Source organism: Paraburkholderia dipogonis, from assembly GCF_042680985.1.
GTDB lineage: Bacteria > Pseudomonadota > Gammaproteobacteria > Burkholderiales > Burkholderiaceae > Paraburkholderia > Paraburkholderia phytofirmans.
Map to the genome: position 1 here is coordinate 57672 of NZ_JBHUFR010000022.1, position 229312 is coordinate 286983.

Below are 229312 nucleotides of genomic sequence, written 5' to 3' on the forward strand. Positions count from 1 at the left end.
GGAGGTGTGACGATGGCACGCAAGAGGGATCGTGAGTTCCTCCACACGCCTGTATATGAGGAACTAGTTGCAGGTTCTCTGTCGGAACCGGATCTGTATTCGCTGCAGCCAAGGGACGTAGGCGGGGCTTTGTGTGAAACAATCGAAAGTTACTTTCTTCGACTGGCCCGCGAACACTGCGTTAGTCCTCGTACGTTGCACAAACTTCTGATTCCTCCTGGCTCGCCGATGCATCAGGCTTCCCCTCGAGAAGGCTTACTGGCGTCGCTTTCGGGGGCGCAAAAGTCATGGTATTTTTTTATGCTCGCTGAACGATTACGCGTGTGCACAAAACGGGAGGATGTCATGGCGTGCACGGTTCAATCGCTCACACGTGTTGTCCAGTTCTCCTCTAGGCGGGGCCGGCGACATTGTCCGTTGTGCGAGCGGGACAGAGCATTCGGTGAAAGCTGGATTCCTTTTCTCTTTGAAGTCGGGTGCGTAACGAGCTGTCCGGTGCATAGGGTAAGGCTGGTCGCGTCCAAGTGCGGTGCCGAAAATGGTTTCTCGCTTCCCGAGAGACAACGGAGTCGCATGCCAGGCGTCTGCTGGACCTGTGGAAGCTTGAACTTTCGCTGTGTGAACGCGCCAGTTGAGCCTAGTTGGCTTTCCGAAGACTGGACTGCAAAGCAGGTGGCGGAGGCAGTCGCTCTAGTTACAGGGGGTGACGCGCCGAAGCCCAAATGTATAGAGAAAGGCTTGAGTCTGCTTTGGCAACGTGCAGAAATCGATGCATCTCCAGATTTTCGAAATTGGTATACGGGCGTGGTCAAGAGGCGTGTTCGACGTGTCGGGAGGGAGGGACATGCAACTTTGCACGACGTTCTGTACGCCTGTATGGTCCTTCGCCTGAGCCTGCGGAACTTGCTCCTCGGCAAACTTGTGTTTGAGCCGGCGCCCATAATGTTGCCTGACGACCGGTTGACCCGATCGGGTTGGGTACAAATAGCGCTTCCCTCAACATTTCGACGCAAGCATCAAAAAATGGTCGCGCTTGACGCGGAGTGAGTGTGCTATCGGTTTGCATCGAGAACCAGATCTGACAGGTTTAACGCGGCGCGGTTAGTGTGCCCCACAGTAAAGGGGCAGCGTCTTGCAGCAAGCTGCCTGATAGCAAGAGAAGAAGCATCCGCGACGCGTTCCGGCACGTCGGCGTTCGATCCGGAAAATTTCTTTCGATGTACCCGAAGTGACCCCGTGGCTGCCAGTGACCGGCGCTTGCTGTCACCGGTGTATGCGTCAAGCACACTAGGCATATGGATTGGTAAGCAACGGTTTTTAGCTTGCGCGGTGAGGTTCGCGCGCTACGCATTTCGCCTGCGAGCCAAGCCCGTTCACGACGGGTTTTTTGGGCTGGTATGCCTCCACATCCATCGTCGCCGCGCGGCCCGCACCTGCAACCAATCTCCCCAGTACGCGCCCGCGTGAAATTACATTTTTCTTTCTTCGAGACGTGGCCGCCTTCATAGGCCGACCCTTGTGTCGGAATAAAAGCAAAAATTGGCAATACTTTTAGTCAACGAAAAGTTGGCATTTGTGCCATTTTTTGAAATATTTTTCAAATCGATGTGATGAGGTGATGACCAGAGTATTGCGCGGCTTGCGCGGCACCGACAAACGAATTAAATTGAGCAATTCCATAAGCTTGGTTGATAAATCATGCACCCCGAATTCGATGTCGATCTGCTGCGCACTTTCATCGCGGTAGTGGAAACGGGCAGCTTCACGAAGGCGTCGACGACCGTCCATCGCTCGCAGGCGGCGGTCAGCATGCAGATCAAGCGGCTCGAAACCATGCTCGGCACGACGCTGTTCGCCCGCAATACACGCAATCTGTCGCTCACACGGCCGGGCAATACGCTGCTCGAATACGCGCGGCGTGTGCTGGCGTTGCACGAGGAGGCGTGGTCGGCGATCGTTCGGCCGGAGGTGACGGGAAGAGTGGTGCTCGGCGCGCCGGACGACTACGTGTCGTCGCTGCTGTCGCCCGTTTTGCGGCGCTTTTCGAATCTGTATCCACATGTGGAAATCGAAATCGTCTGCGCGCAGAGCACGTCGCTCGCGCCCATGCTCGCCGACAACAAGATCGATCTCGCCTTCGTCACGCGCGACCGCAAGCTGCGCGGCGAATTCGTGCGCAGTGAGCCGATGGTGTGGGTGGGGGCGTCGGTGGATACGCCGGTGCTGGCGGCGTCGCCGCTGCCGGTGGGGCTCTATGAGCCGGGCTGCGTGGCGCGCCAGCATACGCTGGCCGCGCTCGACGGCGCGCGGATTCGCTATCGCGCCGCATTCAGCAGCGCGAGCCTGATGGGACTGGTGGCGACCGTGGATGCGGGGTTGTCGGTGATTGCGCTCACGCGTTGCAGCGTGCCGCCGCGGCTCGCGATTCTCGGTGAAGCACAGGGTTTGCCGAAAATCGCGCCGCTCGAAATCGTAGTGGCGCGCAGCGCCAAATCGGATCGTCCGACCTGCGATTATCTGGCCGCGCAGATGATGCAGGATCTGTCGCAGCGGCCTCAGGCGCGTGGGGCTTCGGCTTAGCGGTGGGCAGAGCGACTGGTGCGCGTCGAGTTGCGGAAGGCGGCGTTCAAGTTCGCCTTCGCAGCTTTAATGTTCAAACGCTTCGTTCAAGCACGCGCATATGCCGTCACTTCGCCATCCACCGCGAGCCGCACCTGCTCGCCCGGCCGCGGGCAAAGATAGCCCGGCACGCGCGCGCGCACCATCGTCCGCGCGTCGGAACGCAATTGCAGCGCGACGCCCGCGTCCTGCCCCTGAAAGATCACTTCCGTGACGACAGCGTCGTACGCTGCCGCGCCGTCAGGCATCGTTTCGTCGGCACGCAACAGACGGATCTGCTCGGGCCGCACCATCACGTCCACAGCGCCCTGGCCGACCGGCCCGGACAACGACAACTCGCCGAGTTCACAGCTCACGCGGTCCCGCGTGGCCATGCCCGGCAACAACACCGCCTCGCCGACGAACGATGCCAGCTCGCGCGTCACCGGCCGGCGATAGAGCGTCTCCGGCGTCGCCGTCTGGATCAGCCGGCCGTTCCACAACACCGCCACTTCATGTCCGAGCGACAACGCCTCGGATTGATCGTGCGTGACCAGCACGGCCGTCGCGCCGGTCGCGGCCAACGCGCTGGCCACGGCTTGCCGGGTTTCGAGCCGCAAGGCGGCGTCGAGCGACGAGAAGGGTTCGTCGAGCATCACCAGCGTCGGCGACGGCGCGAGCGCGCGCGCCAGCGCGACGCGCTGCTGCTGACCGCCCGACAACTGCTGCGGCGCGCGTTCGCCGAAGTTCGCCGGCAAGCCGACCAGCTCCAGCAATTCGGCCACGCGATGCCGCGCGCGTCGCTGCGCGCGCGGCAAGCCGAACACGATGTTGTCCGCCACCGACAGATGCGGAAACAGCGCGCCTTCCTGCGGCACATAGCCGATGCGGCGCTGTTCGGAGGGCACATGCAGATCGTCGCCGGCTACGCGGCGACCGTCGATTTCCACACTGCCGCCGTCGGCGCGTTCGAAACCGCATAGCAAGCGCAGCAAGGTGGTCTTGCCGCTGCCTGACGGACCGAGCAGCGCCAGCAGTGTGCCGCGCTCGACGGAGAGATCGATGCCGTGCAGCACAGGCGTGCCGTCGAATGATTTTTGCAGCCCGCGGATACGAAGTTCGCTCATGAAAATCCGATGATAAAAGCGCGGCGCGTCAGCTGCGTTCGCCGAGCAGCGCCGATTTGCCGAGCAATGCGAACAGGAGGCCGGAGGCGAACAGCGAGATGCCGGTGAGCAACGCCGCGTAGGGCGCCGCCGCGGCGAACGCCATTGTCGACGTGTCGGCCCAGACCTGGGTGGCGAGCGTTTGCGTGTCGAGCGGGGACAGCAGCAGCGTCGCGTTCAGTTCGGTGACGACCGAGATGAACACCATCGCCGCGGCCGCGCCGAGCCCAGGTCCGGCGAGCGGCAACACGACGCGGAACAGCGTCTGCGACCAGTTCAGGCCGAGTGCGCGCGCGGTCTCTTCGAGGCGCGGCTGCGCCTGCATGAAGGCGGCGCGCACACTGACCAGCGCCAGCGGCATGAACAGCATGGAGTAGGCGATCACCAGCAGCGTCGCGCTCTGATAGAGCGGTTGCAGCGCGTGCACCGCGAGCGACACGATCGCCAGCGCGATCACCAGACCCGGCACGCCCTGCGCGAGAAACACCGTGCGTTCGAACAAGGTCGCGAAACGGGTCGGATAGCGCACCAGCAGGAATGCGAGCGGCACCACGAGCAAGGTGGTGAGCAACGCCGCGGCAAGCCCGAAACCGAGCGACGAAATCGTTGCATTGAACAGCAGTTCGGGCGACACATCAGCCGGTGTGACGGCTGCCGCGCCCGGCTGCGTGAGCCAGTAGCCGATCATGCCGAGCGGCACGCCGAGCGTGGTGACTGACAGCAACGCAAAGCCGCCGACGACGATCCAGCGCCATACGCCGAGCTCGTAGCGCAAGACCGCGCGACGTGTGCCGCGATCGACGCGTTCATAACGCGACGCGCCGCGCACGCGAAATTCGAATGCCAGCACGATCAGGCAGATCACGATCAGCAGGCACGCGAGCAGCGAAGCGCCGCCGCCATCGAAACTCGTGCGGAACTCCGCGTAGATCTGCGTGGTGAAGGTACGAAAACGCAGCAGCGTAAATGCGCCAAACTCGGACAGCACACCGAGCGCGACCAGCAGCATACCGCCGAGCAACGCGGGGCGCAGTTGCGGCAGCACCACGCGTATGAACGTGGTCCAACGGTTGCAACCCAGTGCGCGCGCGCTTTCTTCGAGCGCCGGATCCATGCCGCGCAACGCGGCGGCGACCGGCAGATAGACGAGCGGAAAATACGCGCAGGTCAGCACCAGCAATGCGCCGTTGAAGTCCTGCAAGTCCTGGCTTAGCGAGACCCACGCATAGCTCGAGATAAACGCCGGCATGGCGAGCGGCGCGGCGCTCAACACGGCCCATGCGCGGCGCCCCGGCAAATGCGTGCGTTCGACGAACCACGCGGCAGCCGTGCCGATCACGGCGGACACCAGCGTGGTCGAGACGGTAATCATCAGCGTGTTGATCAACAGTTCGCCGACCAGCGGCCGGAAGATCAGATCGGCCGCCTCAGCCGCGCCGAAGCTTGCGGCGCGCCAGAACGTAAACGCAATCGGCAGCAACACCAGCAAAGCGCTGAGTGCTGCTGCCGCGAACAGCCCGCGAGGCGCACGCGAACGGGCGCGCGCCGGGACCGTGGAGACAGCCGGTGGCCCGGCTGACAATGCTTCGCTCATTACAGCAGGCCTGCCTGGCGCAGCAGCTTGCCGGCCTGGCTATCGTCGCCGAGTTGCTGGATCGTCAGCGGCGGCGGGCTCAGTTCGGCGAACGGCTTGAGGATCGGATCCGGTGCGACGCCGGCGTGCAGCGGATACTCGAACATCACGTGGCTCTTCGCCATCAATTCCTGCGCGCGCTCGCTCACCAGATACGCGAGAAACTTTTGCGCGCCGTCCGTGTTGTGCGCGGACTTCAACACCGCCGCGCCCGACACGTTCACGGCCGCGCCGGCGTCGCCGTTACCGAAGTGATAGATCGCGCTGCGGGTCTTGCCGTCGCCGAGTTCGGCATGCAGACGCGCCCAGTAGTAGTTGTTGATCAGACCGGTCGCGACACCGCCGCGGTTCACGGCGGCGACCACGCCTTCGTCGTCGTCGAAAATCTGCGCGTTGGCTTTCAGGCCCTTGAGCCATTGCACCGTTTGCGCTTCGCCCTTCAGCGCGAGCACGGCGGAGACGAGCGGCAGAAAGTCGCCGTCGCTCGGGGCGATGCCGATCTTGCCTTTCCATTCCGGCTTGGCAAGATCGAACAGCGATTGCGGCAGTTGCGATGCCTGGACCTTGGTGGTGTTGTAGGCGAGCACGTTTTCACGCGCGGTCACCGCGACCCATGCGCCGGTCGGCGAGTTAAAGCGCGTCGGCACGGTGGCGAGCGTCGAGGGATCCACCTTGTTCAGCAGGCCTTTCTCTTCGAGCAGCATCAACTCCGGCGAGTTTTCCGTGAAGTAGACGTCGGCGGGCGTGGCGGCGCCTTCGGCGACGATCTGCGCGGCCATCGCCGGGCCTTCGCCGTTGCGGATCTTCACCGAGATGCCCGATTGCTTTTCGAAGTCCTTGGCGAGGAGATTGACCACCTGTTCGTGCTGCGCGTTATACAGCGTGATCGACGCGGCCTCGGCCGCTGACGGCACCGTCGCGAAAGCAGCCAGCGTGAGGGCGACCGCGCTGCCAAGAATCCGTAGACGCGTGCCAAACGAGTTGTAAGCCATGATCCAGAAGTCCGTTGTGATGTTGTAGTTGATCTGTGTTGTTGTCGACCGCGCTTGCTTTACGTCTCGAACAATCCCGCGCCGATATACGAACCCGGCTTCGCGCCCGGCGGCACGGCGAAAATCGCGCTGCCGACGTGCGTCGTGAACTGGTTCATCATGTCGAACTTCGCGAGCCTGTCGTTGATCGGAATGAAGCCGGTACGCGGGTCGCTCTGATGCGCGATGAAGATGAGCCCCGCGTCGTACTCGGTTTCCTGGCGCCAAGGCGGCCAGCGCTCGATGTAGAAGTTCGTGCCGTCGTTATATGAGTACGAACGCCGCAGAATCTGCGCACCGTTATTGCTCGCCTGATTCGACAAACGCACGTGCGAGTTCTCCGGAATCACCGGATTGCCGTCCTTGTCCTCTTCCTTCAGGTCGACGGCGTCGAATTCGTTCTTCTTGCCGATCGGCGCGCCGCTGTATTTGTGGCGCCCGAACACCTGTTCCTGGAAGTCCAGTTCGGTGTTGTCCCAGTGCTCCAGCGTGATGCGGATGCGCCGCACGACGGTGTAGGTGCCGCCTTCCATCCACGGCGCGTCGGCGCTGGCGCCGGCCCACACGAACTGGTTCATCAACGGCGCTTTGGCGGTGGACGGATTGTTGGTGCCGTCCTTGAAACCCATCAGATTGCGCGGCGTCTGACCGCGCGGACCCGACAGGAAACCGGCCTGGCCCCAGCGCATCGCCGCCGTGCCGTACGACATGCGCGACAACTGGCGCACGGCGTGAAACGCTACTTGCGCGTCGTTCGCGCAGGCCTGGATGTACAGGTCGCCGCCGGTCTTTTCCTTGATCAACTGGTCGCCGTTAAAGCGCGGCAGATCGACGAGCGCAGCGGGGCGGCGCGCGGCAAGGCCGTAGCGATCCTTGCCTTCGTGCATAAAGAGACCGGGGCCGAAGCCGAACGTGATCGTCAGCCCGTTGGGGCCGAGACCGAGTACGTCGCCGGAATCGGGCGCGGCTTTATTCTGGTCCGCGTCGCCGGCGGGCAGCGGCGCGGCCGTGCCGCCTTGCGTGAGACGCGCGGCCGCCTCGGTCCAGGCGCGCAGCAGGGCGATCACGTCGTCGCGCTTCTCGGTGGTGAGATCGAGCGCGGCGACGTAGGTGTGACTTTGCTGCGGCGTGACGATACCGCCCTGATGCACGCCGTAGAACGGCTCGGCAGCCAGTTGCGGATCGGCGGCGGCGTGCAGCTGCGTCTTGCCGAGCGCGTTCTGCGACGTCGCCAGACCCGCGCCGAGGCTCGCGCCGGCGGCGACCGCGGCGCCGCCCGCCTTGAGAAACCCGCGCCGTGAAGGCCGCGGGGGTCGATCGTTTGCCATGGTTACTTCACCTTCATTCGGCTTGGAAACATTCAATTTATTTCGCGAGCACCAGCGTGTTCACGTCGTCCTGCACGTAGTAGAAACCGTCGCCTTCAGGCGTCATCGCGAGGCCGAACAGATCGCCGTTGCCCGGCGGCGATTGCGCCTTGTCGGTGTCGATCCAGCGGGCGTAGATCTGCTTGCCGCTGGCCGGATCGATTTCGACGATCTGGCCGTTCAGCGCGTTGGTGACGAGCAGGTGGCCGTTGGGGGCGGTCACCATCGCGAGCGGCCGGTGCAGCAGGCCGTCGGCGGTCAGCTGACGGCCGACGCCCGCGCTCGTGTCGCGCGTCATCGGTTCGTCGATTTCGGTGATGCGGTTGCCGATCGCGTCGGACACGTACAGCAGTTTCTGATCGGCCGAGAGCGCGAGGCCGGTCGGGCCGACGAGGAACACGCCCTTGTCGGCCTGCGCGCCGAAGCCGCTGCCCACCACGGTTTCCTTCTTCACGACCGGCGGCTTGCCGGGCGGCACGTCGAGGTCCAGACGCAGCACGGTGGCCTGCTTGAACACCGGTGGATTGCCGTCCGCGCCGCCCACGCCGAAGCCGGCCATGCTGACGAACAGCGTCGCGCTGCTGCCGTTGTCGACGACCGCCATGTTGCCCCACGGATCGTTGATGTTCGGGCTACTGATGGTCGAGGCGACCTTGCCTTGCGGATTAATCACGATCAGGCAGCCGGCGCCCTTGGTGCCGGTGGTGCCGTCATTGCTCGGCGTGCTGCCGACGATCACATAACCGGACTTGAGCATGGTCATCGCGGTCGACAGGCCGATGCCGCCCGGGCATTCCTTCAGATCGCGCGGCACCGTCGCGAACACCGTCATCTCTTTGGTGTCCGGGTGATAGTTGATGATCGTGCTGCCGGTGCCCTGCAGATTGGTCGAGTTATTGAAGTTGCCGACCAGCACGTCGCCTTGCTTGACGGTGCCCGCCGTGACCGGCGCGACCACGACTGCGTACGGATTCTGGTCGCCGTTGCCCGGCACGGTGTTGATCAGCGTGGTGTGGTGCTTGACGGTTTCGAGGAAACCTTGCGGCTCGGCGTGTGCGCTGCCGGCGCTCACCAATGCAGCGGCGCCGAGAGCGGCGGCAAACAGAGGCCACGCGAGGGCCCGCGCGGCGCGCGGCGAAAACTTGCGCGAGGGATTGTTCACGATTGAGCCTCCGTGCCTGCGCACAAAACGGTGATTGCGGTCATGATCGAAAGCATGGGATTCGATATTGTCGGTAGCGTGTGAATTGGGCGCGGTCATCAGAAGTTGATGTTGGTCCGCACGCCGATGACGAACGTGTTGCGCAGCGGCTGCGTCGGATCGTTCGGGTTCTGGCCGGCGCCGGCGTTGAACGTGTATTGCGCGTCGGCTTGCACTTGCCACCAGCCGTTGACCTGATACTGGTAGGTCGCCTCGAGCGCGGTTTCGCTGGTGCGCACGCCGTACGGGCCGTTGCTGAAGGCTCGGGTGTCGGCGTCGAGGCCGTTCACGTGGTTGCCGACCTTGATGTAGGTGAGCGCGAGGCCGACGCTGTCGTCGTCGCGGCCTTTGAACGGCGCTTTCATCACGACGCCGACGTTCGCCGCGAGGCTCACCAGGTTGCGGTCGCCGGGCGCGCCCATCACGCGCGCGAACACGCCGATGCTGCGCGGCTCGTCCGGGTCCGGACGCCAGATCATCTGGTCGGCCACCGCGTAAATGCTGTAGTCGCCGCGATGATTCTGGGCCACGCCGCTCGTGGCCGGATTCGCGAGCGACAGGCCGGTGTTGTCGTAGCGCTGATCCGTGAAGCTGCCGTTGTTGTACCAGACGCCAAGCTTGTAGGTGCCGGGCAAACCGCCGCCGCCCGCGCCGACCATCTCGCCGTCGGCCGGCTGGTTGATCGCGTACTGCAACTCGCCGATGAACAGCGTGCCGTTGTGCAGATTGAAGTTGGTGCCGCTCTTGTTGTCCGGGTTGTTGCCGAGCGGGTCGCCGTCGTACACGCCGGCGAGAGCCGTCAACGAAGGCGTGATCTGGCCGCGCACGCGCACGCCGAGGTCGGACAGCGGATACGCCGGACCGCCTGACGGCATGTCGTACGAGGGCAGCGCGGGCCAGCCGAACATCGTGTTGACGAACAGCGCCGAGTATTGGCTCGTGATGAATTCCTGGTCGATACTTTGCTGACCGATCTTCACGTCGATGCGTTTGTTCAGGAACGACTGCTGGTACCACAGTTCCCACAGACGGGTCGTGTCGTCCGCTTCGATGCCGCTCGCCGTATTCAGCGTGCCGAGCTTGTTGGCGCTGAGATTCGCGCCATGGATCTGCAACGCGCTGACGTTGAACAGGCCGCCTGGCAGGCCAAACGCTTTTTGCGTGTCCAGTTGCACGGTGGCGGTCGTCAGGCCGTCGTAGTCGGCGCCTTTCGCGAGACCGCCGCGCAGGTTGGCGAGCACTTCGCTGGTCTCGGTGAGCGTAAAGGTCACGCCGTATTTGCCGAGCCAGGGGCGCAGGCCGCCGATGTCGCCGAGCATCTGCTCGCGATTCCAGAAACCGGTCCACTGATTCGTCTGGGTCGCCTGAATCTTCAGGTCGGCCTCGGGCGCTTCGGGCGCGGCGTCGGGATTGGCTTCGGCCATGGCGACGCCGGCTGTCAGCGACGCCCAGGCGAACGCCGTGCAGAGCGCGGCACGCCGCACCGAGGGCAAACGCGAACGGCGTGTGAGAGCGGCGCGCGGCGCGGAATCGCGAAACGGACGCGCTTGTGCGCCAGGTCCGTTGAAATGGGCGAACTTCATCGAAATCCTTGTTGGTGTTGTATCGACTGATTGAAACCATCGCGGCGCGTCGCCGCCTGCCCGCGATTTGCCATATCGGTTCGCGACGCCGACACGGCAGATGGCGAGATCGTACGCATGCGAATTTGGTGAGTCAACACAAATGAGAACGATTCGCATCAATATTACTGACATATAACCTTGCGCTTTACGGACTGCTACCAAACGGCATTTGCACGTAATTTGCGGCGAATGTGAATGTAATGAAAACGAATGCTGGTGGTCATATCGACGCAGAGGAGTTAGCCCGAAACGCGAATTCAAAGGAGGGGATCGCGGTGGGCTGGCGGCGTCGGCCGGAACCTACGAAATCCGGTCAAGGCCGCCGCTGCGAGTCGACCGCAAAAAGCGGCTATGATCGATTTCCAGAACCGCACGGTCGCGCGCATCCGACACGCGACAAGCGCCCAAACCCATACTGGAACCCTGCCGATGTCTCACACAGTGAATCTGGATAACTACTTCGCCCGCATTGGCTACCAAGGGCCGCGCGCGGCGACGCTGGAAGTGCTTCAGGCGCTTCATCGGTTGCACCCGCGCGCGATTCCGTTCGAGAACCTGAGCCCGCTCACGCGGCGTCCGGTGAAACTGGACCTAGAATCGGTCGAACGCAAACTCGTCACCGAACACCGCGGCGGCTACTGTTTCGAACAGAACGCGCTGTTCGCCGACGTGCTGACGCAGTTGGGCTTCACGGTCACGCCGTTGCTCGGACGCGTGCTGTGGGGCCGGGGACCGGACGCGCCGCCGCCGCCGCGTACGCATATGGTGTTGCGCCTCGACATCGACAACGAAGCCTGGATCGCGGACGTCGGTTTCGGCAGCGTGACGCTGACCGCGCCGCTGCGCCTGACCGCGGGTCTCGCGCAACGCACGGAACTCGGCACGTTCCGTCTCGCCGACGCCTCGCGCGAGGCGCTCAACCTCGAAGTGCAGGCTCGCGACGAAAGCTGGGCGCGGGTCTACCGCTTCGATCTGCAGCCGGTCGAGTGGATCGATTACGAAACCTCGAACTGGTACACGGCGACCTCGCCGGAAGCGATTTTTGCGAGCACGTTGATCGTGTGCCGCGTGCTGCCCGAGGCGCGGCTTGCGCTGTTCAACGATCAGCTGAGCGAGCGCGCGGCCGACGGCCGGCTCATCAGCGAGCGGCAAATCAAAAGCGCCGGCGAACTCGCGGCGTGTCTGCGCGATCAGTTCGGCATCGACACCGGCGACCTCGACATCGCGGAGATATTCGACCGCGTGCGCACGCCGGCTCAAACCGCGTAGCAAGCAAAGGCCATGGTCGCGCGCCTCATCTTCCAAACGGTGGTCTGGCTGGCGGGGATGGGCGCGCTGCTGTTCGGCGCGGCGGGCACCTTCGCATGGCCGGCCGCGTGGTGGTATGTGATCGGGCTGGGCGTGCTGAGCCTGTGGATCGGTTTGTGGCTGGCGCGTCACGATCCCGGCCTGCTCGCCGAGCGGCTGTCGCCGTTGTTGCAGGCGCAGCAAAACCGCTGGGACCGCATTTTCATGGTGAGCGTGTCAGTTGCGTGGTGCGGCTGGCTGGTCCTGATGGCGTTCGACGCGATGCGCTTTCACTGGAGCGCGCCATTGCCGGTGGCATTGGTCAGCCTCGGCTCGCTCTGCGTGTTCCTCTCCCTCTTGATGTGCCGCTTCGTGTTCCAGGCCAATAGCTATGCCGCGCCGGTCGTGAAGATCCAGACGAGCCGCGGGCATAAGGTGATCGATACCGGCCTTTACGCGCATGTCCGTCATCCCATGTATGCCGCGGCGCTGCTGCTGTTCGTCGGCACGCCCTTGCTGCTCGGATCGTGGTGGGGACTCGCCTTCGTGCCGGTCATGGCGATCGGTATCGGCTGGCGCGCGGTGCGCGAAGAGCGTGTATTGGCCGCGCAACTCGACGGCTACGCGGACTACATGGCGCGCGTGCGTTATCGCTTCGTGCCGTTCATCTGGTAGGCGCATCGCCTCGGCGTGCGCGCCGCGCCAATCTGCTCAGCTTGCATCAACCTGTCTAGACAAAATAGCTCGCGCTCGTCTGAGTTGCGACGTGCGCCGCGCCTCTTTCACCCATTAAGAACTCCCCGCAAAGCCATGCTGCGCTGAATCATCTAGGGGCTTACCCGATGATTCAACCAATTTCTCACAAATTCTCTTGCGACCGCTTTTTGACTCATGCAGACTTGTCTATACAAATTAAGCAGCGATTAAACATCCGGTTCGATGGTGTCCTCAATCAAAGGAGTTTCGACGTGAAAGTGAAGCGCACGACGGCAGCAAAAACATTGATCGGCGCCGTGCTCGGCGCCGCGGCGATTTTCGCGGCACCGGTGCAGGCCAAAGACTGGAAGACGGTGACGATCGCGCTCGAAGGCGGCTACGCGCCGTGGAACCTGACCTTGCCGGGCGGCAAACTGGGCGGCTTCGAACCCGAACTGGTCGCCAACCTGTGCGAGCGCATCAAGCTGCAATGCAATCTCGTGGCGCAAGACTGGGACGGCATGATTCCCGGTTTGCAAGCGGGCAAGTTCGACGTCCTGATGGACGCGATCTCGATCACGCCGGAGCGTGAAAAGATCATCGCCTTCTCGAAGCCGTATGCCGCCACGCCCGCCACGTTCGCCGTCGCCGACGCCAAGGTGCTGCCCAAGGCCGCGCCGGGCGCGAGCGTCGTCAAGCTGTCCGGCGACCCGAAAGCCGACCAGCCGACCGTCGATGCCTTGCGCAAACAGCTAAAGGGCAAGACCATCGGCATCCAGTCGGGCACGGTCTACACCAAGTTCATCAACGACGGCTTCAAGGACGTGGCCACGATCCGCGTCTACAAGACCTCGCCCGAACGCGATCTGGATCTGGCCAACGGCCGCATCGACGCTTCATTCGACGACGTGACGTACTACGCCGCCAACATCGACAAGAAAGAAACCGCCTCGATCGTGATGGCCGGTCCGAAGATCGGCGGGCCGATCTGGGGTCCGGGCGAAGGCCTCGCGTTCCGCAAGCAGGACGCCGACCTGAAAGCGAAGTTCGACACCGCGATCAGCGCCGCGCTCGCCGACGGCACCGTCAAGAAGCTCTCCGACAAGTGGTTCAAGACCGACGTCACGCCTTGATTCGCCAACACGTCGAGAGGCAACGGCAGGCGCGCGCGGCGAAAGAGCCGCGCGCGCCGGCTGGTTCGATCCGCCGCAATGGATGAAGATGAGAGGTAGGGAATGGCTCTGATACAGATGCTCGGCTTCGGGCCGGAAGGCTGGGGCGGCGTATTGCTGCTCGCGGCGTTGATGACGGTGGCGCTCACGCTCGCGGCACTCGCGGTCGGCGCCGTGTTCGGCGCGCTGGTGGCGGCCGCCAAGCTGTCGCGTTTTCGTACGCTGCGCGTGATCGGCGATATCTACACCACCGTGTTTCGCGGCGTGCCTGAACTGCTCGTCATCTATCTGTTCTATTTCGGCGGCTCGACGCTCGTTACGAGCGTCGGCCAGTTGTTCGGCGCGGAAGGCTTTGTCGGCGTGCCGCCGTTCGTGGTCGGCGCGCTGGCCGTGGGCATGATTTCAGGCGCCTACCAGGCCGAGGTGTACCGCTCGGCGGTGCTGGCGGTGTCGCGCGGCGAACTCGAAGCCGCGCGCTCGATCGGCATGCCGACGCTGACCATGGCGCGCCGCATCCTGATTCCGCAAGTGCTGCGTTTCGCGTTGCCGGGCATCGGCAACGTCTGGCAATTGAGCCTGAAGGACTCGGCGCTGATCTCCGTGACGGGGCTCGCCGAACTGCTGCGCACGAGCCAGGTGGCGGCGGGTTCCACGCATCAATACTTCACGTTCTTCGTCGTGGGCGGCGCGCTCTATCTGATCATGACCAGCATCTCGAACCGGGTCTTCAACCGTGCCGAAGCGCACGTGGGCCGGTCCTTCAAGCGCAACTTCGCGCGTAACTGACGAGGGCGGCCATCATGCATTTCGACTTCGACTTTCTGTTCGACACGATCAAGCAACTGCTCGCGGCCGTGCCGACCACGCTCGGCCTGTTCTTCTGCTCGCTGATTCTCGGCGGCCTGCTTTCGCTCGTGATCGTCACGATGCGCGTGTCGCCGCACTGGCTGCCGAATCGCTTCGCGCGCGCTTATATCCTCGTGTTCCGCGGCTCGCCGCTGCTGATCCAGATGTTCCTCGTGTACTACGGCATGGGCCAGTTCGGCGTGATCCGCGAGAGCTTCCTGTGGCCGGTGCTGCGCGAGCCATACATGTGCGCGGTGTTGTCGCTCGCGCTATGCACGGCCGGCTATACCGCCGAAATCATTCGTGGCGGCTTGATGGCGGTGCCGGTCGGTCAGATCGAAGCCGGTTATTCGATCGGCCTATCGGGTTTCGCGCTGCTGCGCCGCGTGATCGGACCGATCGCCTTGCGCCAGTGTCTGCCGGCGTATTCGACTGAAGCGGTGCTGCTCGTCAAATCGACGGCGCTCGCGAGTCTCGTCACCGTGTGGGAAGTGACCGGCGTCGCGCAGCAGATCATTCAGCAAACCTATCGCACGACGGAAGTCTTCATCTGCGCCGCGCTGATCTATCTGTTCCTGAATTTCGTCATCGTGCGCTTGCTCGGCATGCTCGAAACGCGTCTGTCGCGCCATCTGCGCGCGGCGCGCCCGGCCGCGGCGAACCGCCCGGTTTCCGCCACCACCGAAGCACGCCGCGCCGCGCCCTGAACGGCCGCCCATCCTGGATGAATCTGGAGAATCCCATGAACGCTACGGCACCCGTTGCACTGTCGGTCAAGAACATTCACAAATCGTTCGGCGATCACCACGTGCTCAAAGGCATTTCGCTCGACGCCCATCAAGGCGACGTGATCTCGATTCTCGGCGCGAGCGGTTCGGGCAAGAGCACGTTCCTGCGCTGCCTGAACCTGCTCGAAACGCCCGACGACGGCTCGGTCTCGCTCGCCGGCGAAGAGTTGAAAATGAAGCGCCGCGGCGACGGCAAACTGCAACCGAGCGACCGCCGCCAGGTGGACCGGGTACGCTCGCAACTCGGCATGGTGTTCCAGAACTTCAACCTCTGGTCGCACATGACCGTGCTGGAAAATCTGATCGAAGGGCCGATGCGCGTGCAAAAGCGCAGCCGCGCCGAATCGGTTGAAGAGGCGGAAGCGCTGCTGGCGAAAGTCGGTCTCGCGGAAAAGCGCGGCCACTATCCGGCGCATCTTTCAGGCGGTCAGCAGCAACGCGTGGCGATTGCGCGCGCGTTGGCCATGCATCCGAAAGTCATGCTGTTCGACGAGCCGACCTCGGCGCTCGATCCCGAACTGGTGGGCGAAGTGCTGCGCGTGATGCGCTCGCTGGCCGAAGAGGGCCGCACCATGCTGGTGGTCACGCACGAAATGGGTTTCGCGCGCCATGTCTCGAATCGCGTGATGTTCCTGCATCAGGGGCAAGTGGAAGCCGACGGCACGCCCGACGAAGTGTTCGTCGAATGCAAGTCGGATCGCTTCCGGCAATTCGTTTCGAGCCATCAGGACCGCACCACCAACTAATCAGCATCACCAGGTAATTCACCAGGCAGAGCGTTCATATGGCCGTGATCCGTTCCAATCGTCCTCTCGACTGGGCTCAGGTGGCAGCGGTTGCCGCCGGTGAGCCGCTCGAGCTTTCCGCCGACGCCCGCGCGCGCATCGCCGCGGCGCGCGTGCTGGTCGAACAGATCGTCGAGCGCGGGATTCGCGCGTATGGCGTGAATACCGGCGTCGGCGCGTTGTGCGACGTCGTCGTTTCGCCGGGCGAGCAGCGCACGTTGTCGCGCAACATTCTGATGAGTCACGCGGTCGGCGTCGGCGCGCCGCTCGGCGCCGCCGAAACGCGCGCGGTCATGGCCGCGGCCGTCAACAACTTCGCGCACGGACACTCGGGGATTCGCCTCGAAGTCGCGGACCAACTGGTGGCGCTGCTCAACGCGGATTGCCTGCCGGAAGTGCCGGCGTTCGGCTCGGTCGGTTATTTGAGCCATATGGCGCATATCGCGCTCGTCTGTATCGGCGAAGGTTACGCGCGCTTGCGCGGCGAGCGGCTCACAGGACGCGCCGCGCTGCAACGCCTCGGGCTCGAACCGCTCGTGCTCGAAGCCAAGGAAGGGCTGAGTCTCGTCAACGGCACGCCGTGCGTCACCGGCCTCGCGGCGTTGGCTCTCGCGCGTGCCGAACGCCTGCTCGACTGGACCGACATGGTCGCCTCGATGAGCTTCGAGAATCTGCGTGGCCAGCTTGCTGCTTTCGATGAAGATTCGCTGGCCTTGCGTATCTCGCCGGGCCTGAACCTGGTCGGCGGGCGCATGCGCGCCGCGCTGGCCGACAGCGGCATTCTCGCGGCGGTGGTCGGTCAACGCACGCAAGATCCGCTGAGCATGCGGACCATTCCGCACGTGCACGGCGCCGCGCGCGACGTGCTCACCGCGACCGCCGACGTGGTCAATCGCGAACTCGCATCGATTACGGACAACCCGATCGTCGCCGGCACGCCGGAAGAGCCGCGCGTGTATTCGCAGGCGCACGCGGTGGGCGCCTCGATCGCGCTGGCAATGGACAGCCTCGCTACCGCGATCGCGCAAGTCGCCGCAATGGCCGAGCGGCGCCTCGACCGTCTCGTCAATCCGCTGGTGAGCGGCCTGCCGGCGTTTCTCGCCGAGCCGGGCGGCACCTGTTCCGGCTTCATGATCGCGCAGTACACGGCGGCCTCGCTGGTCGCGCAGAACCGGCGGCTCGCGCTGCCCGCGAGTCTCGACGGCGGCATTACCTCGGCCTTGCAGGAAGATCACCTGTGCCACGCCACGCCCGCTGCGCTGAAGGCGCTGGAAATCATCGACAACGCCGGACGCATCGTCGCGATCGAATTGCTGGCGGCGGCGCAAGCCTACGACCTGCAAAGTATTGACGCGCCACGCGCACCGCACACCGGTGCGCTGTGGCAGCGCGTGCGGCGCGTCGTGCCGACCTACCGCGACGACCGTCCGCTCGCGGACGACATGAGCGCCGCCTTTCGCATGATCGCCGACGAGGCGCCGCCGCCCTTGCCGAACCCTGGTAAGATTGGCCCTCGGCCGCTCACGTCCGCCGACGGCGCGGCCCCGGCGGCACCTGCCACGCTCGCGAATCTGGCGGCCGCGGGCCACGTGCGCGCAGCCGCGAACATCGCTGTCAACGACGGGCAGGCTGCCGCGCACATCGCATGACGCAGACGCCGCCGGTGAGCGGGCTATCCGCCGGCAAGCCGGTCAAGGTGTACCAACCAGGTACAACCGGCGTATCACCCACGAGGTCGGAGTGAACACAACTACAAGCACGCGCACCGCGGAGACGCAGGACCGCCCTGATCGCAGCCAGGAGACACCGGCGAAAGCCATGCCTGCCTATGAGCAGATCAAACGCTACGTGATCAGGCGCATCAGCGAAGGCGACTGGAAGCCCGGCGGGCTGATCCCGTCCGAAACGGAACTGGTCAAGGAATTCGGCGTCGCGCGCATGACCGTGTCGCGCGCGTTGCGCGAATTGACCACCGAGCGCGTGCTCACGCGCGTGCAAGGTTCCGGCACGTTCGTCGCGCCGCAGCGTTATGAATCGACGGTGCTGGAAATCCGCAACATCGCCGACGAAATCGCCGCGCGCGGCCATCGCCATTCGGCACGCGTGCTGACGCTCGAACCGAGCGACGACCCGCAGGCGCTAGAGGCGCTCGGTCTCGCCAGCGGGCCGGCTTTTCATTCGTGCATCGTGCACAGCGAGGAGGGCGAGCCGATCCAGTACGAGGACCGCTACGTCAACCCAAAGGTGTTCCCCGATTATCTGAACCAGGATTTCACGATCGAAACGCCGAATCACTACATGGTGCGGCTCGCGCCGATTCAGCGCGCCGAGTTTCGCATCTATGCGCAGAAGCCCGACGCCTATGTGCGCCGCCATCTGCTGATGGATATCGGTGAGCCGTGTCTGCAACTCTGGCGCCGCACGTGGGTGGGCGACGACGTGGCAACCTCGGTGCAGTTGTGGCATCCGGCGTCGCGTTTTCATCTCGCGGGGAACGTGTAGCGCGGTTTAACAGCCGCGCGTTTTCAACCCTGGCGTTGCGACAACTCCGGCGAGAAGCGGCAGCCGAGCCGATAACGCGACCCAGGGTGCACGAACCGCGCGAACGTGACCGCCACGCCGCTCGTCCACGTGCGGCGCATCAGCGTGAGGCACGGTTCCTCCGCGCGAATTTCAAGCAGTTCCGCTTCGGCGCGCGTAGGCAGGCCGGCGTCGACCACGTGCTCGACGTCGTGTGCCGGCACGATCTCGAACAGGTATTCCGACGGCCGCGTCGCCGAGAAATCCTGCAGCAGAAAATCCGGCGCGATGACCGGATTCACATAGCGATCCTCCAACTGCACCGGCAAGCCGTTCTCGCGATGCACGCAAATCACATGAAATACCGAAGCGCCCGGCGCGAGCCCTAACGCGTTCGACACCATCACGGACGCCGTTTCGCGTTGCGACAGAACCGTATCGCAGCGGTATTCGTGGCCCCGCGAGCGGATCTCGTCGCCGATATGGGCGATCATCAGCAGCGTGGATTGCGGCTTGCTTTGCGCGACGAAAGTGCCGACGCCCGAGACGCGGGTCACGAGTCCTTCTTCGGCCAGTTCACGCAGCGCGCGATTGACCGTCATGCGTGATACGCCGAGTGTCGCGACCAGATCGAGTTCCGACGGCAGACGGTCGCCCGCGCGGCGTTCACCCGATTCGATGATCTGCCGGATATGGCTCTTGACCTGTTCGTAGCGCGCGGCCGGCGCGTCGGCCGCGGCGCGCGCGGCTTTCAGCGCCGATGCGGAAAGCGGCTTGTCGTGAGCGCGGCTGCGAACGGTGGAGGACATCGGCGGCCCTTGCGTCAGTGTCCGCGTGAGGCAGGAAGAAGCCGGCGGCGCGTGCTCATAGCGGCTGTGCGTCGTCGGGACCGCGCGTCCAGAACGCGTTGCGGTCGAAGTAGTTTTGCAGGAATTGCCGCAAGCGCGGTTGTCCGGCATCGTGAAAGACATCGCGCGGTTTGCCTTGCACGGCGATCCTGCCTTGATCGATGAACATGACTTTGTCCGCGACCTGCGCGGCGAAGCCCATTTCGTGCGTGACCACCGCCATCGTCATGCCGTCGCGCGCGAGCTGCTTCATCACTTGCAGCACTTCGCCGACCAGTTCAGGATCGAGCGCCGAGGTGGGCTCGTCGAACAGCATGATGTGCGGTTCCATGGCGAGCGCTCGCGCAATCGCCACGCGCTGCTGCTGGCCGCCCGAGAGCTTGGCCGGATAGGCGTCGCCCTTGTGCGCGAGGCCGACCGTTTCGAGCATCGCGTTGGCGCGGCGGCGCGCTTCGTCGCGTGACAGATGCCGCACGCGCAGCAGCGATTCCATCACGTTGCCGAGCGCCGTCATATGCGGCCACAGATTGAACTGCTGAAACACCATGCCGACGTTGCGCCGCACGCGGTTGATTTCGCTTTGCGACGCGCGCACGCGTTTGCCGTTGCGCTCGCTGTAGCCGAGCAGTTCGCCTTCGATGCGCACGTCGCCCTGATCGTAGGTTTCGAGCGCGGCGAGGCAGCGCAGCAGCGTGCTCTTGCCCGAGCCCGATGGGCCGATGATGCACACCACTTCCGAGCGTGCGATCTCGAGATCGACACCGCGCAGCACCTCGACTTCGCCGAAGCGTTTGCGCAGGTCGCGCACTTCGATCAGCGGCGCGCCGGACGAAGGTCCGACCGTAGCGGAGGACGCGGAGGAGGGCATGTCGGCGATAGCGTTCATAAGAGAGTCCTCTTTCCGTTCATGCCATGAAGCGCGCGATGCGGGTTTCGGCCCACATGCCCGCGCGTGAAGTCAGCTCGACCAGCGCGAGATAGCACACGCACAGCACCAGCAGCGTTTCGACGAAAGCGAAAGTAGCCGAGCCGATGCCGGTCAGCACGAACGTGAGTTCGGGCACGGTGACAATCGACAACACGGCGGTTTCCTTGCTCAACACGATGATCAGATTGGTCAGCGCGGGCACGATCAGCACGAGCATTTGCGGCACCTGAATGCGCAACACTGCTTGCCAGCGCGTGAGGCCAAGACACGACGCCGCTTCGAGATGCCCCGGCGGCACGGACTGAAAACCGGAGCGGAAGGCTTCGGCGAAATACGCGCTGCCATAAAGGCCCAGGCCGAGCACGCCGGCGGTCATCGGTTCGAGCGTGAGGCCGAAAGACGGGCCGCCGTAGTACAGCAAAAAGAGTTGCACGAGAAACGGCGTGCCGCGAAACAGTTCGATATAGAGGCGCAACACGCCGCGCACCCAGCGTCCGCAAAAGAGTTGCAGCACGGCAATCAGAAAACCGATCAGGATGCCGATCGCCACACCCGCGGCCCACGTGCCGAGCGTCGTGACGAGGCCCGCGGCGATCGGCTGCAGGTTGTGGGTGATGACGGTGGGATCGAGCTTTTGCATGGCGTGGTGTCGATGTCGAACTCAGGCGTGCTGCAAGCGGTATTCGGCGGCGTGCGCGACGAGCGCGAGCGCGCCGCAGATCACGAAGTAGATCAGCCCCGCCGCAACGTACGCTTCGAGCGGCCGATAGGTGCTGGCCGCGATGTTCTGCGCGGTGCGCGTCAACTCGGCCACGCCCACCACCGAGATCAGCGACGAAGCCTTGATGAGCAGCACCATTTCATTGACGAGCGAGGGCAGCGTCGAACGGAAGGCTTGCGGCACGAGAATGCGGCGCAGCATGTCGAACGGCGAAAGCCCGAGCATGCGCGCGGCTTCGAGATGGCCCGGTGGAACGCTGAGAAAACCGCCGCGCAGGATCTCGGCGATATACGAGGCGGAACACAGCGACACGGCACTAAGCGCCGCCACGATCGGCGACACGTTGATGCCCGCGAACGGCAACAGGTAGTACACGAGCAGCAACTGCACCAGCATCGGCACGCCGCGAAAGAAGAACACATAGGCGCCGCCGAACATGCGCGCCGCGCGGTTCGGCGAGAGCCGCGCCGCGCATACGCCGATCGCGACGAAGAAGCCGATCAGGAGACCCGCCAGCGAAATGCCGATGGTGGCGAGCGCCGCATGCAGCAGCAGCGGCAAGCCCTGGAGGAACACGGTCGTGCTGAACATAAGCGTCGCACTCGCTGGAACGGGGGGGCGATGCGGTTTTTGCAAAGACCGCATCGCGTGCATCAGGACATGTGCAACATCAGCCGGTCAATAGTTCGGCGTGGGCATGGTGGTCGGCGCATCCATTGCGACGCCGAACCATTTCTTCTGCAATGCGGCGAGGCGTCCGTCGTTATGCATTTTCACGAGCGCGGCGTTGAAGGCATCGGCGAGCGGCTTGCTGTCGGCGTCTTTGCGCAGGCAGTAGGCGAAGTACACCTTCGCGCCGAACGGCGGCTGCACCACGGCGAAGGTTTCCGGGCGCTGCTTGGCCACGTACGCGATGTTGGTCATGGAGTTCGCGACCGCCGCGATGCGACCGGCGGCGAGGTCGGCGTAGGCCTGATTGTTGTCGACGTATTCGCGGATTTCAGGCGGCTTCGGCAGCGTGGCGACATAAGCCTTCAACTGGTCGAGTTGCGCCGAGCCCTTGCCCGCGCCGACCGTCTTGCCGACGATATCCGACGATTGCTTGACCGACGTATCGTTCGCGCGTTTGAGCAGGGCGTCGGTGGCGTCCGCGACGGGCAGCGTGTACGTGTAGCGTTCCATGCGCGCCTTGGTGACGGTCAGCGGGCCGCCCACCATGTCGAACTTGCCGGCTTCGAGACCCGGCAGCACGCTCGGCCACGGCAAGTCGATAAAGCGCACCTTCACGCCCATCTCCTTGCCGACTTCGGCGAACAGGTCCTTGTTGAAGCCGGCCTGCTGACCGTTTTCGAGGAAGTCGAAGGGCGCGAACTGCATCTCGGTGCCGACCACCAGTTCGCCGGCTTTCTTCACTTTGGCGAGCTGATCTTCCGCGTGGGCGGTGACGCTTGCCGCGCACAACGCCAGCATGACCAAACGACACTTCCAGCCTGCAAGGATGCTCATGAGATTCTCCGGTTGGCAAAGCGGTGCCGCGCAAACGTGGTGCATGAAACGAGTCCGGTGCGAACTCGGCGCGAGTCATGCGAGGCAGTATATACCGCAGTTTTCGCGCGAAATAAATAAACACGCGAGTAGAGAAAAGCCCTTATGCGAAGCACTGGAAAGCAGCTTGCGGGTGAGCTTTTGGCGGTATATACAACTGCAATGCGCGGCGCGGGAATGCATCTTCCCGCAGACGATTAAACCGCCATTTTCATCAGCCGATTAAGCCGCACCTTCAGGAGCAGCGCGATGCCCGTGACCCGCATTCCGATCATCGATCTCGCCGGCGTTCGCGCGGCCGACCCGCAGGCGTTGCAGCGCGTGGCGCAGGAAATCCACGAAGCGTGCACGACGATCGGCTTCTTCTACATCGTCAATCACGGCGTACCGCAAGATTCGATCGATGCCGCCGCGCAAGCCGCGCGACGCTTCTTCGCGTTTCCGGTGGAGACCAAGCGGCGCGCGGCGGTGAATCAGCGGCATCGCGGTTTCAACGCGCTCGGCGACGCGACCATGTATCAGGCCAAGCGTCCCGACTACAAGGAGTTCTTCAGCATCGGCCTCGAATTGCCGGAAGACGACCCCGACGTGCTGGCCGGCCAGGCATTGCGCGGCCCGAACAACTGGCCGGACTTCATGCCGGAGTTGCGTCCCGCGCTGTATGGCTACTACGAGGCGGTCGCTGAGTGCGGCGCCGATCTGCTGCGCGCGGTGGCGGTGAGCCTCGGCGTCGACGAACACTTTTTCGCGCCGCGCTACACGAAGCGGATGCAGCGCACGCAGATGGTCTACTATCCGCCGCAGCCGCCCCAATCGGACGCCGATCAGTTCGGCGTCGCGCCGCATACCGATTACGGCTGCATCACGCTGTTGTGGCAGGATCAGGTCGGCGGCCTGCAAGTGCGCGAAATCGCCAACGATACGTGGGTGGAGGCGCCGCCGGTGGAGGGCAGCTTCGTGGTCAACGTTGGCGATCTGCTCGCGCGCTGGACCAACGACCGCTTTCGCTCCACCTTGCATCGCGTGATCAATGCGTCCGGGCGCGAGCGCTATTCGATCGCGACGTTTTATGATCCGACTTACGGCGCGCTGGTCGATCCGCGCGATCTCGGCACCAGCGAAGCCGATCTCAAGTATCAAACGGTCGCCGCGGGCGACTATATTCTCGGGCGTATCAACGACTCGATGGGCTATCGGAAGAAACACGCCGCTGACGGCGCGCAAGGAACCACTGCATGACAGACAACAGCACGGCGAACCAGGCCGCGCCGCTTTCGGCGACACTCGACGCATTACGCGCCGCGCTCGGTGAAGACAGCGTACGCGTGGGCGAGCAGATCGGCGAGCGTGCGATGACCGACTGGACGCGTCACGAACCGACGCGACCCGCCGCCTTGCTGCTGCCGCGCACCACGCAAGAGGTCTCGCGCGCGCTCGCTATCTGCCACGCGGCGTATCAGCCCGTGGTGCCGCAAGGCGGCATGACCGGTCTCGCGGGCGGCGCGATTGCGCGCGCCACGGATATTGCGTTGTCGCTCGAACGGCTAGTTGGTATCGAGGAAGTCGATAGCGCGTCCGCCACGCTGACCGTTCTCGCCGGCACCACGTTGCAAACCGCCCAGGAAGCCGCCGCCGAAGCCGGCTTCGAACTCGCGCTCGATCTCGGCGCGCGCGGTTCCTGCCAGATCGGCGGCAATCTCGCGACTAATGCGGGTGGCAACCGGGTGATCCAGTCGGGCACCGCGCGCGATCAGGTGCTCGGTCTCGAAGTCGTCCTCGCCAATGGCGACGTGCTGACGTCGCTCGGCAAGATGGTCAAGAACAATACCGGCTATGACCTGAAGCATTGGTTCATCGGCTCCGAGGGCACGCTCGGCGTGATCACGCGCGCGGTGCTGCGATTGCATCCGCAGCGCGCCGCGCGCCATACGGCGCTGGTCGCGCTCGACGGCTACGACGCCGCCGTGAGCCTGCTGCGCCGTTTGACGACGCGCTTCGGCAACGATATCGGCGCGTTCGAAATCATGTGGCCGGATTTCTACGACTTCGGCGTGAAGCTGACCGGCACGCGTTCGCCGTTCGCCGACGCGCATCCGCTCTATGCGCTGATCGAACACGCGAGTTTCGACGCAGCCGACAACGGCGAGCGTTTCTCCGCCGCGCTAACCGAAGCACTCGACGCGGACGCGATCCGTGACGCGGTGATCGCGCAGTCGGTGGCCGACGTGCGCGCGCTATGGGCGATTCGCGAATGCACAGCGGAGTTTCCGGTGCGGCTCGACGCGATCAACTTCGACGTGAGCCTGCCGATCGGCGAGATCGGCGTCTTCGTGGATCATTGCCGTGCAGCGCTCGATCAGCGCTGGCCGGGCAACGCGTCGTATTTCTTCGGGCATATCGGCGATTCGAACCTGCATGTCACCGTGGACGGCCATTCGATTCCCGGCGTGGATCATCACGCGGTGTACGCGTTCGTCTATGACATGCTCGGACCGCTGCACGGTTCGGTGTCGGCGGAACACGGCATTGGTTTGCTCAAGCGCGAGTTCCTGCCGATCTCGCGCTCACCGGCGGAGTTGGCGGCGATGGCCGCGATCAAACATGCGCTCGACCCGCACGGCATTCTGAATCCGGGCAAGCTGTTCTGAGCGCGCTACGCCGCCGCGCGCTGCGTCAATGCGCGTCCAGATACTTCACGATTACCGGATAGACATCCACCGCTGCATTCTTCCCGAAGATGCAGTCGATGTGTCCATAGCCGGGAATGATGGTCCGCTCGTAGGGCTGCTCCGGGAAATGCTTGACGAGCATTTCGTAGGTGAGTTGCGTGCTGACCGGCAGATAGGTTTCGTTTTTATCGCCGTGGATGAACCCGATCGGCCGGCGCATGCCCTCCAGTCCTTTCATGCCGTCGGTGCCGGTGAGATAGACATCCTTGCCTTCGGCATCGACCACCTTGTGTGCTCTCACCATCGCGGCCAGATGCTTGAACACGCCGACGTCGTGCACACCGAGAATTTCCTGCAGGTTCGAGTGGAGCGTCTGGTTCAATTGCTCGTGCTCGTAGAGCAGGCCATACAGGAAGGTCGCGCGATGGCAGATCGGATTGCCGCAACCTTCCTTATGATTGAGCGGGTAGAACTTGAGCGCTTCGTCGAGCAGGTTCTGCGGCCACGACTTGTGTTCCGTATACGCGGTCACGTCGAGCAGGCCGAGATGTTCCATGAAGTCGGGAATATGCAGGCCGGCCTTGATCTTCTCCAGCGTGCCCGGCACCGGATGCGCCGACACCTGCGAAATGAACACCGAGCGCACCCCTTCGAGTCCATACAGCAGCGACATGGTCAGCGCCACGCCGCCCATGCAGTGCCCGAGCGCCTGAATCTCCGGCACGCCGGTCAATTCGCGGATCTTGGCGACCGCCGACGGAATGTCCTCGCGCGCCACCTTGTCGACATTGGTCGGCACGAACACGCTCGGCATTTCGATGCTGACGCGCAGATCCACGAGCCACACATCGTAGCCGGCGGCGAACAGATACTCGACCATGTTGGTCGCGATCAGGTCGGTGGAGTAGATGCGGCTCGATACGCCCGAGCCGTGAATCAGCAGCACCGGACGCGCCGCTTTGCGCGCGGGGTCGTGATAGCGCGTGAGCCTGAGCTTCGTGCCGTCGGGCGTATCGAAAAAGACGATTTGCGGTGCCGGCGCGCGCAACGCGCGCTTCAGACGCGGCTCCGCTTTCGGGTCGAAATACTGCAAGGGTGCGGCTACGCCGCCGTATTCGGTGAACAGCACGCCCGCGAAAAACTTGCCGAACTTCAGGGTCCATTCGAGACGCGTCTTCAGATCGGGCGCGTGGGTGACTTCGAGCGTGCGTTGCTGCTTGAGGAAATTTTCCGGCGTGATGATCAGCGTCGCCTTGCCGAGCAGCGGCGCATCGGCTTGCGCCGACTCGCGGACCTCCGCATAGAGCGTGTTGGTCTGCTCCCATAGATTGATCGGCGACGTGCGCGTGATGATCTTCTTGCCGCTCAGGAAATACGTCTTGCCTTCGGTGGCGTTGAGCGTCATACGGTAATTCATGTTGCGCTCGTCCACGTCCGACTCGTTGACCACGAACAGATTGAAGGTGCCGTCGGAGATCGTCATCGGCTGCGCGGAGAGCGCGGGGCAGGTCAGCGTGCCGGCCGTTTGCGCCAGATGCTGCGGATTGCTGATCATGTCCGCGAGATCTTCCGATTCGACGGTCAGCGTGAACTCCATCGGGCTCGTGGCCGCTTCGCCTGCAACGTTCGGCGTGTAGGTGCCGACCATCGTTTCGGTGAAGTGCAGACCGATCTTCTGCGGCGAGGAGGGCGTCAACGACGAGGACGCGGCCTGCGGCGTCGGCGGAGGCGGCAAGCTCGGCGTAACGGCGGCGCCTTCCGCCGGCGCGGCGTTCAGCGGGTGCGTGGCGAGCAGCAATTCGCAATTGCGTTCGGCCAGCGCGGAAATCGTCAGGAGCGGATTGACGCCGAGCGACATCGGCATGACGGCGCCGTCCATCACATACAGTCCGTCGTGCACCGCGTTGCCCGTGGCGCCGCTGAACACGCGGCCCATGTGATCGACCACGCCGTGTTCCGCATCTTCGCCCATGCCGCAGCCGCCGAGCGGATGCACGGTGACGGTGCGGTTGCCGATAATATCGGTGGAAATCGGATTGCGCATGTATTTGCCGCCGAGCGGCACGGTCGCCCGCTTGAGCACGTCTTCGACCGCCTGGAAGATCGGCTGCTTGCCGGCGTTCTCCCACACGATGCGCGGCTGGCCTTTGTCGTCCACGTCGATCTCACCGTTCTCGTCGTCGTGCGCCATGACGAGGTAGCTTTGCGTGTGATGGAGCGCGCCGTGATAAGGGCCGCGCAGAAAGCTCGTGGCCACGCGGGCGTCGTAAGCGAGCTGTTCCGCGACGGAGCGCGGCGCGACATCCACTCCTTCGAGCGGCGCGGCGGCGCCGAGCAGGCCGACCAGCGCCGCACCGACCGGACCGGCGAGCGAGCCTTCTTCGATCACGTAGCCGTCTCTCACGTTCGGCGTCTTGCGATGATCGATGAGGCCGGTGATAGTCGGTCCGACCGGTGCAATCTCGCCTTTTTCATGCGCGCCCCAGCCGACGCCGTTGATCACCGGCTCGGTGTTGTAGGCGAAGGCGAGCACGTCGCCATTGCCGGTGAAGTGTTTGCCGAGCATGTTGGAGACGCTCAAGCCCTGCTTGCGCGAGCGCAGCAGCAATGCGGTCGAACCGATCGTGCCCGCCGATACGATGACGATATCGGCGCTCACGAACAGATCGGGCGCGCCGAAGCTTTCGCGGCCGAGGCTCACCAGCTGGTAACCGACGATCCATTTCCCCGTGGCCGCGTCGCGCAGGACCGAATGGACGGCGGTGCCCGTGAAAATCTGCGCGCCGTGCGCGACGGCGTCGGGCAGATAGTTCATGTGCGTCGAATTCTTGGCGTCGTAATTGCAGCCGGAATTGCAGTCGCCGCAGCCGACACAAGCCTTCTGCTCGACGCCCGCGGCATTCGTGCGGTCATCGAAGGTGACGGTGATCTCCGGACGCGAGAACTGGTCTTCCATGCCGAGCGCCTGCGCCGATCTCTCAAGTGCCTGCAATTTCGGCAAGGCCGGATAGCTCTGCGGCACCGGCGACGGTTCCAGCATCGCTCGCGCGGACGCGTACCCTTTGTCGCGTCCAGCCTTGTCGGCACGCAAGGCGGCCGGCCAGCGCGGGTCGTCCCACAGGCGCGGGTCGGCTTCGAGCGCGACGTTCGCGTTGATCAGCGAGGTGCCGCCGAGACCGCAGCCGACCACCGCGTTCACGTCGTCGTTCACATGCACTTCGAGCAACGCCAGCGGTGAGCCGATATGCGCCAGCGCCGTGTTGTATTGCACTTCTTCAGCGCCCTGAAACGGCGTGCGGGGAAACTCACCGGCCATGAACTCGCGCCCGCGTTCGAGCAGACACACGCGGCGGCCGGCGCGCGCCATACGGCTCGCGGCGATCCCGCCGCCATAACCGGAACCCACCACAACCACATCGTAATGCGCTTGGATCGCAGTCACGACGCTCGATAAGCGGTTCATCACGACCACCTCGTCTGGAATGGAATGCGGGGAAAGACAACCAGGACTTCGGAAGCAAGACGGCGTGCGGCGACAGCTTTTTTATCCTAGGCGGTGCGCGCTCACAAAAAAAGGCGCATCGTATGTGGCGCGCGGGCCGGCTGTGCCGCGTACGGGACGTCGTGAGAGGGTGCCGGGGCGCCGCGGGCGCACGGCCGCGTGCTATTACGCGGCCGCTTCATTCATTTCGCTGTCGCTCGATTCGGCGGCGAGCAGGTTCAGCGCGAGCAGAATCGCCGGGCGATTGTCGATCTCGATCTCGATGCCGAGCACGTCCGTGAGCCAGCGGCCGATCTTGGTATTCGAAAAATCCTCGGCGCCAGCCGTCTTCTTCATGGTGACGCCGAGCTTGACGGCGCGATAGTGATACGAGGGCACACGATGCTGCGCAGCGACCGCCGACAAACCGCCTTTGCCTTCCGAGCACCAGCCGAGGCTGCCGGCCAGCACGATCCGCTCCGGTTCATCGAGGCTTTCGATAAAGGCGCGCGCCGAGACCCGCACGCGCTGTTCGTCGAGACCGTATTGCAGCAGCACGCTTTCCACCGGATCTTCCAGCGCCTGCGCGTGCAGATCGATTTCCTGCGCCATGCCGTCGTTTTCCATCGATACGTTGCGTTGATGGCCGGCGCTGCGCAGGCAGTCGATCAGGTAGCGGCGGAAATACGCGCACAATGCGTAGCCGTTGGATGGTGCGCTCTCGGCGCAGGCATGGGTTTCCGTGTGGCCCGGCGCGAGACGCAGCACCTTGGCGTAGATGAACTGGGCGACCAGTTCTTCCTTGTCCTCGCCGAGCGCCTGCAGCTCGAGCGGGTGATAGGTCCGCAAAGCCCGCTTGACCAGTTCGACCATCGACACCATTTCGTCGCCGGACAACCGGGTACGCCGGCGCCACAAATCCGGCAGGATTGCATCGTCGAGATTGCGGACGAACGCGTGGCTCGGAACTGCGCCCATGAAAACCTCCATAAGGGGAAAGGCAAGGAGCGCGGTGAGCCTGAACTGCCGGCGGGGTGTGGATGTTGAAGCTTTGAGGCCGCGCTGGAATATGAAGCCAGTATGGTTTCCAGCGGCGGCTTCGCCTATATGGATTAAGTGGTAGCTGATGGGTAAACTGCCGGGTAAACCATCCGGCAAAGTGCATCGTATTCGTCTGAAGTAAAACGGGCTTGCACTGGAAATTTGCATCGCACTGCGGCTACGCAATCGCATCGCAGTTGCATCGCAGACGCAGAGCCACGCCGTATCCAAAGTATCCGATGCGGTTCGCGCCGCTGGCGTCGCCGCGCTTGCGATCCACATAACCGAATTTGCCGAGTCCGAGGAGACCGCGTGATGCGGGCTGACCCGATCCAGCGTGCTATCGACGAAGACCTGGTGCGCGTGTTGTATGCGCAAGATCCGATCGCTTTCTTTTCGCACTGGTTTTCGATCGCGGTGCTGGTATCGATTTACTGGCCGAACATACCGTCGCCGCCGCTCTTTATCGCGTGCTTCGGTTTTTATGCCGCGGCCAATTGCGCCAGCCTGGCGCTGTGGCTCGTCAACCGCCGTTACCCGCAACTCGTCTCGCCGCGCGGCTGGATCATTCTTCACGCGGTGCGCGGCATGCTGCTCTACAGCGGGCCGGGCATCGCCGTGTGGTTCGCGTTTCAGAGCCCGCAGTCGGACCTGCCGCTGCTGCACACGGTCATGCTCGTCACGCTGGCCGCCGGCGTGTTCATGTCGAATGGCTTCGACCTGCTGAATTTCTCGACCTCGATTCCGTTTCTGCTGTTTCCTTCGATCGTCATGCATTTCGGCACGCATACATTCGACCGCACGCTGCTCGCCATCGTCCTCGCGTTTTTCTTCTGCGCGATCAACGTCTACGCGCTGAGTTATCGCAAGCTGTTCCAGCAAGTCGTGCAGGCGCGTGTCGATCAGCAGTATCTGGCGGAGTCGCTGGCCGCGCAAAAACGGGTGGCTGAAGAAGCGAGCCTCGCCAAGACGCGTTTTTTCGCGGCCGCCAGCCACGACTTGCGCCAGCCGCTGCATGCGATCGGCCTGCTCGCCGCCTCGCTGAACGACACGGCGGCAACACCCGTGCAGCACGCGAAAACCGCCGAGCACATTGTCTACAACGTCGAGGCGCTGAACCAGTTGTTCAATCAGGTGCTCGATCTCGCGCGGCTCGAAAGCGGCGTAACCCAGGTGATCCGGCTGCATTTCCGGTTGTCCGAACTGTTCGAGCGGGTCGGCAGCCAGTACCGTCCGCAGGCGGCCGCCAAAGGCCTGGCGCTGCGCATCGCACCGACCGCGATGGTGGTGCACGACGACCCCGTGCTGCTCGAACGTGTGCTGAGCAATCTGCTGTCGAACGCGGTGCGTTATACCGAGGACGGCGCGATCTGGTTGGGCTTGCGCCGCGCCGGGCGGCAGACGGGCGGCTTTATCGAAGTGCGCGACTCGGGCATCGGGATTCCCGCGCAGGAGCACGCGCGCATTTTCGAGGAGTTTTATCAGGTCGCCAATCCGCAACGCGACGCGCGCCAGGGGCACGGTCTCGGCTTGCCGACGGTCAAGCGGCTGGTCGAGATGCTCGGCGGCGAGTTGCAACTGCGTTCGGCGCCGGGCCGCGGTTCGGTGTTCCGTTTTCCGGTGCAGGCGGGCGACCCTGGCGGCGTCGTGGCGAGTCTGAACGAAGCGGTGGCCGGCGGTCCGTCGGCGCAAGGGCGGCACGTGCTGTGTATCGACGACGATCCGTCGATTCTTGAAGGCCTCGTCAGTCTGCTGGGCCGTTGGGGTTGCAGTGTGCTCGGCGCGCGCGATGAGGCCAACGCGCTCGCGGCGCTCGAAGGCGGCTTCGTGCCGGACGCCGTGCTGTGCGACTACCAGTTGGCGAACCACCGAACCGGCGCGCAGGCGCTCACGGCCGTGCGCAACGTGCTCGCGCGCGCGGGGCACGACAACGTGGTGACGCTGCTGATCACGGGCGACATGGCGTCGGCCGAACTGGCGGCGCTTGCCTTGCAGGGGATTCCGGTGCTTCATAAACCGGTTACGCCGGCGCGCTTGCGGCGCACGCTGGAAATGCTGTGGCAGCAGGCCGAGCTGGACAAGGGGCGGGCCGCTGCGGCGCTGGTATTACGCGTGGGTCAAACGGGAAACGTTGTGGGAAATGAAGCGAGCGGGCGGGCGGTGAGTGGTGTGGTGGCCGCTGCTGGGAGCGCGGCGCAAGGGGGCGCGAGAATGGGATCGAAGAACCAGCCGCAAGGCACGCTGAACCAAAGCGCTCAGTCGCAAAGTGAAGCGCAGAAGTAGAGGTGCATGGGGAAAGGGGTGGCGAACGGGAGAGGGAGAGGCGCGCAGAAGAAAGGCAGGCGCACAGTGGAAGGAGAGGCGTGCAGAAGGAGAGGCGGTACAGCACAAGGAGATGCGCAAAGCAGAAGGACAGGCGCATGGCAAAAAGGACAGGCGAACCGCAAAGCCAAGGCGCGCCTAGTCGACATAGCGGCGCGCACGCCTCCGCTCGCCGATCTCGCGCTACAAGGTTTTCCCAGCTTCCAGCCAGCCATTGATAACGGCGATCGCCGTCGACCGGTTATGCACACCGAGCGCCCGGAAGATCACCGACAGATGCACCTTCACCGTGCCTTCCGCGACGCCCAGGTCGCGCGCGATCATCTTGTTGGTCCAGCCGCGATGCACGAGCCGCATGATGTCCTGCTGACGCGGCGACAGATTCTCCAGCAGATGCTGCTGGTGCGGCTGAAGCGCCTGGATCTGCGTGAGGGGTTCGGTGAGCGCAGCGCCGCCGCCCTGGCTGGGCGCGTGCGCACCGGCCGGAGCTGCATGCTGCGGCGCCGGTTCGGCGAGCGCTTCGGCACGCGTGGGCGCGGCTCGCGCGTCGCGCGAGCCCAGCAGGCTGAGCGCCTCCATCGGCACATAAGCGCCGCCCGAGAGCACCAGTTCGATAGCCTTGAGCATGACGCTGGCGGGCTGGCGCTTCGGCACGAAACCGAGCGCGCCGGCGGCCAGCACCGCGCGCATTTCGTCGGGCGATTCTTCGGCGGAGAGAACCACGAGCGGCAGCGCGGGATTCGCCTTCAACAGCACTTCCAGCGATGAAGCGCCGCTCATACCCGGCATATGCAGATCGACAATGGCGAGATCGTGATCGGCGTCGGGACGCGCGAGCAGGGCAAGCGTCTCCCAGTTGTCGGCTTCGTCGAACTGGGCGTCGGGATCGAGGCCGCGCAGCATGCCTTTGACGCCTTGCCGGATCAGTTCATGGTCGTCGGCTACAAGAAACTTCATGATGTCTCCGCGAGTCGGGCCTGCCCGATGTGGGCTACCGCCGTTATAGGGTCTCGTTTTACTTCTAGCCTCGTGAATCGCATCATTGCCGCCCACCCCGCGATCATATGCCTGATCGGTGGCGCGGCGCATCTTCCGGCGGGTTCCTCGAGGGGACTTGCGCCGGTACGCCGCCAATTGCCAGTTTATTTGTTAAATCGCCGTCCGTTCCGATGCGCCGCATGATGTCCAAAGCAGGTCTCTCGCACATAGGTTTTCGGCTTGCTTGGTAGACGAGCCGATTCGCCCTTTTTTGAAGGCGTCCATGCAGGATTCCGAAGGTTATGCGCGCCGGATCGAAGCACGCTGAAGCAGCCTCTATTTGACTGCAAATAACGTCGCATTCATCAGAATCTTGAATGCGAATCCGACCGACATCGCCGAGCCCACGCCGAAGCACCATAGCGCGATGAACCAGAGCCAGCCCGGCAGTTTGCGCGCCGGCGCCACGGTCGCCGGCGATACGCCGTGGGTGGCGCCGTGATTCGTGCCGTGACTCGCGCCGGAGTTCGTCAGCTTAGTGATAGTGATGTTGGTCGCCATGACGCACCTTGCCGCGAAATACCCAATAACCCATTGTCGTGTAGGCGATGATGATGGGCAGAATCACCGCTGCGCCGGCCAGCGTGAACATCTGGCTCGAACGCGGCGCGGCCGCTTCCCACAGCGTCATGCTCGACGGAATCGCATACGGCCACAAGCTCACCAGCAGCCCCGCGTAGCCGAGCAGCACCAGCAGCAGCGCGAGCGCGAACGGCGTGTTGTGATGCCGCTCACGCACCGCGCGATGCATGAGAAATGCCGCGACCGCCACGAGGAACGGCACCGGCAGCAAACGATAGAACAGGCCGTCGTGGAACCAGCGTTGCGCGATATTGGGATCCTGCAGCGGCGTCCACAGGCTGACCATCGCGACGAAGCCGAGCAGCACGACCGTCAACGGCCACACCACGCGATGCAGGCGGCGCTGCAGGTCGCCTTCGGTCTTCGCCACTAGCCAGCAGCAGCCGAGCAGCGCATACGTGACCACGAGTCCGAGGCCCGTGAGCAGGCTGAACGGCGTGAGCCAGCCGAAGGCGTCGCCGGCATACGCGCCGTCCACTACCGGAATGCCTTGCAGGAACGCGCCCAGCGCAATGCCCTGAAAGAAGGTCGCGCCCGCCGAGCCGCCGATGAACGCGAGGTCCCAGAGATGCTTCGTGCGATTGGCCTTGGCGCGAATCTCGAACGACACGCCGCGAAAGATCAGGCAGACGAGCATGAAGATCAGCGGCAGATACAGCGCGGACAGCACGGTCGAGTAGACCGCCGGAAACACGGCGAACAATCCGGCGCCGCCGAGCACCAGCCAGGTTTCATTGCCGTCCCACACCGGCGCGACGGTGTTCATCATCAGGTCGCGTTCCTTCTCATCGGGGAAGAACGGGAAGACGATGCCGATGCCCAGATCGAAGCCGTCCAGCACCACATACATGAAAAGGCCCAGCGCGATGATCGCGGCCCACACTACGGTTACGTCCATGTTTTTTCTCTATCGCAAGTAGCTGTGAAGCAGGATGGTTCAGGCGGCGTCGATCATGTGATCGGCGGCGGAAAGCGGGCGGCGCGCGGTCTGGTTCGGCGAGCGCGGCGGCGCTTCGTGCGGCGTGTGTCCGGGCAGCGCGGGACCCGCGCGCATCAGCTTGAGCATGTAGTAGACGCCGGTGCCGAACACGAGGAAGTACACCACCACGAAGGTCATCAGCGAAATGCCGACCTGCTGCGTGGTGAGCGGCGACACGGCTTGCGAGGTGCGCATCACGCCGTACACGACCCACGGTTGACGGCCGGCTTCGGTGGTGACCCAGCCGGCCAGCAGCGTGATGAAACCCGTCGGTCCCATCGCCACGGCGACGCGCTGGAACCACTTCGATTCGAACAGGCGTCCACGACGGCGCAGCACCCACGCGGCCATCGACATCAGGATCATCAGCACGCCGAGGCCGGCCATGATGCGAAAGCTCCAGAACACCACGGTCGAGTTCGGCCGGTCCTGCGGCGGGAATTCTTTAAGGCCGCGAATTTCACCGTCCCAGCTATGCGTGAGGATCAGGCTGCCGAGATGCGGAATCGACACGGCGTAGCGCGTGGTTTCCGCCTGCATGTCGGGAATGCCGAACAGGTTCAGCGCGGTGCCGCCTTTTTCGGTTTCCCAGAGGCCTTCGATCGCCGCGATCTTGGCGGGCTGATATTCGCGCGTGTTCAAACCATGCTGATCGCCGACGAATGCCTGGACCGGCGTGAGGATCAGCAAAAGCCAGAGCGCCATCGAGAACATTTTCTTGACTGCGGGATCGCGCCGTCCGCGCAACAGATGCCACGCGCCCACCGCCGACACTACCAGCGCCGCGACGATGAATGCCGCGAGCGCCATATGCGCGAGCCGGTACGGAAACGACGGATTGAAAACGATCTTGAACCAGTCGAGCGGCACGACGCGGCCGTTGACGACTTCGAAGCCTTGTGGCGTTTGCATCCAGCTATTGGAGGCGAGAATCCAGAAGGTCGAAATCAGCGTGCCGATCGCCACCATCAGCGTGGCGCCGAAGTGGGCGCGCGGACTAACGCGCTGCCAGCCGAACAGCATGATGCCGAGGAAGCCCGCTTCGAGGAAGAACGCGGTCATCACTTCGTACATCAACAGCGGGCCGGTGACGGGGCCGGCGAAACTGGAGAAGCCCGACCAGTTGGTGCCGAACTGATAGCTCATCACCACGCCGGAAACCACGCCCATGCCGAAGGCCACGGCGAAGATCTTCGACCAGAACAGACAAAGGTCTTTGTAGTACGCCTTGCGGGTTTTCAGCCAGCGCCATTCGAGCACGGCGATGAAACTGGCGAGGCCGATACTGAGCGCCGGAAACACGATGTGAAAAGAAACGGTGAACGCAAACTGGATGCGGGCGAGATCGAAGGCCGATAGAGCGGAGTTCATGAGCGTGACGTGCTTGAAGTGCGTGGGGTCCGGGAGGGCGGACTACGCGCGTCGACCGTTGTCGGTGCGCACTGCACTGGGCAGATGGCGCAAGCGTAGGGGATGGCCGATTTTTTTGCTGCGCCGCGACGTGCGTCAAAAAACCACCTTGTTTTGTGGCGATTTCCCTTTTTGGGATGGCAAATCATTGATGAATATCAAGTTTTTCTGATCGCTCTCGTTAAGCACGATGCGGGCTCTTTCGCGCTTTGACTGCGTGACTGCGGCAATCGACCGCGCTGCAGCATTGTCGCGGGGACGGGTTCGAGTACGCGTCTGACGCGAGCCTGCAGTTTTCCCGCGGCGGTCGCGACCTTGCGTTGCGACTCGATCGGCAACGCAAGGTTCGGCAATTGGGATGGGCTCGTCATCAACCGACAATCGCTCCGTCCGAACCGACTTTCCATGCGCGCGGCGGCTAGCCAATAAGCCCGTTTGCTCATACCATGCAGGCAGCCAGACGGCAGCGTTTTTCAAAAGAGCGCATGCTCCTTACGCGTGCACGCCGTGTGGCCAGTCCAGTATTTTTTCCCGTTATTCGCTTCGAATAGTCATAGCCGACGTACCGGCCGAACGGCCAGGCGCGTCGCGAATCCGTCATCGACGTGTGGTGCAGCGCATGCCGCGCCTCAATGGGCTTCATGTTGCGTGCCGCGCGAATGGTTCGAGAAGCTACCCTTCATCCACCTGCCGGCAACGGCAGACTTCAACTACAAGGAGTCAGCAGATGAGCACGATCAAGACGAAAGACGGTACGAGCATTTTCTACAAGGACTGGGGCAAGGGCCGTCCGGTCGTTTTTTCGCACGGCTGGCCATTGAGCGCGGATGCCTGGGACGCGCAGATGCTGTTTCTCGGCAGCAAGGGCTTTCGCGTGATCGCGCATGACCGGCGCGGCCATGGCCGCTCGGAGCAGACGTGGGACGGCAATGACATGGACACCTACGCCGACGACCTCGCGGCGCTGATCGAACACCTCGATCTGCAGGACGCCACGCTCGTCGGCCATTCGACGGGCGGCGGCGAAGTCGCGCATTACATCGGCCGCCATGGCACGCAACGCGTCGCGAAGGCCGTGCTGATCGGCGCGGTGCCGCCGTTGATGCTGAAGACCGGGAGCAATCCGAACGGCACGCCGATCGACGTGTTCGACGGTATCCGCAAGGGTGTCGAAGACGATCGCTCACAGTTCTTCAAGGATCTCGCGCTACCGTTCTACGGTTACAACCGGCCGGGCGCGAAAGTGTCGCAAGGCGTGATCGATTCGTTCTGGGTCCAGGGCATGGCTGGGTCGATCAAGGGGCTGTACGACTGCATCGAGCAGTTCTCCGAAGTCGACTACACCGAAGACCTGAAGAAGATCGACGTGCCGACCCTGGTGCTGCACGGCGACGACGACCAGATCGTGCCGATCGACGCAGCCGGCCGTCTGACTGCGAAGATCGTGAAGAACGCCACGCTGAAGGTGTATCCGGGTGGTCAGCACGGCATGTGCACCGTCGAGGCCGCCAAGGTGAACGGCGACTTGCTGGAGTTCATCGGGTCGTAATGCGTTGCTTCGCTGATCTGGTTTGTTGCCGCGAGCGCGGCGGGGCGCGAACAAGCACGCGCGCCCGACCGCATCGAAACTGAGCCGTGGGCCATACTCGAGCCCGCGGTTCGAGCCGCTTCAGGCGGTCGGCCAGCCTATCCGCGCCGCTCGCCGCAATGACGAGCGCACCACCAGCCGGTGGAACGGCGCGATCACGAGAATATAGAAACGGCCGAGTCGATTGTGGCAATGCACCACGGTCGACAGGATCAGATAGCGCGAACGGTCGTCACGCGTGTCACGGGTCTGCTGCAGCAGTGAAACCCGGAAGTCGAGATGACGGTCGTTCTCGCCGAGGATGATCTCGTGCGCGCTGCGCGTGTAGATCCTGAAGAAGTCGAGGCGGTCCCTTGCGGCGGCAGGATCCTTGATGCTGCGTAACTGCCTGGCAGTCTTCAGGCCGACACGCGCGACGATCGCATCGCGCACGCTCATCAGCTTCGCGATCCAGCCCGCCTGATGCGCGAACACGAAGCGCGCGAGCAATTCCGGATCGTCGACGGCGTTCTCGGGCAGGCGGACGGCGTACGCGTCGGCCAGGTCCGGCGCGTCGTACAAACGCGCGACGCCTGATTCAGCCGGCAGGGCGACGGATTGCACGGAACAGTGGGCAGTGAGCATGGTGAGGTGCTGCGCTAAGTGATGTATCGACGAGGAGCGCTGCGCCGGATCGCGGCGGCAGAGCGGCTTAAGCGTGAGCGCATCAAGTCTACGCGCTTGTGGGCGTCTCGCGCGAGGCCGACGGCCGTGGTTCAGCACATCGCAGATTTCACGCAAACTACGTATTTATAGTTATACGATGTCACATAAATAGTGCGAGCATACTCGCTTGTTTCGTAAGGAAAATTTCGGTATCAGTCCGTTCGAATAAGGGTAAGTGCCTAATTGAAATCCGGTCTCGCATCGCAGATAGTACGTTATCGTACAACTATCGCTGAATTGGCAGACGCTGCCGTCATGACAGAAGCGAGCGTTGTACCCAGTTCGATCGCGCGCGGCGCAGGAAAGGAACCTTATGAAGAAGATTGCTCTGAGTGGAGCCGGTGGCCAGCTAGGCTCCGTGGTACGCGCCGCTTTGATCGCGCGCGGCACGCCGTTGCGTTCAGCGGCGGGCTCGAAGGCCCTCGTGCCGCTCGTGGACGGCGAGGACGTGATGCACGGCGACCTGCGCGATCCGGCAGTCGTGGATCGTCTGCTGGAAGGCGTCGACGTGCTGATCCATTTCGCGGGCACGAGCGTGGAGCGTCCGCTGCCCGAGATCATCGAAAACAATCTGCGCGGACTCGTCGAAGTGTACGAAGGCGCGCGCCGGCAAGGCGTGAAGCGCATCGTGTTCGCGAGCTCCAATCACGCGATCGGCATGTATCCGGTCACCGAGCATCTGAGCCTCGATTGCGAACTGCGCCCGGACGGCTTTTACGGTCTGAGCAAGGTGTGGGGCGAAGCGCTCGCCAGAATGTATTGGGACAAGCACGGCATCGAGAGCATTTGCGTGCGTATCGGCAGTTGTCTCGAACGGCCGACCGAGCCGCGGCATCTCAGCACCTGGTTTGGTCATCGCGATCTGCTGCATTTTCTCGACCGTTGCGTCGAAGCAGAGAACGTAGGTTTCCTGACCATCTGGGGCGTCTCGGCCAACACGCGCAGCTGGTGGGACAACAGCGGCGCCGAACGTCTGGGCTATCAGCCGACGCAGAACGCCGAGGTCTACGCCGAAGAAATTCTCGCGCGGCCGAATCCGCTCGACGCGCTGGGCCAGCGCTTCCAGGGCGGCAGCTTCGTGGGTATCGATTATTCGCGCGATGACGCCGCTGCGGACGGCTCGGCCGCTTCCGCCACGCGGCCTGTTTGAGACGTTCAGGATTACGAGGAGACGCAGCAATGAAGATCAAGGGCATCCGCTGGTGGATGGTCAGTCTGGTCGCGGCCGGGCTCATTATCAATTACCTCGCGCGCAACACGCTGTCAGTCGCGGCGCCGACGTTGATGAAAGACCTCCACATCACCACGGAGCAGTATGCGCACGTGGTCGTGGCGTGGCAGCTTTGCTATGCATTCATGCAGCCGGTGGCGGGTTTCCTGCTCGACACGGTTGGTACCAAGATCGGCTTTGCGGCGTTCGCGCTCGCCTGGTCGCTGGCGTGCGCCGCGGCGGCGTGGTCGACGGGCTGGCGCAGCCTTGCGTTCTTCCGCGGCCTGCTCGGCATTGCGGAAGCGGCCGGCATTCCGGCCGGCGTCAAGGCGACGAGCGAGTGGTTTCCCGCCAAGGAGCGCTCGGTCGCGATCGGCTGGTTCAACATCGGCTCGTCGATCGGCGCGTTGCTGGCGCCGCCGCTGGTGGTGTGGGCGTTGCTGCACGGCGAATGGCAGTTGGCTTTCGTGATAGTCGGTGTGGCCGGGATCGTGTGGAGCGTGCTGTGGATGGCGCTCTACAAGCATCCGCGCAATCAGAAGCTGCTGGGCGACGCCGAACGCGACTACATTCTGAGCGGTCAGGAAGCGAAGCACAGCGACGCGGGCGCCGCCAAGCGCAACTGGATCGCCATGCTGGGCAGCCGCGATTTCTGGGCGATCGGCATTCCGCGCATTCTGTCCGAGCCGGCATGGCAGACCTTCAACGCGTGGATTCCGCTGTACATGATGACCGAGCGTCACATGAACCTGAAGGAAGTCGCGTTGTATGCCTGGATGCCGTTTCTCGCGGCCGACATCGGCTGCGTGCTGGGCGGCTATCTCAGCCCGCTGTTTCACAAGTACGCCAAGGTGTCGCTGTTCACGTCGCGGAAAATGGTGTTCGTGGTCGGCGCGCTGTTCATGATCGGACCGGCCTGCGTGGGCCTCGTGGCGAGTCCGTATGTGGCGGTGGCGCTGCTGTGCGTCGGCGGTTTTGCGCACCAGACCTTGTCGGGTGCGCTGTACGCGATCACGTCCGATATGTTCGGCAAGAATGAGGTCGCGACGGCGACTGGCATGGGCGGCATGGCGGGTTATCTGGGCGCGGCTGCGTTCACCGCGCTGTTCGGCGTGCTGGTTACGCAGATCGGGTATAGCCCGCTGTTCGTGGTGCTGGCGGTGTTCGATATCATCGCGGCCGGCGTGGTGTGTTTGCTGGCGAAGAGCGCGGACAAGACGCCAGAGCCGCGCTGGACGCCGGCGAGTGCGGTGGTCAAGTGAGTCTGGCCTGGTTGCGATGAATTCCGGACGTTGATCGGGCGGCCGGGAAAATGGAAATGGCGGCGCTTTCGGGCGTCGCCATTTTTTTGCTTTATTCGCTGCGTGTTCTGAATCTTCGCGGCTGGACGAAGCTCGCGCCTCGCACAGCCGTTCCACTGCTTGCCCCTTACCGCTTATCAACCACCGTCGTGTTATAGGTCGTCGCGCCGATCACCACATTGCTCAACGTAATACCGTTCACGTTGTACGCGTAGATCGGTCCGGGCGTGGTCGCGCTCGCGGGTCCGGCCGAAACCGCCGTGCCCAGATTGCAGTTCGAGATCGTCACGCCGCTGATCGGCGGAATAGTCGGCGTCGGGGCCGCACCGTTGTAATCGAACGCGACGGGTCCTTGCGCGACGATCGCCTGAAAGCACGAGCCGGTCACGCCGTTGAGCGTTACGTTGCTTGCCGTCACGTTCGAGATGTTCACGTTCTGCACGACTGCCGGACGGATACGAATGGCGTCGTTCGCCGGCTGATAGTCGCAGTCGAACGTGATCAGGCCGCCCTGTGCGGCCGACGGATTGGCCGCGCTCGCCGTCACGACGCCGAGCGGCACCGTGGCGTTGATCGGGCTGCCGCTCAGTAACGCGCTGCCGTAGCCCGCGCCTTTCAGGCTGACACCGTTCGGCAGCGTGACCTTATCGACATAAAAGTTCTTCACGAAACCGCCGCGATTCATATTCGTCTTGATGCGAATCGCGATGTTCAGCGGATTGGTCGCCCAGTTCTGATTCAGCATCTGCAGGTTGCGGGCGTAGATGTTCTGCACACCGCCGCCCATTTCGCTGCCGAGCGTGATGCCGCCGTGGCCGCTGTTCATGATGCAGTTCTGGATCACGTGATTCTGCGCGGGGCCGTATTGCGTATCCAGATCCTTGCCTGACTTGATTGCGATGCAGTCGTCGCCGGTGTTGAACGTGACGCTGTCGCACAGCACGTTGTTGCACGCGTCCGGATCGAAGCCGTCGTTATTCGGGCCGATACTGTTGGTCGTGACGCCGCGAATCACGACGTTCTTGCAATCGGTCGGATGATGCTGCCAGAACGGCGTGTTGTTGGTGGTGTAGTTCTCCATCAACACATTCGTGCAGCCGATAAACTCGACCATGCACGGACGCAGGTAGTGCCCAATGCCGAATATGCGCTGCGCGATCGGCACGCCGGCTTCGGAGAGCGCGGGCAGATAGTTCTGGTCCTCCTGCCAGGGTGTCGTGGGACTGGTCAGTTGCGCATACAGCCCATCGGAAATGCCCGGCGCGGCGGTTTTCAGATCGACGTTCTTCGGATTCAGATACGCCTGCGACGGCGTCGACGAATTCACGCAGCCATACGCGCCATTCGATCCCTTGAAGGTCCACCAGCACGTGGCCGTGTTGCCGCTGCCGGCGAACGGCGTCATGGCTTGCCCGTTGAGCACCGAGGTCGCGTCTTCGCCGGTCAGCGCGATGTTGGTCTGGTTGCGCGCGTACACCGGCGAGCCGTAGTTCAGGCAATCGTTCGCCTGCCAGCGGCTGTAGAACAGATTGCCGTTGGCGCCGCACGCGACCGGGCCGTCCTTCGCGTAGTCGGCCGGGTTCGGGCTGAAGTAGATCGTGCAGTTCGCGCTGAGGTGGAAGTTCACGTTGCTTAGCAGCACGATCGGTCCGGCGCAGTACCACGTGCCCGCCGGCACGACCACGCGTCCGCCGCCCGCGGCGTTGCAGGCCTGGACAGCGGCGAGAAACGCGGGGCGCGAGTCGAACGAGGCGGCGGCGTTGGTCTGGTTCGAACCGGGACTCGCGACCGATGCCGAGCCCGTGTACGGATTGGTCGCGGCGACGACGGCGCACGGTACAGCGCCGTACTGCGTGACCACGAAATCGCGGGTGGCAAACATCGACTGAGTGATGCCTTGCAAAGACGCGATGATCTGCGTCGCGGCGCCCGAGGTGCCCCAGATCGGATCCTGCACGACCGGCGGCGTGGTTGTCCCGCCATTGACGGAACCGCCGCAAGCGGACAGGCCGCCGAGCAGCGTCGCGCCCGCCGACGTTCCCGCCAGCACGATAAACGCGCGGCGGGCGGGCGAATTGGGTTCAGCCTGGCTGGGTGTTTTAGATGTTGTCCGTTTGCCGCTGGTTTTATCTATGTTTGCCACGGATGTCTCCTTGCCCTTTGCGGGCGTTGTCAGTAATCGCTGCTACTTTTTGAATGCAGATGCAAGTCGTCGAAATCGTTTTGTTTACGTAAGGTATCCTTAATATTTGTAAAAAATCTCCACCTATGGCGACGATGAAACTCTTGTCAGTTCGCGACGAAGTGGGCGAATGCACAAGTGCGCCGCTGCTTGCCTAACTTTCAGGGCAAGCGGAGCGGCGCATCAAAAAGCGGCGTGCGGCTTAAGCGGTTTTCTGGCCAATCTCGTGATCGGCGAGGAATTCGAGCGCGCGCACCATCGCCGAGTGGTCCCATGCCTTGCCGCCGTGCGCAACGCACGCGTTGAACAGCGCCTGGCAGGTGGCGGTGTTCGGCAGGGACACGCCGAGCGATTGCGCGGTCGAGAGCGCGAGGTTCAGATCTTTCTGGTGCAGTTCGATACGGAAGCCCGGATCGAAAGTGCGTTTGGTCATGCGTTCGCCGTGCACTTCGAGAATGCGCGACGACGCGAAGCCGCCCATCAGCGCCTCGCGCACGCGCGCCGGATCGACGCCGGCCTTGGATGCGAGCAGCAGCGCCTCGCCCACAGCCTCGATGGTCGCGGCGACGATCACCTGGTTGGCCACCTTGCACACCTGGCCGGCGCCGACGCCGCCGATCAGCGTGACGTTCTTGCCCATCATGTCGAAGAGCGGCTTGACGGCATCAAAGGTCGCGGTTTCGCCGCCCACCATGATGGTCAGCGAGCCGGCCTTGGCGCCGACTTCGCCGCCGGAAACCGGCGCATCCAGATAGTCCGCGCCGCTCTCGCGCACGCGGGCCGCGAACTCGCGCGTGGCCATCGGCGAAATCGAGCTCATGTCGACTACGGTTTGTCCCGCGCGCAACACGCTCGCAAGACCCTGCTCGCCGAACAGCACGCGCTCGACGTCGGGCGTATCCGGCACCATGATGAAAATCACGTCGGCCTGCGCGCCCACCGCGGCCGGGCTGTCGCACGCGACGGCGCCCGCCTGGACGAGATCGCCGGGCACGCCGCTGCGCGTGAACGCCGCCAGCGCGACGCCGTTCTTGAGAAGGTTCGCGGCCATGGGCTTGCCCATGATGCCGAGTCCGATAAAGCCTGCTTTTTGCATGGAATGCTCCGAAGATGTCATGGCGGCCGGCTTACTGCTGGCCCGCCTGTTTCTGCATGAAGTGTTTCTGAACCGTCTGCGCGGCGCCTTTTAGCAGCCCCATATCCGCGCACACCGCGACGATGCGGCAGCCCATGGAAATATAGCGCTCGGCGTCGGCCTGCACCGGGGCGAGGATGCCGCTCGGTTTGCCCGCGGCCTGCGCGCGTTCGAACACGTGCGCGATCGCCGCCTGCACGTCGGGATGATTCGCGTTGCCGAGCTGGCCGTAAGCGGCCGCGAGGTCGGACGGGCCGACGAACACGGCGTCCACGCCGTCCACGGCGAGAATTTCGTCGATTGCGTCGACGGCCTTGCGGCTTTCTATCTGCACGATCACGCAGACATTGTCGTTGGCGACGCTAAAGTAGTCGGGCACGGTCGCATAGTGGTTGCCGCGATGGCTCACCGACACGCCGCGAATGCCCTGCGGCGGGTAGCGCGTGGCGGCGACGGCGCGGGCCGCGTCGTCGGCGCTTTCCACGAACGGCACGAGGAAGTTCGAGAAGCCGCTGTCGAGGAGACGCTTGATGAACACGCTGTCGTTGGCGGGCGGCCGCACGACCGGTGCGCTGGCGCTGTCCTTGAGCGCCATCAGTTGAGGAATCAGCGTGAGCACGTCGTTCGGCGCGTGCTCGGCGTCCAGCAGCATCCAGTCGAAACCGACGATGCCGAGCAGCTCGGTCACGATCGGGCTGGCGAGCGACGCCCAGCAGCCGATCAGGGTTTCACCGCCGCAGACTGCCCGGCGGAAACTATTGGGTAAGGGCTGGTAAGGTGTGATGGCTGGCATGGGCTGGTTTCCTCGCACGGCAATGGATCGGGCAAGCTCCGACGACGGCTCGACATGGGTTATAGGTCGTCGTATGTCTTGATTGCAGAGTAGCACTGGCCTCGCTGATTGTAATGGTCACGTTAACCCGAATTCCTCGCCAGGCAGGCGTTTCAGGTTGCGCGCAAGTCTCGAAATGTTGTAGGATGACTTATATCTTAAGCCTTCACTCAAGGAAAGCAAATGACAATTACCGGCGAAATGCTGATCGGCCGCAAAGCGGTGCGCGGCGAGGAAAAACCATTGCATGCGTTCAATCCTGCCACGGGATCCGATATCGCGGAGCCGGTTTTCGGCAGCGGCTCGGTTGAGCTCGTTGGGCAGGCGTGTGAATTGGCGCAGCAGGCATTCGATCCGTACCGTCAACTGCCGCTCTCAGTGCGCGCCGAGTTCCTCGAGCGTATCGCCGACGGCATCACCGCGTTGGGCGATGCGCTGATCGAGCGCGCGCACCAGGAATCAGGTCTGCCGAAGGCGCGTCTCGAAGGCGAGCGCGGCCGCACCACCGGCCAGCTCAAGCTGTTCTCGCAAGTCGTGCGCGCCGGTCAGTGGCTTGCCGCCACGCTCGACTCGCCGCTGCCGGAGCGCAAGCCGCTGCCGCGCTCCGACCTGCGCATGCGGAAGATCCCGCTCGGCCCGGTCGCGGTGTTCGGCGCCAGCAATTTCCCGCTCGCGTTTTCGGTGGCGGGCGGCGATACGGCGGCGGCGCTCGCGGCCGGCTGCCCGGTGGTGGTGAAGGCGCACCGCGCTCACCTCGGCACGTCGGAGATGGTCGGCCGCGTGATCCAGCGGGTCGCGCAGGAGATGGACTTGCCCGAAGGCGTGTTCTCGATGATCGTCGGCGCGGGCAATTCCGTCGGCGAGGCGCTGGTCGCGCATCCGGCGATCAAGGCCGTCGGCTTCACCGGATCGCGCGCGGGCGGCACGTCGCTGATGCGCGTCGCGGCGGCGCGCGCCGAGCCGATTCCGGTGTATGCGGAAATGAGCAGCATCAACCCCGTGTTCCTGCTGTCGAACGCGCTGGCGGCGCGCGGTGACAGCATCGCGCGTGGCTTCGTCGATTCGCTGGTGCTCGGCGCAGGTCAGTTCTGTACCAACCCGGGCCTCGCGATTGCCGTCGACAGCGACGCGCTCAAGACGTTTGTCGCCGCTGCGTCCGAAGCACTGAGCGGCAAGCCCGCGCAGACCATGCTGACGTCCGGCATCTGCGCGGCCTATGAAGAAGGCGAGGGTAAGCTGGCCGCGATCAAGGGCGTCGAAGCCGTGGCTCGCGGTGTCGATACGACCGGCCCGACTCAGGCGCGCGCGGCGTTGTTTGTGACCGATGCGCAGACGTTTCTCGCCACGCCGGCGCTGGAAGACGAAGTGTTCGGCCCGGCCTCGACCATCGTGCGTTGCAAGGACGAGCAGGAACTGCTGGCGGTCGCCGAGTACTTTGACGGCCAGTTGACCGCCACGGTGCAGATGGACAGCGCGGATCTGGCGTCGGCGAAGAAGCTGGTGCCGATTCTCGAACGCAAGGCCGGGCGGATTCTGGTCAACGGCTTTCCGACGGGCGTCGAGGTGTCGCACGCGATGGTGCACGGCGGCCCGTTCCCGGCTACGTCCGATAGCCGCGCGACTTCGGTTGGCACGACGTCGATCGAGCGCTTCCTGCGTCCGGTGTGCTATCAGGATTTCCCGGCCGATCTGTTGCCGGAAGCACTGGCTGACAGCAACCCGCTGGATCTGTGGCGCCGTCGCGATGGCGAGATCACACGCAGCTAAATGGCGGGTGATTAAGTGAAGTAAAAAATATGGCCGGGATATCCCGGCCATATTTTTTTATTGCGTCCGCCCTGGCGAACCCGATTCAACGGCAAGGCGAATCAGCTATTCGCCTCAGCCGCTTCGTTCGCCCGCCGCAGACGTTCGCGGCTATTGGACAGATGCATACGCATTGCCGCGCGCGCGCCTTCCGCATCATGGCGGGTGATCGCTTCGAGAATGCTTTCGTGTTCGAGATTGACGAGCGACAGATACGCGTCCGGTTCCGCGCGCGCAATGCCCGCCGAATCGAGCCGGTTGCGCGGAATCAGCGCGCTGCCCATTTGCGTGAGGATGTCGACGAAATAGCGGTTGCCGGTGGCGCGCGCCACCGAGATATGAAACTGAAGATCGGCATCGACGCTGTCCAGCCCGTTATGACGCGTGGCTTCGATCGCGTCGAGCGCGGCGCGCATGCGCGCGAGGTCGTCCGGCTTGGCGCGCTGGGCGGCAAGACCCGCGCATTCCGTTTCGAGGCTGATGCGCAGTTCCAGGATCGACAACACGTCGCGCAAGGTGGTGGCGGGCACCATGTCGATGCCTAGCTTTTCGCGCTGCGGCTCCAGCACGAAGCTGCCGATGCCGTGCCGTGTTTCGATGATCTTGCCCGCCTGCAAACGCGAAATCGCCTCACGAATGACGGTGCGGCTCACGCTCAGCGTGACCATGAGTTGCGATTCGGTCGGCAGTTTGTCGCCGGGCTTCAAGGCGTTGGACGCGATTTGCTCGGTCACGTAGCTGACGACGAACTCGGCAAGATTACGCGCGCGTCGTGGCGGTGCCGCGGATGCCAGTGGTGTAGCCATCGAAAACGCCCCTTGAATCAGATAGTTGCAGACACTTCATGCGTTTCATTATACCGTCGTCTGACGACTGATTATAACCACGCCATATCATTTTGCGGACCGGCGTCCGCTGCGACGCCGAAGTCCTTTTCCTGCCTGCATTTCGCGCTGCGGTGGCGCATATTTCGCCGTCCGCAGAGAAGTACGATAACCGCTGCGCGATCAGTTCGGGCGCAGTTCGACGCGCTTGATATCTTTCACGATCACGAGATAGCTGAACACCGTGAGCAGGGCGTTGATGCCCACGAACACCAGCGCGCCGTTGAACGAGCCGGTCTTCGCCACGAGATAGCCGATCACGATCGGCGTCACGATGCCGGCCACGTTGCCGAACATATTGAAAATCGCGCCGGACAGGCCGAGCGCCTCCCGCGGTGACGTATCGGCGACCACGGCCCAGCCGAGCGCGCCGATGCCTTTGCCGAAGAACGCAAGCGACATGAGCGCGACGACGACCCAGTCGGTCGACACATAATTACAGCCGATAATGCACACCGACAGCAGCATGCCACCGACAATCGGCACCTTGCGCGCGATTGTGAGCGAATGGCCGCGACGGATCAGCCCATCGGACAGAATGCCGCCGAGCACGCCGCCCGAGAATCCGCAGATCGCCGGCAGCGAAGCCACCAGACCCGCTTGCAGAATCGTCATGCCGCGCGCCTGCACGAGGTAGATCGGAAACCACGTCAGGAAGAAGTAGGTCAGCACGTTGATGCAGTACTGCGCGAGATAGACGCCGAGCAGCATGCGGTTGCTCAGCAGTTGGCGAACCAGAGACCAGCCGCCCGTGTTCTCGATCTTGCCCATGGAGCGAGCTTTCTTCTGCCCGTTGACCACGCCGCCGCCTTGCTCGATGTACTCGAGTTCTGAACGCGACACACGCGGATGATCGGCGGGGTTTTTCATCACCTTCAGCCAGGTGAGCGCGAGCAGAAGTCCCATCACGCCCATCACGACATAGACCATGTGCCAGCCGAACGCGTGGGTGAGCCACGCCATCAACGGCGTGAACACGACCGCAGCGAAGTACTGCGCCGAATTGAAAATGGCCGACGCCGTGCCGCGTTCGTTGGTCGGGAACCAGCTTGCCACCACCTTGGCGTTGGCCGGAAACGCCGGCGATTCGGCCGCACCCATCGCGAAGCGCAGCACGAACAGCGCGGTGACGGCCGCCGCCGCGCTGCCCAGCAAACCGATCGAGCTTTGCAGCAGCGTAAAGAGCGACCAGAAGAAAATACTCGCCGCATAGACGCGCCGCGCGCCGAAGCGGTCCAGCAGCCAGCCGGCCGGCAGTTGCGACAGCACGTAGGCCCAACTGAACGCGGAGAAGATGTAGCCCATGCGGATCGCGTCGAAGCCGAACTCGGCGCGCATGGCCGAACCGGTCACCGACAACGTGGCGCGGTCCGCGTAGTTGAAGGTGGTGATCAGAAAGATCAGCAGCAAAATTCCGTAGCGGACGCGGGTGCGCTTTGCGGCGTGGGCGGCACTCGCCGTGCGGCTCATTTCCATGGTCATCTCCTGAATTTCTTATGCGTGGGAGCGGACTCCCGTGCGTCGTGGCGCAATGAGCGGCCACAGGCCTTTCGATACATGCTGGTGCGGCGCTACAAAAAACGCCCGGCGACGTTGCCGTCCCGGGCGCTCTTTGCGGTGCCGTCTACGCGGCCGTCGTTCGCACGGCCGCCGGGTGTCGATTGCTGCCGCTTACGCCGGCCGGATTACTGCGGGCCGAGCGTCTTGATGAGCGCGTCCAGCTTGCCCATTTCTTCTTCCGTCAGATCCGTCAGCGGTGCGCGGACCGGACCGGCGCTGTGGCCGACCAGCTTCGCGCCCGCCTTGACGATGCTGACCGCGTAGCCTGCGCGGCGGTTGCGGATCGCCAGATACGGCAGGAAGAATTCGTCGATCAGCTTGCCGACGGTCGCGTGGTCGTCCGCGGCGATGGCGCGGTAGAAGTCCATCGCGGTCTTCGGAATGAAGTTGAACACCGCCGACGAATACACGGGAACGCCCAGTGCCTTGTACGCCGCTGCATAAACTTCAGCGGTCGGCAGGCCGCCGAGATACGAGAAGCGGTCGCCGAGACGGCGGCGGATCGACACCATGTTCTCGATCTCGCCCACGCCGTCCTTGAAGCCGATCAGATTCGGGCAGCGCTCGGCCAGGCCTTCGAGCATATCGGCGTTAAGCTTGGAGTTGGCGCGGTTGTAGATGATCACGCCCATGTTCGGCACGGACTTGCAGACTTCTTCGGCGTGCGCGGCGATGCCTTCCTGGCAGGCTTCCGTCAGGTAATGCGGCATCAACAGAATGCCGTTCGCGCCATGACGCTCGGCTTCCTGTGCGTAGGCGATCGCGACGCGCGTCGGGCCGCCCGCGCCGGCGAGAATCGGCACCTTGCCTTTGCAGACTTCGGTAGCCGTTTTCACGACGTTCGAATAGTCGTTGTGCGTGAGCGAGAAGAATTCGCCCGTGCCGCCGGCGACGAACAGCGCCGACGCGCCGTAAGGAGCAAGCCACTCGAGGCGCTCAGCATACGTATCGGCGCGGAAATCGCCTTGTTCGTCGAAGTCGGTAACGGGGAAGGACAGGAGGCCTTCGGAAACGATCTGCTTCAGTTCCTGCGGTGTCGTCATGATATGTATCCAGGGCGTCGAATGGTATGTGGAAGCTCAATTAAATGGAAATTGAGATTTCTTATACGTCATCGTACAACAACAAATCGGCTAACTCAACGGTGTTTTCGCGGCATAATGCTTGTCCTAGGGTAAATACGGAACGTCTGTGCAATATTTCATGTTGTAGGATGACGTATGAATAGCTGGCGTAGCAGGCGTACACCGCCATAAGGATCGATGCAATGGAACAGTCTCCGCTCTACATTCGCGTTCACCCCAACGACAATGTCGCGATCGTCGTCAACGACGGCGGTCTGGGTGAGGGCGCGGTATTTCCCGATGGTCTGGCGCTGCGCGAGCGCGTGCCGCAAGGGCACAAGGTCGCGCTGGCCGACCTGGCCGAGGGCGACGAGGTCATCCGCTATAACGTGGTGATCGGCTATGCGCTGAAGGCGCTGCCGAAGGGTAGCTGGATCAACGAACACGTGATTCGCATGCCGAGCCCGCCCGGACTCGAGGACCTGCCGATCGCCACGATCAAGGCGCCGGAAATGCCGCCGCTCGAGGGCTATACGTTCGAGGGCTACCGCAACGCGGACGGCTCGGTCGGTTCGCGCAACATTCTCGCCATCACGACGACGGTGCAATGTGTAGCCGACGTGGTTCAACACGCGGTGACGCGCATCAAGACCGAACTGCTGCCGAACTACCCGAATGTCGACGACGTGGTGAGCCTCGGCCACACCTATGGCTGCGGCGTCGCGATCGACGCGCCCGACGCGATGGTGCCGATCCGTACCGTGCGCAACATCAGCCTGAATCCGAATTTCGGCGGCGAGGTAATGATGGTCAGCCTCGGTTGCGAAAAACTGCAGCCCGAGCGTCTGATGCCGCCCGGCACGATTCCGATCGCCGCGGCCGCGAATGTCGCCGAAGTCGCGGACATCGGCGATATCGAGGCGGATCTGAACGGCGACGTGGTCGTGCTGCAGGACGAATCGCACGTCGGCTTCCAGTCGATGATCGAGTCGATCATGAAAATGGCCGATGGCCATTTGAAGCGTTTGAACAATCGCCGCCGCGAGACGTGTCCCGCGTCCGATCTCGTGATCGGCGTGCAATGCGGCGGCAGCGATGCATTCTCCGGTCTCACCGCGAATCCCGCCGTGGGCTACGCGACCGATTTGCTGGTGCGTGCCGGCGCCACGGTCATGTTCTCCGAAGTCACCGAAGTGCGCGACGGCGTCGATCAATTGACGGCGCGCGCGGCCAACCCGGAAGTCGCCGCGGCGATCATCCGCGAGATGCAGTGGTACGACGATTATCTGAAGCGCGGCGGCGCGGATCGCAGCGCCAACACCACGCCGGGCAACAAGAAGGGCGGCTTGTCGAACATCGTCGAAAAAGCGATGGGTTCGATCATCAAGTCGGGTAATTCGGCGATTTCCGGCGTGTTGTCGCCGGGCGAGAAGGTCAAACAGAAAGGCCTGATTTACGCGGCCACGCCGGCTAGCGACTTTATCTGCGGTACGCTGCAGGTCGCGGCGGGTATCAACCTGCACGTGTTCACCACCGGCCGCGGCACGCCGTACAGCCTTGCCGAAGTGCCCGTCATCAAGGTCGCGACGCGCTCGGATCTGGCGCGCCGGTGGCATGATCTGATGGACATCAACGCCGGCACCATCGCGACCGGCGCTTCGACGATCGAAGAGGTGGGCTGGGAACTCTTCCGTCTGATGCTCGACGTCGCCAGCGGCCGCAAAGAGACTTGCGCTGAGAAGCTCAAGCTCCACAATGCGTTGACGCTGTTCAATCCCGCGCCGGTGACCTGATCGATCCGGCGGGCTTGCTCGATCCGATCACACTCACATCAACATAGAAACATGACTGACTCGAACCTTGACCGCAGCGCGGCACAGAAACCCTTCCGCCGCCTGCTGCTCACCGGCGCGGCGGGCAACCTCGGCAAGCAGCTGCGCGGCGCGCTCGCCGCGTGGGCCGATATCGTGCGCATCACGGATATCGCGCCGCTCGGCGAGGTCGCGGCGCATGAAGAAGCCTCGATCGTCGACATCGCGGACGAAGCCGCAGTTCACGCGCTGCTCGAAGGCGTGGACGCCGTGGTTCACCTCGGCGGCATTTCCGTCGAGGCGCCGTTCGAAGACTTGCTCGAAGCGAATATCCGCGGCCTGTACAACCTCTATTCGGCGGCGCAGAAGCAGGGCGTGAAGCGCATCGTCTATGCGAGCTCGAATCACGCGGTGGGTTTTCATCCGGTGACGGAGGTGGTCGATATCGACGCGCCGCTGCGTCCCGACAGCCTGTACGGCGTGACGAAGTGCTTCGGCGAATCGTTGTCGCGTTACTACTTCGATCGCTTCGGTCTGGAGACGGTGTGTCTGCGGATCGGTTCGTCGTTCGAGCAGCCGAAGAACCCGCGCATGCTCGTGACCTATCTGAGCTTTCGTGACCTCATCGAACTGGTGCGCTGCTCGCTGTTCACCAACCGCGTGGGTCACGCGATCGTCTACGGCGTGTCGGATAACCGTACCAAATGGGTGGATAACACCAAGGCCGCGTTCCTCGGTTTTCGTCCGCAGGACAGCTCGGTCGAATTCGAGCATCTCTTTTCGGTCACGGCACCCACTGCCGACCTCGACGATCCGACGCAGCGTTTCCAGGGCGGCCCGTTCGTACTCGCCGGTCCGATGGAGCCGAAGCGGTGAGCGCCGCGGCGAACCCGCGCGTGGAGCGGGTCGAGGCAGCGGGGCAGGCGCCGGCTGCGGTCGGCGAGAGTCCGGTTTGGCGCGCTGCGGAGCAAGCTCTTTACTGGGTGGATATTCCCGCGCAGAAGATCGTGCGCGTGCGGATCGTTTCAGGCGAGCGCTCTGCATGGCTGCTGCCTGAGAAAGTGGCATGCATCGCGTTCGATCAGCGCGGCACGGTGCTGGCCGGCTGCGAGACCGGCCTCTTCGCGCTCACGTTGACTGAGTCCTCGGCCAACGGCGAAGCCGTGCAAGTGACAGGGCGCAAGCTCGCTGCACCGGACTTCGCTTGCGACGACATGCGTTTCAACGACGGCCGTTGCGACCGGCAAGGACGTTTCTGGGTCGGCACGATGGTGCAGGACATGGCGGCGGCCAAACCGGCCGGCGCGCTCTATCGTTTCGACGAGCACGGCGTGCTGTCCGCGCCGGTCGTAGAAGGACTCATCACGCAAAACGGCCTCGCGTGGTCGCCGGATGGCGCGACCATGTATCTGTCGGACTCTCATCCGTTGCGCAGGCAGATCTGGGCATTCGATTACGACGTCGAAACCGGCGAGCCGCGCAACCGTCGCGTGTTTGCCGATCTGAATCACCATGCGGGCCGCCCCGACGGCGCCGCGGTGGACGCCGACGGCTGCTACTGGATCTGCGCCAACGACGCAGGCTTGTTGCTGCGCTTCACGCCCGAGGGCAAGCTAGACCGGCAGATTGCCGTGCCGGCCATCAAGCCGGCCATGTGTGCCTTCGGTGGGCGCGAGCTGGATACGCTGTTCGTCACGTCGATCCGTCCTGGCGCGAACGCGAGCGAGCACGACGGCCATCTGTTCGCCGTGCGTCCTGGCGTAACCGGGTTGCCCGAGCCGGAGTTTGCTGGCGAACTGTAAGCGGAGCTTGTACGAGAAGGGCGCCGGACATGTCACGCATGTCCGGCGCCCTTTTTTGTCTGTCCGATATTCATAAGTCGTCGTACAACGATGTGGTGTAAAGACTACGGTGGTGTCACATTTCTTTTACGAAAAACCGGCTATCCAGCGCTTATGGGTTTCGCCTCGTCAGCACTGTGCTAGCTGGCGTGGGGGCTTGCCGGATGATCCATCGGTCATGTGTGCCGGATGCCTGCGTGGTGCGGGTAAATACCGTCTGTACAACTCAAACTGCGTTTTATAGACTTCATATGTCGTCGTACAACGTATAAGCCCAAACGAATTCCTTTCTTGGTAGTTCGAATTTTTCGGTTTGGACGAGACGCAGGCCGATGCAGTTGAAGCAAAAGTAAAAGAGTCGAGTTGGCTGACAGGAGTGCTGAGCATCTGCGCCGGGGACGTTGCACAGACCAGCATGGCAAAGCGCCCGTGACGGAACACGGGGGCGGGCGTCGAGCCGGGAGACGCAGCAAACCATGTCGCATCCGCGGGTAGCCCCGCAAGCGGACCTTCCGCAATCGATTGGACGGTCAATTTTTCAAGGAATTTCACGATGAATAAGAAGTTTGCCTCTTCCCGTGTTTCGCTGATCGTCGCAGCTTCGGTGCTGGCCTTCAGCACCGTGTCGGCACAAGCGCGTGTGTTCCGCGTGTCCGACGTGCATGGCGACACCTATCCGACCAACATGGCCGTGAAATACATGGGAGAAGAGATCAACAAGGCAACCGGCGGCAAAGATTCCGTGAAGGTCTTCGGCAATAGCGCGCTGGGTTCCGAAAACGACACGATCGATCAGGTGCGCATCGGCGCGCTCGACATGGCGCGCGCCAACGGCGCTGCGTTCAACGAGATCGTGCCGGAATCGATGATCCCGTCGCTGCCGTTCCTGTTCCGCGACATCGACCATTTCCGCAAAGTGATGTACGGCCCGGAAGGCCAGAAGATTCTCGACGCCTTCAAGGCGAAGGGCATGATCGCGCTGACGTTCTACGAGAGCGGCGCGCGTTCCATCTACACCAAGAAGCCGATTCACACGCCGGCTGATATGAAGGGCCTCAAGGTCCGCGTGCAACCGTCCGATCTGATGGTCGACGAAATCCGCGCAATGGGCGGCACGCCCACGCCCATGCCGTTTGCCGAAGTCTATACGGGCCTGAAGACGGGTCTGGTGGATGCCGCTGAAAACAACTTGCCGTCGTACGAAGAAACCAAGCACTTCGAAGTCGCGCCGGTCTACTCCGAAACCCAGCACTCGATGACGCCGGAAGTGCTCGTGTTCTCGAAGAAAGTGTGGGACACGCTGACGCCGCAAGAGCAGGACATCATCAAGAAGGCTGCGGCGGACTCGGTGCCTTACTACCAGAAGCTGTGGACCGCGCGCGAAGCCGATGCGAGCAAGACGGTCACGAAGGGCGGCGCGACCATCGTCGCGTCGACGCAGATCGATCGTGCCGCGTTCGTCAAGGCGATGCAGCCGGTGTGGGCGAAGTACGAAAAGACCCCGCAAATGAAGCAACTCGTCGACGAGATTCAGGCCGTCAAATAAGGCTCGCCTGAACGGAAGCCATGCAGCGGTGTGAAGGTGCGAAGGGCCTGCGAGAAGATTCGCAGGCCTTGCCGCTGTGCGCGTTCCGAACTGAAAAGTCGAACAGATTGCTGAATATTAAAGACAGGTCGGTCGAATGCAAGGATGGGTCCAATGAGATTCATGAAGCGCCCAAATGATTTTCTGTTCCGCGCGCTGGTTGTCGTGGCGTCGTTGAGTCTCGCCGCGCTGAGCGTGCTGGTGATCTACAGCGTCGTGATGCGCTACGTCTTCAGCGATGCACCGGATTTCGTCGAGCCCATCGCGCTTTTGCTGGTGATCGTGATCGCCATGTTCGGCGCCGCGCTCAAGGTCCGCGAAGGCGGCCATATCGGTCTCGACTCGCTCGTGAAGAAATTGCCGCCGAAAGGGCAGCTCGTCGCCACGTCGTTTCAGCACCTTTGCCTGATCGTGTTTGCCGTGATGGTTTTCTTCGGCTGTCTGCAGATGGTGGAGGCCACCGCCGAAGACCGCATTCCGATTATCGGTTTGCCTGAATCGTTGCGTTACTGCATCCCGGTTATTGCCAGCGTCTGCATTGCCATGTTCTCGGTCGAGAACCTGCTCGCGCTTTTCGCACAGAAACAAAAATAGAGCAATCATGGAACTTGCCATTCTCTCCGTTAGTTTTCTTGTTTTTCTCCTTCTCGGCGTTCCTGTTTCCTTCGGGCTCGGCCTCTCGTGCGTCCTGACTTACCTTTACGAAGGCTTGCCGGCGGCCACCGCCATGCAGTCGATGATTTCGGGCATCAACGGCTTCTCGTTTCTCGCGGTGCCGTTCTTCATTTTGTCCGGTGAGCTGATGCTGCACGGTGGCATCGCGGACCGCATCCTGCGTTTCGCACAAGCCACGGTCGGGCATTTCCGCGGCGGCCTAGGCATGGCCAACGTGGTGGCGTGCACGCTGTTCGGCGGCGTCTCCGGTTCGCCCTCGGCAGATACGTCGGCCATGGGCGGCGTAGTGATTCCGCTGATGAAGCGTGAAGGCTACAGCGCGGCCTACGCGGTCAACGTGACGACGCACTCGTCGCTGGCGGGCGCGCTGATGCCGACGTCGACCAACATGATCATCTATGCATTCGCGGCCCAAGGCATCACCGGCACGTTGAATGGACATCCGATGAGCGGCGTGTCGATCGGCGATCTGTTGTTTTCCGGTCTTCTCCCGGTGCTGTGGGTGATGGGTTTCGTGCTGATCGCCGCCTACTGGCAAGCGGTTAAATACGGCTATCCGCGTCGTGCCGACGGTTCGACGGAACTGCAGAAATTCCCCGGCTGGTACGCCGTGGCCCGCACGTTCCTCGGCGCGTTGCCCGGCCTGATGGTGATCGCGATCATTCTGGTTTGCGTGGCGAAGGGCATTGCTACAGCGACGGAAGCCGCCGCTATCGCCGTGTTTTATTCGCTGGTGCTGACCATCGTCGTGTATCGCTCGATGACGATGAAGAAGCTGTTCCACGCGCTCTCCAAGGCCGCCAAAACCACTGGCGTGGTGTTGCTGCTGATCGGCGTGTCGAACATGCTGCGTTACCAGATGGCCTATCTGGAGATTCCGGATGCGATCGAACACATGCTCGACGGCGCGACCAGCTTGCCGTGGCTGATGCTGCTGTACATCAACCTGATCCAGATTTTCCTCGGCACGTTCGTCGACATGGCGGCGCACATCCTGATCACCACGCCGCTGTTCCTGCCGATGGCGATGCACGCCGGCGTCGGTCCCGTGCAGTTCGGCATCATGATTCTGCTGAATTGCGCATTGGGTCTCGTGCATCCGCCAATCGGTTCGGTGCAGTTTATTGGTTGCGCGATTGGCAATGTGTCGATTGGTGAAACTACCAAGGTGGCGTGGCCGTATTACCTGGCTATCTTCAGCGCGATCAACATCGTCACATACGTACCGATGTTCTCGACATGGTTGCCTAGCCTGATCAATGGTCACCCGGTATTTTGAAGTCCTTCATTAACGCCGGGACGTTCGAACAATATCCACACTCAGCGGCACTCGAAGGGTGCCGCGATCAAAGAAAAATCTTTTAAAGAGGAGCAGAAATGAAAAAGGCATTGGCAACTTCAGCGCTTGGCCTGGTCGCCCTCGGCGCACACGCTCAGAGCAGCGTGACGCTGTACGGGATCGTCGATACAGGTATCGGCTATCAGAGCAGCCAGACGTCGCTCGGTTCGACCAGCGGCGGCCGTTCGGTCGTGAAGATGATCAACGGCATCTGGGCCGGCAGCCGTTTCGGCCTGAAGGGCGCCGAGGATTTGGGCGGCGGCACCAAGGCGATCTTCCAGTTGGAAGAGGGCTTTAACAGCGCCACCGGCGCGCAGGCTGTCAGCGGTCTCGGCTTCAACCGCCAGGCTTATGTCGGCGTGACGAACAGCAGCTACGGTACGTTCACGGCAGGCCGTCAATACACGGCGTACTACACGATGCTCTCGCCGTACAGCCCGACCACGTGGCTGACGGGCGCATACGGCGCGCACCCGGGCGATATCGATTCTCTGGATACGGTCTACCGCGTCAACAACTCGCTGGTGTACACGACGCCGAGTTTCTACGGCCTGACGGCTAGCGGCTCGTACGCGCTGGGCGGCGTGGCGGGCAGCTTCAACGCCGGCTCGACGTGGAGCGCGGGCTTGCAATACCTGAACGGTCCGTTCGGCATTGCGGCGGGCTTCCAGCGCATCAACAACTCGACGTCTGGCGGCGGCGCATGGGGCGCGGACTCCACGACGTCGAACAACGGCGCTCAGCCTGGCGTGTCGGGCATCAACAACGGCTATCAGCGCGCGCAGGCTCAACAACGCTTTGCGGTGACGGGCGGCTATGCGTTCAGCCCGTCATGGGACGTGTCGTTCTCGTACTCGAACGTGCAATACATTCCGGGTATCAACTCGCCGTTCCGCACCACCGCGATCTTCAACACGGGCGGCGCCGTGCTGCACTTCAAGCCTTTGACGTCGCTGGACCTGGCCGCGGGCTATAGCTACACGCGCGCGACGGAAGCGAACGGCATTTCGAGCTCGGCTCGCTATCAGCAGTTCAACCTCTCGCAGTACTACAGCCTCTCCAAGCGCACCGGCCTGTACGCGCTCGAGGCGTATCAACGTGCAAGCGGTCAGACCCTGGGTACGAACGGCGTGAGCATCATCAACGCGACGGCTGATATCGGCGACGGCCAGAACGGCCAGCCGTCCTCGTCACGCAGCCAGTTTGCTGCCGGCGTGGGCATCATCCACAAGTTCTGATGACGTAACTTCGTGGCGGTGTGTTGCTGCGCCGCCACGGCGATGCGTTTAATTACGCTTCGCTGAGCTTTACAAGCTGCGCGCGCAACGCGCGCAGCCTCTTTGGCGCCCGTTCCTGAGGCATGGCGCGTGTCGCGTCGATTCGCGCGTTCAGCCATATAAACGTCACTGCCGGCAGATCGGCGATCTTCGCGTCCGCAGCCGTTTCCGGCATTGCGTATTCAGTTCGGCCGCGATCGCGTACAAAAGGTCAGTTCGAGCAGCCGCCGCAGGCAGGCCGCTCGTTTCACGCGCTCAGGCGTCGGACCACAAACGCCCGGCCGTCGCCCAGTTCTCGCGTTTCACGTCGGTCAGAATAATATCCACCGAATTCGGTTCAACGCCGAGCGATTCGCACGTTGCCTTGGTGATGGCTTCGACGAACTCGCGTTTCTGTTCCACCGAGCGGCCTTCGAAAAGTTCGATACGAAACGTGGGCATGGCATGACTCCGTTAAAGATGTGAGTGGGATTGAAAAAAGCGCGGCGCGAATTTAATCGCGATAGCCACGATCGAGGCGGTCGAGTTTGCGCAGCAAGGCAGGCCATTCGAGCGCGCCTTCAATGGCGCCGCCATCGTACAGTTGTTCCGCCGTGCGTGCGGCGACCGCATCGCTCGGCACCACGAGTTGCGCGCCGCAGGCTTGCGCCTGCAACTGGATCTCGCAGGCCTTGAGCAGCGTTGCCATCAGCACATAGGCTTCGGCGACCGTGCGGCCGGTGGTCAGCGTGCCGTGATTGCGCAACAGCATGGCGGGCTTGTCGGCGAGATGCGCGACGAGGCGCTCGCCTTCCGCCGGCGAAAACGCGAGGCCTTCGTAATCGTGGTAAGCGAGTTGGCCGTAAAAGCGCAGCGCATGTTGCGAGACGGGCAGCAAGCCGGACGGTTGCGCGGAGACCGCCACGCCCGCCGTATTGTGCAGATGCATCACGCAGAAGGCATCGGCGCGCGCCGCGTGGACTGCCGCGTGCAGCGCGAAGCCGGTGGCATTCACCGCATGTTCGCTTGCACCGACGACATTGCCCGCGATATCGATCTTCACGAGATTCGAGGCGCACACTTCGTCGAAAGCGAGGCCGAATGGATTGATCAGGAAATGGCCGGGTTCGCCCGGCACGCTCGCCGAGATGTGCGTGTAGATCAGATCGTCCCAGCCGTTGAGCGCCGCAAGCCGGTAGGCCGCGGCCAGGTCGACGCGGGTCTGGCGCTCGGCGTCGGACAATGACCCTGTGTCGGCGACGCGGCCGGCAGGGGTGTGAGTGAACGACATGTCTGTCTCCTGAATCCTGAATTGTTCGATCGCTGAAACGCGTCCGTGCGCGCGTGTGTGTCGCGGCTGCGTTGCGAACCTGGCGGCTTGACTAGCTCTCGCGTCTGGCTGGAACCGGCGTCGTCGCGCGGCGTGTGGTGTTCATAGGTTGCGCCGGTTCAACGGCGGCCACGCCAGGCGCCACGCGCTGCATAAGCCACTGCACGCTCCACGTCGCGAGGACGAATGGCGCGGTCATGACCGGCCAGCCGAAGTATGCCGCCGCCGCTTGCAGCACGCTCGACAAGGCCACCCCGCCGAGCATCGTAACGAACCCGCAGTCCGCTAACGCGAGCGCGGTCAGCACGCCGTTGAATCCTAACAGGCCGGCGTCGAACGACGCTATCGTCGCACCCAGCAGCAGATGCGCGGCGCTGGCGAACCCCGCGCCGATCAATGCCCGCAGCGCGTGCCTGCGCGAGGCCGCTGCAATCCCGATCAACACCAGCAATCCAGGCAACGCCTCCGACGCGAACCCGGTTTGCGCGAAACCGGCGAGCAAACCGCTGCCCACTTGCGTCGCGCTCAGCGCGTGCGCCGCCGTCACGTTTGCTGATTGCACGTTGACGGTCACCAGGGGCAGCCAAAGCCACGTGACGATCAGGCACGGGCTCGAGAAAAAACTGAGTCCGCGTGCACGCAGCCAGCGCGACCACGGCTCTAGCAGCCACGCCGTGCAGGTAGCGGCGAGAATCGCCACCGCGCCCGCTGTCGCGTTGTCGGCGATGAAGTTGAAAGCGGCCAGCCCCGCCAGCGCGCCGTTGAAACCGTGCAGCCCGGCGCGCGTGTCGTCCTCACGATAGCCGGCCAATACCGCGCTCACGTTGGCCGCGACCGCGCCCATCAGCGCCGCGCACGCGAGGCGCAGGTCGTAGAGCAGCCAGGCGGCGAGCAGGCACGCGCCGGTGAAGGCATTCGCTTGCAGCACGATCTGGCCGAGGCTGCGCAACAGCGTGCGCAAGGCGGCAGATCGAGCTTCATTCACGGCGGCGTGCATGATGGAATACGGTGTGATTTCAATGATGCGCAATTGCGCTGCGCGAACGTCAGGCGCGCGCAGGGTCGGAGGACTGCGAACCGCGAGCATAGGCCAGCTGAGTCGCGCTGGGCGTCGCGTGCGCTAATAGTGGCTATTTGCGACGCCGCTCCGCGATGCCATGCGTCGCCGGAACCAAAGCTTTCGCGCTACGATATGAACCCGGCGGAGCCAGGCAGAACCCGGTTGCGCCGTTCAAAGAGGAGACAGGCAGATGCGTGAATTGCGGTGGGCATCGGAAGAGGGCGACGGCATCGAACATCTGGCGTTCGCCGCGCACGAGGACGGCTTCGCGGTGGAAAGCGTCGTGGTCGGCCAGCGTTACGGAAAGTCGTATGGGCTGCACTACAAGGTGCGCTGCGACGCGCACTGGCGTACGCGCTATGCGTGGCTGAAGATTGTCGGCGGCGGCGAGCTGGAGCTGCATGGCGATGGCGCCGGCCATTGGCACGACGGACACGGCCTCGCGCTGAGCGCGATCGAAGGCTGCATCGACATCGATATCGCCGCTACGCCGTTCACCAACACGCTGCCTATCCGTCGCTTGCAACTGGCCGAAGGCGAGCGTCGACCCATTTCGGTGGCATACATATCGACGCCCGATCTGCAGGTCACGCGTGTCGAACAGGCGTACTCATGCATCGAGTTGCATCGCGAGTATCGCTACGAGGGCATCTTCCGCAACTTCACGGCTAACATGAAAGTGGACGACGACGGTCTCGTGATCGACTATCCGACGCTTTTCACTCGCCTGCCGCGCGAGCGTTGAGCGTAGACGGCGGCGCCCAACCGCCGTGGTCCGCGCGATGCCGTTCCACGAAGCGTTCGATGGCCGCCGCGATCCGTTCGGGTTCGCGCAGCACGACCCAATGGCCGGCATCGATCTCGTTGCGTTCATACGCACCGAGCCAGCCCTCCAGCCCAAGCGAGAGCGCCGGGCCCACGTAGCGGTCACGCAGCGGCACGATGAATTGCACCGGTGCGTGCGCATGCCGCGCGCGCGGGTGCAGCAGCTTGTCGATGAAATTGGCGCGATAGAGATTCAGGCCGTTGAGCGCGTTGCGCAGCTGCGCGGGATCGGGCGCGGGCCGCACGCGTTCCGTCACACGCAGCCAGAACGGCCAAAGGCGTGCGGCGCCCGCCCGCCACACGAGTTCCGGCAGCCAGGGCAGATGAAAGAAAAAGATGTACCAGGACTTGAGCGTTTGCCGGACGCCGCTGCCGAAAGGGCGTTTCGTTGTCGGCTGTGCGGTTCGAGCGGCGCCGTCGTGCTCGCTCACGCTCTCACCCTCGTTTTTACGGCGCAGGCCGAAAGACGCGTGATCGAGACACGGCCCCGAAATCGACGTGTACGAAACAATGCGGACTTTGAACGCCGGGTCGGTCACCGCTTCCCAGCTTTGAATCGAGCCCCAGTCGTGGCCGACCAGGTGAAACGGCCGCGCGCCACAGGTCGCGCCGGCGATTGCCGCAAGGTCGGCGGCGAGGCGTTCGAGCCGGTACGCGTGACGGGTGTCTGGTGCTTCGGAAGCACCGGCGCCGCGTACGTCGTAGGCGATCACACGGTAGCGCGTGTCCAGGAGGGCGCGCACCGGTTCCCACACGGCCGCCGAGTCGGGATAACCGTGCACCAGCACGATTGGCGGCGCGTCGCGCGGTCCGCTCACATAGACCGCGAGCCGTACGTCGCCGGCCTCGACCGACAGCGTGTCGCGTATCACGCGGCCGCCTGCATGCCGCGCCGCGCGGCCTTGCGGGCACTCGGCGTAAGCGCGTTGGTGGCATCGACGGCGGCGACGAGACCCTCGATGCGCGCCAGTTGCACACGGTTGTCGTGATCCCACGGATGGAAGCCGGGCCGGAAAAAACTCAGCCATTCACTGGCGATGCGCGGAAACACGCCATGACGCGGCCCGTACAGATACTTCACGACACGCCACATGCCGCGTAGATGACCGCCGCGTTTGCGATCGGCGATCAGCAACCGCACGTGGTAGTCGAACACGATCAGCCAGAACGTCAGCGTGGTGGCGAGCATGGTGCCGGTGCGCAGCAGATAGCGGCCCAGCCCGGGTTTGAGCACAGCGTTCCATACGTCGTAGGAAACGGACTTGTGCTCGGTTTCCTCCAATGCATGCCAGGTCCACATCTGCGTATAGCCTTCCACCGAGCCGCCGATGCGCGACGCGTCTTCCAGCAGCAGGCCCGCGAGCATCGCCGTGTAGTGTTCCAGGCAGACGGTCACGGCGAGCTGGTACGAATGCGGCAGGATCTTGCGGCCGAAGTTGAGAATCGCCCACAGCCGCTTGTCGAGCTTGTGCGCGGGCAGGCCGGCTTCCTGCAGCAGATCGTTGTATTCGACGTGCTCGCGCGTATGCATGGCTTCCTGGCCGATGAAGCCGAGCACCTGCTTCTTCAGCACCGGGTCGTCGATCTGGTCGCGGTAGTTGCGCACGCTGTCCATGAAAAAACGCTCGCCAGCCGGAAACAGCAGCGAAAGCGCGTTGAAGAAGTGTGTCACATGCGAGCCCTGCGCGTGCCAATCGCAGGCACGCTCCTGCGGCAAATTGAAACGTAGGTCGCGGCGAATCGGCATCATGGCCTTTCTCCTTGTGATTCTCGATGAGTTGCTGATCGTGATCGAACGACGTGCGTGGCGCCCGGCAAAGAAGTCCGGCGCATCAGGCGCGCTTGCCGTCCATCTGCGCGGCGCGCCGCGCGCGTTTTTCGGCGACGCGTTTCATGCGGCGCGTTTGCATCACCACGAGCGCCTGATAGGCGGCCGGCAGTGTGCGCGCCAGCCAGTCGGCGGCCCGCGCGTCGCGTCCGATCAATACGCGCCGCTTGTTCCTGCGCACGCCGTCGAGAATGACGCGGGCGGCTTCGTCGGCGGTGGTGATGAAAAACTTCTCGAAATCGTCCTTGCCTTGCTGTTCCGTTTCCAGCATGAAACCGACCATGTTCGTCGCGATGCGGCTCGATTGCGCGATGCTCGTGCGGATGCCGCCCGGATGCACGCAGGTCGCCGAGACGCCGCATTTCATCAGGTCGAGTTCCTGGCGCAGCGCTTCGGTAAAGCCGCGCACAGCGAATTTGGTCGCGTTGTAGCCGCTCATGCCGGGCTGCGAAAACAATCCGAACACGCTCGACGTGTTGACGATATGGCCGTCGCCGGAGGCCTTGATGTGCGGCAGAAACGCTTTCGTGCCGTGTACCACGCCCCAGAAGTTGATGCCGACGATCCACTCCAGATCCGCGTAATCCATCCCTTCGATGGTGCTCGATAGCGCGACGCCCGCGTTGTTGAACACGAGATTGACGCCCTGGTGCTGCTCGGCGGTTTCGGCGGCCCAGTCGAATATCGCGGCGCGCTCGGCAACATCGAGCACGCGTGTGGTGATGCGCAACGGCGAGCCGACGATGTGCGGCGCCGCGGCTTGCGCAAACTGCGCGGTTTCGGCGAGGCTCGCGGCATTGCGGTCGGCGAGCGCGAGGTGGCAGCCTTCGCGCGCCAGCTGAATCGCGAGCGAGCGGCCCATGCCCGAGCCTGCGCCGGTGATCGCGGCAACTTTGTCGGTAAAGTTTTTCATTGGTTTATCTCCGGTTCTCCCTGAACGGTGCCTTGTCGTTGCCGTTGTCGTTGCGTTTCGTCAGGTTGCTTCCACAGGCGCAGAAGCGGCGCCTCCATGAGCGTGCGTGCCTTGCGCTGAACCCGTCGGCACGCTCGCCGCACGCGGCGCGGGCGAATACGCGAGGTAATCGTCCATGCTGAAGCTGCTGGTGGCCTGGCGGAATTTGTAGGCAAATCCTGGCCACAGCGTCGTGTTCTTGCCGGTTGCCGGATCGAGATACCAGCTCTTGCAGCCGCCCGTGGACCAGATCGCGCGGCCGAGCTTCTGCTGGATCTGCTCGTTGTACGCGCGCTCCACTTGCGGACGCACTTCGATGGCGTCCGCGCGTTCTGCGTGCATCGTCTTCAGCGCGCGCAGGATGTACTCGACCTGAGACTCGATCATGAACACCATCGAGTTATGGCCGAGACCCGTGTTCGGTCCGACCACCATGAAGAAGTTCGGATAACCAGGCAATGCCGTACCTAGGTAAGCATGCGCGCCGTCGCGCCACGTATCGACGATATCCACACCGCCGCGTCCGCGCACCACGCCGCGCGGAAACGGATCGGCCACCTGGAAGCCGGTGCCGAAGATCAGGCAGTCGGCGCGATGACGCGCGCCGTCAGTGGTGACCACCGCGTCTTCCTCGATGCGAGCGATGCCGGTGGTCGTCACCGAAACGTTCTGGCGCGACAGGGCGGGGAAGTAGTCGTTCGAGATCAGTACGCGCTTGCAGCCCATTGTGTAATTGGGCGTGAGCGCGGCGCGCAACTGCGGATCGCGCACCTGGCGGCGCAGATGCCGCTCCGCGGCTTTCTGCGCGGTCTTCATCAGCGAAGGATGAATCGCAAATCCCAAGGCGCGCGATTCGAGCATGCAGTAGAGCGCCGAGCGCATGATTTTCTGCGTGAACGGCAGGTGTTTGAACAGCCATTGCTCCAGCGGTCTGACGGCACGATCGGCCTTCGGCATGATCCACGGCGGCGTGCGCTGGAACAGGTCGAGATGCGCGACTCGCGGCGCGATCTGCGGAACGAACTGGATCGCGCTCGCCCCCGTGCCGATCACGGCGACGCGTTTGCCTTCGAGCGAGTAGTTGTGATCCCACTGCTGCGAGTGGAACGTCTTGCCCTTGAATTTATCGAGGCCGGGAATGTTCGGCACAGCCGCGCGCGACAGGCCGCCCATACCTGAGATCAGCACGCGTGCCGACCATTGCCGGCCGTTCGCGAAGGTCAGTTGCCAGCGGTGGCGCGCTTCGTCGTAGATCGCGCTCGCCAGTTCATGGCCGAAACGCAGATGCCGCTCGACGCCGAAGCGCTGCGTGCAGTCTTCGAGGTAAGCGCGGATTTCCGGCTGGCGCGCGAACATGCGGGTCCAGCGCGGATTCGGGGCGAAGGAGAACGAGTAGACGTGGGATTGGACGTCGCACGCGCAACCGGGGTAATGGTTGTCGCGCCACGTGCCGCCGACGGAGTCGGCCTTCTCTGCGACGATGAAGTCCGTGATGCCGGACTGGCGCAGGCGGATCGCCATGCCGAGGCCCGCGAATCCGGACCCGATGATGGCGATATCGGTCTCGACAGGCGCTAACGCGTCGGGCGCCGCGGCGTCGTGGGGCATCATGCGTGCGTTCATCCGATCCGTCTCCTTTTACCGTCTTAACTGTTACATTGGTTGATGTAACAATAGAGGCTGGTAATAGATGACGCAAGCGGGCGGTTAGACGCCCGCCTCTAGGCTCGGAGGGTCGCCGCCAGCTACTTCGCGGCGAGAGCCGACGCGACTTCGCGGTTTTGCCAGACGCTGTCTTTAACAGTGATTTTCGCCGGGATCAGATTGGCGCCATAGAACGCATCGGCGACTATTTGCTGCGAGCGCACGATCTCGTCCGTGACGGCGGTGGTGCCATACGGATAGCGGCGCACCCATGTTTCGACCAGCTTCTCATCGAGACCGACCTTCGGCGCGATCAGCGCGGCGGTTTCCACCGGATGCGCGTTGACCCACAGCCCGGCGGTGCGCAACTGTCCGAGAATCGCGCCGATCACGTCGGGATGCTGCTGCGCGAAGTCGCGCGTCGCTTCGTAGAAGTTGTACGGGGCGTTGAGTTCGGCGTAGTCGGCCAGCGTGCGCGCCTTCAGCGCCTGCTGCGCGGACGCGTAGTACGGATCCCAGATCACCCATGCATCGACGCTGCCGCTTTCGAAGGCGGCGCGCGCGTCGGCGGGCGGCAGATACACCGGACGAATATCCTCGTAGCGCAGGCCCGCTTTCTTGAGCGCTTCGAGTATCAGATAGTTCGAACTCGAGCCTTTTTGCAGCGCGACGCGTTTGCCTTTCAGATCGGCCACGCTATGCAGCGGCGAGTCGCTTTTGACGAGGATCGCTTCGGCGTGGCTTCCCGAAGGCTCGGCGCCGACGTACACGAAGCGCACGCCGCTCGCTTGAGCGAACACCGGAGGTGGCGCGCCTGTGTAGCCAAAGTCGATGCTGTTCGCGTTCAACGCTTCGAGCAGTTGCGGTCCGGCAGGGAATTCGAACCACTTGATGCTGTAGCCGAGCGGTTTGAGTTTTTCGTCAAGCGAGCCTTGCGCTTTGAGTATCGCAAGCAGGCCTGATTTCTGATAGCCGAGGCGCAGTACCTTGGCCGGCTCGCCGCCGTTGCCGCCGGTCTGCGCGGTGGCGCTCAAGGTGGTGAATGCCGCAAGCAAGGCGGCGGCGAGTTGAAGCGAATAACGGGCGTGATGGACCATCCTGCGAATCTCCATTGCGTTCGATTGGTGTGGCCGCCGCGGGTTGTCTGCGGGCGTCGTTCGGGTCCGCCAAAAGCACGGCGCGGACTCGCGGAGGCGGCAGAAAACGCGTTGCGGCGACGTTCGGGGATCGTCGCATGGACGTCACGCCGTTCAAACGAAGCAATGCAGATTTGAATATGACGCGCGGCGGAACATCGTGCGGTTCCGGGATGTCCAGCTAGCGCGCGCTAGCGGGCGTGCGTAAAAGCAGGAGTGGGGGCGAAGGCATGGACGCGGGCGTAGATCGACGCGAAGGTGAGAGCGAGACTACGCGCGCAGACTACTTCTTCGTTTTGCCTTTCTTTGTCGCGGCCGCGGCGCCTTCGGCAGGATGCTTCAATTTCTTTTCCATGATAGCTGCGACGCGGTCGCCGAGGTAATCGCCCGAAGCTTCTTCGAGCGCCCGGTTCATTTCGCTTTCCACCAGCACCATCGCGAGCGGCCGCACGCGCCAGATGGCGTCGACGAGAGCCGGCACGTCGGCGGGCGGCGGCAGCGCGTCGGCGTCGTAGCGGTCCAGTTGGCGGACCACGAGATCGACCAGCGCTTTGGCGACCGCGTTGAAATGCGGCCGCGCGATGCCGACGGCGTCGAGCAGGTCGGCAAGCGGAATGCCTTCCTTCGCCATGGTCGCGCCGGCGGCCAGCGCCGTCGGGCTGCCCGACACGAATGAGAGACCGTCGCGCTCCAGCAGACCGAGGTCGACCGCCTTGCCGAGCGCGCTCGGCGAAGCCTTGTCGCCGAACACGTGCAGCAGTTCGATCAGCGAGTATTTTTTCGGCCGTTCGCGCGACCAGCGGCCGCCGATCGCCGTTTCCAGGCCGAGGATGGAGCGCAGATCGTGGCCTTCGTCGACGGCCATGATCAGATCCTGGATGTTCGCGAGCGTATAGCCGCGTGCGAGCAGATGGTTGATTAGCTTGAGACGCGAAGCATGCGTGTCGTCGTACACGCCGACACGGCCGCGTTTTTCCGGGGGCGCGAGCAGGCCGCGGTCCTGATACGCGCGTACGTTGCGCACGGTGGTGTCGGTGACGCGCGCGAGTTCGTCGACGGTGTATTCGTTGCGCGGCGTGGCGCCGGCGGTGTCGTGCGAGTCGGCGGACAAGGGCGGGACAGGGGGCGGCGTGTTGGGCATGGAAGGGATTTTAACGCGGCGATGCGCGCGGCTGCCAACGCCGCCGCGTGATGCGGGCGATTGCTGCGCGAGCACGGACTGGAGTGTGGGACGGTAAGTCGTTCAGGGCGTTGAAGCAGAGTGCAATGCCGCAGTGCTTCAGCGCCTAGGTGCCTAGGTACCTAGGTGCCTCAGTGCCTCAGTGCCGGAGCGTGCGCTCAAGCGACTGGCCGGTCGCCTGCACCGCGAAGTCGTGCAGCCAGCGCTTGGACGGATAGAAGCCCGCAGCGCTTCAATCGCGTCCTGCCGACAAGTCGTCCGGCACGCTCGAATCACCCTTGCCGAGCGTGCGCTGCATCAGCGTCGTGTCGAGCCAGCGGCCGTGTTTGAAGCCCACCGCCTTCAAGGTGCCCGTCAATTCGAAACCCAGCTGCGTATGCAGCGACAGCGAACCGCCGCTGCCGCCGTCCGCGATCACGGCGACCATCTGACGCCACGGACCGGTTTCGCAGCGCTCGATCAGCGCCTGGAGCAGCACGCGTCCCAGACCTCGGCCGCGATAGGCGTCGTTCACGTAGATCGAATCTTCGATGGTGTTGCGATACGCGGCGCGCGGCCGGTAAGGCGTCGCATAGCAATAGCCGGCGACTTCGCCGTCGATCTCCGCCACCATGTAAGGCAACCCGTGGCTGCGCACCGACGCGAGCCGCGTGCGCAAGTCATCGACGGAGGGCGGGGTTTCCTCGAACGAGGCGACGCCGGTCAGCACGTGGTGGGCGTAGATCGCCTGAATGGCCGGAAGATCGGCTTCGGTGGCGTCGCGGATCAGCGGGACGGCGGTGTTCGTCGATCCGGAAGCGGCGGGCGCGGCGTGCGTGATGCTCATACGTGTTCCTGTCGTGGCGATAAATCGGCGGATACGTTTTACTATGCCCGCCGCGCGCGCGAATTTGAAGCGAGTCAAAAATCGCCACGACGTATGGCGGGTTTTCAGCGTTGGCCCATACGCGCGAACAGGCGTGCTTCAGCAATCACTAGCGCGAGCGAAGACGACGCGCACCACGCTCACCCGCCAGGCATCGCTCAACTATGCGAGTAAGTATCCGGCTGCGTCACATGCCCACGATGATGCCGGTGATACCTGGCCTTATGTTTCGGCCTGGCCTCGGACATCGACGCATGCTGTTCGGCGGATTGCTGCGAGTCCGGCCCCTGTTGAGCCTGCGCGCGAGGCGCGGGCGTGGGCTGTGCGTGACCCGACGGCAGCGAGCTTTGGCCCTCGCCGAAGCGGAAGGTTTGCGCGGTCTGGGCGTATGCGCCGGCAGAGACCGTCAGAGCGGCAACCGTTAGGCAAATTGAAAACTTCATGGACCCTCCTTCTGAACGAGCCGGTGAGGATACCCGTTTTCCCGACAGTCGATCGGTCACATCAGGCCCAGCGGCCCGCTCGCGCTGGTGTCGATCGGCGGCAGCGCGTGGCCTTGTAGATCGGTTTGCCGCTGAGCTTGCGCGTTGGCGTATATGACCTCGATATCCGCGCCATCTGAGGCTGGCGTGATTTCGATGAGTCGATAACCGGTCACAGATGCGAAGCACCCGGCGCGCATCAAAGGTCATCGAACTGATCAAATTCGCTTTGCAGTTCCCGGTTGCGCGCGACGCGTTCGTCGATACGCGGTCCGAGTCTTTCGACGATCGCCGAGATGAGCAGATTGAAGAGACAGGTGAGCGGCGCGAGCGAATCCCAGAACTGGCCGACGTCGGTTTTCACCTGCAGCAGATCGCCGTCGAATTCGCGCGCCCACGGACAGTAAATGTCGGTGATGAGCGCGAACGGCAGGCCGCGGCGCGTGGCGGCTTCGCAATAGCGGCGCGCGACCTTCGAGTAAGCGCGCGTGTCGGTCACGATCAGATAAGGCGATTCGGAGCCCGAGTTCAGCGAATCGACGTACGAGCCCGACATGCCGTCGGAATAGAACACGCGCGGACGAATGTATTCGAGGTAGCTGTAGAACGCGTTGCTGATGCCGCGCGTGGACTGAATGCCGAGAATGTAGACGGCATCCGCGTTCGAGATGCGTTCGGCCACGCGCGCGAATACCGGCGATTGCGCGAGCTGGTAGACGTGCTGGATCGCGCCGATTTCGAGTTCGAGCGAATGGGCGAGGGCGGGGTTGGGCTCGGCAGGCGAATCGGCGTCCGGCGAGGCTTCATCGTGCTGGCCGGCGGCGCGGCGGAATGCATCGAGCCGGTCCGTGATCAGCCACGGACGTTCCTGAGCGCCGCGCAGTTCGCGCTTCAGGTCGTCGAGATTCTGATAGCCGATGCTGCGCAGGAAGCGGCCGACCGAGATGCCGCTCGTGCCGGCTTGCTGCGCGATCTGGTCGGCGGTTTCGAGGCCGAGCCGGTCGAGGTTGGCCAGCATGTAGCTGGCGACGCGTTTGGAAGTGGGCGTGAGTTCGGCAAAGCGGGCTTCGACGGTTTGAGCGAAAGCGGTCGGCATCGTAATCGCGGCGCTGGGTGGTTATCGATCATGGGAATGATGACATATTCAACCGGCCGCCCGCGCCGCGCGGCCTCGAAAATCGCTGCGGCGCATGCGGGTGATACGCCAGGCGCTCGCCTGCGAGTGCGCGTGCGTGCTCAGCGCAATGACGGCGATGCCATGCTGACGATACGCAGGCGACAAGCCTGCATGACGCCCGCTGCACACGCATCAGACAGCCGGCCGTGCCGGCGCCGCGCGCGAGAAGTGCCGCGCGCCCGCCACGCAGCCCACCACGACGACGGTAACCAGAATCATCGCGGGCGGCACCTCCTCGTGCAGCAGCAGTCCCGCGAGCAGCAGGCCGAAGAACGGCTGCAGCAACTGCAACTGCCCGACGCCCGCAATGCCGCCGAGCGCGAGGCCGCGATACCAGAACACGAAACCGATCAGCATGCTGAAGAGCGACACATAGGCGAGACCCCAGAGCGACGCCTGGCTGACGCCGTCGAACGACACGGGCCGTGTCCATACCGCGAGCGGCAGCATGAGCGGCAGCGACAGCACGAGCGCCCACGAGATCACCTGCCAGCCGCCGAGGTGGCGCGACAGACGTGCGCCTTCGGCATAGCCGAGCCCGCATGCGACGATGGCGGCCAACATCAGCGCGTCGCCGATCGGCGATGCTTCGAGGCCATGACGAAGGGCAAACGCCACCACCGCGCCGCTGCCGAGCGCCGAGAACAGCCAGAAAGCCGGTTGTGGACGCTCGCCGCCGCGAAGCACGCCGAAGATCGCCGTGGCGAGCGGCAGCAGGCCGACGAACACCACCGCATGCGCCGCGCTCACGTGGCGCAACGCCAGCGCCGTCAGTAGCGGAAAGCCGATTACCACGCCGAGTGCGACGATCACCAGCGGCATCAGATCACGGCGGGACGGTCGCGCCTGGCGGAATACGAGCAGGAGCAGCAGCCCGAGCGTGCCGGCGATCGACGCGCGGGCGACCGTCAGGAACAGCGGGTCGAGGCCTTGCACGGCGACGCGCGTGGCCGGCAACGAGCCGCTGAAGATCAACACCCCTATGAAGCCGCTCAGCCAGCCGTTTGTCGTTTTGTCCATCGGGAAAGTCCGGGCGCGGGAAGAGATTGACAGCATCCGCTATCCGGCCATGGACGTTAAGGTACGGATCGGTGCAAATCTCCCAAACTGTACCGAGGAATGGGGCGGTACAGCGTTCAGCCCGGCGCAACGCGGAACGCGGGCGTCGGGCGTCGGGCATCTCGCAATCAACGCAAGCAGTCTTGCTGGGCGTGACGAAGTCGGCAATGCGACGAACTTACTTGCACAGCAGAAGCAAGCGCTCCTGATCCGTACACGTTGGGCGCGGTTTCGGCGTGCCTTGCTGTGCCGCCGTCGCGCTCATCGCGGCGCTCTTGTTCGTGAGACACGCGCGCAGATGCTTCTCGACCGGCGAGTAGTATTTCCACCCGCGCACGAGCGGCGGCAACTCCAGCTTCACCTGCTTCCATTTCGGATGCCCGTGCTCCTGGAGATTGTCGAAGTTGGCGCAAAGCGAGTCGGCAAAATGATTCAGATTGCCGACGGTATCGCGCAGGCCATAGTCGTAGGTGACGAGAAAGGCTTTGACGGTCAGCGCGGGCACATCTTCCTTGAGCCAGGTCGGATAACTGGCCGCGCGGATCGTGGTGGGGAAATAGGTTTGTTTGGCGCGGATGGTTTCGGGAGCGGCCGGATCGGCCCTCAGAAGACGGATCTGCTGCAACAGGTCGGGATTCATGTCGTTGAACAGTTTGGCAGGCTGTCCGACTACGATGATCGCGACATCCACTTTCTTCACGATCAACGCGGCCAACGCATCTTCGTTGCTCAGATGCTGGATGTTCTGCTCGGGAATCGGCTGGCCGAACATCAGGTGATAGAGCGTCGTGGCCGATTGCGCGGTACCGCTGCCGATCAGGCCGACGCTAATGCTTTTGTCCTTGATATCGGCGAGGGTTTTCAGCGGTGAGTCCGCGCGCACCACGACGTTAATTTCCTCGTCGTAAAGCGGCATGATGAGCCGTAGCGGCCGGATCGCCGTGCCGGCGTCGGCGTTGCCGGCGTTAGCCATGTCGATGTAAGCCTGATACACGTCGGATTGCACGAGCGCCAGTTTTACCCCCGGCTCGAAGCGCATGCGTTGCACGTTTTCAGCCGAGCCCTTCGACGCCATGACTTCCAGGTCGATGCCCGCTGGTGGCGCAACCCATTTCGACAGATCCTGGCCGATCTGGATATACGTGCCCCGTTCCGGACCGGTGACGATCTTGTAATGCGCCGGCTCCGCGCAGGCCAGCGAAGATACGACCATCAACGCCAGCCCCAGCCATCCCGTGAGAAGTCTCTTCAGCATGGTCTCTCTACCTATCGGTCAGGTTCGTATGACTTCGCGCGCCGATGTGCGTGAAGCACCAGTGAGCCGGATTGCCATGTCATGTTCTATGTGTCGCGCCTGCCGCGTCCGTCTGTTACCTCTCAAACCAAACGCGCTGATACATGTGCTTCTCTGTCCGATTCGTTATGCGATTCGGTATCCAAACTATTTGTCACTGGCTCGGTGAACCGCCGGCAGATGGCTTCGCGGCATTCGTCGCCGGACGTTTCCAGCCGGAGTCCTTGATGGCGCGTTCGCGCGCTTCGACGCTATTGCCGTCGGGCGCCACAGTGGTGGCACGCGGCGCGGCCACCACGGTTTCGCCGTTCGGCGGCATGCCCTTGGGGAGTGGAGTCTGCAGTTGAGTCGCCTGCTGTGACGACGGCGCGGCAGGCGCTTGCGCCGACGGTTTGCCTTGTGGCGGCGCCCCCGCCGCGCCACGCGGGTTGAGCGGCGCCCAGCCAGTTTCGCGAATCACGCGCTCGAGTATGGACTTCGCCGTGTCGCTGCCGGTGTCGATCGCGAGCGCTTCGTTGGCGTACTGGCGTGCGCAGGACCACGACTGCTGCGCGGCGCAGGTTTGCGCGGCTTGCAACGCGGCGTCGCGGCGGGCGGTCAGCGGCATCAATTCTGTTGCGAGGTCAGCTGCGTCGGAATTGCCCGGTTGCATGGTTTGCGCGACGCCGAGAGCCGCTTGCGCCGTAGAGATGTCGTTGGCGCGGGAGGCGAGACGCGCCGCCTGCACGGCTTGCGCGGCATCGCGGAACTTCGGCGCGGGCTTGGCGGGCACAGCGGCCACCGGCGGCGCGACTGGTATCGCCGGGATCACCTGGGCCGGCTTCGCCGGATTGACGGATGTGGCGGGTTTGCCCACGGCGCCGGCCTGGTTGGCCGACTGGGTCGGCGAATACAGCCCGATCGTGCCGGTCGTCGTTCTGGCATCCTGAGTAGTTTCACTTTCGGCGGACTGCTCGCTATTGCCGCTCGACAAATCGCGATCGCTGAATAGCGCATATCCGACATACGCCAGGCCGATTACGACAACCGCCCCAATGGCATAAAGCATTTTACGAAGCGAGATTGCGCCGCGACCTGCCGCATTGGGCAGTGCGGGCAGCGGCTGAATTGGCCTGTCCTGTGCAACGAGCGCGGACGCAGGCATCGCTGCCTCGGCATGAGAAGGTTCGGCCATAAACGCGGCACGCGTCGTGGGGTCGGTTTCATCGGCTGTCGCCGGGTCGAGGCTATTCTTCTGCGCTACTTTATTCATGGCGCTCGCGCGGCTGCCGGGAATGACGGTGCGTTTGTGCGGACCCGCGTCGAGTGGATGCACCGCGCCGCAATAGGGGCAATAGTCGACTTGCCGGTATAGTGCGCCGCCACACCGCTTGCAAGGCGTCGGAAAACTGTGGCCGAGTAGTGTCTGGGTGGACATGCTGTGGACCCACCTTTGGAAAACGATGCCATTACGGCATGTTCCGGATCATGTTGAAGCGGGAGCGATGTCCGCGGAAATCACGATCCACATGCGCCGGAGAGTCTTGGGCGGCGAGCCCACGCTTGCGCTGCCGCTGGTTGCAATATGTGGGGTTTCAATCAGAACGTCAATCGCCTTTGCTACCTATCTTATGTGCGCTAGCGAACACTTGCAGGTAGGACAAAATAGCCGCTATGTCGGCAGAACGAACGGGCGCAGAGGTTTTTTCACACGAATAGAGGGAAGGCGGAAATAGAACGAGGTCGGCGCGCATGGCGTCCGACCTCGTTGTTAACTTGCATCAAGCGCCTGCATTAAGCGCCTGAAGAAAGCGGGAAAAGCGTCAATGTTTGCGCAGCGGATGATCCTTCAGCAGCCACGCGAGCGCGAAGGCCAGCACCACCACGCAAGCGGCCGAAAGATACACTGTGTGCAACGCGCCTGCGAATGCTTGCAGATAATCGTCACGCAACGCTTGCGGTAATGCGTGGATCGCGGCAGGGCCGAGCGCGTGCGGCAACTCGGTGTCGGGCGGAATAAGTTTTTCGAGGCGCGCGGCGAGGCCGTTGGAAAACACGGCGCCGAAGCTGGCCACGCCGATCGATCCGCCGATCGAGCGGAACAGTGTCGCGCCCGAAGTGGCCACGCCCATATGCTTGAACTCGACGGTGTTCTGCACCGCGAGAATCAGCACCTGCATCACCATCCCGAGGCCGCAGCCGAGAATGCCCATGTCGATATACATCACATGAATCGGCGTGCTGATCTGCAGGCGTGCGAGCAGCAGCATCGCCACCGCTACGAGAAACGTGCCCGCGATCGGGAACATGCGGTACTTGCCGATCTTGCTGATGATCCGGCCGGTCACCATCGACATCAGGAACAGACCGCCCATCATCGGCAGCATCTGCATGCCGGCTTCCGATGGCGTCGAGCCTTTGACCACCTGCAAATACAACGGCAGGAACGTCACCGAGCCGAACAGCGACACGCCGATGATGAAGCCGATCAAACTGCTCAGCAAAAACGTGCGCTGTCTGAAGAGTTCGAGCGGCATGATCGGTTCGACCGCGCTGCGTTCTTCGTGGATAAAACCCCAGATCGCCACGAGCCCCATGCCCAGCGTGAACCAGAGTTGCGGCGACGACCACGGCAGGATCGTGCCGCCCTGGCTCGTGAACAGGATGATGCAGGTGAGGGCGCCGGCGAGGAACGCGGCGCCCATGTAGTCGATGGTGTGCTTCACCTGGCGAACGTGCGGCTTGAAGACCGCGCCGATCACGACAAGCGAGATGATGCCGAGCGGCAGATTGATGTAGAAGATCCAGCGCCACGAGAGATGCTCGACGAGAAAGCCGCCGAGCAGCGGGCCGATCACGGTTGCCAGACCGAACACGCCGCCGAACACGCCCTGATAGCGGCCGCGTTCAGCGGGCGGAATCACATCGGCGATGGCGGCCATCGTCACCACCAGCAAGCCGCCGCCGCCGAGGCCTTGCAGCGCGCGCAGCACGATGAGCTGCGTCATGTCCTGCGCGACGCCGCACAACGCCGAGCCGACCAGGAACACGATGATCGCCGTCTGCAGAACGATCTTGCGGCCGAACAGATCGCCGAATTTGCCGTACAGCGGCACGACGATGGTCGAGCTGAGCAGGTAGGCCGTCACCACCCATGAGAGATTATTGAGGCCGCCCAGTTCGCCGACGATAGTGGGCAGCGCGGTCGAAACGATGGTCTGATCGAGCGCGGCGAGCAGCATGACCAGCAGCAGCGCCGGAAACAGCAGGCGGATCGGCGGGTGATCGGCTGCGTGGGCGGGCGCGGTTGCCTGCGCGTGCGGCTGCGTCAGTTCGGCGGGGCGTGTCGTGGTCGATTGGTCCATGGCGTCACGGGTTGAAATTAATTAATTCGGAGATTAATATATGCGACATCGCATCATCAGTCAAATTGAGCGCAATGGCAAGGATTCCATCCGACGATCGAAAGGTGAAAAGCACGCTGCCTGATACGGCTGCCGTGAAAGTCCGCAAGGCGCGTTCCACGCTTGGGCGGGGTGCCGAAGCCCGCGAAGGCGTAGCGACGATAAAACCGGAGGCCGCGCCCACGCGGCGTCCGGGCAGACCTTCCGGCGCCGCGCGCGGACCGGAGCAGCGCAACCGCCTGCTCGACGCCGCGCTCGTGCTGTTCGCGCGGCAGGGCATCGTCGACACCACGCTTGGGGAGATTGCCCGCGAGGCCGGTTTTACGCCGGCGATGATGCATTACTACTTCAAGACGCGCGATCAACTGCTCGACGTGTTGATCGACGAACGTTTCGCGCCGTTGCGCGCGGGGCTAGGCGTGCCTTTCCAGGAAAATCCCGACGACCCGGTGGCGGCCATCACGCAACTCGCGCAGCGGCTGGTGCAGGTGGCCGCCGAGCATCCGTGGTTTCCGTCGCTGTGGGTGCGCGAAGTGATCAGCGACGGCGGCCTGTTGCGCCAGCGCATGCACGAGCGCTTCGGCAATGCGCATCAGAAGGCGTCGCTGTCGGCCATTGCCCGGTGGCAGAAGGAAGGGCGGCTGAACGCGGAGCTGGAGCCCGCGCTCGTCTTCGTCACGTTACTTGGGCTGACGATTTTGCCGCTGGCCACGTCGAAGCTGTGGTGCAACGATCCGCTTCGCCGCAATATCGGCGGCGCGGAAATCGCGCGGCATGCGGTGGCTTTGCTGGTGCAGGGCATTGGTCCGAAGAAGGCCGGTTGACGGCCGGCGACGCTCTCTGAACCGTACCTGCGCCTCGCGGGCGTGAACGACCACCAAACCATAGTCCATCGCTGCGGTACACCGTCTCACGCTTTCCGCTTTTCTTTCCACGCCTCATAAGCGGCTTTGGTCGCTTCGTTCGGCGGATAAGTCCCTGGCAAGGCGGCGCCGTCGCGAATCCGCTCGGTCAGAAACACTTCGAGTTGCTCCTGTTCGGCAGCGGCTTGCGCAACCTCCGCCGCCATCTTGAGCGGAATCACCACCACACCGTCCGCGTCGCCGACGATCACGTCGCCTGGAAACACCGCGACACCGCCACAGCCGATCGGCACATTGATATCCACCGCGTGATGGCGAATCAGATTGGGCGGCGCGCTCGCCCCCGCGCAGAACACGGGAATGCCAAGTGCGGCGATCGTCGTGCTGTCGCGCACCGGGCCGTCGGACACCATGCCCGCCACGCCGCGAACCTGCAAGCGTTGCGTCAGGATCGAACCGAACGACGCGCTGCCGCGCTCGCCGCGGCAATCCTGCACGAGCACATGGCCGGCCGGAATCGTTTCGACACACTTGCGCTGCGCGTACTCGGGATCGGCAAACAGTTCGAGCACGTCGATGTCTTCACGCGATGGAATGTTGCGCAGCGTGAACGCCGGCCCAACCAGATTCGCGCCGCTGTGCGCGGCGAGCGGCGCGACGCCTTGCATGAATGTATTGCGCAAGCCGCGCTTGAATAGTTGGGTAGTCAGCGTAGCGGTGCTGACTCGGCGGAGTGCTTCGAGCGTGGCGGAGTCGAGATCGGACATGGTGTCGGACGGCCTCAAGGTTGGTAGCGCAAACGGGTCATGGCAACCGCATGCCGCGCGGTGCCGCAGCGACGCAAATGTCGATGCGTCTCGCGCACACGATACTAGCGCCGCACGCAACGAGCACAGCCAATCTACGCGCGCGGCGCATTCGTATGATGCCGAAACAAACGAGGCACGCAACGTGCTACTGCTGGTGTGGATGTGAATGCAGGCAGCATCAATCAGGCTGCCTGCATCGCACACGAACGGGAATGGGAAAAGAGACGTCAGGCGGGAAGGTCGTGCGAACGGGGTTTTGCGCGAGCAGCCTCGGCGAATCGGGTCGGCATCGGAGAGCCGTGACTGTGGCGCCGATGGCCGGTTTTTCATCGGCGTGCAATTTTGGCGCGTTACTGTGCGCGCGCGTCGGCGCCCGGGCCATGCTTTACAATCTTGGGCCTGGTTGCAACTCCGCGCATGAAATCGAGTCGGAACCATGAACAGCAATAGTGCAGCCGCGCAAATCGGCGGCAAGCAGCAAGGTGAAACGTTGGCCAAGTCGGACGGCCTAACCGGTTTTTTAGAGCAACAACGCAAAATGAACGGAGCATTGAGACTCGATCAGGCCACGATCGTGCTCGTAGAAGACGACCCGGACAGCCGGGAATCGTTGACCTTATTACTCGAAGCAGAAGGTGCGCATGTCGTCGCGGTGGCGGATGCGGAAGAGGGCGTGGAGGCGGCGCTGCGATTGTTGCCCGACGCCGTGGTGTGCGACCTGGAACTGCCTGCCATGGACGGTTTCTACCTGATCCAGCGCTTGCGCGATCACGAGATTCGCGGCGACCACCCGCCCTCGGTTGCGGTGGCGCTCACCGGCCACACTGACGACGCTTATCGCCTGCGCAGCATCGGCGAAGGCTTCCAGCATTTCATGACCAAGCCGGCTTTGCCCGAAGATCTCGTGACACTCCTGCACGACGCGATCGACGCTCGCGCAGCGGGCTGACTTAGCGGTCTAACTTAGCGGGCTGATCTAGCGCTTCGATTTAACCGACAAATTCGCGGCGCCGCGTGACAGCCGCGCCGCGAGACGCCGGATCTTCAGATGCCGTGCTTGATGGCAGAGCAGGCATGAGTGCGTTTCGCGATCGTCGCCGAACGTCGAAGTCACTTGACGGCGACGGGTGCGCCCGGCTCATTGCTCGACGCCGCGGCTTCCAGCGCCTGACAGGCCGCACACAATCCCTTCAATTCGATTTCATCGCTCGCGAGACGGTAGCCCGAATCTTCGATTTGCGCGACCAGCGCCTGGCGCAGTTTCGGCTGATGCAATTCGGTGACGTTGCCGCATTGCTGGCACACCACCAGGATGCCGTGCTGGCATTGCGTCAGATCGTGGCAGACGGTGAAGGCGTTGATCGATTCGATCCGATGCACGAGCCCCGCCGAGAGCAGAAAGTCCAACGCCCGGTACACCGTGGGCGGCGCCGAGCCGGGATGGATCTGGCGCATCTCGTCGAGCAGCGAATACGCTTTGGTGGCGCGCCCGGAATTCAGCAGCAATTCGAGCACTTTGCGGCGGATCGGCGTGAGTTTTTCGCCGCGTTCGCGGCAATATTCTTCCGCGAGTGTGAGTGCGGCTTCCTGCGAAACGCCGTGCGTGTGCCCCGGCTCATGTGAGTGAGCGGAGGCGGCGGAGGTGGCTTTGTCGGCGGTCGCGGCGGGCTTGGCGGTCTTCATGCGTCGATTATAAAGGCCATCGCGTCTCGCTGTGCCGGCGCGCCATTCGTCAGGCGCCGCTTTGGGCCATGCATCGCATGATCGGACCGTCGGGCGCGTGGCGGGAGCACGGACCACGCGCGGCCTGACGGCTCAGGTCAGCGGGAAATCCACGTACTTCTTGAACCCCGTGCGCGTCGCAATACGCGAATACCAGCGTTCCAGATTCGGCAGCGGCGGGCGCGTCACGCCGTCGAGCCCGAACCACCGTTTGGCGTACGCGCCGATCACGATGTCGGCGAGCGTAAACTTCTCGCCTTCGAGGAAGAAGCGCCCTTGCAGATGCGTGTCCAGCATGCGCCACAGCGTGGTGACGGCGTCGAAGTCGGTAGCGAGTTTGGCAGCGTCGCGCCCGGCGGCGGGCGTGCGCACCAGCGCCCAGAACACCGGACGCTCGGCGGGCTGCAGCGTGGACAACGACCAGTCCAGCCAGCGGTCGATGCTGGCGCGCGCTTTCGGCTCCGCCGGATACAGCAGGCTGGCTTCGCCGTACTGCATCACCAGATAGCGCAGGATCGAATTCGATTCCCACAGCACGAAGTCGTCGTCGACCAGCGTCGGGATCTTGCCGGTCGGGTTCATGGCGAGATAGCCGGCCTCGTTGTTACGGCCGAATTGCAGTCCCGCGTCGATACGGTCGTATGGCAGCACCAGCTCATCGCAGCACCACAACACTTTCTGGACGTTGACCGAATTGGCGCGTCCCCAGATCGTAATCATCCGGTAAATCCTTATTTTTACGTTGGCAAGCCGCACCCTTCGCGCGGCGTTCAGCCAGTAACGATACACGATGAGCGCGATCTTGCGCGCCGCGGCGCCGCAACCGGCCGCCTGAAACATGGCGGCGGGCACGTCCGAAAACGACGCCCCCCCCAGGCATTCGGCGATGCGCGCGCGTTGCGTACAATGAGCCCACCCGAATCCGACGAGGCACGCATGGCCCGCATTGTTCCCGACGACTGGAAGAGCCTCGCCGCGACCGGCGCGGCGGCCCGCGAACGCGAAACGCTGGCGTTGCTGGAAGAGACGCTGCCCGATGGCTACACCGTTTATCACGGCGTGCACTGGACGCGCCTGAACCAGAACTTCTCGGTGTTCGGCGAAGCCGACTTCGTGATCGTCAGCCCGGCCGGACGTGTGATGATCGTCGAACAGAAAACCGGCTTTCTGCGCGAAACGCCGAAAGGGCTCGTCAAGGTCTATCTGCAAACCGAGCGCAACGTGGCGATCGCGCTCGCGCACACCATCGAAAGTCTGCATCGGCGCTTTACCGCCGCGTTCGGCGCGGGCACGTATTTCGTCGAGGAATTGCTGTATTGCCCGGACCACATCGTCAAGGACGCGGCGATCGCTGGCGTGAACCCCGCGCGGATCGTCGATGCAACGCGTAAAGACCGGCTGGCGGCGATCATCCGCGAAGCCTTGCCGGCCGACGAACCACGTCTAGCCTGCGCGCCGAAAATCCATCACTTTCTCGCCGACGAACTGGCGCTCACGCCCGACGCCAGCGCGCTGGTCGGCCAGGCGGGCACGCTCGTCACGCGTCTCGCGGGCGGTCTCGCGACCTGGGCGCGGCGGCTCGAATTCGCGCCGTTCCGGCTGCGCGTGATTGGCACGGCCGGCTCGGGCAAGACGCAACTCGCGGTGCAAGTGATGAAGGACGCGGTGGCGCGCGGCCAGACGCCGCTATACGTGTGCTTCAACCGGCCACTGGCGGATCACATCGCGCGAGTCGCGCCGCCCGAAGCGAAGGTGGCGAACTATCACCAGCTCTGCGACTGGATCGCGCGCGACGCGGGCCGCGCACCGGATTTTCAGGCGGGCGATGTCTTCGATCAGCTCGAAACCACGTTCGCCGACACACCGATCGATCCGCGCTGGCAATTCGACGTGCTGATCGTCGACGAAGGGCAGGATTTCCAGCAGCCGTGGGTGGCGGCGCTCGAGCGTCTGTTGCGCCCGAACGCCGCGTGGTGGTGGCTCGAAGATCCGCTGCAGAATCTGTATATGCGTGAGCCCGTCGCGCTACCGGGCTGGACCACGCTGAAGGAAACCACCAACTATCGCAGTCCGCGCGACATTCTCGATTATGTGCGCGACGTGGTCGGCGCTTCGGTTCCGGTCGCCGCCGCGCTCGCGTCGGGCAGCCCGTTCGACGGCTCCGACATCTCGCTCTCGATCTACGACGAAGCGAACGCCGCCGAAGGCAGCATCGAGGCCACCAAGCGCGCGATCACGCAGGCGCTCTCGCTCGGCTTTCGCAAGCAGGACATCGTGGTGCTGTCGTTTCGCGGACGCGAAGGTTCGGCGATGAGCGCGCTGGATCACCTCGGGCCGCATCGGCTGCGCAGTTTCACCGGCAAGTACGATCTGTTCGGCAACCCGGAGTACCGCGAGGGCGACGTGCTGTTCGAGTCGATCTACCGCTTCAAAGGGCAGGCGGCGCCGTGCGTGATTTTTACGGAGATCGACTTCGCGACTTTCGACGAACGCATCGCGCGCAAGCTGTTCGTCGGCGCCACGCGCGCGACCATGAAGCTGATCGTCGTCGCGTCGCAGCGCGCCGCGCGGCATCTGCATTTGCGCGACGGCAAGGAGAGCCGCGAAGTAAAGGAAGCGAAAGAAGTCTAGCGCCCTGACGCGCGGGTCACGTCCACGCGCGCGCGCCGACCAGCATGCCGGTTTGCGTGTGCGCGTCCCACCAGATCACCCGCAAGAGCGGCGCTTGCTGTGCGATCAGCAGCGCCTGCACCGGATCGCTCTCGATGAAATGCGTGACGCCGCCGCGCAATGCGGCCGCGGCTTTGTGCGCGGCGCTGCCGGCGGGACTTTCATCGTGCGTGTCGGGCGTGCGCATCACCAGTTGCAGATGGCCGAAACCGTGCCGCGCGAGCCACACTTCGGTGCGCGCGCGATCCAGCTCCGGCCGGCCGGTGATGATCGTGCGAACCTGTTGCAAGTCGATGTCCGGCAGTTCCTCGAACGGCAGCAGCGCATCGCGTTCGGCAAGCGCGGCGGCGAGATCTTCGTCGTAACGCGCGAGCGGCACGTCGGGCAGCAGAATGCCGTCGAGGTCGATCGCGTAGGTGGCGTATTCGTGATCGCCGGCCATCGCGGGCGCGGCGCCTGATTCGACGCGCGCCCAGTCGTCGCGATAACGCTCGGTGTACGCCTGGCGCTCCCAGGGAAACAACGCGAAGTAGCCGCGCGCGTCGATTGCATAGTCGGGTTGCGTGCGGCTCAACTCGTCGACGGCGCCGGTCAGCGTCCTGACCACGAGGCCCTGCTGCTGAAGAAACGCAATGCAATCGGTCAGCGTAAAACCACGCCCGGCGATGTCCTCGCACAGCAGCACGGTCGAGTCCGCGGGCGGGATGGGCAGCGTCGAATCCCATGCCACGGTGCGCGTCAGGCGGTCGTAGCGCAGAAAGGCGACCGGCGTGCCGACGGCGTGCGAGACCATCAGCGCGAGCGGCGCGCCGCCGCGCAGAATGCCGATCGCCATCGCGAAGCGCTCGGCCAGCAAGGCAGGCTGCAGCGATTCGATCCAGTGGTCGAGTTGTTCGTACGTCAGGGGCAAAACCGGCTTGTTCATGACTCGTAGGGCGTCGCGTGGCGCGTGTGGGGCGGGCGTCTCTGACGCGGGAGCGGCAAGCGGCGCGCGGCCACGAGCCCCCGTTTTTGAGACAAAGAATTTTGGCGATATTATGCATGCGGTTCAAAGATCGCGCGTCGGGGTGACGCGCGGCAACCCGATGCGCGACGCGAGACCGCGGCCGGCGCGGGGGACAAGAAACACGGGCCAAGGGGTGGCGGGCCGGCACGGACCAGGCCGCCCGCAAGAAGAATAGATAACGGAATAAAAAAGCACATGACCAAGTCGACCGCCAGGGTGAATGACCGACAACGCGCCGTTACGGGCGCGCGCTGGGCCGCGGGCCTCGTGCTCGCGCTAGCCGCCTGGAACGCGCAGGCTCAGCCGGCGCCGGAGCCTTTATCGCTCGACGTGCAAGGCAAGATCGGCAAGACTACCGACGCCGCGCACAAGACTTACCACTTCACCGAGGCTCAACTGCTCGCGCTGCCGGCCCATTCGATTACGACCTCGACCACGTGGACCCCGCGTTCCACCTTCACAGGACCGTTGCTGGCGGATATTCTGAAGACAGTCGGCGCCAATGGCAGCCAGGTCGAGATCCATACGCTCGACGACTATACCTACACCATTCCGGTGTCGGACTGCGATCGCTACGGCGTGGTGGTTGCGTACGGCATGAACGGCCGGCGTCTGAAGATCAGCGACTTCGGGCCGCTGTTTCTTATCTATCCGCGCGATGCGTTCCCGGATGAACTCGCGGGCGCTTCGGGCGATTCGAAATTCGTATGGCAGATCAAGGCACTCATCGTCAAATAATGCGCCACCCGTGGCGCCGTGCGTTCTACGTGCTGATCTGGCTGACCGCGCTCGCTGCGCCGGTCGGCGCGATCGGCTATCTCTTGTACGCGAATCTGCTGAACCCGCGCGCCACCGAGCAGTTGACCGGCTCGTACGACGGCTTCTACTGGGACGCCGCGCAACTGCAAATCGCCTATGCGCGCTTCGAAAATCAACTGCTGCTGTATCAGTCGGGCGTCGACGACGACTACCAGCGGCTGATGCTGCGCTATCAGTTGCTGCAATCCAAGTTGCACGTGATGGCCGGTTCCACTCGCCGGTTGACTACGCAGCTTTCTCTCCTGCAACGGCAACTGGACGAAATCCATTCGCTCGATCAATTACTGGACGGCATCGAACCTGAAGTCGACGCGCTGCCGAAAGACCGCAGCCAGGCCAACCGGATCGTCGTGCAACTGCGCCAGCACTGGAACGAGGTCAACGATCTCGCGCTGAGCCGCCGGTTTGCCGACGTCGCCGATCGCGAGGCGATGAACCGCGACTTCATCAACAAACGCCGCATGCTGTTCGCCGGTGGCCTGGTGCTGCTGTTGCTGTCGGCGGCGGCGACGCTGTTGCTCGTGTTGAACGGCCGGCGCCGCACGCGCCTGATGCATCAGCAGCACGCGGCGCTCGAAGCCGAGCACCAGGCGAGCCGCGCCGCGCGCGAGGCGAGTCACGCCAAGGACGCGTTTCTCGGCATGATCAGCCACGAGCTGCGCACGCCGTTGCATGCGATCGTGTCGTCGATCGAATTGCTGGGCTTCAACTACCACTCCGAAGCGGACCGCAAGGTGATCCAGCGGCTCGAAACCGCGGGCCGGCATCTGGAAGCGCAGATGAAGGATCTGACGGACTACGCGCGCCTCGGTGCCGGCAAGCTCGAATTGCGTTACGAGCATTTCGAGCCGCGCGAACTGCTGGCGTCGATCGTCGATGAGCACGCGATGGCGGCCGCCGCGCGCGGTTTGCAACTGGAGAGCGACGCGGGCGGCATGAGCGGGCTCGTCGATTCCGATCCGCACCGCATTCGCCAGATCGTCAACAACCTCGTCACCAACGCGATCCGCTACACCGAAACCGGCACCGTGCGCGTGCAGTTGCGGCAGCGGCCGGCGCTGCTGGTCTTCGTCGTCAGCGATACGGGGCCGGGCGTGCCGCACGCGCAGATTCCGCTGATCTTCCAGGAGTTCACCCAGCTGGACGCGTCGCGCACGCGGCGCTTCGAAGGCGCGGGCATGGGCCTGACCATCGTGCAAGGACTGGTCAAGCTGTTCGGCGGCACCGTCGAGGTGGCGAGCAAGGTCGGCGAGGGCACCAGCTTCACCGTGACGATTCCGGTCACGCCGGTCGCCGCCGCGCAGCCGCAGGGCGTGGCGGCGCGAGCCGAGCCAGACGGCGCGCGTCCGTGCGTGCTGATCGTCGACGACAACCGCCTGATTCGCGAGTCGCTCAGCGAAATGGTCGCGCATATGAATTTCGACGCGCACGCGGTCGCCAATGCCGACGAGGCGCTCGCCTGGCTCGACACGCGCCGCTGCGACGTAGTGTTGCTCGATCTGCATATGCCCGAGCGCGACGGCTATGCGTTTCTCGCGGACTTCGCCGCGCGGGGCGGGCCGTCCGCTGGTGTGCCGGTGATCGTGGTCAGCGCGTATGCGCCGGAGCCGGAAGCGGCCGGAAAGGCGGAAGAGGGAGAAAGCGGCTCGCAGCCGTTCTTCGACGCGTTATTAAAGCCGGTACATTACGAGGAGCTCCGCAGCGCGTTGCAGCGGGCGTTGGCTTCGCGGCATACGGTGTGATGCGCAGCGTGGGCGGCCGGGCGAAGGTGGGCATCAACCTGAGCACACGCCTTCAGCCGTTTGCCGGCGCGGGTGGATCCGCTTAAGGCCGGTTCAGCCGCTTCGACAGATCGGCGACCAGGATCGCCATGCGCGCGGGCTTTTCATAGCACGCGACGTCGTAATTGCGGATCACCTGGCTGATCTCCGATTCGCTGGCCTTGCCGGTCAGCAATTCACCGGTCAGCACGAAGATCGGCGCGTCCGGATTTTCCGAGGCGCGCACCGCGCGAATCGCAGCCGCCGAGGTCTGCGCGCCGAACAGCCAGTCGATCACGACGCCGTCGAACACCTGGGTTTGCAGTTGGTCGGCAAAGGCCGCGAGTCCGTAGATCGCGACCGCCGCGAAGCCGCTGCGCTCCAGATAGTCGCGCAGGTTGTCGGCGCTCGCCTGATCGTCGTCGACGACCGCAATGGTCGGCTTGTCGGTTTCGGCGCGGCGCGGATAGATCTCGATCTTGTGGACCTCGTACGCGCTTTGATACAGCGTGCCGTCGTGGCGCGCCACGCGCCATTGACCGAGCCTGGAATACGCGACGAATTCCGGGCGGCTGCCCGCTTCGAGCGCGGCGCCGACCCAGGCCGTGCAAGCCAGTTCGATCGCGCCGATGCTGAACACGGCTTCCTGGGCGATCGCGCCGACCATGCCCGGATCGAGCGATTGCGCGCCGAATAGCTGCGCGGCCGGTTCGCCGAACACCTCGGCGACCTTCTTGATTTGCGAGAGCGTCCACGGGCTGTTGCCGCGCAATTTGCGGTGTCCCTGTGAAAAACTCAGATCGAGGATGCGGCACAGTTCCGTGGTCTGCTGGCGTTTGCCGATTCCGTGCCGGCTCATCAACTCGCGCACGCGCTCGGCGACTGCGATGGAGTCGGGTGAGTGTGTTTCGTTGGCCATACTGCGTGAGAATCCGCCGTCTTAAAGGGTACTGGGGAGTGCGATACGGACAGGCGCGGCGCGGCCATGCACATGCAATGCGCAGCGGACGCGGCGTCGCAGGGGACAGCAAATGTACCGTAAAAAGTATCGCAGTCTGTCGTTTTGTACGACCGCCGTCGGGCCCGTCAATGCAAGAGTCGAAACGGACCGGTTTGGCGATCTTTTTATGCATTAAGCATCAATGTATTTTACCGATGAAACCTCGCCGTATCTGAAGAGAAATATGTCACGCGATGCCACTCGCCCTAAACAGTCTAGCCAGCAGACATCGTGCCGAGCTTCGCCGCCGAGTTTTTCAGGCCTTTGAAAATCCGTTCGGCGACCTTGGCCGGAAAACGTTCGGGCAATTCCGCGGAGACCCGCTCGATCACGCCGGGCGTCTGTTCGATCAACCGCTGGATCAGCGGTTCCGCGTTAGCGCCATACGAGCACTTCAGCGCCATGGTGTTGAAGTGGCGCCGCTGCACGTCGCGAAACGCGTCGTGCTTGCTGCGCGACCACATACCCATGGCGAGCCGCGCCTTGAACCATGACCACTGGTTCGGGCCGCTGCCTTCCACCGGCCAGATCGACATCACGTCGTAAAGCGGCGTGAGCCGGTAGTGGCCACCCGCGAGCAGGCGGATGCTGAAGTTCTTGGCGTGGCCGTCCGGCGCCGCCAGCATCCAGAACAGAATCTGGCTCGCCAGAAGCGTCTCGATGTCCTGCCGCGCCTCGACCGATTGCTGCAGAATCCGCGCGAGGTCGAGCACGCCAGGGCCGCCTTCGTTTTCGTATTTGCGATGCGACGGCACGCCGTACACCTGGCAGAAATCTTCCTGCGGCAGACGCAGCAGCCATTGCCCGCTCGAATGCATTTGCCGGTCGAAGCGCTCGACGCTCAATACGCGCTGTTTGCCGAACGTCATGATCTCCGTGTTGGCGACCGGCAGGCCGTAGGCGCGCAGAATCCGCAAACAGAGCCACTCGTTTTCGACCGAGGTGCTGAGGTCGGCGAGCTTGTTGCCCACAAGGCCGAGCGGCAGCTTGAAAATGTGCGTGGTGGGCGTGGCGCCATGCGGCCGCTGCCACTTGCCGTCGTGCCACAGGAGCGCGGTTTTTTCCTGCGCGCCGGCGAGCGAGATGCGGAAATCGTCCGTCTGGTCTGGTGCGCCGAGCGCGGGGTTGCCGACCGTGCGCGCCAGCATGATCTCGATTTCGCTGTCAGTGAGCGGCGTGCCGTCGATTTGCTCGACGCCTTGCGGCACGTCGTCTTCGGCGAGCAGCTGGACGGCGCCCACGCAGTCGCGGCCGATGGCTTGCAGCAGATCGAACGCATCGAGCGTCTCGGTCTGGTAGCGTTGGGCGATGCGCTTTCGGATCGCCTCGCTGTCGGGCAGCAGGTTGTCGAAATAGTTGAGAACGCGCGGGCCTTTTTGTGCCAGATTGCCCGGCGTGAACGGCAACGACAGCGACAGCGGCCGTCCCGCCGGCGAGGCGACCCACGCAGGATCGTAGGCGAACTCCGTGGGCCCGCGAGCGGGCAGGCGCCAGACGCCGACCCTCTCGCCATTGGCCCATACCGATAACGCGCGTGAGTGAGTTTGGCGACCCATGCTCACCACTCGATCAACGGTGTGGGGCCGGGCAACGTCTGGCTCTTGTCGAGCAGTTGCAATTGCAGACCGTAGACGCCGCACAAGGCCAGCAATTGTGCGAGGGTGAGGGCGGCGGCGTCGGTTTCGAATGCCGAAATACGGCTCTGGCTGACGCCGATGCGCGCGGCCGCCTCGGCCTGGGTGAGGCCGGCTTGCCGCCGGCTGGCGGCAAGCACCTGGGCTATCTGGTCCGGCGTGGCGATGAGGTGAAGCATGGCAGATTATCCGCGACACGAATAAACGCATTTTATGCGTCACACGAATATTTGTCAAATATTCGTGTGACGCATATTTTGCGACTATCTGTTTGGCGAATAAAATGCAGATATCTGTGTGGCGAATAAACGGTGCAAACGGGCGCGAACGGGCATGAAAGGGCGTGAGCACCGCTGCGCAAGCGCTTACCCGCGCCTCTATCGCCGGCCGTCGGCCACACGGGCATTGCGGACAATCGGGCCGCCTGCGAAGATTACGCCCACACTTAAAACCCGCCTGTTCGATGACCACGACTTACCCGCTGCACGCGAACCTCACTTCCGCCGACCAGGCTTTCCCGAAACATGCCGATGTCGTGATTGCCGGCGCCGGCATCATGGGCTGCGCGGCCGCCTACTATCTGGCGCGCCGCGGCCTCTCAGTGGTCGTGCTCGACAAATCGCGGATCGCCGGGCAGCAGTCGTCGCGGGCATGGGGATTCGTGCGCCAGCAGGGCCGTGAGTCCGCCGAGGTGCCGCTGATGATGGCCGGCATCCCGCTGTGGAAAAAACTCGAGAGCGAGTTGAATTTCGATCTCGAATGGCGTCAGGGCGGCTGTCTCTACGTCGCGGCCGGCGAGGAGGACTGGGCCTCCTTCCAGCAATGGATGGACGTCGCGCGTCAACACGGCCTCGACACGCGCACGCTCGATCGCAAGCAGATCGACACGGTCGTGACCGGCATGCACGCGCCCGCGCTCGGCGGCCTCTACACGCCGAGCGACGGCCAGGCGGAGCCGCGCCGCGCCGCGGCCGCCTTCGCGGCGCGGGCGAGGGAAGCCGGCGCACTGTTCTTCGAAGGCTGCGGCGTGACCGGCGTCGAACGCGCGGGCGGCGCGATTGCCGGCGTGGTCACCGAGCGCGGCACGCTGCGCACCTCGCGCTTCATCTGCGCGGCCGGCGCGAGCAGCTGGCGTCTGCTCAAAACGCTCGGGCTCGAACTGCCGCAGCAGGCGGTGCGCGGCACCTGCATGCGCACCAATCCGCTGCCGCGCATCACCGCATCGACGTTCTGGGGCCACGGCCTCGGCGTGCGGCAGCGCGCGAACGGCGCGATCAATCTCGCCGACGACATGCAGGTCGACGTCGACATGACGCTCGGCCATTTCCGCGCGCTCAAGTGGTTCTTGCCGGAGTTGTGGGCGCAGCGCGAGAAGTTCAGCTTCCATCTGAACGGCGCGAGCCTGCGTGATCTGCGCGAGCGTTTGCCGGGCGGCGTGCCGAAACACGAGCGCGTGCTGCATCCGCGTGACCCGCATCCGCAGCCGAACGTGGGCCACGCGCCGCGTGCGTTGAAAAAACTGCGCGCCTTGTTCCCGGCGTTGAAAGATGCGCAGGTGGTCGAATCGTGGGCCGGCCTGATCGACGTGCTGCCCGACGGCATTCCGGTGATCGACGCGCCGCCGCAGGTCAGCGGCTTGACCATCGCCACCGGTTTTTGCGGCCACGGTTTCGCGATGGGGCCGATCGTCGGCAAACTGCTCGCGGAATTGAACGACGGCGGCGAGGCGTCGCTCGATCTGTCGGCGTTCCGTTTGCAGCGTTTCTTCGACGGCACGATGCAGCGGCCTCGCAGCATGCTGTAAAACCGCGCCGTTCGACCAACCCCAACCAACCCCAAACACCGCCAATGAACGAACCGTTTCTGCGCCACGCCGGCGTGCCGTACTACACGCAATGGGGCAGTCCCGAGTGGGTCGGCCGGATTGTCGAGCAGCATGGCGACCCGTGCGACGATCCCGGCTGGCAGCGCAGCGGCTTCTCCGACCCCGAGCGTTACCGCTTCTGGGCCAAGCGCCTGTGCGGCCTGACATGCCTCGAGTCGGCGCTCGACTATTGGCGCATCGACCACGCGCCGCGCGCCGCGCTGCTCGACCAGGCGTTGCGGCAAGGCGTGTACCGCGTGCGCGAGGATGGCGGCGTCGACGGCTTGATCTACCGGCCGTTTGGCGATTGGGTGGCCGGCGCGTTCGGCGTTCGGGTCGACGTGCTGCCGCGGGCGCCGCTCGAGGACATCGCCGCGCGCCTGAACGCCGAGACGCTGGCAATCGTGTCCGTGAGCCCCGAGATCCGTTATCCCGACCGGCCCAATCAGCGCCAGGGCGGTCATCTGATCCTGCTGCACGGACGCGGCCGCGATGGCGTGTGGTTTCACAATCCCTCGGGCATCGCGCCGCATCAGGCGGACGTGTATCTGCCGTTCGACACCATGACGCGTTTCTATGCGGGACGCGGCATGACGCTCAGCCGGATCGCGCGTTAACCGACGTATGGCGTTTTTGAAGTTCGGCCGGTGAGCGCATTGATCGGGCCCGGTTTCTGCTGTATGGCCAGTACCGACTTTTGCGATCCCGGAACCGCCATGAAACGAACCTATGCCCTGTTTGCCGCCAGCCTGATTGCACTGGGCTCCGCTGCCACCGCGAACGCTGCCAGCCGAGACGAGCAGACCAAGGCCTGCCGCGGCGACGCCATGCATTTTTGCGCCGCCGACATTCCCAACGAAGACAAGATCACCGCCTGCATGAAGCAGCACGTTGATGAACTGAGCCCGGCGTGCCGCGCGATGTTCAAGGGCGGGAAGAAGGGCGGCGAGAAAAATACGTCGCAGTGACAGTGACGGCGGCGCGGCTGATTTTGGCTTTGGCGAGGCGCCAAGTAAGGCTAAGGCTTTGCGCGTCACCGGCTTTGCGATTATCCCGGCTTCAGTGTGCGAGCTTGCACGCGGCTGATAAGACTGTGCCGCCGCGAACCTCGACCGAGCGCTGAGCCGCCCCTGAACCGCCAATTACTCGCGGCTTATCGTCACGCGTTCCCGATCCGGCCCCGCGGCGCGCCCGGCGTCGTAGAATCGCTTGTCATCGACTGCCGGAGCCGCCGCGTGCCTGATTCACCCAAGCCGGAGCCACGTCTGCCGCGCTTCCGTTTGCCGCGCCGCGCCCGCACGCCCTGGCAGGCGCCGCGCGCCCGCACGCTGTTCACGCGGCCGGCGGCGTCGCCGCAGCGCATGCTGCTGCATCGCGTCTATCTGGTGCTCGGCCTGTGCGTGCTCGCCTTCGCCGTGCTCTATCTCGATCGGGACGGGCTGCGCGATGCCAACCGCAAAGTCCTCGGCATCGTCGATCTGATGTACTTCACCATGGTGACGGTAGCCACCGTCGGTTACGGCGACATCGTGCCGGTGACCGCCCGCGCGCGCCTCATCGACGCCTTCTTCATCGTGCCGATCCGCATCGTCATCTGGTTCGTGTTTCTCGGCACCGCGTATCAGTTCGTCATTCAACGCGTCATCGAGGAATTCCGCATGAAACGCCTGCAAAAGCAGTTGCGCGATCACGTCGTGATTTGTGGCTATGGATTGAGCGGTTCGGTCGCGGTGCGCGAGTTGCTGGAAAGCGGTTTCGCCGCGGAATCGATTGTCGTGATCGATCCGCAGCAGGCGGCGCTCGAAGCGGCCACGGCGCTGGGCGTCGCAGGCCTGCTCGGCGATCCGTCGCGCGAGGATCTGCTGCAGCAGGCGCAGGTGCAGATCGCCCGCGCGGTCATCATCGCCGTCAGCGACGACGCCACCGCCATCCTGCTCACGCTGACCGTGCGCAGCGTCGCGCCGCAGACCAAGATCGTCGTGCGGATCCAGGAGCAGACCTATCAACGCCAGTTGCGCCAGGCCGGGGCGAACGTGATCGTCTCGTCGACCAAGATCGGCGGCTTGCTGCTTGCCGACGCGGTCGACAGCGAATACATCGTGCCCTTCGTGAACGATCTGCTGTCGGCTCGCGGCCGCGTCAACCTGGTCGAACGCCGGGCGAGCGCGCAGGAAGTCGGCCGCTGGAGCAATGCGCTGCCGGGCGCGGTGGTGGTGGGTCTCGTGCGCGCGGGGCGCGTGCTGTCGTTTTACGAAGACGAGCCGTGTCCGATCGAGGCGGGCGATCTGCTGATGCTGATCCAGTCGTCGCGCCAGCCGAATGAAACGCCTGCTGTCTGCTAGCCCATTCGAACTCAAACTTCTGCCAAAGACTGGAACGACCTGCCCATGACCTATCCGACCACGCAGACTTTCGACGCCGCCGCGACCACGCGGCTGATTCCCTACGCCGCGCTCGTCGATGCGCTCAAGCGCGCGACGATCGACTACGCGCAGCGGCGTATCGCGAGTCCCGAGCGGCTCGTCGTGCCGCTCAACGAAGACGGCATCATGCTGTCGATGCCGGCCACCGCGCCCGATCTCGCGATCCACAAGCTGGTCAATGTATGCCCGGCCAATCGTGCACGCGGCCTGCCGACCATCCACGGCAAAGTGATGGCGTTCGACGCCGACACCGGCGAGACGCTCTTCATCCTCGACGGCCCGACCGTGACGGGACGCCGCACGGCGGCGATCTCGATGCTGGGCGTCGACACCTTCGCCGCCGCAACGCCGCGCGAATTCCTGCTGATCGGCACCGGCATGCAGGCGCTCAACCATCTGGAGGCGATCGCCGAGCTGTTTCCCGGCGCGCGCGTATGGGTGAAGGGCAGCGCGCCCGCGCGCGCCGAAGCGTTTTGCGCCGCGCATCAGGGCAAGGCGCATGATCTGCGGCCGCTGACGCAGGCCGGCGCCACGATCCCCGATTCGGTCGATGTCGTGATCGCGCTGACCACGAGCAGACAGCCCGTCTACGACGAAGCGGCGCGCGCGGAGCGCCTCGTGATCGGCGTCGGCGCATTCACGCCCGCCATGGTCGAGATAGGCGCGCGCACCCTCGGCGAAAGTGCGCTTTTCGTCGACGACGAAGCCGGCGCGCGCCATGAAGCGGGCGACTTCATTCAGGCTGGCGTCGACTGGGCTCAGGTCGGCGGCATCGCTTCTGTACTGGACAATGCAGCGCTATTGCCGCAAAAAAAACCGATCGTATTTAAAACCGTCGGCTGCGCGGCATGGGATCTGGCGGCGTGCCGCGTGGCGCGCGAGTCGTTGTCAGGAGGTTGAAGGCTTGGCGGAAAAGCGCATGTGAAAGGGCCGGTTGCGCGACCTGCGGAGCCTGCTTTACAACAGCATAGGCCGTTGCCCGCCAACGCCGAAAAAGGTCCTGAAAACAGGCCTCTAGCACCTCAGGTTGGCATATTGCGCGAACCTGCGGCGCATGTTGCCGTGCAAACAATCTCAAAACGTTGCACCATAGGCGTTTGCCAGAAAAAGTGCCGGTCCGCCGGCACCGCGCTGCTGCTTTTTTTCTGCCCGCTTTTTTCTGCCCCTCACCGACGCCTTATCCCTCACGACGCTGCGACCGCGCTATGACGACCCCACACGCTTCTGCCACTCCCGACCTGCCGCTCGACATGATCATCTTCGGCGGTACCGGCGACCTGTCGTTTCGCAAGCTGCTGCCCGCGCTCTATATGGCGCATCTGCACTGCAATCTGCCGCCGAACACCCGCATTCTCACGATTGGCCGCAAGCCCTGGTCGCGTGAGGAGTACATCAACGAATTCATGGAGCTGAAGGCAAAGCCCTTCATTGAAAAGAAGGCGTTCGATGCCGGCGCCTGGGACAAATTTCTCGCGCTGTTCGAGTACGTGCGCATGGACGTCGACTCGGTCGAAGATTATCAGCGCCTGAAAGAAGTGTCGCGCGAGGGCGTGCGCCGCGTGTTCTATCTCGCGACGTCGCCGGATCTGTTCACGAACATCTGCGACAACCTCTCCGCCGCGGGTTTGATCGACGCCAACTCGCGCGTCGTGCTCGAAAAGCCGCTGGGTCACGATCTGGCCTCCGCGCAGGAAATCAACACGGCGGTCGGCAAGCATTTCAGCGAAGCGCAGATCTACCGCATCGACCACTACCTCGGCAAGGAAACCGTGCAGAACCTGATGGTGCTGCGCTTCGGCAATCCGATTTTCGGCCCGCTGTGGCAGGCGCCGTATATCAAGAGCGTGCAGATCACGGTGGCGGAAACGGTCGGCGTGGGCACCCGCGCGGGCTTCTACGATAAGACCGGCGCGCTGCGCGACATGGTGCAGAACCACTTGCTGCAGCTGCTGTGTATCGTCGCAATGGAGCCGCCGGTATCGCTCGACCCGGATGCGGTCCGCGACGAAAAGCTCAAGGTGCTGCGTTCGCTGCGGCCCATGACGCCCGAAGACATCGCGCGCGACACCGTGCGCGGCCAGTACACCGCGGGCGCCGTGGATGGCGAGGCGGTGAAGGGTTATCAGGAAGAAGACAATGTGCCGGCTGGCAGCCGCGCCGAAACCTTCGTCGCATTGCGCGCGCATATCAACAACTGGCGCTGGGCGCACGTGCCGTTTTTCCTGCGCACCGGCAAGCGGATGCAGAAGAAGGTGTCGGAGATCGTGATCGAATTCGCCGAATTGCCGTTCTCGATCTTTCCGAAGGGCGGGCGCAATTACGGCAATCGGCTGGTGATCCAGCTGCAGCCGGAAGAATCGATCCAGTTGCAGGTGCTCGCGAAAGAGCCGGGCAGCGGCATGCATATGCTGCCGGTGAATCTGAATCTGGATTTGCAGCAGGCCTTCACCGAGCGTCGCGCGGAAGCGTATGAGCGCTTGCTGATCGACGTGATTCGCGGACGCCTCACGCACTTCATGCGGCGCGACGAACTCGAAGCGGCATGGGCGTGGGCTGAACCGATTCTGGAAGGATGGGCCAAATCGGGCGAAAAGCCGCGCGGTTATACGGCGGGCACGTTTGGACCGGCTGCGTCCACGGCGCTCATGGCGCGCGAAAATGCGGTGTGGGCGGAAGAGTCGCAATAAGCGTTGCTTCACCAGTGCCAAACGGAAATGGCCCGCACGTGCGGGCCATTTCCACTTATCGGTTCGCGCAGGCTCAGGGCAACGAAATCGTCAACGTAGCCGATTGCGGCCCGAGCTTGACCACCTGCGAGTACGGCGCGAGCGAGCGCAAAGTCTGATCGCGCAGATAAGTATTCAGGCCGAGATAAGCCAGCAATCCCACTAGCGCGAACACCGCGCCGATCGACCATAACGGCACCTCGCGTTTCAGACGGTGCGCGACCTGATCGGGCAACGGCCAATGCGGCGCGAACGGCGCGCGCTTGCCTTTCATATGCGCGATTTCATCGCCGATGCGCGCGGTCAGATACGCGAGCTTCTCCGGTCCTTCGAGCAGATACTTGCCCTGGAAGCCGAGCAGCAGGCACATGTGAAACACCTCGAGCGATTGCAAACGCGCTGCGCCTTGTGCGCGGCATTCCTCGAGATACTGAAAAAACTTCTCGCCAGCCAGTTGCTCGCCGAACAGCACCAGTTGCAGCGGCCGGCGCTCCCATTCCGTGCGGATCCTGAAGGTGGACGACAGCACGGATTCGTCGATGGCCGCGCAGAACGCAAACTTCGACGCATAGACATCGTCCGCCGACGCATTGAGCTTCTTCGCGCCGCGTTCGAAGTCGCCGAGGAACTGCTGGATGCGCTGGCTGAACTCCTGCGCGTCGCCGGGTTCGCGGCCGTTCTTCAACAGGAACAGCATGAAGAAACCGTCGTACAGCAAATCGAGCAGCGAACGAACCTGATAGGTCGGCTCGGTGATCGGTGCGGGCGTGGCGGTGGGCGTGCTGCTGCCGCCAAAGAGGGATGGCGCGTAGCTCATGATGTGACGGCGATCAGTTCGAGTTGAAGATCGTTGATGCCCGACGGCGCATAGATCATTGCCGATTGGGCCTGCAACATACGGTCATACAGCGCGCCGCGCGATTCGAACGAGAAGTAGCACGCGCCCGGACGGACCGGAATGGCGGGCGGCACCTGCGGCGTGTAGACGAGCCGCACGCCCGGCATGGCCGAGAGCACCAGCTTGTCGACGTCGTCCGGCGCGCCGACCTTGAAGCGCGCGGGCACGGCTTCCACGAGCTCGGCGGTCGGCATATCCGCCGACACCGCGATGTAGAACATGGTTTTGTCGTCGATCTTTCCGGAGTCGAGGCGGCCCGCATGGAACGACGGCCGCACTTCCTCGAGCGCGATCGCGAAGTAGCGCGTGGAGATCACGGTTTCGAGCAGATCGCGCAGGATCGTGTCGAGACGCGCGAAGCCGGGGCCCGGATCGTCGTGCCGGTAAGCCGGCAAGTCGGACAGCGCGTAGCCCTTCGAAAACGTCATCAACTGGCCGGCGAGGCGCAGCAGTTCCTGAAACAGGCGTTCGGGATGCAGCGCCGAATGCTGGTACAGATGCGCGAGCGAAGCGAATGCCGCACTCGCGGTATGCAGCAGCCAGAACGACGCGATGTCGCCGGAACGGAACTCGATGATGTTCTTGGTCGGCTCGCGGTGAAAACCGTATAACGCGTTGACCTTGGCCTGCAATGCGTCGATCAGCTGACGCAGGCGCTGATGCAGGATCGGCGAGGCGTCGATAGCGAGGCAGGGCGGCACGAAGGTATCGTCGATTTCGAAACCGCTCGTGGCGGTGCGGCGGACACGCACGAGCGGCACCGAGAGCAGTTGATCGCGCGGCTCGCTATGCGCGATCAGCTTGACGCTGGTCTTCAGAAAGGTGATGTCGGCTTCGGCGGCGTCGGTGAAATGATCGGCCACCGGCGTCTGCTCGCTCACGTAACGCGACACGAAGCCGGCGTTGCTGTCCTGCGCGTAGTTCGCACCGGTTTCGCGCAGCGGATGCAGCGCGAGATAAAACGTGAATTCGTTGATGCCGTCGGGCAGCGTATCCAGCGCGATGGGCGGCGGCAGATCGTCGGCCTGGGGCGCTGAGTAGAGCGCGCCGTCGGGAAACACCAGTGAGAGTTCGCTCACGCGCAGCACATTGCTGCCGAGCGCGTCGCGGTCGAAGCGCGCCGCGCGCACGCCCCAGTTATACGGCTGGATCGCCTGGATCGATTCGAACAGGCGCGCCTCATGATAAGCGTCCTGACGCTGAAAATGCTGCGGCCTCAAAAACAGGCCTTCCCCCCAGAGCACTTTTGCGGAATAACTCATCTCAAACCTGTTATATGCGTTCAGCGTGTGGCGCACCCGGAGATAACCGATTCGAGCGCCGCATTGTTAATTGTTTAGAAAATGTTAAATCGCATTTGCCCGGCATCTTTATCCGCAACTTACCGAAGAAAGCATATTCAGCGCTTGCGCGGGCAGTCCCTGGTCTGGCGGGATCACTGTGCCATTGGTCACCGTCATTGCACAGTTATGCAGGCCGATCATTATGCCGGATTTCTCCGACTTCGCCGGGTCGAAGGCAAATTTCCAGCGCTGCATTGCCGGATCACGAAATAGCGCGACGATACCGAATGCCTGCGCTTCACGCGAGACTTTTTCGGTAACAACGTAGCGCTGGCCCGGGATCAGCGTTACTTCGCGCACGCCCAGCAAATCGCCGCCCAGTGTGGTTTTTTCCTTTGCCGGATCGGTAAATGCGTCGAATGGCGCCTGCTGGAATGAAGTCGGGTCTTTCAGCACGTAAAGCCGTACTACCAGCGCCAATGGCCGTTTGTCATTCGCGGCATTCAGATTCGACGCGGCATATAAGGTGAGGCCGACATTGCGCGGCGGTTTCTGGGCATCCGGCAGGTCTGGTTTGCCGAGGCCGCTTGCCTGCAAAGCCGCGTTGGCAGCGGCTCCGAGCACCGTCACGCCCGCCGCGCAACCGCCCAGCAGCAGGCAGGCGGTCGCATTGGCAATCAATAGCGATGCATAGCGAATAACATGCGAATTCATATACATCGACCGGCTCGGCGCCGTCCCCCGTCAAAACACCAATAACGAAATCAATCCGGTAAATTTTCAGCCAAGCAATGCCGCGTAATGCCGCTTTATGCAAAGCGCATGTAACTGCCGATGTTGCAGGGTCGCGGCCGGCGAGTGGCAATTTTTTCCGGCGCCCCCATTACTGCTATTGCAGCAGGAAACAATTTCTGCATGTTTCGTTTAAATGATCCACATGCATTTTTTTTGTGCAATCCTTCTTCACACGAAAGTTGAATTATCGAAAATTGGCCTGTACTATACCCGCGCACTTGAAGCAAAGCAAAACTCCGGTTTCTCCTTGAATTAAAAAATTCGCACGTCGGTGAAAAACGATGAATGAGCGTCTGTTAGTAAAACTATCTGGGGTTGTGTTGGCATGCGGCGTGATGGCCGGTTGCGCAACACAGGGCAACAACGTGGCGACCACACCGGAGGCTTTTAATAAGCAACTCGCGGATGCCGATACCGTCGCAAAGGGCGGTGATCAGGATCGCGCTATCGCGCTTTATCAGCAGCTTTCCAAATCCGATCCGACGCGTGAAGAACCGTGGTCGCGTATTGCGCAGATCCAGTTCACACAAGGTCACTACGGTCAGGCAATCGTTGCCGCGCAAGAAGCGCTGCAACGCGACCAGACCGATCGTCAGGCCAAGAGCGTGCTGGCTGTGGCCGGCTTGCGCGTCGCCACGCAATCGCTTGGCGAATTGCGCCAGGACGCCTCACTCGCGGGCGATGCGAAGTCGGACGCGCAAGCGCTCGCCAAGCAACTGCGCGACACGCTCGGCGAAGCCACGCTGTTTCCGCCCGACCCGAGCGACAAGCCGGCGGTCAAGAAAAAGCGCGTGGTTCGTCACGTCGCCAAGGGCAAGCCCGCAGCGGAGACGCCGGACGCCACGACCAGCGCCGCGGCGCCCGCCGCCACGCCGGCAGCTCCTGCTGCGCCGGCAGCGCCTGCCGCACCCGCCAAAGCCGCGCAAAGCGGTGGCGCGTCCGATCCGTTCAGTGCGCTGCGCTGATCCACACGCCTGATCCATCAGCACCGGGAGCCGACGATGGCGAAAAAAGAAAGCATTCAGAAACGCTTGCAAAAAGTGCGGCCGCCCCGCGTTCAATTGACCTATGAGGTCGAGCGCGGCGATGCGATCGAGGTGAAGGAACTGCCGTTCGTCGTCGGCGTGGTGGCCGATCTGGCGGGGCAGTCCGAAGTCGAGCAGCCGAAGCTGCGCGATCGCAAGTTCGTCAATATCGACCGCGATAACTTCGACGACGTGATGAAGGCGATCGAGCCGCGCGCCGCGTTTCAGGTGGAAAACCGCCTGAGCGAAGCCGGCGGCAAATTCGCGGTCGACCTGCGTTTCAAGTCCATGGCCGATTTCAATCCGGACGAAGTGGTCGCGCAAATCGAACCGCTGCGGCGCCTGCTCGAAGCCCGTTCGAAGCTTGCCGATCTGCGCAACAAGCTGGCCGGCAACGACAAACTCGAAGACCTGCTGAGCGAAGTGCTCAACAACACGCAGCAGCTGCAAACCCTGGCGAAAGACCAGAGCAACGCGGCGGACCAGCACGGCGGCGCGCCGGACCACGACAAGCACGGCGAATAAGCACGGGGTGTGAGATGAATCAGCAAACGGCAGCAGCTCAACTCGCGACCGCGCAAAGCGGTACGGAATCCACGCTGCTCGACGAAATCGTCGAGAAAAGCCGCGTGGCGAAGTCCGATTCCGAGCACGCGCGCGCGAAAGACCTGATCGGCGAACTCGTGCATCAGGTGCTCGACGGCGCGGTGGTGGTGTCGGACAACCTGTCGGCCACCATCGACGCACGCGTTGCGGAACTCGACCGCCTGATCTCCGCGCAGTTGAGCGCGGTGATGCACGCGCCCGAATTCCAGCGCATGGAAAGCACGTGGCGCGGACTGGACTATCTGTGCAAGGAAAGCAATACCGGCGCAACTGTCAAGATCAAGGCGCTGCATGCGCCCAAGCGCGACCTGGTGCGCGACTTCAAGACCGCGATCGAATTCGATCAGAGCGCATTGTTCAAGAAGATCTACGAAGAAGAATTCGGCACCTTCGGCGGGTCGCCGTTCGGCACGATCGTCGGCGACTTCGAAGTGACGCGCCAGCCGGAAGACATGTACTTCATCGAACAGATGTCGCACGTTGCCGCAGCCGCGCATGCGCCGTTCATCGCGTCGGCGTCGCCCGAATTGATGGGCCTCGATACCTTTGCCGACCTCGGCAAGCCGCGTGATCTCGGCAAGGTGTTCGACACGGTCGAATACGCCAAGTGGAAGTCGTTTCGCGACGCCGAAGATTCGCGCTACGTCGGTCTCACGCTGCCGCGTTTTCTCGGCCGCCTGCCGTTCAACCCGAAAGACGGCGCCACGGCGGAGGGTTTCAACTTCGTCGAAGACGTGGACGGCACGGATCACAGCAAATACCTGTGGTGTAACGCGGCGTGGGCGTTTGCCGCACGCCTGACCGCCGCATTCGACGACTTCGGCTGGTGCGCGGCGATTCGCGGCGTGGAAGGCGGCGGGCTGGTGGAAGATCTGCCCACCCACACGTTCAAGACCGACGACGGCGAAGTGGCGCTGAAATGCCCGACCGAAATCGCGATTACCGACCGCCGCGAAAAGGAACTGAGCGACCTCGGTTTCATTCCGCTCGTGCATTGCAAGAACTCGGACTACGCCGCGTTCTTTGCCGCGCAATCGGTGCAGAAACCCAAGAAATACAGCACCGACAGCGCGAATGCCAACGCGGTTCTGTCCGCGCAGTTGCAGTACATCTTCTCGGTATCGCGCGTCGCGCATTACCTGAAGGCGATGATGCGCGACAAGATCGGCAGCTTTGCATCGGCACAGAACGTCGAAGTATTCCTGAACCGTTGGATCTCGCAGTACGTGCTGCTGGACGACAACGCGACTCAGGAGCAGAAGGCACAGTTCCCGCTGCGCGAGGCATCGATTCAGGTCTCGGAGATTCCGGGCAAGCCTGGTGCGTATCGTTCGGTCGCATTCCTGCGTCCGCACTTTCAACTGGACGAGCTGTCGATCTCTTTGCGGCTTGTCGCTGACCTGCCGAAACCGGCTAATTCATAAAGCAAAGCAAGTCAGCTAACCCGGGCTGGCCGCCCGGGTTAGCTGTTGAAACCACCTCTTTGGGGAGTCGATGAGTTATGAAGGATATCTATTTAAAATTCGGCAATCCGGCGATCAAAGGCGAGTCTGCCGATAAGGATCACGCTGGTTGGATCGAAATCGATTCGTGGAGTCACGCGATCACGCAACCGCGTTCCGCAACCGCTTCCACGGCAGGTGGTCACACCTCCGAGCGGTGCGAGCATGCCGACATGCAGTTCACGAAAGACATCGACGTGGTCAGCCCGCTGATCTATCAACACGCGTCGGGCGGCACGACGTTCGACGAAGTCACGATCGACTTCATGCGTTCGGACGGCGAAGGCAATCGCATCAAGTACCTGGAAGTGAAGCTCAAGTATGTGATCATTTCGAGTGTGACGCCGAGCGTGGTGGGCGAAGGCCTGCCGAGCGAACAGTTCTCGCTGAAGTACGCTGCCGTGCAATGGAAGTACACGCAGCAGAAGATCGGCGGCAACCAGGGCGGCAACGCGCAAGGCGCGTGGAGCCTGACGAAGAACGACAAGACGTACGCGGTCTGATGCACGGGCGCACGCGGCGCGCGCGGCTCGAAAGAGTTGCCGCGCGCCAGGTGCGCCTCGCATCGATCCGCTTCTTCGGACGCTGATGAAACGCTTCGAACCCAGCTTTCTCGACAAGCTGTTCGACGACGAACCGCATCTGCCGGCATCTCCGGCGATGCGGCAATTGTCGTTGGATGAATTGAAGAGCACGGTCGCGCGCGACGTGGAGGCGATCCTGAACACGCGCATTGCGCTGACCGAGCACGAGCTGGCGGCGCTGCCGGAATGTCAGCGCTCGGTGCTCACGTACGGCCTGAACGATTTCGCGGGTTTGAGCCTTGCGAGCCATTACGACCGCACGTTCATCTGCAAATCGATTCAACAGGCCATTGCACGGCACGAGCCGCGTTTGCAGCAGGTAGCGGTCACGCTCGAATTGAACGAACAATCCACCAATGCGCTGAACTTCGCGATTCAGGCGCTGCTGGTGGTGCATCCGGCGGAAGAACCGGTGAGTTTCGATGCGATGTTACAGCCGTCCACGTTGCAGTATTCAGTGACGCGCGCACGCGCGAAGTTGTAGTTTGCTTTTTTTAGTCGGTGTTGTTTGAGTAGTGGTGTCGAGTACCGCTTTACCGCAGCCGTTACGCGCAACGGTGGCGATGAACCAGGCGGAGAAGTTTCAGGTCCGGGGATAGATCGATGGAAGAATTGCTGCCGTACTACGAGCGCGAGTTGTCATTTCTGCGGCGCTATTCGCGCGACTTCGCCGAGCGCTATCCGAAGATCGCGGCGCGTCTGGCCATGTCCGGCGAGCATTGCGAAGACCCGCACGTCGAGCGGATGATCGAGTCGTTCGCGCTGCTCGGCGCGCGCATCAACAAGAAACTCGACGACGATTACCCCGAATTCACCGAAGCGCTGCTGGAAGTGCTCTACCCGCACTACCTGCGGCCGTTCCCGTCGTGCTCGATCGCGCAGTTGGGCACGTCCGCCGCGCTGAGTCATCTGACCGAACCGGTTCTTGTCGAGCGCGGCACCGAACTCAAATCGCGGCCCATCCGCGGCGTGCAATGCCGTTTTCGTACCGCATACGATGTGACGCTGGCGCCGATCCGCATTTCCGAGGCGAAGTACACATCCGTGGCGATGGCGCCGAGTGCGACCGTGCTGCCCGGCAATGCCACGGCGATCATATCGATCACCTTCGAATCGACGGCGGCGCAACTCGATCTCTCAGCGCTGAAAGTCGGCAAGCTGCGCACGCACTTGCACGGCGAACAATCGTTTATCGCGGCGCTGGCGGACTGTCTGTTCGTCAATGGCATGGCCACGTACGTGGAAGCCGACCGTCGCGGCGTGTGGAAACAGCTGCGCGAATCTCCGCTCATGCAAGCCGGTTTCGACGAAGACGACGCGCTGATCGACTATCCGGCCAAATCGCATCCGGCCTACCGGTTGCTGACCGAATACTTCGCGTTCCCCGAAAAATTCAATTTTGCAGACTTCGATCTGGCGGCGATGACGCGCGCGAGCGGCCGCTGCCAGCGTTTGACGCTGCATGTCGTGCTCAAGGAAGTGCGCAGCGATTCGCACATGGCGCGTCTGCTGGATTCATTGGCCGCGCATCATTTCCGCCTGTTCTGCACGCCAGTGGTGAATCTGTTCGAACAGCACGGCGAGCCGATCCGTATCAGCCATCAGGCGATTTCGTATCCGGTGATCGCCGAAGCGCGCCGCGCGTTTGCCTACGAGGTCTATTCGATCGATTCGGTGAAGCTCGTCAGGCAGCAGGCGCACGAAGAATCGGTGATCGAGTTCCGGCCGTTCTATTCATTGCATCACGGCGAAGCGGCGCGCGCGGGACATTACTGGTTCGCACGTCGCAACGACTGGGTCGCGCAGAAAAGCCCCGGCTACGAGACCGAAATTTCGATCGTCGATATCGACTTCGAACCGGCCGCGCCGCAAACGGATACCTTGAGTCTCGACCTCACCTGCACCAATCGCGATTTGCCCGCCGGTCTCGCTGTAGGACTCGAAGGGGGCGATCTGTTTCTCGAAGGCGGCTCGCTGACCGGCAGCATCTCGATGCTGCGCCGGCCTACGCCAAGCGTGCGTTTCGAACGCGGTCGCGCCTCGCATTGGCGATTGATTTCCCATCTGGCGTTGAATCATGTGTCGCTTGCCAATAGCGGCCTGTCGGCGCTCAAGGAAATGCTCGTGCTCTACGACTTGCGGCGCACGGCGGTGTCCGCGCGGCATATCGACGGACTGGTCGGCATCGAACAGCACGCCGCCGTGCAGTGGCTGCCGGGCAAACCGTTCGCCACTTTCGTACGCGGTATCGAGATTCGCTTGACGATCGACGAAGAACATTTCGTCGGCACGAGTCTCGCGTCGTTCGTGCGCGTGATCGATACGTTTTTTGGGCTGTACGTGCATCTGAACAGCTTTGTGCAACTGGTCGTCGTGTCGAAGCGCACTGGCGAGGAGATCCTGCGATGCAAACCGCGCAGCGGCGAATCGATCCTGGCGTAGTCGAGCAGCTTCTCGACGAGCCGCATCGCTTCGAATTTTTTCAGGCGGTGCGGATTCTCGAGAAGTGGTTCGCGCAGCAATCGCCATCTCAACCCGGACGTCCCGGCGAAATCGTCGCACAGCGGATTGCTTTTCGCAATTCGCTGTCGATGTCGTTCCCGCCGAGCGAGATTCACGGCGCGCAGTCTTATGACGACGCAGGCGCAGCGCTGAAGGAAAAGTCGCAACGCACGGCAGCGCTCGAAGACGGTTCGCTCGATAAGGTGGATATCACGCCGGCCTTTTTCGGTTTGCTCGGTGGGCAGGGCGCATTGCCGCTGCACTACACCGAGCAGATCATCGCGCGTGAACAGATCAAGCGCGATCGCGCCGCACGCGAGTTCTTCGATGTGTTTTCGAATCGCGCGACGGCGCTGTTCTACGCGGCGTGGAAGAAGTACCGTCTGCCGTTTCACTACGAACTGGATCGCGACGAGCGTTACCTGCCGCTTTTGCTCGCGCTCGCCGGCGTCGCCGACGACGACACGCGCAACAGCCTGCAAAGCGGCGAGGGCGCGCTATTCGATGAAGCGATTGCCGGCTACGCATTGGCCGCGCGGCATCGGCCGGTATCGGCGGCGTATTTGCAACGCACGCTCTCGGAGTACTTCAAGGTGCGGGTGCGCGTCGAGCAATTCGTCGGCAAATGGTACGACGTGCCACGCGATCAATTGACCTTGCTCGGCAGCGTCAACGCGACGCTCGGCGCGACCGCGCTGGCTGGCGAGCGCGTCTGGCAGCGCGACATGCGCGCGCGCCTCGTGATCGGACCGCTCGACAAGGCCGATTACGAAGCATTTTTACCCGGCGCCGATCGTGCGGTGGCGCTCGAACGCATGCTCACGCTGCTGGCCGGCGTCACGCTCGAATACGAAGTGTCGCTGGTGCTGCGCCGCGAAGCCGTCGGGCCGAGCTTATTGAGCAAGGGCGCGCGCCTTGGTTGGGACGCGTTCCTGTGCACGAAAGATGCCGACCGTGACCGCGCGGATGCCCGCTACGAATTGCACGTGATTCACTGACCATAACGACAGAACCCGGACCCGGATCGCACGACATGAGTACGTCCCTCAATACCCTGATCGCCAAACTGAATCCGACCTGCCGGCAGGCGGCTTTGCTGGCCGCGAACAATTGTCTCGCGCGCGGTCACTACGAGGTCGACCTCGAGCATCTGCTGCTCGCGCTGCTGGATGAACCGGCCAGCGACGTCGCGCTGGTGCTGCTCGCGAGCAGGATCGACGCGCACGCGTTGCGCGCGGATCTCGAGCGCGAGTTGCAGCGTTTGAAAACGGGCAATACGCGCACGCCGGTGTTTTCGAAGCATCTGATCGAGTTGCTCGAGCAGGCGTGGCTGATTGCGTCGCTTGACTCGCAGATCGGGCGGATCCGTTCAGGGTATCTGCTGCTGGCGCTCTTGAGCGCACCGGATCTCGCGCAATTCGCCGAGCGCATGTCGCCGCTGCTGCGCGACGTGCGTGTGACCGACCTGAAGCACAAATTCGATGAGCTGACCGCGGGTTCGCGCGAAGTCGAGCACGGCAATGACACGCAAAGCGCGGGAGATAACGCGGGTGATCCGGTGGCGAGCGCTGTCGCGCCGGGCGCGCCGTCCAAAACGCCCGCGCTCGATACCTACACGAGCAACCTCACGCAGCGTGCGCGTGAAGGCAAGATCGATCCGGTGATCGGCCGCGAAGGCGAGATTCGCCAGACCATCGATATTCTGATGCGGCGCCGCCAGAACAATCCGATCATGACGGGTGAGGCGGGTGTCGGTAAAACGGCCGTGGTCGAAGGTCTCGCGCTGCGCATTGCCGCCGACGACGTGCCCGCGCCGCTCAAAGGCGTGGCGCTGCATGTACTCGATATGGGCCTGCTGCAGGCCGGCGCGAGCGTGAAAGGCGAGTTCGAAAACCGCCTGAAGAACGTGATCGACGAAGTGAAGAAGAGTCCGCATCCGATCATTCTCTTTATCGACGAAGCGCACACCATCATCGGCGCCGGTGGTCAGGCCGGGCAGAACGACGCGGCCAATCTGCTGAAGCCGGCGCTGGCGCGCGGCGAATTGCGCACCATTGCGGCCACCACGTGGAGCGAGTACAAGAAGTACTTCGAGAAAGACGCGGCGCTCGCGCGACGTTTTCAGGTTGTGAAGATCGAGGAGCCGAGCGAGTCGCTCGCCGCGGCCATGTTGCGCGGCATGGCTTCGCTGATGGAAAAGCATTTCAATGTACGCGTGCTCGATGATGCGATCACCGAAGCCGTGCGTCTGTCGCATCGCTACATCAGCGGCCGGCAACTGCCGGATAAAGCGATCAGCGTGCTCGATACCGCTTGCGCGAAAGTCGCGCTCGCGCACAGTTCGACACCGGCGGCCATTGACGACACGAAAAAACGCCTCGAACGTATCGACGCTGAAATCGCCGCGCTGGAACGCGAAGCGGCGAGCGGTGCGCTGCACGATGAGCGCCTCGCTGAATTGCGCGGTCTGCGTGAAGAGGACCTCAGTGACCTCGCCGAAGACGAAGCGCGCTACGACAAGGAACGCGCGTTGGTGACGGAGATTGTCGGCTTGCGCGCGGACATCGACGCGGCGCGCGTGAGCAGCGCGGACCCGGAGCAGGCGGATAAGGCGCAGCAGGCGCGCGAAAAGCTCGCCGCGTGCGTCGCCGAATTGCACACCTTGCAAGGCGGCCAACCGATGGTGCCGTTGCAGGTCGACGGTCATGTGGTCGCGGAAATCGTCGCCTCGTGGACCGGCATTCCGCTCGGCCGCATGGTCAAGGACGAAATACAGACCGTGCTGAACCTGCAGCCGTTGCTGGCCGCGCGCGTGATCGGTCAGGACCATGCGCTCGAAGCGATCGCGCAGCGCGTGCGCACCGCGAGTGCGAATCTAGAAGACCCGAACAAGCCGCGCGGCGTGTTCATGTTCGTGGGACCGTCGGGCGTCGGCAAAACCGAAACCGCGCTTGCGCTGGCCGATGTGCTGTACGGCGGCGAGCGCAAGATGGTCACGCTCAACATGAGCGAGTATCAGGAGGCGCACAGCGTGTCCGGCCTGAAAGGTTCGCCGCCGGGCTATGTCGGTTATGGCGAGGGCGGTGTGCTGACGGAAGCGGTGCGCCGCAATCCGTATTCGGTGGTGCTGCTCGACGAAGTCGAAAAGGCGCACCCCGACGTGCTCGAAATGTTCTTCCAGGTGTTCGACAAAGGCACGATGGACGACGCCGAAGGCCGTGAGATCGATTTCCGCAACACGCTGATCATTCTGACGTCGAATGTCGGCTCGCAGGCGGTGATGCAGGCGTGCCTGAACAAGAGCGCGGAAGAACTGCCCGACGCCGATGAACTCGCGGAAACCTTGCGTCCGCAGTTATACAAAGCCTTCAAACCGGCGTTTCTCGGCCGCATGAAGGTGGTGCCGTACTATCCGATTTCCGACGATGTACTGGCCGAAATCATCGAATTGAAACTCGACCGGATTCGCCGCCGCATCGAGTCGAATCACAAGGCAGTGTTCGAGTGGGACGAGTCGCTGGTCGATGCGGTGCTCGCGCGTTGCACCGAGGTGGATTCCGGCGCGCGCAATGTCGATCACATTCTGAACGGCACGCTGTTGCCCGAAGTCGCGCAGCAGGTGCTGGAACGTGTGGCGAACGGCACGGCGATCGAACGCATTGCCGTGCGCGCGAGCGAGGCGGGCGAATTCGATTACACGGTGGTGTGAGCGGACGCGCCAATCTGATTTAAATGCCGTACCCGATACTTATTGCTTTCTCTCATGCCGATTAATCTAGACACCTTGCTGGCTCCGCTCAGCGAAACCTCGCCCTGTGGCGAAGATCTGCTGTTCTCGGCCGATTTCGATGCGATTCAACACGCGCGCCGTTTCGAAGACCCGTCGCTGGATCAGGGCGAATGGGTCTCGGAGATCAAGGAGGCGGATTGGGCGTTCGTGGTCGAGCGTTCGGGCAGTTTGCTGCAAACGCAGACCAAAGATTTGCGCCTCGCTGTCTGGCTCACTGAAGCGCTCGCGATCGATGAAGGCATCAACGGTCTTTCGCAGGGTTACGCGCTTTTGACGGGGCTTTGCGAGCGCTACTGGGATCACGTGCATCCGCTGCCGGAGGGCGACGACACCGAATATCGCCTCGGCAACGTCGCGTGGCTGGTCGGGCGCACGGGTGATCTGCTGCGCGCCATGCCGCTCACGTCGTCGCAAGGCAATGCGTACAGCACGATCGATTGGGACGTGGCCACGCACGTCGCGCAAGCCGTCAAACGCGATCCGGATCACGCCGACGATATCGCGCGCGGCAAGCCCTCGATCGATCAGATCGAGGCATCGAAGCGCGCCACGCCGCCAGCGTTCTATTCGACGCTACTGGTCGATCTGAAAGCGTTCGAAGCGGCCATGCTCGCGCTCGAACAGGAACTGGACCAGCGCGCCGCGGATTCCGCGCCGAGTTTCCGGCAGGCGAAGGACGCGTACGAAAACGTGTACCGGTTGGCCGAGCGCTTTGCGCGTGAAGTCGGCGTGAGCGCCGAAGCGCCGCCGCCCGCTAAAGCGCCCGCGGCGAACGGGCACGATCGCGCCGAGCCCACCTTCAAGACCGCACCGCAACGCGAGGAACCTGTGTTGACGACCATGCCGACGAGCCCGATTGCAGGAATCCAGAGCCGCGCGCACGCCGTCGCGCAGTTGCGCGCGGTGGCCAGGTTCTTCCGCGCGACGGAGCCGCATAACCCAGCCGCGTATTTTGCCGACAAGGCCGCGGAGGCTGCGGATATGCCATTGCATCAATGGCTTTCGACGGTGGTGAAAGACGATGGATCGCTCGCGCATATTCGCGAGTTGCTGGGTGTGAAGCCGGAAGAAAACAGCTAAGGATGGTGTTCAGAACTCGTTTTGCCGCACTGAGCCATCGACATAGAACCGATGCGCTGCAAGCGGTGCGGCACCTGGCTCGAATGCAGCGCGACGTTCGGCATAAGGAAGAGAAGGCGCCGATTGCCTTCCCGCTCGCGCGGCTTTTGCGCTCATGCAGTGGACTCGCGCATCAGTCGTTCGCGCGTCATCCACAGATTGCTCAGAGCGAACCGCGTGTGCAACGCCGCGAGTTCTTCATCAAGCCGCGATAGCGCACCTTTAGATGCCGCCGTGCGCGGCGATGAACATGGCGACGGCCGACCGGCAATAGGATTCGATTTCGTTGTCGTCCTCTGCTCTCGCCTCGTCGAAGCGTGCGATAAGCAGGAGATCGGATCCTTTGAAAAGCGCGGCAAACAAGCGGGCGGACCTGAGAGCATCGGGTACGTTCAGAATCCCTTTCGCATGCAACTGACGCAACACGGCCTCGATCTGGGCGATGACATGGGCGGCCCCGGCTTCGTAATGGAGCTTGCTTAACGACTTTTGATTCGTCTTGTCGGCCAAAACCATGGCTTCGACGCTGCGGACGTCGGGGCTCAACAGCGTGCGAAGCAGGGATGATCCCACCGCCATGAGCTGATCTTCGGCGGAACCGTCGACGCCTTCAAAAAGGGCCTGTGGTGCGAACTGATGGCAGTGGGCCGCCATGGCCGCGCTGAACAGCGCCTCCTTGTCCTCGAAGTGCCGATAGATGCTTAGCTTGGATATCTTCGCCCGCTGGGCGACCTTGTCCATGGTGGTCGCTTGAAAACCCAATTCCACAAAGAGTTCGCAGGCGGCGTCGACTATCGTTTGGCGAAGCGCCTCGTTGACGGGCCGGCCGCGCCGGCCCTGGCTGTTTTCGGTCACGACAATTCCAGTACTTGACAGTATTCAAATTCTTGAATTAGGATACCACGAGGTATCCGAAATATACAAGGCAATGGCCAGGTTTCAACCCGTTGTCCAAATCAAGTTTCCCCAGGCCGGCCGGCGATATCGAATGCGGCATTGTCCGGCCGGTCAACACAGTGATGGGCGACTTTCTGGCCGGTGCCGAAGCCCTGCTCGCTGCCCGTCTCGAGCGTGTATCGCTGGACGATGTTGCGCACCAGGCCCAGCCCACCCCCTCCATCCACAACCCGGAGCCCATCACCATGAATGACGTCATCATCATCGGCGGCAGCTTTGCCGGCCTCGCCGCCGCCCTGCAGCTCGGCCGTGCTCGCCGCAAGGTCACCGTTCTCGATACCTGCCGGCCGCGCAACCGCTTTGCCGGCCACTCGCATGGCCTGCTCGGCCACGATCACAAGCCGCCGCTGGACATCCTGGCCGAGGCTCGGCAGCAGCTGGCGCGCTATCCAACGATCAGCCTGGTCAATGCCCGGGCCGAGAGCGTGTCTGGCGCCATCGACAATTTCTGCGTCGTCACTGACGATAACGAAAGCCTGGGGGCGCGCCGCCTGATCCTTAGCTATGGCGTCGCCGACCAGATGCCCGATGTTCCGGGCTTTGCCGAAAGCTGGGGAACCTCCATCGTGCCCTGCCCCTATTGTGACGGTTTTGAAGTCGCCGGCCAGCATTGGGGCCTCGTTTGGTCCGGCCCGCAGTCGCACCAGTCTGCCAGGCTGTTCCGCGATTGGACCGACAAGTTGACTGTCTTCGCCGATGGTCATGACATTCCGCCCGATATCCAGGCCGATCTGGCACGCCGCAACATACCTGTCGTCAATGGCAGGATCGTCGAGATCGCCCATCGCATGGGCCATATCGCCACCGTCAATCTCGATACCGGCCGCAATATCGCGGTCGACGTCCTGTTCGCCCATCCGCGCAACAAGCCGTCCGCAAGCCTGCATGAATCACTGGGCCTCGCCACGCTCGACACGCCCGCCGGCATCGCCCTCAAGGTCGACGAGCGCCGCCAAACCAGCATGCCCGGCATCTACGCCGCCGGCGACCTCGCCACGCCGCTCTTGCCCTCGGTCACCCAGGCATCATCGCAGGGCGCGATGGCAGGTATCTTCGCCCAGCAGTCGATGCTGGTTTGAGAGCACAGACTCCAACAAAGGGTAGCTAGCTACGAACGAATCAGAACAAGGAGATGACATGGCAGAGCAAAAGGCCTATCAGGTGGCCGACTGGAATGGTCAAAGCGGGCAGCACTGGGTCGCTAACCAGGCCCGGCTCGACGCCATGGTGGCGGTGTTCGGCCAGGCCGCGATCGAAGCCGCCGCGCCGGCCACGGGCGAACGCGTGCTGGACGTCGGCTGCGGCGCGGGCGCGTCGAGTCTGGCACTGGCCGACCACGTCGGCCCGGGCGGCCAGGTGCTGGGCGTGGACATATCCGAACCGCTGATCGGCCGGGCGCGCGCGCTCGCGCCACAGGATACGCCGGCCCTATACCAGGTGGCCGACGCCAGCAGCGCCGAGTTGCCCGAGGGCGCGTTCGACATCCTGTTCTCGCGTTTCGGAGTGATGTTCTTCGACGATCCGACAGCGGCCTTCGCCCATATGCGACGCGCGCTCCGCCCGGGTGGGCGGGTCGCTTTCGTCTGCTGGCGCGGCGCGGCCGAGAACGATTGGGTGCGCCTGCCGATGGGCGCGCTCAAGGGCATCCTCCCGCCGAGCGCGCCGCCCGATCCCGAAGCGCCCGGCCCATTTTCGTTCGGCGACCGGAGTCGCGTGGCACGCATCCTGACGGCGGCCGGCTTCACCGATATCGCTATCGCGCCCTTCGATGCTTCCGTCCCGTTCGGCGAGGGCGGGACGCGGGACGCTGCGATCGACGACGCGGTGAAGATGACGCTCGAGGTCGGCCCGCTGTCGCGCGCACTCGCTGATCAGCCCGACGACATCCGCGCCCGCGCCTCGGCCGCGGTTCGTGCCGCCTTCGCGGGCCTCCCCGGCGAGCGGTCGGTGATGATCGACGGCGCGGCGTGGATCGTCATGGCACGCAATCCGGCAAGCTGACAGGGATTAACAGGGGAGACGCCCCCGCTCGGTGGAGCTGGGCGTCTTAGGCCGCTCAGATTGATGTCCCTTCTGATTTGGAAGCCGATGGTTCGGGCTGCCGGATGTGGCGACGGAAGAAGCGCTGTGTGACGTACTGCTGTATCGGCAATTTGCAGGGCTGAGTGGGATGAGCCGGTCGCTCAAGGAGGGTACGGCAGTGGACGCAACGCTGATTGCTGCGCCGACTTCGATGAAGAACCGAAGCGGCGAGCGGGACCCGAGATGCACCAGAGCAAGAAGGGCAACCAGTGGCACTTCGGCATGAAGGCGCATATCGGTGTCGATGCGGATTCGGGGCTGGTGCACACCGTGGTGGGCACCGCTGCCAACGTCAACGACGTGACGCAGGCGCATGCGCCGGTGCATGGCAACGGCTCAAGACCCCGCGCGAAACTCTATTCGCCGATTCCGCGCGCGCCCATCCGTCGTGTCGTTCGATGCAATCGGCTGGTCCGGGCCAACGCCGGTGGTCGACATCTGTTGCGGTGGGATCCCCTTGGCGACCAGATAACCCTTCACCGCATCCGCGCGCGCCTGGCTCAGCGCGATATTCGACGTGCGGTTACCCGAGTTGTCGGTGTGGCCGATGATCGCAACGGTTTTCGTCGTCATCTTTACCATCGCGGCGGCCATCTGATCGAGAATCGCGCGGCCTTGCGGCGTGAGCGTCGCGCTGCCGGTTTCGAATTCGATCGTACGATTCGCGAGCGTCTGATCGAGCAGGCCTTGTTCGGACGTACTCACGCGTAGTCCATTCTTGATCGTGTAAGTCGGGTTCAACGCATTCGCCATATCGCTCGCGAGTTGCTGGCGCTGCGATTCGTTATGCACTTCGCCTTTCACGTCGATCTGCGTGCCGTCTATTTTCAACTGGCCTTTGCTGATCTGCTTCAACTGCGGGCCGATCAGCTTCTGCACATTGGCGGACCAGTTCGGCGGCGTCGCCACATCGGCGACTTCGATCTGATCGACCACGTTGGCCGCGCCGTAAGTGTCGCGCAAACGCGCGAGCACGGCCGCCTTGGTCGCTTCGTCCGGCACCTTGCCGCCGACCACGACCTGGCCCGGCGTCGCGTTGGCGGGCGGCGGCGCCGCGGTGATCGCGCCGGTGCCGGCACCGGTCGTGCCGCTTGCGAGTCCGGCCGTATTCACGGCAGGCCCCGCGTTGCCCGTCGTAGCCGAAGAAGCGGGCGGCAGCACCGTGGTGTGAATCGAAACGCCGCTATTGTCGACCGGCGTGACGCGAGCAGGCCCGTCGTTGTCGGCATGCGCGAACGCGCTGAGCAGAAGACTCGCGAGCAGCACCGTCATGCGTGCGGTAGATGTGTGGTTCAGCATCGTGTCACGCTCCCGTGAATGCTTCGCGGAACGTGTCGATGCTGACGCGCAGCGACAGTTGCGGTTGGTCGAGGTAACTGACGAGCTTGCTGATGCCATGATCGTTTTGTGCGTGTTCGTCGATCCACTCGGGATCGTCGATATCGATGTTATGCGCCGCGTACGACTGCGGATCGACCACGCTATGCAGCGTTTTCGCCGACGCGCCGTTAAAGCCGATGATGAGCCGCTCGCGCTCGGCAATCGTGCCGATGAAAATCGCCAGCTCGAAATCCGCCTGCGCGACGAACGGCGCAATCAGTTCGAGCCAGAATGCGGCAACGAGAGTTCGGTAGAACGGATCGTTCGGCAGAGGCAAGGTCAGCCCGCGTTCGAGATGCGACGAGCCGCTTTGCATCACCGGACGCAGCAGCGAGCCGAGCGCCAGCATCGCGCCGCGCAAGCGCACCGGATGGCCGCTCGCCAGCAGCATCTGTTCGAGCCCGGCGAGCGTCTGGTGTTCGACGAAGTCATTGAACGTACCGTCGTGCGGATTGCCCGGACCGCCGCCAATCTCGATCGGCACTTGCGTTTCGCCGAGCGCCTGCAGCGCGCCGGACGGTTCGCTCGCGCCGAGCAGCGGCTTCATTTGCGCCGCGACGCGCGACCACAAGCGCGCGAACGCGAGCGGACTGTGCGCCAGAAACGTCAGCGGCTTTTCGACTTCGAGCGCGGTTGCGGCAAGAAACGGAAAGCGCCGCGACGACTGATCGTGGCTCGCCACCATATGCCCGGCAATCGCCAGCTTGCTGCGCGAACCGAGGAAGGCGAAGTGCATCGGCTTGGCGTTTTCGTAGACGATCTTCCAGCGCGGATCGTCGGTGAGCAGCTCCATGGCTTCAGCGATCCAGCGGTCGAGCGTGGCCAGCAATTGCGGGTTATGCGCGCTCTTCACGAAGTCGCCGCGCGACGGGATCTTGCCGAAGTAGGCGATTTGCGCCTGCACGGTCTGCGTCATTGCGCACCCCCTGTATTCGAAACCGCGGTGGCGGCCGCAGCCGGCCGAGTCGCGGGCGTGGCCGGCGCGGGCGCACCCGCGGCCGTCGCCTTGACCGAATTCGCCGCCGCGCTCACATCCGCCACCGATGACGGCAGCCGCAAGCCGCGCAGGCTTTGCTGTTGCGGCGCATCGCCGCTGCCGCTCGACGCCTGCGACGTGCTGATGATGCGCATGCTGACCGCCACCGTCACGCTGCCTTGCGTCCACGACAGATCGAACGTGCCGTCCGGACGACGTTTGCGCTGCGCCGAGTTGATCAGCTTCTCCAGGCCGTAGCGGCCCGGCTCGTTGACCAGTTGCAGCGTGCGGCCGTCGAAGGTCGTGGCGCTCAATGTCGCGCCAGGCGAGCCCGACGGATTCGGCCACACGAAGTTGGTCCACTGCGGCGGCGTGTTGCGGTAGCGCATCTGCTGGCCGTCGATCGCCAGCGTGTATTCCGTCGTGCCGCTGCTCGGCTGCGGCAGGATCTGGAACACGGTCTGCGGTTCGGCTGAACCCTGACCCGCCGTCGCGCCGGCCGCACCACCGGCGAGCGGCGCCACCCAGCGCGCGAAGCCGCTGGTGAAATCAGGTGTGAGGGCGAGGCCCATGTCGCCCCATGTGCGGGCCGTCAACGTGTCGCCACGGCGCACCGCGAGCGGCCCGAGCGTGGTGCCAACGAACTTGGCGATCGCGCCGTCCGGCCCGAACACCTGGGCGATTTCGCCGGCGCCGGCTTCGACCTTCGCGTCGCTGGCAAACGGATACTTGTTCGCGAGCGAGCTTTGGAAGCTCTGATACACCTGCGCGTTCCACACCTTGTTGACTTCGACGCTGGCCGGCTGGATCACCACCGCATACGCCGCCATCAACGGACGCACCAGCAGCGGACGCAGAGCTTTACGCTGCGAGTCGGTGAGGCCCGTGAGCATCTGTTCGTCGACGTACTTCAGCGAATCGGCGAGTTCGGAGCCGCTGCCGTCGAGCGTCTGCTGCATCAGCTGACGCGCGCCCGGTCCCGGATCGCCCTGATTCTTGATCACGTTAAAGCGCGTGCGGACTTTCGACAGCGTGTCCATATAGCCCTTGAGCATCGAACCGTTGTCGCCGCTCACGACGATGCGGCCCAACGCCGAGAACTCCTGGCCGATCGGTCCCATCGGCACTTCGACCGGATTGCCGTTGATGTCGATGTTCGCGTTGAGCTGGCCAGTGGGCGCACGCGAGAACAGGTTCTTGACCCAGCTCGTCACGCCGGTTTGCGCGCGTTTCAGGTTCGCGTTGAAGAGCGAGGGGTTGTCCCACGAAGTCTGGTCGTACGCGGTTTCGAGCACCTTGCGGATCGGCGAATCCTGCGGATCGCCCAGCCGGTTCATCGCATCCACGGCCTGGCCGAAGCTGCCGAAGCTCTGCACCGCAATGCCTTGCATGAACTTCTGCCAGTGCATCGCGTACTCGGTCTTGTACATCGCGACGAGCGCTTTCTGGATCTGTTCGGGGCTGCCTTCCAGCGTCAGGTCGTCGTGAGCCGATGTGTTGAGCACCCAGTCCTTCGCCTGCAACTCTTTCGTCGCGGCGTCGCGAATCGCGGGCTGCACGTACTGGAACCACGCTTCACGCGTGAAGGTGCCGGGGATCGCATAACTGCCCGCCACCAGCGCGGTATTGTTTTCGCCGACGATGCGCGCGATCGTCATCGGCGCGAATCGGGTCGATGCGCGCGCCTTGATTTCTTCGTAGACGCGCTGACGGGCCGGCATGCCGCGCACCACGCGACGCAGGTTCTCTCGCGTTTGATCGACGAGGCCGAGATTCTGGTCGATCATCGGCCAATCGTCGTCGGACACGCGCGCGAGGTAGAACGTGATCATGCGCTCGGCGCTGCGGATCATCTCGTCGCGCGGCATGTTGCCGCGATTCGTTTCGAGCCAGCCGCGCCAGAAGCGCGCGACCTGATCGGTCAGGTGAGCCGTTTCCACGTGACGCTTGTCGCTCAGCATCAGATAGGTCTTGAGCGCGTTGTACGCATCTTCGACGTTGGTCGGCGAGGCGTCGCTATACAACCCGCCCTGGCTGTTCGCGCTCATCGCCGAGTGGGTGGAGACCGGAATCGCGGCGGCGTCCGGCGCGCGGTTCAACGGCGCGAGTTGGTCGGGATGGGCGTTGACGTCCTTCAGGAACGACGCGAGATTCTGCGAAACCGGATCGAGCAGAATCTGCCGCACGCCGTTGTAGTACTCGGTGAGCAGACGCTGTTCGAGGCGATCGCCCTGATACAGACCGAGCGAAACCGCGAGCGGCCGGTCGCGGCGAAACTGTTCGAGTTGATCGATGCGGTCCTCGAGCACGTCCATGGCTTGCAGGCGCGATTGCAGATCGTTGCGGTTCTGCTGCAGGCGCACGACATTGTCGAGGTCGGCCTGCACGTTCGCGGTGAGCTGCTGGTTATTGACCGTCGACCAGGTCCAGCCGCCAAGCGCCAGCGCGAGCACCGCGACGAAGCCGAAGAAGGTCGCATAGCGCATGCGCGTCTTGGCGGGGCTGGCGAATTGCCTGACCGTTTGCCGGTCGGCAAAGATCACCTTCGAGAACAGGTCGCGCAGGAAGAAACCGTTCTTCGAGAACGCGCTATGCGGCTTGGGCAAGCCGTCCGAACTCAGGGCGAAACGGTTGGCGATGCGCGTGGCCGCGGCGCTATTCGTTTCGCCTTCCTGCAATGCACTGGTGAAGTAGAAGCCGCGGAAAATCGGCTTGTACTGGAAGGGATTAGTCTCGAACAGCGTGGCGAGAAAGGCGCGCAACGCGGGCTTGATAGTCGAGAACTCGAGCGGAAAGCTCAATTGACCTGGCGAGAGCTTGTTGCCGCGATTGATCGACATCTGCGCGACGCTGATCTCTTTCAGGCCGTCGTACAGCTCTTCGAAGTGTTCGTCGAACAGACCGACCACGTCGCGCTTCTCGTCCGGCTCGTAGGGCAGGGTGGCGCCCCACACGCGATCGTATTCGTGACGCTCGCTGCCGCTGAAGAATTCGGTGAAGCCGGTAATCAGGTCGGCCTTGGTGAACATCACGTACACCGGCGCGAACACTTCGAGCTTCTCGGTCAACTCCTGCACGCGCTGGCGCAGGTTCTTCGCGAGATTGATCGCGAATTCTGGCTTGCTGCTGGTCAGTTCCGCAATGCTGGCCGTGACGATGATGCCGTTGATCGGCGCCTTCGGCCGGAAACGTTTGAGTAGCCCGAGAAAGCCGAGCCATTCGGTGCGGTCTTCCTCATGCACGGAATAGCGGCCGGCGGTGTCGAGAAGAATGCCTTCGGTCGTAAAGAACCAGTCGCAGTTACGCGTGCCGCCAATGCCGTGAATCACCGCGCTGTTCTTGTCGGCGAAGGGGAATTGCAAGCCCGAGTTCAACACCGCGCTGCTCTTGCCCGCGGCGGGGTTGCCGATCACGATGTACCAGGGCAACTCGTAGAGCGCTGAGCCGCCCGAGAGTTGGCCGATCTTCGAGGTCTTGATGGTCTTCACCGCATCCACGAGACGCGTGCGCAGCACGTCGAGTTCGGCCTGGCGCGCGGGCGTGGGCGCGGGACCGGCTTCGGCCTGCTTCTCCGCTTGCTGCTCGAGCATTTCACCGAGCTTGCGGTTCGCACGGCGCGCGCGCAGGCGTCGCACGATCCACACCAGCAGCCACAGCGCGACCACGGCGCCGAGCACGATGGCCGGCCACATCAGATCGATCTGCAAGGTATCGGCGCCGATGAATAGAACAGCAGCGAGCGCGAGCAAGCCGATGATCGAGAGCGTGCGTGTGTGGGTCAACACGTTGAGAATGCGTCGCATAAGCCGTTCAGGTCTTGGTGATGAGTGTTGTGGCGCGTGCTGCGGCAGACAGCATGGCGCGCGTACGGCGTGTGAAATAAAACGAAAGCATATTCAGGCGAAAGCGAATACGGCGGAATTGTTAAATCGACAGGATTTGCCCATGACGACGCTGATCGGAGCAATGCCGTTATGCGGGCGGCATTGCCGCTTTTCGCCAGAAAAATTGATTGAATGCCCCATGTCAACCTCTTTATTACCCGGTTTTGCCCATTGCGCCTTAATGACCGCGCCCGAGGACGAAGCCGGGTTTGTGATATTCGACGTGCCCGAGATCCATCATTTTCCAGCGGCCACCCCAGGTCAGACCGACCTGTTCGGCTGTCTGCCCGTATAACTGATAACCGCGCATGGCCCAAGGATCTTTTTCTGAAATGACGAGCTTGCCGTCGCGCAAAAACGCATTGTCTGAGGCAAGACCGTATTGGTGATAGCTTTGAAACGCTGCGGCATTGGTGACGTTGCCCCCCATTTGCGCCAGCCGGTTTTGCCGCTCCGGACTGCGATAACCTTCCAGCAAAGCCATTTCATACCCGTATTGCTCGCGCATGATTTTGTACACGAGCAATAAACGCGTTCTGAAATCGGCGTCGAGCAAATTCCAGTCGCGGCTCGCGTCTTTAAGCGCGGGCCGGATCTGCTCGACTTCCTGCGTTGCGAATACCTCCGGCGGCAACGGCGGCGGGGGCACGAGCTGTTCGCCATTCAATAACGCGGCAATTTTCTCGTCCGGAACCCGTGCAGTGTCATCGAATTGGAATAATTGCCGGCCGCGTAAAGCCAGTGCCACCAATGGAGGCGTCGCAAGAATACCTGTCGTGGTAAAAATCAGCAAGCGCCGCTTTACGAGTAACTTTTGCATATCGACTGCGGTCGATTGCGAAATTCTTGCCGAGCGTGCTAATTGACCGCGTGCGCGCGATGCACTAAGCGATGCTCCGCGCATAACACGGCCGTGAATAGCGAGCGCGGCGCCTAATAAAGAGGCGCGTACCGCCGGCAATAGCAGCATTGCGGCGATCACAACGGCGATGGCGAAATAGGCGAGAAGTACTACGGCAATCAAAGGCGACCCCGGAAATTGGAAACAATTGTATTTTGTAATGCTTGCTCTTAGAATCAGGCCTGCTCGGAGACGAGCCAGAACGTATTATCACGGCGAAATAATCCAGGATTCAATGAGACAGTGAATGAGTGCGCCGGAAAGTTCGAATTCCAAAGCCCCGCCTAGCCTGTTATCCGATAAGGCTAAAGGCGCCGATGGCAATGGTTCGCGAATTCTTGCGAACCTCGAAGGCCGCGTTGCGCCGCCTGCGGAAAAACCGCGCCGGTCCAGGGCGCCATTTCTATTGGTCGCGTTGCTCGTGATCGCAGCCGGCGGCTGGGGTGCGTGGCATATGCAGCAGCGTGTGCAGAGCGAGTCGCTGGCAGCGGCGGCGCCTGCGAGCGAGCAGAAGAGTGCTGCGCCGGCGGCGGCCGCGAGCGCCGCGCCGAAGGCTGTCGCCAAAGCGGAGGCACCGGCTCCGGCATCCTCGCAAGCGGCCACGATCGTTGCCGACGATAGCGACAGCAAAGCCGCCGCGGCGTCCGCTACGGCACCTGCCAGCGACGGCAGCCGTCTGTCGCGCGCGCTCGCCGACGGCGCGGAGCCGAGCAGCGCATCCGCACCGGTGGCATCCGCAACGGCCGCTTCCGCGGTCGCGGTGCCGGCGGCGAAGCATGGCAAAAGCGCGACGGCGGTGGCCAGCAAGGAGAAGCACGAGAGCGCCGTCCACGGCAAGAAGGAAAGCGCGACTGCCAGCAACCGTCATGCGAGCGCGCCGACCGCGGTCGCTCAGTCGAAGAAAACGCGCACGAACGGCAATGCTTCGAAAGATGATTCGGATGCCGATCTATTGGCCGCGCTCGTCGCTCGGACCAAGCCAGCGGATGCCAAAACAGCGAGCGGCAACACCGCGACTCGGGTTAGCGCATCCGCAACGCCTGGCAACGCCAGGCTGGCTGAGCGCGTGAAAGAGTGCGGACAGCGTGGTTTCTTCGAAGACCAGTTGTGCCGCTGGCGTGTATGTGACGGCCATTGGGGCAAGGATCCGGCGTGCCCGGGTTCGGCGCAACAGGCTCGTCAGCCTTAATCGCGCTTCTTCACTCAATCAGTCTGGCGCTCTGTATGAGCGTTGTCGGCCGCAACAGACTTTGCTCTGTTGCGGCTTCGTATGCGCGTCATTAGCGTGCATGCACTCTTCGTGAATTATCCATTCGACATGACGATTTGATTTCATCTGGATTACGTCTATGATGAGCCTCCTTCGCGCGACACAGCGCTATAAAAAAGGAGACATGAGTGAAGCGACTTCTCGTGGCAATGACGTGTGTGGCAAGCGTGATGGCTATCACGGCGCTCTCGGCCTGCGGCGGTAGTGAAATCAATGCGCAGACCCCGCCGAAGGTGATTATCGACAGCGACTACAACACACTGAGCGACGATGGCCAACTCGGCGTCATGGCCGCGCAATTGCAGGCGCAAGGCTCATTGAAAGTGCTGGGTATTACGGTGGTCTCCGGCAATCAATGGTTGAAGCAGGGCGTGGCGGATGCACTGAAATCGGTCGAACGTCTGGGTGTTGAAAATCAGATCGGCGTGTATGCGGGCGCCAATTACGCGTTGTCGCACGACCTCGCCACCATCCAGGCTGAGCAGAAGCAATTCCCCGGCGGCGACGGCTATCTCGGCGCGTGGAATACACCCGAGCCGAAATCCGACAGCGACCTGGTCGCGCCGCCTGACGGCTTCGCCACGCACACCAAAGTGCAGAGCAAGAGCGCGGTGGATTTCATCGTCGATTCGGTGAAGCAGAATCCCGGTGAGGTGACCATTCTCGCGATCGGCCCGCTGACCAACATTGCGCTGGCCACGCGTCAGCATCCCGAGATCGTGCCGTTGATCAAGCAGATCATTTACATGGGCGGAGCGATCGACGTGCCGGGCAACACCACGCCGACTGCCGAGTTCAACTGGTGGTTCGATCCGGAGGCGGCGAAGACCGTGTTGCGCCTGCCGATCAAACAGGTGGTGATTCCGCTCGATGTAACCGACACCGTGAAGATGGACAAAGCGCTTTACGACCGTGTCGCGCACGACCCGACGAAGCAGACCATCATCACGCAATTGTTCAAGACGTTGAACGGTTATGGGTTCGACGGTAAGAACGGTTTCGAGACCAACCCGAACTACACGACGAACATCTGGGACACGCTGACGCTCGCGTATCTGATGCACCCTTCGTTCGCCACGCAGACCGTGGACGAGTGGGTGGATGTGGACATGAGTTTCGGTGCGAACGATGGCAAGGCGACCGGCTATGCGAGTTCGCCGCCGGCGGGGTTGCAGAAAATGACGGTGGTGAAACGCTTCGACAATCCGAATTTCTTCAACTTCTATGTCGACCTGCTGACGCGGCCTGTGCCGGTCAAGTTAGCGAACTGACGCGATTGCTACCGCGCTGCGTGCCTGCATTCAACCCGCCTCAGGCGGGATGCAGGCCGCGCAGCAATTGACGGACACGCGAGAGATCCTGATCGACGTGTTCCGCTTTCTCGAACAACTCCGCCAGCCAGTCCACGAACGCGCGCACGCGTGGCGACACGCGGCGATTTTTCACATAGGCGACCGAGACCGGCATCGGCACGGGTTTCCATTGCGGCATGACTTCGCGCAATAGTCCCGAGTCGAGATATGGTTGCGCGGCGATCCGCGCGGGCTGGATCAAGCCGAGGCCTTGCAGGCCGCAGGTGAGGTAGGCCTGTTCGTCGCTGACCTTGACGAAGCCTTTCACCTTCACGTTTTGCGCTTCGCCGTTCACTTCGAAATCGAAGTCCACTTCGCGGCCGTTATGCGGCGACATGCAATTGACGGCTGCGTGGCCACGCAAATCGTCGAGATCCGTGGGCGTGCCGTAGCGGGCCAGGTAGGCTGGGCTCGCGCAGGTCACGTGTTCGAGCGTGCCGAGTTGGCGCGCGACCAGATTCGAGTCGGGCAATTCGCCGAGCTGGATGCTGCAGTCGATGGCTTCGGTGATCAGATCGACTGTGCGGTTACTGACGCCGATCGCGAGATCGAGGTTCGGGTAACGGGTGTGGAAATCGTTGAGAGCCGGCAGCACGATGGCGCTGGCTACGGCGCCGGGCATTTCGATGCGCAGACGGCCGGTCAGGTTGTCCGTCGCGTGACGGATGCTGGCTTCCATTTCGTCGATGTCCGCGAGGATTTGCGCGCAGCGTTCGTAGTAGGCGGCGCCTTCGGGGGTGACGCTCAGGCGCCGCGTTGTGCGGGCTAGAAGGGCTGTGCCTAGCAGGGCTTCCAGATTCTGGACGATGGTGGTCGCCGTGGCGCGCGGAATGTTTAGTGATTCCGCTGCGCGGGTGAAGCTGTTGGTGTCCACGATTCGGATGAAGGTGCGCATTGCAGTTATTCTGTCAATCACGGTTCGGGCTCCAGTCGAGGGTTTTTCATGCCTGTTTTGGTGGGGTATTTTTTTGTTTGGGATGCTTAGGGGGTTGGCCTTTCCTTGATTTGTTGGTGGTCTATTAGCGTTGCCCCTGTGCGGGGCGGCACCTACTTCTCTTTGCCGCCGCAAAGAGAAGTAGGCAAGAGAAAGCGGCTCACACCGCTAACTATTAAGCGGGGCCCCTGGCTCGGAGGGGGCAATGGTGCATCTGGAATCCGTGTTCTCGCGCATTCCGCGCACGTGACACAGCAGTCATGCTTCCCGCCTCGCGCTGCGCGCTCGTCGGAGCGGTCCGCGAAAAACAGTGGATTCTTCTAGTTGTGTTGGTGCCATCGGCTTCGCCTCGGCGATGCGCCGAAAAAAACGATGGGTTTAATGAAGTACCGGGGGGCGCGCGTAGCGCCGCCGGAAGAATGACTGCCTTGTCACCTATGCGGAATGCGCGGGGGCACTGATTCCAGATGTACCACTACTGTGGCTGTGCGGGGGACCCGCTTAAGAGTTAGCGGTGTGAGCCGCTTTCTCTTGCCTACTTCTCTTTGCGGCGGCAAAGAGAAGTAGGTGCCGCCCCGCACAGGGGCAACGCTAATAGACCACCAACAAATCAAGGAAAGGCCAAAGCCCAAGGAGCACACCCCAAAAAAACCGCCCCACAGCGCGAGCCAAAAAAAACCAAAAAAATCACTTCCGCAAGGAATCCAGATCAATCACAAACCGATACTTAACATCACTCTTCAGCATCCGTTCAAAAGCCTCATTAATCCCCTGCATAGGAATCACCTCAACATCAGAAGTAATCCCATGTTCCCCGCAGAAGTCCAACATTTCCTGCGTCTCAGCGATCCCCCCAATCAACGACCCAGCCAACCGGCGACGCTTGAAGATGAGATTGAACACTTGCGGCGACGGATGATCATGCTCCGGTGCGCCGACCAAGGTCATCGTCCCATCCCGCTTGAGCAGATTCAAAAACGGATTCAGGTCATGCTGAGCAGCAACCGTATTCACGATCAGATCGAAGCTATTCAAATGCGCTTCCATCTCCCCGGCATTTTTCGAAATCACAACTTCATGCGCACCCAACCGCTTCGCATCTTCGATCTTGGAAGGCGAGGTAGTGAACAGCACAACATGCGCGCCCATCGCGCGAGCGAGCTTCACACCCATATGCCCCAAACCGCCAAGCCCGACAATACCCACCTTCTTGCCAGGACCAGCACCCCAGGTGCGCAGCGGCGAATACGTCGTGATACCCGCGCACAGCAACGGCGCAACACCCGCTGGGTCGAGATTCTCCGGCACTCGCAGCGTGAACGCTTCATCCACGACGAGCTGCGTGGAATAGCCACCGTATGTGGTCTGCCCATCAACCCTGTCAACGCCGTTATACGTGCCGACAAAACCGTTCTCGCAATACTGCTCGAGATCTTCCTTGCAACTCGCACACGTGCGGCATGAATCCACTAGGCAGCCGACGCCGACCAGATCGCCCGCCTTGTACTTCGTTACGTCCGGACCTACCGCGGTTACGCGACCGACAATCTCATGGCCCGGTACAACCGGAAACACCGTGTTCTTCCATTCGTTGCGCGCCTGATGCAAATCGGAATGGCACACGCCGCAAAACAGAACTTCCATCTGCACGTCATGGGCGCGCAGTTCGCGGCGCTGGATTTCGAACGGGGCGAGCGGCGCGGTAGCGTCGGTCGCTGCATAGGCGTAAGTCGTGCTCATGGGTAGCTCCAGCAAAGAGGGTGAAGTCGCAAGGCGCCGGCGATGGGCGACGCATGTCGCCGATGTGGCCAACCTCGTCATGAACCGGGATCACGGCGCGGGCGGCGGCTGGCAAATTCGTCAAACTGGCAATTGCCAACCGAGCCCTGCGCAGCGCGGAAAAGGATGATCCGGCAGGGTTCCCATGATAGGAGCGGGCAGGCAGCCCGGGAATACCTGAATGTCTTGAAGATTTGCCTAAAACTCCTGGCGAGGAGCGCGGCAGGTCGTTTGGTGCTAAATTTCAAGCATTATTCTCTTGCACGTCACTATACCGTCATGTCTCCCCGTTCCGCTGAACCCGTATCGGTCGTTCCCGCCCAGCAGCGCCTGGTCGAATTATTCGATGTGCTGGCGCCCACCCCGGGCTTCACGCGCACGAGTCTCGAAGGCGTCAATCTGATGCGCGCGAATAGTCCCATGCCGCGCATGCCGGTCATGTACGAACCGAGCATCGTGATTGTCTGCCAGGGACGCAAGCGCGGCTTTCTCGGCGATCAGGTGTTTCAGTACGACGCGCAGCAGTATCTCGTGCTCTCGGTGCCCTTGCCGTTCGAATGCGAAACCGAGGCGAGCCCGGAAGAGCCGTTTCTCGCCATCTCGGTGCGCGTCGATCTAACCATGGTCGCTGAATTGCTGATGGCGTTGAACGAAACGCACGGTACCGCGCAGAACGAACCCGTCGGCATTTATTCAACGCCGCTCGACCCGGCGCTTAGCAACGCGGTGCAACGTTTGATGGACGCGCTGGCTTCTCCGCTCGACGCGCGCATTCTCGCGCCCGGCGTGGTGCGAGAAATCTGTTATCGCGTGCTGACCGGCGAGCAGGGCGACGCGATTCGCGCGGCGCTCACGCATCAGAATCATTTCGGCCGCATTGCCAAAGCGTTGCGGCGAATTCATGCGGATTACCACGGCGTGCTGGACGTCGATACGCTCGCGTCCGAAGCGGGCATGAGCCTCGCCGTGTTTCATGCGCAGTTCAAAGCCGTCACTGCCACTTCGCCGATGCAATACGTGAAGACCACGCGCTTGCATCACGCGCGTTTGCTGATGGTTCAGGATGGGTTGAATGCGGGCGCGGCCGCGGCGCGCGTCGGTTATGAAAGCGCGTCGCAATTCAGCCGTGAATTCAAGCGTTTGTTCGGCCTGAGCCCAGTCGACGAAGTGAAGCGCATGCGCGCTGTCTACGAAGCGCCCGCGCCGCGCGTGGTCAAGCCGGTGCCGCGTTACGTCACCGCGGTGTGATTGGGCAGTCCCGAAGCGCTATACGTTACAAACCGCTGAACCAGTTGTACCCCTGGTCTTCCCAATAGCCGCCAGGATTCGTATTGGTCACGAAGATCGCCGCAATGTGCTTCGGGTTCTTGAAACCGAGTTTGGTCGGCACGCGCAGTTTCAGCGGATAGCCGTATTTAGCAGGCAGTGGTTCGTTGCGGAAATTCAGCGTGAGTTGCGTCTGCGGATGTAGGGCCGTTGCCATATCCAGGCTGGAGTAATAACGGTCCGCGCATTTGAAACCGACATAGCGCGCGCTCAAATCAGCGCCTACACGCTCCAGAAACGTGCGAAACGGCACGCCACTCCATTGTCCGATCGCGCTCCATCCTTCAATGCAAATGTGGCGCGTGATCTGCGAAGCCTGCGGCAATGCGCGTAACTGATCGAGATTCCAGGTGCGCTTGTCCGACACGAGTCCCGACACTTCCAGTTGATACGTCGAGCCGTCGATGTCCGGCGCGTCGAACTCGGGATAGAACGCGTTGAACGGGAACGGGTCGGTGATTTCGCGCGCCGAATAGGTCGGCGCGAGCTTGTTGCGATCGAATAGCCAGCCCTGCACGCGATCGTTCCAGCGCGACATGGCCCAAAGTACTTTGTCGACCGAATCGCCGTCCTGCATGTTGCAGCCCGAGAGCATCGCCAGTGCGCCGATGGAAAGCGAGGAGCGCAGAAACAGCCGCCGTTGCAGCCGCTCGATTTGCGGCTGATGATCGGCAAGCACGATGGGGGATCGGCGTGCATCGCGGTTGGGTTTGGATGCGCTCATGCCTGGCTCCTTTCATGCGCCGAATGTGGCTGTGCGCGCCCTGTCAGCATCGGCAGCAAGGTGCGCGGCACGAGCAGCACCAGCGCCAGATGCACGACCACGAAACCGACCACGCCGGCCATCGCGATGAAATGCACGCGCCGCGCAAAGTCGAAGCCGCCGAATAGCGCGGTGAGCCACGAGAATTGCACGGGCTTCCAGATGGACAACCCCGACGCAACCAGCAACACGCCAAGACATAGCACGAGCAGATACAGTGCACGTTGCACCGCGTTATATTTGCCGGAATCGTGCGGCAGCCTGAAGCGCAGCGCGAGGCTTGCGTCATGCACCACGTCGCGCGGATGAACCGGCAACAGCTTGCGCCGGAAATGCCCGCGTCCGAGGCCATACGCGAAATACAGCAGCCCGTTCGCGCAGAGCATCCACATCGCCGCGAAATGCCACGCGATCGAACCGCCCAGCCATCCGCCGACGGTCGCCCAAACCGGAAACCGGAACGGGAAAAACGGCGACGCGTTGTAAATGGCCCAGCCGCTCATCACCATGCAGACCATCGCAAATGCGTTGATCCAATGCGTGATTCGCACGACGAGCGGATGGACAAGCAGGCGCGGTTTCGATTCGGGCATGGTGCGAAGGTCACGAGACAAACAGGAAATCGGAAAGCCGCGTCATGCAGGAACGCGGCTGTCCGACTCGAAGAGAAAACAGCAACACCGTCTTACATCGGCGGCGTCACGCCATGCTCGCCCGCGGAGATAAAGTTGGCGGCCATCGAGCCGTCGGCTTCCTTGTGCGCGAACAGCACGACTTTCGCGCCCGGCACGAGCAGTGAACGGTCACCCGGTTCCAGCGCGACGATAGGCACGTCTTGCGGAATCACGACTTTCTTTTCGCCGTCCTTGTACTTCACGGTGATCGTGCGGCCGTTGCTGACCACCAGCGAACCGACGGTGCCGTTGGTCATGGAGCTATTGCCGCCGAGATCCCACGGACGATGGCCTTCGCCGGAGCCGCGCATGCTGGCCGGGAACACGTGCACTTCGAGCGCCTTCAGCGTGCCGTCCGCCTGCGGAATCGCGGCGGTGCCGACATAGCTGTCCGGCTTGATGTCGTTGATGTTGGCGAGCACCACGCCGCGGATCGGCGTGTCCTTGGCGAGTTTCACGTCGACGTCTTTGCCGTCGCGCGTGTGGATCTTGAGTTGATCGCCAGACAATGACGTCACCGTGCCGCGCACGCCGGTGGGCGCGGCGCTCTGGGCCTGTGCAGCGGGACCGGCGGCGAACAAAGCAGCGGCGACGAGCGCGGGGGCGGCGAAAGTGCGCAACGCACGCGCGGAAACGATCTTCATGAATCTGCTCCAGGTGGTGAAGGATGGGGGCAGATTAGTCTCGTAACCGGCTCCGGCGAGTGACAGACGAATGACAAAAACGTCATGAATGGCGCGCTGCAGCCACGTAAAATAGCCGGCATATCCACGTCCAGGATTCGGCGGGCGGCAGGGCGAGGCTCTGGGCCAAAGCCGAATCGAAGCATCGAGCACCATGACTATCCTCGTCATCGAAGACGATCCGAAAACCGGCGACTACCTGAAGAAAGGATTGCGCGAGAGCGGCTATGCGGTCGATCTCGCACGCACCGGCACGGACGGCCTGCATATGGCGCTCGAAAATGCGTACGACCTCGTGGTGCTGGACGTGATGTTGCCCGGCATCGACGGCTGGGAAATCATGCGTGCCCTGCGTACGCGGCGCGATCTGCCGGTGATTTTCCTGACCGCGCGCGACCACGTCAGCGATCGCATTCGCGGTCTCGAACTCGGTGCGGACGATTATCTCGTCAAGCCGTTTTCATTTACGGAGCTGGTGCTGAGGATCCGAACGCTGCTGCGCCGTGGCGTGATCCGCGAGAGCGACGTATTCGAAATCGCCGACCTCAAGCTCGACGTACTGCGCCGCAAGGTGACGCGCGAAGGCGTGGAGATTCCGCTCACCAACAAGGAATTCATGCTGCTGCATCTGCTGGTGCGCCGTCAGGGCGAAGCGCTGTCGCGCACGCAGATCGCCTCCGAAGTGTGGGACATGAACTTCGACAGCGACACCAATGTGGTCGACGTGGCCATCAAACGGCTGCGCGCCAAGGTCGATCATCCATTTGAAAAGAAGCTGATCCACACGGTGCGCAGCATCGGCTATACCTTCGGCGACGGCTCATGACATTCTGGACTGGGCGCTCGCTCACGGCTCGCACCACGGTGCTGTTCGCGTCGATTGCGTGCGTGGTGATCGGCACGCTCGGCGCGTACTTCTATCATTCTGCGGAAGTGTCGTTGCAACGCCGCGCCGACGTGGTGCTGACGGCCCGCGTCGAGCATTTCAGCCACATCGTGCACGATCTTTATTCGGTCGGAGAACTGAAGAGCCGGCCATTGCTGTTCGAGACCATGCTCGGCGCGGAACAGGACGTGCTGCTGTTTCGCCGTCCGGGCGAAGCGCCGTTCATCGACGTGAACCCTGCAGGCGTGGCAGTGCCCGCGCTGCAAGCCGGTGTCGAGGGCCGCTTGCCCACCTACGCCGACGTTCGCCAGACACGGTTGGTCAACGGTGTGCCGGTGCATTGGGCGATCGCCACCGCCAAAGCGCGCGAGGACGGCACCGAGGTTGAAGTGATCGCCGGCCACCCGATGACGGAGGAAGTGCGCATGCTGGCCGCGTACCGCGATCGTATCGTGCTGGCCACGCTGATCGGCATGCTGGCCGCGACGCTGCTCGCCTGGTACGTGCTGCGGCGCGCGCTGCGCCCGGTTCGCGAGATTGCCACGCGGGCCGCGCAGATCAGTCCCACGAGCCTGTCGGTGCGGCTCGACAGCGAGGCGGCGCCACTCGAGTTGCGCCAGCTCACGCATGCGTTCAACGCCATGCTCGAGCGTCTCGCCGATGGTTATCAGCGGCTCTCACAGTTTTCCGCCGACCTGGCGCACGAGATTCGCACGCCGGTCGGCGCGTTGATCGGGCAGACGCAGGTGACGCTCGCGCGAACCCGCGAGCCCGACGAGTATCAGCAGGTGCTCGAATCGAATCTCGAAGAACTGAGCCGCCTGAGCCATATCGCGGAGAACATTCTGTTTCTCGCGCATGCGGACCATGCGGCGCTTTCAGTGGAACGCGAGCCGGTCGATCTGCGCGAGGAACTCGTCAGGATCGCAGATTATTTCGAAGGTCTCGCCGACGAACGCGGCATGCGCTTCGTGGTCGAGGCCACGGGTGTGGCGTCGGCCAATCCGATGCTGTGCCGCCGCGCGATCAACAACCTGGTCGTCAACGCCGTGCGTTACGGGGCGAGCGATACGGTGGTGCGTCTGCGTGGCACGCAGGACGAGGCGGGCGCCACCGTGGTGGTCGAAAACGACGGCGCGCCGATTCCCGAGGAACAACTAGGCCGCCTGTTCGATCGTTTCTATCGCGCGGACGCGGCACGTAGCGCGTTCACCGAATCGAGCGGTCTGGGTCTTGCGATCGTCAAGGCAATCATGCATCTGCATGGCGGCACGGCGCGCGTAGTGTGTCCGGCGCCGGGCGTAGTGCGCTTCGAGTTGCGCTTTCCGGGCGCTTAAGTGCCGGTCGCGGTGGCCGGGCTGGCTGGGGCTTGCGGTTCGTGACAGCACACGCAGAGCTTGTTGCCGTCCGGATCGCGAAAGTAGGCGCCGTAATAGTTCGCGTGATAGTGCGGACGCAAACCGGGCGGCCCCTCGCACGTGCCGCCGTGAGCGAGCGCTGCGGCGTGCGCGCGATCGACCGTGACGCGGTTGGCGGCGAGCAGGGCGATCATCTGACCGTTGCCGGCCGACGCAGGTTGGCCGTCGTACGGCTTACCGATCAGGAACAGCGGGCGTGGCGCATCCGCCGCCATCCAGCCGGACCAGCATGCTTGCGGATCGCGGAACTTGAGGCGCAGATCGAGCGTGCCCATCAGTGAGTCGTAAAAGCTGCAAGCACGCTCGAAATCGCCGATACCGATGAAAACGTGGGAAAGCATCGCTGTCGCTCCTCGTGACCACTGGCTGTTCGGCCGGCGCCGTTCGTTCGGAATCAGACCTTCTTCAGATATGCGGCCTTCAGCATGAAGTTGCCGCCGTCCATCTTGCAGTCCACTTCATGATCGCCGCCGACAAGGCGAATGCTCTTCACCTTGGTGCCCATTTTCAGCGTGATCGACGAGCCTTTCACTTTCAGGTCCTTGATCAGCACGACGGCATCGCCATCGGCCAGCGGGTTGCCGTTGGCGTCCTTGACCACGCGCGCGTCGGCTTCGTCGACCGACGCGGCGGCGATCACCGGCCACTCATGCGCGCAGTCGGGGCAGACGTAGTTGTCGCCGTCCGGGTAGGTGTTTTCCATCGCGCACTGCGGGCAGGCGGGAATTGTCGACATGATTTTTCCAGACCGCGGCGCCGGGCCGCGGAAAACTTCAGGGTCGGCGAGTATAGCCGACACGCGCCGGGCGGCCGGCGTTCGCCACGCGGGATGCTGCGCTAGCGCAAACCGGCCTATGCGGATCCTGACGCGAAGGGCGCGTGACCGCGCTACGCGGACAGCGGACTATACTTTTCGATAGTCTCGCGGGCCCGAACGTTTCGTCACGCCGGGCGAAGCGTTGCAAGGCACACCATTGCTCGAATCTCACAGCAGGAGTTCTGTCATGGTCAAACTCGCACTGTACGTTCGTCTCGAAGCCAAGCCCGGCAAGGAAAAAGAGGTCGAAGCGTTTCTGCTCGGCGGCTTGCCGCTCGTCGAGGCGGAGCCGGGCACCGTCGCGTGGTTCGGTTTGAAGCTGGGGCCGTCCACCTTCGGCATCTTCGACACCTTTGCGGATGAAGCCGGCCGTGACGCGCACCTGAACGGCAAGGTGGCGGCCGCATTGATGGCGAAGGCCGGCGACCTGTTCGCCTCGCCGCCCACGATCCAAAAGGTCGATGTGCTGGCGGCCAAATTGCCGGGCTGAACCAACTACTCAAGGCGGAGCCGATCGCTCCGTCGTCCGGTTCGCCGACGCCGTAACGCGCAAAACGCACTAATCATCCCGACGACGCCACGCCGTGATCCGGCGCGGCCAATGCAATGATCAGCGGCCCGCCGGGTCGCCCGCCGGCTGGCTCGCATAGGTCGCGCGCTTTTCCTCGTACATCAGCAGATCGGCGCGCTGCACGCCCGCTTCCAGCCGGTCGCCGCGCTGGCAGGTCGCCGCGCCCATCGAGAAGCTGAGCGGCGAGCCAGGATAAAACTGATTGTTCAGTTCCACCAGTTGCCGGATCGCATCGACCATCGCGGCGCCGCCGCGCTCGTCGGTGTCCGGCATCAGGATCGCGAACTCGTCGCCGCCAATGCGCGCCGCATGAAACGGCGTCTCGGTCGCCTTGGCAAGCACCTCGCCGGCGCGCCGCAAAAGCGCGTCGCCCGCGGCGTGGCCGAGCTGATCGTTGACGCGTTTCAGACCGTTCAGATCGGCCATGATGATCGTCACGGGCCACGGGCCCTTGCGTTCGAGCCGGTTGAGTTCGTCCACGTAGAACGAGCGGTTGCGCAGCTTGGTCAGCACGTCGTGCTTGCCGAGAAACTCGAGGTAGGCTTCGGCCTTCTTGCGCGCCGTGATGTCCGTGAGCGCCACCAGCACCAGATCCCAGGTCTTTTCATGTCCCGGCAGTACGGAAAACTGCAGGTGCACGTGCACCTCGTTGCCGTCGAGCGAATAGTTGAGCACTTCGCGCTGCTGGAACAGCTTGCCGTCCCACAGATCGACCAGCTGCTCGCGGAAATGCGGACGCATGTCGTCGCGGAACACGTCGGCGAGATGCGACAGCAGCGTTTTCTTGTCTTTCGCGGCGAACATGTCGAGCGTGTGCTGGTTCACGTCGAGCACGTGGATTTCTTGCATGCAGCGCTCGACGAACTCGGGATGCACGTCGGTGAATACGCGGAAATCGTTGATGCCGGCCGCCCGCGCTTCGTCGAGCAGACGCTTGACCGCGCTGAAATCCTCCACCCACAGCGACACCGGCGAATATTCGAACAGGCCGCGCACATACTGCTCGGCAAGCGTCACGCGATGCCGCGCGCCTTCCAGTTCCGTAATGTCTTCGACCGACACCAGCACGCGGTCCCAGCGCGCTTCGTGGCCGGGCAGCACGGCGCCCTTGAGCAGCACGTCGAGGCGGCGTCCGCCGAGCGTGTAGTTGACCGTCTGGCTGGTGAACTGCGACTGGCCGTCCCACAACTGGCATAACTCTTCGAGGTGCGTCTTGAGCATGTCGTCGCGGAACACCGAGGCGAGATTGCTGGTGAGCGCGTCGAAATCGGCGGCCTCGAATTGCGTCAGCGTCTTCTGATTGACCTTGATGACGCGGATGCTGTGCGCGCATTGCGCGACGCAGTCCGGATTGGCGGCGAAATGCGCGCGCAGATCGGTGATGCCGTCTGCCCGCCATGCATCGAACAAGGTGCGTACGCCACTGAAGTCTTCGAGCCAGAGCGAGACGGGCGCGAGTTCGAACATCTCGGAATCGTCGTTGGCGGGCGCGGGGCCGCGCGGGAGGATATCCAGCATGAGGTTCTCAAAATCGGAAGTGCCGCTATTTTAAGACGGGTTGGGCTGTGGCTGAAAAGAAAGACCGGTTACGCATCATTTTTGCGTCAGGCCATCCAACGAAATAACGGCGGGGTTGCGTTGGACTTGAGGCGTGCCGGGCGCACCCGGCGGGGCATCGGGCCCATGAACGGGCTTGCCGGCAAGCCTTTGGGAGCCTTGTTACACTGGCCTGAACATTGTCCTGTCCATCCACGTCGCCAGGAAAAAAGCGCCGCCATGAAGCCATCCCTGCTGGTTCTGATCCCCCTTAACGAGGCAAGCCGCGCGAAGATCGAGGCCGCGTTCGACGTCGTCTACGCGCCCGACGCCGCCGGCCGAGCCGCCGCGCTCGACGCGCGCGGCGACACGATTCGCGCGGTGCTGACCAACGGCACGACCGGGCTCGCCGCCGCGGACATCGACCGCATGCCGCAGCTCGAACTGATCAGCGCGCTGGGCGCGGGCTATGAAAACCTCGCCGTCGACCACGCCCGCTCGCGCGATATCGTGCTCGTCAACGGCGCGGGCACCAACGATCATTGCGTGGCCGATCATGCCTTCGCGCTGCTGCTCGCGGTGGTGCGCGACGTGCCGCAACTCGATCAGGCCACCCGCCGAGGCGTCTGGCGCGACACCTTGCCGATGCGGCCGAACGTCTCCGGCAAGCGCCTCGGCATCGTCGGGCTCGGCAATATCGGCGAGAAGGTTGCCCGGCGCGGCGCGGGGTTCGAGATGGAAATCGGCTATCACAACCGTAAGCCGCGCGAAGGCTCGCCGCATCGGTACTTCAATAGCGTGGAGGGTCTCGCGCGCTGGAGCGACTTCTTGATCGTCGCGACGCCGGGCGGTGCGGGCACGCGTCATCTGATCGGCGCGGCGGTGTTCGAGGCGCTCGGTCCGCAGGGCTTCGTGGTCAACGTCTCGCGCGGCAGTGTGCTCGACACGGCGGCGCTCGCGCGGGCGCTCACGACAGGGACGATTGCCGGCGCCGCGCTCGACGTCTACGAGGGCGAGCCCCATCCGCCCGAAGCCTTGCTGACGCTGCGCAACGTGGTGTTGACGCCGCACGTGGGCGGCCGCTCGCCGGAAGCGATCACGGCCTCGGTCGACAATTTCTTGAGCAACGCCCGCCGGCATTTTGCGGGTGAAGCGGTACTGACGCCGATCTGACGATCAGAACCCGCGCGGTCCGCGACTACTTTTCTTCGCTGCCGCCTGGCCGGTTGCCGATGTACTCGTACTCTTCGGTGTTGAGCCGCGAGACGTGAAAGCCAAACATAAACTATCGGCACAGCGGATAGTTTCTCTCGAAAATGGCGATTTCCCTTGTGGCGCGACGGCGCATAGGATGAGCGGTATCGCATCACCACCGCTTCGGCGCAACAGCCGAAACAGCGACGGAGACCCCGCATGGAACATCACGCTCGCACGCAGAATGAACGGCTCGACATCAAAACGACCACCTGCTACATGTGCGCCTGCCGCTGCGGCATTCGTGTGCATCTGCGCGAAGGCGAGGTGCGTTACATCGACGGCAATCCGGAGCATCCGCTGAACCAGGGCGTGATTTGCGCGAAGGGCGCGTCGGGCATCATGAAGCAGTACTCGCCCGCGCGCCTGACTCAACCGTTGATGCGCAAGCCCGGCGCTGAGCGCGGCAGCGCCCAGTTCGAGCCGGTGTCGTGGGAACACGCGTTCGAGGTGCTCGAAAAGCGCCTTGGCCACATCCGCGCCACCGACCCGAAAAAATTCGCGCTCTTCACCGGACGCGACCAGATGCAGGCGCTGACCGGTCTCTTTGCCAAACAGTTCGGTACGCCTAATTATGCGGCGCACGGCGGCTTCTGTTCGTCGAACATGGCGGCGGGCATGATCTATACGATCGGTGGCTCGTTCTGGGAATTCGGCGGGCCGGACCTCGACAGCGCCAAGCTCTTCTTCATGATCGGCACGGCGGAAGATCATCATTCGAATCCGCTCAAGATCGCCATTTCGAAGTTCAAGCGCGCGGGCGGCCGCTTCATCGCAATCAATCCGATCCGCACCGGCTACGCGGCGATCGCCGACGAGTGGGTGCCGATCAAGCCCGGCACCGACGGCGCGCTGTTCATGGCGTTCCTGCACGAACTGATTGCCGCCAACGCGTGGGATCATGAATTCGTGCGGCGCTACACCAACGCGGCGGAACTCGTCTCGCTCGACGAAGCCAGCGAAAACTTCGGCCTGTTCGTGCGCGATTCCGAGCGGCCGGTCGGCAATCCGCTGTTTCCGCAGAATCATCTCTGGTGGGATGCCGATGCCGCGCGCGCCGTGCCGCATCACGCGGCCGGCGTCAGTCCCGCGCTCGACGGCCGCTATACGCTCGACGACGGCACGCCGGTCACGCCGTCGTTCGCCTTGTTGCGCGAACGCGTGGCCGATTGCACGCCTGAGTGGGCCGCCGGCATCACCGGCATCGCGGCCGACACGATTCGCCGACTCGCCGGTGAGATGATCCAGACGAGCCGCGAGCACCGCATCACCTTGCCGATCCGCTGGACCGACGCGTGGGGCGAGACGCACGAAACCGTTACCGGCAACCCGGTCGCTTTCCACGCCATGCGCGGCCTCGCGGCGCACTCCAACGGCTTCCAGTCGATTCGCGCGCTAGCCGTGCTGATGTCGCTGCTCGGCACGATCGACACGCCGGGCGGCTTTCGTCACAAGTCGCCGTTTCCGCGTGCCGTGCCGCCGTCGGCGAAACCGCCTAACAGTCCCGACGCCGTCAAGCCGAACACGCCGCTCGCCACCGGTCCGCTCGGCTGGCCCGCCGCGCCCGAGGACCTGTTCATCGACGAACAGGGCGGACCGGTGCGCATCGACAAGGCCTTCTCCTGGGAATATCCGCTGGCCGTGCACGGCCTGATGCACAGCGTGATCACCAACGCGTGGCGCGGCGATCCGTATCCCATCGACACGCTGATGATTTTCATGGCCAACATGGCGTGGAATTCTTCAATGAATACGATGAAAGTACGCGAGATGCTGGTCGACAAGCAGGCTGACGGCGAGTACAAGATCCCGTTTCTGGTGGTGTGCGACGCGTTCCAGTCGGAGATGACCGCGTTCGCCGATCTGATCCTGCCCGACACGACGTATCTGGAACGGCACGACGCGATGTCCATGCTTGACCGGCCGATCTCCGAATTCGACGGTCCGGTGGATTCGGTGCGCGTACCGGTCGTGCCGCCTACGGGTGAATGCAAGCCGTTCCAGGAAGTGCTGATCGAGCTTGCGTCGCGTCTGAAATTCCCGGCGTTCACTACCGCCGAGGGCGCAAGGCGTTATCGCGACTATCCCGACTTCGTCGTTAATTTCACGACGTCGCCTGATTCCGGCGTGGGCTTTCTGATCGGCTGGCGCGGCAAGGATGGCGACAAGGCGCTAGTGGGCGAACCGAATCCGCGGCAGTGGGAGCAATACGCGAAGAACAATTGCGTGTTCCATTACCCGTTGCCCGAGACGCTGCAATACATGCGCAACTGCAACGGGCCGTATCTCGAGTGGGCGGTCAAGCACGGTTTCCGCAAGTTCGGCGAGCCGATTCTGATCCAGCTTTATTCCGACGTGATGCAGAAGTTCAGGCTCGCCGCGCAGGGCCGCACGAGCGGCAGGCAGCCGCCGGATCATTTGCGCGCGCGGGTGGAAAAGTACTTCGATCCGCTGCCGTTCTGGTACGCGCCGCTCGAAAGCGCGGCGACCGACCTCGACAGGTTTCCGCTGGCCGCCGTGACCCAGCGGCCGATGGCGATGTACCACTCGTGGGACTCGCAGAACGCATGGCTGCGGCAGATTCACGGCGAGAACTATCTGTACATGAATCCGTTGATGGCAGCGGAAAACGGTATCGCCGACGGCGCGTGGATCTACGCCGAATCGCAATGGGGCCGCGTGCGCTGCATGGCGCGCTTTAGCGAGACCGTCGAGCCGGGCACCGTATGGACGTGGAATGCGATCGGCAAGGCGTCGGGCGCATGGAGCCTCGGCCCGGGCGCGAACGAATCGCAACGCGGTTTCCTGCTCAATCACCTCATCACCGACGAGTTGCCCAACCGCGCCGACGAAGTCGCGCGAAGCATGTCGAATTCCGATCCGGTGACGGGCCAGGCCGCGTGGTACGACGTGCGCGTGCGCATCTATCCGGCGGAGGCGGACGCGCGGCACACGCTGCCGCAATTCGCGGCGATGCCCGCGATGCCGGGCGAGAACGGCGTGATCTCGCGGATCGTGCAAACCTACTTCGCGGGACGAGGGGAGTTCGCGGCGCGGCTGCGCGGCGCGACGGGGCGCAAATAACATCGGGACAGCCGCAAGGAGCCTGTGATGACACAGATGGCATTGGTGATCGACCTGAACGTGTGCGTGGGGTGCCATGCTTGCGTGACGAGTTGCAAGGAGTGGAACACGTCGGGCGAATCGGGCAGTCTCGCCGATATGAATCCGTACGACGCGGATCCGTCCGGCACCTTCTTCAACCGGGTGCAGAGCTTTGAAGCCGGCAGTTTTCCCAACGCCGAGACGATCCATTTTCCCAAGTCGTGTCTGCACTGCGAGGATCCGCCGTGCGTGCCGGTCTGTCCGACCGGCGCGAGCTATAAGCGCAAGGAAGACGGGCTCGTGCTGGTGGACTTCGACCGCTGTATCGGCTGCAAGTATTGCGCGTGGGCGTGTCCGTACGGCGCGCGCGAACTCGACGAAAGCCGCAAGGAGATGACCAAGTGCACGCTGTGCGTCGATCGGATCCACGATGAAAATCTGTCCGAGCGCGACCGTCAGCCGGCCTGCGTGCTCGCTTGCCCGACTTCGGCGCGGCTGTTCGGCGATATTCACGATCCCGAGTCGGTGGTGTCGAAGGCGATCGAGGAGCGCGGCGGCTATCAGTTGATGCCCGAGTGGAATACGCGGCCGGCGAATCACTATTTGCCGCGCGTGCCGACCGAGGCCGCGGGTTGCGGCAGCGGTTCTTGCTCGTGCAAATCGGCCGGCTCGATGCAGGAGCCAAGCGCGTCGCCGGAATCGCTCGATGCGCAATTCGAGCGCGGCGAGTTGCATCTTGCGTCGATGGCGACGCGCATCTAACGACTGATAGGACCTCACGATGAATCCCGCATTCTCCGTGGTCTTTCTGACTACTTTGAGCGGCGCGGCCCAGGGCCTGCTGATCGCGCTCGTCGGCGTGGAAACTGCCGCGCATCTGGGCCTGCTTGTGTCGCCCTCCGGTGCGTTCTATATCGCCGGCGCGGGCGTATCCGTCGTATTGGGTGGACTCGGATTGATCGCGTCGTTTTTCCATCTCGGCCATCCCGAACGCGCATGGCGCGCCATCGCCATGTGGCGCACGTCGTGGTTGTCGCGTGAATGTCTGTGCCTGCCGGTGTTTCTCGCTTGCGCGTTTTTTTACGGTGTCGCGCATTGGTTCGGCTCGCCGTGGTCGCTCGCGATCGGCTGGCTCGGCGTGCTGGCGAGCGCCATGCTGTTCGTCTGCACGGCGATGATCTACGCGTGCCTGCGCTTTCTGCAGGAGTGGGCCACGCCGCTCACGCTGGTGAACTTCACGCTGCTCGGCTGCGCGTCGGGCTTCACACTGGCGACGGCATTGAGCGCATGGTTCGCGCCCGAGTGGACCGTTGGACTCGCTGTCTGCGCGTGCGTGCTGACGCTCGCCGGCTGCGCGAGCCGCTCGGCGTCGCTCATGCGCAATGCGCGCTTGCGGCCGAAGTCGACGGTGCAAAGCGCTACCGGCATTCACAATCCGAAACTGGTGCAGGTGTCGCGCGGCTTTACCGCCGGTGCGTTCAATCTGCGCGAGTTCTTTCACGGCAAATCGGCGGGGACGCTGCGCAATGTCAAATGGGGTTTTCTCGCGACGGCGTTTGTCGCGCCGGTTTTGTTGATGGCGTTAGGGGCGGGCCTGCATTCGATCGGCATTTCGTTGGGGCTGCTGGCTGCGGCGTGTCTCGTGCAGTACGCGGGGCTGGTGGCGGAGCGCTGGTTCTTCTTTGCCGAAGCGAAGCATCCGCAGAATCTTTATTACGCGCGGGTGGGTTGAGGCGCTGGGTCGCGGCCGTGCCGCGTATGCGATCGACTCAAGCGGCAGCGTGCGCGGGACGCGAGTCGGTTGGTGGCGGCAGGCTTGGCGAACTCAGTTGACGCAAAAAAAACGGCCGCGAAGAAGCCGATCCTCAAGGGTCTCTGCGACGCCATCAATAAACTCCAGTGACTCCGGCGCGTAGGTAGCACGATTGAAGCACCCGAATTCGGAAGGTGCAGCAACAACGAGCGCAACGACATGCTGGGCAAGTGGATTGTCGGGAAGCCTGCCATTAGCGTAGTTGAAGGGAGCTCAACGCGCTCGACGAGTGGTCATATCCTGCCCTATGCAAGCGGCGGCGCCCGCGTACTTGCGGCACGATGCATATGCTAGAGTCCGACCATTCCCAACGGCACACGCCACGGCTCGAATGGCGGCAAAGCAACAGTGACCTTACCGATGAATTCCAAGGTTCCCAACGGCTTCCACCAGGCGATCGTGAGCGCAACGGTGTTTCTTGCCGGCGCGACCCTGGCCTATCTGAAATTCTTCGTCGTGGACGAATCAGCGGAGAGTTGGTCTCTTTTCGCTGTGGTCAGCGCGCTCGCCGCCTGCTGCGCGATGATTGCGCAGGTCGTGACGCTTCATCGCGCCTTGCAACTCACCAACGACGATCCCCAAACGTTTGCGAGAACCGTGCGTCTGCTGATGACGAGCGTGTGGCTCCTGGTTGCCAGCGGTGTCAGCCTCGTGATTGCTCACTGGTGGCAACCGCTACCAGGGCTCACGCAATGGATGAACACCTGAGTCACTTATCCTCTCGCATCGGCGTCGGCGAGCCCGGCGTGACTCAAGGCGCTACGCCGCGTCGCTTGTGGCGATTTGCCCATGAGCGACCCGAGCCGTTATCGCCATAATCAGCTCGAATACGCGGGCCATCCTCACAGGTTGATCCGGCGCACAAAAATTCATCACAAATGCGCCGTCCACCAGAGCTGCGACGAGTGTCGCGCGAGCAAGGCATTCGCGTGCCGTCGCCGACGGATCGATCTCCCGTATGAGATCGGCGCAGACCACCCGATAGGCGGCGTAGCCGTTCCTCACCAGTTCGCGCGTGATATCCGAATGCTGGGCCAGTGCCCACAGTTCCGACCAGAGTCGATACACGGCAAGGTCACGGGAATCCTCGAAGAGCGTGACGATTTCGCACAGACGTTCCAGCGCGGGTTTGTCGCTGGGCTTGCCAATTTCCGCGAAGCTTTCCAGGTAAACCTGTCCCACGGCGTCGAGTGTCGTGCGGAGCAGGTCATCATAGGTTGGGAAATAGTTCTGCAGCGCCGATGGCAGGATGCCGAGCTCTTTCGCCACCCGCGCCAAGGTGAAGTTTGCATAGCCTTCCGCCGCCAACAGATTGGCGGCCGTGGAGACGATCTCGTTGACCTTGATTTCTCTGCGCTTCCCTTGGGTTGTTGGCCGGTAATAGAAGGCGTCTTGAGTCGATTGCGGCACCCGTAGACGCAGTAGCTGTGACTGAAGGTACCCGTCGGACCCCAGGCCCTCGACCTGAGCGCCGCTGCCGCCGTGAGCGCCAGGGTGCGAACGACGAAGCGGCGCCTCGCTTTCCAGCATCTGTGGCGAAGCGCTAACCAGCATTTTTACCGCGCGCTTCGCCACGCGAACGAACTCGATATAGTCTTTTCCCGTGTACGCGCCGTGGGAGGCGAATATCGTCATTCCGTCCATCTGGGCACCGATAACAGCGGCGCGCACCAGGCACTCTTCGTTAGTCAAGGTCGGGTGGAGTTCCGACAGCAGCTTCACAAAGATGCCGCGAAACCGCGCCTGCATATCCTTTAGCAGGTCCGCAACATAGCCTTCATGCCAGGAAAAAGCCCAGAGTTCAACCATGAACTTCGGCAGATCGGTCTCGTTGATGTTCTGGAAAATATGACTGATCAGGGCGGAGCAGCGTTGCGCAGCTCCCATTCCTGGCCGACTCGCGATCGCGATGTAGTCCGCCATGACCTGGCTCACATAGGCCGAGAGTGCCGTGCGCAGCAATTCTTCTTTCGTTCGAAAGTAGTACTGGAGATTGCCGTGCGTGATGCCCACACGATCCGCCACGCGGCGCGTCGCGAACCTGGTGTAGCCGTCCTCCTGCAATACCTGGCGTGCGGTGTCGAGAATCTCCTTGATGCGCAGTTCCCGATTTCGTTGCGTCGCCGGCTGCATGTCCGGTTTTGTTTCCTCGGAATGGTCAGGGATTCCTTGCTTGATTGCCTTTTTTTGCACGTCGGCTCTCCTGAAACTCACACAAAACGGTTCGAGATTATAGGCCTATCCAATGGAAGAACAAAACGCCGGTGTGTTCTTCCACGCTTACGCGTATGCACGGTCAAAACGTGAGTGGACAAGGCATTCACCTCCAGCTCTGACTCGAGCGGCCTGGAGACGGACCCTGCCTTTGTCCCATGCTCTCCAGCTAAGGGTATCAGGTGGAAAATGGTTGCGCCCCTGTACCTGAACGCCTGGCTGCTGTCTCGCCACACGGCGCCGCAGCTGGTCAATCCGACTCGATCCAACACCGTCTGCGCCGGGTTGAGTTGGTGTTTCCCCTACCTGTTGCTTCCTTGATTATAGGCCATCTCGCCGTTACTATTAGGCCAATGAAACGTAAGTGATAGGCCAGAGATATGTATTGTGAATGGTCGACACCGCGAGCGTACATCGAGCCACGTGTGATTGACCCAACCTTTAACAACCCAAGAATCAGGAGATAACCATGGCAAAGCACCCCGTCGTCGTCTATGGCGCAAGCGGTTACACCGGCATGTTGATCATGGACTGGCTGATCGATCAGAACATCCCGTTCACTGCTGTGGCGCGCAACGCCGGCCGGGCGAAGGAGATGATGGCGCAGCGCGTCGTACGCCTCGAATCGGCGAACTACGAGCTCATCGAAGCGGATCACGATGTCGATTCGCTCATCGAGGCTTTCAGCGGCGCGAAGGTGGTGTGCAACACCGTTGGGCCGTTCACCAATTTCGGGCTCGTTGCCGTCGAAGCGGCGCTCAAGGCCGGCTGCCACTATCTCGACACTTCCGGCGAGCAGAGCCATGTCCGAGCGGTGCGCGATGGGTATGGCGAGTTGTACCGGCAGGCTGGGCTGCTGGTGTCGCCGTCGATTGCGTACATGTACTCGTTCGCGGAAATCGCCGCCGAACTGGCTCTCGAGGCGCCCGGCGTCGATGCGCTGGAGACGGCGACTCTGGCGCGCGGCCCCCGTGGCGGCGGAGCCGGCGTGAGCGTGGGGTCCACGGCAACCATCTTCGATACCTATCGTCAGGAAGCATGCTACCTGTGGGAAAAGAAGCTGGTCTCGCATGACAAGCACGCTTCGTTCAATATCTCCTCGCCTGACTTCATGCAACCGGTGTTCGCGCTGCCGTGGAGCGGCACGTCGCTGCCGGTGTACTTCGAGAGCGATCCGCGCGTGCGTAGTTGCGTTTCGTGCGTGGGCTTCTACGACAACAACGTGATGCAGACGGTGCATGCACTAGGCCAGAAGTGGGAGGCGGAGTACGCGAACCTGCCGCGCGAGCAACAGGATGTCGTCCTCAAGCAGATCGTCGATTCGACCACGCCGTCCATGCCGCCGCGCGAGCGCACGTCGCTGCATCGCACTGTCGATTTTGCGATCGGACGCGGCCAGCTCGCGGCAGTGCGTGCGACCGTGCACGGCATCACGCCGTATATCGCGACCGGGGCGCTTCAGGTTGCCGGCGCCATCAAGCTTATCGACGGCGACACGGCCAAGGTCGGTTTCGCATCCGGCTCCAAGGCGTTTGGGCACCGTCACCTGCTCGGTTTCCTCGAGCAGCGCGGGCTGGCGCGCGCCACGATCTCGCAGTTGTAACCGTCATCGACCTGGTATGGATCCAAAGGCATACGCACATGGCAATCATTGATTTTTTCGACCGTGGATGGCGCATCAATCCGCACGGCATCGCGTATATCCAGGGCGAGCGCAGTTTCTCGTTCCAGGAGATTGGCGAGCTTTCGTGCCGCGTCGCCAATGGGCTGCTCGCTGCCGGGTTCGAGAAGGAAGCGAAGGCAGCGGTGTGGTCGGATAACGACGTGACCGGCTGGGGTTGCGCGCTCGGCATGTGGCGCGCCGGCATGGTGTATATCCCCGTCAACGGGCGCAACGCACCTGCCGAGAACCAGTACGTGCTCGACGCCTTCGACTGCGAGGCACTGTTCTTCACGCAGGCCTTCGCGCCGATCATCGAAGAATTGCGTGCCAGCTTGCCGAAGGTGAAGCTCTGGGTGTGCATCGATGCCGAGTTGCCGTGGGCACCGTCGCTTGCAACGTGGAGCGCAGGCCAGCCGGCGTCCATGCCGGCCGTCGATTACGACATGGACGATATCGTCATGCTGTCGGCCACCGGTGGCACGACGGGCGCACCGAAGGGCGTGATGAATTCGCACCGCGCGTTTCAGACTTTCTTCGCGCAGTTCATGATCGCGTTTCCGTATGGCACGCAGCGCCCCGTGAATCTTGCCGCGGCACCGATGACGCATACCGCGGGGATGTTGTCGCTGCCTTGTACCGCACGCGGCGGCACGGTGGTCGTGCTGTCGAAGCCCGATCCTGTGCTGCTGCTCGAAGCCATCGCAAAGCACCGGGTCACTGAATTCTTCCTGCCGCCGACAGTCATCTATCGCTTGCTCGATATTCCGGGCATAGAGAAGCAGGATTTCTCATCGGTGAAGTTCTTTCTCTACGGCGCCGCGCCTATGTCGGTGGAAAAGCTCAAGCGTGCGATCGAGGTGTTCGGTCCCGTCATGGCCGGAGGGTACGGGCAGACGGAAGCCGCAGCTTCGATTTCCAGCATGACGCCGGCAGAGCATTTTGTCGACGGAAAAATCGCGCCCGACGAACGGCTCTCCTCGGTCGGTCGTCCGAATCCGCTGATCCGGGTAGAGATCATGAACGACCAGCGCGAAGTGTTGCCACAAGGCGAGACAGGCGAGATCTGCGTGCGTGGCGACCTCATCATGAAGGGTTATCACAAGGCGCCGGACAAGACCGCGGAGACGATCATCGATGGCTGGCTGCACACCGGCGACATTGGTCATCTGGACACCGAAGGATATCTTCACATCACCGACCGCAAGAAGGACATGATCATCAGCGGCGGCTTCAACGTGTATCCAAGCGAAGTTGAACAGGTGATTTGGGCGCATCCAGCGGTGCAGGACTGCGCGGTGGTCGGCGTGCCCGACGAGAAGTGGGGCGAAGCCGTGAAGGCGGTCGTGGAACTCAATGCCGGACAGAGCGTGAGCGAGGAGGAACTTGTCGCGCTGTGCAAGGAGAAACTCGGCTCGGTCAGGGCGCCGAAGAGCGTGGAGTTCGTCGCCGCGCTGCCGCGCAGTACGGTCGGCAAGGTATTGAAAAAGGACTTGCGCGAGCAGTACTGGCAAGGCATGCAACGCAAGATCTGAGCCGGGCGACAGCCATGACCAACATCTACATTGCCGGTATCGCCATGACGGTATTCGGCCGGCACCTCGAACGCAGCATCGACGACCTTGCAGGCGAGGCGCTGCGAGGCGCGCTGCAGGACGCCGGCTGCAGCGCTGACGCGATCGGCACTGCTTACTACGCCGGCATGACGAATGGCCCACTCCAGGGGCAGATTGGAATCCCAGGTCAGGTGGTGTTCAGCAAGATCGGGCTGGAAGGCATCCCGATGTTCAATGTCGAGAATGCCTGCGCCTCCGGCAGCACCGCTGCGCACCTCGCAATACAAAGTCTGAAAGCCGGCGTATGTGACGTGGCTCTGGCGATCGGCGCGGAGAAGATGAACGTTCCAGACAAGGCGAAGGCCTTCGCTCTGTTCGAGGGCGGATGGGATGTGTCACGTGTCGAGGAGAACTTCGCGAGTCTGATGAAGCTGGGCGAGGGCATCGAGCCGCCACCCGGCTCTGAATCAGAGTTGCCATACAGCCGCTTCATGTCGGTTTATGCCGCACTGTGCCGGTATCACATGAAGACGTACGGCACGACACAGCGCCAGATCGCTGCCGTCTCGGCGAAGAACCACGGGCACTCGGTGCACAACCCGTACTCGCAGTTCCGCAAGCCTTTCACGATCGACGAGGTGCTTGCGGCGGCGCCGATCACCTATCCGATCACGCTGCCGATGTGCGCGCCGATCTCGGACGGCGCGGCGGCGGTGATCCTCTGCACAGAAGCGGGACTGCGGCGCATCGGTGCGGACCGCAAGCGTTGCGTCCGCGTCGCGGCAAGCGTAATCCGCAGCTTCACGCATCGGGGCATCGACGAGCCGGAAAAGAACATCGGACGCCTTGCCGCACTGCAGGCTTACGAGCAGGCCGGGCTGGGCCCGCAAGACATGCACGTTGCCGAGGTGCACGACGCATCGGCGATGGGAGAGATCGTTCAGGCCGAAAACCTGGGTCTGGTGCCACGCGGCCAAGGCGGCCCCGCTGCTGAGCGCGGCGATTTTACGATCGGCGGGCGCATCCCCATCAATACGTCTGGCGGCCTCGAATCGAAAGGACATCCGTTGGGCGCGACCGGCATTGGTCAGCTCTACGAACTGACCATGCAGTTGCGTGGCGAGGCGGGTTCGCGTCAAGTGCCGGGCGCGCGCCATGCCATTCAGGAAAACGGCGGCGGCTTTCTCGGCATTGAAGAAGGCGCGCTTGCCGTACACATCTTGAGCAGGAATTGAGGGAGACTGAAATGAGCATGGATCTCGACACAAAGCAGGAAGAGCGGGCTGAGGGGGCGGCAATGGCCCGGCGCGATGTGGTGAAAGGCGCGGCAGCCGCACCCGTTGCGGTGCCAGTCGGGGCGGCGACGCAAAGTCCGCGCACGAAACTGGTTGAGGACGGCAAAGAGCGAGCCGACCTGGAAAAGTATCGTGCGCTGGGTGGCTGGGTGGAAAAGCCCGATGACATGCAACCCGCTCTCGAGGGCGACGTCAGCGCGGATGTGGTGATTGCCGGTGCGGGTTTCGCAGGCCTTTCCGCGGCACTGGAACTTGCCAGGCAGGGCGCGAAAGTGGTTGTCATCGAACGTGAGTTTCCGGGCTTTGGTGCAAGCGGGCGCAACGCGGGTTATCTGGCCGGCGCCATGGCGCTCGAATACGACCTCATGCTCAAGGGCATCAGCAAGGAACGCGCGACACAGATCGTCCGCTTCTACGACGACGCCGTCGGCTTTGTCGAAGGCCGGCTCAAGGAACACGATATCGACTGCGAATACCTCCAGACCGGGTGGATCCGTGCGGGCGTCCATCCGGCGCAGGAAAAGAAGATCCGCAAGGATATGCAGTTCGGTGCCGAATGCGGCCACGAGTCGGAGTTTCTGGATCAGGCGCAGATGCGCGCGCGCGGCATCCCATCAGCGTTTCTGTTTGGCGAATACACACCGATTGGCGGCACGCTCCACCCCGGTAAATACGTGATGGGGTTGCGGCGCGCGGCGCTCCGGGCTGGCGTGAAGCTTTACGAGAACACGCCGCTGCTGTCCTACACCGAAGGCCGGGTCGTCCAGGTGACAACCCCGCGCGGCAGCGTCAGCGCCCCGGTGCTGATATTTGCCACCAATGCCTACACCCCGCAACTCGGTCTGCTCGCAAAGAAGGTGGTGCCCTTGCGGATCTCGGCGATCGAAACCGAACCGCTGTCCAAAGAGCAACTGGCGTCGCTGGGTTGGCCAAGGCGCGAAGGCATCGTGACCGGCCACTGGAGCATGGAAAGCTTCCGCCTGACGGCGCGCAACACGATCATCTCGACCGTCAAGCGTATCCACTATCCATACGGGTCGGAGACGCCGAATGTGCCCGCCTACGATCAGTATCGTGAGTTGAGGATGGGCCTTCATGAGCGCTTGCCGATATTGAAGGACGTCGCGTTGCGGCACTGCTGGAGCGGCTATATCAGCAGCGCCGGCGATGCGCTTCCCGTGGTCGGCACCACTGGGGCGAACCAGAACATTTACTACACCGCCGGATGTTCGGGGCACGGCGTAGCAAGTCAATCCATGGTGGGTCACATGATTGCCCAGCAGATTGGCGGTACGGAGCCGCCGCTGCTTACAGCTCTGCACCACGACACGCCCTCACTACCGCATGAGCCATTCCGGTGGTGCCTTATCAATGGAATGCTGGTCGCAGCGAACGCATTGGACGATCGGGTGAACCGCAAGGTGCGTGGCGTTGCAATCTGAATGCGAGCGCTTTATCAGCAAAAACAAAGGAGGAGCACAACATGATTCGCCTGAAGAAAAACCTGGAGTTGCCGTCGATCTGGCCGACTGGTTTCGAGACACCGTTGAGTGAAGAAGAACGCGCGATTCAAAACACCGTCCATCGTTTCGCGCGAGACGTAATGCGCCCGATCGGCCGGGAGCTCGACCGGATGGCCCCGGAGGACGTGATTGCCGCCGGGTCCCCGTACTGGACGGCCATGGTCGAGGCCGCGAAGCTCGGACTCGATCCGCAACTGATCGCTCAGTTTCCTCCCGAAATGGGCGTGCGTATCGAATCGATTATCGGTGAGGAGCTCGGGTGGGGCGACTCGGGCCTCGCCTGTTCGATTGGCGTTGCGGGTACGCCGCTGATGATGGCTCAGTCGGTCGGTAACCAGGAACTGATCGACATGTGTACGGGCAAGATCGGCTGCTGGGCGAGTACACAGCCCGACCGCGGTTCTGATGCCGTGACGTTCTACCGTGAGGAAATCATTGCGCACGGCAAGCAGCCGGTGGGGAACATCACCGCGAAGGTGGGCGCCGACGAAATCGTCATCAACGGGCAGTACTCGTCGTGGGTGTCGAACGGCTCGGTGGCGCAGGTCGCGCTCGCCTACATGGCGGCAGATTACGGTGACGGCTTCTATCGCACCGGTGAAAACGGCACCCAGACCAACGGCATCGGGCTGATCATTCCGCTCGATCTGCCAGGCATTTCGCGCGGCAAGCCCTTGGACAAGATCGGCCAGCGTGCACTGCCGCAGGGCGAGATATTTTTCGACAACGTCAAGGTGCCGAAGCGCTTCGCCATTGCGCTGAAGGATGAATTCCTCGGCAACCTGGCTGCGATGTGGTCGCACGCCGGAGTGGGTATGTGCCAGGCATTCACCGGTGCCGCTCGCGCTGCATTTGAACTGGCGCTGGCCTATTGCCACGAACGCAAGCAGGGCGGGGGCTTCCTCATCGAGCATCAGATGACGCAACTGCGCCTGGGTGAGATGCTGCGCCGGCTGGAAATGGCGCGTGCCGTTGCTCGCCGCAGCCTCGCGTTCGCGCGGATGTCGCCGCAGACCCATCCCTACGCGAGTGCGCAGGCCAAAGTCAGCGTCACGGAAGAGGCTATGAAGATCGCGCACGAAGCGTTCCAGCTCTTTGGCGGCAACGGGACCACGCGCGAGTATCCGATCGAAAAGATCTTTCGCGATGTCCGGTCTGCGTTGATCGAAGACGGTGAGAACTACATCCTCACGGCACGGCTGGGCGGTCTGGCAAGCCAGTTGTACCAAAACGGCTGGATAAAAGAGTGAGTGTCGGGAGCAGGTGCGGGACGTCGCCGCGTGAGATGCCGCGGCGTCCATTACCGGTCGCGTAACGCGCGAATGGTTTTATTGCCCGGTCAGGGTTGTCCATCGATCTTTTTTCAGTCGATGGCATCCGTTCACAAATGAAAGATCCGAGATCAGTCTCATGGACAACGCACATCACCGGTTAGGTCGTAGAGAGTACTTTTCCATACTTGGCGTAGCTCCCTTGGGCTACCTGGTGTTTTATGGTCTCCCGTACCAGATTGCGAGCCTCACCAGCAGATTTGGATTGAGCGAGTCCGTTGCTGGGTGGGTTCCGGCGGCCGAACTGTTGATGGTCGCGTTAGTTGCCGTGATTGCCGGGCGCTCCATCGAGGCACGGGACAAGCGGCTACTCGCAATGGTCGGGGTTTGCGTAGCAGCCATCGGTGCGGTTATCGCCATTGTGTCTGACGGTCTGGCAGTTTATGTTTCTGCGGAACTCGTCATTGGCGCTGGGCTTGGTGCCGTCACGGCAGCAGGCAACGCGCTGCCCGCATTATTCAGCGAACCGGAAAAGACCTATGCGCGGATAGCCATGAGTATGGGGCTGATGTTCGCTGTGCTTATGTATTGTGTGCCAGCGGCGAGCAGCCTGATCGGACCGAAGGCGTATGAGGTCGTTGAACTGGGGATCATTGTCATTCTTGGCTCTTTTACTCCTGGCGTGCCTCGTGCCAGGATGCCACGGCAGTCTCGCAGCGGGGGCATGCGTTCGAATCGGATGCCCCGAGGCGTGGTGCATGTCTTGATCGCTACTTTTGGGCTGTACGTCTCGCAAGCAATCAGCTGGATGTTTTCGGAGCTGGCAGCACAAGTCGTCCATCTGTCCGTCAGCGGCATGACGACCACCTTCACCGTTCTTGCGCTTTGCCAGATTCCGGCTGCAGCTATTGCAACGCGCCTCGGAATGCGTGCGGGATATCGGACACCGATAACGATTGGCATGGTCCTGTTTATTGTGGGTGTTCTCGGGATATACGAGCTCGTGTCAAGCTGGATGTACATCCCATCGATCATCATTTCTTCGGCCGTAGGAACATTTCTGTTCCCGTATTTTCAGGGTCTTCTCGCGGAGTTGGACGAAACGGGTAGAAGTGCCGTTGTCGGTGGTGCGGTTATCAACCTCGGTGCGGCAGCGGGGCCGGCAATCGGTAGCCTTGTTTACTCTCAGGGCGGACTGCTATTCATCGGGTTTGCGGCGGCCGGAATATCTGTGATCAGCCTGAGCCTGGTATTGAGTGCGCTCAGGTTTTGGAAGGACGCCCAGCGTGCCGTAGTTGCATGAACAATCCCGGTACGAGCCCAGTGTCAAATAAAAATTTAGGATGACTTTCGATCCGAAGATGATCAGGTCGGGTTTGCAGTTGTTCAGTCATTAATATCACCGTGAGGTAAACCATGTCGGTTAAACGTCTCCCCAATTCAGCCACGCCTGAGGAATTTGCGTCCGTCATCAAAGAAGACGGTGGCGCGATCGTAAAGGGGTTCCTCAGCCCAAGCCTGCTCGAGAACTTAAGGAAGGATCTTCTTCCTATGCTTGAGACTACCCCCAACGGGGTGGACGAGTACTTCGCGGGTGCACAAACGCGCAGGCTGTCACGCCTGTTTGCGCGAACTGACCATATGGTTGACGTCGCGCTGAACCCTCTATTTCTTGAAACGGCGCGCCTGATTCTGCAGACGCCCATCAAGGTCTGGAGCGGCGAGAACCAGGTCGAGGTGGCCCCCGATATTCAGGTGGGCGTTACGCAGGCCATTCAGATTCTTCCAGGTCAGGGCGTGCAACCCTTGCATCGTGATGATTCGGTCTGGCTTTGGCGGCACCCCGGATACAACCGGGAGGCTCGCGTGCAGATCATGATCGCCATCACCGAGTTTTCCGAAGAGAAAGGTGGGACGCTGGTCATCCCTGGGAGCCACAAGTGGGATGACGAACGCATGCCAACGCAAGAGGAGGCGATCCCGACCTCGATGGCCGCTGGCGATGCACTGATATTCATTGGTTCGACATATCACGGAGGAGGTCAGAACCGTAGCAATGCACCGCGCACGGGACTGACCATGTCATATGACCTCGCGATCTTGCGACAGGAAGAAAACCATTACCTGACTTTGCCTATCGAGCGAGTCAAGCGCTTCCCTGAGGAAATGCAGAGGCTGCTTGGTTGGTCATGTAGCACGACCTATGCGGGATTTGTCGAACGCAACGGGCTGATGTCTGACCCGCATGCGTTGCTCAAGGAGGACGACTTTGTGGAGGTCGGTCACTTTGACTAACTGCAGTGCGCCGGTCCTTTCCACGGGCTGCGCGTGTCCGCGAGATCAGCTCAACCGCCTCAGGAGCGGTGCACACATTGATGTCGCTGGCGTGATGCCGGTGGTCGCCGGTGCGCTGTCGCAACAGGATATCGAAGACCTTGCGCAATACGTCACAAGCCGCTAGAGCGCCAATTTTTCAGGTTAGGCAGGAGACAAGATGGACGATGGTGCAAAGAAACGCGACGAGGCGCCGGAGGCGGCCGCGCTCACTCGTCGCGGCTTTCTAGGTGTGGCCGCGTCGGCGGCGGCCGCAGCAACGGCAGCGGTACTGCCGAAGCTGGCCAGCGCTGCGAGTGCCGCAAGCGATGAGCGCGACGTGCTCGAGGTTGCGATCATCGGCGCCGGGCTGGCGGGCCTGACCGCGGCGCGTGACCTGAAACGTGCCGGATGCGAGTCTTTCGTGGTGCTGGAGGCGCGTGACCGTGTCGGTGGACGCACCCTCAACCACGATCTCGGCAACGGCTACTTCTCGGAAGCGGGCGGCCAATGGATTGGGCCGGGCCAGACCGCGGTCTCCGATCTGGCCCGCGAGCTCGGTGTCGGCACGTTTCTCACCTACTGGCAGGGCAAGTCCATGATGCTGGCCGGTGGCGCACGCGCCGCGATCGAGCTCGGTGGCGTACCCGGCACGGATCCGAAGTCGCAGCGCGAACTCGAGGAGATGGCGAGGGGCGTGCCGTCGGGGGCGCCGTGGACGTCGCCGCGCGCGGCCGAGTTGGATGCGCTGTCGGTCGGCGACTGGCTGGCGAACAAGAACGTCGCACCGGAGAACCAGATCGATTGGGAAGCGAGCTGCCGGCTGACGAGCGGCACTTTGCCAACGAAACTATCGCTCCTGTACTACCTCTCGATGATCAACTCAGCCGATTGCAAGTACGAGCGGCTCGAAGGCACCAGCGCTGGCGCGCAGCAGGCCCGTCTCTCGGGCGGTTCGCAGATCCTGTCGATCAGGATGGCGCAGGCGCTGGGCGACAAGGTCCGCCTGTCGACCCCCGTGCAGCGCATCGAGCACTGGCAGAACGGACCGGTCGCCATTCATACCCTGAACGGCGTGATCCGTGCGCGCAACGTGATCGTCGCGCTCTCGCCGCCGCTGTGCAACCAGATCGCCTTCGATCCGCCGCTGCCGGAAAAACGCCGCGAGATGCAGCGGCGCTGGCCCGCCTATGCGCCGATGCGCAAGACGGCCCATGTCTACAAGAAGCCGTTCTGGCGCGAGAGGGGGCTGAGTGGCTGGATTTTTCAAATCAAGGGACCGGTGTTATGGGCGTACGACAACTCGCCGGAAGATCTCTCGTTCGGCGTAATCAACGCGTTCGTGCACACCGGTCAGCTGCCATCCGACCCGAAGGAGGCCGAGGCCACGCTTACGCGCATCTATGCCGAGGCGCTCGGCGACGAAGCGTTGCATCCGCTCGCGTATCACGACCGCGACTGGGGCAAGGCAGATCAATGGACGCTGACCTGCGTCTCGCCAATGCCGCCTGGTTTTCTCACCACGTACGGTGAAGCCTTGCATCCGTCTGTCGGCCGGCTGATCTGGTCGGGCACGGAAACGGCCGATATCTGGGCGGGCTACATGGATGGCGCAGTGCGTTCCGGTCACAAGGCGGCATTGCAGGCGCTGCAAGCCGCGGGTGCGAGGACGGCATGACGACGAACACCACAACGAAAGCACGCGGCCGCGGCAAGCGGATGGTCATCGTGCCGGGTGGGCTGCTGCTAGCTGTCGTCGTGATCGCGGCCATCGTCTACGGGCCGGGACTCTACCGGTTGCTGCAGCTGGGCAAGCAGGTCGACCAGATCTCGCAGGACGACACGCGTGCCGGCGGTCCATGGCCGCGTCCCAGCGGAACGTGCATTGGCTGTCATGGCTACGGCGGCAATGCGGGCAGCCAGGTCTATCCGCACCTGGCGGGTCAACCGGAGCCTTATCTCAAGAAGCAGCTCGTGGCATTCGTCAGCGGAGAACGCAGCGATCCGAACATGACGCCGATGGCGCTGAGCATGTCGCAGCGCGAGCTGGACGGACTGGTGGCGTATTTCTCGAAGATGGCGCCGCTGCCGAACACGACCTTCCATGCCGATGCCGCGCGCGTGGCACGTGGCGAAGCGCTGGTCAAGGCCAGCAACTGCGCCGTCTGCCACGGGCAGAAGCTGGAAGGAAAAGACGTCTATCCGCGATTGGCCGGGCAGGGCCACGACTACCTGGTCGATCAACTTACACGCTTCAAGAGCGGCGCACGACGCGATGCCACCGGCGCGATGCCAGCGGTCGCCGGTGCGCTGTCGCAACGGGATATCGAAGACCTTGCGCAATACATCGCAAGCCGATAGAGCGCCCAATTTTTTCAAATTAAGCAGGATGCAAGATGGACGATATTGTAAAGAAACGCGATGAGGCTCCGGAGGCGGCCGCGCTTAGTCGTCGCGGCTTTCTCGGGATGGCGGCGTCGATGACGGCGGCGGCGACGGCAGCGGTACTGCCGAAGCTGGCCAGCGCTGCGAGTGCCGCAAGCGATGAGCGCGACGTGCTCGAGGTTGCGATCATCGGCGCCGGGCTGGCGGGCCTGACCGCGGCGCGCGACCTGAAACGTGCCGGATGCGAGTCTTTCGTGGTACTGGAGGCGCGCGACCGTGTCGGTGGACGCACCCTCAACCACGACCTCGGCAACGGCTACTTCTCGGAGGCGGGCGGCCAATGGATTGGGCCGGGCCAGACCGCGGTCGCCGATCTGGCCCGCGAGCTGGGTGTCGGCACGTTCCCCACCTACTGGCAGGGCAAGTCGATGATGCTGGCCGGTGGCGCTCGTGCCGCAGTCGATACAGAAGGTGGCTTCGGCACGGATCCGAAGATTGCGCATGAACTCGAGGAGATGGCGAGGAGCGTGCCGTCCGGCGCGCCGTGGACGTCGCCGCGCGCCGCCGAGTTCGATGGGATGTCGGTCGGCGACTGGCTGGCGGCAAAGAACATTGCACCGGCAGACCAGATAGGTTGGTCGACCGGCCTTGAGATCACCGGCGGCACTGCGCCGGCGAGACTGTCGCTCCTGCACTGGTTGTCGATGGTCAATTCGGCCGAATGCAATTACGACCGGCTCGAAGCGGTCAAGGGCGGTGCGCAGGAAACCCGTCTCTCGGGCGGTTCGCAGATCCTGTCGATCAGGATGGCACAGGCGCTGGGCGACAAGGTCCGCCTGTCGACCCCCGTGCTGCGCATCGAGCACTGGCAGAACGGACCGGTCGCCATTCATACGCCGAACGGCGTGATCCGTGCGCGCAACGTGATCGTCGCGCTCTCGCCGACGCTGTGCAACCAGATCGCCTTTGATCCGCCGCTGCCGGAAAAACGCCGCGAAATGCAGCGACGCTGGCCTGCGTTCGCACCTGGACGCAAGACGACGCATGTCTACAAGAAAGCGTTCTGGCGCGACAAGGGTTTGAACGGCTGGATCTTTCAACCGAAGGGACCGGTGTTATGGGCATACGACAACTCGCCGGAGGATGTCTCGTTCGGCGTAATCAACGCGTTCGTGCACATCAGCATGCTGCCGTCCGACCCGAGGGAGGCCGAGGCCGAGCTTTCGCGCATCTATGCCGAGGCGTTCGGCGACGAAGCACTGCATCCCATCGCGTTCCACCAGCGCGACTGGCTCAAAGCGGATAAATGGACGCTGACCTGCGTCTCGCCGATGCCGCCCGGTTTTCTCACCACGTACGGTGAAGCCTTGCATCCTTCTGTCGGCCAGCTGATCTGGTCGGGCACGGAAACAGCGGAAATCTGGGCGGGCTACATGGATGGCGCGGTGCGTTCCGGCCACAAGGCGGCATTGCAGGCGTTGCACGCAGTGGCGGGGAGGATGGTGTAATGAATAGCAAAACTAAACATCGCAGCCGCGGCAAGCGGATGTTCATCCTGTTGGGCGGGCTGCTGTTAGCTGTCGCCGTGGCCGCGGGCATTGTCTACGGACCAGGAGTCTATGGCTTGCTGCGAGTGAGCAGTGAGATCGACCAGATCTCGAACGACAACGCACGTGTGAACGGTCCATGGCCGCGCGCCAGCGATGCCTGCATTTACTGCCACGGCTTCGAAGGCAACGCGCGCAACCAGGCCTATCCGCGCCTGGCGGGGCTGAAACAAGCTTATCTCAGGAAGCAGCTCAAGGCATTCGCCAGTGGCGAGCGCAGCGATCCGACCATGACGCCATTTGCGCTCAGCCTGTCGGAGCGCGAGTTCGAATCTCTGGTGACACATTTCTCGCAGATGACGCCGTCGCCGAACACGACCTTCCATGCCGATGCGGCGCGCGTGGCGCGTGGCGAAGCGCTGGCCAAGGCCAAAAATTGCGCCGCCTGCCACGGACAGCAACTGGAGGGGAGGGACGCGTATCCGCGATTGGCCGGGCAAGGCTACGACTACCTGGTCGAGCAGCTCACGGACTTCAAGAACGGCAAGCGCCGTGAAGCCACCGGGGCGATGGCGGCGATGGCCGGTCCGTTGTCGCAACAGGATATCGAAGACCTGGCGCAATTCATCGCCAGCCGATAAGAGGGAGTCAGACCATGACGCAACACATGACAGTGAGCGACCCGCGCCGTTTTGTCGGCTGGCTGGCCGTAATCGGCGCGGTGCTCGCCTGGAGCATGGCGGTGCTGTATGCCGCCGCGGCCAATTTCGATTTCGAGGTCCTCGAACGTCCCGTCGCGATGCTTGGATTCACTCCGGGGTCGCAGAATCTCTTTCGATTGTCGATGTGGGCCGACATCCTCGGCTGGTACCTGCCGTTCCTGGCCGTTGGCGGCTATCTCTGGGGGCGGATGCGTCAGCGCGTGGGCGCACTGGCCGACATTGCCCTGACCGGGGTTGTCGCGTACGCCATGCTCGGGATCATTGGCGCCGGCATGCTGAATCTCACGCTCGCACCGCTTGCCGGGCTGCATTCTGGCAACGACCCCATGGCCAGGGCGGCAGCCGAAGCCATCTGGCCCACCCTGCAGAATGCCGCACAAGGTATCTGGAATGCTGAAGCACCGTTCCTTCTGCTGTGGGGAATCGGGACAGCACGCTTCCTGCGTGCCGAGAAATGGAGCTTTGGCCGTCTGCTCACGTTCGATCTTTGCGTGTTCGGCATTGAGTTCATTCTCAATCTCAGCGGGTGGCAGGCTCTCGCTGAGATGGCATTACAGCTCACCCTCGTGATTCATCCTCTGTGGCTGTTTCTCTTCGGTATCAGCTTACTGCGCGAACGCGCCCCGGCCCTCGCGGGCACAGGGATGGCGCCAGCCGCCTGACATACAAGTGCGAAATCCGCCTATATCGGCTGCGCCGCCCCGCGTCGAGAGGTGATGCGGGGACCGATATTGGCAAGGGTAAGCGTAATGGCGAATCAAATTCATTAGGACTATTGGAATTCATTATGGAATCGAAATTTTATCTTTATTGTCTTGCCGATATCGCATTGATCGCGACTTCCCTGATCTATGGCGTGAAGCTTCTCAAGAAGCGTAACTACCTCCTCGGGATCGAATGGCTGGTCACTACGTTCTCGGCGACGAACCTATTGATCAACGCCCTGACCGGTGGCCACATTTTTTTAAGTTTGTCGCTGTTTTGCGATGCATTTTCCAGAGGTTTCGGCGTGCCGGTCATCACCATCGCGGGCATGATGGCTGTTACGCATCGGTACAAACCGTCGATTGCCGCCGATGTCACGTATGTGGTGGGCGCACTGGCGGGAACCGTCATTGTGTGGTCAGCAGACTTTATGGTTGAACCCAAGCCCTACTTCTATCTGGCGACGTGGTCCTTGTTCTCGGTTTACCTCGTATACGTTGTAAAGAGGTTGCTGAGCGTTGGAGAGAAGCTTAATGCCGCGAGTGTGATCCTGGCGCTGGCATTCACGCAGACTATTGCGAGTATCTATGATTTTTACCCTATACCTGGCGACGACGATCACATGACCTTCTATATTTTTGCGCTGCTTGCCTGGTCGTACCTGTCCGTTTCGTTGTATTACGCCTATTGCGCCTTGGAACGCGCGCAGGAAAAGAAACCGAACCTCAATCGAGCTTATACCCTGTCTGGTCTGGAGCGTCATCGTTAATGGCCTCTTCGCTTAAGGCATATGGGTAGCTTCAAGGAGAGATTGAGTATGCGCGACGGAAACCAGGCTGCTGCGGATTGCCTCGAGCCGGAAGGAAACTCGGGAATGTTGAGTGCGCGCCAACAACAGGGCGAGCACACTGACTATGATCGGCCGCGAAAAAAACGCCAGACCTGGGCATGGGCGGCAACGAAAGAACAGTATGACTGGATGGACTCGCACGCCTCGTTCGTTCACCTGGATTAGCGGCCAGGACAGCGCTCCGGGCTTCGTTTGGCAGCACTATGCTACCTCCGCCAGGAAGAAAACCGGTACCTCGCCGTCCCGCGAGAGACAGTGGAGAGGTATTCGCTTGAGGTTCGGGAGTTGTAGCGTCATGCCGTTTGTCCGTCTTTCCGCGGCCGGGCCGAACCGTAAAGTCAATCAGCTCTGCTGATGGAAAGTGATTGCGCCTTGCGCGCTCTCGCCAGGGTGACGCGACGCCCAGCACGATTGGCGACTCGCGCGTGACGTTGACCACGGTTCTTGTCGGCAGCGCGGCATCTTCTTCGTATTGACAATCCTGTTCGTTGCCTCCGCCCCAGGTGCCGATTTCTCTCGGCGCGCCGCCGCGACAAAATTCCGAAGTGTCCAGCCGCTGCCACGCTTGTGCGCAAATTTCATTCGATGCACCGCCATTAGAACGAGGCCTGGTCAGTGTTTCCCCTATATTTTTTTATCTTGAGCGTAGGCCGATGCACCGCTATTATTAGGCCATCAATACGTAAGTAGTAGGCCGAGTGTACGTATTCTGGAAAAGGTTGGCGAAGGGTGGAAATGGACGGCGATCTGGATTGCTCAGGGTTGGTTTGCATCCGGAATGGTCTGTGAGAACGACAGGCAGGTTGTGTTCCGCAGGCGCCACATTCCTCCGTTGCTCCAGACCGATTCCCTACCGTTGTCACAACAGAGAAAGGTGATTCAAATGCAAGTGACTGAGCAGATGAAACAGGATCTGGCGCGTGACGGTGCCACCGTCGCCCGAGGCCTGTTTTCTCCCGAGCGGCTCGAGCGGATGCGCGAGGCTTTCGATTACGGGGTCGCTCACCCGAGCCCGCAGCACGGCTACGCTTTCGAAGGCACGCCGGACGAGCATTTCAATGACTACGGCAACTTTGACAACCGCGAGGTGCACGTCGCCACGGTCAAAGAGTTGGCGCTCGATGAATTTGTGGCGTCGCTTTGGGGCTCCGAACATGTGTGGCTTCTCGGCGAGGAAATCTTCATCAAGAAGGGAGGCAGGGCCGGGCGTTCGCCGTGGCACCAGGACACCTCGTACTATCCGTTTCAGGGGCAGCAGTTGCTCAACATCTGGACCTGCTTTGAGAAACTGCCTCGCAAGAATTCGCTCGAAGTCGTCCGAGGCTCTCACCTCGGCACTCAGTACAACGGCACCTCCTACAACGACCCGAACGACCACACCAAGCCGTTGTGGGCGAACACCGACTGGCCCCAACTGCCGAACATCCAGGCGGAACGCACGAAGGATCCGGCGTCCTGGGATGTCCTTTCCTGGGATCTAGAGCCCGGCGATGCCCTGCTGTTCCACTCCGGCTCTCTGCACGGTGGTGCTCCCGTGACCCCTGACTGTCCGGATCGCCACACGCTGGTCTATCGGTTCTTTGGCGACAAACTGTTCTACCGACCGTTGCCGACTGGGGGATGCAACTACCCCTACGACATTAGCGAACTCAACGACCCATCGCTGACGCCGGGTGAGCCGTTCCGGGCCGCTTATTGCACGCCACTGCGCTGATCCGTTGCGCGCGGGTTTCCATCACATCATCCGGGCCAGGAGGCTCACATCATGACAGCCACTAACAAGCTCCAATCGATCATTCCGCCCGCGTTCCAGGCGTGGCATGACGCTTATCACTTCACGCCGGCGACGCGCGTGGGCGACACGATCTGGGTGTCGGGGCAGGTCGGGGCCGATGCCGAGGGGAACATCGGGGCGGACGTGCAAGCGCAGACACGGATTGCCTTCGAATCGCTCAAATACGTTCTCGAGGCGGCGGGCGCGAGCCTGGACGACGTGGTCGAGCTAACCACCTTCCACACCGACCTTCACGGTGAAATGGAGGCATTCACGGCCGTCAAGGATGAGTATTTCCCGAGCCGCTATCCGTCATGGACGGGAGTGGGGGTGACGCAGTTGGCCCTTCCTGAGTTGCGTGTCGAGGTTCGGGCGGTGGCGGTGGCAGGGTCCGGCAAGGGCTGAGTCAGGGGCGGAGTGGCGATGACCGGCGTCGAAGCCGCGATCGACTACATCGCGCTCCGCACGGCCTGACGTGCAGGCCGCGAAGCGAGACGAATCGGAAGGAGAACGATGATGAAGCAGCACAGTATCAGAGCCGTGTCCGCCGTCGCGGCCGCAGTATGTCTTGTGATCGGAACGGCGGCCATGGCCGACGACCTCACGCCATCAGGCGCCGAGCGCGCGGCCAGCAAGGACGGGCTCGTGCCGGCGTTCTCCGGCAGGCAGGCTTCTCCTGCAGGCTGGCAGTGGGGCAAGACTCGCGGCGACTTCTGGAAGCACAAGAGCGAGAAAGCCCTGTACACGATCGACGCGTCGAACGTCGATAAATACGCCGACAAACTGACGCCGGGGCAGATCCAGCTCGTCAAGCAACTGAAGGGCTACCGCATGGACGTCTATCCGTCCCACCGCGAATGCCAGTTGCCGGAACTCGCCGAGCAGAATTCGACCGCGAATCTCACGACGGCGAAACTGGCTTCGAATGGCGAGATGATCCAGACGGCGACGTTCCCGGGCGTGGCCTTCCCGCAGCCGAAGAACGGCGCCGAGGCGATCCTCAACTACGAGACGCGATACCGGGGCGAAGGCGCGGAGTGGTCGCCGGGTGTCACGGCCATTTCTCCACACCCTGGCGGCAGCGAGTGGATTGACAGCGTCGGCCCACAGGTCTTCTTTTTTCCGACTGGCAAGGAAGGCAAGATCACGCCGCAGGACGTCGACCAGTTCAACCTGGGCGCCTATTTCGAGGTCGACTCACCTGCGGCGTTAGCCGGACAGGCGTTCGTGCAACGCCAGTACTTCGATAAGGACTCGGAAACGTATTACTACTTCCCCGGCCAACGCCGCGTGAGGCGCATGCCGGCCTATACGCATGATGCGCCGCTGATCGGCTACGAGAATCAGTATCTGATCGACGAGGCCAACATGTTCAACGGCTCCATCGACCGTTTTAACTGGAAGCTCGTCGGCAAGAAGGAAATGATCGTGCCGTACGACGATTTCGGCATGTACACCTTCAAGGACAAGCTGCGCGACGTTGCCACGCCCAATGGCATCTCGTCCGATCATCGCCGCTACGAGGTGCACCGTGTCTGGGTCGTGGAGGCGACGCTCAAGCCTTCGGCGCGCCACGCTGCGTCGAAGAAGGTGTTCTACCTGGACGAGGACAGCTGGCTTGCACTCGTCGGGGAGGACTACGACGCGCAGGGCAAGCTCTGGAAGGTGCGCGAGAGCTACCCGATCCCGGTGTGGGAGCTCGGTGGCGCCTGCGATAACGAGCCGTTCGTGCAGTACGACCTGAACAACGGACGCTACGTGTTCGATGCCTCCTCGATTGGCCAGGGCAAGGACATCCACTGGTACCAGCAGATCAGCGACCCGCGCTTCAAGGTGGACTTCTTCACGGCCGAATCCTTGCGGTCGGTGAGCGAGCGCTGAAATTCGGCGAAAACGAGGTGACCGGTGCGCGTGGGTGGCGTGCGCCGGCATAGAGGGTGACGGCAGGGGAGACTCATGAAAACGAAGAGTATCGGAAGATACGTTGCGGCGTCGCTGGCCATGTTTGGCACGGCGGCCACGAGCGCGTACGGTTACGATTTCACCACGGGGCTGGGCGATCTCACGGGTTCGTGGGTGACCAACCTCACGGGAGGCGCGGGCATCCGCACCAAAAACCCCAGTTGCTCGCTGACCGGCGACCCGAACTCGTTCGGTTGCGGCGCGTCAGCCAACACCAATCAGTGGGGCGCGGGCGACAATGGCGACCTGAACTACCGCAAGGGTCAGCCTTTCAGCACCTACATCAGCGCGACGAGCGAGTTGCTCTTCAAGATGCCCAGCGAGGGCCTCAAGTTCATGATCCGTGGCACGGGCATGTACGATTTCCTCGCGGGCGACACGAACCGCACGCCGCTGTCGAGCACCGCTGCGGCGCAGGTCGTCTACAACGCGCAACTGCTCGACCTGTGGGGCGAGAAGGATTTCACGATCAACGGGCGGAACGCGCACGTGCGGCTCGGCAATCAGGTGATCAACTGGGGCGAGAGCATGTACGCGCAAGGCGGCATCAACGCCACCAACTCGCTCGACGTGCAGAAGCTGCTGGTTCCCGGCTCGCAACTGAAGCAGGCGCTGCTGCCCGCGCCGATGATCAGCTTCGCCGCCGATCTTTCCCATGGATTCAGTACTGAGGATTACTACCAGTTTTCGTGGAATGGCAACCGCTATCCGCCGGTGGGCTCGTTCTGGTCGCTGTCGAACAGCCTGGGACGCGGCACGGATCCGTATACGGTGAGCACCGCCAATCTGAATGTGAACGGCCCCAGCGCGGGGACGATCGCCGGGTCGAACAGCGGCAACCGGAACATTCTCAACGGCATCAATAACGGCCTCGTCAACGGGGCGTTTGCGGGTCCGCCGTTTAACGATATCGGTCTGCCCGTCAACTGGCAGGCGCCGTCGAAATACCATCCGCAGTTCGGCATGAAGTTCAATTACTCGCCGCGCTCCTTCGACGCGAATTTCGCGGTGTATTACGAGAATTACACCGACAAGTCGCCGGTGCTGTCGGCGATGGCCAACGGGACGCTGGGTTGGTCTTATCTGCAGAACCGCCAGCTCTTCGGCGCGAGCGCGAACTTCGGCATCGGCAACTGGGCGATCGGCACCGAGCTCTCGTACCGCCCGCACGATGCCGTGGCGCTGTCGGGCTGCTATGGCCCGGGCGGCCCGCTCGATCTGAACACCAACGGCGTGGCCGGCGTGAATTGCCAGCAATGGGCCGACATGAAGAAGCTCCAGTACGACATCAACGGGCTGCTGGCGCTCACGCGCAGCGAGTATCCATTCCTTAAGCTGATCGGCGCGGATGCAGCGACGCTGACCTGGGAACTCACATGGATCTACTACCCTGGCCTGAGCCAGCGCGGCGTCACGCGCACCGTGGATGGCCAGGCGGTTACGCAGGTGCCGCAGGCGGGCTATCTGCCCTGGCTGAACAACGGCTCGAGCCTCGGCTACCCGATCGGCATGGCACAGGGCACGTCGAGTTCCGTGGGCGCGACGATCGATTTCAACTGGACCTATGACGGCACGCTGATTCATGGCTGGCAGGTGACGCCCGGCGTGACGTTCGCCGGCGGACTCTACGGCTACACACCCACGCTTACCGCGAACTACCTGCAGGGCGCGAAGTCGCTGAACCTCTACGTGCTGTTCAACCAGAACCCAACCGTCTGGCAGGCGGGCATCAATTACACGCTGTTTTGGGGCGGGCACAACACCGTGGGCAATCCCTACTCGGACCGTAACTTCGTCGGGATGTTCGTTACCCGAAACTTCTGATGGCCGGTTCCGTATGCCATTGAATCACCTGAAGGAAAGTGCCGTGTTAAATCGTCTGGTCAAATCGCTGGAAAGGGTGTTCTTCGCTCACCGCCTGGCCGTGCTCGTGAGCATCGGCCTGTTCACCGCGGTGATGGCGTTTTTCGCCGTGCAGTTGCGCATGGACGCCGGCTTCGAGAAGCAGATGCCGATCGGCCACGAATACATCCGGACGTTCCAGAAATACCGGAACGATCTGCTCGGCGCGAATCGGATCACCGTGGTCGTGCGCGCGCGCAAAGGATCGATCTGGACGCCGAAAGGATTGACCCGGCTGTACAAGGTGACCCAGGCCGTCACGTACCTGCCGAACGTGGACCGCCTTGGCGTGCGCTCGCTGTGGACGCCGAACGCATTCGTCAATGAGATCACCGACGAGGGCTTTCGCGCCGAGCCGATTATCTCCGGCACGATTACGCCCGACCAGTTAACGCCGGAGATCGTCGCGAAGATCCGCCATGCGACCACGGAGGGTAACTACATCGGCACGCTCGTCTCGCGTAACGAAGACAGCGCGATGATCACCGCCGAATTGAACGAGCGCGACGCCACCGGCAAAATGCTCGATTACGTGGCGTTCAATCACCTGCTCGAAGCGAAGATCCGCAAGCCGTTCGAAGATGCAGGCTATGAAATCCAGATCATCGGCTTCGCGAAACAGATCGGCGACATTGCCGACGGCGCAACCGGCGTGCTCGGCTTCTGCGGCATTGCGCTGCTGCTCACAGCGTTCGCGGTCTACATGTACTGCCGTTCGGTGCGCTTGACGGTGCTGCTGATCTTCTGCTCGCTGGCGTCGCTGGTCTGGCAGTTCGGCACCTTGAAGCTGCTGGGCTTCGGGCTCGATCCGCTCGCGGTGCTGGTGCCGTTCCTGGTGTTCTCCATCGGCGTATCGCACGGCGTGCAGCAGGTCAACTTCATCGTGCGGCAGATCGCGCGCGGGCATAGTTCGTACGACGCGGCGCGCCATAGTTTCAGCGGCCTGCTGGTCCCGGGCGTGCTGGCGCTCGTCACCGCGTTCGTGTCGTTCATCACGCTGCTGCTGATTCCGATCCCGATGGTGCGCGAACTGGCGATCACTGCTTCGCTGGGCGTGGGCTACAAGATCGTCACCAATCTGATCCTGCTGCCGGTCGCGGCGTCGTGCTTCAACGTCAACCAGGCGTACGCCGCTAGCGCGCAAAAGCGTCAGGCCCGGCGGTCGGCGTTTTTGCGTCCTCTCGCGCGGGTGGCGCAACCGAAGTTTGCGGAGGCGACGCTCGCGGTGGCACTGGTGGTGTTCGCGCTCGCCGCGTGGCAGAGCCGCGACCGCGTGATCGGCACGCTGCAGCCGGGTGCGCCGGAACTGCGCGAGGGGGCGCGTTTCAATCGCGACGCGACGTCGATCACGAGTCACTACGACATGGGTCTCGACTGGCTGACGGTCGCGGTCGAATCGAACGGCAAGGCTTGCGACAACCCGGCGGTCGGACTCTACGAGGACGATTTCACGGCCGCCATGCGCACCGAGCCCGGCGTGGTGTCCGCACAGTCGTATTCCGCATTGCTGCGCACCTACAACCAGGGCTACAACGAAGCCTTGCCGAAGATGAACGTCGTGCCGATCGATCCCGAGAACTACGGTGCGGTGTCGGTGGATGTGGGCCGAGTCAAAGGCTTCATGAAGGCCGACTGCAGCATGACGGCGGTGCATCTGTTCCTCACCGACCACAAGGCCACGACGATCAGCCGGATTCTCGCGGACGTGAAGCAATACGGGGCGTCGCAGCGATTCCCCGGCATCAACCTCCGCCTTGCGGCGGGCAACGCGGGCGTGCTCGCCGCCACCAATGAAGAAGTGGAGAAGAGCGAACTGCCGATGATGCTGTACGTGTACGCGGCGATAGTCGTTCTCGTGTTCCTCACGTACCGCGACTGGCGCGCGATGGTGGCCTGCTGCGTGCCGCTTTCGGTGGCGACCTTCATTGGCTACTGGTTCATGAAGGAGCTCAAGATCGGGCTGACGGTGGCCACGCTGCCGGTGATGGTGCTGGCGGTGGGCATCGGCGTGGACTACGCGCTGTACATCTATAACCGGTTGCAGATGCACCTGGCCGACGGCGACCCGATTCTCAAGGCCATGGAGCGCGCGCTGGAGTTCGAATGCGTGGCGACGATTTTCACGGCGATCACGCTGGCGGTTGGTGTAGCGACGTGGAGCTTCTCGGCACTAAAGTTCCAGGCCGACATGGGTAAGCTGCTCGCGTTCATGTTCCTCGTGAACCTGCTGATGGCGATGACGGTGCTGCCTGCGCTGGCGTCGGTGCTCGAACGCTGGTTCCCGCGCCGCAAGCCGGCGCGTTCGCCAAGCGTGCTGATCCACTGACGCAGACGAGCCCAACTACAGAGACATAGCCATGATCAAGACTCTTGTTGCCGGCATCGCGCTTGCCGTAGCCACGATGGCGTTCGCCCAAACCGATGGAACGGTCGCTGTGTGGTCCGCAAAACCCGCACATGCGTGGGCAGCGCCGACCCACATGATGTTGATGGACGCGACGCGCGCCGGAGCACGGGTCGTCGCCGTTGGCGAGCACGGCACGATTATTCTTTCGGATGACGAAGGAAAATCGTGGCGACAGGCCCGTGCGGTGCCGGTCTCGGCGACGCTGTCGGCCGTTGCCTTCACCGATGCACGGCACGGCTGGGCCGTCGGCCAATGGGGCGTGATTCTCGCGACTGCCGACGGCGGCGAAACGTGGGAAAAGCAGCGGATGGACACGTCGGTCGACCAGCCGCTGTTTTCGGTGATTTTTACGGGCCCGCAGGACGGGATAGCGGTGGGCCTATGGTCGCTTGTCCTCGCAACCCACGACGGCGGCAAGACGTGGGCCCGCACGAAGCTGCCGAAACCGCCGGGCGGTGGCAAGGCGGACCGTAACCTGTACCACATCTTCCCGGATGGGAAGAGCGCGCTGTACATCGTGTCGGAACAGGGGCTGGTGCTCAAGTCCACGGATGGCGGCGCGACCTGGAGCTATCAGACGACGGGCGGCAAGGGCACGCTGTGGACGGGTGTGGCGCTGCCGGACGGGCGGGTCGTGGTGGGCGGGTTGCTGGGCAGCATTTATCAGAGCAGCGACGGCGGCGCGACATGGACCGCGCTGAACGCGGGCACGAAAAGTTCGATCACGGATCTCGTGGCGAGTGGAAACGGATTGATGGGCGTCGGACTCGATGGCCTTGTGTTCCATCAACGCAAGGGCAGTGTGTCGTTCGAGGTCGATCAGCGCGAGGATCGCGCCGCCCTTACCGCAGTACTGATCGACGGCGCCGGCAAACCGCTGCTGTTTTCGCAGGACGGCGTGCTGACGGCTCGTTAAGAAATACCGTTCCGGGCGAGCCGGACATCGGCACGCAACTTGTTCTGCCGGCATATCTCGACACCAACACCCTGGACATTCAGGATGACGGGTTTTGAATGAACAAATTGTTATCCTAACTAATGGAAAAAGAATGGGCACACTTAAAGCACTCTTCGATCTTTCCGGCAAGACAGCGCTCATCACGGGGGGCTCGCGCGGACTCGGTCTGCAGATCGCCGAAGCCTTGGGCGAACTGGGCGCCAGAATCGTTCTGTCGGCACGTAAGAGCGACGAATTGCGCGAGGCTCAAGCGCATCTCAAATCGCTTGGCATCGAAGCGCAATGGATTGCCGCCGACTGTGCGGTGGAAGCTGAGATTCAAGGTCTCGCCGACGAAACGCTGGCGCGGCTTGATCGTGTCGACATACTCGTCAACAATGCCGGCGCCACCTGGGGTGCGCCGGCCGAAGACTATCCGATCGAAGCGTGGGACAAGGTAATGAACCTGAACGTCCGTGGCCTGTTCCTGTTGACGCAGCAGATCGGCAAACGTTCGATGATTCCGCGCAGGAGCGGCAGGGTCATCAACGTTGCGTCGATCAACGGCCTCCGGGGCAACCGGCCTGGGTCGATCGAGACCATTGCCTACAACACGAGCAAAGGCGCCGTGGTCAATTTCACGCGCACGCTGGCGGCTGAGTGGGGCCGACACGGCGTTACGGTCAACGCCATTGCACCGGGTTTCTTTCCTTCGAAGATGACGCGGGGGTCGCTTGATCGCCTCGGTCCTGACGAGCTGGCGGCCGAGGCGCCGCTGTGCCGTCTGGGCGATGACGAAGACCTGAAAGGCGTTGCGGCGCTGTTCGCGTCAGATGCCGGCAAACACATTACGGGGCAGATTCTGGCCGTGGACGGCGGCGCCACCGCCGTTTAATGGAAGGTGTTCCGGGCGCCCGGACTTCGGCGCCCCGCATGTCAGTGTTCGACTCAGGCGACTTCGAACAGGCCTGCCGCCCCCATGCCGCCACCGACGCACATTGACACAACGACGTAACGTACGCCGCGCCGCTTGCCTTCGATCAGCGCGTGGCCCACCAGGCGGGCACCAGTCATGCCATACGGATGGCCAATCGAGATGCTGCCCCCGTTCACGTTGTACCGGTCCGGATCGATGCCGAGCTTGTCGCGGCAGTAAAGCACCTGGCACGCGAACGCTTCGTTCAGCTCCCAGAGACCGATATCCTGCACCGTCAGGCCGTGCAGCTTGAGCAGCTTGGGAATTGCGTAGACGGGACCGATGCCCATCTCCTGGGGAGCGTTGCCGACGACAGTCATTCCTCGATAAATGCCGAGCGGCGCGAGGCCGATCTGTTGCGCGAGTTTGCCGTTCACCAGCACGCATGCGCTCGCGCCATCCGACAATTGGCTCGCATTGCCAGCAGTAACGACTCCACCGTCGGCGACCGGGGCGAGGCCGCTCAGCGACTCGAGCGTCGTGCCGGGACGATTGCCTTCGTCGCGTGCGAGCGTGATCTCCTGGTACGATGTCTGCCCGGTGACCTTGTCGGTGACCAGCATCCGGGTGGTGAGTGGCACGATCTCGTCCGCAAAGCGGCCTTCGGCCTGAGCCTGGCCGGTACGCCGTTGCGACTCGAACGCGTACCGGTCCTGCGCTTCTCGCGAAATGCCATACTTGCGCGACACGAACTCGGCGGTTTCGAGCATCGGCATATACGCTGCCGGTTGCGCGGCCAGCACATTCGCATCCTGCTCAGCGCGTACCCACTCGAAGTAGCGGTTCTGGACGGCCGAGATATTCTCCTGGCCGCCCGCAACGACAACCTGCATGCCATCGCACGTGATCTGTTTGGCTGCGGTAGCGATCGCCATCAGGCCCGAGGCACATTGCCGATCAAGCGTCTGCGCGCCGACCGAAGCCGGCAGCCCGGCAGCCAGCACGCCGTGCCGGGCGATATTGCTGCCGGCGGTGCCGGCGTTGAGCACCGAGCCGATCACGGCGTCCTCGATGCGATCGGGCTCGATACCTGCACGCAGCACGGCATGCCGGATCGCGTGGCCCAGCAGCGTGGGCGAGTGCGTGGCGTTGAAGGCGCCGCGATATGCCTTGCCGATCGGCGTGCGGGCTGTCGAAACGATGACTGCTTCGGTCATGATGCGTCCTTGATGGAATGGGCGAACAGCAACTGAAAAGGTGTGCGTTAGCGCCGTTCAGAACCACTGATCGGGCATATTGAGCGGCGTTGTTTCGACGGGATCGAGCACGGCGAGCCAAGCTGGCACTTTGGGCATTTCCCAGCCGAAAAAGTAATCGCAGGCGGCGAGCTTGCCGCGATGAAAGTCGTTCGCGTTCGGCCCGCCCGCCCGTGCGCTCGCGGTGATTGCCTGATCGAGCCACAGCCAGCCGACAACGACATGGCCGAATGCTTCGAGATAGGCGGCCGCATTCGCAAGCTGAAGCTCCGGGTCGTCAAGCGCGTGCAGCGTATCCGTCACGGTGCGGATTCGCTCCCATGCGCCTGCGAGCGTGCAGGCATGATGGCGCAACGATTCGCCCGATTGCGCGCGCGCAACGGTATCGGCGATTCTCCCGCCGAGCACTGCCATGGCCGCGCCGTTATGGATGCGTGTCTTCCGGCCGAGCAGGTCGAGCGCCTGGACGCCGAACGTGCCTTCGTGGATCGGGTTGAGCCGGTTGTCGCGATAGAACTGTTCGACGTTGTACTCGCGCGTGTAGCCGTACCCGCCGTGCACCTGGATCGCGAGGTCATTGGCTGTGAGGCCCCATTGGGAAGACCAGCTCTTCACGACCGGCGTGAGCAGATCGAGCAGCAACTGCGCTTCGTCGCGGGCGAAGTCGTTCTCCACCGAATGGATATCGTCGCTGAGGCGGGAGGCGTACAGGCACAACGCCAGCGCGCCCGACGCGTACGCCTTCTGTGCGAGCAGCATGCGCCGCACGTCGGCGTGACGAATGATGGGCACTTGCGGCGCTGTCTGGGCGCGCTCGCCGCGTGCTCGTCCCTGCAGGCGCGTCTTCGCGTAATCGAGCGCGTGCAGATAACCCGTATAGCCGAGCGCCGCGGCGCCGAGTCCAACCGAGATGCGTGCCTCGTTCATCATGTGGAACATATAGGCGAGCCCTTTGCCCGGCTCGCCGACGATTTCGCCGAGCGCACCTGCTTCACCTTCCGGGCGATAGCGTCCTTCGCCGAAGTTCAGGACGCAATTCACCGTGCCGCGATAACCCATCTTGTGATTGATGCCGGCCAGCACGACGTCGTTGCGCAAGCTGGTCTGCCCATCCGCGCCGACCAGCTTGCGCGGCACCGTGAACAGTGAGATGCCCTGCACGCCGGCGGGCAACAGCCCATTCTCGTCCGGAATTTTCGCCAGCACGAGGTGGACGATGTTCTCCGCAATGTCGTGATCCCCACCGGAAATCCACATCTTGTTGCCGAACAGGCGGTAGCGGCCATCGCGGGTCGGCACCGCGCGCGTGCGGATATCCGCGAGGCTCGAACCGGCTTGCGGCTCCGACAGGCACATCGTGCCGAAACAGCGGCCTGCCGCCATCGCCTCGACGTAATGAGCCACCCGCTCGCGCTCGCCGTGCGCGATCAGGAGATTCGCATTGGCGATCGTGAGGAATGCATAGCCTGCCGTGCCGACGTTGGCGGCGAGCAGGTACGCCATGCCGGCCCGCTCCACGGTAGACGGCAGGCTCATGCCGCCCCATTCCGCTGGAAAGGCGGCACTGATGAGGCCGGCATCGGCAAACGCGCGCAATGCGCTGCCGACCTCCGGATTGACAGTCACACGCTCGCCATCGAACGAGGGTTCGTGGCTATCGTTCTTCTTGTTATGAGGCGCGAAGAGATCGGCCGCGAGCACTTCGTAGACGTCCAGCACGGACGCGTAATCGAACCTGTCCTGACCGGCAAAGCGCGGGCGCTGGGTGAGCGATTCGATCTGAAGCCAGTCGAAAAGAAGGAAGTCCAGATCGTGGCGGGAGAGGATGAGTTCGCTAGTCATGGGCTGGGGTGGGAGAGCAGGAGCGGGTCGAGACCGAAGCCAATTCCGCGTTGTGAATCGTTAAAAAGCAGGATCACTAAGCGTTAAGACGTTTCCGGCAGATCTGGAAGTGTGCGCCAAACTTCAGGTGTTGATGAGCGTCAACCACTCGGCCACGAGCGCGGGCTTGGGCTGGTGCTCGATTTCCACGGTGACGTCTATCGTCAACTGGTGGCTTCCTGGGTTTCGTTGCGCGACCTGCTTCAACGTAAAGCGTCCACGTATCCGTTCACCGGTGCGCACGGGAGTCACGAAGCGCAGACTGTTGAATCCGTAGTTGACGGCCGCGCGTTGACCTTCGAGCGTGGGAACGACGTCGAACGACATCGCCGAAAGCAGCGCAAGGGTCAGGAAACCGTGCGCGATCGTGCCGCCAAACGGGCCTGCCCGCGAGGCTTCCTGATCGACATGGATGGCTTGCCTGTCGTGCGTGAGGTCGGCGAAGGCATCGATCGCAGCCTGGTCGACGCGTAGCCAGCTGGACACGCCCAGTTCCTCGCCAACGAGGGCAGATAACTGCGACGGCGACAGCGGTGCGTGACCTGAATGCTCGGCAACAGGCGTGCTGCCGAACCGGCCGCCGTGAGCCGCTTCGGCAAGCGTGCCGGACGCGTCACGCATGTTCCTGCTCCGCGGCCTTCGCTTCGGTAAAGCCGGCCTTGAGCAGTTCGATATCGACCTGCGCACCGCCCGACGCGGGAACGGACTCGCCGTTGCGCGCCGCGACCTCGTTCAGACGCTGAGCGAGCGTGTGCGGCACCTGTTCACCGGTGCCGAGGTGGATGCCCTGCGTCAGGGTGATGTGCGCGGCTTCGAAGCTGCCCGCGCCGGCGCACAGCACCATGCGGGTCGGTGCCTTGTCGCTGGCGAGTACGGCCACGGCAGGACTGACTGAACCGGGCGAGAGGGCATCGAAAGCGTCCGGGGACACGAGGCCTTCCAGCATGCGAGTGCCCGCCGAGGGGGCGAGGCAGTTGACACGGATGTCGTACCGCTGCCCCTCGAGCGCGAGCGTTTGCATCAGGCCGACCAAGGCCATCTTCGCCGCGCCGTAGTTGGACTGCCCGAAATTCCCGTACAGGCCCGACGACGACGTCGTCATCACGACGCGGCCGTATCTCTGCTCACGCATGACATCCCACACTGCCTTCGTGCAGTTCACCGAACCCATCAGATGGACTTCGATCACCGCGCGAAAATCGTCGAGTGTCATCTTGCTGAAGGTCTTGTCGCGCAGGATGCCGGCGTTGTTCACGAGGATGTCGACGCGCCCCCAGCGCGCAAGCGTCTCGTCGACCATGCGCTGAACCTCTTCGGCGTCGGTCACCGACGCACCGTTTGCAATCGCCTCGCCGCCCGCGGCCACGATCTCATCGACCACCCTTTGCGCTGCCGTGGTGGAACCCCCGCGGCCGTTCACATCGCTGCCGAGGTCGTTGACGACGACTTTTGCCCCCAGGCGCGCGAGCAACAGTGCATGTTCCCGTCCGAGGCCCGAGCCGGCGCCGGTCACGATGGCAATTCGATTGGTCAGATTGATCGTCACGGCTTGTCTCCTTGATATTTGTACAGGTTTTAGATCAGAGCCGAATTGACGAGGAAATGCAGCCAAAAGAGCTAAGAATGGAGTTGATGTTAGGTGGCGATTCAATTTGAGTCAATTTATTTTTGAATGTTTGTACCGTTTTTACGTGGGCGGTGCGAACAGCTTCTGATATCCCATTTCGTCGAGCGCGCCGAGAAACTCGAGTCGCAGATCGCTCAGCGCGGCGAGCTCCGCGCCGGTAGCGAGCAAGCGAACCTGCATACCCGTGAAGAGGCTGCACATGAGCAGTCCATGGGGCGCGGGCGCCGCGGTGTCGAAGCCGAGCAGGAGTCGATGCCAGGCGCGGCTGCGGTCGCCGAACCATCGACCTACGACCGGCCTCAGTGCCGGCCGTCTCGCCGTCTCCACTTCGATCGCGAGGGTGGCGAGGTTGAGATCGCTGAATTGCGTGACTTCGCGGACCAGCACGGCAGTGGTCAGATCGACGATCTGGTCGACGGTTGCGGTCGCGAGGTCGATCCCATTTACGCTTTCGCGATAGCGCGCCCTGGCGGCTTCATAGAGTTGTTCGCGCGCCGCGTCGATCAGCGTGCCGACCGGCTTGAAATAGTAGGACGGCAGGGCTGGTGCCACGCCCGCCTCGACGGCGACCGAGTGTCCCGAGACAGCGCCGGCGCCGCGCGCCGCCATCAGCCTGATGGCGGCATCGAGCAGTTGCTGGCGGGTTTCGCGTCCCTTGCTGCGTTTCGTGGGCGCGTGTTCCAACGCGGGCGCGGGGGTATCGGGGGTATCGGAGCCAGGTTCGGCAATGACCTTGTCCAGGCCAGTGGCGAAGCAGGTCGCGGCCTCGTCGGGAGTCAGTCCCAGCGACGTGATGATGAACAGCAGGCCGATGGTCTGGTCGATCGCAGCCTGAACGCGGAGTGGTTCGGTGCTCGCGCCGAGGAGCGAGGCGATATCTGTCCAGATCCCGCGCAGGCGCGCGTACCAGACCTTCGCGAGCGCGCGCGTGTCGGCATTTCGAGCGGCGATGAGCATGATCTCGCACCAGGCGATCGTGCGCAGCCGATCCCGTCCAGCGGCATTGCGCAACAGACGAACGAGGAATTGCTCGAAGGTCGGGCGGTCCGACGTGCGTGCAGCCTGCCGGGACGCGAAAGCGCGAAAGCGCGTCGCGTAGTTTTCGAGGAGAACGGCCGAAGCGTGCGCGAGGAGGTCGAACTTCGACGCATGGTGGTAAGTCGTTGCGGCTAACGAAACCTGAGCGCATTTCGCGACGTCGCGATGCGTCAGGCCTGCTTCGCCGATTTCGCCCAGCAGGTGGATCGTTGCCTGCGCAATCCGGTCCTGTGTGATTTGCGATCGTTGCTGCTTGGGTTGCCGCGCGGGCGCCGTTTTCGGGAGCATGTTGAGAAGTTTTCGATTCCGTAAGTGCGTCATTGTGCCTAAAGGGCGACACGGCGCGACGGTCTCCTTACGCAAACATCGTGTTGCCGGCGATGATCACGGGCTCGGATACGGATAGGGCGCTACACGGGCAACGGTGGTCGCATTGGAAGACCGCCGCGACGCGCGCCTTTTCGCGACCAATGATGCGATCGCCGTGGCTGCCTTAACGCTGGCAGGCGGCGCGGTCTTCTTGCGCGCGTAGGTGTTTTCCCTCCAACCAAATCGCCTTGAATTTAGGCCAATTAGCCACTAATATTAGGCCAATGAAACGTAAATTATAGGCCGTAAACACGTAAATATTGATGTCAAAAGGCAGTCGGAACGGGGCTTGGCGGAACGGAGGAGAAGATGGACGGTAGCGCGGTTTCCTTGCGGAGCATGATCAACAAATGGCTGGCGCCGACGTCGGCATCGCCGATCCGGTTGACGCGGATCAGTTGCGTAACACCGAGACCTATGCGGTGTGTACGCGCGGAGTGCATGGGTGCGTCAGGCTCGCTGACGATCATTTTTTTCCGCCACGACAATGGCTCGTGGTGCGTCTTTCCTCCGGCTTCCACTCGGCCGAGTCTGTTGCCGTCCCTGATGGCCGCATGAGAGCGTCCTGCGCAAGCCGCTGTCTTAAGGGAGAATTGCTATGGATATCGAAAGAAGTGAATGTGATTCCGCCATGTGATCGCGCGTGACAGGCCTTAGTCGTGAGCGGCGTGCGGAGGGCGGGATTCGCGACGATTCCGATCACGTGCTCCCGCCACCGCAAGATCATCGGGCCAGCATATCTCGAACACCGTGCCGCCACCGGCAGCCGCGCCGCACGTGGCCTTTCCGTGATGAGCATGGGCAATGGCCGCAACCACGGCCAGCCCCAACCCACTGCCTTTGTTTCCGCCTGAGGCGCGTGCCTCGTCCGCGCGCCGGAAGGCCTTGAACACGTGCGGCGCGAAATCGGCGGGAATGCCCGGGCCATCGTCCTCGACGCGCAAGCGGCACATGCCCTCGTCGACGCGCGTCTGAATCCGGATCGAACCCGGCACGGCATGTCTGCGCGCGTTTTCCAGCAGGGCGAGCAGTGCCTGGCGGATTCGCACGGGGTCGCAGCGCGTGGGCCGCTCGTCGAGCTCGAGAACTGGATGTTGCCCAGCCGCCTGCAACGCATCCGTGAACAGCGCGACCACTGCCTTGACGTCAGCGGCGAGATTGGTTGTTCGGATCTCGATGGCCAGATGGCCGCTTTCCGCGAGGCTGATTACGCGCAGATCCTCGATCAGCCGCGTCAGTCCCTCGACCTGCGTCAGCAGGCTGCGGAACTGGGATTCATCGGCCGGAAACACACCCTCGGCGAGTCCCTGCAATCGTCCGCGCAGGACGGTGACGGGCGTGCGCAGTTCGTGGGCGATTGCCGCGTTCCAGAATACCTGTTCCTCGGTCACGCGCTGCAGTTCATCCGCGAGCGCGTTGAAGTTGTCGGCGAGCAGCGCCGCTTCGCGCAGCGAGCGGTCACCCGCGACGGCACGCGCGCCGAGATCGCCGCGCGCGACGCGGCGGATGCTGTCCGCGACGGAGTTCAGCGGCACCAGGATACGGCGCGCCAAGTTGATCCCGACGAAAACGGCGAGCGCGAGCACCACGAGCGTGGTCGCGATCAGCCACATCCATTCCGGGCCGGTCGGAATCCAGTTCGTCTGCTCGTATTGGTTGGGCCAGTAGATGAAGGTCAGGGTGTAGAACACGTAGGCCGTCAGGACGACCAGCAGCGTCGCACCGAATGCCATTGCCGCCATCCACAACGCAATCTGCCGGCTCAGCCCCTCCAGCCTCATTCGGTGCTCCATAGCCGGTAGCCGACGCCGCGCACGCTGACCGGAATGCCGGTCACACCGAGATCCTCCAGCTTTTTGCGAAGCTTGCTGACGTGGCTGTCGACCGTGCGCTCCAGCGTGTCCCCTTCCGGCAGGCAGGCGGCCATCAGTTCGGCACGGCCGACCACGCGTTTCGGCGCGCGCGCGAGATGCGCCAGCAGCTTGAATTCGGTCAGCGTCAGCGCCAGCACATGACGCTCCTTGCCGACCTCCACCGTCGCCTCATGGTTGTCGAGATCGATCTCGAACGGCGCCGCGCGCAGCATGCGCTGGTCCTCGCGCCGTGAGCCCGCCATCGACCGGCGCAGCACGGCCTGTGTGCGCGCGACGACTTCCGCGGGATTGAACGGTTTGACCACGTAGTCGTCGGCGCCGATGCGCAGTCCCATCAGCTTGTCGATGTCCTGATCGAGCGCGGTCAGCATGATGACCGGTGTGTCACCGCGATGGCGGATCCCGGCGAGCACCTGCCAGCCGTCGACGTGCGGCATCTGCACGTCCAGCAGCACGAGATCCGGCTTGAGCGATAGATGCAATTCCAGCGCGCGGCGGCCGTCGGCGGCGTGCACGCAGCGCAGGCCGCTGCGAGTCAGATAGGCAGCGAGGATATCGGCGATTTCGGACTCGTCCTCGGCAATGAGGACAAGCGCTTCGGGGCCGCGGGCGGCGCCGGCCAGGTGGGAGGAGGTGGTCAAGGGCACTGCTTCGCGTTCATTTGGGGTCTCCATCGAATCTCCATACTACCGCACGCGAATACCCATCGAACAGGCCGAGACTGCCGCAGTTGCCTGGCGGCGGTGGGCTGCCGGAGCTGATGGAGTCACTATGAAGAATTATCGACGGCACCGTTGCGGTGTCGTGTACGCGTTGATGGCGGCGTGCCTCGCGGGTTGCGGGCAATCCGGGCCACAGAGCGCGCCTTCCGCTTTGCCCGTGGCCGCGATGACCGTTGCACCCGCGCCGCTCAAGCTGACCGAGGACCTGCCCGGCCGCGTCGCGGCCGTGCGGGTCGCGGAAATCCGGCCGCAGGTCAGCGGCATCGTGCTGCGGCGCTTGTTCGAGCAAGGCACGGAAGTGCGCGCCGGCCAGCCGTTATTCGAGATCAATCCCGCGCCGTTCAAGGCCGACGCGGACACGGCCGCCGCGGCCCTGCAACGGGCCGAGGCGGCGCTCGCCCGCGCGAAGGTGCAGGCAGCGCGCTTCCAGCCGTTGGTCGAGGCGGACGCGATCAGCCGCCAGGTCTACGACGACGCCGTATCGCAGCGCGACCAGGCTGCCGCCGACGTCGCGCAGGCGCGCGCCACGCTCGCGCGCCGCCAGCTCGACCTGAAATTCGCAACGGTGGAAGCGCCGATTGCGGGCCGCATCGATCAGGCGCTCGTGACTGAGGGCGCGCTCGTCGGCAGCGGCGACAGCCAGCCGATGGCACGCATCCAGCAGATCGATCAGGTCTACGTGGACGTGCGCCAGCCGGCGGCGTCGCTCGAATCGCTGCGGGATGCGCTGGCGCGGCAGGGAAGCGCCAGCGCCGGGCTGCCCGTCGAGGTGCTGCGCGATGACGACACGCCCTACGACGTGAAGGGCCGCATGCTGTTTTCCGGCGTGAACGTCGACGCCGGCACCGGCGACGTGCTGCTGCGCGTGCTGGTCGACAACCCAAAACGTCAGTTGCTGCCGGGCATGTACGTGCGCGCCCGCATTCCGCGCGCGAGCTACTCGAACGCGCTGACGGTGCCGCAGCAGGGGGTAGTGCGCGCGGGTGGCAAACCGCAGGTGTGGGTGCTCGATGCGACGGGCCATGCGCATCTGAAGCCGGTCGAACTGGGCGAGCTGACTGACCGCCGCTACCGCATCCGCTCCGGGCTTCATGCCGGGCAGAAGATCGTGGTCGAAGGGATGGAGCGCCTGTCGGACGGCGCGCAGGTCGCCGCGAGCGAGTGGAAGTCGCCCGATGCCGCCGCGGCGGCGTCCGCGCACTGAGCTACGAGGAGCATCCTGATATGTCCGAATTCTTCATCCGGCGCCCCGTGTTCGCCTGGGTCATTGCGCTCTTCATCATCCTGTTAGGCCTGATCGCGATCCCACAGTTGCCGATCGAGCGTTACCCATCGGTTGCGCCCCCGACCGTTACTATTTCCGCGACGTACCCGGGCGCCACCCCGCAGACCATGAGCGACGGCGTACTGAGTCTCATCGAGCGTGAGCTGTCGGGCGTCAAGAACCTGCTCTACTTCGAATCGTCCGCGGACACGTCCGGCACGGCGCAGATCACCGCCACGTTCAAGCCCGGCACGGATCCGGCGATGGCGCAGGTCGACGTGCAGAACAAGCTCAAGGCCGTCGAGCCGCGCTTGCCCGCGGTCGTGCGCCAGAACGGCGTGATCGTCGAATCGGCGTCGTCCGGCTTTCTGATGTTCATCGGTCTGCGCTCTGACGGCGGACGTGTCAGCGAAGGCGCGCTTAGCGACTATATGGCGCGCAACATCGTCGAGGAGCTGCGCCGCATCGACGGCGTGGGCCGCGTGCAGTTGTTCGGCTCCGAGCAGGCGATGCGCATCTGGGTCGATCCGGCGAAGCTGATTACCTACGGCCTCTCGATGGGCGACCTGACGACCGCGATCAGTCAGCAGAACGTTCAGATCGCGCCGGGCAGCGTCGGGGCGTCGCCCGAGTTGCCGGGTCAGCGCGTGACGGTGCCATTGACGGCCCAAGGCCAGCTGACGACCCCTGCACAGTTCGCCGCCATCGTGCTGCGTGCCAATGGCAACGGCGCCAAAGTCGTGCTGGGCGATGTCGCGCGTGTCGAGCTTGGCTCGCAGTCCTACACCTTCGTCAACCGCGAGAACGGCAAACCCGCGACCTTCGCAGCGGTGCAGCTCGCGCCGGGCGCCAACGCGGTGAAGACTGCGGATGCCGTGCGCACGCGGCTCGCGGAATTGAGCAAGGCGATGCCCGCCGGCATGAGCTATTCAATTCCGTTTGATACAGCGCCCTTCGTCAAGGTCTCGATCGAGAAGGTGCTCCATACGCTGCTCGAGGCGATGGTGCTGGTGTTTCTCGTGATGTACCTGTTCCTGCAGAACGTGCGCTACACGCTGATCCCGGCCATCGTGGCGCCGGTGGCGCTGCTCGGAACTTTCACGGTGATGCTGGCCGCGGGCTTCTCGATCAACGTGCTGACCATGTTCGGCATGGTGCTCGCGATCGGCATCATCGTCGACGACGCGATCGTCGTGGTGGAGAACGTCGAGCGGTTGATGGCGGAAAAAGGCCTGTCGCCGAAAGACGCCACGTCCGAGGCGATGAAGGAGATTACGGGCGCGATCGTCGGCATTACGCTCGTGCTGACCGCTGTGTTTATTCCGATGGCGCTGGCGAGCGGCTCGGTCGGTGTGATCTATCAGCAGTTCACACTATCGATGGCGGTGTCGATCCTTTTCTCGGCGTTTCTCGCGCTCACGCTGACGCCGGCGCTATGCGCGACGATGCTCAAGCCGGTCGAGCCTGGTCATCACGAGAAGCGCGGCTTTTTTGGCTGGTTCAACCGCCGCTTCGAACGGCTGACGCGGTGGTACGAATCGCGCGTCGGCCGGCTGGTTGGTCGCACGGGTCGCGTGATGCTGGTGTTCGTCGCGATTGCCGGCGTGCTGGTGTTCGCGTTCAGGCAGCTGCCGTCGTCCTTCCTGCCTGGGGAAGACCAGGGCTACTTCATGACGAGCTTCCTGCTGCCCGCCGACGCGACGAGCGAGCGCACGCTCGACGTGGTGAAGATTCTCGAGAAGCACATCTCTTCACGTGCGGTGATCCAGTCGAACATCTCGATCATCGGCTATGGCTTTTCCGGTTCCGGCGCGAACGCCGCGCTGAGCTTCAGCGTGCTCAAGGATTGGGACAAGCGCAACGGCGCGAGCACGAGCGACGAAGCGGCGCGTGCGCAAGAGGCGATGGCCGGCGTCACCGAAGGTATGGTGATGAGCCTGTTGCCGCCCGCGATCGACGAGCTGGGCAACAGCTCGGGTTTCACGATGCGCCTGCAGGACCGCGCCAACCAGGGCGAGGCGGCGCTCAAGGCGGCCGAGGTCAAGCTGCTCAAACTCGCGGCGCAGAGCCGGATCGTGACCGGCGTCTACCCGGACGGCCTGCCGCCGGGCACCAGCGTGCGCCTCGATATCGACCGCCAGAAGGCCGAGGCGCTGGGCGTGTCGTTCGCGAGTATCAGCGACGCGCTGTCCGCCGCGATCGGGTCGACCTATGTGAACGACTTCCCGAACGCCGGACGCATGCAGCAGGTAATCATCCAGGCCGATGCCCCGGCTCGCATGCAGGTCGATAACGTGCTGAAGCTCTACGTGCGCAACGCGAGCGGCGGAATGGTGCCGCTTTCCGAAGTGGTTCGTCCCGTCTGGTCCGAGACGCCACTGCAACTCGTGCGCTTTCAGGGCTACCCGTCCGTGCGTATTGCGGGCAGCGCCGCACCGGGCCAGTCGAGCGGCGCGGCGATGGCCGAGATGGAGCATCTGGCCACACAACTGCCTCCCGGCTTCACGCTCGCGTGGACGGGGCAGTCGTTGCAGGAGCGCCAGTCCGCGTCACAGGCGCCGATGCTCATGGCGCTCTCGATGGTCGTCGTGTTTCTCGTGCTGGCCGCGCTCTACGAGAGCTGGTCGATTCCGCTGTCGGTGATGCTGGTGGTGCCGCTCGGGCTGATCGGCGCGATTGGCGCCGTGTTGCTGCGCGGCTTGCCGAACGACGTGTTCTTCAAGGTCGGGATGATCACCGTGATCGGCTTGTCGGCGAAGAACGCGATCCTGATCGTCGAATTCGCCAAGCAGTTGCGTGAGCAAGGCAAGGGTCTTGTCGCATCCGCCATCGAGGCGGCGCGGCTGCGGCTGCGGCCGATTCTGATGACGTCGCTGGCGTTCGGCCTCGGTGTGGTGCCGCTGATGATCGCGGCGGGTGCGAGTGCCGAGACGCAGCATGCGATCGGTACAGGCGTATTTGGCGGCATGGTGAGCGCCACGGTGTTGGCCGTGTTCTTCGTGCCTGTGTTCTTCGTGTTCGTGATGGGCTTCCAGGAGCGCTTCGAGGCATGGCGGACGTCCCGCCGGAAAGACGCTGCCGCGCGCCGGGAACAAGAGGGTTAATGTAATGCGACTGTTTATTCTTCCTGCAATTCTTCCCGTTGTAGTGGCTTTGTCGGCTTGCTCGTTGACGCCTGCGTTAGTCAAACCCGCGTTACCCCTGCCGACGGCCTACACGGCCAGTACACATGCGGCAACGCACGTGAACGCGGCCGATCCCGGGTGGCGCTCGATGTTCGGTGACCAGCGCCTGCAGCGCCTGATCGAGCTCGCGCTGATCAACAACCGCGATCTGCGTGTGGCCGCGCTGAACGTCGAGGCGGCCGAGGCGCAGTATGGCATTCAGCGCGCGGCCCGCTTGCCTGCAGTCGATGCGACAGCCAGCGCGACGCGCGAGCGTACCGCGGCCAATGCCGATGCGAACCCGCCCGTACTTGCGGCAACTCAAAAGCAGGTCGGCGTCAATGTTGGGCTCAATGCGTTTGAGATCGATCTGTTTGGCCGCGTGCGGTCGTTGTCGGATGCCGCTTTTGCCCGCTACCTGGCGAGCGATCAAGGGCGTCGAGCTGCGCAGATCGTGCTCGTCGGCGCAGTGGCGGACGCCTATTTCGCGGAGCGTCTTGCGCAGGAGCAGCGCCAGCTATCCGAGCGCACGCTGGCCGACTGGCAGCAATCACTCGACCTGGCTCGCCGACTCAGGGCGGCCCATCAAAATAGCGGCGTGGACGTGGCGCAGGCCGAAGGTCAGGTTGCGAGCGCCCAGGCGGACCTCGAGGCGCGCACGCGTGCCGTGGCGCAAGCGCGCAATGCGCTGCGCCTGCTGGTCGGCGCTGAAATGCCTGCGGATCTTCCCGAGCCACTGCCGCTGGAACAGCAGCCCGTCATGACTCGACTGCCGGCGGGCTTGCCATCCGACTTGCTGTTGCGGCGGCCCGACATTCTTCAGGCCGAGCAGAACCTGGTCGCGGCTAACGCCGATATCGGGGCGGCGCGCGCGGCGTTCTTTCCGCGGCTGTCGCTCACGGCTTCACTGGGCTTTATCAGTCCGGCCATGAGCAGTCTGTTCAATGGAGACCAGCGTGTCTGGAGCTTCGCGCCGCAGATCACCCTCCCGCTGTTCCAGGGCGGCAGGCTGCGCGCCGAACTGCGTCTCGCGGAAGTGCGCAAGTCCGGCGCCGTCGCCGAATATGAACGCGCGATCCAGACGGCGTTCCGGGAGGTGGCCGACGGCCTCGCCGGCAGCGAAACCTTCGGACGGCAGATCGAAGCACAGAGCAGGGTGGTCGCCAGTGCCGAGCATCGTGCCGATCTCTCCAGTTTGCGCTACCGCGCAGGCGTCGACGGCCGTCTGGAGCTGCTGGATTCGCAGCGGCAATTGTACGCGGCGCGGCAGACACTGCTGGACCTGCGGCGCGCCGAGTTCGGCAACGCGGTTGCGCTTTATCGCGCGCTGGGTGGTGGCTTGAGAGATACGGATGTCGCGCCGCCAAATGGCGTGACCAGGGGCTGAGAAATGAACATTGGTCGAGAACAGTTTCGATGAACAACCAACCTGAGAACACCGATCGCTCGGAAGTCGTGTTGCTGATCCACGGACTAGGCGGGACGCAGCACGATCTGGGCAGACTCGAGAGCCGCATTGCCGACATGGGCATACCGACGGCTGATCTTATGCTGCCAGGCCATGGCAGTCATCCTGACGACCTGCGCGATGTTTCCTTCGAAACATGGCTCGGTGCGGTGCGGCGAAAACTGGCTGCATTGCGCGAGCGTTACCGAACCGTGCATCTCATGGGCATGTGCATGGGTGCGCTGCTGGCACTGGAGGTGGCCAAACTCGAGGGACTAGGGCGAAACGGGCGGGACAGGTTGATCTTGCTGGCGCCGCCGTTGTTCCTCGATGGGTGGTCGCTGCCGTGGTACCGGTTTATCCGTCACGCGCTTTATCGCGTTCCTCTGTTGGCCAGGTACCTCAAGGTTAACGAACGGAGTCCTTATGGTGTCAAGAACAAACGTCTACGGACCGTGCTCGCGCGGAAATTCTCATGCGGACACAGTCGTCACTATGCATGGGTGCCGTTGAGCACCATCCAGGAACTCGATCGGCTGCGATGGAGCGCGGCGCGAGACCTCGACCGCGTGCAATGTTCGACGTTGATCATCCACGCGGTGGACGACGAGTTGACGAGCCTGAAGTCGGCTCAGTACATTCGCGACCGGGTCAATCGCGAACATGACAACGGCAAGGCCCGCCTCGCTGTGCTTGGCGACAGCTATCACATGATCTGCATCGACAACGAGCGCGAAGATGTGGCCCGGCAGGTGACGGCGTTTCTGGCGCCCGTGTAGAAGGGCGGGCACGCAGCAGGATCGGACGCGCCCATTCGCTCAATCTCATGGGCTTAAGGGTGCCAGGGAGGTTTGATTTGAATAAAGTACGTGATTTGAGTATTTGGGAGCACACGCTTGACCAGATCGGCAACGATCAGGATTCCACGATAACAGCGGAAAAAACGTCCGGCAAGGATCCGAACTCTTCTTACAGAGACGTACTGCCTTCAAGGGCGCGAAGAATCAGGCTCGTGGAGCGGCCCACTCGCACCACGGCAATCCTGTCGTGGAGCGATCCGACGTCGTGCCGTTATGCGTATCAGGGTTGGTGTGTGAGCCGTGCCGAAAGCATCGGAGTGTGCGTTCTGAGCGGGTTGCCGATACTCAAAGGAGACGAGGTTTACAAGCCACGTGCGTCAGGATCAAGGCCACGGAATGCGAATGCAATGATCCTGCGGCGGGTGCTCGAACACGAGCGTATAGAGTTGGCCTTCTGTGATATCTAGCGAGATGGACTTATTCTTCCCATGAGGTTTTGCTTTCGTCCCCTTACTGGAGTAAGGCTGGGTTTTAGGGTTCCGGCTGCGAAACGCCAGAACCTGACGGTCGAGTTACGTGCACAATTTGGCCGCGACGTTTTTCGCGCGGAACACTCTACCCGCACGCACCCACCTCGCCGCACGCGGTGCAAAAGTCGCACCCGTCCTTGCGGATTACCGCATTCGCTCCGCACGACCCGCACTTGCGTCCGAGCATCGTATGCAGACCTTGCGCGCCGCCGGGTTGTGTCAACGCGAGAGCGTCGGCATCAGTCTCAACGGGATGCGGACGAATGCCGAAATCCGCCGGCAATGCCGTCTCGGCGCGCATCTGTCCGCGCGGCAAACGCGCCAGCATGCGCGAGGGCACCTGATTGCCTTCGGCATCGAGAAAGCCGCGCCGATGCAGAATCTGCTGGATCGCGAAGGCGAGGGCGGCCACTTCCGAATCGTGCCAGCGTGGCGCGCGATGTCCGTCCAGACGCTGCACCTCACCGAGCCGGACTTGCCCGCGATCCCACGAAACCTTGCGCATGTCCTGCAGATTGCGCGCGACAAAACCGCCGCGCGCCGCCAGCGACAGCGAACGCATGGTCGCCGTGATCCATTGCTGCGATTCGTCGCGCTGACCCGTCGGAATGAAGAACTCGATAGGCCGTTCGATGGTGACGTCTTCACCACCCAGCCGCCCGGTGACCTCGATGAACGACACCGCGACGTAAAGCGACTTCTTGCCCAGCTGCGTCAGATATTCGACCTTTTCGATGATCGCGGGCAACTCGCCCCTGGGCCGATGATCGATCGCGATACGCAGCGGATCGAGGTCGTTCTCGGTCAGGGTGTCGTCCGCTTGCGGCGGGCTCACGCTGAGCACCGCGCCGAGCGTTTCGTTCGGCCGATAGGTGGCGAGACCCTTGAGGCCATTTTTCCACGCGTCGAAGTAAAGGCTTTCGAACGCCTCGAACGGGTAGTCGGCGGGCACGTTCACCGTCTTCGAGATCGACGTGTCCACGTACGGCTGCACGGCCGCCATCATGTCGAGATGGTCGCGTGCCGACATTTCCAGTGCGCTGACGAAATAGTCCGGCAGCTTGTTCGTGTCACCGCCAAGCTCGCGATAGAGCCGATATGCGTAGTCTTCGACATCGAACGATTCGCGCCCGCCGTCGGCCATCACCTTCATGCGCGTGTAGGTCCACGAGAAGGCGGGCTCGATGCCGTTCGACGCGTTGTCCGCGAAGGCGAGGCTCACGGTGCCGGTCGGCGCGATGGAGAGCAGATGGCTGTTGCGAATGCCGTCGCGACGGATTGCCTCTTTGATGTCTTCGGGCAAGCGCGAAGCGAACGTGCCGGCTTCCAGATAACGCGCGGCGTCGAAAAGCGGAAACGCGCCGCGCTCGCGCGCCAGTTCCACGGATGCGCGATACGCTTCGTCGCGCATCAGTTGGGCGATGCGCACGGCGAAGTCGCGGCCTTCCTGCGAGTTGTAGCGCAAGCCGAGCATGACGAGCGTGTCGCCGAGACCGGTGAAGCCCACGCCGATGCGCCGCTTGGCGCGCGACTCGTCGTATTGCTGCTGCAGCGGCCACAGCGTGACGTCGAGCACGTTGTCGAGAAAGCGCACCTGCGTGCGCGTGCGTTTGGCAAGGCCGTCAAAATCGAAAGAAGGCTTGCGGCCTTTCATCTGCGCGAACGGGTCGATCACGAAACGCGTGAGGTTCAGCGGTCCGAGATTGCAGCAGCCATACGCCGGCAGCGGTTGCTCGCCGCAAGGGTTGGTTGCGCGGATGGTTTCCACGGCGCGCAGATTGTTGTCCTCGTTCATGCGCGAGATGAACACGATGCCGGGTTCCGCGACGTCGTAAGTGGAGCGCATGATGCGATCCCAGATCGCGCGCGCGGGACGTTCGCTGTACACCCACAGGCCGTCTTCGCGTTGCCGCACGTCGTCGGCGGCGCGCTGGGCCGGTGAGGGCTCGGCGCGATGCACGAGTTGCCACGGCTGATCTTCTTCGACGGCGCGCATGAATTCATCGGTCACGCCGACCGACACGTTGAAGTTGTTCCAGCGCCCCTTCGAATGCTTGGCCTCGATGAACTCCAGCAAATCGGGATGATTGCAGTCGAGCACGGCCATCTGCGCGCCGCGCCGCGAACCGGCGCTTTCGACCGTGCGGCACGACGCGTCGAACACGTCCATATAACTGCACGGACCGGACGCCGACGAACTGGTGGTGTGAACGCGCGCGCCTTTAGGGCGGATCGCCGAAAAGTTGTAGCCGACTCCGCCGCCGCGGCGCATGGTCTCCGCCGCCTGCAGCAAGGCGACGTAGATGCCGGGCAAGCCTTGTTCGTCGACGCCCTGAATCGCGTCGCCCACGGGCTGCACGAAGCAGTTGATCAGTGTGGCCGCGATGCCGGTGCCCGCCGCGCTCATGATGCGGCCGGCGCCGAGCGCGCCGTGCCGCAGGTTGTCCACGAAGAGCGCCTCGACCGATTCGCGCAGCGCTTGCGGTTCGGCCTCGGCCACGCCGCGCGCGACGCGCTTGAACACATCGTCCGCGGATTGCTCGTCGCCTTTCGCGTACTTTTCGAGCAGGACGTCCAGGGAGAATTGTTGCGGTGCGACCAGCGGTGCGGAAGGCGCGGGGTGCGCCGGGGGGGCGATCGGTGTGCGGGTTTCCGGCGTGTCTTCGGCCATGGTATGCCCTCAATCGGCGCCGCAAGGGGTACGGCGCGGTGGGTGGAGTGCGGGTCACGATAACGCCGTGCCTGGAGCAGGCAGGGTGACTTGACGCAACGCCGTCCACCTTAACGCACGTGACGAGGGGCCGCAATCAGAGGGTGTTTACCCACGCCGGGAAGCGGGTCGCGCGTGCTGCACGTGCCGCTATGTGGGTTGGTGCGCCGGGCAGAGCGGGCGCGTCGGGCGGGTTGGCCAGGACGTGCGCGCGACGCCGGCAAGAAGATCGAGGCTCAGGCCTCGACACACTCCAGCAGTTCAGCGCAGATCATGGCGGAAGCATTCAAAGGCGCGGGCCGCTCGGCCGGTTTGAACACCGCGTCGCCGCGGCGAATCTTGCGGCGCGACACCGCACACGTGCCTGACGTATGTGCCGACCTGCGCCGCCACCGCTGCTCACCGTAGTGACACTTTCCCGGCTCGACCCAGCGAATCACGAGCGTCGTGTCCGAGCGCTCGAGAATTTCGATGCGCACGCCATGGGTACCGTCAAGGGGGATGGACTCTAAGGTCATCGTCGTCGGCTCCGTATTGTGTGGTGTCGCGAATGTAGTCCCGCGCGCGCCGGATAGCCATTGTGTCGCAGTTGAAACACTGTTCTTCAAACAGCAACAATGAAACTTGACATTCGCGCTATCCCGAAAAGACGGGCCTTCGCGGGCCATTGTTATGCTGAATTTACGATAGGACGAATTTTTGCAACGCAGTGTTGTACGTAGTGAGACAAGCGTACTGCCTGCAAGGGACGCCGGTGCTTCCTTTAAGATGTGGTTTATTGATGAGCGACCGTGCCGCGCCAGTGTAGCGGCTTTGCATTTTTCCGGTCGGCTCGCGCACACCTATCGAAGGAAGTCCCTTGAAGGGTGCCTTCACAAAACCATAAGAGCTCACATGAATTCACACCCGCCTGCCGCACCACCTGAACCGCCTGACACGCCGGACTGCCTGAAGAAGCAGAAAGCGGCCTCGCTCGTGCTGTACATCGGCCTGGTGTTGCTGGCGTTGTGGGTCGCGCGCGATTTCATTGCGGTGGTGGCGTGGGCTGCGGTGCTTGCGATTGCGCTATGGCCGTTGTTGCGCAAGGTCGAGGGCAGCCGCTGGTTTACCGGGCACACGACGCTGATCGCGGCCGTGTTGACGCTGGCGATCGCGTTGCTGGTCGTGCTGCCGGTGGGCATCGGCATTGCCCAGGCGCTGCGCGAAGCGCACGACATGAGCGACTGGTTCAAAGACGCGCAGGAAAACGGCATCCCATTGCCGGATTTCATCCAGCACCTGCCGTTCGGCGTGCAGCAGGTTTCCGCGTGGTGGCAGGCCAATCTTGCTCAGCCGCTGCGCGGTTCAGCGGCCATGAAAGGACTGCACAGCACCACGGTGATGACGCTCGGCCGGCACTTCGGCGCGCGCGCGGCGCATGCCGTAGCGGTGTTCGGTTTCATGCTGATCACGCTGTTCGTGATTTTTCAGGCGGGACCGCGCCTGTCGAACTCGCTGCTCAAAGGCATACGGCGCGGCTTCGGCGAAGATGGCGCGCAGCTTCTGCTACGCATGGCCACGGCGGTGCGCGGCACGGTGTCAGGACTGGTCGTGGTCGGGCTCGGCGAAGGCGCGTTGCTGGGCGTCGCGTATTTCGTGACGGGCTTGCCGCATGTCGCGCTGCTTGCGCTCGTCACCGCGATCGCCGCGATGCTGCCGTTCTGCGCGCCGCTCACCTTCGGTCTCGCGGCCTTGTGGCTGATCTCGCAAGGCTCGGTGGCGGCGGGCGTCGGCCTCGCCGTGTTCGGCTCCGTCGTGGTGTTCATCGCCGAGCATTTCGTGCGGCCGGTGCTGATCGGCAACTCGACGCGTTTGCCGTTCCTGCTCGTGCTGTTCGGTATTCTTGGCGGCGCGGAAACGTTCGGCCTGCTCGGCATCTTCATCGGTCCCGCGTTAATGACCGTGCTGATGGTGTTGTGGACCGACCTCGTGCGATAGTTGCACGGGTTTTCATACCGGCATCAGGCAGTGCTGCTGAAGCGCTCAGGGCCGCTGGTTTGACGGGTGGTCCTGTGGTTGCTGCTGCTGCGGTTGCGGTTGCGGCTTCACGCAGCCGAGCGTGTATTTGAGCGCGGCGGGCAGCAGCGCGCTCCAGACGTCCCACGTATGGCCGCCGTCGATGATGCGCAACGCCGCCGGATTGCCCGCCAGCCGCAGGTGTGTATAGAGCGACGATGCATCGGCCTGGATCGCGAGGTCGTCGTCGCCGGCGGCGATGAACATCGGCAGACGGTACGGCCGGCTCATGTAGCGATCCCATTGCGCCGGGTAGTTGAGTTCGTGCCAGATATGCGCGTCGAATTCGCGCTCGCCGAACACGCCGACGCGGCGCGCAGCCGACGCACGCGGCGGCTCGTTGGGATAGATCGCGGGGCTCAGCAGCAGCGCGCCGCAGAAGCGCTCGGGTTGCGTCATCGCGTAGCGCAACGCGCCGAAGCCGCCCATCGAGACGCCGCCAATCATGCGTGCGCCGCGTTGCGTCGAGACCGCGTAGCGCGTTTCGATCTCGGGCAGCAGATCGTCGAAGAAGGCGGTCTCCATCTTCTCCTTGCGATCGACATACCAATCCGTGCCGCCTTGCGGCATCACGATCACGACGGGCGGCATGTCCTTATGCTCGATCAAGGCGTCGGCCGCGCTCTGCAGATGGCCTTGTGTGATCCAGTCGTTGGCGTCGCCGTTATTGCCGTGCAGGAGATACAGCACGGGCAGGCGGCTGCCGTCATGACGATAGCCGCTCGGCAGATAGATCGTGTAGGCCCAGTCGCGGCCGAGGGCGTCGGAATGGAAGCTGCGGCTGATCACGGTGCTGGCGAGCGCCGGCGCGCTGATCGAAGCCGCGCAGAGCGCAACGAGGGCTGAACGTAGGAATAGACGCATGTCGGAGTAGGAGGCCGCCGCGCAGCTTGCGCGCGGCCGTCATGCTATCAGGATCGGCAGAACATTTTGACCGTTGGCAAGTTCAGCGGACGGCGGCAGGGACGTGACTGAGTGGCGGAGAAATAGCCTGTGGCCGCCGTCAAGCGGGTAATCCCATGCCTTTACGCATGGACGCCGTTCAGGGCGATGTGCGCAACCATCCGCCATACAAGCGGCCGGCCACACGCTTGAGCGGCTCCGCCCCCAGCGCGACCGCGAACAGCGCGCCGATCGCGATCGCGTCCGCGAGCAGTCCGAGCGGATAGTTCAGATAGCCGTCCGTCGCCGCGTACAGCACGGAGTCGACCACGAGCGAAATCACTGCGCCGGCGATAAAGCACAGCAACCCTTTGCGCCCGATCACGCCGACCCATGGTGCCCATTGCGCGAGCTTCCTTGCCCAGCCGAGCTGAATCAGATTCGCGACCAGCCACGCGATGGCGAGAAAATTCACAGCTCGCAGGTACGAGAGGTTTTGCTTGAGGCTGGCATCGAGCGGTTCGTGCTCGATAAACAGCTTGTAGTAAGCGCCGGCCGCGACCACTGCAAGCGCCAGCAGGCTGACGAGCCAACCCAGACGGTGTGCGCTCGCGCGCTGATAAACCGGCTGGCAACGGGCCAGCACGCCGAGCACGAACAGCAGTTGCCAGGCGAACGGATTGAAATCCCAGCGCATGTCCGGCGCGGCGGGCAGGTAGGCGACGATGGCCGGCGCGCTGGCCCACAGCGCGACGCTGCCGGCCAGCAGCAGCCAGGGCTTGCTGCGCGCGAGCGGCAGGATCATCGGCACCAGCAGCGCGAAGAACGCGTACATGGGCAGCACCGAAGCCAGATACGGCTGGCGGCGGAACAGCAGAATGTCGCCGAGCGCCGCGAGCGGGGTGTCCATCAGATCGTCGAGATCGGTGATGGCGAGATTCGGCCCGTCAATGCTGAATGCGCTGAGCACGGCGCTGACCAGCAGCATCAGCGCGGCGGTGACGAGGAACGCGCGATAAATTTCCAGCGAGCGCCGCAGGAAGCGGCTGCGCGCGATCGTCTCGTTGCGCCGTTCGGCCAGCGCGGCGTACGCCGTGGCGGTCGCAAAGCCGCCGAGGAACACGAACACCTCGGCGGCATCGCATAGCGCGTAGGCGTGCAGCGTGACGCGCGACAGAATGCTGCCGCCGATGTGGTCGACGACGATGATCAGAAGGACCAGCCCCCGAAAAAAATCGAGTTCGATCAGGCGGGATTGCGACTTTTGCATTGTGTTCGCCAAAAGCAAACCCCGTGCGACGGCGCGCTGGTGCAGCGCGGCAGGCGTCTCACAAGGCTTTAGAAATTGGATTGGGATGCTGCGGCGGATACGCGACCCGCGTCGCCGCTTTCCAACCGGCCGAACGTGGCACGGTTGCAGGAGGCAGTAAAAGTGACCCGCGTGCTGGCGTGGAGTTCCGCTGCGCCGCCGCAAGAAGTTCGCGATTATATTTCTTTTCGTGACAAATCGGCTTGAGGCAAGGCAAGGCAGCGCGGGTGACGCGCCGCGGCTATCAAGTCCGCGTGGCGCTGCGCCGTTTACCTGAATGAGCGCCGCGACAAAAGGGCCCACCGCACCAAGTGGAGATTTCGCAACGTTTTCAGATATCGACACGACACCCAATGGACGGCGGCCTAACGGCGTGTGAGGATTTCCGTAAAGCGCGCCAGGGTGGGTGCAGCACCTTGTGAGGCGCCAAGAACAAAGCGGCCGGATCGAGTTGTCCCATTGCTCGAGTGCAGGGAGATCGTCATGAACAAGCAAGTGTTCGCGCTAGCTGTCTCCACCGCTTTGTCCGCCGCTTTTGCCGCGCCCGCCTCGGCGCAGACGAGCGTCACGCTGTACGGCGTGCTCGACGAAGGCATCAACTACACCAACAATGTCGGCCGCGGTCATGTCTATGAGCTCGCGAGCGGCTATGCGCAAGGCAGCCGCTGGGGGCTGAAAGGCGCCGAGGAACTGGGCGGCGGCCTGAAGGCGATCTTCCAGCTGGAAAACGGTTTCGACGTAAGTTCCGGGCGGCTCAATCAGGGCGGCCGCATGTTCGGCCGTCAGGCCTTTGTCGGCTTGAGCGCGAATCAGTTCGGCACCTTGACGTTCGGCCGCCAGTACGATTCGGTGGTCGACTATCTGGCCCAGACCACGGCCAACGGCAACTGGGCCGGCTCGCTCTTCTCGCACCCGTACGACAACGACAATACCGACAATTCGTTCAGGCTCGACAACTCGGTCAAATACACGAGTCCGTCGCTGTCCGGCTTCCAGTTCGGCGGGGTGTATAGCTTCAGCAACGACACCAGCTTCGCCAACAATCGCGCGTACAGTTTCGGCGGCCAGTATTCCTATGGCGGCCTGCTGGTGGCCGCGGCGTATCTGCAGGCCGACAATCCCGGCAATGGCGCGAACGGGGCGATCACGGCGAACGACGCCAGCTTCATCGCCGCCCGCATGCGCGTGTTCGGCGGCGGCATCACGTACACGTTCGGTCCGACGACGGCCGGCTTCGTCTATACCAATTCGAATTATCTGGACCCGACCGGCAACGGCTATCTCGGCGTGACGCCGCTCGTGCCGCCGGGCGTCTTGCTGAACTCGCTGAAGTATCAGAACTTCGAGGTGAACGGCAAGTATCAGATTTCGCCGATGCTGTTCGTCGGCGCGCAATACGTGTACACGATGGAAACCTACGACGCATCGAGCGGCGGCGTGAAGCCGAAAATTCACTCGTTCGGCCTGATGGCGGATTACAACCTGTCCAAACGCACCGACGTCTACATTCAGGGCGAGTATCAGCAGGTGACCGGCGACTCGACCTATTCGATTCTGGACGATGCCTTCAACGTCGGCACGCAGTCGCCGTCATCGACCTCGAAGCAGGTCGTGGTGCGCGCGGCGATCCGGCATAAGTTCTGAGTCGCCTTACCTGGTCGTGCCACGCGGCCGTCTGTCTTTGGGCGCTGCGGCGGCGGGCGTTCGCTTGCCGATCAATTCCGCCACCCAGTCGACGAAAATCCGCACGCGCGGCGCCAGATGCCGGCCGTGCGGAAACACCACCGAAACCGGCAGCGGCGGCGCTTTCCAGTCCTTCAGCACTTCGACGAGTTCACCGCTCTCGAACAGCAGCGCATCCACGCTGCCGACCGGCCCCTGAATCATGCCGAGTCCGGCGAGGCAACAGCCGATATAGGCATGCGCGCTGTTGACCGAGACGGCGCTGCGCATCGCCACGGTCTTCAGTTCGCCTTGCTCCAGATATTCCCAGTCGAGATCGCGCCCGCTGCGGCTCGAGAAAAAGCCGACGGCGACATGGCCGCCCAGATCGGCGGGCGTACGCGGCAGGCCATATTTCTCGATGTAGCCGCGCGACGCGCAATTGACCTGTTCGAACTCGCCGATGCGCCGCGCGACCAGCGTCGTGTCGCCCATGCTGCCGACCCGCACCGCGCAATCGACGCCGTCCTCGATCAGATCGATCATGCGGTCGGTCGCGCTCAGCACGACGCGAATGTCCGGATAGCGCGCGAAGAAGTCCGGCAGCGCGGGAATCACCACGTGCAGCGCCAGCCGCTCCGGCAAATCGACGCGGACCGCGCCGCGCGGGCCGGCGGCGACATCGGCGAAGAGCGCCTCGGCGTCGTCGATATCGGCCAGCACCTGGACGCAGCGCTCGTGATAGGCGGCGCCTTCGGGTGTGAGCGCAACGCGCCGCGTGGTGCGCTGGAGCAGCCGCACGCGCAGATGGCTTTCCAGGTATTGGATCGCGTTACTGACGGTGGGGCGCGGCAGTTGCATCTGCTCGGCGGCTTTGGTGAAGCTGCCGAGTTGCGCGACGCGCGCGAAGACTTTCATGGCCTGCAAATGATCCATCGACGATGCTCTCCGTCTGAGCCCGCTCGGGCGGGGTTCGGTGGGTTTCCATTGTGCCGATTGTTATCTGTTTTCGACCAATCTGATCGAGCGCCGCGCCTTTATCGCTACACCGGCCTGGCGCAGAATGCCGTTCAGACTTGGCGAATCGGGCTTAAACGCGGCTTCAACGCGGCTGCAAACGCGGTTGCAAATGCAACTCCAGGCGCGGCTTCACGCAGGCCGGTTCGCCGTCATCCTCAATGCGATCAAACGACTTCAGGAAGGCACGCCATGAACACACGTCAACTGGGCCAGCAAGGCCCGCGCGTTTCCGCCATCGGCCTCGGCTGCATGGGCATGTCCGATCTGTACGGCCCGGCCGACCGCGACGAAGGCATCGCCACGATTCACGCGGCGCTCGACGCCGGCATCACGCTGCTCGACACCGGCGACTTCTACGGCATGGGCCACAACGAAATGCTGATCCGCGACGCGCTGCAAGGGCGTCAGCGCGAGAACGTGGTGGTCAGCGTGAAATTCGGCGGAATGCGCGATCCGGCCGGCGGCTGGATCGGCTTCGACGCGCGGCCGGTCGCGGTGCGCAACTTCCTCGCGTACACGCTGCGGCGGCTCGGCACCGACTATATCGACATTTACCGTCCCGCGCGGCTCGACCCGGCGGTGCCGGTCGAGGAGACCGTCGGCGCCATCGCGGATCTGGTGAAGGAAGGCTACGTGCGCCAGATCGGCTTGTCGGAGGTCGGCGCGCACACGCTGCGCCGGGCGCGGGCCGTCGCGCCGATTGCCGATCTGCAGATCGAATACTCGCTGATGTCGCGTGGCATCGAGGCCGAAATCTTGCCGGTGTGCCGTGAACTCGGCATCGGCATCACCGCGTACGGCGTGTTGTCGCGTGGTTTGCTGAGCGGCGCGTGGTCGAAAGAGCGTGGCGCGCAGAAGGATTTTCGCAGCGTGAGTCCGCGCTTTCAGGGTGAGAACCTGGAGCGCAACCTGGCGCTGGTCGAAACGTTGCGCGGGATCGCCGACGCGCGCGGCACCAATCCGGCGCAATTGGCGATCGCTTGGGCGCTGTCACGTGGCGACGACATCGTGCCGCTGGTCGGCGCACGGCGCCGCGGCCAGTTGACGGATGCGCTCGCCGCCACCGGCTTGAAACTGAACGCCGATGAACTGGCGCGCATCGAAGCGGCGATTCCGCCTGAAGCGGTGGCGGGCTCGCGCTACAACGAGGTGCAGATGGCGCATCTGGACAGCGAACGCAGCGGGCATTGATCGGCTAGCCGATCATTCCGCTTTTGAAAAAGCTTTGAAAAAGCGAAAAGGGAAGGGGTAAACGAATCGCGCGCCTTGAATAACGGATTATCACAAGGCGCGCGAATTGAAGATGATGAATATCGAGCAGCGTATTAAACCGGATTAACGCTCAATTCATGACGTAATTCTGAAACAGAATACCGACGATCACGCCGAACGGAATGCCGAAGGTCCGGCCGCGAAGCGTGGCGTTGATATCTTCATCGAGGACGAAACTGCAGCGGCGCTCGCGCCACACGGTCTTATAGGCCAGAGGTTTAGCGTCGACGATTACGATGGAAATCAGCGCGGTCACGATAACCTGTTCCAGCGCATGCAGTTTGGCCATGAACGGCGAAAATTCGCCGGCATTGCACAGGAGCACCATGATGACGGCGGCAATCAGAGTGCCGAAGAAAAAGCCGCTCATGAATCGGCTTGCTGAACTGAGAGAATCCATTTGAACCTCGGCTTTATACGCCGCCTTGATAAAAGCGGCGAATCAAAAAATATTCTGACGGAAAGGGTTCCATTCGGTAAATCGGCGCTGCCGTGACTGCGACGCCGCTCGACCTCAATGGGATGCGTAAGAATATTTTTATTGCCGGGCCCAACCTATCGTCCTTTTCCTAATGCCCGATAGGATGAATCCCAAAAGCGAGGAAGGTCGGCACGTTCCAGCTAAGTGCCGAACAGGTTCAACCTGGCGTACTGCAACAGCATGATGGTTTTTCCATCGACAATTTCACCGCGCTCGATCATCGCCAGCGCTTCATCCACCGGCAGTTCCAGCACCTCGATGTCTTCGCCTTCTTCGGCGAGGCCGCCGCCCGCGCCGACTTTGGCCACCGCATCGTATTCGGCGACGAAAAAGTGCAGTTTCTCCGTGACCGAACCCGGACTCATGAAGGCCTCGAAGACCTTGCGGACGTCGTGCACGCGGTAGCCGGTTTCTTCCTCGACTTCGGCGCGAATCCGCTCTTCCGGCGACGCGGTCTCCAGCAGCCCGGCCGGCGTTTCGATCAGCATGCCGTGATGACCGTTGACGAACGCCGGCAGCCGGAACTGCCGCGTCAGCACGACCGTGCGCCGGTGCGGTTCGTAAAGCAGCAGCGTCGCGCCGTTGCCGCGGTCGTAGGTTTCGCGGCTCTGCCGCTGCCAGCTGCCGTCGGCGCGCCGGTAGTCGAAGGTGGTTTTTTTCAGCACGTACCAGTCGTCTGACAGCACCTCGACGTCGACAATCCTGACTCTTTCGGCGGTTTCGTTCATGGCTTGCATCCTGTCCCGTGGAAACGCGGTTCGCTCCGCATGCGAATCATGGTATCGTGCGATATCGTGCAAAAACAAGTAATTTCGTGCAACTCTGCGGAATCCGCCAAGGACCAATCGCCGTGCTTACATCGCAAAGAAAGCAGCTGATACTCGACGCGCTCAAGCGCAACGGGCAAGTGATCGCCAAAAGCTTGAGCGCTGAATTCGAAGTCTCCGAGGACACGATTCGCCGCGATCTGCGCGAACTCGCCGCCGAAGGCCTGCTTCAGCGCGTACATGGCGGCGCACTGCCGGCGTCGCCGGCAGCGGTGGATTTTGCCGGGCGCGAGCGGATCGAATCGGCGTCGAAGGCGGCGATTGGGCGGGCGGCGGCGGCCATGATCGCGCACGGCCAGATTGCGTTCGTCGACGGTGGCACGACGGCCGTGCAGTTGGCGCGCCATCTGCCGCGGGATTTGCACGCGACGATCGTCACGCATAGCCCGAGCGTCGCCGTCGAACTCGTGGAACATGCCGGGCTCGAGGTCGTCATGATCGGCGGCCGCCTGTTCCGGCATTCGATGGTCAACGTCGGCGCCGCGGCCATCGAAACGCTCAGCCACATTCGCGCGGACCTGTATTTCATGGGCGTGACCGGCGTGCATCCGCAAGCGGGCCTAAGCACCGGCGATAGGGAAGAGGCCTACGTGAAACGCGCGTTCGCAGAACACGCGGCGGAGACGGTGGTGCTGGCGTCGGCGGAAAAACTCAATGCGGCCTCGGCGTACAAGATCGCGGATGTGACAGCGGCCGGTACGATCGTCGTCGAGCGGAACACGGATGAGGCGTTGACCTCGCCGTTCGAAGCCTTGGGTATTAGCGTCGTGCGCGCATAGTTTGGCATGCCGATTAAAAGATCGAAAAATCGCCGAAAACCGCTGTAAACCTGCGAATATAGCGCTTCATACCAGATCCGTTATTTGCGAGATAGCGAACAAAATTTGACGCACGCTGTGGCGAATCAACGCGATAATCCCGCCCCTTGCCCTCTGTGGGGCGAGGAAAGGCAACTCACGGTAGTTCAAGGTCAATCAGATCGACTGCGGCACGACCGAAGTGACGGTTGTCGCTGGTCGCCGGTACGCCCGGACGTTGGATAGCGTCCGCGGTTCGAATACCTCCCCTCGTGGTGACAGCCGTCCAACGCAAGTTAGTGCTGTGCCAGCACGCACGCGGACGCTCGCGCGCGATGCTGCATACTTCTGACGCCGCCGTCAGGCAGTTACGTTGCGGGCCGCCTCGATGCAAGTCCTTTGGACAACGCCTCGAAGCAAGCCCCCGCGAGGCCGGGTTGCCGCCGTATTCACTAAAGGAGAAGTCCATGGGGAAACTCGACCTTTCGCGTCGCAGTTTTCTGAAGGCCAGCGTGTTGGCGGGTGTGTCGGTATATATCGCGCCGATGGGCAGCCGCGCATTCGCTGCGTTGTTCGAAGAAAAAATCCTGACGCCCGTGCAGTGGGATGCGGCCAACGGCCAGGCGAAATTCCGCATCGACGGGATTGCCAAAGTGACCGGCTCGAAAGTGTTCGCCCGCGACATTCGCGCCGCCGACATGCCGCACTGGCCGCAGCAGCAATCGCACGCGTTCATTCTGCGCACGACGCAAGCCGACCGCAGCTACGAAGGCTTCGACCTGTCGCTGCTCGGCGACGAACTGAAGCCGGACCGCGTAATTACCGCCGCCGATCTCGCGCGCGACGGCCTGATCTTCCCGGCCTTCTATGGCGACGACATGCTGTTGCCGCCGGGCAAGACGCCCGCGTATCTCGGCCAGGCGGTGGCGATCCTGATCTATCACGACTTCGCGCGCTTCCGTTTCGCGAAAGACAAGCTGAAGTTCCAGGATCAGATCATCCGTTACGGCGCGCCGACCGGCGCGCTCGAACGCGATCCGTGGGGCACGTTCCGCTTCGTGCGCGTCGGCGGCAAGACGCCGTACGACGAAGACACCTTCTCCAGTCTGAAAGACGCCCCTGTTTTCCCGAGCATGATGCGCAAGCATCAACCGGTGTGGCCGGACGGCGTCGAACACGGCAAACTCGACGAGCAGGGCATGTTCCACGCCGCGCGCATCCAGCAGGAACTCGATCAGCCGTCGCCGGACTGGCTGGTGATGGAGCGCGAGTACAACACGCAGTCGATCGACACGGCCGCGCTCGAGCCCGACAACGCGAACTGCTGGTACGACGCGGCGACGCAATCGCTGCATATGGTCGTGCCGACCCAGGCGCCGTCCGAGGTCGCCGAGAGCGCCGCCGGGATGGTTGCGAAGTGCGCGTTCCCGGTGAAGCATCTGTTCATCCACCCGTGCTACACGGTGGGCTACGGTTCCAAGGATCACTTCAACGTGCCGTTCTACGGCCTCGTCTGCGCGATGTATTCGGACGGCCGTCCCGTGCGCCTCGCCAACGATCGCTACGAGCAGTTCCAGACTTCGTTGAAGCGCCACGCGTTCAAGATGCACTACCGCATCGCCGTCGATAAAAAGAGCGGTCTTTTGCAATCGTTCAAGGCGGAGATGGAAGCGAACGGCGGCGGACGCTGCAACTTTTCGCCGTCGGTGGCGATGGTCGGCGCGACGGCCGCGCAGTCGATCTATTACTTCCCGAAGAACGATCTGTCGGCGGTGGCGATTGCTTCGCGCGCGATCGACGCGGGTTCCGCGCGCGGCTACGGCACGCTGCAGAGCATGGCCGCCACCGAGATGATGATCGACGAAATCGCCGCGCAGCTCGAACTCGATCCGATCGAGTTCCGCCTGAAAAATGCGCTGCGTTCTGGCATGAAGAATACGCAAGGCGCGGTGCCGGCCGGCGCGATTCGCGTCGACGACGTGCTGAACAAGGCGAAGCTGCACCCGCTGTGGACGAACCGCGCGAAGCGCAAGGCCGAGTTCGAGGCGGCGCATCCGGGCAAGCGCTACGGCGTCGGCTTTGCGTGCGTGCAGAAGGACTTCGGCACGGGCGCGGAAACCTCGTTCGCGAAGGTCGAATTCAGCGCCGACGGCAAGATCAGCCTGCAACATACCGCCGCTGAAATCGGCACCGGCATGTCGACCTCGCAGGCCGTCGCGGTGGCGAAGTGGCTCGGCAAGCCGGCCACCGACGTGCATGTCGCCATCACCGACTGGCCCGATCTGCCGGTGGTGACGAGCGGCGATCCGTACATGATGTCGCAAGCGGATCAGGACAAGCTCGCGGCGAATCCGCGCTGGTCGCCGGGTTACGCGTCGCCCTCGAGCGCGACGAATTCCGCTTACTACTTCACGCACAGCACGCGCGAAGCGGCGCGCGTCGTGTTCACGCATGGCCTGTGGCCGGCGGCGATGTCGATCTGGAGCCTGGGCATCGGCGGCGGCCAGGCCGCGCCCCTGGTGGTGCGTATCGAAGACGCGCGCTGGGTCGACGGCAAGCTTTCCGCGGCCGGCCTCGAAGCGCTGCCGTTCGAACAGCTCGCAAAGAAGGCGCACGAACTCGGACTCGTGACCGGCGCGACCGTGCACGTGTTCAACCGCTGGCAGTGGACCGAAGCGGACTTCGAGATCGACGGCAGCGTCGAGCGTTGGCCGCTCGACGGACTCGCCGTGCGCTACGGCGACAGCGCTCCGACCGATAAGCAGAAGACGCAGACCACGTCGAATCGCTACCGCGTGCTGGATCGTCAGCGCGTGTTCATTCCGCCGGTCCAGCGCAACAACGCGGCCGTGACGTATTACAGCGCGGTCGGCACGCTGGTTGAACTGTCGGTGCATGAAGCGAGCGGCAAGGTCGATCTGCTCGCGCATCACTCGATCATGGAGTGCGGCAATCAGATCTCGCCGCAACTCGTGTCGGGCCAGTTGCAAGGCGGGCTGGCGATGGGCATCGGCCACGCGCTGCATGAATATTTGCCGCTCTACGAAGACGGTCCCGGCAACGGCACGTGGAATTTCAATCGCTACCACTTGCCGCGCGCCACGGATGTCGCCGTCTGGACCCAGACCGGCGAAGTGCTGCCGCCGCTGACCGAGACCGATCCGCCGAAGGGCATCGCCGAAGTGGTGATGATTCCGGTGGTCGGCGCCATCGTGAACGGGATCGCGCACGCGATCGGACATCGCTTTACCGACCTGCCGGTCACCCCGCAACGTATTCAGGAGGTGCTCGCATGACGGCACTTAATCAAACCAACGCTAATGCCGCTAGTGGCGCGGTGAGCGCCGCCGCGGCAAGCGGCGCTTCCGCGGCGCTCGGCACGGCTCCCGCTAGCAGCGCTTCCGTAGCTTCTGCGAGCGGCTCGCCTGCTGCTCCCGCGAGCGGCGTCGCCGGGGCTTCGGCTCCCGTCGCCGCGAGCGCGCCTGCGGGCGCGTCCGCTGCCGCCGTGGTCGAGCGACCGCTGACGCATTTCCGCTCGATGCCGCTGTCGATCAAGGTGAACGGCGAGATCGTCGGCCCGACCGATGTGCCCGCCGGGCTGATGATGATCGATTACCTGCATGAGTATCTGCACCTCACCGGCTCGCGCCTCGGCTGCGGCCAGGGCATCTGCCACGCGTGCGTGGTGATCGTCGACAAACCGGACGGCACCAGCGAAGAAGTGCGCACCTGCATCACCGGCGCGAATTTTTTCCACGGCAAATCCATCCGCACGATCGAAGGCCACGCGAAGCGCAACGAAGCGGGCGAGGTCGTCGAATTGGCGCCGATCCAGCAGAAGTTTCTCGAGCACTTCAGTTTTCAGTGCGGCTACTGCACGCCGGGCTTCGTCAATGCGGCGATCGTGTTGATCGAACGCCTGAAGCGTCAGCCGGTCGCCAAAGACAAAGTCGAGGCGACCATCACCGAAGCGCTGAACGATCACATCTGCCGCTGTACGGGCTACGTGCGCTACTACGAAGCCGTGAAGGAAGTCGTGCTGACGACGCCGGGCCTCGTAAAGGACGCCGCATGATGATTCGACCGATCACCTTGCGCCGCGCGCTGTTGCTGCTCGGTGCGATGCTCACGCTGAGCGCGTGCGGCGGCAAGCACGACGACACCGGCGCGCTTGCCGCGGCCGCCGCATTGGGACCACAATCCACCGCCGCCGACCCACTCGCGCGCGGCCGCTACCTTGTCAAAGCCGCCGACTGCGCCGCCTGTCACACCACGGCCGACGGCGCGCCGTTCGCCGGCGGCGTGAAGCTGGCTTCGCCATTCGGCACCTTCTACGGCACCAACATCACGCCGGACAAGGACCACGGCATCGGCAACTGGAGCGCGGACGATCTGTACAAGGCGCTGCACGACGGCGTCACGCCGGACAAGCAGCTCTATCCGGCGATGCCGTATACGTCGTACCGTCAGTTGTCGCGCGCGGACAGCGATGCGATCTACAAGTACCTGATGGCGCAGAAGCCGGCTGCGGTGGCGAACCACGAGCCCGAACTGTCGTTCCCGTTCAACCTGCGTTTCGGCGTGCGTTTCTGGAACTGGGTGTTCCTGAAAGACGCGTTGCCGGATGCGTCGACGGGACAGACAGCGGAGTGGAATCGCGGCCGCTATCTGGCGAGCGCGCTCGGCCATTGCGCCGAGTGTCATACGCCGCGCGGCACGTTCGGCCAGCTCGACGGCGCGAAGCCGCTGACCGGCGCGGCGCTCGGCCGGATCGCGGCGCCGGACATCACGCCGCACGGTCTCGCGGCGCGTGGCTGGACCGCCGCCGATCTGCAGACCTTCTTCGCCACCGGCATCGCGCCGCAGGGCTCGGCATTCGGCGAAATGTACCCGGTGGTGCATCTGAGCAGCCAGTACCTGACGCACGACGACCTGCGCGCCATGTCGACCTATCTGCTCGGCGACCAGGCGCCCGCGCCGCAACCGCTGCAGTCCGTTTCCGCTGACGCCGCTCAGCTCGAAGCAGGGCGCAACGTGTATCTCGCCGTGTGCGCGGGCTGTCATGGTCTGAACGGCGAAGGCAAGCCGCATGTCGCGGTGCCGATGCACGGCAATTCGACGCTGCGTCAACGCGATGCCCACAACCTGATCGTGGCGATGCTCGACGGCATCGGCGCGCAGGATTTTCCGGGCCTCGAACGGATGCAGGAGATGCCGGGCTTTGCCACGCAGCTCAGCGATGCGGAACTCGCACAACTCGCCAACTATCTGCGTGCGACGTGGGGCGGTCAGCCTGCCGATGTGACGGCGGACGCGGTGAAAGCGCTGCGTTGAACCGTTGCTGTATTTCTGGCGCTTTGTATCAGGCACCAGGTGCAGGCATTTAAAGAAACCGACGCTCTCTGGTTAAGGGCGTCGGTTTTTTAATGCACGGTGGTCTTGCGAAGGATACCTGGACAAAAGCCGTCGGGGCCACTCACGCACGTCAATCCCGCTGTTCGCATTCCATCGAACCGGAAGGCCTCCGTGCCGCCCGCGCGCCGACGCGACTCTTCCTCCCGCGTCCCGCCTGCCGAAGCCGGCGATTCAAGTTTCCATGCCACTTTGCCGTTAATGCAAACGTTACCGTGCGCTTGCCGAGGCATCGCCATGGGTGCGCTTGACATGACTTGCAAACCCGCACCCGATTCGCCGGCGACGCACGAAATGCGGTCCGACAACACCCGGACTTGCGGCGGTCACGCGGATGCCTGACGGGCTCGCGCCGCCGCCGTACACGTTGCATGCGCAACGATGACCGCAATACGCTGCGTAAGGTTTGTATCAAAGTATGTGGGTTGACGCGTTTTGTTAAAACGCACTTTACAATTCCGCTTGAATTTTAATCGGCAATCTGGCCCTTTTCGCGGAAGATCGGCTGTTCTGGCGGCATCCGGCAGCTTGTGAGGGCGAGGGGTTGGGTTGGTCGGCAAAGGCATGGGTGAGCGCCGCACGAGGCGGCTTTGCCATGTCGCAGGGAAAGCAGCGCGCCGTCCTGGCGTGCGCATCGCTGCGGCAAGGCGGCATCCGGCTCGCCAATGAACGAGGCAGGAGTCGAACAAGATGGGAAAGCGCTTCGACAGAACAATGATGGCCAGTCTGGCCGGCGTATGGGTCGCGCTCGCGGTCGGCGGTTGTGCGAATGTGGGGCAGCAGGGCGCCCAGACAGGCGCGGCAGCGGCGCCTGCGTCCAGTGTGCCGGTAGCAAGCGCGCCTGCATCTGATGTGACGGCGGCCGCGCCGCCCGGCATCAGCGCCGAGCAGAGCGCGCTGCTCAGGAAATCGCCGCCGCTCGTGTATCGCGTCAAACGTGGCGACAGCCTGGCGCGCATCGCGCAGCATCATCATTGCAGCGTAAAGCAGTTGCTAACCTGGAATGGATTGAAGGCGTCCTCGCGCTTGAAGTTGGGACAGGTCTTGCACGTCGCGTCGCCGGAAACAGTGCGAGCGGTGGATGCGGCCAATGCGGCGGCGAAAGCCGCGGCGGCATCCACGCCGGTCGCGGCGCGGCAGGCGGCGGCAAGCGCGGCGGGCGCCGCGCAGTCACCGTCGCAAGGCGCGCAAGTCGTGCAAGCCGCGCAAGCTGTCCAATCGGCGCAGTCCGCGCAGTCGCCGGCGCTCAGTGCCGCCGAAGCACGCGAAGTGGCGCACCAAACCGCGCGGCACGCGAACGCCGTAGCGCTGGCCTGGCCCGCGGGCGGACGTGTGGTCGAAGGATTCCAGCCGGGCGAGACACGCGGCATCGAAATCGGTGGCAAGCCGGGTGATCCGGTACGCGCAGCCGCCGACGGCAAGGTGATGTATGCCGGCACGGGTCTGAACAGCTACGGCAGTCTGATCATCGTCCAGCACAACAAGGACTTTCTGACCGCCTATTCGCACAACCGCAAGCTGCTGGTCAAAACCGGCGATATCGTCGCGCAGGGACAGCAGATCGCCGAGATGGGCGACGAAAACAACTCGCGCGTTTCCGTGGGCTTTGAGTTGCGCCGTGACGGCAAACCGATCGATCCGATGCCGTACCTGCCGCAAGGACGCGGCTAGAAGCGCGGCTTCAATCCAGCCACAGCAGCACCGCGGCGACGATCGCCTCCGGCGCATCTTCCTGCATCAGGTGGCCGGCTTTCGGCACCGCCTGAAAGCGCGCTTCCGGTATGGCCGCGGCCAGTTGCCGGCCGCGCGCCAGTGGAATCCACTGGTCCTCTTCGCCCCACAAGATCTGCACCGGGCAGCGTAACTGCGAATAGCGCGCTTCGACTTCGTCGGTGTAGCGCTGATCCATTTGCGCGATCTGCCGGTAGAACGCGGCCTGGCCGGTTGCGCCGAGCCATGGCTTCACATAGGGCGCGAGTTCGTCGCCCGGAATCTCGCGCGCTATCGCGCCGCGCAGGTACGCTTTCACCACCGCTTCGTGGATATACGGCGGCAGTCCGGCGAACGCGTCGCCGTGGTCGCGCACGTGCCGCACGAACGGCGAACCCCATGGCGCGACCGCCACCGGATCGATCAGCGTGAGGCTCCGGTAGTCGCAGCCATCGATCAGATGCGCGCGCAATGAAGTCGCGCCGCCGAAATCATGAGCGATGACATCCGGGCTTGTCAGTCGCCAATGCGCGAGCAATTCCGCCAGCAAAGCGTTCTGCACGCCGAGCGAGACGTCCTGGCCGTCGCGCTGTTCGGATTGCCCGTAGCCGAGCAGGTCGTAGTAATAGACCGTGCGCGTCCGGGCGAGATGCGGAGCAATGCGATGCCACACATACGAAGAAAACGGCGTGCCGTGCACCAGCACCAGCGGCGGACCATTGCCGCTCACGTTGAAACGCACGGCTTGATCGCGGAAGGTATAGCTTTCGGGGAGCGGCCAGGTTTGCATGGCGATGAACGTCGCGAGGAAGTTTGCCTACCTTAGCAAAGCTTCACAAAGCATGCTGAGCGGCTTTCCGTAGCTCCCGCTGAACATCTCCCGCAGAAGCTCACCTTTGTTTTATTCAGCAAAGCCAGGCAAATTCGGCCAGGACTCGATCGCGCACTCGTTTCAATCGAAAACGGGTGGGGCCGGCAACACGCACTCTTACGAATCGCGCACAAATTGGCCTGAAATAAGGCTTCGTTGTGTTGGCCGTGTTTGAAAAGCCTGGTAATCGCTCGGCGACGCACGCATGCCGCCGTCGAGCGGACAAGTCGCGATCGATCGAAACGCGTGCTTTCGATGGTGAGGAAATTCGGGAGGCGAGGCGGGTTGAACGCCACGCGCCACACCTGCGATCATGCCGACAACAAATCGCAACCATCGCGCAAGCAAATCGCAACCAACGCGCGGCCCGAACTCGCACCACGCGAGCACACCAGGCCGCGCGCAACCGGCTACTTCGATTCGATCCCGCGCAACAGCTGCGACACCTGGCCATGCTGATGCAGGATTGCCGGATCGGCCTGCAACAGCGGCAGATAGCGCGGCAGAAAAGCATTGTTCGGCTGGTCGGGCGAGAAGAGTCCCGTCACCGCTTCGGCCGCGGCGGTGCGGTCAGTGGCCTCGGCTTCCTTATCGTCGAGAATTTCGTCGACGTTCGCAATGACCGTCGAGAGCGGCGTGAGCCAGCGGAACCCCGATCCGTTGATGAGCACCTGCAGGAAAGCCGCCGGCGTGACCGGTCCGAATTCCTTTTCATACACGGCACGCTCGTGGTCGAGAATGGCCTTGTGCAGCGCCAACAGCGGTCGGCGAATGTCCGAGAGGAATTGAGTGCATTGCGAGTCGTTCATGTGTGCTGCTCCTTCGGATAGTCAGTCAGACCGGACCATGCTAACAAAATCGCCCGCTATTGATTCAACAAGATTCACGGGTCGCATAAAGGCCGGTCGTTCAGGCCGATGCGCGGATCGTCTCCCGACGATTAACAACAGCTTTCAAACGCGCCATTATCATCCGCGAAATGCTTCGAGCCGGCCACCGGTGTGCAGTCACGAAGCGAACTTTTTAAGTCGCGTCTACAATTCGCCGGTCAGTATCGGCGCGCTCGCGCCTGCGCATTTATCGCCGTTTGCAACGACCGGAAAAACGTTACACGTATTAGTCCAGTCAGTGGAATAAACGCGGCGAGCCTTTACGTTTTGGTTCGACGTCTCTGTCTAAACAGCCTGATAAACAATAATCCCCACTCGGAGCCGCTCAATGACAACGCTGAATATCAATGGCCAGACGCACACCGTCGACGCGCCACCCGACATGCCTCTTCTGTGGGTGCTGCGCGATATCGTCGGTCTGACCGGCACGAAGTTCGGTTGCGGCATCGCGCAATGCGGCGCGTGCACCGTGCACCTCGACGGCGTGGCGGTGCGCTCGTGCGTACTGCCGGCAGCGGCCGTCGGCGATAAAAAGATCACGACGATCGAAGCGGTGGGCAGCACGCCGGCCGGTCAGAAGGTGCAGCAGGCCTGGCGTCAACTGGACGTGGTGCAATGCGGCTACTGTCAGTCGGGTCAGGTCATGTCGGCGGCTTCACTGCTGGCCGGCAATCCCAATCCTACCGACGCGGACATCGACGCCGCCATGGCCGGCAATATCTGCCGCTGTGGAACCTACAACCGCATCCGCGCGGCGATCAAGCAAGCCGCCAAGGGGGCTTGATATGTCCCAAGGTTTGCTTGATTCACACAATGGCGCGCAAGCGTCGAAGGGCGGCGCGCGCGTCGCAGGTGGCTTGTCGCGCCGTGGCTTTCTGAAACTCGGCGTGACGGTCGGCGCAGCGGCGGGCGGGGGGCTGTTGCTCGGCTTCAGCATGCCGGCCGCCAGTCAGGATCAGAAGGCCGGCAAGTCGGTGATCGGCGGCGACGGTGTCGAAGCGCCGCAAAGCGGCGTGTTCGCGCCGAACGCGTTCATTCAGATCGATACCGCGGGCAAGGTCACGCTCGTGATTCCGAAGGTCGAGATGGGCCAGGGCGTCTACACGTCGATTCCGATGCTGATCGCCGAAGAACTCGAAGTGCCGCTCGATGCGGTCACCATCGATCACGCGCCGCCGAACGAAAAGCTCTTCATGGACCCGCTGCTCGGCGGCCAGCTCACGGGCGGCTCGACCTCGATCCGCTATGCGTGGGAGCCGATGCGCAAAGCGGGCGCCACCGCGCGCACCATGCTGATCAGCGCGGCGGCGCAGCAATGGCAGGTCGATCCCGCAAGCTGCCATGCACAGTCCGGACAGGTGATTCACGAGGCCAGCAAGCGCAGTGTCAGCTATGGTGAACTGGTGACCGCCGCCGCCGGTCTTCCCGCGCCGCAGAACGTCAAACTGAAGGACCCGAAGGACTTCAAGCTGATCGGCACGGCGGTCAAACGCCTCGACTCGCCGGAGAAAGTGGACGGCACCGCACTGTTCGGGCTCGACGTGCGCGTGCCCGACATGGTCTACGCGGCGATCGCGAACTGCCCGGTGTTCGGCGGCACGCTCGCGAGCGTCGACGATACCAATGCGAAGAAAATTCCCGGCGTGCGCCAGGTCATCAAGATCGACAACGCGGTCGCGGTGATCGGCGACCACACGTGGGCCGCCAAACGCGGCGTGCAGGCGCTCGTCATCAAGTGGAACGAAGGCGCGGGCGCGAACCTGTCGATGAAGCAGATCGTCGACGATCTCGCCAATGCCTCGCAGCGCGACGGCGCGGTGGCGCGCAAAGACGGCGACGTCGGCAACGCGTTCTCCAATGCGAAGACGCGCGTCGACGCCGTGTATCAGCAGCCGTTTCTCGCGCACGCCACCATGGAGCCGATCAACTGCACGGTGCATGTGCGCCCCGACGGTTGCGATGTCTGGCTCGGTTCGCAGGTGCCGACGCGCGTGGTGGATGCCGCCGCGGCGGTCACGGGTTTGCCCGCCGACAAGATCGTCGTGCACAACCATCTGATCGGCGGCGGCTTCGGCCGGCGGCTCGAGTTCGACATGGTCACGCAAGCTGTCAAGGTCGCGAAGCAGGTCTCGACGCCGGTGAAGGTGGTCTGGACTCGCGAAGAAGACATTCAGCACGACATGTACCGCCCGTATTACTACGACAAGATTTCGGCCGGGCTCGATGCGAATGGCAAACCGGTCGCATGGCAGCACCGCATTGTCGGCTCCTCGATACTGGCGCGGTTCGCGCCTCCCGCGTTCAAGAACGGCATCGATCCGGACGCGGTCGAGGTCGCGTCGGACTTGCCGTACGACCTGCCCAACCAGTTGATCGACTACGTCCGCCAGGAGCCGCACGCGGTGCCCACCGCATTCTGGCGCGGCGTGGGACCGACGCGCGGCACCTTCGTGGTGGAGAGTTTCATCGACGAACTCGCGGCGCAGGCCAAGGTCGATCCTGTCAAATATCGTCAGGACCTGCTCGGCAAGACTCCGCGCGCGCTGAACGTGCTCAACGTCGCCACGCAAGCGGCGAACTGGGGCAGCGCGCTGCCGAAGGGCCAGGGGCGCGGCGTGTCGGTCATGCATGCGTTCGGCAGCTTCTTCGCGATCGTCGTCGACGTCGCGGTGGAGCAGGGCGAGGTGGCCGTCAAGCACGTGGTCTGCGCGGTCGATTGCGGCATGGTGGTCAACCCGAACACAATCGAAGCGCAGGTGCAGGGTGGCATCATCTTCGGCATCACGGCGGCGCTCTACAGCGAGATCACGATCAAGGACGGCCGCGTCGAGCAGAACAACTTCACCGACTACCGGATGCTGCGGATCGATCAGACACCGCCTATCGAGGTGCATATCGTGAAGAGCAGCGAGGCGCCCGGCGGCATCGGCGAACCTGGCACGGCCGCGCTCGCGCCCGCGCTGACCAACGCGATTTACGCGGCCACCGGCAAGCGGCTGCGGCAATTGCCGGTCGGCAGCCAACTGCAAACCGTCTGAGCGGAGCCCGACATGAAAAACACTCTGAAGGGTTTTGGCGCGGCGTTGTGCGTGACGCTGCCGTTGTTCGCGCAGACTCCGGCGCGAGCGGCGGATCAGGCGTTGGTGCAACGCGGCGCTTATCTGGCGAAGGCCGGCGATTGCGTCGCCTGTCATACGGCGCCCAAGGGCAAGCCGTTCGCGGGCGGCCTGCCGATGACAACGCCGATGGGCCAGATCTACACCACCAATATCACGCCCGACCCGCAGACCGGCATCGGCGGCTATACGGAAGAAGACTTCGCGCGGGCGATGCGTGAAGGCGTCGCGAAAGACGGCCACAACCTCTATCCGGCGATGCCGTATCCGTCGTATGCCAAGGTCAACGACGACGACATGAAAGCGCTGTACGCGTATTTCATGAGCGGCGTGGCGCCGGTGCAGCAGGCGAATCGCGAACCGGACATCAAGTGGCCGTTGAACATGCGCTGGCCGTTGAAGTTCTGGAACATGGTGTTCCTCGATAAAGGCGTCTATCAGGACAAGCCGGGCAAGGACGTGGCGTGGAATCGCGGCGCATATCTGATTCAGGGGCTCGGGCATTGCGGGTCGTGCCATACGCCGCGTGGCATCGCGTTCCAGGAAAAGGCGCTCGATGAAAGCGGCAGCGCGTTCCTGACCGGCGGCGTGCTCGACGGCTGGTTCGCGGCGAACCTCACCGGCGAGCACAACGTCGGTCTGGGCCGCTGGAACGATCAGGACTTGCAGGCGTTCCTGAAGACCGGCGCGAATCGCCATGCCTCGGCATTCGGTTCGATGACCAGCGTGATCAACAACAGCACGCAGGGCTTGAACGATACCGACATCGCCGCTATGTCGACGTATCTGAAGTCGCTGCCGCCGGCAGGGGGCAGCGGCGCGCCGCCTTACACGTACGATCCGCAGGCGACGAAGGTGTCGCTGAACCGTCCCGCGAGCGATGCCGGCGCGCGCGTCTATACGGCGTACTGCATGCACTGCCACGGTGTCGATGGACGCGGCTTCGCGCCGATGCTCGCGCCCCTGTCCGGCAATCCGAACGTGCTGGAGAAGGATCCGTCGTCGCTGATCAACGTGACGCTGAACGGCACCGAGGACCTGGTGATCGGCGGCATTCCCGCGCCGTATCCGATGCCGAAGTACGCGCCGGTGCTCAACGACCAGCAGATCGCCGATGTGCTGACTTTCGTGCGCGCCGGGTGGAACAACGGCGCGCCGGCGGTGACGGCTGGCGACGTGGCGAAGCTGCGCAAGTCGACGCACGCGGCCCGCTAGTTCTGCGAGGCTGGCAATAAAAAAACGGCAACCGCTTCACACGGTTGCCGTTTTTTCGTTCATGTGCTGGAGCCAGGCATCAACGATGTTGCCCTACCTTCTGCCGTTTCTCCAGCACCCGCGCGTACCAGGTTAGCGGGAAGCACATCGCGAAGTAAATCATCGCGACCATGCCGTAGATCGGGAACGGACGGAACGCGGCGTTGGTGATCATGGTGCCGGTCTTGGTCAATTCGGTGAAGCCGATGATCGACGCGAGCGCCGTGCTTTTCACCACCTGCACGAGAAAACCGACCGTCGGCGCCACCGCGATTTTGCGCGCCTGCGGCCACACGATGTAACGCAACTGCTGGCCGAACGTCATGCCGAGACTCGCGCCCGCGGACCACTGGCCGCGCGGCACGGCTTCCACACAGCCGCGCCAGATATCGACCAGATACGCGCTCGTGTAAAGCGTCAGGGTGACAGTGGCGGCAACCCACGGCGACACATCGACGCCGAGCAGCGGCAAGCCGAAAAACGCGAGGAAGAGTTGCATCAGCAGCGGCGTGCCCTGAAACACCTCCACATAGAGCACGACGATACGCCGCAGCCAGGCGATCGGCGACACGCGCATCGCGAGCAGAATCAGCCCGACGATACCGCCGCCGACAAACGCGATCAGCGACAGCAACACCGTCCAGCGCGCGGCGAGCAACAGATTGCGGGCAATGTCCCACAGCGTGAATTCGACCATGATCAACGCTCCGTGGGCAGGGTGCGGGCGCCGCGCCACATCAGGCGGTTGCGCCAGTTACGCGGCGCGCTCTCGTTACCGCGCGCCGCACGGCCCGCGAATAGACCGCGGCCGAGCCGGTTGAGGATTTGCCGCAACACGATCGACAGCACCAGATACGTCGCGGTGATGATCAGGTAGCTCTCGAACGAGCGGAAGTTGCGCGACTGGATGAAGTTGGCCGCGTAGGTGAGATCGGGCACGGAAATTTGCGAGACCACCGCCGAGCCGAGCATGACGATCAGCACCTGGCTCAGCAGCGCGGGAAACACATTGGCGATAGCCTGCGGCAACACGATGAAGCGAAACACTTGCCGCCCGTGCAGGCCGAGCGCTTGCGCCGCCTGGATCTGGCCACGCGAAATCGAATCGATGCCGGCGCGCACGATCTCGATGGCGTAAGCGCCGAGATTGACCGTCATGGCGAGAATCGCGGCCTGCACTTCGTCGATATGAATGCCGAGGCTCGGCAAGCCGAAGAACACGAAGAACAACTGCACGATGAACGGCGTGTTGCGGATCAGCTCCACATAACTCGCCACCACCCAGCGCGCCCATTTCGGCCCCGCCACGGCCACGCTCGCACCGGCAATGCCGACGATCCCACCGAGCAAAGTCGAGACCGCCGTCAGCCCCAGGGTCACGGCGACGCCGCGCGCGAGCATCCCCGCATAGAGGCCGAAGCCGCTGAAGTCGAACGCATAGGTCATGGCGTGGCGCTCATCGTGAGGTCAAACTCCGGCGCGGACCACGCTTCGCGGTCCGCGCAAAAAAGGTTCAGAGGTCGGCCGGCAGCGGCGCACGCAGCCACTTCTGCGAAATCGCGTTCATGGTGCCGTCCTTGCGGGCCCTGGCAATCGTTTCGTCGACCTTCTGCTTCAGACGCGGCTCGTTCTTGTTCAAACCGACGTGATCGGGCGAGCTGAACAGCGAGAATTTCTGCTCGGGATCGTTAGCGGGATGACGCGCGAGAATCGTGGCGCCGACGTCGTTGCCGACTACCATCAACTGTACCTGACCAGAAAGAAACGCCGAAATTGCGCCGTTAGGATCGTCGAATCTTTTGATGTTCGCCGTGGGCGGCGCGATCTTGGTCACGCTCAGATCTTCCAGCGTGCCGCGCGCGACTGAAATCGACTTGCCGGCGAGATCGGCGGCGTTCTTCACGGGCAGGGCTTTCGGGCCGAACACGGCGAGGTAGTACGGCGCGTACGGCTGCGAGAAGTCAATCACCTTTTCGCGTTCCGGCGTCTGGCCGACTGACAGCAGCATGTCCGCCTTGTGGTCGGCGAGATAGGCCATGCGGTTGTCGCCCGTCACCTGTACGAGTTCGACCTTGGCGTTGAGCGCCTTACCGATCAGGTTGGCGACGTCGATGTCGTAGCCCATCGGCTTCATGTCCGGACCGATCGAGCCGAACGGCGGATAGTCCTCGAACACGCCGATGCGTACCGTGCCGGACTTGGCGATATTGTCGAGCGCGTCCGCATGCGCGGCCGACGGCAACGCGCACAGCGCACCGAGGGCGGTGAAGGCCAGCGTCGCGGCGAGTGTGGCGAACACGCGGCGGGTGCGGGTTGGGGTAGCGCGGCGGTGGTTCATGGTCTGTCCTCTGTCGAAAAGTGTCGGTATTGGAATGGGTTCGAGTGGCGTGCAACTCAATGCGCGGCGCGCGCGGCGATCAGTTTGCACGCGTGCGGCGGCAATTCCGCGAGCACCGGCATGCCGAGCGCAAGCCCCGGCGTTTCGCGTGGTGTGGTGGCGGCGGTCAACGTGAAGCCAGCGCAATCGATGGTTGCTTCGAGCGACGCGCCCACGTCGCGGATAAACGTCACCGTACCCAGCAGCCGGTTCGGGCCCGCCGAGTCGGACGCTGCTTTCACGCACACGTCTTCCGGGCGGATCAGCAGGCGGATATCGCTGCTCGACTCCGGCACGCGCGCCGATTGCACGACGCTGATGCGCCGGCCGCCCGGCAGGCTTACGCCGCCCGCGCCGTCGTAGGTGACCGGCAGGATATTGCCGAGGCCGATAAAGTCGGCGACGAACTCGCTGACCGGATCGCGATAGATGTCGAGCGGCTTGCCGACCTGCGCGATGCGGCCTTTCTCCATCACGACGATTTCGTCGGCCATCGTCATCGCTTCGCGCTGGTCGTGCGTGACCATGATCGTGGTGATCCCGAGGCGCTGCTGCAGCAGGCGGATTTCCACCTGCATGGCCTCGCGCAGTTTGGCGTCGAGCGCGGAGAGCGGTTCGTCGAGCAGCAGCAGTTTCGGCTGCGACGCGATCGCGCGCGCAATCGCCACGCGTTGGCGCTGGCCGCCGGAGAGTTGGGTAACCGGCCGGTTCGCCATGTGCGGCAACTGGATCAGTTCCAGCAATTCGGCCACGCGGCGCGTCTGCTGGTCTTTCGCGGTCTTGCGCAGCTTCAGCGGATACGCGACGTTTTGCGCGACCGTCATGTGCGGAAACAGCGCGAGCGACTGAAACACCATGCCGAAGTCACGCTGATTGGCCGGCAGACGCGTGATGTCGCGCCCGGCGAAATGGATGCTGCCCGAGGTCGGCGTTTCCAGCCCGGCGATCATGCGCAGCAGCGTGGTCTTGCCGCAGCCGGACGGGCCGAGGAAGCACACCAGCTTGCCGTCGGGGACGCTCAGATCGACATTGTCCACGGCATGCGCCGCGCCGAAACGCCGGGTCACGGCCTGCAACGTTAAATGGGTCATCGGATGCTCCAGCAGTTGGGCGTCATGAGCGCGGGGTCACAAGGCGACGCCTTCGTCGCCGATCAGCTTTTCGAGCAGCCAGATCAGCGCGAAGTCGATCGCGACGATGAACACGGCGAAACAGAACACGGTCGGATCGAGCGACGACACCGTGCGGCTGTAGAGCCACACCGGCAGCGTCATCGTATCGATGCCGTAGAGGAAGAACGTGACTGTAAATTCGTTGAACGAGATGATGAACGCGAACAGCATGCCGGCGAGAATGCCGGGGCGCATCAGCGGCAGGATCACGTCGACGAGCGCACGGCCGGGACTCGCGCCCATCACGCAGGCGGCCTCTTCGAATTCCGGGCCGATCGAGGCGACCGACGCCGCGCAATTTTTCACGGTGAACGGCAGCGCCAGAATCACGTGCGCGATGATCAGGCGGAACACGCCGAGTTCGACCGGCAGCACGTTGAACACCAGCAGCAGAGACAGGCCGAGCATGACGAGCGGATAGACGAGCGGCAACGCGACCAGTTGCTCGACCACGGGTTTGCCGCGAAAGCGGTAGCGGCTCAGCGCGTAAGCGGCGGGCACCGAGACGAGCGTGGCGATCGCCATGGTCGACAGCGCGACGACCAGGCTCGTGCGCAAGGCGGCGCCCATCGAGAGCGTGTCGCTCGCGTCCGGCGACACGAAGCTGTGCCACGCGGCGTGATACCAGTGCAGGCCATAGGCGTGTGGCGGGAATTCGAGCGTGTCGGCCGCGCTGAACGACATGGTGATCATCGTGAGGATCGGCAGCGCGGCGAGGAACAGAACGATCGCCGCGAGCAGGGCGGTGGCCTTGCCGAGCTGGCCGGGCATGACGGCCGCGAGCCGTGGCGGGCGCGGCGAGCCCGGCATGCGCGAGGGAGCGGTTTGAACGGGCGTGCTCATGCGTGCGGCTCCTCGGCAAGTTTTTGCGTGCGGCGCACGAGACGCTGCGACAGCGCCATCACCGTCAACGTGGCGATCATCAATACGACACCCGACGCGGAGGCCGCCGGCCAGTTCAGCAACGGCGCGACCTGATCGTGGACCAGTACGGCGAGCATCGGCACGCGGCGTCCGCCGAGCAGCAGCGGCACGGCGAACGCGCTCGCGTTGTAGGCGAACACCAGTAGCGCGCCGGATACGAGGCCGGGCATCGCCAATGGCAACAGCACGTGACGCAGCGTTTGCCAGCGTGTCGCGCCGAGCGTGGCGGCGGCTTCTTCGTAGGAACTCGAGACCGCGCGCATCGCGCTCGAAAGCGGCAGCACGGCGAGCGGAAAGGCCGTCTGGATCAGGCCGAGCAGTACGCCGTTTTCGCGATACAGCCACATCAGTGGACGTTGCACGAGGCCGCTGCCGAGCAGCGCGTGATTGAGCAGGCCGGCCGGTCCGAGAATGATCAGCCAGCCATAGCCTTGCAGCAGCAGATTGACGAGCAGCGGCAGCAGCACGCCGGCCAGCAGAAGCCGCCGCGCGAGCCGCGACTTCGTGCGCGCCATGGCCAGCGCGACCGGAATCGCCAGCAGCACAGCGCAGATCATGCTTTGGAACGCGAGCTTCAAGGTGAGCCACAGCGACTTCATGAAGTAGCCGTCGAGCAGGTCCGCGTAGTTTTGCAGCGTGAAGCCGCGCCACTCGTTGCCTTGCGTGCCGAAGCTCATACGCAGCACGACCAGCGCCGCCGCGCCGAGGATGGCGAGAAACAGCAGGATCGGCGCAAGCAGCAGCCATGGCCGCGCCTTTGTCATCGCGGTGGCGGCAGGCGTGTCCGGTCCGAGACCGGACACGCCCGACGCCGCGTCCGACGCCGGCCCGGACGAAGCAACACGCCGCGAGAAGCGCGCGAGCATCGTCGTCATGCCGCGAAGATTTCGGTGTAACGCTTGATCCACGCCGGCTGAACCACGGCGAGCGCCTTGTCGTCATGCAGCACGGCTTTCTCGGCGATCTGCTGCGGGCTCGGCACGAACGCGCGGCTCTCGGCGGGAATCACCGCTTTCGAATTCACCGGGCCGTTCAGCACGTCCGCGGCCATGCGGCCTTGCACGCCGGCGTCGAGCGAGTGGTTGATGAAGGCGTGGATCAGATCGCTGTCGCCCGGATGCGCTTTCGGGATCACGGTGAACATCAGCTGCGTGGCGAAGCCTTCTTTCATGCCGTAGGTCACGCCCATCTTGTACTCGGGCTTGCGGATCTGGTCGGGGAAGAACGCCGGTGAATAGATGCCGCCGATATCCAGCGAGCCGGTGCGGAACAGATCCGCCACCTGGTTCGGGTTCTCGCCGAGCGTCATCACGCGATCTTTCAGTTGCATCAGTTTCTTGAAGCCCGGCTCGATGTTCTGCTGCGAGCCGCCGTTCATCTTCGCGGCGATGATCGCGAGGTCGACCGCTTCGGCCCACTCGGGCGGCGGCAGGAACAGGCGTCCGGCGTATTTGGGATCCCACAAGGCTTCGTAAGATGCGGGCGCGGTCTTGACCGTCGACGTGTTGTAGATCAAGCCGTCCGACCACAGCAGATAGCCGACGCCGAAGCCGTTCGCGCCCGTGCGGTACTGCGGCGCGACGTCTTTCAGGTTCGGCAGTTTGTCGAGATCGGGCTTCATCAGCAGACCTGCGTCGCCGAGACCGGAGGCACCGACGCCGGCCAGGGTGATGACGTCGTAGGTCGGGCGGTCGCCCGCGGCCTTGACCTTCGCGACCATGCCGGAGGTGCCGTCGGCGCGGTCGGCGATGACTTTGGCGCCGGTTTTCGCGGTGAAGGTGGCGGCGATATTGCGCAGCGCGGCCGCGCCGGTGTCGTCCGACCAGGTCAACAGGCGCAACGTCTTGCCGCTGAAGTTGTGTTCCTGCGCGCGCAGATTGATGAACGGCATCGGCAAGCTCGATGCCGCGAGTGCGGCGCCGAGCGTCTTGATGGCCTGCCTTCTACCCCGTTTGATCTCTTGCATGGCGGTCTCCTGTGTTGAACGCCTTGTTGCCCGATGATGCCGCTGTGATTGCCGCCGTCGCCTCGCTGATTGGCGTTGTCTGCCCGCGCTGCGTGTTGAAGCACTCTAGGTTTGCCAAAATCCCTCAACAAACGAAATATGCGCATGGACGGCATGACACAAACTCATGCGGCGGCTGTTTCGCGATTGCCGCGGCGCAAGGCCGTCGGACGGCGGGAGCGCCGAGGCAGTAGCGCATGCGGGTTAACGTCCATGTTTCGCGGACACTTTCCGCCCTCGCGGAGGTATGAGGAAAGCTCGGTTCTGGTGCGATGGTGGACGCGTTTTGCCCTATGCCGGTGCATTGTGGCTTGCCGCATCGCCAAGTTTGGCGGCGGCATGAGCCGAATGCATGAGGCCACATTGCACGCCTGTCGTGCGGAAATTTGTGATCGCGTATCCTGTAGGCTCGGGCGTGGCGTTCCGGCGGCCGCAACGAGCCGCGCCGCCACGCCCGCGTAATGACTTTTCCTGATCGTACTGGACACTCACGATGCGACGCCTACCGCCGCTCAACGCTCTGCAGATTTTCGAAACCGTGGCGCGGCATCGCAGCTTCACGCGTGCCGCCGATCATTTATGCCTGACACAGGGCGCGGTCAGCCGGCAAATCATCGCGCTCGAGGATTACTACAAGTTTCCGCTCTTCAAGCGCCATGCGAAAGGCCTGACGCTCACCGCCGAAGGGGAATTGTTGCTGCCGGCCGTGAAGGAGAGCTTCGCGCGCATCGAGGAAATTTCGCTGCGCCTCACCCGGCAGCGCACCGATCTCGCGTTGAAAGTGCCGACCTGTGTCATGCGCTGGATGTTGCCGAAGATCATGCGCTTTCAGGCCGAATATCCCGAACTGCACGTGCAGATCACGACCACGTGGCAGCACGAGGTCGATTTCCAGCTCGAACCGTTCGACGCCGCGATCATCTACGGTTCGTCGCCGGGGGCGGGCGTGCAGGCGGTGCCGTTGTTCGAGGAGCGTCTGACGCCGGTGTGCGCGCCCGATCTTCTGAAGGACAAGCCGCTCGCCGAAGTGGCCGACCTCGCGCGTCATACGCTGCTGCACCCCACGCGCGATCATCGCGACTGGAAGATGTGGCTCGCCAAAGTAACCGAGATCGATGCCGCGAACGCCGCGGCGATCGACGCCGAACACGGCCCGAGCTTCGATACGCTGGATATGGCGACCAATGCCGCGCTACAGGGTTTCGGTGTGGCGATCAGCGACCTCGCGCTGATCGACGAGGACGTGGCGGCCAAGCGTCTCGTGCGCCCGTTCGATACGGTGCTCAAGACCGGTTGGCGCTATTACTTCGTTTATCCGGACTCGGTTGCGCATCAGCAGAAGCTGAATCTGTTCCGCGACTGGATCGCGGCGCATTGGGAAGAGTAGGCGCGCCGTCTGGGCGGCTTGGGGCTCCTGTTTATGGATCAGGTCCGCAGGCTCAAGGCGCGAACGACAGAAACAGATACGCCGCGAACAGCGACAAATGCACGGCGCCCTGAAGAATCGTCGTGCGGCCGGAGCTGAGCGTAAGCGTGCCGACGATCAGCGTGAGGACGAGCAGCACGGTCTCCTTGCCGTCGATGCCCAACACCAGCGGCTGGCCGGTATACAAAAACACGCAGGCGACCGTCGGGATCGTCAGCCCGATACTGGCCAGCGCCGAGCCGAGCGCGAGATTCAGGCTGTTCTGCAAGCGGTCGGCGCGCGCCGCGCGCACCGCGGCCAGCCCTTCAGGCAACAGCACGAGCGCGGCAATGATAATGCCGACCACCGCCGGCGGCGCACCCGCATTCTCGACCGCGGTTTCGACCACCGGCGAAAGCACCTTCGCAAGCAACACCACCGCGACTAGGCATACCAGCAGCAAACCGCCGGCCGCCAGCGCCTGACGGGCGCTCGGCGGCGCGGCGTGGACGTCCTCATCCGGCGTGGCGGCCAGGAAGTAATCGCGATGGCGAACGGTTTGCACGAACACGAACACGCCGTACAGCACCAGCGACGACACCCCGGCAAACGCCAGTTGTGAAGACGACAGGATCGGTCCAACGCTGGTGGTCGTGTAGTTCGGCATGACCAGCGTCAGCACGGAGAGCGATGCGAGCACGGCCAGCGCCGCAGCGGCGCCGCGACTCTGGAAATCCTGCTCGCGATGGCGAATGCCGCCGACCAGCAGGCAAATGCCGACAATGCCGTTGCAAACGATCATCACCGCGGCGAAAACCGTGTCGCGCGCGAGGCCTGCCTTTTCCGGACCGGACGTGAGCATGACCGAGACGATCAGTGCGACCTCGATCACGGTGACAGCCACCGCCAGCACCAACGTGCCGAATGGCTCACCGACGCGATGCGCGACCACTTCCGCATGGTGCACGGCGGTGAAGACCGCCGCGCACAGCGCGACGCCGACCAGCACGAGCAGCAGCCCGCTGTCCGGCATGGCATACCCGATACCGAGCACGATCCACGCAAGGAACGGCACTGCAATGGTCCAGCGGGGCAGAACGATCGCGGGCGTGGTCATTCGGGCTTCCTTTTCATGCTTGTCGTGAATGGCCCGGCGGGGACGCGGATGGCATCCGCCCTGGCTCCAAGCGAGCGCGCAGGTTCATGCATCTTCTAAACAACACGCTCTAACGCTTTAAATTATAAAGGATAGTTGTTCGTGTGCGAGGCTATGTCGATTCTCAGGGGCGCATGACGACGGCGTGCGTCCGGCATGCTGTAGCGCAAACGGCGACTGCTGGAGAAAGGGATCGGGTCACGCAGAATTGCGCGGATAACGCGTGGCGGGCGTGGCTGGTGCGTCGCAGGTGCGTGGATAATGCGCGGCGGCGAAGGCGACCGGTATGCATTGAGTTCCGCCGGTTAGATGCGGGATGCAGGGCGAATCTCGGTGTGCCGAGCATACTACGGGTGCGCGGCGCCCAGCGAACTGCTCGAATCCGCTCCGGTAACGCCAATGCCTTGCGAGAAGGCATTGGCGTCCGGCTATATTGCTACAGCAGGTTCACTCGATTACTGGCCGACCGGACGAATCGTCAGCGCGTTCTTGACCGACGTCACGCCTGCCACGCCTTGTGCCGTCTGGGTGGCCAGATCGACTTGCGGTTGTTCGGGCACGGAGCCGGCCAGCGTCACTGCGCCGCCACGTGCGCGCACGGTGATGTTCGCCACGCTCAGGCCTTTCGTCTTCGACAGGGCCGAGCGGACCTTGCGTCCCAAAGCGCGGTCGGTCGCTTTGGTCTGCTTGGCCGTCGGCGCTGCCGCTGCCGGGGCTGCATCGCTGCTCTGTGCATATGCGTTGAGGGACGCGAGAACGATCAGCGCGCCGCCGATCATCTTGATTGCCGGGAATGCTTTCATTCAACTCTCTCCTATTGTCATGGGTACAACCGCCCCCGAATGAGGCAGTGCGCTACACCAGCGGGTACATCGGGATCAAAACTGAATGGAACGGTGCTGCGGATCGTGCGAATGCTATCCATCTGTATGTTGATTCGGGCGGGCCGAAACACACGCGAGCCGGCAAAGGCTGTGCTGCAGGCCGGAAACACACGATACTCCAATTAGTGCCATGGTGATGGCAGCGCTGCACAGAAGTGAGGTTTTGGTACAACGAATGGGCCGATGAGAACTGACCGATGGCGTTCAATCGCTGGAACCGATGCGCGCATTGCACCGTTCACGGCTCGCGCGACGGCCCCATTGCATGCCTTTTCATGCCGTTCGCATTTTTTCTTAAGCCCCACACCATGCGCTTTAAAAATAAGGCCTGACGCATGCGGAAACATCAACTCCCCATCCTGCCATTGGTTCGTGACGATTTGCCGCTCGATACCGTCGAACTCGCGCGCTTCATGATCGGCAAATACCTCGTGCACGATCTGCCCGAAGGCCGCATGAGCGGACGCATCGTCGAGACCGAGGCGTATCCGCTCGGCGATTCGACGAGTCATGCATTCATGGGCCGCCGGCCGCATAACGGCTCGATGTTTCTCGCGCCGGGTCACGCGTATGTGCGGTTGACCTATGGGCTGTCGTACATGCTCAATATGTCCGCCGAAGCCGAGGAAGTCGGCGCCGGCATTCTGTTGCGCGCGATCGAACCGCTCGAAGGCCTGCCGCTGATCGAAGCGCGGCGCCCCGGCGTGCCGTTGCGCGACCTCGCGCGCGGCCCCGGCCGGCTCACGATGGCGTTCGGCGTCGGACCGTCGTTCGACGGCTGGGATCTGTGCTCGGGGCAGGGTTTGTGGATCGGCGTCAGCGAGCGGGGCGAGGTGCCGGTCGGTGTGACAACGCGCATTGGCTTGTCGCGCGAAATGCATCAACCGCTCAGATTTTTCGAACCCGGCAGCGCGTTTGTCAGCGGGCCGCGCAAGCTTCTGGTGACGCCCCAGTCCGGTGCGCCGAAGCGGGCGTAAATTTGCCCGGCAATCCTGCGTCTGACGGCAGAACACGCTCAGATCAGACGTATTTTTGAAACTTCAGACACAAAGGGTTACGTTCCCGACAATTATTACGCCAAAGATGCGATTTGAATGCGAGCCTACGGTAATTTCCGGACCATTCTTGCGATTCCAACAATTATCTATCTCTTAATCAAGGGTTTTCCCTTGGCGACGTGATGACTAGACTAAATTCACCCGCTTGTCACATGGTGTGGCAAGCGTCGCAAATAAAACCAGGTCTGGAGGTAAATCATCATGAAATCGCTCATCAAGGCAGTTGCCATTGCAGCCGTTCTCGCCGCTCCGATCGCTTCGTTCGCTCAGTCGAGCCAGCAGCCCGTGACCCGCGCGGATGTTCGCGCCGATCTGATCCGGGTGGAACAGGCGGGGTATAACCCGGCGGCGTCGAACGATCCGACTTACCCGTCGGACATCCAGGCTGCCGAACAGCGCGTTGAGGCGCAAAACCCGGCCGTTGCGCAGGCGCAGGAGCCGGTTGCCGATACCAGCGGTTACGGTGGCGCGGTGAGTGGTTCGTCGCAAGCCGGCGGCGTGGTTCAGCCAATGTCGGGCCCGAAGTCGGTCTACTTCGGTAATTAAGCGAGGTAGCCGGGCAAGCGGATTCGGCGCTTAGCGGCTGGCTTGCCCGGCGAAGCACGGAACGACACGGAGCCACGCGGATCAGTCGAACCGCGCTTCCACAAACGTTGCGCTGCCTGCGAATTGAAATGGAAACCGCAGCAAGCGGTCTGAAGTTGAGAACAACATGCGCGTCCAGTCATGACGCGTACGGTTGCAAACGTTGAATCGGTTGAGCGCGCAATGTGCTAACAGTGCTGCGAGCGCCAAAAGACCGCCGTGCCGCGCGAGCGGCGCACCAGTCAAGAAACCTCCGCTGCCGCAAGGTAGCTTCGCCCAACCGTTTGACCGATTGGGCTTTTTTTGCGCGTCCGGTCCAGCGGCGTGCGCCGTGCGCCTTCCGTCAGGGCCGCTCGCCGTGAATATAGAACTCGAGTTGCTGAATGGTGAACTGCTGTTCGGCGATGATGTTCTTCACCAGGTCGCCGATCGATACCATGCCGACCAGCCGGTCATTTTCGATCACCGGCAAGTGGCGCATGCGCCGTTCCGTCATGAGGGCCATGCAGTCGTCGGTGGTCTGATCGGGACGCACGAAGCGCACCGCCTTGCTCATGATGTCGCGCACCGGCGTGGCCTTGGACGAACGGTCCATCAGCACGACCTTGCGCGCGTAGTCGCGCTCCGTGACGATGCCGGCGATGCTGTCGCCGTCTGTCACGACCAGCGCGCCGATGCCTTTTTCGGCCATCAGCTTGATTGCCTCATAGACTGAGTCGTCGGCCCCGACAGTAAAAACGGTGGTGTTGTTCGGTTTCGTTTTAAGAAGCTGTGCAACGCTTGTCATGGAGCGGCTCCGTTTCGCAGTGCAGCACGCCGGCGCGGCGCGCTGTCGTGAGGGACAGGCGATTCCAGTATAGGCGTGACGCGCGGCACCGGGGTACTTCGGGAATACCTGTGGCGCGCCGGACGTTTAACTCGGGTAGCGCCGCGTCGCGACAGCGGTTCCGTGCCGCATGCAAGGGCATACGGGTGCGGGACGCCGATTAGCGGTAAACTCCCAGTCCGTACCTTATTCCCGGTTTGATCGGGTTCATGTCAGCACCATTGTCTAACGCCATGCTCACGTCTCACGATCCGTCGCCCGCAGTAGACGGCGCAACCAACGGCGAATGCGTCATTCTCGACGCCACCGCCACGCTTCCCACGCGCTACGGCACGTTCACTTCCTACGTGTTCCGCGTATGCGAAAGCGGCGCCGAACATCTCGCGCTCGTGATGGGCGACGTCGCCAACCAGTCGTCCGTATTGACGCGCCTGCATTCCGAATGTCTCACCGGCGACGTGCTCGGCTCGTACCGCTGCGATTGCGGCGAGCAACTCGACCTCGCGCTGCGCTATATCGCGGCGGAAGGCTGCGGCGTGCTGCTGTACCTGCGCGGCCACGAGGGGCGCGGCATCGGCCTGTCGAACAAGATTCGCGCGTATGCGCTGCAGGAGCAGGGGCGCGACACGGTCGAGGCCAATCTCGATCTCGGCTTGCCGGACGACTCGCGCGAATACGATTCGGCCGCCGGCATTCTGCGCACGCTGAAGGTGACGTCGGTGCGTCTGATGAGCAACAATCCGGAGAAGTTCGACACGCTGTCCAAGCACGGCATTCCGGTGTGCGAGCGGGTCGCGCTGGCGATTCCAATGCGCGAGGAAAACGAGCGCTATATCCGCACCAAGCAGGTGAAGTTCGGTCACTACTTCGACGAAAACGAATAAGCCACGCGCACGCATCGGCCGCCGTGTGTGCTGCATGGCGGGCGGTGCTGTGGCGGCGGATTCGTCGATATGTTGCGCCCGGCATGCCGGGCGTTTTGCTTTGCGCCTTCCGTGGATTAAAGCGCGGTCGGTCAGAACAGGCTGAAGTCGTCGTTGCTGTCGGGGATGGCGTTGAGCACGTCCCGCAGCGCGCGCCAGCCTAGCCATGCCGCGAGACTTGCCGATATCGCCAGCCAGCGGTGCGAGTGCGTGCTCGTGCGTGTGGACTGCGCTCGACGCTGTTCAGGCGCGACCTTGCGCGAGTCGATCGATGCGCGCAGCAAAGGGCAGGTGTGCATGCGGCCTCTCCTGTTTATCGAGCGGTGCCGGTGGCAGTCGCCGCAGCCGTGGCCACGCGCGGCAGAAGCGCCGCGATTACTTCAGCTAACGTCGTCGCGCCGAAGCGCCGTTCGCTAATGTCCGCTTCGACATCGATACGGCCCGCGTTGTGCGCATCGTAGAGATCGGTGATCAAACGCGCATGGTGAACACCAAGCCCCGCGCCTTGCAGCATCGCGGCCCATTCGCCACGTGGCACTTCGCGTGCCACGACGGCACGGCCCGCCAGTTCGCCGATCGTGCGCGCCACGTCCAATGCGCTGACACGCTCGTCGCTTTCTATGCTCACCACGCGCGGCGAGGCCGGCCGCGCGCCATCGTCGAGCAGCAACTCGGCGGCGAGCACGCCCACGTCCTGCGCGGCGACAGTCGGAAAGCGCTTGCTCAACGGATGATGCAAACTCGGCAGCGCGCCGCTCGCGAGCGCGACCGGCAGCACGCGCGCCCAGTTGTGCATATGTTCGGCGGCGCGTAGAAACGTCAACTGAGAATCGACGGTTCGCAGCTGCGTTTCAAGCTCGTGAAACAGCGTGGTGATGCCGGTGCCGGCAGCATGTTCCGCGCCGTAGTCCGAGAGCGCGAGGAGGCGCGGCGGCGGATCGGCACGCAGCGCGGCGACGCTCACGTCGATCATGCGGCGCATCGGCTGCGCGGGATCGGCGTGCCCGTTCGGCAACGGACAGAGCAGCTGCACCGCATGCGCGCCTTCGATGGCTCGCGCCACGGTCGCGGCGTCGAGCAGATCGGCGACGACGATCTCGCAGCCGAGCCCGGCGAGGAATTCGCCCTGTTGCCTATCACGGACGACCGCGCGCACATGGCGGCCCGCCCGGCGCAATGCCGCCGCGCTTACTTTGCCGACATTGCCGGCAGCTCCAAAAATCACGAACACGTTGCACTCCCTGGTTGACTCGGTACGACCTCATCATAGAGACGCAGCGGCGCGAAAACGCGCGGGCAAGGATCGCGCCGCGCAGATTTGGATGACGGTTTTTCACTTGCCGCGTCGCAGCGAAAACGTTGAATCACGTAGAGTCGAGCGAAGCCGCGCAAAACGCCGCACAATGCAGACTCACTTGCCGTCATCCACGAGGGAAGCAATGAATGCAGTGACACCGATACCGGCCGGGCAACCGAAACCGCTTCCGCAACCGCTGCCGCATAGCGGTTCCCGCCTCACGTTGCGCTCGAGCGGATTGCTCGGCTGGCAGGGCTTCGGCGCGGAACTGGTCAACGTGTCGGCCGGGCTGCATCGTATTCCCGCGTTCAAGTATCACCGGGTGGGCGTGCATGTCGGCGCACCGGTCAGGGCGCGCTGCCTGTGCAACGAGCGCCGCCACTCGCGAATCCAGGCGCATGGCGACGCCGACGTGATTCCCGCCGGACTCGACGGGCAGTGGAGCGACGAGGCCGCGTGCACGATTTTCAGCGTGTGGATCAGCGAGGCGTTCGCGCAGCGGACCGTCGAGCAACTCTCGTTGAAATCGGGCGATGCGCAATTGCGTCCGCAATTCCAGATGCGCGATCCGCGCTTCCAGCATCTCGCCTGGGCCTTGCGCGCCGAACTCGAAGCGGACGAGACATCCGATCCGCTCTACGCCGAAAGCCTGTGTACGGCGATGGTGGTGCGCCTGATCGGCGGTGCGCCGACGCTCGAGAACAAGCGGCGCACGCTCGCGCCGAAAACGGCCGCGCGCGTGATCGAGTTCATCGAGGCGCATCTCGACCAGCGTCTCACGCTAAGCGAACTGGCCGCGCTCGTCGAGTTGAGCGTGCCGCATTTCAAGGTGCTGTTTCGCGAGACGCTCGGCATGCCGGTGCATCAGTACGTGGTGCAGCGGCGCGTGGAGCGCGCGCGAACGCTGCTGCTGCAGGGCAAGCTCAACGCGAGTCAGATTGCGCTCGATACGGGCTTCGCGCATCAGAGTCACATGGCGCATTGGATGGGCCGCCTGTTGGGCGTGACGCCGCGCGAGCTGATCAGATCAGGCGCGAATGCGGGCAATATTGTCGAGTTCGATTCGAACCAGGTCCGCGGCATCGCCATACAGCGATAAAGCCACGAAACCAGGCGATGCACGCGGCCTCACCTCGTTCGAGGCCGCGTGCCCGCAAGCTGAAACGCAAATCGCAATCCCGCAGCCCCGCGATCAACCCGGCGCCGCGCCCGTCAACTGCGAATACACGTCATGTGAAAGTTGCAGCAGCTCCTTGCGCTCGATGCCTCCCGACACCGCATAGCCAAAGTCGCCGTCGATCCAGTAGAACACGTTCACCGGACCGTCCTGATACAGCTTGAACGCCGTCGTGTTCGAATTCTGCTGACGACGCGAAATGCACAGCGTGACCCGCTCGCCGTTCGGCCCGCGATACATGAACTGCGCGGTCGGCCCATCGGCGCCCGGCAGCAGACGCCCGCCCGAGAGATTGAAGCCGCTCTTCGAGAGAATCGGCGGATGCACGTTGGTGCCGAGCCGGTTGGCGAGCCACTGCACGAAGTCCTGCTCGTGGTCGCCGGTGCTCAGCTCGGTTGGCCGGTCGACGGCGGGCATGTAGACCACATGCGCCACGGCCGCCTGCCGCGCGAACATTTCCGAGCTGTCCGCGCTGACAGGGCGCGTGTCCGAGTGGCCGCCCGCGACCGGCGCGATCACGTCCTGTCCCATATGCGTGCCCACGCCGATGCCCACGCCCATCACCAGCGCCGCCGCCATCCCGGCGAATTGCGGCCAGTTGGCGGCAATCCGCCAGCGGCGCGGGGCGGGCGCCTGCAGGCGCTTCGGCACGGGCTCGTTCAGCACGCGGTCGTAGCGCTCATGGAACATGCTGTTCAGCGAAAAATAATCGCTGACGCGCGCGGCCAGCTCGGGATTCTGTTCGAGCGCGCGCTCCACATCGGCACGGCGTTCGTCGGACAGCGTGCCGTCCACGTATGCATGCAGGTCTTCTTCGCCGATCGGCATAGTCTGGTCACTCATCGCACCACCTGTAATTTTGCGCCGGGCTGCGTGCCCGCCATCAACGCCCGCAAGCGTTCGCGTCCGCGCGACAGCCGCGACATCACCGTGCCGAGCGGAATGTTCAGCGCAAGCGCCACGTCGGCATAGCTCATTTCCTCGAGGCCCACCAGCAGTACGACTTCGCGCTGCTCCATGGGCAGGCGCTGCAACGCGTAGTCGAGGTCGCGCATTTCCAGCGAGCGGGTCTGCTCGGAGGGCACGGCGAATTCGCTCTCGGACACGCTTTCGTCGTCGACCGCTACGTGGACGGCGCGCGCGGAAGCCTTGCGCGCCTGATTGGCGAACACGTTGTGCATGATCGTAAACAGCCACGCGCGCAGGTCGGTGCCCGGCTGGAACATGCCGGTGCGGCCGAGCGCGCGCTCGAGCGTGTCCTGCACCAGGTCGTCGGCGAGGTCGCGATTGTTGATCAGCGCTCGCGCATAGCGCCGTAATCGCGGCACATGCTCCATCAACTCGTCACGGACATCCATTTTTTATCCCAATCGTGGGGTTTTCCGCAGGCAGGCCGGCGTGCTCCTGCCGCGCGAAAAGACGCATTTGAGATGTGAACACGGTTACTCGCACTTTATTCCGCCGCAGTGTCCGAGGTCGTGAATCGCGTGCTGTATTCATCACGTCGTTATCGCATGGTCATTGCGTCGGCGGCACGCATCAGGCCGTGCGTGCGGGCGTCGCCGGCGACCACGAATCGCTGCCGCTGCGCGGTCCACAGCAACAGGCGAATCTCGCCGATGCGTCTCGCGGACCACTGCGGCTGCGCCGGCGCGAACAGCGCCAAAGCCGACAGCAGCACGACCGGTTGATTGTCGCCGTTCAGATAGATGAATTCGCTGACCCGCTGCAGCGGACCCAGCGCCACCACGCGTCGGTCCACGAGGCGCAAGCCGATCGCCGAGAGATTCGGCGCGGACGCATCGACGCGCGTGGGCGATGCAGCCGAAACCTGGCCGGCGGCACTTTCCGCGAGCGCCATCACCGCGGCGTTGTTCAACGCCTGGGCGGACACCTGGGTAGCGGCGAGCCAGCCGCTTGCCACCGCCAAGGTCAGCGCGAGCGCCGCCAGCGCGTTGAGCCACTTGCGCGTGCGTTTTGACATGCCGATGCGCCCGATTGCACGGCGCCACCCGGTAACGCGGCCTGGCGCGGGTTCGTCAGTTGTTTGAAAAGCCTGCTGGATCTGCGCGTTCAGCCTGCCGTAAAACGCCACGCGGCGCGCCTCCGCCGGATCCTTGCCCAGATATTCCCGCAAAAACGCGGCGCGCTCCGGCGTCAGCGTGCCGTCGGCGTAGGCCTGAATATCCGCTTCGGAAAGCGGCGAATCGGAAGGGGCGTCAGTGGTCATGGTGTCGGCGTGCGTCGGAGTTCGGCTGTCGATGGGCGAACACGCACACACCCCAGTTTATTCCATATGTTCGCACGCCAATTTT

General features: G+C 63.1%; 199 protein-coding genes and 2 pseudogenes (1 of these 201 running past the window's edge). 102 read left to right on the forward strand and 99 right to left on the reverse strand.

The features are described from left to right. The 3 genes from ACFSNN_RS27435 to ACFSNN_RS27445 form a co-directional block, all read left to right on the forward strand. Window positions 1-10 carry the end of an AAA family ATPase gene (locus tag ACFSNN_RS27435; protein ID WP_166799381.1) on the forward strand. It extends 1145 nt beyond the left edge of the window, so only the last 10 of its 1155 coding nucleotides appear in the window; the start codon falls outside the window, past its left edge; its stop codon occupies window positions 8-10. A gap of 2 nt (window positions 11-12) precedes the next feature. Beyond that, on the forward strand, window positions 13-1047 hold the full coding sequence (locus ACFSNN_RS27440; protein WP_134465141.1) for a TniQ family protein: 1035 nt from the start codon (window positions 13-15) through the stop codon (window positions 1045-1047). Window positions 1048-1698: 651 nt separating this feature from the next. Further along, window positions 1699-2580, forward strand: coding sequence for a LysR substrate-binding domain-containing protein (locus ACFSNN_RS27445; RefSeq protein ID WP_134465140.1), 882 nt, complete (start codon window positions 1699-1701; stop codon window positions 2578-2580). An 86-nt stretch (window positions 2581-2666) separates the two neighbouring features. On the opposite strand, the gene ACFSNN_RS27450 is transcribed toward ACFSNN_RS27445, so the two are convergent. The 6 genes from ACFSNN_RS27450 to ACFSNN_RS27475 all read right to left on the reverse strand — a co-directional run bounded on the left by ACFSNN_RS27450 (window position 2667) and on the right by ACFSNN_RS27475 (window position 10579). Beyond that, entirely contained in the window at window positions 2667-3725 is a 1059-nt protein-coding gene (locus tag ACFSNN_RS27450) for an ABC transporter ATP-binding protein (protein WP_377688992.1), read from the reverse strand. Window positions 3726-3753: 28 nt separating this feature from the next. Next, window positions 3754-5358, reverse strand: coding sequence for an ABC transporter permease (locus ACFSNN_RS27455; protein WP_377688991.1), 1605 nt, complete (start codon window positions 5356-5358; stop codon window positions 3754-3756). Continuing rightward, window positions 5358-6389 (reverse strand): iron ABC transporter substrate-binding protein, encoded by a 1032-nt coding sequence (locus tag ACFSNN_RS27460; RefSeq protein ID WP_134465139.1) that lies wholly within the window; start codon window positions 6387-6389, stop codon window positions 5358-5360. The genes ACFSNN_RS27455 and ACFSNN_RS27460 overlap by 1 nt, the downstream gene beginning before the upstream one ends. A 59-nt stretch (window positions 6390-6448) precedes the next feature. Continuing rightward, window positions 6449-7756 (reverse strand): iron uptake transporter deferrochelatase/peroxidase subunit, encoded by a 1308-nt coding sequence (gene efeB, locus ACFSNN_RS27465; RefSeq protein ID WP_134465138.1) that lies wholly within the window; start codon window positions 7754-7756, stop codon window positions 6449-6451. A gap of 37 nt (window positions 7757-7793) precedes the next feature. Continuing rightward, window positions 7794-8957: an NHL repeat-containing protein gene (locus tag ACFSNN_RS27470; RefSeq protein WP_134465137.1), complete on the reverse strand. Its 1164-nt coding sequence runs from the start codon at window positions 8955-8957 to the stop codon at window positions 7794-7796. 98 nt (window positions 8958-9055) lie between these two features. After that, window positions 9056-10579 (reverse strand): carbohydrate porin, encoded by a 1524-nt coding sequence (locus tag ACFSNN_RS27475; protein ID WP_134465136.1) that lies wholly within the window; start codon window positions 10577-10579, stop codon window positions 9056-9058. 471 nt (window positions 10580-11050) lie between these two features. Here ACFSNN_RS27475 and ACFSNN_RS27480 point away from each other — a divergent pair, with 471 nt between their 5' ends. The 8 genes from ACFSNN_RS27480 to hutC (ACFSNN_RS27515) all read left to right on the forward strand — a co-directional run bounded on the left by ACFSNN_RS27480 (window position 11051) and on the right by hutC (ACFSNN_RS27515) (window position 18697). After that, on the forward strand, window positions 11051-11890 hold the full coding sequence (locus ACFSNN_RS27480) for an arylamine N-acetyltransferase family protein (RefSeq protein WP_134465135.1): 840 nt from the start codon (window positions 11051-11053) through the stop codon (window positions 11888-11890). Window positions 11891-11902: 12 nt separating this feature from the next. After that, window positions 11903-12583, forward strand: a complete 681-nt coding sequence (locus ACFSNN_RS27485; protein ID WP_134465134.1) for a methyltransferase family protein — start codon at window positions 11903-11905, stop codon at window positions 12581-12583. Between the two features lie 293 nt (window positions 12584-12876). Beyond that, window positions 12877-13737: a transporter substrate-binding domain-containing protein gene (locus tag ACFSNN_RS27490; RefSeq protein WP_134465133.1), complete on the forward strand. Its 861-nt coding sequence runs from the start codon at window positions 12877-12879 to the stop codon at window positions 13735-13737. A gap of 102 nt (window positions 13738-13839) precedes the next feature. Beyond that, complete coding sequence (locus ACFSNN_RS27495; RefSeq protein ID WP_012426712.1) at window positions 13840-14562, forward strand: ABC transporter permease; 723 nt, start codon at window positions 13840-13842, stop codon at window positions 14560-14562. Between the two features lie 14 nt (window positions 14563-14576). After that, complete coding sequence (locus tag ACFSNN_RS27500; protein ID WP_134465132.1) at window positions 14577-15329, forward strand: ABC transporter permease; 753 nt, start codon at window positions 14577-14579, stop codon at window positions 15327-15329. A 35-nt stretch (window positions 15330-15364) separates the two neighbouring features. Continuing rightward, complete coding sequence (locus ACFSNN_RS27505) at window positions 15365-16156, forward strand: ABC transporter ATP-binding protein (RefSeq protein ID WP_012426714.1); 792 nt, start codon at window positions 15365-15367, stop codon at window positions 16154-16156. 38 nt (window positions 16157-16194) lie between these two features. Further along, window positions 16195-17844 (forward strand): HAL/PAL/TAL family ammonia-lyase, encoded by a 1650-nt coding sequence (locus ACFSNN_RS27510; protein WP_134465131.1) that lies wholly within the window; start codon window positions 16195-16197, stop codon window positions 17842-17844. Window positions 17845-17935: 91 nt separating this feature from the next. Further along, window positions 17936-18697 carry a histidine utilization repressor gene (gene hutC, locus ACFSNN_RS27515; protein ID WP_377688990.1) on the forward strand — a complete coding sequence of 254 codons (762 nt, stop codon included), beginning with the start codon at window positions 17936-17938 and terminating at the stop codon, window positions 18695-18697. 23 nt (window positions 18698-18720) lie between these two features. Here hutC (ACFSNN_RS27515) and hutC (ACFSNN_RS27520) read toward each other — a convergent pair whose 3' ends face one another. The 5 genes from hutC (ACFSNN_RS27520) to ACFSNN_RS27540 form a co-directional block, all read right to left on the reverse strand. Then, window positions 18721-19524 (reverse strand): histidine utilization repressor, encoded by an 804-nt coding sequence (hutC, locus tag ACFSNN_RS27520; protein ID WP_134465130.1) that lies wholly within the window; start codon window positions 19522-19524, stop codon window positions 18721-18723. A gap of 55 nt (window positions 19525-19579) precedes the next feature. Beyond that, a complete protein-coding gene (locus tag ACFSNN_RS27525) occupies window positions 19580-20449 on the reverse strand; it encodes an amino acid ABC transporter ATP-binding protein (RefSeq protein ID WP_134465129.1) in 870 nt (289 codons plus the stop codon). Window positions 20450-20468: 19 nt separating this feature from the next. After that, entirely contained in the window at window positions 20469-21131 is a 663-nt protein-coding gene (locus tag ACFSNN_RS27530) for an amino acid ABC transporter permease (protein ID WP_134465128.1), read from the reverse strand. A gap of 21 nt (window positions 21132-21152) precedes the next feature. Then, window positions 21153-21803, reverse strand: coding sequence for an amino acid ABC transporter permease (locus tag ACFSNN_RS27535; RefSeq protein WP_134465127.1), 651 nt, complete (start codon window positions 21801-21803; stop codon window positions 21153-21155). Window positions 21804-21890: 87 nt separating this feature from the next. Continuing rightward, on the reverse strand, window positions 21891-22718 hold the full coding sequence (locus tag ACFSNN_RS27540; RefSeq protein WP_134465126.1) for a transporter substrate-binding domain-containing protein: 828 nt from the start codon (window positions 22716-22718) through the stop codon (window positions 21891-21893). Between the two features lie 288 nt (window positions 22719-23006). On the opposite strand from ACFSNN_RS27540, the gene ACFSNN_RS27545 reads away from it, so the two are divergent. Together ACFSNN_RS27545 and ACFSNN_RS27550 are read left to right on the forward strand one after the other, a co-directional pair. Then, complete coding sequence (locus tag ACFSNN_RS27545; RefSeq protein ID WP_134465125.1) at window positions 23007-23996, forward strand: isopenicillin N synthase family dioxygenase; 990 nt, start codon at window positions 23007-23009, stop codon at window positions 23994-23996. Continuing rightward, window positions 23993-25405: an FAD-binding oxidoreductase gene (locus tag ACFSNN_RS27550; RefSeq protein ID WP_134465124.1), complete on the forward strand. Its 1413-nt coding sequence runs from the start codon at window positions 23993-23995 to the stop codon at window positions 25403-25405. Before ACFSNN_RS27545 ends, ACFSNN_RS27550 begins: the two co-directional genes overlap by 4 nt. Window positions 25406-25430: 25 nt before the next feature. Here ACFSNN_RS27550 and ACFSNN_RS27555 read toward each other — a convergent pair whose 3' ends face one another. Beyond that, window positions 25431-28889, reverse strand: coding sequence for an alpha/beta fold hydrolase (locus ACFSNN_RS27555; protein WP_134465123.1), 3459 nt, complete (start codon window positions 28887-28889; stop codon window positions 25431-25433). Between the two features lie 204 nt (window positions 28890-29093). Further along, on the reverse strand, window positions 29094-29885 hold the full coding sequence (locus ACFSNN_RS27560; protein ID WP_134465122.1) for a hypothetical protein: 792 nt from the start codon (window positions 29883-29885) through the stop codon (window positions 29094-29096). A 378-nt stretch (window positions 29886-30263) separates the two neighbouring features. On the opposite strand from ACFSNN_RS27560, the gene ACFSNN_RS27565 reads away from it, so the two are divergent. After that, entirely contained in the window at window positions 30264-32231 is a 1968-nt protein-coding gene (locus ACFSNN_RS27565; RefSeq protein ID WP_134465121.1) for an ATP-binding response regulator, read from the forward strand. 222 nt (window positions 32232-32453) lie between these two features. On the opposite strand, the gene ACFSNN_RS27570 is transcribed toward ACFSNN_RS27565, so the two are convergent. The 5 genes from ACFSNN_RS27570 to ACFSNN_RS27590 form a co-directional block, all read right to left on the reverse strand. Further along, the gene (locus ACFSNN_RS27570) at window positions 32454-33227 is read right to left on the reverse strand and encodes a response regulator transcription factor (RefSeq protein WP_134465120.1); all 774 of its coding nucleotides are present in this window, start codon (window positions 33225-33227) and stop codon (window positions 32454-32456) included. Between the two features lie 357 nt (window positions 33228-33584). Then, a complete protein-coding gene (locus ACFSNN_RS27575; RefSeq protein WP_134465119.1) occupies window positions 33585-33809 on the reverse strand; it encodes a hypothetical protein in 225 nt (74 codons plus the stop codon). After that, window positions 33784-34788: a cytochrome d ubiquinol oxidase subunit II gene (gene cydB / locus ACFSNN_RS27580; RefSeq protein WP_116144100.1), complete on the reverse strand. Its 1005-nt coding sequence runs from the start codon at window positions 34786-34788 to the stop codon at window positions 33784-33786. The genes ACFSNN_RS27575 and cydB overlap by 26 nt, the downstream gene beginning before the upstream one ends. 39 nt (window positions 34789-34827) lie before the next feature. Beyond that, window positions 34828-36240 carry a cytochrome ubiquinol oxidase subunit I gene (locus ACFSNN_RS27585; protein ID WP_134465118.1) on the reverse strand — a complete coding sequence of 471 codons (1413 nt, stop codon included), beginning with the start codon at window positions 36238-36240 and terminating at the stop codon, window positions 34828-34830. Window positions 36241-36375: 135 nt separating this feature from the next. Then, window positions 36376-36756: a hypothetical protein gene (locus ACFSNN_RS27590; RefSeq protein ID WP_134465117.1), complete on the reverse strand. Its 381-nt coding sequence runs from the start codon at window positions 36754-36756 to the stop codon at window positions 36376-36378. A 250-nt stretch (window positions 36757-37006) separates the two neighbouring features. Here ACFSNN_RS27590 and ACFSNN_RS27595 point away from each other — a divergent pair, with 250 nt between their 5' ends. After that, window positions 37007-37828, forward strand: coding sequence for an alpha/beta fold hydrolase (locus ACFSNN_RS27595; RefSeq protein ID WP_134465116.1), 822 nt, complete (start codon window positions 37007-37009; stop codon window positions 37826-37828). Between the two features lie 120 nt (window positions 37829-37948). Here the strand turns inward: ACFSNN_RS27595 and ACFSNN_RS27600 are convergent, their stop codons facing one another. Further along, a complete protein-coding gene (locus ACFSNN_RS27600) occupies window positions 37949-38491 on the reverse strand; it encodes a DUF2867 domain-containing protein (protein ID WP_134465115.1) in 543 nt (180 codons plus the stop codon). Window positions 38492-38885: 394 nt separating this feature from the next. Between ACFSNN_RS27600 and ACFSNN_RS27605 the strand changes: the two genes are divergently transcribed. After that, the gene (locus ACFSNN_RS27605; RefSeq protein ID WP_134465114.1) at window positions 38886-39722 is read left to right on the forward strand and encodes an NAD-dependent epimerase/dehydratase family protein; all 837 of its coding nucleotides are present in this window, start codon (window positions 38886-38888) and stop codon (window positions 39720-39722) included. Window positions 39723-39751: 29 nt separating this feature from the next. Further along, window positions 39752-41044, forward strand: a complete 1293-nt coding sequence (locus ACFSNN_RS27610; protein WP_134465113.1) for an MFS transporter — start codon at window positions 39752-39754, stop codon at window positions 41042-41044. A gap of 166 nt (window positions 41045-41210) precedes the next feature. Here the strand turns inward: ACFSNN_RS27610 and ACFSNN_RS27615 are convergent, their stop codons facing one another. The 3 genes from ACFSNN_RS27615 to garL form a co-directional block, all read right to left on the reverse strand. Continuing rightward, window positions 41211-43217, reverse strand: coding sequence for a glycoside hydrolase family 28 protein (locus tag ACFSNN_RS27615; protein ID WP_377689002.1), 2007 nt, complete (start codon window positions 43215-43217; stop codon window positions 41211-41213). 250 nt (window positions 43218-43467) lie between these two features. Continuing rightward, a complete protein-coding gene (locus ACFSNN_RS27620; protein WP_208949594.1) occupies window positions 43468-44361 on the reverse strand; it encodes a 2-hydroxy-3-oxopropionate reductase in 894 nt (297 codons plus the stop codon). Window positions 44362-44392: 31 nt separating this feature from the next. Further along, window positions 44393-45193: a 2-dehydro-3-deoxyglucarate aldolase gene (gene garL, locus ACFSNN_RS27625; RefSeq protein WP_134465110.1), complete on the reverse strand. Its 801-nt coding sequence runs from the start codon at window positions 45191-45193 to the stop codon at window positions 44393-44395. A 222-nt stretch (window positions 45194-45415) separates the two neighbouring features. Here garL and ACFSNN_RS27630 point away from each other — a divergent pair, with 222 nt between their 5' ends. Beyond that, window positions 45416-46999, forward strand: coding sequence for an aldehyde dehydrogenase (NADP(+)) (locus ACFSNN_RS27630; protein ID WP_134465109.1), 1584 nt, complete (start codon window positions 45416-45418; stop codon window positions 46997-46999). A 101-nt stretch (window positions 47000-47100) separates the two neighbouring features. On the opposite strand, the gene ACFSNN_RS27635 is transcribed toward ACFSNN_RS27630, so the two are convergent. The 3 genes from ACFSNN_RS27635 to kdgD form a co-directional block, all read right to left on the reverse strand. Then, window positions 47101-47844, reverse strand: a complete 744-nt coding sequence (locus ACFSNN_RS27635) for a FadR/GntR family transcriptional regulator (protein WP_054040224.1) — start codon at window positions 47842-47844, stop codon at window positions 47101-47103. Window positions 47845-48045: 201 nt separating this feature from the next. Continuing rightward, window positions 48046-49398 (reverse strand): MFS transporter, encoded by a 1353-nt coding sequence (locus ACFSNN_RS27640; protein WP_134465108.1) that lies wholly within the window; start codon window positions 49396-49398, stop codon window positions 48046-48048. A gap of 209 nt (window positions 49399-49607) precedes the next feature. Further along, a complete protein-coding gene (gene kdgD, locus ACFSNN_RS27645; protein WP_012426741.1) occupies window positions 49608-50525 on the reverse strand; it encodes a 5-dehydro-4-deoxyglucarate dehydratase in 918 nt (305 codons plus the stop codon). A gap of 224 nt (window positions 50526-50749) precedes the next feature. Here kdgD and garD point away from each other — a divergent pair, with 224 nt between their 5' ends. The 7 genes from garD (at window position 50750) to ACFSNN_RS27680 (ending at window position 59035) form a co-directional block, all read left to right on the forward strand. After that, window positions 50750-52339 (forward strand): galactarate dehydratase, encoded by a 1590-nt coding sequence (gene garD / locus ACFSNN_RS27650; RefSeq protein ID WP_134465107.1) that lies wholly within the window; start codon window positions 50750-50752, stop codon window positions 52337-52339. 51 nt (window positions 52340-52390) lie between these two features. After that, complete coding sequence (locus tag ACFSNN_RS27655; protein WP_134465106.1) at window positions 52391-53233, forward strand: NAD-dependent epimerase/dehydratase family protein; 843 nt, start codon at window positions 52391-52393, stop codon at window positions 53231-53233. Continuing rightward, the gene (locus ACFSNN_RS27660) at window positions 53230-54159 is read left to right on the forward strand and encodes an SMP-30/gluconolactonase/LRE family protein (protein ID WP_134465105.1); all 930 of its coding nucleotides are present in this window, start codon (window positions 53230-53232) and stop codon (window positions 54157-54159) included. The genes ACFSNN_RS27655 and ACFSNN_RS27660 overlap by 4 nt, the downstream gene beginning before the upstream one ends. 592 nt (window positions 54160-54751) lie before the next feature. Then, on the forward strand, window positions 54752-55744 hold the full coding sequence (locus ACFSNN_RS27665; protein WP_134465104.1) for a TRAP transporter substrate-binding protein: 993 nt from the start codon (window positions 54752-54754) through the stop codon (window positions 55742-55744). A 153-nt stretch (window positions 55745-55897) separates the two neighbouring features. Then, window positions 55898-56377 (forward strand): TRAP transporter small permease, encoded by a 480-nt coding sequence (locus tag ACFSNN_RS27670; RefSeq protein ID WP_134465103.1) that lies wholly within the window; start codon window positions 55898-55900, stop codon window positions 56375-56377. 7 nt (window positions 56378-56384) lie between these two features. Further along, entirely contained in the window at window positions 56385-57737 is a 1353-nt protein-coding gene (locus tag ACFSNN_RS27675) for a TRAP transporter large permease (protein WP_095420608.1), read from the forward strand. A 98-nt stretch (window positions 57738-57835) separates the two neighbouring features. Then, entirely contained in the window at window positions 57836-59035 is a 1200-nt protein-coding gene (locus ACFSNN_RS27680; protein ID WP_134465102.1) for a porin, read from the forward strand. Window positions 59036-59329: 294 nt separating this feature from the next. Here the strand turns inward: ACFSNN_RS27680 and ACFSNN_RS27685 are convergent, their stop codons facing one another. From ACFSNN_RS27685 to ACFSNN_RS27695, 3 genes are all read right to left on the reverse strand, one after another. Next, window positions 59330-59515: a 4-oxalocrotonate tautomerase gene (locus ACFSNN_RS27685; RefSeq protein WP_134465101.1), complete on the reverse strand. Its 186-nt coding sequence runs from the start codon at window positions 59513-59515 to the stop codon at window positions 59330-59332. A 52-nt stretch (window positions 59516-59567) separates the two neighbouring features. Beyond that, entirely contained in the window at window positions 59568-60344 is a 777-nt protein-coding gene (locus ACFSNN_RS27690; protein ID WP_134465100.1) for a class II aldolase/adducin family protein, read from the reverse strand. A 91-nt stretch (window positions 60345-60435) separates the two neighbouring features. Next, window positions 60436-61380, reverse strand: a complete 945-nt coding sequence (locus ACFSNN_RS27695) for an urea transporter (protein ID WP_134465634.1) — start codon at window positions 61378-61380, stop codon at window positions 60436-60438. Window positions 61381-61633: 253 nt separating this feature from the next. Between ACFSNN_RS27695 and ACFSNN_RS27700 the strand changes: the two genes are divergently transcribed. Continuing rightward, complete coding sequence (locus ACFSNN_RS27700) at window positions 61634-62188, forward strand: putative glycolipid-binding domain-containing protein (protein WP_134465099.1); 555 nt, start codon at window positions 61634-61636, stop codon at window positions 62186-62188. Here the strand turns inward: ACFSNN_RS27700 and ACFSNN_RS27705 are convergent. The 14 genes from ACFSNN_RS27705 to ACFSNN_RS27770 all read right to left on the reverse strand — a co-directional run bounded on the left by ACFSNN_RS27705 (window position 62163) and on the right by ACFSNN_RS27770 (window position 77229). Further along, on the reverse strand, window positions 62163-63140 hold the full coding sequence (locus tag ACFSNN_RS27705; protein WP_134465098.1) for an alpha/beta fold hydrolase: 978 nt from the start codon (window positions 63138-63140) through the stop codon (window positions 62163-62165). The genes ACFSNN_RS27700 and ACFSNN_RS27705 overlap by 26 nt on opposite strands. After that, complete coding sequence (locus ACFSNN_RS27710) at window positions 63137-64018, reverse strand: metal-dependent hydrolase (protein ID WP_134465097.1); 882 nt, start codon at window positions 64016-64018, stop codon at window positions 63137-63139. Before ACFSNN_RS27710 ends, ACFSNN_RS27705 begins: the two co-directional genes overlap by 4 nt. An 82-nt stretch (window positions 64019-64100) precedes the next feature. Further along, entirely contained in the window at window positions 64101-65009 is a 909-nt protein-coding gene (locus tag ACFSNN_RS27715; RefSeq protein WP_134465096.1) for an SDR family NAD(P)-dependent oxidoreductase, read from the reverse strand. A gap of 60 nt (window positions 65010-65069) precedes the next feature. Continuing rightward, the gene (locus ACFSNN_RS27720; protein ID WP_134465095.1) at window positions 65070-66671 is read right to left on the reverse strand and encodes a flavin-containing monooxygenase; all 1602 of its coding nucleotides are present in this window, start codon (window positions 66669-66671) and stop codon (window positions 65070-65072) included. 122 nt (window positions 66672-66793) lie between these two features. After that, window positions 66794-67789: a sulfonate ABC transporter substrate-binding protein gene (locus ACFSNN_RS27725; protein WP_134465094.1), complete on the reverse strand. Its 996-nt coding sequence runs from the start codon at window positions 67787-67789 to the stop codon at window positions 66794-66796. A gap of 322 nt (window positions 67790-68111) precedes the next feature. Further along, window positions 68112-68969, reverse strand: coding sequence for a MerR family transcriptional regulator (locus ACFSNN_RS27730; protein WP_134465093.1), 858 nt, complete (start codon window positions 68967-68969; stop codon window positions 68112-68114). Between the two features lie 271 nt (window positions 68970-69240). Beyond that, window positions 69241-69834 (reverse strand): GNAT family N-acetyltransferase, encoded by a 594-nt coding sequence (locus ACFSNN_RS27735; protein ID WP_134465092.1) that lies wholly within the window; start codon window positions 69832-69834, stop codon window positions 69241-69243. Window positions 69835-70031: 197 nt separating this feature from the next. After that, the gene (locus tag ACFSNN_RS27740) at window positions 70032-70316 is read right to left on the reverse strand and encodes a hypothetical protein (protein WP_134465091.1); all 285 of its coding nucleotides are present in this window, start codon (window positions 70314-70316) and stop codon (window positions 70032-70034) included. Between the two features lie 56 nt (window positions 70317-70372). Beyond that, window positions 70373-70531, reverse strand: coding sequence for a hypothetical protein (locus ACFSNN_RS27745; RefSeq protein ID WP_166799380.1), 159 nt, complete (start codon window positions 70529-70531; stop codon window positions 70373-70375). A 23-nt stretch (window positions 70532-70554) separates the two neighbouring features. Further along, on the reverse strand, window positions 70555-71451 hold the full coding sequence (gene sapR / locus ACFSNN_RS27750) for a sap1 transcriptional regulator SapR (protein ID WP_134465090.1): 897 nt from the start codon (window positions 71449-71451) through the stop codon (window positions 70555-70557). Between the two features lie 213 nt (window positions 71452-71664). Beyond that, window positions 71665-72552: a DMT family transporter gene (locus ACFSNN_RS27755; protein ID WP_134465089.1), complete on the reverse strand. Its 888-nt coding sequence runs from the start codon at window positions 72550-72552 to the stop codon at window positions 71665-71667. 217 nt (window positions 72553-72769) lie between these two features. Next, complete coding sequence (locus ACFSNN_RS27760; protein ID WP_134465088.1) at window positions 72770-73846, reverse strand: TAXI family TRAP transporter solute-binding subunit; 1077 nt, start codon at window positions 73844-73846, stop codon at window positions 72770-72772. 193 nt (window positions 73847-74039) lie between these two features. Further along, window positions 74040-75302, reverse strand: a complete 1263-nt coding sequence (locus ACFSNN_RS27765) for a zinc ribbon domain-containing protein (protein WP_134465087.1) — start codon at window positions 75300-75302, stop codon at window positions 74040-74042. A gap of 385 nt (window positions 75303-75687) precedes the next feature. Further along, window positions 75688-77229 carry an MDR family MFS transporter gene (locus ACFSNN_RS27770; protein WP_208949593.1) on the reverse strand — a complete coding sequence of 514 codons (1542 nt, stop codon included), beginning with the start codon at window positions 77227-77229 and terminating at the stop codon, window positions 75688-75690. Window positions 77230-77303: 74 nt separating this feature from the next. Here ACFSNN_RS27770 and ACFSNN_RS27775 point away from each other — a divergent pair, with 74 nt between their 5' ends. Then, window positions 77304-78092: a TetR/AcrR family transcriptional regulator gene (locus ACFSNN_RS27775; protein WP_134465086.1), complete on the forward strand. Its 789-nt coding sequence runs from the start codon at window positions 77304-77306 to the stop codon at window positions 78090-78092. Window positions 78093-78178: 86 nt separating this feature from the next. Here ACFSNN_RS27775 and ACFSNN_RS27780 read toward each other — a convergent pair whose 3' ends face one another. Next, window positions 78179-78898 (reverse strand): ribonuclease activity regulator RraA, encoded by a 720-nt coding sequence (locus ACFSNN_RS27780; RefSeq protein ID WP_012426768.1) that lies wholly within the window; start codon window positions 78896-78898, stop codon window positions 78179-78181. Window positions 78899-79376: 478 nt separating this feature from the next. Between ACFSNN_RS27780 and ACFSNN_RS27785 the strand changes: the two genes are divergently transcribed. After that, window positions 79377-79889, forward strand: a complete 513-nt coding sequence (locus tag ACFSNN_RS27785) for a response regulator (RefSeq protein ID WP_106311694.1) — start codon at window positions 79377-79379, stop codon at window positions 79887-79889. A 161-nt stretch (window positions 79890-80050) separates the two neighbouring features. Here ACFSNN_RS27785 and ACFSNN_RS27790 read toward each other — a convergent pair whose 3' ends face one another. Beyond that, window positions 80051-80623, reverse strand: a complete 573-nt coding sequence (locus tag ACFSNN_RS27790; RefSeq protein ID WP_134465084.1) for a Fur family transcriptional regulator — start codon at window positions 80621-80623, stop codon at window positions 80051-80053. 132 nt (window positions 80624-80755) lie between these two features. After that, window positions 80756-81382, reverse strand: coding sequence for a glutathione S-transferase family protein (locus tag ACFSNN_RS27795; RefSeq protein ID WP_134465632.1), 627 nt, complete (start codon window positions 81380-81382; stop codon window positions 80756-80758). Between the two features lie 216 nt (window positions 81383-81598). Here ACFSNN_RS27795 and ACFSNN_RS27800 point away from each other — a divergent pair, with 216 nt between their 5' ends. Further along, window positions 81599-83293, forward strand: a complete 1695-nt coding sequence (locus tag ACFSNN_RS27800; protein WP_134465083.1) for an ATP-binding domain-containing protein — start codon at window positions 81599-81601, stop codon at window positions 83291-83293. Between the two features lie 16 nt (window positions 83294-83309). On the opposite strand, the gene ACFSNN_RS27805 is transcribed toward ACFSNN_RS27800, so the two are convergent. Next, entirely contained in the window at window positions 83310-84257 is a 948-nt protein-coding gene (locus ACFSNN_RS27805) for a phosphoribosyltransferase (protein WP_134465082.1), read from the reverse strand. 276 nt (window positions 84258-84533) lie between these two features. Between ACFSNN_RS27805 and ACFSNN_RS27810 the strand changes: the two genes are divergently transcribed. Continuing rightward, complete coding sequence (locus tag ACFSNN_RS27810) at window positions 84534-85076, forward strand: putative pterin-binding protein (RefSeq protein ID WP_134465081.1); 543 nt, start codon at window positions 84534-84536, stop codon at window positions 85074-85076. Next, window positions 85046-86899 (forward strand): ATP-binding protein, encoded by a 1854-nt coding sequence (locus ACFSNN_RS27815; RefSeq protein WP_134465080.1) that lies wholly within the window; start codon window positions 85046-85048, stop codon window positions 86897-86899. Before ACFSNN_RS27810 ends, ACFSNN_RS27815 begins: the two co-directional genes overlap by 31 nt. An 82-nt stretch (window positions 86900-86981) precedes the next feature. Here ACFSNN_RS27815 and ACFSNN_RS27820 read toward each other — a convergent pair whose 3' ends face one another. The 3 genes from ACFSNN_RS27820 to ACFSNN_RS27830 form a co-directional block, all read right to left on the reverse strand. Further along, the gene (locus ACFSNN_RS27820; protein ID WP_012426776.1) at window positions 86982-87836 is read right to left on the reverse strand and encodes a helix-turn-helix domain-containing protein; all 855 of its coding nucleotides are present in this window, start codon (window positions 87834-87836) and stop codon (window positions 86982-86984) included. 296 nt (window positions 87837-88132) lie between these two features. Beyond that, a complete protein-coding gene (locus tag ACFSNN_RS27825) occupies window positions 88133-89473 on the reverse strand; it encodes a type II toxin-antitoxin system HipA family toxin (RefSeq protein ID WP_134465079.1) in 1341 nt (446 codons plus the stop codon). Window positions 89474-89475: 2 nt separating this feature from the next. Beyond that, window positions 89476-89730 (reverse strand): helix-turn-helix domain-containing protein, encoded by a 255-nt coding sequence (locus ACFSNN_RS27830; RefSeq protein ID WP_012426778.1) that lies wholly within the window; start codon window positions 89728-89730, stop codon window positions 89476-89478. A 284-nt stretch (window positions 89731-90014) separates the two neighbouring features. On the opposite strand from ACFSNN_RS27830, the gene ACFSNN_RS27835 reads away from it, so the two are divergent. The 6 genes from ACFSNN_RS27835 to zwf all read left to right on the forward strand — a co-directional run bounded on the left by ACFSNN_RS27835 (window position 90015) and on the right by zwf (window position 96525). Continuing rightward, window positions 90015-91355 carry an NAD(P)/FAD-dependent oxidoreductase gene (locus ACFSNN_RS27835; protein WP_134465078.1) on the forward strand — a complete coding sequence of 447 codons (1341 nt, stop codon included), beginning with the start codon at window positions 90015-90017 and terminating at the stop codon, window positions 91353-91355. Window positions 91356-91399: 44 nt separating this feature from the next. Further along, window positions 91400-92032: a C39 family peptidase gene (locus tag ACFSNN_RS27840; RefSeq protein WP_134465077.1), complete on the forward strand. Its 633-nt coding sequence runs from the start codon at window positions 91400-91402 to the stop codon at window positions 92030-92032. 99 nt (window positions 92033-92131) lie between these two features. Further along, complete coding sequence (locus ACFSNN_RS27845) at window positions 92132-92383, forward strand: hypothetical protein (protein ID WP_134465076.1); 252 nt, start codon at window positions 92132-92134, stop codon at window positions 92381-92383. Window positions 92384-92650: 267 nt separating this feature from the next. Next, complete coding sequence (locus tag ACFSNN_RS27850; protein ID WP_166799379.1) at window positions 92651-93757, forward strand: potassium channel family protein; 1107 nt, start codon at window positions 92651-92653, stop codon at window positions 93755-93757. A gap of 45 nt (window positions 93758-93802) precedes the next feature. Continuing rightward, complete coding sequence (lhpI, locus tag ACFSNN_RS27855; RefSeq protein WP_134465075.1) at window positions 93803-94738, forward strand: bifunctional Delta(1)-pyrroline-2-carboxylate/Delta(1)-piperideine-2-carboxylate reductase; 936 nt, start codon at window positions 93803-93805, stop codon at window positions 94736-94738. 305 nt (window positions 94739-95043) lie between these two features. After that, window positions 95044-96525 (forward strand): glucose-6-phosphate dehydrogenase, encoded by a 1482-nt coding sequence (gene zwf / locus ACFSNN_RS27860; protein ID WP_134465074.1) that lies wholly within the window; start codon window positions 95044-95046, stop codon window positions 96523-96525. 73 nt (window positions 96526-96598) lie between these two features. On the opposite strand, the gene icmH is transcribed toward zwf, so the two are convergent. The 3 genes from icmH to tssJ all read right to left on the reverse strand — a co-directional run bounded on the left by icmH (window position 96599) and on the right by tssJ (window position 99459). Continuing rightward, window positions 96599-97381 (reverse strand): type IVB secretion system protein IcmH/DotU, encoded by a 783-nt coding sequence (icmH, locus tag ACFSNN_RS27865; RefSeq protein WP_012426785.1) that lies wholly within the window; start codon window positions 97379-97381, stop codon window positions 96599-96601. Continuing rightward, window positions 97378-98724 (reverse strand): type VI secretion system baseplate subunit TssK, encoded by a 1347-nt coding sequence (tssK, locus tag ACFSNN_RS27870; protein WP_377690400.1) that lies wholly within the window; start codon window positions 98722-98724, stop codon window positions 97378-97380. The genes icmH and tssK overlap by 4 nt, the downstream gene beginning before the upstream one ends. 108 nt (window positions 98725-98832) lie before the next feature. Next, window positions 98833-99459 carry a type VI secretion system lipoprotein TssJ gene (gene tssJ, locus ACFSNN_RS27875; RefSeq protein ID WP_134465073.1) on the reverse strand — a complete coding sequence of 209 codons (627 nt, stop codon included), beginning with the start codon at window positions 99457-99459 and terminating at the stop codon, window positions 98833-98835. A gap of 362 nt (window positions 99460-99821) precedes the next feature. On the opposite strand from tssJ, the gene ACFSNN_RS27880 reads away from it, so the two are divergent. From ACFSNN_RS27880 to tssA, 9 genes are all read left to right on the forward strand, one after another. Beyond that, on the forward strand, window positions 99822-100505 hold the full coding sequence (locus tag ACFSNN_RS27880) for a tetratricopeptide repeat protein (protein ID WP_134465072.1): 684 nt from the start codon (window positions 99822-99824) through the stop codon (window positions 100503-100505). 36 nt (window positions 100506-100541) lie between these two features. After that, window positions 100542-101090, forward strand: coding sequence for a type VI secretion system contractile sheath small subunit (gene tssB / locus ACFSNN_RS27885; protein ID WP_012426789.1), 549 nt, complete (start codon window positions 100542-100544; stop codon window positions 101088-101090). Between the two features lie 14 nt (window positions 101091-101104). Next, window positions 101105-102595 (forward strand): type VI secretion system contractile sheath large subunit, encoded by a 1491-nt coding sequence (gene tssC, locus ACFSNN_RS27890; RefSeq protein ID WP_134465071.1) that lies wholly within the window; start codon window positions 101105-101107, stop codon window positions 102593-102595. Window positions 102596-102672: 77 nt separating this feature from the next. Continuing rightward, the gene (locus ACFSNN_RS27895) at window positions 102673-103176 is read left to right on the forward strand and encodes an Hcp family type VI secretion system effector (protein ID WP_073430926.1); all 504 of its coding nucleotides are present in this window, start codon (window positions 102673-102675) and stop codon (window positions 103174-103176) included. Window positions 103177-103261: 85 nt separating this feature from the next. Next, on the forward strand, window positions 103262-103741 hold the full coding sequence (tssE, locus tag ACFSNN_RS27900) for a type VI secretion system baseplate subunit TssE (protein ID WP_007176945.1): 480 nt from the start codon (window positions 103262-103264) through the stop codon (window positions 103739-103741). A gap of 119 nt (window positions 103742-103860) precedes the next feature. After that, window positions 103861-105699, forward strand: coding sequence for a type VI secretion system baseplate subunit TssF (gene tssF, locus ACFSNN_RS27905; protein WP_134465070.1), 1839 nt, complete (start codon window positions 103861-103863; stop codon window positions 105697-105699). Continuing rightward, entirely contained in the window at window positions 105663-106757 is a 1095-nt protein-coding gene (tssG, locus tag ACFSNN_RS27910) for a type VI secretion system baseplate subunit TssG (protein ID WP_012426793.1), read from the forward strand. The genes tssF and tssG overlap by 37 nt, the downstream gene beginning before the upstream one ends. A 35-nt stretch (window positions 106758-106792) precedes the next feature. Beyond that, the gene (gene tssH / locus ACFSNN_RS27915; RefSeq protein ID WP_134465069.1) at window positions 106793-109468 is read left to right on the forward strand and encodes a type VI secretion system ATPase TssH; all 2676 of its coding nucleotides are present in this window, start codon (window positions 106793-106795) and stop codon (window positions 109466-109468) included. A 54-nt stretch (window positions 109469-109522) separates the two neighbouring features. Continuing rightward, window positions 109523-110629, forward strand: a complete 1107-nt coding sequence (tssA, locus tag ACFSNN_RS27920) for a type VI secretion system protein TssA (RefSeq protein ID WP_134465068.1) — start codon at window positions 109523-109525, stop codon at window positions 110627-110629. 152 nt (window positions 110630-110781) lie between these two features. Here the strand turns inward: tssA and ACFSNN_RS27925 are convergent. Continuing rightward, window positions 110782-110966, reverse strand: a pseudogene (locus tag ACFSNN_RS27925) (IS5/IS1182 family transposase); the annotation flags it as partial. Next, window positions 110891-111523, reverse strand: a complete 633-nt coding sequence (locus ACFSNN_RS27930) for a TetR/AcrR family transcriptional regulator (RefSeq protein WP_134465067.1) — start codon at window positions 111521-111523, stop codon at window positions 110891-110893. The gene ACFSNN_RS27930 and the pseudogene ACFSNN_RS27925, both read right to left, overlap by 76 nt. A gap of 287 nt (window positions 111524-111810) precedes the next feature. Here ACFSNN_RS27930 and ACFSNN_RS27935 point away from each other — a divergent pair, with 287 nt between their 5' ends. The 3 genes and pseudogenes from ACFSNN_RS27935 to ACFSNN_RS27945 all read left to right on the forward strand — a co-directional run. Next, on the forward strand, window positions 111811-112704 hold the full coding sequence (locus ACFSNN_RS27935; RefSeq protein WP_134465066.1) for an NAD(P)/FAD-dependent oxidoreductase: 894 nt from the start codon (window positions 111811-111813) through the stop codon (window positions 112702-112704). A gap of 58 nt (window positions 112705-112762) precedes the next feature. Further along, the gene (locus ACFSNN_RS27940) at window positions 112763-113626 is read left to right on the forward strand and encodes a class I SAM-dependent methyltransferase (protein ID WP_134465065.1); all 864 of its coding nucleotides are present in this window, start codon (window positions 112763-112765) and stop codon (window positions 113624-113626) included. Window positions 113627-113804: 178 nt separating this feature from the next. Beyond that, a pseudogene (locus ACFSNN_RS27945) lies at window positions 113805-114037 on the forward strand (transposase); the annotation flags it as partial. Between the two features lie 6 nt (window positions 114038-114043). On the opposite strand, the gene ACFSNN_RS27950 reads toward ACFSNN_RS27945, so the two are convergent. The 4 genes from ACFSNN_RS27950 to ACFSNN_RS27965 all read right to left on the reverse strand — a co-directional run bounded on the left by ACFSNN_RS27950 (window position 114044) and on the right by ACFSNN_RS27965 (window position 120971). Further along, on the reverse strand, window positions 114044-115006 hold the full coding sequence (locus ACFSNN_RS27950; protein WP_134465064.1) for an OmpA family protein: 963 nt from the start codon (window positions 115004-115006) through the stop codon (window positions 114044-114046). A 4-nt stretch (window positions 115007-115010) separates the two neighbouring features. After that, window positions 115011-116003 carry a type VI secretion system-associated protein TagF gene (gene tagF / locus ACFSNN_RS27955; RefSeq protein WP_134465063.1) on the reverse strand — a complete coding sequence of 331 codons (993 nt, stop codon included), beginning with the start codon at window positions 116001-116003 and terminating at the stop codon, window positions 115011-115013. Then, entirely contained in the window at window positions 116000-119866 is a 3867-nt protein-coding gene (gene tssM / locus ACFSNN_RS27960) for a type VI secretion system membrane subunit TssM (RefSeq protein ID WP_134465062.1), read from the reverse strand. The genes tagF and tssM overlap by 4 nt, the downstream gene beginning before the upstream one ends. Window positions 119867-120125: 259 nt before the next feature. Continuing rightward, window positions 120126-120971 carry a M15 family metallopeptidase gene (locus ACFSNN_RS27965; protein ID WP_134465061.1) on the reverse strand — a complete coding sequence of 282 codons (846 nt, stop codon included), beginning with the start codon at window positions 120969-120971 and terminating at the stop codon, window positions 120126-120128. A gap of 124 nt (window positions 120972-121095) precedes the next feature. Here ACFSNN_RS27965 and ACFSNN_RS27970 point away from each other — a divergent pair, with 124 nt between their 5' ends. Both ACFSNN_RS27970 and ACFSNN_RS27975 read left to right on the forward strand, forming a co-directional pair. Continuing rightward, on the forward strand, window positions 121096-122037 hold the full coding sequence (locus tag ACFSNN_RS27970; protein WP_134465060.1) for a flagellar basal body-associated FliL family protein: 942 nt from the start codon (window positions 121096-121098) through the stop codon (window positions 122035-122037). A gap of 209 nt (window positions 122038-122246) precedes the next feature. Further along, the gene (locus ACFSNN_RS27975; protein ID WP_134465059.1) at window positions 122247-123389 is read left to right on the forward strand and encodes a nucleoside hydrolase; all 1143 of its coding nucleotides are present in this window, start codon (window positions 122247-122249) and stop codon (window positions 123387-123389) included. Between the two features lie 40 nt (window positions 123390-123429). On the opposite strand, the gene ACFSNN_RS27980 is transcribed toward ACFSNN_RS27975, so the two are convergent. Beyond that, on the reverse strand, window positions 123430-124386 hold the full coding sequence (locus tag ACFSNN_RS27980; RefSeq protein WP_166799378.1) for a LysR family transcriptional regulator: 957 nt from the start codon (window positions 124384-124386) through the stop codon (window positions 123430-123432). 705 nt (window positions 124387-125091) lie between these two features. After that, window positions 125092-126144, reverse strand: coding sequence for an NAD(P)-dependent alcohol dehydrogenase (locus tag ACFSNN_RS27985; protein ID WP_377747584.1), 1053 nt, complete (start codon window positions 126142-126144; stop codon window positions 125092-125094). A 318-nt stretch (window positions 126145-126462) separates the two neighbouring features. On the opposite strand from ACFSNN_RS27985, the gene ACFSNN_RS27990 reads away from it, so the two are divergent. Next, window positions 126463-127431, forward strand: coding sequence for an AraC family transcriptional regulator (locus tag ACFSNN_RS27990; RefSeq protein ID WP_134465057.1), 969 nt, complete (start codon window positions 126463-126465; stop codon window positions 127429-127431). Between the two features lie 25 nt (window positions 127432-127456). Here ACFSNN_RS27990 and ACFSNN_RS27995 read toward each other — a convergent pair whose 3' ends face one another. From ACFSNN_RS27995 to ACFSNN_RS28005, 3 genes are all read right to left on the reverse strand, one after another. Beyond that, the gene (locus tag ACFSNN_RS27995) at window positions 127457-128233 is read right to left on the reverse strand and encodes a molybdopterin-dependent oxidoreductase (RefSeq protein ID WP_134465056.1); all 777 of its coding nucleotides are present in this window, start codon (window positions 128231-128233) and stop codon (window positions 127457-127459) included. Continuing rightward, window positions 128230-128865 (reverse strand): cytochrome b/b6 domain-containing protein, encoded by a 636-nt coding sequence (locus tag ACFSNN_RS28000; protein WP_134465055.1) that lies wholly within the window; start codon window positions 128863-128865, stop codon window positions 128230-128232. The genes ACFSNN_RS27995 and ACFSNN_RS28000 overlap by 4 nt, the downstream gene beginning before the upstream one ends. 92 nt (window positions 128866-128957) lie before the next feature. Further along, a complete protein-coding gene (locus ACFSNN_RS28005) occupies window positions 128958-129590 on the reverse strand; it encodes a hypothetical protein (RefSeq protein WP_012426807.1) in 633 nt (210 codons plus the stop codon). Window positions 129591-129783: 193 nt separating this feature from the next. Here ACFSNN_RS28005 and ACFSNN_RS28010 point away from each other — a divergent pair, with 193 nt between their 5' ends. Both ACFSNN_RS28010 and ACFSNN_RS28015 read left to right on the forward strand, forming a co-directional pair. Continuing rightward, window positions 129784-130455, forward strand: a complete 672-nt coding sequence (locus ACFSNN_RS28010; RefSeq protein WP_012426808.1) for a heavy metal response regulator transcription factor — start codon at window positions 129784-129786, stop codon at window positions 130453-130455. After that, the gene (locus ACFSNN_RS28015; protein WP_134465054.1) at window positions 130452-131852 is read left to right on the forward strand and encodes a heavy metal sensor histidine kinase; all 1401 of its coding nucleotides are present in this window, start codon (window positions 130452-130454) and stop codon (window positions 131850-131852) included. The genes ACFSNN_RS28010 and ACFSNN_RS28015 overlap by 4 nt, the downstream gene beginning before the upstream one ends. On the opposite strand, the gene ACFSNN_RS28020 is transcribed toward ACFSNN_RS28015, so the two are convergent. Both ACFSNN_RS28020 and ACFSNN_RS28025 read right to left on the reverse strand, forming a co-directional pair. After that, window positions 131849-132274, reverse strand: coding sequence for a VOC family protein (locus tag ACFSNN_RS28020; RefSeq protein ID WP_134465053.1), 426 nt, complete (start codon window positions 132272-132274; stop codon window positions 131849-131851). The two genes, ACFSNN_RS28015 and ACFSNN_RS28020, sit on opposite strands and share 4 nt — an antisense overlap. A 53-nt stretch (window positions 132275-132327) precedes the next feature. Then, window positions 132328-132669, reverse strand: a complete 342-nt coding sequence (locus ACFSNN_RS28025; RefSeq protein ID WP_134465052.1) for a zinc ribbon domain-containing protein YjdM — start codon at window positions 132667-132669, stop codon at window positions 132328-132330. 268 nt (window positions 132670-132937) lie between these two features. Here ACFSNN_RS28025 and ACFSNN_RS28030 point away from each other — a divergent pair, with 268 nt between their 5' ends. After that, the gene (locus ACFSNN_RS28030; RefSeq protein WP_134465051.1) at window positions 132938-133240 is read left to right on the forward strand and encodes a putative quinol monooxygenase; all 303 of its coding nucleotides are present in this window, start codon (window positions 132938-132940) and stop codon (window positions 133238-133240) included. A 120-nt stretch (window positions 133241-133360) separates the two neighbouring features. On the opposite strand, the gene ACFSNN_RS28035 is transcribed toward ACFSNN_RS28030, so the two are convergent. Further along, window positions 133361-134839, reverse strand: coding sequence for a diguanylate cyclase domain-containing protein (locus tag ACFSNN_RS28035; RefSeq protein ID WP_134465050.1), 1479 nt, complete (start codon window positions 134837-134839; stop codon window positions 133361-133363). A gap of 258 nt (window positions 134840-135097) precedes the next feature. Between ACFSNN_RS28035 and ACFSNN_RS28040 the strand changes: the two genes are divergently transcribed. The 5 genes from ACFSNN_RS28040 (at window position 135098) to ACFSNN_RS28060 (ending at window position 141737) form a co-directional block, all read left to right on the forward strand. Then, a complete protein-coding gene (locus ACFSNN_RS28040; protein WP_134465049.1) occupies window positions 135098-136030 on the forward strand; it encodes a 2-hydroxyacid dehydrogenase in 933 nt (310 codons plus the stop codon). A gap of 240 nt (window positions 136031-136270) precedes the next feature. Next, the gene (locus ACFSNN_RS28045; protein WP_134465048.1) at window positions 136271-139195 is read left to right on the forward strand and encodes a molybdopterin-dependent oxidoreductase; all 2925 of its coding nucleotides are present in this window, start codon (window positions 136271-136273) and stop codon (window positions 139193-139195) included. A gap of 27 nt (window positions 139196-139222) precedes the next feature. Beyond that, window positions 139223-139978 carry a 4Fe-4S dicluster domain-containing protein gene (locus tag ACFSNN_RS28050; RefSeq protein ID WP_134465047.1) on the forward strand — a complete coding sequence of 252 codons (756 nt, stop codon included), beginning with the start codon at window positions 139223-139225 and terminating at the stop codon, window positions 139976-139978. A gap of 19 nt (window positions 139979-139997) precedes the next feature. Continuing rightward, window positions 139998-140948 (forward strand): dimethyl sulfoxide reductase anchor subunit family protein, encoded by a 951-nt coding sequence (locus ACFSNN_RS28055; RefSeq protein WP_134465046.1) that lies wholly within the window; start codon window positions 139998-140000, stop codon window positions 140946-140948. 441 nt (window positions 140949-141389) lie between these two features. After that, window positions 141390-141737: a hypothetical protein gene (locus ACFSNN_RS28060; protein ID WP_134465045.1), complete on the forward strand. Its 348-nt coding sequence runs from the start codon at window positions 141390-141392 to the stop codon at window positions 141735-141737. Between the two features lie 51 nt (window positions 141738-141788). Here ACFSNN_RS28060 and ACFSNN_RS28065 read toward each other — a convergent pair whose 3' ends face one another. After that, window positions 141789-143222 carry a TetR/AcrR family transcriptional regulator gene (locus ACFSNN_RS28065; RefSeq protein ID WP_134465044.1) on the reverse strand — a complete coding sequence of 478 codons (1434 nt, stop codon included), beginning with the start codon at window positions 143220-143222 and terminating at the stop codon, window positions 141789-141791. Window positions 143223-143712: 490 nt separating this feature from the next. Here ACFSNN_RS28065 and ACFSNN_RS28070 point away from each other — a divergent pair, with 490 nt between their 5' ends. The 21 genes from ACFSNN_RS28070 (at window position 143713) to ACFSNN_RS28170 (ending at window position 168947) form a co-directional block, all read left to right on the forward strand. After that, window positions 143713-144846, forward strand: a complete 1134-nt coding sequence (locus ACFSNN_RS28070; protein WP_134465043.1) for a saccharopine dehydrogenase family protein — start codon at window positions 143713-143715, stop codon at window positions 144844-144846. 38 nt (window positions 144847-144884) lie between these two features. After that, entirely contained in the window at window positions 144885-146438 is a 1554-nt protein-coding gene (locus ACFSNN_RS28075) for a class I adenylate-forming enzyme family protein (protein ID WP_134465042.1), read from the forward strand. A 14-nt stretch (window positions 146439-146452) separates the two neighbouring features. Further along, window positions 146453-147694 carry a thiolase family protein gene (locus tag ACFSNN_RS28080; RefSeq protein WP_134465041.1) on the forward strand — a complete coding sequence of 414 codons (1242 nt, stop codon included), beginning with the start codon at window positions 146453-146455 and terminating at the stop codon, window positions 147692-147694. 11 nt (window positions 147695-147705) lie between these two features. Continuing rightward, window positions 147706-149196 carry an NAD(P)/FAD-dependent oxidoreductase gene (locus tag ACFSNN_RS28085; RefSeq protein ID WP_244323000.1) on the forward strand — a complete coding sequence of 497 codons (1491 nt, stop codon included), beginning with the start codon at window positions 147706-147708 and terminating at the stop codon, window positions 149194-149196. A gap of 41 nt (window positions 149197-149237) precedes the next feature. Further along, window positions 149238-150527, forward strand: a complete 1290-nt coding sequence (locus ACFSNN_RS28090; RefSeq protein ID WP_134465040.1) for an acyl-CoA dehydrogenase family protein — start codon at window positions 149238-149240, stop codon at window positions 150525-150527. 160 nt (window positions 150528-150687) lie between these two features. Then, window positions 150688-151851: an MFS transporter gene (locus ACFSNN_RS28095; protein WP_134465039.1), complete on the forward strand. Its 1164-nt coding sequence runs from the start codon at window positions 150688-150690 to the stop codon at window positions 151849-151851. 113 nt (window positions 151852-151964) lie between these two features. Further along, entirely contained in the window at window positions 151965-152843 is an 879-nt protein-coding gene (locus tag ACFSNN_RS28100; protein WP_134465038.1) for a phytanoyl-CoA dioxygenase family protein, read from the forward strand. Between the two features lie 199 nt (window positions 152844-153042). Then, window positions 153043-154539: a flavin monoamine oxidase family protein gene (locus ACFSNN_RS28105; protein ID WP_377747585.1), complete on the forward strand. Its 1497-nt coding sequence runs from the start codon at window positions 153043-153045 to the stop codon at window positions 154537-154539. After that, window positions 154536-155222 (forward strand): c-type cytochrome, encoded by a 687-nt coding sequence (locus ACFSNN_RS28110; protein ID WP_134465037.1) that lies wholly within the window; start codon window positions 154536-154538, stop codon window positions 155220-155222. The genes ACFSNN_RS28105 and ACFSNN_RS28110 overlap by 4 nt, the downstream gene beginning before the upstream one ends. A gap of 35 nt (window positions 155223-155257) precedes the next feature. Beyond that, window positions 155258-156754, forward strand: a complete 1497-nt coding sequence (locus ACFSNN_RS28115) for a flavin monoamine oxidase family protein (RefSeq protein ID WP_134465036.1) — start codon at window positions 155258-155260, stop codon at window positions 156752-156754. A 50-nt stretch (window positions 156755-156804) separates the two neighbouring features. Then, window positions 156805-157434 (forward strand): c-type cytochrome, encoded by a 630-nt coding sequence (locus ACFSNN_RS28120; protein WP_377747586.1) that lies wholly within the window; start codon window positions 156805-156807, stop codon window positions 157432-157434. A 14-nt stretch (window positions 157435-157448) separates the two neighbouring features. Then, complete coding sequence (locus tag ACFSNN_RS28125; protein ID WP_134465033.1) at window positions 157449-158177, forward strand: hypothetical protein; 729 nt, start codon at window positions 157449-157451, stop codon at window positions 158175-158177. A 125-nt stretch (window positions 158178-158302) separates the two neighbouring features. Then, window positions 158303-158989, forward strand: coding sequence for a hypothetical protein (locus ACFSNN_RS28130; RefSeq protein WP_134465031.1), 687 nt, complete (start codon window positions 158303-158305; stop codon window positions 158987-158989). 48 nt (window positions 158990-159037) lie between these two features. Then, window positions 159038-159235: a hypothetical protein gene (locus ACFSNN_RS28135; RefSeq protein WP_134465029.1), complete on the forward strand. Its 198-nt coding sequence runs from the start codon at window positions 159038-159040 to the stop codon at window positions 159233-159235. Between the two features lie 718 nt (window positions 159236-159953). After that, complete coding sequence (locus ACFSNN_RS28140) at window positions 159954-160784, forward strand: phytanoyl-CoA dioxygenase family protein (protein ID WP_134465027.1); 831 nt, start codon at window positions 159954-159956, stop codon at window positions 160782-160784. Window positions 160785-160835: 51 nt separating this feature from the next. Beyond that, window positions 160836-161249 carry a RidA family protein gene (locus ACFSNN_RS28145; protein WP_134465025.1) on the forward strand — a complete coding sequence of 138 codons (414 nt, stop codon included), beginning with the start codon at window positions 160836-160838 and terminating at the stop codon, window positions 161247-161249. Between the two features lie 108 nt (window positions 161250-161357). Next, window positions 161358-162725 carry a DUF1329 domain-containing protein gene (locus ACFSNN_RS28150; RefSeq protein ID WP_134465023.1) on the forward strand — a complete coding sequence of 456 codons (1368 nt, stop codon included), beginning with the start codon at window positions 161358-161360 and terminating at the stop codon, window positions 162723-162725. Between the two features lie 75 nt (window positions 162726-162800). Further along, entirely contained in the window at window positions 162801-164630 is a 1830-nt protein-coding gene (locus tag ACFSNN_RS28155) for a DUF1302 domain-containing protein (protein ID WP_134465021.1), read from the forward strand. A gap of 43 nt (window positions 164631-164673) precedes the next feature. Continuing rightward, on the forward strand, window positions 164674-167034 hold the full coding sequence (locus ACFSNN_RS28160; RefSeq protein ID WP_134465019.1) for an efflux RND transporter permease subunit: 2361 nt from the start codon (window positions 164674-164676) through the stop codon (window positions 167032-167034). Window positions 167035-167065: 31 nt separating this feature from the next. Beyond that, window positions 167066-168031, forward strand: coding sequence for a WD40/YVTN/BNR-like repeat-containing protein (locus tag ACFSNN_RS28165; RefSeq protein WP_134465017.1), 966 nt, complete (start codon window positions 167066-167068; stop codon window positions 168029-168031). 133 nt (window positions 168032-168164) lie between these two features. Further along, complete coding sequence (locus ACFSNN_RS28170) at window positions 168165-168947, forward strand: SDR family oxidoreductase (protein ID WP_134465015.1); 783 nt, start codon at window positions 168165-168167, stop codon at window positions 168945-168947. A 53-nt stretch (window positions 168948-169000) separates the two neighbouring features. On the opposite strand, the gene ACFSNN_RS28175 is transcribed toward ACFSNN_RS28170, so the two are convergent. From ACFSNN_RS28175 to ACFSNN_RS28210, 8 genes are all read right to left on the reverse strand, one after another. Further along, entirely contained in the window at window positions 169001-170185 is a 1185-nt protein-coding gene (locus ACFSNN_RS28175) for an acetyl-CoA C-acyltransferase (protein WP_134465013.1), read from the reverse strand. Between the two features lie 57 nt (window positions 170186-170242). Then, window positions 170243-172066: an acyl-CoA dehydrogenase gene (locus ACFSNN_RS28180; protein ID WP_134465011.1), complete on the reverse strand. Its 1824-nt coding sequence runs from the start codon at window positions 172064-172066 to the stop codon at window positions 170243-170245. Window positions 172067-172189: 123 nt separating this feature from the next. Next, complete coding sequence (locus ACFSNN_RS28185; RefSeq protein ID WP_134465009.1) at window positions 172190-172726, reverse strand: MaoC family dehydratase; 537 nt, start codon at window positions 172724-172726, stop codon at window positions 172190-172192. Further along, on the reverse strand, window positions 172719-173651 hold the full coding sequence (locus ACFSNN_RS28190; protein WP_134465007.1) for an SDR family NAD(P)-dependent oxidoreductase: 933 nt from the start codon (window positions 173649-173651) through the stop codon (window positions 172719-172721). The genes ACFSNN_RS28185 and ACFSNN_RS28190 overlap by 8 nt, the downstream gene beginning before the upstream one ends. 141 nt (window positions 173652-173792) lie before the next feature. Beyond that, window positions 173793-175058: a TetR/AcrR family transcriptional regulator gene (locus ACFSNN_RS28195; protein WP_166799377.1), complete on the reverse strand. Its 1266-nt coding sequence runs from the start codon at window positions 175056-175058 to the stop codon at window positions 173793-173795. Between the two features lie 347 nt (window positions 175059-175405). Then, complete coding sequence (locus ACFSNN_RS28200) at window positions 175406-175609, reverse strand: hypothetical protein (RefSeq protein ID WP_166799376.1); 204 nt, start codon at window positions 175607-175609, stop codon at window positions 175406-175408. Between the two features lie 183 nt (window positions 175610-175792). Beyond that, complete coding sequence (locus ACFSNN_RS28205; RefSeq protein ID WP_134465001.1) at window positions 175793-176920, reverse strand: ATP-binding protein; 1128 nt, start codon at window positions 176918-176920, stop codon at window positions 175793-175795. Beyond that, window positions 176917-177687 (reverse strand): response regulator, encoded by a 771-nt coding sequence (locus ACFSNN_RS28210; protein WP_134464999.1) that lies wholly within the window; start codon window positions 177685-177687, stop codon window positions 176917-176919. Before ACFSNN_RS28210 ends, ACFSNN_RS28205 begins: the two co-directional genes overlap by 4 nt. 97 nt (window positions 177688-177784) lie before the next feature. Here ACFSNN_RS28210 and ACFSNN_RS28215 point away from each other — a divergent pair, with 97 nt between their 5' ends. From ACFSNN_RS28215 to ACFSNN_RS28235, 5 genes are read left to right on the forward strand one after another with little or no spacing between them, the layout of a single operon-like run. Further along, window positions 177785-178939: an efflux RND transporter periplasmic adaptor subunit gene (locus tag ACFSNN_RS28215; protein ID WP_134464997.1), complete on the forward strand. Its 1155-nt coding sequence runs from the start codon at window positions 177785-177787 to the stop codon at window positions 178937-178939. Between the two features lie 20 nt (window positions 178940-178959). Next, the gene (locus ACFSNN_RS28220) at window positions 178960-182103 is read left to right on the forward strand and encodes an efflux RND transporter permease subunit (protein WP_134464995.1); all 3144 of its coding nucleotides are present in this window, start codon (window positions 178960-178962) and stop codon (window positions 182101-182103) included. 4 nt (window positions 182104-182107) lie between these two features. Beyond that, window positions 182108-183550, forward strand: coding sequence for an efflux transporter outer membrane subunit (locus ACFSNN_RS28225; RefSeq protein WP_134464993.1), 1443 nt, complete (start codon window positions 182108-182110; stop codon window positions 183548-183550). 29 nt (window positions 183551-183579) lie between these two features. Further along, the gene (locus ACFSNN_RS28230) at window positions 183580-184389 is read left to right on the forward strand and encodes an alpha/beta hydrolase (RefSeq protein WP_134464991.1); all 810 of its coding nucleotides are present in this window, start codon (window positions 183580-183582) and stop codon (window positions 184387-184389) included. A 47-nt stretch (window positions 184390-184436) separates the two neighbouring features. Next, window positions 184437-184877 (forward strand): DUF3331 domain-containing protein, encoded by a 441-nt coding sequence (locus tag ACFSNN_RS28235; protein ID WP_134464989.1) that lies wholly within the window; start codon window positions 184437-184439, stop codon window positions 184875-184877. 148 nt (window positions 184878-185025) lie between these two features. On the opposite strand, the gene ACFSNN_RS28240 is transcribed toward ACFSNN_RS28235, so the two are convergent. Beyond that, the gene (locus ACFSNN_RS28240; RefSeq protein ID WP_377689094.1) at window positions 185026-187611 is read right to left on the reverse strand and encodes an adenosylcobalamin-dependent ribonucleoside-diphosphate reductase; all 2586 of its coding nucleotides are present in this window, start codon (window positions 187609-187611) and stop codon (window positions 185026-185028) included. Window positions 187612-187886: 275 nt separating this feature from the next. Next, window positions 187887-188168 carry a DUF3331 domain-containing protein gene (locus ACFSNN_RS28245; protein WP_012426819.1) on the reverse strand — a complete coding sequence of 94 codons (282 nt, stop codon included), beginning with the start codon at window positions 188166-188168 and terminating at the stop codon, window positions 187887-187889. Between the two features lie 376 nt (window positions 188169-188544). On the opposite strand from ACFSNN_RS28245, the gene ACFSNN_RS28250 reads away from it, so the two are divergent. After that, the gene (locus ACFSNN_RS28250) at window positions 188545-189627 is read left to right on the forward strand and encodes an AI-2E family transporter (RefSeq protein WP_134464987.1); all 1083 of its coding nucleotides are present in this window, start codon (window positions 188545-188547) and stop codon (window positions 189625-189627) included. 45 nt (window positions 189628-189672) lie between these two features. Here the strand turns inward: ACFSNN_RS28250 and ACFSNN_RS28255 are convergent, their stop codons facing one another. Together ACFSNN_RS28255 and ACFSNN_RS28260 are read right to left on the reverse strand one after the other, a co-directional pair. Further along, complete coding sequence (locus tag ACFSNN_RS28255) at window positions 189673-190569, reverse strand: alpha/beta hydrolase (protein ID WP_134464985.1); 897 nt, start codon at window positions 190567-190569, stop codon at window positions 189673-189675. Window positions 190570-190747: 178 nt separating this feature from the next. Then, the gene (locus tag ACFSNN_RS28260) at window positions 190748-191857 is read right to left on the reverse strand and encodes an OpgC domain-containing protein (RefSeq protein ID WP_134464983.1); all 1110 of its coding nucleotides are present in this window, start codon (window positions 191855-191857) and stop codon (window positions 190748-190750) included. A 522-nt stretch (window positions 191858-192379) separates the two neighbouring features. Here ACFSNN_RS28260 and ACFSNN_RS28265 point away from each other — a divergent pair. Then, window positions 192380-193540, forward strand: coding sequence for a porin (locus tag ACFSNN_RS28265; RefSeq protein ID WP_134464981.1), 1161 nt, complete (start codon window positions 192380-192382; stop codon window positions 193538-193540). Between the two features lie 6 nt (window positions 193541-193546). Here ACFSNN_RS28265 and ACFSNN_RS28270 read toward each other — a convergent pair whose 3' ends face one another. Then, window positions 193547-194494, reverse strand: a complete 948-nt coding sequence (locus tag ACFSNN_RS28270) for a LysR family transcriptional regulator (RefSeq protein WP_134464979.1) — start codon at window positions 194492-194494, stop codon at window positions 193547-193549. Between the two features lie 273 nt (window positions 194495-194767). On the opposite strand from ACFSNN_RS28270, the gene ACFSNN_RS28275 reads away from it, so the two are divergent. Continuing rightward, window positions 194768-195769 carry an aldo/keto reductase gene (locus tag ACFSNN_RS28275; RefSeq protein ID WP_134464977.1) on the forward strand — a complete coding sequence of 334 codons (1002 nt, stop codon included), beginning with the start codon at window positions 194768-194770 and terminating at the stop codon, window positions 195767-195769. A 151-nt stretch (window positions 195770-195920) separates the two neighbouring features. Here the strand turns inward: ACFSNN_RS28275 and ACFSNN_RS28280 are convergent, their stop codons facing one another. Both ACFSNN_RS28280 and ACFSNN_RS28285 read right to left on the reverse strand, forming a co-directional pair. Continuing rightward, window positions 195921-196250: a hypothetical protein gene (locus ACFSNN_RS28280; RefSeq protein WP_134464975.1), complete on the reverse strand. Its 330-nt coding sequence runs from the start codon at window positions 196248-196250 to the stop codon at window positions 195921-195923. Between the two features lie 221 nt (window positions 196251-196471). Further along, window positions 196472-197059: an NUDIX domain-containing protein gene (locus ACFSNN_RS28285; protein ID WP_134464973.1), complete on the reverse strand. Its 588-nt coding sequence runs from the start codon at window positions 197057-197059 to the stop codon at window positions 196472-196474. Window positions 197060-197181: 122 nt separating this feature from the next. On the opposite strand from ACFSNN_RS28285, the gene ACFSNN_RS28290 reads away from it, so the two are divergent. The 5 genes from ACFSNN_RS28290 (at window position 197182) to ACFSNN_RS28310 (ending at window position 205038) form a co-directional block, all read left to right on the forward strand. Continuing rightward, window positions 197182-197937, forward strand: a complete 756-nt coding sequence (locus tag ACFSNN_RS28290; protein ID WP_134464971.1) for a DeoR/GlpR family DNA-binding transcription regulator — start codon at window positions 197182-197184, stop codon at window positions 197935-197937. A 485-nt stretch (window positions 197938-198422) separates the two neighbouring features. Further along, the gene (locus ACFSNN_RS28295) at window positions 198423-201251 is read left to right on the forward strand and encodes a xanthine dehydrogenase family protein molybdopterin-binding subunit (RefSeq protein WP_134464969.1); all 2829 of its coding nucleotides are present in this window, start codon (window positions 198423-198425) and stop codon (window positions 201249-201251) included. After that, a complete protein-coding gene (locus tag ACFSNN_RS28300; protein WP_244322998.1) occupies window positions 201248-202030 on the forward strand; it encodes a (2Fe-2S)-binding protein in 783 nt (260 codons plus the stop codon). Before ACFSNN_RS28295 ends, ACFSNN_RS28300 begins: the two co-directional genes overlap by 4 nt. Next, window positions 202027-203289 (forward strand): c-type cytochrome, encoded by a 1263-nt coding sequence (locus ACFSNN_RS28305; RefSeq protein ID WP_134464967.1) that lies wholly within the window; start codon window positions 202027-202029, stop codon window positions 203287-203289. Before ACFSNN_RS28300 ends, ACFSNN_RS28305 begins: the two co-directional genes overlap by 4 nt. Window positions 203290-204057: 768 nt before the next feature. Beyond that, window positions 204058-205038 carry a peptidoglycan DD-metalloendopeptidase family protein gene (locus tag ACFSNN_RS28310; protein WP_134464965.1) on the forward strand — a complete coding sequence of 327 codons (981 nt, stop codon included), beginning with the start codon at window positions 204058-204060 and terminating at the stop codon, window positions 205036-205038. 10 nt (window positions 205039-205048) lie between these two features. Here the strand turns inward: ACFSNN_RS28310 and ACFSNN_RS28315 are convergent, their stop codons facing one another. After that, complete coding sequence (locus ACFSNN_RS28315; RefSeq protein WP_134464963.1) at window positions 205049-205867, reverse strand: alpha/beta fold hydrolase; 819 nt, start codon at window positions 205865-205867, stop codon at window positions 205049-205051. Between the two features lie 491 nt (window positions 205868-206358). After that, on the reverse strand, window positions 206359-206757 hold the full coding sequence (locus ACFSNN_RS28320) for a hypothetical protein (RefSeq protein WP_134464961.1): 399 nt from the start codon (window positions 206755-206757) through the stop codon (window positions 206359-206361). Between the two features lie 409 nt (window positions 206758-207166). Between ACFSNN_RS28320 and ACFSNN_RS28325 the strand changes: the two genes are divergently transcribed. The 3 genes from ACFSNN_RS28325 to ACFSNN_RS28335 are packed head-to-tail and all read left to right on the forward strand — an operon-like array spanning window position 207167 to window position 211169. Then, window positions 207167-207622 (forward strand): (2Fe-2S)-binding protein, encoded by a 456-nt coding sequence (locus tag ACFSNN_RS28325; RefSeq protein WP_106280786.1) that lies wholly within the window; start codon window positions 207167-207169, stop codon window positions 207620-207622. Between the two features lies 1 nt (window position 207623). Continuing rightward, window positions 207624-209876, forward strand: a complete 2253-nt coding sequence (locus ACFSNN_RS28330) for a xanthine dehydrogenase family protein molybdopterin-binding subunit (RefSeq protein ID WP_134464959.1) — start codon at window positions 207624-207626, stop codon at window positions 209874-209876. A 12-nt stretch (window positions 209877-209888) separates the two neighbouring features. Next, on the forward strand, window positions 209889-211169 hold the full coding sequence (locus ACFSNN_RS28335; protein ID WP_134464957.1) for a cytochrome c: 1281 nt from the start codon (window positions 209889-209891) through the stop codon (window positions 211167-211169). Between the two features lie 79 nt (window positions 211170-211248). Here ACFSNN_RS28335 and ACFSNN_RS28340 read toward each other — a convergent pair whose 3' ends face one another. The 7 genes from ACFSNN_RS28340 to ACFSNN_RS28370 form a co-directional block, all read right to left on the reverse strand. Next, entirely contained in the window at window positions 211249-211905 is a 657-nt protein-coding gene (locus tag ACFSNN_RS28340) for an amino acid ABC transporter permease (protein WP_134464955.1), read from the reverse strand. A 2-nt stretch (window positions 211906-211907) separates the two neighbouring features. Further along, a complete protein-coding gene (locus tag ACFSNN_RS28345) occupies window positions 211908-212654 on the reverse strand; it encodes an amino acid ABC transporter permease (RefSeq protein ID WP_134464953.1) in 747 nt (248 codons plus the stop codon). Window positions 212655-212721: 67 nt separating this feature from the next. Next, window positions 212722-213546: a transporter substrate-binding domain-containing protein gene (locus ACFSNN_RS28350; protein WP_134464951.1), complete on the reverse strand. Its 825-nt coding sequence runs from the start codon at window positions 213544-213546 to the stop codon at window positions 212722-212724. Between the two features lie 56 nt (window positions 213547-213602). Then, a complete protein-coding gene (locus tag ACFSNN_RS28355) occupies window positions 213603-214676 on the reverse strand; it encodes an ABC transporter ATP-binding protein (protein ID WP_134464949.1) in 1074 nt (357 codons plus the stop codon). 36 nt (window positions 214677-214712) lie between these two features. Beyond that, window positions 214713-215600 carry an ABC transporter permease gene (locus tag ACFSNN_RS28360; RefSeq protein ID WP_134464947.1) on the reverse strand — a complete coding sequence of 296 codons (888 nt, stop codon included), beginning with the start codon at window positions 215598-215600 and terminating at the stop codon, window positions 214713-214715. Continuing rightward, window positions 215597-216556, reverse strand: coding sequence for an ABC transporter permease (locus tag ACFSNN_RS28365; protein ID WP_134464945.1), 960 nt, complete (start codon window positions 216554-216556; stop codon window positions 215597-215599). Before ACFSNN_RS28365 ends, ACFSNN_RS28360 begins: the two co-directional genes overlap by 4 nt. Continuing rightward, complete coding sequence (locus ACFSNN_RS28370) at window positions 216553-217647, reverse strand: ABC transporter substrate-binding protein (RefSeq protein ID WP_134464943.1); 1095 nt, start codon at window positions 217645-217647, stop codon at window positions 216553-216555. The genes ACFSNN_RS28365 and ACFSNN_RS28370 overlap by 4 nt, the downstream gene beginning before the upstream one ends. Window positions 217648-218179: 532 nt before the next feature. Between ACFSNN_RS28370 and ACFSNN_RS28375 the strand changes: the two genes are divergently transcribed. Further along, window positions 218180-219073, forward strand: coding sequence for a LysR substrate-binding domain-containing protein (locus ACFSNN_RS28375; RefSeq protein ID WP_134464941.1), 894 nt, complete (start codon window positions 218180-218182; stop codon window positions 219071-219073). 52 nt (window positions 219074-219125) lie between these two features. On the opposite strand, the gene ACFSNN_RS28380 is transcribed toward ACFSNN_RS28375, so the two are convergent. Continuing rightward, window positions 219126-220208, reverse strand: a complete 1083-nt coding sequence (locus ACFSNN_RS28380) for a calcium:cation antiporter (protein ID WP_134464939.1) — start codon at window positions 220206-220208, stop codon at window positions 219126-219128. 494 nt (window positions 220209-220702) lie between these two features. Continuing rightward, on the reverse strand, window positions 220703-221050 hold the full coding sequence (locus ACFSNN_RS28385; RefSeq protein WP_134464937.1) for a BON domain-containing protein: 348 nt from the start codon (window positions 221048-221050) through the stop codon (window positions 220703-220705). 416 nt (window positions 221051-221466) lie between these two features. Between ACFSNN_RS28385 and ACFSNN_RS28390 the strand changes: the two genes are divergently transcribed. Together ACFSNN_RS28390 and ACFSNN_RS28395 are read left to right on the forward strand one after the other, a co-directional pair. Then, a complete protein-coding gene (locus tag ACFSNN_RS28390) occupies window positions 221467-222108 on the forward strand; it encodes a DNA-3-methyladenine glycosylase (protein WP_134464935.1) in 642 nt (213 codons plus the stop codon). Window positions 222109-222390: 282 nt separating this feature from the next. Continuing rightward, window positions 222391-222735, forward strand: coding sequence for a DUF4148 domain-containing protein (locus ACFSNN_RS28395; protein ID WP_134464933.1), 345 nt, complete (start codon window positions 222391-222393; stop codon window positions 222733-222735). Window positions 222736-223117: 382 nt separating this feature from the next. Here the strand turns inward: ACFSNN_RS28395 and ACFSNN_RS28400 are convergent, their stop codons facing one another. Beyond that, the gene (locus ACFSNN_RS28400) at window positions 223118-223561 is read right to left on the reverse strand and encodes a CBS domain-containing protein (protein WP_012426849.1); all 444 of its coding nucleotides are present in this window, start codon (window positions 223559-223561) and stop codon (window positions 223118-223120) included. 272 nt (window positions 223562-223833) lie between these two features. Here ACFSNN_RS28400 and ribA point away from each other — a divergent pair, with 272 nt between their 5' ends. After that, window positions 223834-224484, forward strand: coding sequence for a GTP cyclohydrolase II (ribA, locus tag ACFSNN_RS28405; RefSeq protein ID WP_012426850.1), 651 nt, complete (start codon window positions 223834-223836; stop codon window positions 224482-224484). A 131-nt stretch (window positions 224485-224615) separates the two neighbouring features. Here the strand turns inward: ribA and ACFSNN_RS28410 are convergent, their stop codons facing one another. Then, window positions 224616-224822: a hypothetical protein gene (locus tag ACFSNN_RS28410; RefSeq protein ID WP_134464931.1), complete on the reverse strand. Its 207-nt coding sequence runs from the start codon at window positions 224820-224822 to the stop codon at window positions 224616-224618. A 14-nt stretch (window positions 224823-224836) separates the two neighbouring features. Then, window positions 224837-225754, reverse strand: coding sequence for an NmrA family NAD(P)-binding protein (locus ACFSNN_RS28415; protein WP_134464929.1), 918 nt, complete (start codon window positions 225752-225754; stop codon window positions 224837-224839). Window positions 225755-225962: 208 nt separating this feature from the next. Between ACFSNN_RS28415 and ACFSNN_RS28420 the strand changes: the two genes are divergently transcribed. Then, window positions 225963-226919 (forward strand): AraC family transcriptional regulator, encoded by a 957-nt coding sequence (locus tag ACFSNN_RS28420; protein ID WP_134464927.1) that lies wholly within the window; start codon window positions 225963-225965, stop codon window positions 226917-226919. 93 nt (window positions 226920-227012) lie between these two features. Here ACFSNN_RS28420 and ACFSNN_RS28425 read toward each other — a convergent pair whose 3' ends face one another. From ACFSNN_RS28425 to ACFSNN_RS28435, 3 genes are all read right to left on the reverse strand, one after another. Beyond that, window positions 227013-227840: an anti-sigma factor family protein gene (locus tag ACFSNN_RS28425; protein WP_134464925.1), complete on the reverse strand. Its 828-nt coding sequence runs from the start codon at window positions 227838-227840 to the stop codon at window positions 227013-227015. Continuing rightward, on the reverse strand, window positions 227837-228355 hold the full coding sequence (locus ACFSNN_RS28430; protein WP_012426855.1) for a sigma-70 family RNA polymerase sigma factor: 519 nt from the start codon (window positions 228353-228355) through the stop codon (window positions 227837-227839). Before ACFSNN_RS28430 ends, ACFSNN_RS28425 begins: the two co-directional genes overlap by 4 nt. 149 nt (window positions 228356-228504) lie before the next feature. After that, window positions 228505-229227: an anti-sigma factor family protein gene (locus tag ACFSNN_RS28435; RefSeq protein ID WP_134464923.1), complete on the reverse strand. Its 723-nt coding sequence runs from the start codon at window positions 229225-229227 to the stop codon at window positions 228505-228507. Window positions 229228-229312: the final 85 nt, after the last annotated feature.

Excerpts from the sequence above, each read along its gene's own strand:
- ribA (WP_012426850.1), top strand. The coding sequence starts at position 223,834 with ATGCTCACGTCTCACGATCCGTCGCCCGCAGTAGACGGCGCAACCAAC.
- ACFSNN_RS28175 (WP_134465013.1), bottom strand. The coding sequence starts at position 170,185 with ATGACCGAAGCAGTCATCGTTTCGACAGCCCGCACGCCGATCGGCAAG.
- ACFSNN_RS27710 (WP_134465097.1), bottom strand. The coding sequence starts at position 64,018 with ATGATGCCGATTCGCCGCGACCTACGTTTCAATTTGCCGCAGGAGCGT.
- ACFSNN_RS27755 (WP_134465089.1), bottom strand. The coding sequence starts at position 72,552 with ATGGACAAAACGACAAACGGCTGGCTGAGCGGCTTCATAGGGGTGTTG.
- ACFSNN_RS27565 (WP_134465121.1), top strand. The coding sequence starts at position 30,264 with ATGCGGGCTGACCCGATCCAGCGTGCTATCGACGAAGACCTGGTGCGC.
- ACFSNN_RS27610 (WP_134465113.1), top strand. The coding sequence starts at position 39,752 with ATGAAGATCAAGGGCATCCGCTGGTGGATGGTCAGTCTGGTCGCGGCC.
- ACFSNN_RS28085 (WP_244323000.1), top strand. The coding sequence starts at position 147,706 with ATGAGCATGGATCTCGACACAAAGCAGGAAGAGCGGGCTGAGGGGGCG.
- ACFSNN_RS27675 (WP_095420608.1), top strand. The coding sequence starts at position 56,385 with ATGGAACTTGCCATTCTCTCCGTTAGTTTTCTTGTTTTTCTCCTTCTC.
- tssC (WP_134465071.1), top strand. The coding sequence starts at position 101,105 with ATGAATCAGCAAACGGCAGCAGCTCAACTCGCGACCGCGCAAAGCGGT.
- ACFSNN_RS27730 (WP_134465093.1), bottom strand. The coding sequence starts at position 68,969 with ATGCCCAACACGCCGCCCCCTGTCCCGCCCTTGTCCGCCGACTCGCAC.
- tssH (WP_134465069.1), top strand. The coding sequence starts at position 106,793 with ATGAGTACGTCCCTCAATACCCTGATCGCCAAACTGAATCCGACCTGC.
- ACFSNN_RS27840 (WP_134465077.1), top strand. The coding sequence starts at position 91,400 with ATGAACGAACCGTTTCTGCGCCACGCCGGCGTGCCGTACTACACGCAA.
- ACFSNN_RS27530 (WP_134465128.1), bottom strand. The coding sequence starts at position 21,131 with ATGCAAAAGCTCGATCCCACCGTCATCACCCACAACCTGCAGCCGATC.
- ACFSNN_RS28035 (WP_134465050.1), bottom strand. The coding sequence starts at position 134,839 with ATGCTGGATATCCTCCCGCGCGGCCCCGCGCCCGCCAACGACGATTCC.
- ACFSNN_RS28165 (WP_134465017.1), top strand. The coding sequence starts at position 167,066 with ATGATCAAGACTCTTGTTGCCGGCATCGCGCTTGCCGTAGCCACGATG.
- ACFSNN_RS27995 (WP_134465056.1), bottom strand. The coding sequence starts at position 128,233 with ATGAGCGCATCCAAACCCAACCGCGATGCACGCCGATCCCCCATCGTG.
- ACFSNN_RS28025 (WP_134465052.1), bottom strand. The coding sequence starts at position 132,669 with ATGTCGACAATTCCCGCCTGCCCGCAGTGCGCGATGGAAAACACCTAC.
- sapR (WP_134465090.1), bottom strand. The coding sequence starts at position 71,451 with ATGCCGACCGCTTTCGCTCAAACCGTCGAAGCCCGCTTTGCCGAACTC.
- ACFSNN_RS27480 (WP_134465135.1), top strand. The coding sequence starts at position 11,051 with ATGTCTCACACAGTGAATCTGGATAACTACTTCGCCCGCATTGGCTAC.
- tssG (WP_012426793.1), top strand. The coding sequence starts at position 105,663 with ATGCAAACCGCGCAGCGGCGAATCGATCCTGGCGTAGTCGAGCAGCTT.
- ACFSNN_RS28140 (WP_134465027.1), top strand. The coding sequence starts at position 159,954 with ATGCAAGTGACTGAGCAGATGAAACAGGATCTGGCGCGTGACGGTGCC.
- lhpI (WP_134465075.1), top strand. The coding sequence starts at position 93,803 with ATGACCTATCCGACCACGCAGACTTTCGACGCCGCCGCGACCACGCGG.
- ACFSNN_RS28340 (WP_134464955.1), bottom strand. The coding sequence starts at position 211,905 with ATGGTCGAATTCACGCTGTGGGACATTGCCCGCAATCTGTTGCTCGCC.
- ACFSNN_RS28040 (WP_134465049.1), top strand. The coding sequence starts at position 135,098 with ATGAAGCCATCCCTGCTGGTTCTGATCCCCCTTAACGAGGCAAGCCGC.
- ACFSNN_RS28205 (WP_134465001.1), bottom strand. The coding sequence starts at position 176,920 with ATGAGGCTGGAGGGGCTGAGCCGGCAGATTGCGTTGTGGATGGCGGCA.
- ACFSNN_RS27970 (WP_134465060.1), top strand. The coding sequence starts at position 121,096 with ATGAGTGCGCCGGAAAGTTCGAATTCCAAAGCCCCGCCTAGCCTGTTA.
- ACFSNN_RS28410 (WP_134464931.1), bottom strand. The coding sequence starts at position 224,822 with ATGCACACCTGCCCTTTGCTGCGCGCATCGATCGACTCGCGCAAGGTC.
- ACFSNN_RS28220 (WP_134464995.1), top strand. The coding sequence starts at position 178,960 with ATGTCCGAATTCTTCATCCGGCGCCCCGTGTTCGCCTGGGTCATTGCG.
- ACFSNN_RS28100 (WP_134465038.1), top strand. The coding sequence starts at position 151,965 with ATGTCGGTTAAACGTCTCCCCAATTCAGCCACGCCTGAGGAATTTGCG.
- ACFSNN_RS28125 (WP_134465033.1), top strand. The coding sequence starts at position 157,449 with ATGACGCAACACATGACAGTGAGCGACCCGCGCCGTTTTGTCGGCTGG.
- ACFSNN_RS28420 (WP_134464927.1), top strand. The coding sequence starts at position 225,963 with ATGAATGCAGTGACACCGATACCGGCCGGGCAACCGAAACCGCTTCCG.
- ACFSNN_RS27895 (WP_073430926.1), top strand. The coding sequence starts at position 102,673 with ATGAAGGATATCTATTTAAAATTCGGCAATCCGGCGATCAAAGGCGAG.
- ACFSNN_RS28015 (WP_134465054.1), top strand. The coding sequence starts at position 130,452 with ATGACATTCTGGACTGGGCGCTCGCTCACGGCTCGCACCACGGTGCTG.
- ACFSNN_RS28385 (WP_134464937.1), bottom strand. The coding sequence starts at position 221,050 with ATGAAAGCATTCCCGGCAATCAAGATGATCGGCGGCGCGCTGATCGTT.
- ACFSNN_RS27805 (WP_134465082.1), bottom strand. The coding sequence starts at position 84,257 with ATGAACAAGCCGGTTTTGCCCCTGACGTACGAACAACTCGACCACTGG.
- ACFSNN_RS28425 (WP_134464925.1), bottom strand. The coding sequence starts at position 227,840 with ATGAGTGACCAGACTATGCCGATCGGCGAAGAAGACCTGCATGCATAC.
- ACFSNN_RS27560 (WP_134465122.1), bottom strand. The coding sequence starts at position 29,885 with ATGGGCGCAGTTCCGAGCCACGCGTTCGTCCGCAATCTCGACGATGCA.
- ACFSNN_RS28010 (WP_012426808.1), top strand. The coding sequence starts at position 129,784 with ATGACTATCCTCGTCATCGAAGACGATCCGAAAACCGGCGACTACCTG.
- ACFSNN_RS28000 (WP_134465055.1), bottom strand. The coding sequence starts at position 128,865 with ATGCCCGAATCGAAACCGCGCCTGCTTGTCCATCCGCTCGTCGTGCGA.
- ACFSNN_RS28170 (WP_134465015.1), top strand. The coding sequence starts at position 168,165 with ATGGGCACACTTAAAGCACTCTTCGATCTTTCCGGCAAGACAGCGCTC.
- ACFSNN_RS27695 (WP_134465634.1), bottom strand. The coding sequence starts at position 61,380 with ATGCACGCCGCCGTGAATGAAGCTCGATCTGCCGCCTTGCGCACGCTG.
- tssB (WP_012426789.1), top strand. The coding sequence starts at position 100,542 with ATGGCGAAAAAAGAAAGCATTCAGAAACGCTTGCAAAAAGTGCGGCCG.
- zwf (WP_134465074.1), top strand. The coding sequence starts at position 95,044 with ATGACGACCCCACACGCTTCTGCCACTCCCGACCTGCCGCTCGACATG.
- ACFSNN_RS27935 (WP_134465066.1), top strand. The coding sequence starts at position 111,811 with ATGAATGACGTCATCATCATCGGCGGCAGCTTTGCCGGCCTCGCCGCC.
- ACFSNN_RS27700 (WP_134465099.1), top strand. The coding sequence starts at position 61,634 with ATGCGTGAATTGCGGTGGGCATCGGAAGAGGGCGACGGCATCGAACAT.
- ACFSNN_RS27665 (WP_134465104.1), top strand. The coding sequence starts at position 54,752 with ATGAATAAGAAGTTTGCCTCTTCCCGTGTTTCGCTGATCGTCGCAGCT.
- ACFSNN_RS28315 (WP_134464963.1), bottom strand. The coding sequence starts at position 205,867 with ATGCAAACCTGGCCGCTCCCCGAAAGCTATACCTTCCGCGATCAAGCC.
- ACFSNN_RS27445 (WP_134465140.1), top strand. The coding sequence starts at position 1,699 with ATGCACCCCGAATTCGATGTCGATCTGCTGCGCACTTTCATCGCGGTA.
- ACFSNN_RS27555 (WP_134465123.1), bottom strand. The coding sequence starts at position 28,889 with ATGAACCGCTTATCGAGCGTCGTGACTGCGATCCAAGCGCATTACGAT.
- ACFSNN_RS27780 (WP_012426768.1), bottom strand. The coding sequence starts at position 78,898 with ATGTCCGATCTCGACTCCGCCACGCTCGAAGCACTCCGCCGAGTCAGC.
- ACFSNN_RS28045 (WP_134465048.1), top strand. The coding sequence starts at position 136,271 with ATGGAACATCACGCTCGCACGCAGAATGAACGGCTCGACATCAAAACG.
- ACFSNN_RS27535 (WP_134465127.1), bottom strand. The coding sequence starts at position 21,803 with ATGTTCAGCACGACCGTGTTCCTCCAGGGCTTGCCGCTGCTGCTGCAT.
- ACFSNN_RS27765 (WP_134465087.1), bottom strand. The coding sequence starts at position 75,302 with ATGTCCACCCAGACACTACTCGGCCACAGTTTTCCGACGCCTTGCAAG.
- ACFSNN_RS27605 (WP_134465114.1), top strand. The coding sequence starts at position 38,886 with ATGAAGAAGATTGCTCTGAGTGGAGCCGGTGGCCAGCTAGGCTCCGTG.
- ACFSNN_RS28270 (WP_134464979.1), bottom strand. The coding sequence starts at position 194,494 with ATGGATCATTTGCAGGCCATGAAAGTCTTCGCGCGCGTCGCGCAACTC.
- ACFSNN_RS27775 (WP_134465086.1), top strand. The coding sequence starts at position 77,304 with ATGGCAAGGATTCCATCCGACGATCGAAAGGTGAAAAGCACGCTGCCT.
- garL (WP_134465110.1), bottom strand. The coding sequence starts at position 45,193 with ATGCCAGCCATCACACCTTACCAGCCCTTACCCAATAGTTTCCGCCGG.
- ACFSNN_RS28305 (WP_134464967.1), top strand. The coding sequence starts at position 202,027 with ATGATGATTCGACCGATCACCTTGCGCCGCGCGCTGTTGCTGCTCGGT.
- ACFSNN_RS28075 (WP_134465042.1), top strand. The coding sequence starts at position 144,885 with ATGGCAATCATTGATTTTTTCGACCGTGGATGGCGCATCAATCCGCAC.
- ACFSNN_RS27540 (WP_134465126.1), bottom strand. The coding sequence starts at position 22,718 with ATGAGCATCCTTGCAGGCTGGAAGTGTCGTTTGGTCATGCTGGCGTTG.
- ACFSNN_RS28080 (WP_134465041.1), top strand. The coding sequence starts at position 146,453 with ATGACCAACATCTACATTGCCGGTATCGCCATGACGGTATTCGGCCGG.
- ACFSNN_RS27720 (WP_134465095.1), bottom strand. The coding sequence starts at position 66,671 with ATGAACGCACGCATGATGCCCCACGACGCCGCGGCGCCCGACGCGTTA.
- ACFSNN_RS28030 (WP_134465051.1), top strand. The coding sequence starts at position 132,938 with ATGGTCAAACTCGCACTGTACGTTCGTCTCGAAGCCAAGCCCGGCAAG.
- ACFSNN_RS27715 (WP_134465096.1), bottom strand. The coding sequence starts at position 65,009 with ATGAAAAACTTTACCGACAAAGTTGCCGCGATCACCGGCGCAGGCTCG.
- ACFSNN_RS27735 (WP_134465092.1), bottom strand. The coding sequence starts at position 69,834 with ATGAGCATCACGCACGCCGCGCCCGCCGCTTCCGGATCGACGAACACC.
- ACFSNN_RS28005 (WP_012426807.1), bottom strand. The coding sequence starts at position 129,590 with ATGAAGATCGTTTCCGCGCGTGCGTTGCGCACTTTCGCCGCCCCCGCG.
- ACFSNN_RS27770 (WP_208949593.1), bottom strand. The coding sequence starts at position 77,229 with ATGGACCAATCGACCACGACACGCCCCGCCGAACTGACGCAGCCGCAC.
- tssE (WP_007176945.1), top strand. The coding sequence starts at position 103,262 with ATGAAACGCTTCGAACCCAGCTTTCTCGACAAGCTGTTCGACGACGAA.
- ACFSNN_RS28345 (WP_134464953.1), bottom strand. The coding sequence starts at position 212,654 with ATGACCTATGCGTTCGACTTCAGCGGCTTCGGCCTCTATGCGGGGATG.
- ACFSNN_RS28275 (WP_134464977.1), top strand. The coding sequence starts at position 194,768 with ATGAACACACGTCAACTGGGCCAGCAAGGCCCGCGCGTTTCCGCCATC.
- ACFSNN_RS27760 (WP_134465088.1), bottom strand. The coding sequence starts at position 73,846 with ATGCTGAAGAGACTTCTCACGGGATGGCTGGGGCTGGCGTTGATGGTC.
- ACFSNN_RS27680 (WP_134465102.1), top strand. The coding sequence starts at position 57,836 with ATGAAAAAGGCATTGGCAACTTCAGCGCTTGGCCTGGTCGCCCTCGGC.
- ACFSNN_RS27685 (WP_134465101.1), bottom strand. The coding sequence starts at position 59,515 with ATGCCCACGTTTCGTATCGAACTTTTCGAAGGCCGCTCGGTGGAACAG.
- tssA (WP_134465068.1), top strand. The coding sequence starts at position 109,523 with ATGCCGATTAATCTAGACACCTTGCTGGCTCCGCTCAGCGAAACCTCG.
- ACFSNN_RS28350 (WP_134464951.1), bottom strand. The coding sequence starts at position 213,546 with ATGAACCACCGCCGCGCTACCCCAACCCGCACCCGCCGCGTGTTCGCC.
- ACFSNN_RS28155 (WP_134465021.1), top strand. The coding sequence starts at position 162,801 with ATGAAAACGAAGAGTATCGGAAGATACGTTGCGGCGTCGCTGGCCATG.
- ACFSNN_RS27815 (WP_134465080.1), top strand. The coding sequence starts at position 85,046 with ATGGCAGATCAAGGCACTCATCGTCAAATAATGCGCCACCCGTGGCGC.
- ACFSNN_RS27830 (WP_012426778.1), bottom strand. The coding sequence starts at position 89,730 with ATGCTTCACCTCATCGCCACGCCGGACCAGATAGCCCAGGTGCTTGCC.
- ACFSNN_RS27460 (WP_134465139.1), bottom strand. The coding sequence starts at position 6,389 with ATGGCTTACAACTCGTTTGGCACGCGTCTACGGATTCTTGGCAGCGCG.
- ACFSNN_RS28280 (WP_134464975.1), bottom strand. The coding sequence starts at position 196,250 with ATGGATTCTCTCAGTTCAGCAAGCCGATTCATGAGCGGCTTTTTCTTC.
- ACFSNN_RS28090 (WP_134465040.1), top strand. The coding sequence starts at position 149,238 with ATGATTCGCCTGAAGAAAAACCTGGAGTTGCCGTCGATCTGGCCGACT.
- ACFSNN_RS28070 (WP_134465043.1), top strand. The coding sequence starts at position 143,713 with ATGGCAAAGCACCCCGTCGTCGTCTATGGCGCAAGCGGTTACACCGGC.
- ACFSNN_RS27950 (WP_134465064.1), bottom strand. The coding sequence starts at position 115,006 with ATGCTGAACCACACATCTACCGCACGCATGACGGTGCTGCTCGCGAGT.
- ACFSNN_RS27570 (WP_134465120.1), bottom strand. The coding sequence starts at position 33,227 with ATGAAGTTTCTTGTAGCCGACGACCATGAACTGATCCGGCAAGGCGTC.
- ACFSNN_RS28390 (WP_134464935.1), top strand. The coding sequence starts at position 221,467 with ATGCGGAAACATCAACTCCCCATCCTGCCATTGGTTCGTGACGATTTG.
- ACFSNN_RS28225 (WP_134464993.1), top strand. The coding sequence starts at position 182,108 with ATGCGACTGTTTATTCTTCCTGCAATTCTTCCCGTTGTAGTGGCTTTG.
- ACFSNN_RS27940 (WP_134465065.1), top strand. The coding sequence starts at position 112,763 with ATGGCAGAGCAAAAGGCCTATCAGGTGGCCGACTGGAATGGTCAAAGC.
- ACFSNN_RS27820 (WP_012426776.1), bottom strand. The coding sequence starts at position 87,836 with ATGGCCAACGAAACACACTCACCCGACTCCATCGCAGTCGCCGAGCGC.
- ACFSNN_RS28215 (WP_134464997.1), top strand. The coding sequence starts at position 177,785 with ATGAAGAATTATCGACGGCACCGTTGCGGTGTCGTGTACGCGTTGATG.
- ACFSNN_RS28195 (WP_166799377.1), bottom strand. The coding sequence starts at position 175,058 with ATGCTCCCGAAAACGGCGCCCGCGCGGCAACCCAAGCAGCAACGATCG.
- ACFSNN_RS28300 (WP_244322998.1), top strand. The coding sequence starts at position 201,248 with ATGACGGCACTTAATCAAACCAACGCTAATGCCGCTAGTGGCGCGGTG.
- ACFSNN_RS28250 (WP_134464987.1), top strand. The coding sequence starts at position 188,545 with ATGAATTCACACCCGCCTGCCGCACCACCTGAACCGCCTGACACGCCG.
- ACFSNN_RS28295 (WP_134464969.1), top strand. The coding sequence starts at position 198,423 with ATGGGGAAACTCGACCTTTCGCGTCGCAGTTTTCTGAAGGCCAGCGTG.
- ACFSNN_RS27990 (WP_134465057.1), top strand. The coding sequence starts at position 126,463 with ATGTCTCCCCGTTCCGCTGAACCCGTATCGGTCGTTCCCGCCCAGCAG.
- ACFSNN_RS28330 (WP_134464959.1), top strand. The coding sequence starts at position 207,624 with ATGTCCCAAGGTTTGCTTGATTCACACAATGGCGCGCAAGCGTCGAAG.
- ACFSNN_RS28365 (WP_134464945.1), bottom strand. The coding sequence starts at position 216,556 with ATGACGACGATGCTCGCGCGCTTCTCGCGGCGTGTTGCTTCGTCCGGG.
- ACFSNN_RS27635 (WP_054040224.1), bottom strand. The coding sequence starts at position 47,844 with ATGGCTACACCACTGGCATCCGCGGCACCGCCACGACGCGCGCGTAAT.
- ACFSNN_RS28370 (WP_134464943.1), bottom strand. The coding sequence starts at position 217,647 with ATGCAAGAGATCAAACGGGGTAGAAGGCAGGCCATCAAGACGCTCGGC.
- garD (WP_134465107.1), top strand. The coding sequence starts at position 50,750 with ATGGAACAGTCTCCGCTCTACATTCGCGTTCACCCCAACGACAATGTC.
- ACFSNN_RS27545 (WP_134465125.1), top strand. The coding sequence starts at position 23,007 with ATGCCCGTGACCCGCATTCCGATCATCGATCTCGCCGGCGTTCGCGCG.
- ACFSNN_RS28260 (WP_134464983.1), bottom strand. The coding sequence starts at position 191,857 with ATGCAAAAGTCGCAATCCCGCCTGATCGAACTCGATTTTTTTCGGGGG.
- tssK (WP_377690400.1), bottom strand. The coding sequence starts at position 98,724 with ATGAGTTATTCCGCAAAAGTGCTCTGGGGGGAAGGCCTGTTTTTGAGG.
- ACFSNN_RS28185 (WP_134465009.1), bottom strand. The coding sequence starts at position 172,726 with ATGCGTGACGCGTCCGGCACGCTTGCCGAAGCGGCTCACGGCGGCCGG.
- ACFSNN_RS28245 (WP_012426819.1), bottom strand. The coding sequence starts at position 188,168 with ATGACCTTAGAGTCCATCCCCCTTGACGGTACCCATGGCGTGCGCATC.
- ACFSNN_RS27585 (WP_134465118.1), bottom strand. The coding sequence starts at position 36,240 with ATGAACTCCGCTCTATCGGCCTTCGATCTCGCCCGCATCCAGTTTGCG.
- ACFSNN_RS27655 (WP_134465106.1), top strand. The coding sequence starts at position 52,391 with ATGACTGACTCGAACCTTGACCGCAGCGCGGCACAGAAACCCTTCCGC.
- ACFSNN_RS28265 (WP_134464981.1), top strand. The coding sequence starts at position 192,380 with ATGAACAAGCAAGTGTTCGCGCTAGCTGTCTCCACCGCTTTGTCCGCC.
- ACFSNN_RS28395 (WP_134464933.1), top strand. The coding sequence starts at position 222,391 with ATGAAATCGCTCATCAAGGCAGTTGCCATTGCAGCCGTTCTCGCCGCT.
- ACFSNN_RS28055 (WP_134465046.1), top strand. The coding sequence starts at position 139,998 with ATGAATCCCGCATTCTCCGTGGTCTTTCTGACTACTTTGAGCGGCGCG.
- ACFSNN_RS27670 (WP_134465103.1), top strand. The coding sequence starts at position 55,898 with ATGAGATTCATGAAGCGCCCAAATGATTTTCTGTTCCGCGCGCTGGTT.
- ACFSNN_RS28115 (WP_134465036.1), top strand. The coding sequence starts at position 155,258 with ATGGACGATATTGTAAAGAAACGCGATGAGGCTCCGGAGGCGGCCGCG.
- ACFSNN_RS27495 (WP_012426712.1), top strand. The coding sequence starts at position 13,840 with ATGGCTCTGATACAGATGCTCGGCTTCGGGCCGGAAGGCTGGGGCGGC.
- ACFSNN_RS28400 (WP_012426849.1), bottom strand. The coding sequence starts at position 223,561 with ATGACAAGCGTTGCACAGCTTCTTAAAACGAAACCGAACAACACCACC.
- ACFSNN_RS28380 (WP_134464939.1), bottom strand. The coding sequence starts at position 220,208 with ATGACCACGCCCGCGATCGTTCTGCCCCGCTGGACCATTGCAGTGCCG.
- cydB (WP_116144100.1), bottom strand. The coding sequence starts at position 34,788 with ATGGACGTAACCGTAGTGTGGGCCGCGATCATCGCGCTGGGCCTTTTC.
- ACFSNN_RS28200 (WP_166799376.1), bottom strand. The coding sequence starts at position 175,609 with ATGATCGTCAGCGAGCCTGACGCACCCATGCACTCCGCGCGTACACAC.
- ACFSNN_RS27510 (WP_134465131.1), top strand. The coding sequence starts at position 16,195 with ATGGCCGTGATCCGTTCCAATCGTCCTCTCGACTGGGCTCAGGTGGCA.
- ACFSNN_RS27810 (WP_134465081.1), top strand. The coding sequence starts at position 84,534 with ATGACCAAGTCGACCGCCAGGGTGAATGACCGACAACGCGCCGTTACG.
- ACFSNN_RS28145 (WP_134465025.1), top strand. The coding sequence starts at position 160,836 with ATGACAGCCACTAACAAGCTCCAATCGATCATTCCGCCCGCGTTCCAG.
- ACFSNN_RS28355 (WP_134464949.1), bottom strand. The coding sequence starts at position 214,676 with ATGACCCATTTAACGTTGCAGGCCGTGACCCGGCGTTTCGGCGCGGCG.
- ACFSNN_RS28050 (WP_134465047.1), top strand. The coding sequence starts at position 139,223 with ATGACACAGATGGCATTGGTGATCGACCTGAACGTGTGCGTGGGGTGC.
- ACFSNN_RS27725 (WP_134465094.1), bottom strand. The coding sequence starts at position 67,789 with ATGGTCCATCACGCCCGTTATTCGCTTCAACTCGCCGCCGCCTTGCTT.
- ACFSNN_RS27845 (WP_134465076.1), top strand. The coding sequence starts at position 92,132 with ATGAAACGAACCTATGCCCTGTTTGCCGCCAGCCTGATTGCACTGGGC.
- ACFSNN_RS28430 (WP_012426855.1), bottom strand. The coding sequence starts at position 228,355 with ATGGATGTCCGTGACGAGTTGATGGAGCATGTGCCGCGATTACGGCGC.
- ACFSNN_RS27455 (WP_377688991.1), bottom strand. The coding sequence starts at position 5,358 with ATGAGCGAAGCATTGTCAGCCGGGCCACCGGCTGTCTCCACGGTCCCG.
- ACFSNN_RS27690 (WP_134465100.1), bottom strand. The coding sequence starts at position 60,344 with ATGTCGTTCACTCACACCCCTGCCGGCCGCGTCGCCGACACAGGGTCA.
- ACFSNN_RS27620 (WP_208949594.1), bottom strand. The coding sequence starts at position 44,361 with ATGCAAAAAGCAGGCTTTATCGGACTCGGCATCATGGGCAAGCCCATG.
- ACFSNN_RS28150 (WP_134465023.1), top strand. The coding sequence starts at position 161,358 with ATGATGAAGCAGCACAGTATCAGAGCCGTGTCCGCCGTCGCGGCCGCA.
- ACFSNN_RS28235 (WP_134464989.1), top strand. The coding sequence starts at position 184,437 with ATGGGCTTAAGGGTGCCAGGGAGGTTTGATTTGAATAAAGTACGTGAT.
- ACFSNN_RS27500 (WP_134465132.1), top strand. The coding sequence starts at position 14,577 with ATGCATTTCGACTTCGACTTTCTGTTCGACACGATCAAGCAACTGCTC.
- icmH (WP_012426785.1), bottom strand. The coding sequence starts at position 97,381 with ATGAGCTACGCGCCATCCCTCTTTGGCGGCAGCAGCACGCCCACCGCC.
- ACFSNN_RS28335 (WP_134464957.1), top strand. The coding sequence starts at position 209,889 with ATGAAAAACACTCTGAAGGGTTTTGGCGCGGCGTTGTGCGTGACGCTG.
- ACFSNN_RS27550 (WP_134465124.1), top strand. The coding sequence starts at position 23,993 with ATGACAGACAACAGCACGGCGAACCAGGCCGCGCCGCTTTCGGCGACA.
- ACFSNN_RS27505 (WP_012426714.1), top strand. The coding sequence starts at position 15,365 with ATGAACGCTACGGCACCCGTTGCACTGTCGGTCAAGAACATTCACAAA.
- ACFSNN_RS27985 (WP_377747584.1), bottom strand. The coding sequence starts at position 126,144 with ATGAGCACGACTTACGCCTATGCAGCGACCGACGCTACCGCGCCGCTC.
- ACFSNN_RS28360 (WP_134464947.1), bottom strand. The coding sequence starts at position 215,600 with ATGAGCACGCCCGTTCAAACCGCTCCCTCGCGCATGCCGGGCTCGCCG.
- tagF (WP_134465063.1), bottom strand. The coding sequence starts at position 116,003 with ATGACGCAGACCGTGCAGGCGCAAATCGCCTACTTCGGCAAGATCCCG.
- ACFSNN_RS28130 (WP_134465031.1), top strand. The coding sequence starts at position 158,303 with ATGGAATCGAAATTTTATCTTTATTGTCTTGCCGATATCGCATTGATC.
- ACFSNN_RS27595 (WP_134465116.1), top strand. The coding sequence starts at position 37,007 with ATGAGCACGATCAAGACGAAAGACGGTACGAGCATTTTCTACAAGGAC.
- kdgD (WP_012426741.1), bottom strand. The coding sequence starts at position 50,525 with ATGACGACACCGCAGGAACTGAAGCAGATCGTTTCCGAAGGCCTCCTG.
- ACFSNN_RS27880 (WP_134465072.1), top strand. The coding sequence starts at position 99,822 with ATGAATGAGCGTCTGTTAGTAAAACTATCTGGGGTTGTGTTGGCATGC.
- ACFSNN_RS28285 (WP_134464973.1), bottom strand. The coding sequence starts at position 197,059 with ATGAACGAAACCGCCGAAAGAGTCAGGATTGTCGACGTCGAGGTGCTG.
- tssF (WP_134465070.1), top strand. The coding sequence starts at position 103,861 with ATGGAAGAATTGCTGCCGTACTACGAGCGCGAGTTGTCATTTCTGCGG.
- ACFSNN_RS27800 (WP_134465083.1), top strand. The coding sequence starts at position 81,599 with ATGGCCCGCATTGTTCCCGACGACTGGAAGAGCCTCGCCGCGACCGGC.
- ACFSNN_RS27475 (WP_134465136.1), bottom strand. The coding sequence starts at position 10,579 with ATGAAGTTCGCCCATTTCAACGGACCTGGCGCACAAGCGCGTCCGTTT.
- ACFSNN_RS28320 (WP_134464961.1), bottom strand. The coding sequence starts at position 206,757 with ATGAACGACTCGCAATGCACTCAATTCCTCTCGGACATTCGCCGACCG.
- ACFSNN_RS28105 (WP_377747585.1), top strand. The coding sequence starts at position 153,043 with ATGGACGATGGTGCAAAGAAACGCGACGAGGCGCCGGAGGCGGCCGCG.
- ACFSNN_RS28060 (WP_134465045.1), top strand. The coding sequence starts at position 141,390 with ATGAATTCCAAGGTTCCCAACGGCTTCCACCAGGCGATCGTGAGCGCA.
- ACFSNN_RS28435 (WP_134464923.1), bottom strand. The coding sequence starts at position 229,227 with ATGACCACTGACGCCCCTTCCGATTCGCCGCTTTCCGAAGCGGATATT.
- ACFSNN_RS28375 (WP_134464941.1), top strand. The coding sequence starts at position 218,180 with ATGCGACGCCTACCGCCGCTCAACGCTCTGCAGATTTTCGAAACCGTG.
- ACFSNN_RS27740 (WP_134465091.1), bottom strand. The coding sequence starts at position 70,316 with ATGAAGTTTTCAATTTGCCTAACGGTTGCCGCTCTGACGGTCTCTGCC.
- ACFSNN_RS28110 (WP_134465037.1), top strand. The coding sequence starts at position 154,536 with ATGACGACGAACACCACAACGAAAGCACGCGGCCGCGGCAAGCGGATG.
- ACFSNN_RS28095 (WP_134465039.1), top strand. The coding sequence starts at position 150,688 with ATGGACAACGCACATCACCGGTTAGGTCGTAGAGAGTACTTTTCCATA.
- ACFSNN_RS27600 (WP_134465115.1), bottom strand. The coding sequence starts at position 38,491 with ATGCTCACTGCCCACTGTTCCGTGCAATCCGTCGCCCTGCCGGCTGAA.
- ACFSNN_RS27525 (WP_134465129.1), bottom strand. The coding sequence starts at position 20,449 with ATGAACGCTATCGCCGACATGCCCTCCTCCGCGTCCTCCGCTACGGTC.
- ACFSNN_RS27630 (WP_134465109.1), top strand. The coding sequence starts at position 45,416 with ATGACAATTACCGGCGAAATGCTGATCGGCCGCAAAGCGGTGCGCGGC.
- ACFSNN_RS27785 (WP_106311694.1), top strand. The coding sequence starts at position 79,377 with ATGAACAGCAATAGTGCAGCCGCGCAAATCGGCGGCAAGCAGCAAGGT.
- hutC (WP_134465130.1), bottom strand. The coding sequence starts at position 19,524 with ATGTCCTCCACCGTTCGCAGCCGCGCTCACGACAAGCCGCTTTCCGCA.
- ACFSNN_RS28240 (WP_377689094.1), bottom strand. The coding sequence starts at position 187,611 with ATGGCCGAAGACACGCCGGAAACCCGCACACCGATCGCCCCCCCGGCG.
- ACFSNN_RS28325 (WP_106280786.1), top strand. The coding sequence starts at position 207,167 with ATGACAACGCTGAATATCAATGGCCAGACGCACACCGTCGACGCGCCA.
- ACFSNN_RS27440 (WP_134465141.1), top strand. The coding sequence starts at position 13 with ATGGCACGCAAGAGGGATCGTGAGTTCCTCCACACGCCTGTATATGAG.
- tssM (WP_134465062.1), bottom strand. The coding sequence starts at position 119,866 with ATGCGACGCATTCTCAACGTGTTGACCCACACACGCACGCTCTCGATC.
- ACFSNN_RS28135 (WP_134465029.1), top strand. The coding sequence starts at position 159,038 with ATGCGCGACGGAAACCAGGCTGCTGCGGATTGCCTCGAGCCGGAAGGA.
- ACFSNN_RS28020 (WP_134465053.1), bottom strand. The coding sequence starts at position 132,274 with ATGCTTTCCCACGTTTTCATCGGTATCGGCGATTTCGAGCGTGCTTGC.
- ACFSNN_RS28180 (WP_134465011.1), bottom strand. The coding sequence starts at position 172,066 with ATGACTAGCGAACTCATCCTCTCCCGCCACGATCTGGACTTCCTTCTT.
- ACFSNN_RS28230 (WP_134464991.1), top strand. The coding sequence starts at position 183,580 with ATGAACAACCAACCTGAGAACACCGATCGCTCGGAAGTCGTGTTGCTG.
- ACFSNN_RS27835 (WP_134465078.1), top strand. The coding sequence starts at position 90,015 with ATGACCACGACTTACCCGCTGCACGCGAACCTCACTTCCGCCGACCAG.
- ACFSNN_RS27575 (WP_134465119.1), bottom strand. The coding sequence starts at position 33,809 with ATGGCGACCAACATCACTATCACTAAGCTGACGAACTCCGGCGCGAGT.
- ACFSNN_RS27450 (WP_377688992.1), bottom strand. The coding sequence starts at position 3,725 with ATGAGCGAACTTCGTATCCGCGGGCTGCAAAAATCATTCGACGGCACG.
- ACFSNN_RS28310 (WP_134464965.1), top strand. The coding sequence starts at position 204,058 with ATGGGAAAGCGCTTCGACAGAACAATGATGGCCAGTCTGGCCGGCGTA.
- ACFSNN_RS27795 (WP_134465632.1), bottom strand. The coding sequence starts at position 81,382 with ATGATTACGATCTGGGGACGCGCCAATTCGGTCAACGTCCAGAAAGTG.
- ACFSNN_RS27485 (WP_134465134.1), top strand. The coding sequence starts at position 11,903 with ATGGTCGCGCGCCTCATCTTCCAAACGGTGGTCTGGCTGGCGGGGATG.
- ACFSNN_RS27825 (WP_134465079.1), bottom strand. The coding sequence starts at position 89,473 with ATGGGTCGCCAAACTCACTCACGCGCGTTATCGGTATGGGCCAATGGC.
- efeB (WP_134465138.1), bottom strand. The coding sequence starts at position 7,756 with ATGGCAAACGATCGACCCCCGCGGCCTTCACGGCGCGGGTTTCTCAAG.
- ACFSNN_RS28210 (WP_134464999.1), bottom strand. The coding sequence starts at position 177,687 with ATGGAGACCCCAAATGAACGCGAAGCAGTGCCCTTGACCACCTCCTCC.
- ACFSNN_RS28255 (WP_134464985.1), bottom strand. The coding sequence starts at position 190,569 with ATGCGTCTATTCCTACGTTCAGCCCTCGTTGCGCTCTGCGCGGCTTCG.
- ACFSNN_RS27640 (WP_134465108.1), bottom strand. The coding sequence starts at position 49,398 with ATGGAAATGAGCCGCACGGCGAGTGCCGCCCACGCCGCAAAGCGCACC.
- ACFSNN_RS27790 (WP_134465084.1), bottom strand. The coding sequence starts at position 80,623 with ATGAAGACCGCCAAGCCCGCCGCGACCGCCGACAAAGCCACCTCCGCC.
- tssJ (WP_134465073.1), bottom strand. The coding sequence starts at position 99,459 with ATGAATTCGCATGTTATTCGCTATGCATCGCTATTGATTGCCAATGCG.